Annotated in this window: 219 protein-coding genes, 2 tRNA genes and 1 pseudogene (2 of these 222 cut by a window edge); 92 read left to right on the top strand and 130 right to left on the bottom strand. The window is 63.2% G+C overall.

What is annotated here, in order from left to right:
* The 6 genes from tgt to gyrA form a co-directional block, all read right to left on the bottom strand.
* On the bottom strand, positions 1-869 hold the 5' portion of the coding sequence (tgt, locus tag EPJ54_RS02135; RefSeq protein WP_135210021.1) for a tRNA guanosine(34) transglycosylase Tgt. Its footprint begins 244 nt before the window's first position; only the first 869 of its 1,113 coding nucleotides appear in the window; its start codon is at positions 867-869; its stop codon lies off the left edge, out of view.
* Complete coding sequence (gene queA, locus EPJ54_RS02130; RefSeq protein ID WP_135210020.1) at positions 866-1,924, bottom strand: tRNA preQ1(34) S-adenosylmethionine ribosyltransferase-isomerase QueA; 1,059 nt, start codon at positions 1,922-1,924, stop codon at positions 866-868. The genes tgt and queA overlap by 4 nt, the downstream gene beginning before the upstream one ends.
* A gap of 137 nt (positions 1,925-2,061) precedes the next feature.
* Positions 2,062-2,523 (bottom strand): peptidylprolyl isomerase, encoded by a 462-nt coding sequence (locus EPJ54_RS02125; RefSeq protein WP_239590724.1) that lies wholly within the window; start codon positions 2,521-2,523, stop codon positions 2,062-2,064.
* A complete protein-coding gene (locus EPJ54_RS02120; RefSeq protein WP_135210018.1) occupies positions 2,496-3,389 on the bottom strand; it encodes a peptidylprolyl isomerase in 894 nt (297 codons plus the stop codon). The genes EPJ54_RS02125 and EPJ54_RS02120 overlap by 28 nt, the downstream gene beginning before the upstream one ends.
* Positions 3,389-3,892 carry a pantetheine-phosphate adenylyltransferase gene (gene coaD, locus EPJ54_RS02115; protein ID WP_135210017.1) on the bottom strand — a complete coding sequence of 168 codons (504 nt, stop codon included), beginning with the start codon at positions 3,890-3,892 and terminating at the stop codon, positions 3,389-3,391. Before coaD ends, EPJ54_RS02120 begins: the two co-directional genes overlap by 1 nt.
* Complete coding sequence (gyrA, locus tag EPJ54_RS02110) at positions 3,889-6,621, bottom strand: DNA gyrase subunit A (RefSeq protein ID WP_135210016.1); 2,733 nt, start codon at positions 6,619-6,621, stop codon at positions 3,889-3,891. Before gyrA ends, coaD begins: the two co-directional genes overlap by 4 nt.
* A gap of 117 nt (positions 6,622-6,738) precedes the next feature.
* Here gyrA and EPJ54_RS02105 point away from each other — a divergent pair, with 117 nt between their 5' ends.
* Positions 6,739-7,323 carry a superoxide dismutase family protein gene (locus tag EPJ54_RS02105; RefSeq protein ID WP_135210015.1) on the top strand — a complete coding sequence of 195 codons (585 nt, stop codon included), beginning with the start codon at positions 6,739-6,741 and terminating at the stop codon, positions 7,321-7,323.
* Here the strand turns inward: EPJ54_RS02105 and EPJ54_RS02100 are convergent.
* On the bottom strand, positions 7,307-8,200 hold the full coding sequence (locus tag EPJ54_RS02100) for a DMT family transporter (protein WP_135210014.1): 894 nt from the start codon (positions 8,198-8,200) through the stop codon (positions 7,307-7,309). The genes EPJ54_RS02105 and EPJ54_RS02100 overlap by 17 nt on opposite strands.
* 97 nt (positions 8,201-8,297) lie before the next feature.
* On the opposite strand from EPJ54_RS02100, the gene EPJ54_RS02095 reads away from it, so the two are divergent.
* Entirely contained in the window at positions 8,298-9,299 is a 1,002-nt protein-coding gene (locus tag EPJ54_RS02095) for a Kelch repeat-containing protein (protein ID WP_135210013.1), read from the top strand.
* Here EPJ54_RS02095 and EPJ54_RS02090 read toward each other — a convergent pair.
* The 3 genes from EPJ54_RS02090 to ssb form a co-directional block, all read right to left on the bottom strand.
* A complete protein-coding gene (locus EPJ54_RS02090; RefSeq protein WP_135210012.1) occupies positions 9,296-10,297 on the bottom strand; it encodes an LLM class flavin-dependent oxidoreductase in 1,002 nt (333 codons plus the stop codon). The two genes, EPJ54_RS02095 and EPJ54_RS02090, sit on opposite strands and share 4 nt — an antisense overlap.
* Before the next feature lie 154 nt (positions 10,298-10,451).
* Complete coding sequence (locus EPJ54_RS02085) at positions 10,452-10,931, bottom strand: hypothetical protein (protein WP_135210011.1); 480 nt, start codon at positions 10,929-10,931, stop codon at positions 10,452-10,454.
* Positions 10,932-11,220: 289 nt separating this feature from the next.
* Positions 11,221-11,703 (bottom strand): single-stranded DNA-binding protein, encoded by a 483-nt coding sequence (ssb, locus tag EPJ54_RS02080; protein WP_135210010.1) that lies wholly within the window; start codon positions 11,701-11,703, stop codon positions 11,221-11,223.
* Between the two features lie 289 nt (positions 11,704-11,992).
* On the opposite strand from ssb, the gene ygiD reads away from it, so the two are divergent.
* Together ygiD and uvrA are read left to right on the top strand one after the other, a co-directional pair.
* Positions 11,993-12,769: a 4,5-DOPA-extradiol-dioxygenase gene (gene ygiD, locus EPJ54_RS02075; protein WP_135210009.1), complete on the top strand. Its 777-nt coding sequence runs from the start codon at positions 11,993-11,995 to the stop codon at positions 12,767-12,769.
* Positions 12,766-15,744 carry an excinuclease ABC subunit UvrA gene (gene uvrA / locus EPJ54_RS02070; RefSeq protein ID WP_135210008.1) on the top strand — a complete coding sequence of 993 codons (2,979 nt, stop codon included), beginning with the start codon at positions 12,766-12,768 and terminating at the stop codon, positions 15,742-15,744. The genes ygiD and uvrA overlap by 4 nt, the downstream gene beginning before the upstream one ends.
* Here uvrA and EPJ54_RS02065 read toward each other — a convergent pair.
* The 6 genes from EPJ54_RS02065 to dapF form a co-directional block, all read right to left on the bottom strand.
* The gene (locus EPJ54_RS02065) at positions 15,741-16,688 is read right to left on the bottom strand and encodes a hypothetical protein (RefSeq protein WP_135210007.1); all 948 of its coding nucleotides are present in this window, start codon (positions 16,686-16,688) and stop codon (positions 15,741-15,743) included. The genes uvrA and EPJ54_RS02065 overlap by 4 nt on opposite strands.
* Before the next feature lie 23 nt (positions 16,689-16,711).
* Positions 16,712-17,719 (bottom strand): hypothetical protein, encoded by a 1,008-nt coding sequence (locus tag EPJ54_RS02060; protein WP_135210006.1) that lies wholly within the window; start codon positions 17,717-17,719, stop codon positions 16,712-16,714.
* Positions 17,719-18,696: a hypothetical protein gene (locus EPJ54_RS02055; RefSeq protein WP_135210005.1), complete on the bottom strand. Its 978-nt coding sequence runs from the start codon at positions 18,694-18,696 to the stop codon at positions 17,719-17,721. The genes EPJ54_RS02060 and EPJ54_RS02055 overlap by 1 nt, the downstream gene beginning before the upstream one ends.
* A gap of 81 nt (positions 18,697-18,777) precedes the next feature.
* Entirely contained in the window at positions 18,778-19,575 is a 798-nt protein-coding gene (locus EPJ54_RS02050) for a VOC family protein (protein ID WP_135210004.1), read from the bottom strand.
* Between the two features lie 2 nt (positions 19,576-19,577).
* Positions 19,578-20,000, bottom strand: a complete 423-nt coding sequence (locus tag EPJ54_RS02045) for a hypothetical protein (RefSeq protein ID WP_135210003.1) — start codon at positions 19,998-20,000, stop codon at positions 19,578-19,580.
* On the bottom strand, positions 19,997-20,812 hold the full coding sequence (gene dapF / locus EPJ54_RS02040) for a diaminopimelate epimerase (protein ID WP_135210002.1): 816 nt from the start codon (positions 20,810-20,812) through the stop codon (positions 19,997-19,999). Before dapF ends, EPJ54_RS02045 begins: the two co-directional genes overlap by 4 nt.
* A gap of 225 nt (positions 20,813-21,037) precedes the next feature.
* Between dapF and EPJ54_RS02035 the strand changes: the two genes are divergently transcribed.
* Positions 21,038-23,056: a prolyl oligopeptidase family serine peptidase gene (locus tag EPJ54_RS02035; RefSeq protein WP_239590723.1), complete on the top strand. Its 2,019-nt coding sequence runs from the start codon at positions 21,038-21,040 to the stop codon at positions 23,054-23,056.
* Positions 23,057-23,129: 73 nt separating this feature from the next.
* A complete protein-coding gene (locus EPJ54_RS02030) occupies positions 23,130-23,468 on the top strand; it encodes a DUF1475 family protein (RefSeq protein WP_135210000.1) in 339 nt (112 codons plus the stop codon).
* Here the strand turns inward: EPJ54_RS02030 and EPJ54_RS02025 are convergent.
* Both EPJ54_RS02025 and EPJ54_RS02020 read right to left on the bottom strand, forming a co-directional pair.
* On the bottom strand, positions 23,465-24,394 hold the full coding sequence (locus tag EPJ54_RS02025; RefSeq protein ID WP_239590722.1) for a hydrogen peroxide-inducible genes activator: 930 nt from the start codon (positions 24,392-24,394) through the stop codon (positions 23,465-23,467). The two genes, EPJ54_RS02030 and EPJ54_RS02025, sit on opposite strands and share 4 nt — an antisense overlap.
* An 80-nt stretch (positions 24,395-24,474) precedes the next feature.
* Positions 24,475-25,812, bottom strand: a complete 1,338-nt coding sequence (locus EPJ54_RS02020) for a sensor histidine kinase (protein WP_167755534.1) — start codon at positions 25,810-25,812, stop codon at positions 24,475-24,477.
* A gap of 147 nt (positions 25,813-25,959) precedes the next feature.
* On the opposite strand from EPJ54_RS02020, the gene EPJ54_RS02015 reads away from it, so the two are divergent.
* Positions 25,960-27,066 (top strand): NAD(P)/FAD-dependent oxidoreductase, encoded by a 1,107-nt coding sequence (locus EPJ54_RS02015; protein ID WP_135209998.1) that lies wholly within the window; start codon positions 25,960-25,962, stop codon positions 27,064-27,066.
* On the opposite strand, the gene EPJ54_RS02010 is transcribed toward EPJ54_RS02015, so the two are convergent.
* Positions 27,055-27,801 carry a dienelactone hydrolase family protein gene (locus EPJ54_RS02010; protein WP_135209997.1) on the bottom strand — a complete coding sequence of 249 codons (747 nt, stop codon included), beginning with the start codon at positions 27,799-27,801 and terminating at the stop codon, positions 27,055-27,057. The genes EPJ54_RS02015 and EPJ54_RS02010 overlap by 12 nt on opposite strands.
* A complete protein-coding gene (locus EPJ54_RS02005; RefSeq protein WP_135209996.1) occupies positions 27,802-28,224 on the bottom strand; it encodes a hypothetical protein in 423 nt (140 codons plus the stop codon).
* A gap of 329 nt (positions 28,225-28,553) precedes the next feature.
* Between EPJ54_RS02005 and ffh the strand changes: the two genes are divergently transcribed.
* From ffh to ftsY, 8 genes are all read left to right on the top strand, one after another.
* A complete protein-coding gene (ffh, locus tag EPJ54_RS02000) occupies positions 28,554-30,023 on the top strand; it encodes a signal recognition particle protein (RefSeq protein ID WP_135209995.1) in 1,470 nt (489 codons plus the stop codon).
* 24 nt (positions 30,024-30,047) lie between these two features.
* Positions 30,048-30,410: a 30S ribosomal protein S16 gene (gene rpsP / locus EPJ54_RS01995; RefSeq protein ID WP_135209994.1), complete on the top strand. Its 363-nt coding sequence runs from the start codon at positions 30,048-30,050 to the stop codon at positions 30,408-30,410.
* Between the two features lie 8 nt (positions 30,411-30,418).
* On the top strand, positions 30,419-31,804 hold the full coding sequence (rimM, locus tag EPJ54_RS01990) for a ribosome maturation factor RimM (RefSeq protein WP_135209993.1): 1,386 nt from the start codon (positions 30,419-30,421) through the stop codon (positions 31,802-31,804).
* 33 nt (positions 31,805-31,837) lie between these two features.
* The gene (trmD, locus tag EPJ54_RS01985; protein ID WP_135209992.1) at positions 31,838-32,524 is read left to right on the top strand and encodes a tRNA (guanosine(37)-N1)-methyltransferase TrmD; all 687 of its coding nucleotides are present in this window, start codon (positions 31,838-31,840) and stop codon (positions 32,522-32,524) included.
* 13 nt (positions 32,525-32,537) lie between these two features.
* Positions 32,538-33,038, top strand: coding sequence for a hypothetical protein (locus EPJ54_RS01980; RefSeq protein WP_135209991.1), 501 nt, complete (start codon positions 32,538-32,540; stop codon positions 33,036-33,038).
* A 103-nt stretch (positions 33,039-33,141) separates the two neighbouring features.
* Positions 33,142-33,549 (top strand): 50S ribosomal protein L19, encoded by a 408-nt coding sequence (gene rplS / locus EPJ54_RS01975; protein ID WP_135209990.1) that lies wholly within the window; start codon positions 33,142-33,144, stop codon positions 33,547-33,549.
* Between the two features lie 105 nt (positions 33,550-33,654).
* Complete coding sequence (gene mtaB, locus EPJ54_RS01970; protein WP_135209989.1) at positions 33,655-34,917, top strand: tRNA (N(6)-L-threonylcarbamoyladenosine(37)-C(2))-methylthiotransferase MtaB; 1,263 nt, start codon at positions 33,655-33,657, stop codon at positions 34,915-34,917.
* On the top strand, positions 34,914-35,882 hold the full coding sequence (ftsY, locus tag EPJ54_RS01965; RefSeq protein WP_135209988.1) for a signal recognition particle-docking protein FtsY: 969 nt from the start codon (positions 34,914-34,916) through the stop codon (positions 35,880-35,882). The genes mtaB and ftsY overlap by 4 nt, the downstream gene beginning before the upstream one ends.
* On the opposite strand, the gene EPJ54_RS19675 is transcribed toward ftsY, so the two are convergent.
* Both EPJ54_RS19675 and EPJ54_RS01960 read right to left on the bottom strand, forming a co-directional pair.
* A complete protein-coding gene (locus EPJ54_RS19675) occupies positions 35,883-36,023 on the bottom strand; it encodes a hypothetical protein (protein ID WP_167755533.1) in 141 nt (46 codons plus the stop codon).
* A gap of 106 nt (positions 36,024-36,129) precedes the next feature.
* Positions 36,130-37,026, bottom strand: coding sequence for a peptidylprolyl isomerase (locus EPJ54_RS01960; protein ID WP_135209987.1), 897 nt, complete (start codon positions 37,024-37,026; stop codon positions 36,130-36,132).
* A gap of 95 nt (positions 37,027-37,121) precedes the next feature.
* Between EPJ54_RS01960 and EPJ54_RS01955 the strand changes: the two genes are divergently transcribed.
* Both EPJ54_RS01955 and EPJ54_RS01950 read left to right on the top strand, forming a co-directional pair.
* Positions 37,122-37,766 (top strand): inner membrane-spanning protein YciB, encoded by a 645-nt coding sequence (locus EPJ54_RS01955; RefSeq protein WP_167755532.1) that lies wholly within the window; start codon positions 37,122-37,124, stop codon positions 37,764-37,766.
* A 123-nt stretch (positions 37,767-37,889) separates the two neighbouring features.
* A complete protein-coding gene (locus EPJ54_RS01950; RefSeq protein WP_135209985.1) occupies positions 37,890-38,453 on the top strand; it encodes a MarR family winged helix-turn-helix transcriptional regulator in 564 nt (187 codons plus the stop codon).
* A 4-nt stretch (positions 38,454-38,457) separates the two neighbouring features.
* On the opposite strand, the gene EPJ54_RS01945 is transcribed toward EPJ54_RS01950, so the two are convergent.
* The 5 genes from EPJ54_RS01945 to ccmA are packed head-to-tail and all read right to left on the bottom strand — an operon-like array spanning position 38,458 to position 41,160.
* Positions 38,458-38,985: a DsbE family thiol:disulfide interchange protein gene (locus EPJ54_RS01945; protein ID WP_135209984.1), complete on the bottom strand. Its 528-nt coding sequence runs from the start codon at positions 38,983-38,985 to the stop codon at positions 38,458-38,460.
* A complete protein-coding gene (locus EPJ54_RS01940) occupies positions 38,982-39,119 on the bottom strand; it encodes a heme exporter protein CcmD (protein ID WP_135209983.1) in 138 nt (45 codons plus the stop codon). Before EPJ54_RS01940 ends, EPJ54_RS01945 begins: the two co-directional genes overlap by 4 nt.
* Positions 39,116-39,838 (bottom strand): heme ABC transporter permease, encoded by a 723-nt coding sequence (locus EPJ54_RS01935; protein WP_135209982.1) that lies wholly within the window; start codon positions 39,836-39,838, stop codon positions 39,116-39,118. The genes EPJ54_RS01940 and EPJ54_RS01935 overlap by 4 nt, the downstream gene beginning before the upstream one ends.
* Before the next feature lie 54 nt (positions 39,839-39,892).
* Positions 39,893-40,546 carry a heme exporter protein CcmB gene (gene ccmB / locus EPJ54_RS01930; protein WP_135209981.1) on the bottom strand — a complete coding sequence of 218 codons (654 nt, stop codon included), beginning with the start codon at positions 40,544-40,546 and terminating at the stop codon, positions 39,893-39,895.
* A complete protein-coding gene (gene ccmA / locus EPJ54_RS01925; protein WP_135209980.1) occupies positions 40,543-41,160 on the bottom strand; it encodes a heme ABC exporter ATP-binding protein CcmA in 618 nt (205 codons plus the stop codon). The genes ccmB and ccmA overlap by 4 nt, the downstream gene beginning before the upstream one ends.
* Before the next feature lie 80 nt (positions 41,161-41,240).
* Between ccmA and EPJ54_RS01920 the strand changes: the two genes are divergently transcribed.
* The 3 genes from EPJ54_RS01920 (at position 41,241) to EPJ54_RS01910 (ending at position 45,888) form a co-directional block, all read left to right on the top strand.
* Positions 41,241-42,239, top strand: coding sequence for a DUF4349 domain-containing protein (locus tag EPJ54_RS01920; protein ID WP_135209979.1), 999 nt, complete (start codon positions 41,241-41,243; stop codon positions 42,237-42,239).
* 154 nt (positions 42,240-42,393) lie between these two features.
* Positions 42,394-45,090 carry an aconitate hydratase AcnA gene (gene acnA / locus EPJ54_RS01915; protein ID WP_135209978.1) on the top strand — a complete coding sequence of 899 codons (2,697 nt, stop codon included), beginning with the start codon at positions 42,394-42,396 and terminating at the stop codon, positions 45,088-45,090.
* A 63-nt stretch (positions 45,091-45,153) separates the two neighbouring features.
* Positions 45,154-45,888, top strand: coding sequence for a DUF1223 domain-containing protein (locus EPJ54_RS01910; RefSeq protein ID WP_135209977.1), 735 nt, complete (start codon positions 45,154-45,156; stop codon positions 45,886-45,888).
* On the opposite strand, the gene EPJ54_RS01905 is transcribed toward EPJ54_RS01910, so the two are convergent.
* The 4 genes from EPJ54_RS01905 to EPJ54_RS01890 are packed head-to-tail and all read right to left on the bottom strand — an operon-like array spanning position 45,885 to position 50,343.
* Positions 45,885-46,922, bottom strand: coding sequence for a DUF4340 domain-containing protein (locus EPJ54_RS01905; protein WP_135209976.1), 1,038 nt, complete (start codon positions 46,920-46,922; stop codon positions 45,885-45,887). The two genes, EPJ54_RS01910 and EPJ54_RS01905, sit on opposite strands and share 4 nt — an antisense overlap.
* Positions 46,919-48,847: a GldG family protein gene (locus EPJ54_RS01900; protein ID WP_135209975.1), complete on the bottom strand. Its 1,929-nt coding sequence runs from the start codon at positions 48,845-48,847 to the stop codon at positions 46,919-46,921. Before EPJ54_RS01900 ends, EPJ54_RS01905 begins: the two co-directional genes overlap by 4 nt.
* Positions 48,848-48,850: 3 nt before the next feature.
* Positions 48,851-49,603, bottom strand: a complete 753-nt coding sequence (locus EPJ54_RS01895) for an ABC transporter permease (RefSeq protein WP_239590720.1) — start codon at positions 49,601-49,603, stop codon at positions 48,851-48,853.
* Positions 49,600-50,343: an ABC transporter ATP-binding protein gene (locus tag EPJ54_RS01890; RefSeq protein ID WP_239590719.1), complete on the bottom strand. Its 744-nt coding sequence runs from the start codon at positions 50,341-50,343 to the stop codon at positions 49,600-49,602. Before EPJ54_RS01890 ends, EPJ54_RS01895 begins: the two co-directional genes overlap by 4 nt.
* 497 nt (positions 50,344-50,840) lie before the next feature.
* Between EPJ54_RS01890 and EPJ54_RS01885 the strand changes: the two genes are divergently transcribed.
* Positions 50,841-51,152, top strand: a complete 312-nt coding sequence (locus EPJ54_RS01885) for a DUF2794 domain-containing protein (RefSeq protein ID WP_239590718.1) — start codon at positions 50,841-50,843, stop codon at positions 51,150-51,152.
* 76 nt (positions 51,153-51,228) lie between these two features.
* Here EPJ54_RS01885 and EPJ54_RS01880 read toward each other — a convergent pair whose 3' ends face one another.
* Positions 51,229-51,981 carry a Bax inhibitor-1/YccA family protein gene (locus EPJ54_RS01880; protein ID WP_135209974.1) on the bottom strand — a complete coding sequence of 251 codons (753 nt, stop codon included), beginning with the start codon at positions 51,979-51,981 and terminating at the stop codon, positions 51,229-51,231.
* Between the two features lie 252 nt (positions 51,982-52,233).
* On the opposite strand from EPJ54_RS01880, the gene EPJ54_RS01875 reads away from it, so the two are divergent.
* On the top strand, positions 52,234-54,960 hold the full coding sequence (locus tag EPJ54_RS01875) for a transglycosylase domain-containing protein (protein ID WP_135209973.1): 2,727 nt from the start codon (positions 52,234-52,236) through the stop codon (positions 54,958-54,960).
* 131 nt (positions 54,961-55,091) lie between these two features.
* The gene (locus tag EPJ54_RS01870; RefSeq protein ID WP_135209972.1) at positions 55,092-55,652 is read left to right on the top strand and encodes a cytochrome b; all 561 of its coding nucleotides are present in this window, start codon (positions 55,092-55,094) and stop codon (positions 55,650-55,652) included.
* Here the strand turns inward: EPJ54_RS01870 and EPJ54_RS01865 are convergent.
* The 3 genes from EPJ54_RS01865 to EPJ54_RS01855 all read right to left on the bottom strand — a co-directional run bounded on the left by EPJ54_RS01865 (position 55,649) and on the right by EPJ54_RS01855 (position 58,626).
* Entirely contained in the window at positions 55,649-56,380 is a 732-nt protein-coding gene (locus tag EPJ54_RS01865; RefSeq protein ID WP_135209971.1) for a M48 family metallopeptidase, read from the bottom strand. The genes EPJ54_RS01870 and EPJ54_RS01865 overlap by 4 nt on opposite strands.
* A 72-nt stretch (positions 56,381-56,452) precedes the next feature.
* Positions 56,453-57,748, bottom strand: coding sequence for a polyhydroxyalkanoate depolymerase (locus EPJ54_RS01860; protein ID WP_135209970.1), 1,296 nt, complete (start codon positions 57,746-57,748; stop codon positions 56,453-56,455).
* 200 nt (positions 57,749-57,948) lie between these two features.
* Positions 57,949-58,626: an SCO family protein gene (locus EPJ54_RS01855; protein WP_167755531.1), complete on the bottom strand. Its 678-nt coding sequence runs from the start codon at positions 58,624-58,626 to the stop codon at positions 57,949-57,951.
* Between the two features lie 114 nt (positions 58,627-58,740).
* Between EPJ54_RS01855 and EPJ54_RS01850 the strand changes: the two genes are divergently transcribed.
* Positions 58,741-59,514, top strand: a complete 774-nt coding sequence (locus EPJ54_RS01850) for a phosphodiester glycosidase family protein (protein ID WP_135209968.1) — start codon at positions 58,741-58,743, stop codon at positions 59,512-59,514.
* On the opposite strand, the gene EPJ54_RS01845 is transcribed toward EPJ54_RS01850, so the two are convergent.
* Together EPJ54_RS01845 and EPJ54_RS01840 are read right to left on the bottom strand one after the other, a co-directional pair.
* Positions 59,511-60,479, bottom strand: coding sequence for a DUF6607 family protein (locus EPJ54_RS01845; RefSeq protein ID WP_135209967.1), 969 nt, complete (start codon positions 60,477-60,479; stop codon positions 59,511-59,513). The two genes, EPJ54_RS01850 and EPJ54_RS01845, sit on opposite strands and share 4 nt — an antisense overlap.
* 11 nt (positions 60,480-60,490) lie before the next feature.
* Positions 60,491-62,698: a TonB-dependent hemoglobin/transferrin/lactoferrin family receptor gene (locus EPJ54_RS01840; RefSeq protein WP_135209966.1), complete on the bottom strand. Its 2,208-nt coding sequence runs from the start codon at positions 62,696-62,698 to the stop codon at positions 60,491-60,493.
* 127 nt (positions 62,699-62,825) lie between these two features.
* Here EPJ54_RS01840 and EPJ54_RS01835 point away from each other — a divergent pair, with 127 nt between their 5' ends.
* The 3 genes from EPJ54_RS01835 to EPJ54_RS01825 are packed head-to-tail and all read left to right on the top strand — an operon-like array spanning position 62,826 to position 65,082.
* Positions 62,826-64,139 carry an ActS/PrrB/RegB family redox-sensitive histidine kinase gene (locus EPJ54_RS01835; protein WP_135209965.1) on the top strand — a complete coding sequence of 438 codons (1,314 nt, stop codon included), beginning with the start codon at positions 62,826-62,828 and terminating at the stop codon, positions 64,137-64,139.
* A gap of 49 nt (positions 64,140-64,188) precedes the next feature.
* A complete protein-coding gene (locus EPJ54_RS01830) occupies positions 64,189-64,737 on the top strand; it encodes an ActR/PrrA/RegA family redox response regulator transcription factor (protein WP_135209964.1) in 549 nt (182 codons plus the stop codon).
* Positions 64,738-64,797: 60 nt separating this feature from the next.
* Entirely contained in the window at positions 64,798-65,082 is a 285-nt protein-coding gene (locus tag EPJ54_RS01825; protein WP_135209963.1) for a hypothetical protein, read from the top strand.
* Here the strand turns inward: EPJ54_RS01825 and EPJ54_RS01820 are convergent.
* Genes EPJ54_RS01820 through EPJ54_RS01810 form a run of 3 tightly spaced genes read right to left on the bottom strand, consistent with a single transcriptional unit; the run spans position 65,079 to position 67,242 of the window.
* Positions 65,079-66,284 carry an exo-beta-N-acetylmuramidase NamZ family protein gene (locus EPJ54_RS01820; RefSeq protein ID WP_135209962.1) on the bottom strand — a complete coding sequence of 402 codons (1,206 nt, stop codon included), beginning with the start codon at positions 66,282-66,284 and terminating at the stop codon, positions 65,079-65,081. The genes EPJ54_RS01825 and EPJ54_RS01820 overlap by 4 nt on opposite strands.
* A complete protein-coding gene (locus EPJ54_RS01815) occupies positions 66,281-66,706 on the bottom strand; it encodes a hypothetical protein (protein ID WP_135209961.1) in 426 nt (141 codons plus the stop codon). The genes EPJ54_RS01820 and EPJ54_RS01815 overlap by 4 nt, the downstream gene beginning before the upstream one ends.
* Positions 66,703-67,242: a DOMON-like domain-containing protein gene (locus tag EPJ54_RS01810; protein WP_135209960.1), complete on the bottom strand. Its 540-nt coding sequence runs from the start codon at positions 67,240-67,242 to the stop codon at positions 66,703-66,705. The genes EPJ54_RS01815 and EPJ54_RS01810 overlap by 4 nt, the downstream gene beginning before the upstream one ends.
* Positions 67,243-67,490: 248 nt before the next feature.
* Between EPJ54_RS01810 and tyrS the strand changes: the two genes are divergently transcribed.
* Positions 67,491-68,750 carry a tyrosine--tRNA ligase gene (gene tyrS / locus EPJ54_RS01805; protein ID WP_239590717.1) on the top strand — a complete coding sequence of 420 codons (1,260 nt, stop codon included), beginning with the start codon at positions 67,491-67,493 and terminating at the stop codon, positions 68,748-68,750.
* Here the strand turns inward: tyrS and EPJ54_RS01800 are convergent, their stop codons facing one another.
* Positions 68,751-72,311 (bottom strand): YhdP family protein, encoded by a 3,561-nt coding sequence (locus EPJ54_RS01800; protein WP_135209958.1) that lies wholly within the window; start codon positions 72,309-72,311, stop codon positions 68,751-68,753. It lies immediately after the preceding gene.
* 117 nt (positions 72,312-72,428) lie between these two features.
* On the opposite strand from EPJ54_RS01800, the gene bcp reads away from it, so the two are divergent.
* The 3 genes from bcp (at position 72,429) to EPJ54_RS01785 (ending at position 74,864) form a co-directional block, all read left to right on the top strand.
* Positions 72,429-72,899, top strand: coding sequence for a thioredoxin-dependent thiol peroxidase (gene bcp / locus EPJ54_RS01795; protein WP_135209957.1), 471 nt, complete (start codon positions 72,429-72,431; stop codon positions 72,897-72,899).
* A gap of 188 nt (positions 72,900-73,087) precedes the next feature.
* Positions 73,088-74,323, top strand: coding sequence for a M23 family metallopeptidase (locus EPJ54_RS01790; RefSeq protein ID WP_135209956.1), 1,236 nt, complete (start codon positions 73,088-73,090; stop codon positions 74,321-74,323).
* Positions 74,324-74,381: 58 nt separating this feature from the next.
* Complete coding sequence (locus EPJ54_RS01785) at positions 74,382-74,864, top strand: bactofilin family protein (protein ID WP_239590716.1); 483 nt, start codon at positions 74,382-74,384, stop codon at positions 74,862-74,864.
* Positions 74,865-75,024: 160 nt separating this feature from the next.
* Here EPJ54_RS01785 and prfB read toward each other — a convergent pair.
* The 3 genes from prfB to EPJ54_RS01770 form a co-directional block, all read right to left on the bottom strand.
* Positions 75,025-76,156, bottom strand: a protein-coding gene (gene prfB, locus EPJ54_RS01780) for a peptide chain release factor 2 (RefSeq protein ID WP_135209954.1) whose coding sequence is annotated in 2 segments (ribosomal slippage) — positions 75,025-76,086 and positions 76,088-76,156 — 1,131 coding nt in all. Because the reading frame shifts where the segments join, the coding sequence is not laid out codon by codon here.
* Between the two features lie 79 nt (positions 76,157-76,235).
* A complete protein-coding gene (locus EPJ54_RS01775) occupies positions 76,236-78,782 on the bottom strand; it encodes a penicillin-binding protein 1A (RefSeq protein WP_135209953.1) in 2,547 nt (848 codons plus the stop codon).
* 124 nt (positions 78,783-78,906) lie between these two features.
* Complete coding sequence (locus EPJ54_RS01770) at positions 78,907-80,058, bottom strand: N-acetylmuramoyl-L-alanine amidase (protein ID WP_135209952.1); 1,152 nt, start codon at positions 80,056-80,058, stop codon at positions 78,907-78,909.
* Between the two features lie 554 nt (positions 80,059-80,612).
* Here EPJ54_RS01770 and EPJ54_RS01765 point away from each other — a divergent pair.
* From EPJ54_RS01765 to EPJ54_RS01755, 3 genes are all read left to right on the top strand, one after another.
* Entirely contained in the window at positions 80,613-82,934 is a 2,322-nt protein-coding gene (locus tag EPJ54_RS01765) for an Rne/Rng family ribonuclease (RefSeq protein WP_135209951.1), read from the top strand.
* A 99-nt stretch (positions 82,935-83,033) separates the two neighbouring features.
* Positions 83,034-84,419: a M48 family metalloprotease gene (locus tag EPJ54_RS01760; RefSeq protein WP_135209950.1), complete on the top strand. Its 1,386-nt coding sequence runs from the start codon at positions 83,034-83,036 to the stop codon at positions 84,417-84,419.
* Positions 84,420-84,486: 67 nt separating this feature from the next.
* The gene (locus EPJ54_RS01755; RefSeq protein ID WP_135209949.1) at positions 84,487-85,215 is read left to right on the top strand and encodes a DsbA family protein; all 729 of its coding nucleotides are present in this window, start codon (positions 84,487-84,489) and stop codon (positions 85,213-85,215) included.
* Here the strand turns inward: EPJ54_RS01755 and EPJ54_RS01750 are convergent.
* From EPJ54_RS01750 to EPJ54_RS01695, 12 genes are all read right to left on the bottom strand, one after another.
* Positions 85,212-86,006 (bottom strand): squalene/phytoene synthase family protein, encoded by a 795-nt coding sequence (locus EPJ54_RS01750; RefSeq protein ID WP_135209948.1) that lies wholly within the window; start codon positions 86,004-86,006, stop codon positions 85,212-85,214. The two genes, EPJ54_RS01755 and EPJ54_RS01750, sit on opposite strands and share 4 nt — an antisense overlap.
* Positions 86,007-86,032: 26 nt before the next feature.
* Entirely contained in the window at positions 86,033-86,662 is a 630-nt protein-coding gene (locus EPJ54_RS01745) for a urate hydroxylase PuuD (protein ID WP_135209947.1), read from the bottom strand.
* A 43-nt stretch (positions 86,663-86,705) separates the two neighbouring features.
* Positions 86,706-87,749, bottom strand: coding sequence for a protein translocase subunit SecF (gene secF, locus EPJ54_RS01740; RefSeq protein ID WP_135209946.1), 1,044 nt, complete (start codon positions 87,747-87,749; stop codon positions 86,706-86,708).
* Positions 87,750-87,764: 15 nt separating this feature from the next.
* The gene (secD, locus tag EPJ54_RS01735; RefSeq protein ID WP_135209945.1) at positions 87,765-89,363 is read right to left on the bottom strand and encodes a protein translocase subunit SecD; all 1,599 of its coding nucleotides are present in this window, start codon (positions 89,361-89,363) and stop codon (positions 87,765-87,767) included.
* A gap of 5 nt (positions 89,364-89,368) precedes the next feature.
* On the bottom strand, positions 89,369-89,716 hold the full coding sequence (yajC, locus tag EPJ54_RS01730; RefSeq protein WP_135209944.1) for a preprotein translocase subunit YajC: 348 nt from the start codon (positions 89,714-89,716) through the stop codon (positions 89,369-89,371).
* 155 nt (positions 89,717-89,871) lie between these two features.
* Positions 89,872-90,897, bottom strand: coding sequence for a M23 family metallopeptidase (locus tag EPJ54_RS01725; RefSeq protein WP_135209943.1), 1,026 nt, complete (start codon positions 90,895-90,897; stop codon positions 89,872-89,874).
* Between the two features lie 39 nt (positions 90,898-90,936).
* Positions 90,937-91,569 (bottom strand): protein-L-isoaspartate O-methyltransferase family protein, encoded by a 633-nt coding sequence (locus tag EPJ54_RS01720; RefSeq protein ID WP_135209942.1) that lies wholly within the window; start codon positions 91,567-91,569, stop codon positions 90,937-90,939.
* A gap of 3 nt (positions 91,570-91,572) precedes the next feature.
* A complete protein-coding gene (gene surE, locus EPJ54_RS01715) occupies positions 91,573-92,358 on the bottom strand; it encodes a 5'/3'-nucleotidase SurE (protein ID WP_135211160.1) in 786 nt (261 codons plus the stop codon).
* 43 nt (positions 92,359-92,401) lie between these two features.
* A complete protein-coding gene (locus EPJ54_RS01710) occupies positions 92,402-92,800 on the bottom strand; it encodes a DUF1761 family protein (protein WP_135209941.1) in 399 nt (132 codons plus the stop codon).
* A gap of 90 nt (positions 92,801-92,890) precedes the next feature.
* Positions 92,891-93,259: a DUF2155 domain-containing protein gene (locus EPJ54_RS01705; RefSeq protein ID WP_135209940.1), complete on the bottom strand. Its 369-nt coding sequence runs from the start codon at positions 93,257-93,259 to the stop codon at positions 92,891-92,893.
* A complete protein-coding gene (gene mlaD / locus EPJ54_RS01700) occupies positions 93,256-93,738 on the bottom strand; it encodes an outer membrane lipid asymmetry maintenance protein MlaD (RefSeq protein ID WP_135209939.1) in 483 nt (160 codons plus the stop codon). The genes EPJ54_RS01705 and mlaD overlap by 4 nt, the downstream gene beginning before the upstream one ends.
* Positions 93,735-94,142: an NADH:ubiquinone oxidoreductase subunit NDUFA12 gene (locus EPJ54_RS01695; RefSeq protein ID WP_135209938.1), complete on the bottom strand. Its 408-nt coding sequence runs from the start codon at positions 94,140-94,142 to the stop codon at positions 93,735-93,737. Before EPJ54_RS01695 ends, mlaD begins: the two co-directional genes overlap by 4 nt.
* A gap of 190 nt (positions 94,143-94,332) precedes the next feature.
* Between EPJ54_RS01695 and EPJ54_RS01690 the strand changes: the two genes are divergently transcribed.
* Positions 94,333-97,170 (top strand): TSCPD domain-containing protein, encoded by a 2,838-nt coding sequence (locus tag EPJ54_RS01690; protein WP_135209937.1) that lies wholly within the window; start codon positions 94,333-94,335, stop codon positions 97,168-97,170.
* Positions 97,171-97,660: 490 nt separating this feature from the next.
* Positions 97,661-98,143: a pentapeptide repeat-containing protein gene (locus EPJ54_RS01685; protein ID WP_167755530.1), complete on the top strand. Its 483-nt coding sequence runs from the start codon at positions 97,661-97,663 to the stop codon at positions 98,141-98,143.
* Here the strand turns inward: EPJ54_RS01685 and aspS are convergent, their stop codons facing one another.
* Positions 98,144-99,946: an aspartate--tRNA ligase gene (gene aspS, locus EPJ54_RS01680; RefSeq protein ID WP_135209935.1), complete on the bottom strand. Its 1,803-nt coding sequence runs from the start codon at positions 99,944-99,946 to the stop codon at positions 98,144-98,146.
* Positions 99,947-100,182: 236 nt separating this feature from the next.
* Here aspS and rnd point away from each other — a divergent pair, with 236 nt between their 5' ends.
* Positions 100,183-101,331 (top strand): ribonuclease D, encoded by a 1,149-nt coding sequence (gene rnd, locus EPJ54_RS01675; protein ID WP_135209934.1) that lies wholly within the window; start codon positions 100,183-100,185, stop codon positions 101,329-101,331.
* Positions 101,332-101,390: 59 nt separating this feature from the next.
* On the opposite strand, the gene EPJ54_RS01670 is transcribed toward rnd, so the two are convergent.
* From EPJ54_RS01670 to EPJ54_RS01640, 7 genes are all read right to left on the bottom strand, one after another.
* Complete coding sequence (locus tag EPJ54_RS01670) at positions 101,391-103,706, bottom strand: TonB-dependent receptor plug domain-containing protein (RefSeq protein WP_239590714.1); 2,316 nt, start codon at positions 103,704-103,706, stop codon at positions 101,391-101,393.
* A 116-nt stretch (positions 103,707-103,822) separates the two neighbouring features.
* Positions 103,823-105,811: an adenylate/guanylate cyclase domain-containing protein gene (locus tag EPJ54_RS01665; protein WP_135209933.1), complete on the bottom strand. Its 1,989-nt coding sequence runs from the start codon at positions 105,809-105,811 to the stop codon at positions 103,823-103,825.
* Between the two features lie 96 nt (positions 105,812-105,907).
* Positions 105,908-106,168 carry a DUF3297 family protein gene (locus EPJ54_RS01660; RefSeq protein WP_135209932.1) on the bottom strand — a complete coding sequence of 87 codons (261 nt, stop codon included), beginning with the start codon at positions 106,166-106,168 and terminating at the stop codon, positions 105,908-105,910.
* Complete coding sequence (locus tag EPJ54_RS01655) at positions 106,165-107,661, bottom strand: Ppx/GppA family phosphatase (RefSeq protein ID WP_135209931.1); 1,497 nt, start codon at positions 107,659-107,661, stop codon at positions 106,165-106,167. Before EPJ54_RS01655 ends, EPJ54_RS01660 begins: the two co-directional genes overlap by 4 nt.
* Before the next feature lie 12 nt (positions 107,662-107,673).
* Positions 107,674-109,881 carry an RNA degradosome polyphosphate kinase gene (locus EPJ54_RS01650; RefSeq protein WP_135209930.1) on the bottom strand — a complete coding sequence of 736 codons (2,208 nt, stop codon included), beginning with the start codon at positions 109,879-109,881 and terminating at the stop codon, positions 107,674-107,676.
* Between the two features lie 3 nt (positions 109,882-109,884).
* On the bottom strand, positions 109,885-110,577 hold the full coding sequence (locus tag EPJ54_RS01645; protein WP_135209929.1) for a P-loop NTPase family protein: 693 nt from the start codon (positions 110,575-110,577) through the stop codon (positions 109,885-109,887).
* Positions 110,578-111,648 carry a DUF2066 domain-containing protein gene (locus tag EPJ54_RS01640; protein WP_167755529.1) on the bottom strand — a complete coding sequence of 357 codons (1,071 nt, stop codon included), beginning with the start codon at positions 111,646-111,648 and terminating at the stop codon, positions 110,578-110,580. It lies immediately after the preceding gene.
* 84 nt (positions 111,649-111,732) lie between these two features.
* On the opposite strand from EPJ54_RS01640, the gene purM reads away from it, so the two are divergent.
* The 5 genes from purM to EPJ54_RS20200 all read left to right on the top strand — a co-directional run bounded on the left by purM (position 111,733) and on the right by EPJ54_RS20200 (position 115,533).
* Positions 111,733-112,764 carry a phosphoribosylformylglycinamidine cyclo-ligase gene (gene purM / locus EPJ54_RS01635; protein WP_239590713.1) on the top strand — a complete coding sequence of 344 codons (1,032 nt, stop codon included), beginning with the start codon at positions 111,733-111,735 and terminating at the stop codon, positions 112,762-112,764.
* Positions 112,764-113,333, top strand: a complete 570-nt coding sequence (purN, locus tag EPJ54_RS01630) for a phosphoribosylglycinamide formyltransferase (RefSeq protein WP_135209926.1) — start codon at positions 112,764-112,766, stop codon at positions 113,331-113,333. Before purM ends, purN begins: the two co-directional genes overlap by 1 nt.
* A gap of 64 nt (positions 113,334-113,397) precedes the next feature.
* Positions 113,398-114,327: a purple acid phosphatase family protein gene (locus tag EPJ54_RS01625; RefSeq protein ID WP_167755528.1), complete on the top strand. Its 930-nt coding sequence runs from the start codon at positions 113,398-113,400 to the stop codon at positions 114,325-114,327.
* A 63-nt stretch (positions 114,328-114,390) separates the two neighbouring features.
* Positions 114,391-115,200, top strand: a complete 810-nt coding sequence (locus EPJ54_RS01620; protein ID WP_135209924.1) for a methyltransferase domain-containing protein — start codon at positions 114,391-114,393, stop codon at positions 115,198-115,200.
* Between the two features lie 201 nt (positions 115,201-115,401).
* The gene (locus EPJ54_RS20200; RefSeq protein ID WP_275574740.1) at positions 115,402-115,533 is read left to right on the top strand and encodes a hypothetical protein; all 132 of its coding nucleotides are present in this window, start codon (positions 115,402-115,404) and stop codon (positions 115,531-115,533) included.
* Between the two features lie 55 nt (positions 115,534-115,588).
* Here the strand turns inward: EPJ54_RS20200 and ndk are convergent, their stop codons facing one another.
* The 7 genes from ndk to EPJ54_RS01585 all read right to left on the bottom strand — a co-directional run bounded on the left by ndk (position 115,589) and on the right by EPJ54_RS01585 (position 119,294).
* Positions 115,589-116,011, bottom strand: a complete 423-nt coding sequence (gene ndk / locus EPJ54_RS01615) for a nucleoside-diphosphate kinase (RefSeq protein WP_135209923.1) — start codon at positions 116,009-116,011, stop codon at positions 115,589-115,591.
* Between the two features lie 116 nt (positions 116,012-116,127).
* Entirely contained in the window at positions 116,128-116,427 is a 300-nt protein-coding gene (locus tag EPJ54_RS01610) for an I78 family peptidase inhibitor (protein ID WP_167755527.1), read from the bottom strand.
* Positions 116,424-116,744 carry an I78 family peptidase inhibitor gene (locus tag EPJ54_RS01605; RefSeq protein ID WP_239590712.1) on the bottom strand — a complete coding sequence of 107 codons (321 nt, stop codon included), beginning with the start codon at positions 116,742-116,744 and terminating at the stop codon, positions 116,424-116,426. Before EPJ54_RS01605 ends, EPJ54_RS01610 begins: the two co-directional genes overlap by 4 nt.
* A 28-nt stretch (positions 116,745-116,772) precedes the next feature.
* Positions 116,773-117,090, bottom strand: coding sequence for an I78 family peptidase inhibitor (locus EPJ54_RS01600; protein ID WP_167755526.1), 318 nt, complete (start codon positions 117,088-117,090; stop codon positions 116,773-116,775).
* Positions 117,087-117,530, bottom strand: coding sequence for a DNA polymerase III subunit chi (locus EPJ54_RS01595; RefSeq protein ID WP_135209920.1), 444 nt, complete (start codon positions 117,528-117,530; stop codon positions 117,087-117,089). Before EPJ54_RS01595 ends, EPJ54_RS01600 begins: the two co-directional genes overlap by 4 nt.
* Positions 117,523-117,804: a hypothetical protein gene (locus EPJ54_RS01590; RefSeq protein ID WP_135209919.1), complete on the bottom strand. Its 282-nt coding sequence runs from the start codon at positions 117,802-117,804 to the stop codon at positions 117,523-117,525. The genes EPJ54_RS01595 and EPJ54_RS01590 overlap by 8 nt, the downstream gene beginning before the upstream one ends.
* Positions 117,804-119,294, bottom strand: coding sequence for a leucyl aminopeptidase (locus EPJ54_RS01585; protein WP_135209918.1), 1,491 nt, complete (start codon positions 119,292-119,294; stop codon positions 117,804-117,806). The genes EPJ54_RS01590 and EPJ54_RS01585 overlap by 1 nt, the downstream gene beginning before the upstream one ends.
* A 160-nt stretch (positions 119,295-119,454) precedes the next feature.
* Here EPJ54_RS01585 and EPJ54_RS01580 point away from each other — a divergent pair, with 160 nt between their 5' ends.
* The 6 genes from EPJ54_RS01580 to rsmA all read left to right on the top strand — a co-directional run bounded on the left by EPJ54_RS01580 (position 119,455) and on the right by rsmA (position 127,180).
* Positions 119,455-120,585, top strand: a complete 1,131-nt coding sequence (locus EPJ54_RS01580; RefSeq protein ID WP_135209917.1) for an LptF/LptG family permease — start codon at positions 119,455-119,457, stop codon at positions 120,583-120,585.
* Positions 120,582-121,682 carry an LPS export ABC transporter permease LptG gene (lptG, locus tag EPJ54_RS01575; RefSeq protein WP_135209916.1) on the top strand — a complete coding sequence of 367 codons (1,101 nt, stop codon included), beginning with the start codon at positions 120,582-120,584 and terminating at the stop codon, positions 121,680-121,682. The genes EPJ54_RS01580 and lptG overlap by 4 nt, the downstream gene beginning before the upstream one ends.
* A gap of 105 nt (positions 121,683-121,787) precedes the next feature.
* Positions 121,788-124,031 carry an LPS-assembly protein LptD gene (locus EPJ54_RS01570; RefSeq protein ID WP_167755525.1) on the top strand — a complete coding sequence of 748 codons (2,244 nt, stop codon included), beginning with the start codon at positions 121,788-121,790 and terminating at the stop codon, positions 124,029-124,031.
* A 17-nt stretch (positions 124,032-124,048) separates the two neighbouring features.
* Positions 124,049-125,284: a peptidylprolyl isomerase gene (locus tag EPJ54_RS01565; RefSeq protein WP_135209914.1), complete on the top strand. Its 1,236-nt coding sequence runs from the start codon at positions 124,049-124,051 to the stop codon at positions 125,282-125,284.
* Between the two features lie 4 nt (positions 125,285-125,288).
* Positions 125,289-126,293 carry a 4-hydroxythreonine-4-phosphate dehydrogenase PdxA gene (gene pdxA, locus EPJ54_RS01560; protein WP_135209913.1) on the top strand — a complete coding sequence of 335 codons (1,005 nt, stop codon included), beginning with the start codon at positions 125,289-125,291 and terminating at the stop codon, positions 126,291-126,293.
* Positions 126,290-127,180 carry a 16S rRNA (adenine(1518)-N(6)/adenine(1519)-N(6))-dimethyltransferase RsmA gene (gene rsmA, locus EPJ54_RS01555; RefSeq protein ID WP_135209912.1) on the top strand — a complete coding sequence of 297 codons (891 nt, stop codon included), beginning with the start codon at positions 126,290-126,292 and terminating at the stop codon, positions 127,178-127,180. Before pdxA ends, rsmA begins: the two co-directional genes overlap by 4 nt.
* A gap of 12 nt (positions 127,181-127,192) precedes the next feature.
* On the opposite strand, the gene EPJ54_RS01550 is transcribed toward rsmA, so the two are convergent.
* The 6 genes from EPJ54_RS01550 to gatC all read right to left on the bottom strand — a co-directional run bounded on the left by EPJ54_RS01550 (position 127,193) and on the right by gatC (position 130,671).
* Positions 127,193-127,618, bottom strand: coding sequence for a DUF3126 family protein (locus EPJ54_RS01550; protein ID WP_135209911.1), 426 nt, complete (start codon positions 127,616-127,618; stop codon positions 127,193-127,195).
* A 74-nt stretch (positions 127,619-127,692) separates the two neighbouring features.
* Complete coding sequence (locus tag EPJ54_RS01545; protein WP_135209910.1) at positions 127,693-127,974, bottom strand: hypothetical protein; 282 nt, start codon at positions 127,972-127,974, stop codon at positions 127,693-127,695.
* Positions 127,975-127,983: 9 nt separating this feature from the next.
* Entirely contained in the window at positions 127,984-128,433 is a 450-nt protein-coding gene (locus tag EPJ54_RS01540) for a hypothetical protein (RefSeq protein ID WP_135209909.1), read from the bottom strand.
* Complete coding sequence (gatA, locus tag EPJ54_RS01535; protein ID WP_135209908.1) at positions 128,433-129,911, bottom strand: Asp-tRNA(Asn)/Glu-tRNA(Gln) amidotransferase subunit GatA; 1,479 nt, start codon at positions 129,909-129,911, stop codon at positions 128,433-128,435. The genes EPJ54_RS01540 and gatA overlap by 1 nt, the downstream gene beginning before the upstream one ends.
* 17 nt (positions 129,912-129,928) lie before the next feature.
* Complete coding sequence (locus EPJ54_RS01530; RefSeq protein WP_135209907.1) at positions 129,929-130,384, bottom strand: GNAT family N-acetyltransferase; 456 nt, start codon at positions 130,382-130,384, stop codon at positions 129,929-129,931.
* Entirely contained in the window at positions 130,381-130,671 is a 291-nt protein-coding gene (gene gatC / locus EPJ54_RS01525) for an Asp-tRNA(Asn)/Glu-tRNA(Gln) amidotransferase subunit GatC (protein ID WP_135209906.1), read from the bottom strand. The genes EPJ54_RS01530 and gatC overlap by 4 nt, the downstream gene beginning before the upstream one ends.
* Before the next feature lie 173 nt (positions 130,672-130,844).
* Between gatC and ruvX the strand changes: the two genes are divergently transcribed.
* Both ruvX and EPJ54_RS01515 read left to right on the top strand, forming a co-directional pair.
* Positions 130,845-131,315 carry a Holliday junction resolvase RuvX gene (ruvX, locus tag EPJ54_RS01520; RefSeq protein ID WP_135209905.1) on the top strand — a complete coding sequence of 157 codons (471 nt, stop codon included), beginning with the start codon at positions 130,845-130,847 and terminating at the stop codon, positions 131,313-131,315.
* A complete protein-coding gene (locus EPJ54_RS01515; RefSeq protein ID WP_135209904.1) occupies positions 131,312-132,229 on the top strand; it encodes an AEC family transporter in 918 nt (305 codons plus the stop codon). Before ruvX ends, EPJ54_RS01515 begins: the two co-directional genes overlap by 4 nt.
* Before the next feature lie 140 nt (positions 132,230-132,369).
* On the opposite strand, the gene EPJ54_RS01510 is transcribed toward EPJ54_RS01515, so the two are convergent.
* Positions 132,370-132,618 (bottom strand): hypothetical protein, encoded by a 249-nt coding sequence (locus EPJ54_RS01510; RefSeq protein WP_135209903.1) that lies wholly within the window; start codon positions 132,616-132,618, stop codon positions 132,370-132,372.
* A 161-nt stretch (positions 132,619-132,779) separates the two neighbouring features.
* Here EPJ54_RS01510 and EPJ54_RS01505 point away from each other — a divergent pair, with 161 nt between their 5' ends.
* The 7 genes from EPJ54_RS01505 to dprA are packed head-to-tail and all read left to right on the top strand — an operon-like array spanning position 132,780 to position 137,413.
* On the top strand, positions 132,780-133,772 hold the full coding sequence (locus tag EPJ54_RS01505; protein ID WP_135209902.1) for an aspartate carbamoyltransferase catalytic subunit: 993 nt from the start codon (positions 132,780-132,782) through the stop codon (positions 133,770-133,772).
* Positions 133,772-133,921: a hypothetical protein gene (locus tag EPJ54_RS19670; RefSeq protein WP_167755524.1), complete on the top strand. Its 150-nt coding sequence runs from the start codon at positions 133,772-133,774 to the stop codon at positions 133,919-133,921. The genes EPJ54_RS01505 and EPJ54_RS19670 overlap by 1 nt, the downstream gene beginning before the upstream one ends.
* The gene (gene pyrC / locus EPJ54_RS01500; protein WP_135209901.1) at positions 133,918-135,201 is read left to right on the top strand and encodes a dihydroorotase; all 1,284 of its coding nucleotides are present in this window, start codon (positions 133,918-133,920) and stop codon (positions 135,199-135,201) included. Before EPJ54_RS19670 ends, pyrC begins: the two co-directional genes overlap by 4 nt.
* A 10-nt stretch (positions 135,202-135,211) precedes the next feature.
* Complete coding sequence (locus EPJ54_RS01495) at positions 135,212-135,544, top strand: hypothetical protein (protein WP_135209900.1); 333 nt, start codon at positions 135,212-135,214, stop codon at positions 135,542-135,544.
* Positions 135,545-135,597: 53 nt separating this feature from the next.
* Positions 135,598-136,299 carry a glycerol-3-phosphate 1-O-acyltransferase PlsY gene (gene plsY / locus EPJ54_RS01490; protein WP_135209899.1) on the top strand — a complete coding sequence of 234 codons (702 nt, stop codon included), beginning with the start codon at positions 135,598-135,600 and terminating at the stop codon, positions 136,297-136,299.
* A gap of 21 nt (positions 136,300-136,320) precedes the next feature.
* Positions 136,321-136,521 carry a hypothetical protein gene (locus tag EPJ54_RS20355; protein WP_420823029.1) on the top strand — a complete coding sequence of 67 codons (201 nt, stop codon included), beginning with the start codon at positions 136,321-136,323 and terminating at the stop codon, positions 136,519-136,521.
* On the top strand, positions 136,505-137,413 hold the full coding sequence (gene dprA, locus EPJ54_RS01485) for a DNA-processing protein DprA (RefSeq protein WP_239590709.1): 909 nt from the start codon (positions 136,505-136,507) through the stop codon (positions 137,411-137,413). The genes EPJ54_RS20355 and dprA overlap by 17 nt, the downstream gene beginning before the upstream one ends.
* Here dprA and EPJ54_RS01480 read toward each other — a convergent pair.
* Positions 137,382-137,570 carry a hypothetical protein gene (locus EPJ54_RS01480; RefSeq protein ID WP_135209898.1) on the bottom strand — a complete coding sequence of 63 codons (189 nt, stop codon included), beginning with the start codon at positions 137,568-137,570 and terminating at the stop codon, positions 137,382-137,384. The two genes, dprA and EPJ54_RS01480, sit on opposite strands and share 32 nt — an antisense overlap.
* 228 nt (positions 137,571-137,798) lie before the next feature.
* Here EPJ54_RS01480 and topA point away from each other — a divergent pair, with 228 nt between their 5' ends.
* The 4 genes from topA to EPJ54_RS01460 are packed head-to-tail and all read left to right on the top strand — an operon-like array spanning position 137,799 to position 144,573.
* Positions 137,799-140,435 carry a type I DNA topoisomerase gene (gene topA, locus EPJ54_RS01475; RefSeq protein WP_135209897.1) on the top strand — a complete coding sequence of 879 codons (2,637 nt, stop codon included), beginning with the start codon at positions 137,799-137,801 and terminating at the stop codon, positions 140,433-140,435.
* 21 nt (positions 140,436-140,456) lie between these two features.
* Entirely contained in the window at positions 140,457-140,936 is a 480-nt protein-coding gene (locus EPJ54_RS20350) for a DUF4279 domain-containing protein (RefSeq protein WP_135209896.1), read from the top strand.
* Between the two features lies 1 nt (position 140,937).
* Positions 140,938-143,232, top strand: a complete 2,295-nt coding sequence (gene rnr / locus EPJ54_RS01465; RefSeq protein WP_135209895.1) for a ribonuclease R — start codon at positions 140,938-140,940, stop codon at positions 143,230-143,232.
* Between the two features lie 21 nt (positions 143,233-143,253).
* Complete coding sequence (locus tag EPJ54_RS01460) at positions 143,254-144,573, top strand: APC family permease (protein ID WP_135209894.1); 1,320 nt, start codon at positions 143,254-143,256, stop codon at positions 144,571-144,573.
* Here the strand turns inward: EPJ54_RS01460 and EPJ54_RS01455 are convergent.
* Genes EPJ54_RS01455 through EPJ54_RS01440 form a run of 4 tightly spaced genes read right to left on the bottom strand, consistent with a single transcriptional unit; the run spans position 144,557 to position 148,374 of the window.
* A complete protein-coding gene (locus EPJ54_RS01455; protein WP_135209893.1) occupies positions 144,557-145,711 on the bottom strand; it encodes a GNAT family N-acetyltransferase in 1,155 nt (384 codons plus the stop codon). The two genes, EPJ54_RS01460 and EPJ54_RS01455, sit on opposite strands and share 17 nt — an antisense overlap.
* 4 nt (positions 145,712-145,715) lie before the next feature.
* Positions 145,716-146,177, bottom strand: coding sequence for a RidA family protein (locus EPJ54_RS01450; protein WP_135209892.1), 462 nt, complete (start codon positions 146,175-146,177; stop codon positions 145,716-145,718).
* A 45-nt stretch (positions 146,178-146,222) separates the two neighbouring features.
* Complete coding sequence (locus EPJ54_RS01445) at positions 146,223-147,485, bottom strand: DNA polymerase IV (protein WP_135209891.1); 1,263 nt, start codon at positions 147,483-147,485, stop codon at positions 146,223-146,225.
* Between the two features lies 1 nt (position 147,486).
* Positions 147,487-148,374, bottom strand: coding sequence for an ROK family protein (locus EPJ54_RS01440; protein ID WP_135209890.1), 888 nt, complete (start codon positions 148,372-148,374; stop codon positions 147,487-147,489).
* Between the two features lie 134 nt (positions 148,375-148,508).
* On the opposite strand from EPJ54_RS01440, the gene EPJ54_RS01435 reads away from it, so the two are divergent.
* Both EPJ54_RS01435 and EPJ54_RS01430 read left to right on the top strand, forming a co-directional pair.
* Positions 148,509-148,874 carry a response regulator gene (locus EPJ54_RS01435; RefSeq protein ID WP_135209889.1) on the top strand — a complete coding sequence of 122 codons (366 nt, stop codon included), beginning with the start codon at positions 148,509-148,511 and terminating at the stop codon, positions 148,872-148,874.
* Between the two features lie 10 nt (positions 148,875-148,884).
* A complete protein-coding gene (locus EPJ54_RS01430; RefSeq protein ID WP_135209888.1) occupies positions 148,885-150,264 on the top strand; it encodes a PleD family two-component system response regulator in 1,380 nt (459 codons plus the stop codon).
* 3 nt (positions 150,265-150,267) lie between these two features.
* Here the strand turns inward: EPJ54_RS01430 and EPJ54_RS01425 are convergent, their stop codons facing one another.
* Positions 150,268-150,720: a DUF1036 domain-containing protein gene (locus tag EPJ54_RS01425; protein WP_135209887.1), complete on the bottom strand. Its 453-nt coding sequence runs from the start codon at positions 150,718-150,720 to the stop codon at positions 150,268-150,270.
* A gap of 120 nt (positions 150,721-150,840) precedes the next feature.
* Here EPJ54_RS01425 and map point away from each other — a divergent pair, with 120 nt between their 5' ends.
* The 5 genes and pseudogenes from map to EPJ54_RS01400 all read left to right on the top strand — a co-directional run bounded on the left by map (position 150,841) and on the right by EPJ54_RS01400 (position 155,536).
* A complete protein-coding gene (map, locus tag EPJ54_RS01420) occupies positions 150,841-151,671 on the top strand; it encodes a type I methionyl aminopeptidase (protein WP_135209886.1) in 831 nt (276 codons plus the stop codon).
* 104 nt (positions 151,672-151,775) lie between these two features.
* Positions 151,776-152,487: pseudogene (gene radC / locus EPJ54_RS01415) on the top strand (RadC family protein).
* A 91-nt stretch (positions 152,488-152,578) separates the two neighbouring features.
* A complete protein-coding gene (locus EPJ54_RS01410; protein WP_135209885.1) occupies positions 152,579-153,916 on the top strand; it encodes a spinster family MFS transporter in 1,338 nt (445 codons plus the stop codon).
* A gap of 31 nt (positions 153,917-153,947) precedes the next feature.
* Positions 153,948-155,255, top strand: coding sequence for an adenylosuccinate lyase (gene purB / locus EPJ54_RS01405; RefSeq protein ID WP_135209884.1), 1,308 nt, complete (start codon positions 153,948-153,950; stop codon positions 155,253-155,255).
* Between the two features lie 95 nt (positions 155,256-155,350).
* Positions 155,351-155,536 carry a hypothetical protein gene (locus tag EPJ54_RS01400; protein ID WP_135209883.1) on the top strand — a complete coding sequence of 62 codons (186 nt, stop codon included), beginning with the start codon at positions 155,351-155,353 and terminating at the stop codon, positions 155,534-155,536.
* Here EPJ54_RS01400 and EPJ54_RS01395 read toward each other — a convergent pair.
* From EPJ54_RS01395 to EPJ54_RS01380, 4 genes are all read right to left on the bottom strand, one after another.
* Positions 155,533-156,705: a sensor histidine kinase gene (locus EPJ54_RS01395; RefSeq protein ID WP_135209882.1), complete on the bottom strand. Its 1,173-nt coding sequence runs from the start codon at positions 156,703-156,705 to the stop codon at positions 155,533-155,535. The two genes, EPJ54_RS01400 and EPJ54_RS01395, sit on opposite strands and share 4 nt — an antisense overlap.
* A 5-nt stretch (positions 156,706-156,710) precedes the next feature.
* Complete coding sequence (locus tag EPJ54_RS01390) at positions 156,711-157,259, bottom strand: heme NO-binding domain-containing protein (protein WP_135209881.1); 549 nt, start codon at positions 157,257-157,259, stop codon at positions 156,711-156,713.
* Positions 157,260-157,373: 114 nt separating this feature from the next.
* The gene (locus tag EPJ54_RS01385; RefSeq protein WP_167755522.1) at positions 157,374-157,739 is read right to left on the bottom strand and encodes a DUF983 domain-containing protein; all 366 of its coding nucleotides are present in this window, start codon (positions 157,737-157,739) and stop codon (positions 157,374-157,376) included.
* Complete coding sequence (locus EPJ54_RS01380; RefSeq protein ID WP_135209879.1) at positions 157,736-158,059, bottom strand: DUF1476 domain-containing protein; 324 nt, start codon at positions 158,057-158,059, stop codon at positions 157,736-157,738. The genes EPJ54_RS01385 and EPJ54_RS01380 overlap by 4 nt, the downstream gene beginning before the upstream one ends.
* A gap of 195 nt (positions 158,060-158,254) precedes the next feature.
* Here EPJ54_RS01380 and purC point away from each other — a divergent pair, with 195 nt between their 5' ends.
* From purC to EPJ54_RS01360, 4 genes are all read left to right on the top strand, one after another.
* Positions 158,255-159,007 (top strand): phosphoribosylaminoimidazolesuccinocarboxamide synthase, encoded by a 753-nt coding sequence (purC, locus tag EPJ54_RS01375; RefSeq protein ID WP_135209878.1) that lies wholly within the window; start codon positions 158,255-158,257, stop codon positions 159,005-159,007.
* A gap of 70 nt (positions 159,008-159,077) precedes the next feature.
* Positions 159,078-159,323, top strand: coding sequence for a phosphoribosylformylglycinamidine synthase subunit PurS (gene purS, locus EPJ54_RS01370; protein WP_135209877.1), 246 nt, complete (start codon positions 159,078-159,080; stop codon positions 159,321-159,323).
* Positions 159,324-159,397: 74 nt separating this feature from the next.
* The gene (locus tag EPJ54_RS01365) at positions 159,398-160,480 is read left to right on the top strand and encodes an Rv3169 family protein (RefSeq protein WP_135209876.1); all 1,083 of its coding nucleotides are present in this window, start codon (positions 159,398-159,400) and stop codon (positions 160,478-160,480) included.
* The gene (locus EPJ54_RS01360; protein ID WP_135209875.1) at positions 160,477-161,523 is read left to right on the top strand and encodes a phosphotransferase; all 1,047 of its coding nucleotides are present in this window, start codon (positions 160,477-160,479) and stop codon (positions 161,521-161,523) included. The genes EPJ54_RS01365 and EPJ54_RS01360 overlap by 4 nt, the downstream gene beginning before the upstream one ends.
* Before the next feature lie 52 nt (positions 161,524-161,575).
* On the opposite strand, the gene EPJ54_RS01355 is transcribed toward EPJ54_RS01360, so the two are convergent.
* Positions 161,576-162,601 (bottom strand): PstS family phosphate ABC transporter substrate-binding protein, encoded by a 1,026-nt coding sequence (locus tag EPJ54_RS01355; RefSeq protein ID WP_135209874.1) that lies wholly within the window; start codon positions 162,599-162,601, stop codon positions 161,576-161,578.
* A 434-nt stretch (positions 162,602-163,035) separates the two neighbouring features.
* Here EPJ54_RS01355 and purQ point away from each other — a divergent pair, with 434 nt between their 5' ends.
* Positions 163,036-163,698, top strand: coding sequence for a phosphoribosylformylglycinamidine synthase subunit PurQ (gene purQ / locus EPJ54_RS01350; protein ID WP_135209873.1), 663 nt, complete (start codon positions 163,036-163,038; stop codon positions 163,696-163,698).
* A complete protein-coding gene (locus tag EPJ54_RS01345) occupies positions 163,695-164,099 on the top strand; it encodes a hypothetical protein (protein WP_135209872.1) in 405 nt (134 codons plus the stop codon). The genes purQ and EPJ54_RS01345 overlap by 4 nt, the downstream gene beginning before the upstream one ends.
* 74 nt (positions 164,100-164,173) lie before the next feature.
* Here EPJ54_RS01345 and sppA read toward each other — a convergent pair whose 3' ends face one another.
* Entirely contained in the window at positions 164,174-165,934 is a 1,761-nt protein-coding gene (gene sppA / locus EPJ54_RS01340) for a signal peptide peptidase SppA (protein ID WP_167755521.1), read from the bottom strand.
* Between the two features lie 199 nt (positions 165,935-166,133).
* Here sppA and EPJ54_RS01335 point away from each other — a divergent pair, with 199 nt between their 5' ends.
* The gene (locus EPJ54_RS01335; protein WP_135209870.1) at positions 166,134-166,577 is read left to right on the top strand and encodes a hypothetical protein; all 444 of its coding nucleotides are present in this window, start codon (positions 166,134-166,136) and stop codon (positions 166,575-166,577) included.
* On the opposite strand, the gene EPJ54_RS01330 is transcribed toward EPJ54_RS01335, so the two are convergent.
* From EPJ54_RS01330 to EPJ54_RS01320, 3 genes are all read right to left on the bottom strand, one after another.
* The gene (locus EPJ54_RS01330) at positions 166,574-167,401 is read right to left on the bottom strand and encodes a glycosyltransferase family 25 protein (RefSeq protein ID WP_167755520.1); all 828 of its coding nucleotides are present in this window, start codon (positions 167,399-167,401) and stop codon (positions 166,574-166,576) included. The two genes, EPJ54_RS01335 and EPJ54_RS01330, sit on opposite strands and share 4 nt — an antisense overlap.
* Positions 167,394-167,789: a putative quinol monooxygenase gene (locus EPJ54_RS01325; RefSeq protein WP_239590707.1), complete on the bottom strand. Its 396-nt coding sequence runs from the start codon at positions 167,787-167,789 to the stop codon at positions 167,394-167,396. The genes EPJ54_RS01330 and EPJ54_RS01325 overlap by 8 nt, the downstream gene beginning before the upstream one ends.
* A 20-nt stretch (positions 167,790-167,809) precedes the next feature.
* A tRNA-Pro gene (locus EPJ54_RS01320) sits at positions 167,810-167,886 on the bottom strand.
* Between the two features lie 137 nt (positions 167,887-168,023).
* Here EPJ54_RS01320 and EPJ54_RS01315 point away from each other — a divergent pair.
* Together EPJ54_RS01315 and EPJ54_RS01310 are read left to right on the top strand one after the other, a co-directional pair.
* Positions 168,024-168,098: transfer RNA gene (locus EPJ54_RS01315), tRNA-Gln, on the top strand.
* 145 nt (positions 168,099-168,243) lie between these two features.
* A complete protein-coding gene (locus EPJ54_RS01310; protein ID WP_135209868.1) occupies positions 168,244-168,780 on the top strand; it encodes an SET domain-containing protein in 537 nt (178 codons plus the stop codon).
* On the opposite strand, the gene EPJ54_RS01305 is transcribed toward EPJ54_RS01310, so the two are convergent.
* Genes EPJ54_RS01305 through glmU form a run of 4 tightly spaced genes read right to left on the bottom strand, consistent with a single transcriptional unit; the run spans position 168,777 to position 173,017 of the window.
* On the bottom strand, positions 168,777-169,925 hold the full coding sequence (locus tag EPJ54_RS01305) for an acyl-CoA dehydrogenase family protein (protein WP_135209867.1): 1,149 nt from the start codon (positions 169,923-169,925) through the stop codon (positions 168,777-168,779). The two genes, EPJ54_RS01310 and EPJ54_RS01305, sit on opposite strands and share 4 nt — an antisense overlap.
* 10 nt (positions 169,926-169,935) lie before the next feature.
* Positions 169,936-170,964 (bottom strand): NADP-dependent oxidoreductase, encoded by a 1,029-nt coding sequence (locus tag EPJ54_RS01300; protein ID WP_135209866.1) that lies wholly within the window; start codon positions 170,962-170,964, stop codon positions 169,936-169,938.
* A complete protein-coding gene (rpiA, locus tag EPJ54_RS01295; protein WP_135209865.1) occupies positions 170,964-171,668 on the bottom strand; it encodes a ribose-5-phosphate isomerase RpiA in 705 nt (234 codons plus the stop codon). Before rpiA ends, EPJ54_RS01300 begins: the two co-directional genes overlap by 1 nt.
* Complete coding sequence (glmU, locus tag EPJ54_RS01290; RefSeq protein ID WP_135209864.1) at positions 171,665-173,017, bottom strand: bifunctional UDP-N-acetylglucosamine diphosphorylase/glucosamine-1-phosphate N-acetyltransferase GlmU; 1,353 nt, start codon at positions 173,015-173,017, stop codon at positions 171,665-171,667. The genes rpiA and glmU overlap by 4 nt, the downstream gene beginning before the upstream one ends.
* Positions 173,018-173,083: 66 nt before the next feature.
* On the opposite strand from glmU, the gene gph reads away from it, so the two are divergent.
* Positions 173,084-173,776, top strand: coding sequence for a phosphoglycolate phosphatase (gph, locus tag EPJ54_RS01285; RefSeq protein ID WP_135209863.1), 693 nt, complete (start codon positions 173,084-173,086; stop codon positions 173,774-173,776).
* 21 nt (positions 173,777-173,797) lie between these two features.
* Here the strand turns inward: gph and EPJ54_RS01280 are convergent, their stop codons facing one another.
* On the bottom strand, positions 173,798-174,040 hold the full coding sequence (locus EPJ54_RS01280) for a phosphoglycolate phosphatase (protein WP_135209862.1): 243 nt from the start codon (positions 174,038-174,040) through the stop codon (positions 173,798-173,800).
* Positions 174,041-174,403: 363 nt separating this feature from the next.
* Positions 174,404-174,907 (bottom strand): TetR/AcrR family transcriptional regulator, encoded by a 504-nt coding sequence (locus EPJ54_RS01275; protein WP_239590706.1) that lies wholly within the window; start codon positions 174,905-174,907, stop codon positions 174,404-174,406.
* 201 nt (positions 174,908-175,108) lie between these two features.
* Between EPJ54_RS01275 and EPJ54_RS01270 the strand changes: the two genes are divergently transcribed.
* The gene (locus EPJ54_RS01270; RefSeq protein ID WP_135209861.1) at positions 175,109-176,431 is read left to right on the top strand and encodes an oxygenase MpaB family protein; all 1,323 of its coding nucleotides are present in this window, start codon (positions 175,109-175,111) and stop codon (positions 176,429-176,431) included.
* Here the strand turns inward: EPJ54_RS01270 and EPJ54_RS01265 are convergent.
* Positions 176,428-177,273 carry a metal-dependent hydrolase gene (locus tag EPJ54_RS01265; RefSeq protein WP_135209860.1) on the bottom strand — a complete coding sequence of 282 codons (846 nt, stop codon included), beginning with the start codon at positions 177,271-177,273 and terminating at the stop codon, positions 176,428-176,430. The genes EPJ54_RS01270 and EPJ54_RS01265 overlap by 4 nt on opposite strands.
* Before the next feature lie 99 nt (positions 177,274-177,372).
* Between EPJ54_RS01265 and EPJ54_RS01260 the strand changes: the two genes are divergently transcribed.
* A complete protein-coding gene (locus EPJ54_RS01260) occupies positions 177,373-177,939 on the top strand; it encodes a TetR family transcriptional regulator (RefSeq protein WP_239590705.1) in 567 nt (188 codons plus the stop codon).
* Here the strand turns inward: EPJ54_RS01260 and EPJ54_RS01255 are convergent.
* The 9 genes from EPJ54_RS01255 to EPJ54_RS01215 all read right to left on the bottom strand — a co-directional run bounded on the left by EPJ54_RS01255 (position 177,936) and on the right by EPJ54_RS01215 (position 189,650).
* Positions 177,936-179,402 (bottom strand): flavin-containing monooxygenase, encoded by a 1,467-nt coding sequence (locus tag EPJ54_RS01255; protein WP_135209858.1) that lies wholly within the window; start codon positions 179,400-179,402, stop codon positions 177,936-177,938. The genes EPJ54_RS01260 and EPJ54_RS01255 overlap by 4 nt on opposite strands.
* Positions 179,403-179,500: 98 nt before the next feature.
* A complete protein-coding gene (locus tag EPJ54_RS01250) occupies positions 179,501-180,130 on the bottom strand; it encodes a TetR/AcrR family transcriptional regulator (protein ID WP_420823028.1) in 630 nt (209 codons plus the stop codon).
* A 103-nt stretch (positions 180,131-180,233) separates the two neighbouring features.
* The gene (locus tag EPJ54_RS01245) at positions 180,234-181,823 is read right to left on the bottom strand and encodes an AMP-binding protein (protein ID WP_135211156.1); all 1,590 of its coding nucleotides are present in this window, start codon (positions 181,821-181,823) and stop codon (positions 180,234-180,236) included.
* Positions 181,820-183,460 carry a carboxylesterase/lipase family protein gene (locus EPJ54_RS01240; RefSeq protein WP_135211155.1) on the bottom strand — a complete coding sequence of 547 codons (1,641 nt, stop codon included), beginning with the start codon at positions 183,458-183,460 and terminating at the stop codon, positions 181,820-181,822. Before EPJ54_RS01240 ends, EPJ54_RS01245 begins: the two co-directional genes overlap by 4 nt.
* Complete coding sequence (locus EPJ54_RS01235; protein ID WP_135209856.1) at positions 183,460-184,785, bottom strand: spinster family MFS transporter; 1,326 nt, start codon at positions 184,783-184,785, stop codon at positions 183,460-183,462. The genes EPJ54_RS01240 and EPJ54_RS01235 overlap by 1 nt, the downstream gene beginning before the upstream one ends.
* A gap of 52 nt (positions 184,786-184,837) precedes the next feature.
* The gene (locus EPJ54_RS01230) at positions 184,838-186,985 is read right to left on the bottom strand and encodes a TonB-dependent receptor (RefSeq protein WP_135209855.1); all 2,148 of its coding nucleotides are present in this window, start codon (positions 186,983-186,985) and stop codon (positions 184,838-184,840) included.
* 253 nt (positions 186,986-187,238) lie between these two features.
* Positions 187,239-187,763, bottom strand: coding sequence for a hypothetical protein (locus EPJ54_RS01225; RefSeq protein ID WP_135209854.1), 525 nt, complete (start codon positions 187,761-187,763; stop codon positions 187,239-187,241).
* A 190-nt stretch (positions 187,764-187,953) separates the two neighbouring features.
* Positions 187,954-188,961, bottom strand: a complete 1,008-nt coding sequence (locus tag EPJ54_RS01220) for an N-acetyltransferase DgcN family protein (protein WP_135209853.1) — start codon at positions 188,959-188,961, stop codon at positions 187,954-187,956.
* 8 nt (positions 188,962-188,969) lie between these two features.
* The gene (locus EPJ54_RS01215; protein WP_135209852.1) at positions 188,970-189,650 is read right to left on the bottom strand and encodes a helix-turn-helix domain-containing protein; all 681 of its coding nucleotides are present in this window, start codon (positions 189,648-189,650) and stop codon (positions 188,970-188,972) included.
* Between the two features lie 175 nt (positions 189,651-189,825).
* On the opposite strand from EPJ54_RS01215, the gene EPJ54_RS01210 reads away from it, so the two are divergent.
* On the top strand, positions 189,826-191,970 hold the full coding sequence (locus EPJ54_RS01210) for a TonB-dependent receptor (protein WP_135209851.1): 2,145 nt from the start codon (positions 189,826-189,828) through the stop codon (positions 191,968-191,970).
* A 170-nt stretch (positions 191,971-192,140) separates the two neighbouring features.
* On the opposite strand, the gene EPJ54_RS01205 is transcribed toward EPJ54_RS01210, so the two are convergent.
* The 4 genes from EPJ54_RS01205 to EPJ54_RS01190 are packed head-to-tail and all read right to left on the bottom strand — an operon-like array spanning position 192,141 to position 198,194.
* Positions 192,141-193,739 (bottom strand): serine hydrolase, encoded by a 1,599-nt coding sequence (locus EPJ54_RS01205; protein WP_135209850.1) that lies wholly within the window; start codon positions 193,737-193,739, stop codon positions 192,141-192,143.
* Between the two features lie 28 nt (positions 193,740-193,767).
* Positions 193,768-194,892 carry a YkvI family membrane protein gene (locus tag EPJ54_RS01200; protein ID WP_135209849.1) on the bottom strand — a complete coding sequence of 375 codons (1,125 nt, stop codon included), beginning with the start codon at positions 194,890-194,892 and terminating at the stop codon, positions 193,768-193,770.
* Positions 194,893-194,895: 3 nt separating this feature from the next.
* Positions 194,896-196,191 carry a peptide MFS transporter gene (locus EPJ54_RS01195; RefSeq protein ID WP_239590703.1) on the bottom strand — a complete coding sequence of 432 codons (1,296 nt, stop codon included), beginning with the start codon at positions 196,189-196,191 and terminating at the stop codon, positions 194,896-194,898.
* Positions 196,192-196,202: 11 nt separating this feature from the next.
* Entirely contained in the window at positions 196,203-198,194 is a 1,992-nt protein-coding gene (locus EPJ54_RS01190) for a serine hydrolase domain-containing protein (protein ID WP_135209847.1), read from the bottom strand.
* A 270-nt stretch (positions 198,195-198,464) separates the two neighbouring features.
* On the opposite strand from EPJ54_RS01190, the gene EPJ54_RS01185 reads away from it, so the two are divergent.
* From EPJ54_RS01185 to EPJ54_RS20195, 3 genes are all read left to right on the top strand, one after another.
* Complete coding sequence (locus tag EPJ54_RS01185; RefSeq protein WP_239590702.1) at positions 198,465-199,454, top strand: dipeptide epimerase; 990 nt, start codon at positions 198,465-198,467, stop codon at positions 199,452-199,454.
* 7 nt (positions 199,455-199,461) lie between these two features.
* Positions 199,462-200,154, top strand: a complete 693-nt coding sequence (locus EPJ54_RS01180; protein WP_167755519.1) for a helix-turn-helix domain-containing protein — start codon at positions 199,462-199,464, stop codon at positions 200,152-200,154.
* A 239-nt stretch (positions 200,155-200,393) separates the two neighbouring features.
* Positions 200,394-200,525 carry a hypothetical protein gene (locus EPJ54_RS20195; RefSeq protein WP_275574739.1) on the top strand — a complete coding sequence of 44 codons (132 nt, stop codon included), beginning with the start codon at positions 200,394-200,396 and terminating at the stop codon, positions 200,523-200,525.
* Positions 200,526-200,735: 210 nt separating this feature from the next.
* On the opposite strand, the gene EPJ54_RS01175 is transcribed toward EPJ54_RS20195, so the two are convergent.
* Complete coding sequence (locus tag EPJ54_RS01175) at positions 200,736-201,563, bottom strand: nucleotidyl transferase AbiEii/AbiGii toxin family protein (protein WP_135209845.1); 828 nt, start codon at positions 201,561-201,563, stop codon at positions 200,736-200,738.
* Positions 201,560-202,363 carry a type IV toxin-antitoxin system AbiEi family antitoxin gene (locus tag EPJ54_RS01170; protein ID WP_135209844.1) on the bottom strand — a complete coding sequence of 268 codons (804 nt, stop codon included), beginning with the start codon at positions 202,361-202,363 and terminating at the stop codon, positions 201,560-201,562. Before EPJ54_RS01170 ends, EPJ54_RS01175 begins: the two co-directional genes overlap by 4 nt.
* 304 nt (positions 202,364-202,667) lie before the next feature.
* Between EPJ54_RS01170 and EPJ54_RS01165 the strand changes: the two genes are divergently transcribed.
* The 7 genes from EPJ54_RS01165 (at position 202,668) to EPJ54_RS01135 (ending at position 210,598) form a co-directional block, all read left to right on the top strand.
* Entirely contained in the window at positions 202,668-203,081 is a 414-nt protein-coding gene (locus EPJ54_RS01165; protein WP_135209843.1) for an AlbA family DNA-binding domain-containing protein, read from the top strand.
* Positions 203,082-203,118: 37 nt separating this feature from the next.
* A complete protein-coding gene (locus EPJ54_RS01160; RefSeq protein ID WP_135209842.1) occupies positions 203,119-203,535 on the top strand; it encodes a hypothetical protein in 417 nt (138 codons plus the stop codon).
* A 470-nt stretch (positions 203,536-204,005) separates the two neighbouring features.
* Entirely contained in the window at positions 204,006-205,220 is a 1,215-nt protein-coding gene (locus EPJ54_RS01155; RefSeq protein ID WP_135209841.1) for a GTPase-associated system all-helical protein GASH, read from the top strand.
* Positions 205,221-205,261: 41 nt separating this feature from the next.
* Positions 205,262-206,182 (top strand): TRAFAC clade GTPase domain-containing protein, encoded by a 921-nt coding sequence (locus EPJ54_RS01150; RefSeq protein WP_239590701.1) that lies wholly within the window; start codon positions 205,262-205,264, stop codon positions 206,180-206,182.
* Positions 206,175-207,026 carry a TRAFAC clade GTPase domain-containing protein gene (locus tag EPJ54_RS01145; protein WP_135209840.1) on the top strand — a complete coding sequence of 284 codons (852 nt, stop codon included), beginning with the start codon at positions 206,175-206,177 and terminating at the stop codon, positions 207,024-207,026. Before EPJ54_RS01150 ends, EPJ54_RS01145 begins: the two co-directional genes overlap by 8 nt.
* A 3-nt stretch (positions 207,027-207,029) precedes the next feature.
* Positions 207,030-209,528: a GAP1-N1 domain-containing protein gene (locus tag EPJ54_RS01140; protein WP_135209839.1), complete on the top strand. Its 2,499-nt coding sequence runs from the start codon at positions 207,030-207,032 to the stop codon at positions 209,526-209,528.
* Complete coding sequence (locus tag EPJ54_RS01135; RefSeq protein WP_135209838.1) at positions 209,528-210,598, top strand: caspase family protein; 1,071 nt, start codon at positions 209,528-209,530, stop codon at positions 210,596-210,598. Before EPJ54_RS01140 ends, EPJ54_RS01135 begins: the two co-directional genes overlap by 1 nt.
* Before the next feature lie 284 nt (positions 210,599-210,882).
* Here EPJ54_RS01135 and EPJ54_RS01130 read toward each other — a convergent pair whose 3' ends face one another.
* The 3 genes from EPJ54_RS01130 to EPJ54_RS01120 form a co-directional block, all read right to left on the bottom strand.
* Positions 210,883-211,302, bottom strand: a complete 420-nt coding sequence (locus tag EPJ54_RS01130) for an SOS response-associated peptidase family protein (protein WP_135209837.1) — start codon at positions 211,300-211,302, stop codon at positions 210,883-210,885.
* A gap of 91 nt (positions 211,303-211,393) precedes the next feature.
* On the bottom strand, positions 211,394-212,110 hold the full coding sequence (locus EPJ54_RS01125) for a hypothetical protein (protein ID WP_135209836.1): 717 nt from the start codon (positions 212,108-212,110) through the stop codon (positions 211,394-211,396).
* Positions 212,111-212,282: 172 nt separating this feature from the next.
* Positions 212,283-212,696, bottom strand: a complete 414-nt coding sequence (locus tag EPJ54_RS01120; protein ID WP_135209835.1) for a hypothetical protein — start codon at positions 212,694-212,696, stop codon at positions 212,283-212,285.
* 382 nt (positions 212,697-213,078) lie between these two features.
* Between EPJ54_RS01120 and EPJ54_RS01115 the strand changes: the two genes are divergently transcribed.
* Positions 213,079-213,327, top strand: coding sequence for a hypothetical protein (locus EPJ54_RS01115; RefSeq protein ID WP_135209834.1), 249 nt, complete (start codon positions 213,079-213,081; stop codon positions 213,325-213,327).
* Positions 213,328-213,932: 605 nt separating this feature from the next.
* Here EPJ54_RS01115 and EPJ54_RS01110 read toward each other — a convergent pair.
* The 12 genes from EPJ54_RS01110 to EPJ54_RS01055 form a co-directional block, all read right to left on the bottom strand.
* Positions 213,933-214,190: a hypothetical protein gene (locus EPJ54_RS01110; protein ID WP_135209833.1), complete on the bottom strand. Its 258-nt coding sequence runs from the start codon at positions 214,188-214,190 to the stop codon at positions 213,933-213,935.
* A 47-nt stretch (positions 214,191-214,237) separates the two neighbouring features.
* A complete protein-coding gene (locus EPJ54_RS01105) occupies positions 214,238-215,338 on the bottom strand; it encodes a TraB/TrbI/VirB10 family type IV secretion system protein (RefSeq protein WP_135209832.1) in 1,101 nt (366 codons plus the stop codon).
* Positions 215,335-216,189, bottom strand: a complete 855-nt coding sequence (locus EPJ54_RS01100) for a TrbG/VirB9 family P-type conjugative transfer protein (protein WP_135209831.1) — start codon at positions 216,187-216,189, stop codon at positions 215,335-215,337. Before EPJ54_RS01100 ends, EPJ54_RS01105 begins: the two co-directional genes overlap by 4 nt.
* Positions 216,186-216,869, bottom strand: a complete 684-nt coding sequence (trbF, locus tag EPJ54_RS01095) for a conjugal transfer protein TrbF (protein ID WP_135209830.1) — start codon at positions 216,867-216,869, stop codon at positions 216,186-216,188. Before trbF ends, EPJ54_RS01100 begins: the two co-directional genes overlap by 4 nt.
* Entirely contained in the window at positions 216,866-217,897 is a 1,032-nt protein-coding gene (gene trbL / locus EPJ54_RS01090) for a P-type conjugative transfer protein TrbL (RefSeq protein WP_135209829.1), read from the bottom strand. The genes trbF and trbL overlap by 4 nt, the downstream gene beginning before the upstream one ends.
* A 1-nt stretch (position 217,898) precedes the next feature.
* Entirely contained in the window at positions 217,899-218,615 is a 717-nt protein-coding gene (trbJ, locus tag EPJ54_RS01085; RefSeq protein ID WP_135209828.1) for a P-type conjugative transfer protein TrbJ, read from the bottom strand.
* A gap of 10 nt (positions 218,616-218,625) precedes the next feature.
* Positions 218,626-221,091 carry a conjugal transfer protein TrbE gene (gene trbE / locus EPJ54_RS01080; protein WP_135209827.1) on the bottom strand — a complete coding sequence of 822 codons (2,466 nt, stop codon included), beginning with the start codon at positions 221,089-221,091 and terminating at the stop codon, positions 218,626-218,628.
* A gap of 5 nt (positions 221,092-221,096) precedes the next feature.
* Positions 221,097-221,363 carry a VirB3 family type IV secretion system protein gene (locus EPJ54_RS01075; RefSeq protein ID WP_239590700.1) on the bottom strand — a complete coding sequence of 89 codons (267 nt, stop codon included), beginning with the start codon at positions 221,361-221,363 and terminating at the stop codon, positions 221,097-221,099.
* Positions 221,364-221,416: 53 nt separating this feature from the next.
* On the bottom strand, positions 221,417-221,728 hold the full coding sequence (locus EPJ54_RS01070) for a TrbC/VirB2 family type IV secretion system protein (RefSeq protein ID WP_135209826.1): 312 nt from the start codon (positions 221,726-221,728) through the stop codon (positions 221,417-221,419).
* Between the two features lie 235 nt (positions 221,729-221,963).
* Positions 221,964-222,887: a P-type conjugative transfer ATPase TrbB gene (gene trbB, locus EPJ54_RS01065; protein WP_135209825.1), complete on the bottom strand. Its 924-nt coding sequence runs from the start codon at positions 222,885-222,887 to the stop codon at positions 221,964-221,966.
* Positions 222,884-223,333, bottom strand: coding sequence for a hypothetical protein (locus EPJ54_RS01060; protein WP_135209824.1), 450 nt, complete (start codon positions 223,331-223,333; stop codon positions 222,884-222,886). Before EPJ54_RS01060 ends, trbB begins: the two co-directional genes overlap by 4 nt.
* A gap of 5 nt (positions 223,334-223,338) precedes the next feature.
* A protein-coding gene (locus EPJ54_RS01055; RefSeq protein ID WP_135209823.1) for a type IV secretory system conjugative DNA transfer family protein crosses the window boundary here: on the bottom strand, positions 223,339-223,972 show its 3' end. 1,361 nt of this gene lie beyond the right edge of the window; the window shows 634 of its 1,995 coding nt (coding positions 1,362-1,995); its start codon lies off the right edge, out of view; the stop codon is at positions 223,339-223,341.

Here is a 223,972-nt window from a genome sequence, read left to right as displayed (position 1 = left end):
GTGATGTTGATCGAACCGCTCTCGATCCACGCTTGGCCGTGCCGGCCCGCGCGCGTTGGCAGCACGCAATCGAACATATCCACGCCTCGCGCAACACTTTCCACGATATCGATCGGCTTTCCGACGCCCATTAGATATCGCGGGCGATCTTGCGGCAGGAATGGCGTCGTCACCTCCAACGTCGCGAGCATTGCTTCGTGACCTTCGCCCACAGCGAGACCGCCAATCGCGTACCCGTCGAAACCTTCCGCGACCAATGCCTCGGCAGAGATACGGCGCAGCTCCGGATCGACGCCACCCTGCACGATCGCGAACAAATTTTGCGCGTCGCGCGTACCGAACGCACGTTTGCAGCGACCCGCCCAATCGAGCGACAACCGCATCGCTTTCTCGACCGTCTCGCGCGGCGCGGGCAGCGCTGGGCATTCGTCGAGCTGCATGATGATGTCGGCGCCAATCTGGTCGGCTTGCAATTGCATCGCGCGCTCGGGGGTCAGCCGATGTTCGCCGCCGTCGATGTGGCTGCGGAAGGTCACGCCGTCGGCATCGAGCTTGCGGAGCTGCGAGAGCGACATGACTTGATAGCCGCCGCTGTCAGTCAGGATCGGTCTAACCCAGCGCATGAAGCGATGCAGGCCGCCGAGCTTCTGCATGCGCTCGCCGCCTGGGCGCAGCATCAAATGATAGGTGTTGCCGAGAATGATATCGGCGCCGGTCGAGGCGACTTGATCGACCGTGAGCGCCTTCACCGTGCCCGCCGTGCCGACGGGCATGAACGCCGGCGTGCGAATATCGCCGCGCGGTGTTTTCAGGATGCCGGTGCGCGCGGCGCCATCGCGGGCGTGGATTTCGAAAGGAAAACCGCTCATTGCGGCCGCCATAGCAGCGAGCCGTCGCCATAGGAATAGAAGCGATACTTCTGGGCGATCGCATGCGCATACGCCTCATGCATCCGCTCCAAGCCGGCGAAGGCCGAGACGAGCATGAAAAGCGTCGAGCGCGGCAGGTGGAAATTGGTCCAGAGCCCATCAACCACGCGAAAGCGATAGCCGGGCGTGATGAAAATGTCGGTCGCGCCCGCTTGTGGCCGGATGCGGCCGCTTTCGTCCGCCGCGGATTCTAGCGAACGCAGCGCGGTCGTGCCAATCGCGATCACGCGGCGGCCCTCGGCCTTGGCGCGATTGATCGCTTCGGCGCTCGCCGGTGAAATCTCGCGCCATTCGCTGTGCATCACGTGCGCTTCGGTGTCGTCTACCTTCATCGGCAAAAACGTGCCGGCGCCGACGTGCAGCGTGACGCGCGCGCTTTCCACGCCACCGGCGGCGAGGCGTTTCAGGAGCGCATCGGTGAAATGCAGGCCCGCTGTGGGCGCGGCGACGGCGCCATCCTTCTCCGCGAACACAGTTTGATAATCGTCGCGGTCGGCCTCGTCCGGCGTGCGCTTCGCGGCGATGTAGGGCGGCAACGGCGGGGCGCCGATCTGTGCGATGGCTTCATTGAGGGCAGCACCCGTCCGGTCGAAACGTAGCGAGAGTTCGCCTTCGTCACCTTTGGCGGCGATCGTGGCGACAAGACCGCCGTCGAAATTGAGCGTATCGCCCTCCTTCAAACGCTTACCCGGCTTGCCAAGCGCCCGCCACGTTGCGCCGTCGATGCGTTCGATGAGATTGAGCGAGACGGCCACATCCGGCGATTGCGCATCGCGCGCCGGCCGCGTCGCCTTCAGAGCCGCTGGGATTACCCGCGTGTCGTTGAACACGAGCAGATCGCCGCGTCGAAACAACGCCGGCGCATCGCGCACGAAGCGATCCTCGATCATGCCGTCGTCGCGCAACAGCAGAAGCCGCGCGGCATCGCGCGGTCGCGCCGGGCGCAGCGCGATCAGCTCTTCCGGAAGCTCAAAATCGAAAAGATCGACGCGCACCTGCTCCCCCGTTCACGGGGGAGTTGTCAGCGCGCAAAGCGCGATGATTGAGGGGGGATGGCGTGACGGCCGTTGGACTTGCCCCCACCGGCTCGCGTCGCTCGCCACCTCCCCCGCATGCGGGGGAGGATGAAGACTCACTCCGCCCGCGCGCTGATGATCTTGCCGGGCGCCTTCGGCGGCTCGCCTTTCGGCAGGGCGTCGACGGCTTCCATGCCTTCTTCGACCACGCCCCAGACCGTGTATTGGCGGTCGAGGAAGCGTGCGTCGTCGAAGCAGATGAAGAACTGGCTGTTGGCCGAGTTTGGATCATTCGTGCGCGCCATCGAGCAGACGCCGCGCACGTGCGGCTCGGCGTTGAATTCCTGCTTCAGGTTCGGCTTCGACGAGCCGCCCGTGCCATTGAAATTCTTGCCGTCACCGCCCTGGGCCATGAAGCCCGGAATCACGCGGTGGAACGGGACGTTGTTGTAATACCCCTCGTTCGCCAGCTCGCCGATGCGCTGAACGTGGTTCGGCGCCAAATCCGGGCGCAGCTTGATTTTCACCGTGCCCGTATCGAGCTCGAGCGTCAGGGTATGAAAGGAATTATCGACCACCAGCTTCTCTCTCGTTGGCCGTCGCGCGGCACGCGCGTCGGGATTTGAACGTCACAGACCGAGAAATCGGCGCGGCGATCGCGGCGGGTTTCTTCGATCAGGTCGCGGAATTGCGGACCATCGGTGCGCAGCACAAAGATAGGGGCGCGCTCGCTCTCCGGCACATCGGCGGCGATACGCACGGCCAGCATGCGATCGGGGTTCGGCGGCGGGTTGCCGACAGCGATGCGCATCACCGCGTCCATACCCCAGACCACACGGCCGAAGATCGTGTAGCGTTTGTCGAGCGCCGTGTTCGGCTGGCGCATGATGAAGAATTGGCTGTTGGCCGAATTCTCCGCTTCTGCGCGCGCCATCGAGACGACGCCCTGGCAATGGAGCGCATTGGCCGAGACGCGACCATCGGCCGTCACCGCCATTTGCGCATCCGGTTGGCTTTCGATCGGCAGCGCCTTGTAGAAACCCAAGCGTGCGCGGCTTTGCTCGGCGGCCTGCACGAACGGCATGTCCGGCCCGCGACGGAACATGAATTCCGGACGCAGATCCGGCAGGCTCGACGCGCCTTCGCCCGTGCCGAGCGGATCGCCGGTCTGGGCCATGAAATCATCGATGACGCGGTGGAAGAGAATGCCGTCATAGAAGCCGGCGCGGGTCAGCGCCTTGATCCGCTCCACATGGCGCGGCGCCACTTCGGGATAGAGCTCCACAACGATGCGGCCATGGACCGTATCGATGTAGAGCGTGTTCTCCAGATCGACTTGGCGCCAATTGCGCGGGTCCGGCGTCTGCGCCGCAGCCACATCAAATCCACCGACCAAGCCCAGCGCCAGCAGGGCCCCGGCCAAAATTCCTCTTACGCGCAGCATCAAGACACCCCGAACTTGGCCTTCAGTCGTCCTTCTACTTCTTGAGGCACGAAGTGCGCGACGCTTCCTTGCAGTCGCGCGATTTCTTTCACCAGCCGCGACGCCACCGCCTGGTGGGTCGGGTCAGCCATAAGAAATACCGTTTCGATGGCCGGGTTGAGCTTTTGGTTCATCCCAACCATAGCGAATTCGTACTCGAAGTCGGCGACCGCTCTAAGTCCCCGGACGATGATTTGCGCCCCTACGCTCTCGGCGAACTTCATCAACAATGTGTCGAAAGGTTGAACGACGATCTCGGCAGCGCCTTTGATCTTGGCCGTCTGCTCCTCGACCATCGCTACGCGCTCCTCCAGCGTGAAGAGCGGGCCCTTGTCCTTGTTGATGGCGACGCCAATGACGAGGCGGTCCACGAGATTGGCCCCACGGGTGATGATATCCACATGCCCGTTGGTCACGGGATCAAACGTGCCCGGATAGAGCCCTACGCGGACCTTCTTCGTCACTCACCGCCCTCCTCGGCCGCCGCCTCGCCCGTGTCGCCGCCCAGCGCTTCCAAGCGCTCGGCCGCCACGACGTGCTCGTCATCGCTGACATTAATCAGGATGACGCCCTGTGTCGCCCGTCCGGCAATCCGGATCTGGTCGATGCCGGTGCGGATGAGCTGGCCCTTATCGGTGACGAGCAGCAATTCTTCCTCGTCTTTCACCGGGAAGGAGGCGACCAGGTTCGAGTCTCCCGTGATGCGGTGTGCGATGAGGCCTTTGCCGCCGCGATTGGTGACCCGGTACTCGTAGGCCGAGGCGCGCTTGCCCAGACCGTTCGAGGTGACGGTCAGGATGAATTGCTCCTGCGTCTTCAGCCAAGCCAGACGCTCGAACGGCACGTTGGCGTCGGCGCTTGCAGCCGGCGCTTCGTCGTCCGCGCTCACTTCGACATCACCGCGCGCTTGTGCGTCCCACTTGAAGTAAGCGCCCACCTCTTCAGTCGTGACGTCGACGTGGCGCAGCACGGCCATACCAATCACGTGGTCGCCGTCCTTCAGATCGACGCCGCGCACGCCCGTTGAGTCGCGGCCCTTGAACACACGCACGTCGGTGGTGCGGAAGCGCACGCACATGGCGTTGGCTGTCGTGAGAAGCACGTCATCATCTTCGGTGCAGATTTGCACGCCGATAATGCCGTCGCCCTCATCGGGCTTCATCGCGATCTTGCCGTTGCGGTTCACCTGCGTGAAGTCGCTCAGCTTGTTACGACGCACGCCGCCCGAGCGGGTGGCGAACATCACGTCGAGCTTATCCCACGCGCGTTCGTCCTCCGGCAGCGCCATAACGGACGTGATGGTTTCGCCCTGGCCGAGCGGCAAGAGGTTGACCAGCGCGCGGCCCTTGGTGCGCGGATCGCCCGAAGGAATGCGCCACGCCTTGATCTTGTAGACCATGCCCGAGGACGAGAAGAACAGGATCGGCGCGTGCGTGGAGGCCACGAACACGCGCGTGACGAAATCCTCATCCTTCATCTGCATGCCGGCGCGGCCTTTGCCGCCGCGACGCTGCGTGCGGTACGCCGCCAACGGTGTGCGCTTCACGTAGCCGCCGTGCGTGACGGTGATCACCATCTCTTCACGCGGGATCAAAGCTTCGTCGTCGATGTCGCCGTCCGCTTCCGAGAAGGCCGTGCGACGCGGCACGCCGAAGGCTTCCTTCACCTCTATCAGCTCGCCACGAATGATCTCAAGGATGCGATCGCGTGAGCCGAGGATGGAAAGGAGTTCCTTGATTTCTTCGGCGATCTCATTCGCCGCCTTTGCGATGTCATCGCGGCCAAGACCGGTCAGACGCGAGAGCGTGAGCGCCAGGATCGCGCGCGCTTGCTCGTCGGAAAGGCGAACATTGTCGCCCTCGCTGATCACGGTGCGCGGGTCGGCGATGAGCGCGATCAGCGGCATCATATCGCCAGCCGGCCAATCGCGCGCAATCAAGCGCTCACGCGCCACGCCCGGATCGGGGCTCTCACGGATGAGCCTGATCACTTCATCAATGTTGGCGACCGCGATCGCCAAGCCCACGGTTTCGTGGCCGCGTTTGCGCGCTTTGGCCAAGCGGAACTTGGTGCGGCGCGTGACGACCTGTTCGCGGAAGGACAGGAAGATTTCAAGAATCTTCCGCAGCCCCATCTGCTCGGGTTTGCCCTGGTTCAGCGCCAGCATGTTCACGCCGAATGAGGTCTGTAGCGACGAATAGCGATAGAGCTGATTCAACACGACATCGGGCACTGCGTCGCGCTTCAGTTCGACGACCAAGCGCACGCCGAGGCGGTTCGATTCATCGCGAATTTCGGCGATGCCTTCGATGCGCTTTTCGCGTACCTGCTCGCCGATCTTGTCGACCATCTCGGCCTTGTTCACCTGATACGGAATCTCGGTGAACACGAGCGCTTCGCGGCCGCGGATCGTTTCCGTGTGGTGCTTGGCGCGGATCGCGACAGAGCCGCGGCCTGTCATCAACGCCATACGTGCGCCGGCGCGGCCAAGAATTTCACCACCCGTCGGGAAATCCGGGCCAGGCACGATGTCGAGCAGATCGAGATCGGCGATGTTCGGATTGTCGATCAGCGCAACGGTCGCATCGATTACTTCGGACAAATTGTGCGGCGGAATGTTCGTCGCCATGCCGACCGCGATGCCGCCGCCGCCATTGACGAGCAAGTTTGGGAAACGCGCCGGCAGAACCGTCGGCTCCTGCACCGAGCCGTCGTAATTGTCCTGGAAATCGACCGTGCCTTCGTCGATGTCGTCCAACAGTGCGCGCGCGGATTTCGCGAGCCGCGCTTCAGTGTAACGCATCGAAGCTGGCATATCGCCGTCGATCGAACCAAAATTGCCTTGGCCGTCGATGAGCGTCAGGCCCATCGAGAAATCCTGCGCCAAACGCACAAGCGTCAGATAGATCGCCTGGTCGCCGTGCGGGTGGTAATTACCCATCACTTCGCCGACGGATTTTGCGCTCTTGCGATACGGCTTCTCATGCGTGTTGCCGGTCTCATCCATCGCGTAGAGGATGCGTCGGTGCACCGGCTTCAAGCCGTCGCGCGCGTCAGGCAGCGCACGCGACACGATCACGCTCATCGCGTAATCGAGATAGCTCCGCTTCAGCTCATCCTCGATGGTGATGAGAGAGACGCCTTTGGGAAGGGATGGACCGCCGGTATCGGCGGGATCGGACGTGTCTGACACGGATCGCCGGTCTATTCTGGACTAGGGAAAACAACGGAAAATAATCCGAGAAGCCTGTTCTCGAATCCGTCGCAAACTAACATCGTGAACCGCCCGCCGCAAACCAAGGACAGCCTTATGCGCCCCATCGCCGCTCTCGCTCTCGCAGTCCTTCTCGGCGCTTGCGCCAGCTTTGGCGGCGGCAATAACGACGCCCCACCCGTTCCCCCGCGCAATGCCTGGATCGTTGCGCAGGACGGCCGCGCGATCGGCCAGGCCACCTTCACGAATGCACCCACCGGCGTGTTGATTAGATTAGAGTTTTCCAACGGCGCGCTGCCGCCGGGCTGGCATGGCCTGCATCTGCACACACGCGGCGATTGCTCGGATTTTGCCGTCGGCTTCCAAGCGTCGGGCGGCCATCTGGGCATGGGCGATCGGGTCCAGCACGGGCTGATGAACCCGCACGGCCCCGAAGCCGGCGATCTGCCCAACCTTTTCGCCCCGCCGGCAGGGCCGTTCGCCGCTGAGTTCTTCTCGGCCTATACGGTACTTGGCGCAGAGCGCATCCCCGCCACGGCGCGCAACGTGGCCCGCGAGCCCCTGCTCGATGGCGACGGCACAGCGCTCATGATCCACGCTGCGGCGGACGATCAGAACAGCCAGCCCATCGGCGGCGCTGGGGCGCGCATCGCGTGTGCTGCGCTTACGCGACTGCCTTAAAGCGTCGTTCCGCCAACGCCACCAAGGCAACGCCGCTCATGGTGAGAGTTGCGCCGGCGAGGATGCGCCATGTGATCGTGTCGTGCAGGATGAGCACGGCCAAACCGAATGAAATCACAGGCGTAAGCAACAGATACGGCGTGGTGCGCGAAACCTCGTATTTCTGCACCAGCTTGAACATGAACGCATTGGCCACAATCGACGACACGATCGCGCCAAAGGCGATGAACGCCCAGACGCTCCAGTGCGCGACTTGTGCGGCTTCGACATGGCCGCGTTCGAATGTAGCGGAACCCAGTAAGAGCGTGGGCGCGGCGACTAAAGCGATCCACGCCTGGGTCGCCCACGGATCGAGCCCGCCGCCCAACTTGCGCACCAACACAGTTCCCAGCCCATAAAAGGCGGACGCCAGGGCGACGAGCGCCAACGCCCATCCCTGCGCGAACACCATCGGGTCGAATGTCATGGACGCCGCGCCGACAAAGGCGACCAGAACGCCGGCCCACCGTAGCGGACTGACGCGTTCCCCCAGCAACAGCGCCGCGAACATGACCGACGCGGGCGCCCAGAGCTGCATGGCCACGATCATAGGCGGCATTTCCGTCGCCAATTTCAGACCAATCGATTGAATCGCAAAGTGAAGCGGGCCGATGAAGGCGAGCATGGCGAAGAAGAGCCGCCATTGCCCCTTCGGCGGCGGCTTCAGCCACACCGCCAGCAAGATAAGCACGATCGAAAAGCGCAGCCCTGCCATCATCATCGGCGGCAAGGCGTCGATCGCGATCTTCGCAAGGATGTTATTCACACCCCAAATGAGCGCGATTGAGATCAATTGCAGGAAATCGAGCGGCGCGAAGGCGCGCGAGGGCGTGGTCACAGGCGCTCGCTACGCCGGTCACGCGCCACGCGCAAGCGCAGGATTTTAGCGACAATCAACGCAGACTCTTTTGCCGAGAGGGCCTACATAGCGGGTCATGATCAGCCGACGCGCGTTCGCCGTCTCCCTCGCGGCGTCACCGGTTTTTCTCACCGCGTGCCAGGAAGACCCACAAGCGGCCCCGCCGCCGACGCCGACATGGCGTCTCGCTGTGCCTGCGCCTTACGCGGTGCAGGAGATTTATCCTGCGCTCTATCGAGGCGAGATTTGGATCGCGGGCGGCCTTTCTCCCGTCGCTCGCGGTGCGACCGAGCGCGTCCTCATTCTCAATCCGGAAACCGGCGCGTGGCGCGACGGCCCCACGTTGCCAACGCCGTCGCATCACGTGCATCTCGCGTGCTTGAACAGCGAACTTTACGCGATTGGCGGTTTTATTGGCGGAGAGTCACGCACCCGATGGATCTGCACGTCGCGTGTGTTGAAGCTGGAGGAGGATCGTTGGGTCCCTGCACCAAGTTTGCCGAAACCGATCGGGGAAGCTGTGCCGGTCGCCGAGAACGGCCGCATTCATTTGATCGGCGGTCGCTCGCCGAAGGGCAGCGACAATGCCAATTGGCAGGATCACGACGATGTAGGCGATCATTTTGTGCTCGAGGCAGGCGCCAGCACATGGCGACGCGCCGCCCCCTTGCCCACACCGCGCAACTCGGCCGCCGGCGTGTTTCGCAACGGCGCGATCCATGTGATCTCCGGTCGCAACGTCATCGGCGGCCAATCGCCGGCGCATGACATCTACAATCCGGAGACAGACAGCTGGAGCGTCGGCGCGCCCTACCCAGAGCCGCGCGGCGGTCTTGCAGCAGCAGAGCTTGGCGGCGAAATATTCGTGGGCGGCGGCGAGATTTTCAATCCGCCGTCTGTGGGCGAAAATCTTTGGAAATACGATGCGAATGGCGCGTGGACGCAAGCCTTCGTGATGCCGACCCCGCGCCACGGCCACGGCTTCGTCACCGTCGATAGCGCGATCTATATGCTTGGCGGCGCACGCAATGTCAGCTCCGACGGCACCCTCGCCAATGTCGATGTGCTAGCGCCCTAAGCTTCCGCCGCCAATTCGTCCCGAACCTGCGCCGCGATCTCGTACGCGCGAATGCGGGCGCTGTGGTCGTAGATGTGCGAGGCGAGGATGAGTTCGTCGGCGCCGGTACGGCGAATGAAGGCTTCGATGCTCCGCTTCACCGTGCGCGGCGAGCCGATCGCTGAGCATGCGAGCACGGATTCGAGCGCGGCGCGTTCCGGCACACTCAGATTGCTTTCGAACTCAGGATCGGGCGGCTGTAGCTTTTTCGGCTCGCCACGGCGCAAACTCGCGAACGCCTGCATGAGCGACGTCGAAAGCAAGCGGCCCTCATCGTCCGTTGGCGCGGCGAAGATGTTGAAGCCGAGCATGACATACGGCTCCTTCAAATCGCCCGATGGCTTGAAGCGCGCGCGATAGATCGCAATCGCTTCCATCATCTGCGCCGGCGCGAAATGCGAGGCGAACGCGAACGGCAGGCCAAGCATCGCCGCAAGTTGCGCGCCGAACGTGGACGATCCGAGAATCCAAAGTGGTACATTGGAGTTTTCACCAGGCACCGCGCGCAGTGCTTGGCCGAGTTCACTCGGGCCGAGCAGCGCTTGCAGTTCGAGCACGTCCTGCGGGAAACGGTCTTCGCCGCCGACGAGCGTACGGCGCAGCGCGCGCGCCGTGATCTGATCGCCGCCCGGCGCCCGGCCCAGACCCAGATCGATGCGGCCAGGGAAAAGCGCTTCGAGCGTGCCGAATTGTTCGGCAATAATGAGCGGCGCGTGGTTCGGCAGCATGATGCCGCCGGCGCCGACACGGATCGTGCGCGTCGCGGCGGCCGCGTTCTGAATCGTCAGCGCGGTCGCAGCACTCGCGATGCCCGGCATGTTGTGGTGTTCGGCGAGCCAAAAGCGCTTGTAGCCAAACCGCTCCGCCGCCTGCGCCAGCTCACGACTATTGCGCAGAGCCTGTGCAACGTCCGCGCCCTCTACGATAGGCGCCAGGTCGAGAACGGAATATGGGATCATAGAACGAATATGGGCGCTTGCGGCGATGTCGCCAACGCGCTGCGGTTGTCTGCATGTGTGAAATTTTGGCGGCGCGCAGCACTTTTGGCCGCGTGAAGCTGGGCTTCACACGGTTGAGATCGTACAGGCCGGCTGGAAGCCGGCGGTCCGAAGCTTAGGAAGAATCCGCGCAGGCGATCGCGCGTGGTTCGGCGCTGCGCAGTGCGACCATCGTCGGTGTCGCCAATACGAGGTGCACGGGCGCGCCGCGGAGTTTGCGCGTCAGCCGCGCGATGTAGCGCTCGGCATGATTGAACATATGCAGCGCATGCAGAATGCACCCGTAGAAGCTCGCATTGCGCTTGCGGAAGCTGCGCGCCAGCAGGCGCGGATGGGCTTTGTGAACGCGCACACCCTGCGCGACATTGAGCGGCGCACGCGCGTTGAAGCGCAGGCGCGAGAGCGCCACGCAGATGAGATGCGCGTGGACGAAGCGTTCACATTTGCTGATGATGCGTTCGAGGCTCTTGGAGCGATGCGCGTTTGTACCCAGGCGCAGCACGAGCAACACCGCCCACACCAGCCACAGGAAGAGCGAGCGCTGTTGGCGCTCTAGCTCTTCCTTGGTCAAGGTGGCGGGGGCGATGTGTTGCATGCGCAGGAGTTTGCGCGTGGTTTGATGTGGGTCGGATAGATTTTGCCGTTCGGACCGCCGGCTTCCAGCCGGCATGGTTGAAAACCCAGGGCTTTCAACAGGGCTTGTATGGTCAAACAAAGAAGCCGGCTGGAAGCCGGCGGTCCGAAGTGTGGGATAGAGGGGTGCTCTATCCTCGCAATTTGGCGCGGGTCGGCTGGAAGCCGGCGGTCCGACAACGAAAAACGGCGCTATCGCTTTTGCTATAGCGCCGTCGATCGTTCGACCTCGCCCATCTGAGCGCGGAGAATTAGAATGGGATTTCGTCGTCCAGATCCTGGTTGAAGCTTTCGCGGGGGCCGTCGCTGACGCGCTTGGCGCCGGCTTTGCTGCTGAAGGACGAGCCGCCGCCGTCATCATCATAGGTACGACCGCCGCCATCGCCCTTGCCGCCGAGCATGGTCAGCTCGCCGCGATATTTCTGCAGCACGATCTCGGTCGTGTATTTCTCAACGCCGTTTTGCTCGTACTTGCGCGTCTGCAGCGAGCCTTCGATGTAAACCGTCGAGCCCTTCTTCAGATATTGCTCCGCGACCTTGGCGATGTTCTCGTTGAAGATCACAACGCGGTGCCACTCGGTCTTTTCCTTGCGCTCGCCGCTCTGTTTGTCGCGCCACGTCTCCGACGTCGCGATCGAGAGGTTCACAACCGGATCGCCGTTGTTGAGACGGCGGATTTCGGGGTCCTTGCCCAGATTACCGACCAAAATCACTTTGTTGACGCTGCCAGCCATCGCCGACCTCCTGTTTCCTTCGCATTACTCGATGGTGAGGGCATCCGTCGGGCGCATCCAGACAAATGTTCTCTCTATGTTCTATACGCCGACTCGCGTGATTGGTAAAGGGTTGTTAACTGTCCGAACCAGTGGAGCGAATTGGCCGGCGCCGAAATGAGGCCGCCACCAAACCAGGCACACCGGTGTAGCCGCCACTGTCGTTCCATCTTTGTTCTTGATGCTTCGGCGACTCTGACTACTAAATATGGTGTCCGCCGGGCTCGCTGGCGGCCCCCAAGAAAGACCCATGAGCACCAAAGCGCCCGCCCTCTTTGTCGGCCACGGCTCGCCGATGAACGCGATCGAAGATACGCCCTCCTCGCGCGGTTGGGCGGAGGTCGCTGCGAGCTTTCCGCGCCCACGCGCAATCGTGGCGATCTCGGCGCATTGGGTGACCGAGGGCGTGCGCGTCATGTCGAACGCCCAGCCCAAGACAATCCACGATTTCGGCCGCGGCTTTCCGCAGGCGCTGTTCGACGTCCAATACCCCGCGCCGGGCGATCCGGCCTTGGCTGGGGAAATTGTCAGGCTGCTGACACCTTTTGGCGCAGAGCTCGACGATAGCTGGGGTTTGGACCACGGCGCTTGGAGCGTTCTCGTGCACATGTATCCGCGCGCCGATGTGCCGGTCGTGCAAGTCAGCCTCGATGTTCGGCGCGGGCCGGAACAGCATTATGCGATCGCGAAGGCGCTGGCGCCGCTGCGCGACGCGAATGTGCTGATCCTCGCGCTCGGCAATATCGTACATAATCTGCCCGCGTTCTTCCGCACGCGTGAGCTGCTGCCTTGGGTGCGTAGCTTCGACGACTTCGTGACGAACGCTGCGGAGCTTGGGGAAGATGCCGCCGTGCTAAAATATGCAACGCGCCCCGATGCGTCCGAAGCCGCACCGGATTGGGAGCACTTCTTCCCAGTGTTCTACGCGCTCGGTGCGCGTAACGATGGCGAACGCGCGACGGTGTTCAATCAACATTATCAGCCTGGAATTTCGATGACAGCGTTCGGCTACGGTCTCGCGGCATGAGAGACGCACTGACACACATCCGCGTCCGCGGCGCGCGCGAGCACAATCTCAAGGGCGTGAACGTCGATATTCCGCGCAACGAGCTGGTGGTGATCACGGGCTTGAGCGGCAGCGGTAAATCCTCACTGGCGTTCGATACGATCTATGCCGAAGGCCAGCGGCGCTACGTGGAATCGCTGTCGGCCTATGCGCGTCAGTTCTTGGAGCTGATGCAGAAACCGGACGTGGATTCGATCGAAGGCTTATCGCCTGCGATCTCGATTGAGCAGAAGACCACCTCGCGCAATCCGCGTTCGACCGTCGGCACCGTCACCGAGATTTACGATTATATGCGTCTGCTTTGGGCGCGCGTGGGCATTCCGTATTCGCCAGCGACTGGGCAACCGATCGCGGCGATGCAAGTCAGCGAGATGGTCGATCGGATCATGGCGCTGCCGGAAGGCACGCGTTTGTATTTGCTGGCGCCAGTCGTGCGTGACCGCAAAGGCGAATACAAAAAGGAAATGGCTGAGTACTTGAAGAAGGGCTACCAGCGCGCCAAGATCGATGGCGAGTTCTACGAATTGAGCGAACCGCCGACGCTCGACAGGAAGTTCAAGCACGACATCGATATCGTCGTAGATCGGATCGCCGTCAAAGCAGGCATTGAAACCCGCTTGGCGGATTCTCTAGAACAAGCGTTGAAGCTCGCTGAAGGCATCGCCTTTGCAGAAGTCGTCAGCAAGAACGAAGACGCGACCGGCAAAGCGACGCTGAAGAACAAGACCGCGCAGCCCGAGCGGCTGATCTTCAGCCAAAAATTCGCCTGCCCCGTTTCCGGCTTCACCATTCCCGAAATCGAACCGCGACTTTTCTCGTTCAACAATCCGGCGGGCGCCTGCCCGGCTTGCGACGGCTTGGGCGTGCAGCTCAAGTTCGACGCTGATCTGGTGATCCCTGATCACGACAAGTCATTGAAGGATGGCGCGGTGGCGCCGTGGGCCAAGGGTCCCTCGCCGCTGTACGCGCAAACGCTCGAAGCGCTGGCCAAGCACTTCAAGGCCAAGAGCGGCACCGCTTGGCGTGAACTGCCGCAAGCGTTGAAGGACGCGATCCTCAAAGGCACCAAAGAGCCGATTAAGTTCGTCTATGACGACGGCGTGCGCCGCTACGAGACGACGAAGAATTTCGAAGGCGTGCTGCCGAATTTGGAGCGGCGCTGGAAGGAAACGGATTCGACTTGGGTGCGCGAAGATCTGGAGCGCTACCAATCGGAGGCGCCCTGCCCGACTTGCCACGGCAAGCGTCTAAAGCCTGAAGCGCTCGCGGTGAAAGTCGCGATGCTCGATATCTCGGATTCGTCCAATTTCTCGATCCGCCAGGCGCGCGATTGGTTCGGCGCACTGAACGACCAGCTGACGCCGAAGCAAAAGGAAATTGCGGTTCGGATTCTGAAGGAGATCAACGATCGCCTGCGCTTCCTCGTGGATGTGGGCCTCGATTATCTTTCGCTAGGCCGCGCATCGGGGACACTGAGCGGTGGGGAGAGTCAGCGCATTCGCTTGGCCTCACAGATCGGTTCTGGCCTGACGGGCGTGCTTTACGTGTTGGACGAACCGTCGATCGGCCTGCACCAGCGCGACAACACGCGCCTGCTCGATACGCTGCGCAGACTCCGCGATCTGGGCAATTCGGTGCTCGTCGTCGAGCACGATGAAGAGGCCATCCTCACCGCCGATCACGTCATAGACATGGGACCAGCCGCCGGCATTCACGGCGGCACGATCATCGCCGAGGGCACGCCCGAACAAATTCAAAAGAACAAGAATTCGATCACCGGCGCATACCTCACGGGTGCGCGCGAGATCGCGATTCCGGAAAAGCGGCGTTGGACCGACAAGAAGCGCAAGATCAGCATCAAGGGTGCGCGCGGCAACAATCTGCAAAACGTCGACGCCGACATTCCGCTTGGCGTCTTCACCTGCGTGACCGGCGTCAGCGGCGGCGGCAAATCCACGCTTGTGATCGAGACGCTTTATAAATCGGTCGCGCGCCAATGGCACGGCGCGGGCGATGTGCCGGCTGAACACGATACGATCCAAGGCCTCGAACACATCGATAAGATCATCGACATCGACCAATCACCGATTGGTCGCACGCCGCGCTCCAATCCGGCGACCTACACCGGCGCGTTCACGCCGATCCGCGATTGGTACGCCGGCCTGCCGGAATCCAAAGCGCGCGGCTACGGGCCGGGCCGCTTCTCGTTCAACGTCAAAGGCGGCCGCTGCGAAGCGTGCCAAGGCGACGGCGTCATCAAGATCGAGATGCACTTCCTGCCGGACGTCTATGTCACGTGCGATACGTGCAAGGGCAAACGCTACAATCGCGAGACGTTGGAAATTCTCTACAAGGGCAAATCGATCTCCGACGTGCTCGACATGACCGTCGATGAAGGCGCTAATCTCTTCACCGCTGTGCCGAGCATTCGCGACAAGTTGGAGACGCTGAAGCGCGTTGGCCTCGGCTATGTGCATATCGGCCAACAGGCGACAACATTGTCAGGCGGCGAAGCGCAGCGTGTGAAGCTGTCCAAGGAGTTGAGCAAGCGCGCCACGGGCCGCACGCTCTACATTCTCGATGAGCCGACGACGGGTCTGCACTTCGAAGACACCAAGAAGCTGCTCGAAGTGCTGCACGAGCTGGTCGACAACGGCAATTCGGTGCTGGTGATCGAGCACAATCTCGATGTCATCAAAACCGCCGACTGGATTCTCGATCTTGGCCCGGAAGGCGGCGATGGCGGCGGCAGACTCGTCGCGCAAGGCACGCCGGAAGACGTCGCCAAGGTCCAGGAAAGCTGGACCGGCCGCTACCTCGCCGAAACGCTGGACAAACAGAACGCGCGCAAAGCGCCGAAGCGCAAGGTCGCAGCCGCAGAAGCGCCGGCGCCCAAGACCGCGAAGAAAGCACTGAAGAAACGCGCCTCGGCTTAGGTCGAGGCCGTTTCTGGCGTGATGCGTCCATCTTCGAGCGCGATCGACGCGACGCGCGCGTTGACGCCGAAGAGCGCTAGATAGAGCCAGATCGCGATCACCCAGGTGACGACCTGCACGGCGACGTAGGTCGCCACGCCGGTTGGCGAGCTCAGCGAATCCCGAACGGCTTGATTGATGGCGCCCGGCAACTCGTCCGTGTCGTTGACGCCGCCGAGCGCAACATCCATGACGAGGTTCACCGAGGTCGCACCGAGCCACATCGCGTTCACAATCATGACCAGCAAAACATAGATGAGCCAGAGCAGCGCGAACGCGCCGAGTAGCGGCCAAAAGCGATCGCGCGAAACTTTCCAAGCGTCGAAAAAGGCAAAGCGCCTCTTCGCGACGGCGGTCGCCGCGGCCGGCGCCAGGCGTACGCTGACGTAAAGCGGCACAATCACGGCAAGCAACGGCGTGAGCATCGCAAGCCAGGGCGCGTTGGGTACGGACGCCCAAACGCTGCTCAAAACAGCGATGGTGACCGCAAACAGCACCGTCAACACGGTCGCAACGACCAGCCAGACCCAATAGATCGCGTAAACCCGCCAGGTATCGGCGCCGAGGATGAGGCCGCATACGCCGCCGCCCTCTTGGCCGCGCACCAGCCAGCGCAAGCAGGCCGCCTCATAAGCTGCGATCAGAATGAACATGGCCACGAGGAAGAGCATGTACGCGAGCATGATGCCGCCAAGATTGCCGCGCGTGATTGCGTTGTTGGCGGCGGCGGGGTCGGCGCTGGTCAGACCAAAGAGCGCGCCGCCCGTCAGCGCGTAGAGCGCGCCAAAGAACGCACAGGTAAGCGCGATCGCGAGCACGCCGAACGCCGCTGATGCGCGTAGCAGCACGCCGGATTTCTCGCGCTTGTGGAACGCGTAGAAAGTGGCGTTCAGTTTCTCAGTCATCGATTTCCCCTCACACGACGGGCCTAGTCCGTCGGCGGCAATTGCTCGATCTTACCTTCTTCGAGCGCGACCAGCGCGGCACGCGCGTTCACGCCGTAGCTCAGAAGCGTGTACACGAGCGTGATCAACAGCAGTGCGGCGTACAGCGCGCCTAAAACCATAAAAGTCTGCGGCCGGAATACTTGCTGCATGAGTTGTGCAATCTGCTGGTCGGTGACATCCGGAAAGCCGCCGCTCATGGGCCAACCGTCCGCGAACCATTGCGTCAGCATCGCCGAAAACAGCACCCAGTAAGCGGCGCCCATCACGAGGGCCATCGCCGCGCCATTGATCAGCATGAGCAGCGCAAATGATCCCAGCAACGCCCAAAAGCGACCACGCGTAACAGGCCAAGCTTCCAGGAAAGAGAAGCGCCGGCGTGCGATAGACACCGCCGCGGACGGGGCAAAGCGTACGCCGAAGAAGAGCAGCGGAATGTATTGGACAAGCGAGAGCGGCAATTGCACACTCAGTTGCCAGCGCCACATCTGTTCATGGTCAATCGCGCCGTCTCCGGTCACCAAACCCGGCATAGTCATGAAGATGACCGGCATCATGATGATGCTCGCGGCGAACGAGACCAAGAATTGGAGGATGTACCAGCACCAATAGACACCATAGACGCGCCACGTGTCGTGATCGAGCGCGAAGCCGGCAAAGCCCTTCACCTCGCCGCGGATCATCCAGCGCAAGCACGCCGCTTCATACGCTGCGATGAGCAGATACATGGGAAACAGGAGCAAGATCATGCTGAGAAACATCAGCATCATGCCCTGAAACATCGCCATGCCGTCCGCCTCTGTCAGCACCTCCGGTCCACCCGGAAATTGCTGCAGCAGCGCGAACATGCGCGAGATCATACCCCAATTGATCGCCGCAAACGCGCCGATCATTACAACAAGACCAACGAGCAATACGAGCGTCGCCGGCAGCAGCACCGCGCGGTCGCGATGCTGCAGGGTGAAGAAAGTGGCCTTGAGCGGCTCGGCCATTAGGTCGTCGGCGCTGGCTGGATTTTGCCCTCTTCCAGCGCAGCGACGGCTGCACGCGCGTTCACGCCGTAGCCGGCCACATAGAACACGAGCGCGCCGATCGTGCCTACGAACCAGAGCACGCCGATGACGGCCCACGATTGGGGTTGCGTCAGCGTTTGTATATAAGCTTGGAAAAATTCGAGGATCGCCGTTTCGGCGCGCGCGGGATCTGAGAGCGCGGCGAAATCAATCGGCGTGCTGCTCATCACCAGCGCAATCCACGCCACTGTCAACGCGCCGCTGAACAGCATGTAGATGAACCAGAGCAACACGAAGGCGCCCAGCAGCGCGAAGAAACGCCCCTTCGTGACCGTCCATGCTTCAAAGAACGAGAATTTGCGGCGCGCGATCGTGGTGGCCGCACCTGGCGCGAAGCGGATCGCGAAATACGCCATGACCACATATTGGAGTACATTGATCAGCATCATCGCGCCGAACGTGGCCATCGGATCGCCTGAGCCGATCACCATGGCGCCCGTCACGAACGCCGAGAGGACGCCCATCACGGTCGAGAGCGCCATGTTGAGCAAGAACCACATCCAATAGCAGCTCCACACGCGCCAGGTCGGCGCGCCGAGCGAGAGGCCCATGAAGCCTTGTGTCTCCCCGTGGATCATCCAGCGCAGGCACGCCGCTTCGTATGCGGCGCAGAGGATGTAGAAGGGAAAGAGCCAAAGGATCATCAGACCGAAGAATTGAAAAATTTCGGTCGGAAAGCCGGCAGCTTCGATCGCGCCCGTGTCATTGGTGGCCGACGCTGTGATGATCTGTGCATACCAATTGAGCACGGGGCCGACGCTGCCCCAAGCCAACGCCGCAAACGCCGCGATCAGCAGCGCACCAACGATTGCGAAGGCGATCGAGGCGCGCACCAATACGCCACCCTGCTCGCGTTTCCGGAAAGCGAAGAAGGTCGCGTTGAGCGGTTCGGCCATGTCATCCCCCTGCTGATGCACAGGGCGAAAACATGCCCGCCCCCGACGGCCAGTTCAATCACGGATTGACGACAAGCGGCCTCAATCGGGCTTTGTGCTTGGTTCGATCATGAGCGTGGGGACGCCGCATGTGCCGTTGCGCACGGTGAAAACGCGTGTGCCGGGCTTAAGGCCGGTGCGGACGTCGCAGACGTCTAGACCCGCGTGCGCTAGGCGCGCGCGTGTTTCATCGGCGTTGGCGACGCGCCAGGACAGTCCCCAGAAGCAATCGCGGCCATTGTCGATGGCAGGATCGTGCAGCACCTCAACGATCGCATCGCCACAGCGGAAGAACATGAGACGGCGGTTCGCCACCTCGCGATCGAGGCGCATGTCGAGACCAAGACGCGCGCCATAAAGCGCGGCGGCGCGCTCCGCATCCGGCGTGCGGACGACAATATGATCGAGGCCAAGTACGCCGTGCGTTGATCCCGGAGAATTTTCCGAAGGCGTCTCGCGTGCGAGCGCCATCAAACGCAGACCATGTGTGCGCTGCATGGCAAAGCGGAACACTGAATAAGCGCCACGTTCGGCGATCGCCTCCGGCGCGAGGTCAACCCGTTCAGCGCGGCGATGCAGGCTTGGCAAATCGCGCGCGGCGAAGACGAGGCTCTTCAGCCCTTCGCCATCTTCCAGCGCAGCACGCACGCGATCCGCGCTGGGGCCGTCACCCGGTGCGATGAGTTCAACCGCGATATTGTCCAAGCTGATGCGGGCGACGTCGATGCCGTCGTGGGAATGGCGATCCACCACCAGCCGGCCGAGCAATGTTTCATACTGAGCCGCGCCAGCTTCCAAATCATGCACGGCGATGACGACGTGGTCGAAGCCGATGATCATGTTCAGTCGCAGCCGTCGCGGCGGCCTTGGAAGATGGTGCGCTCGGCGCCGTCGCCGACGACGCTGATGCGCAGGCGATCACTGTACGCGTCGATGAAGGCGCGGCCGCCGTCGAGTGAACCGCTCTCGCCTTGCGCCACTTGCCAGCAGCGCGTTGCGGTGTTGGCGTCATCGAGTTCACACAGCGCAACGCCGGCGCCGCTCGGTTCAAGCGAGTAACGCGACCGCAGCGGATCGCCGCTGGCGCGATAATGCAATCTATCCCCGACCAATGCGCCCGGCCGATTGCGATCGGGCATCCAGCGCATCGTGGTCGCTTCGAGACTGGTGCGATTGATCCAGCACCCGGCGACACGCTCGGAGGCCGGCGCTTGCGTCGTGGCGCAGGCGGAAACCAACAGGCAGACGATAAGCGCGCGTCTCATGCGGCAGGCAGCTCCCCCGTGGCTTCCAGCTCGACTGGCCCCGTCATCAATACCCGGTCATCGCCTGCCCGCCATTCAATCTCAAGTGAACCGCCGTCCACGAGGACTTCGACTTTGCGTTCCGTGCGTCCTTGGCGATGCGCCGCCACCACCGCCGCGCACGCGCCAGTGCCGCAAGCCTTGGTGAGACCCGTGCCGCGCTCCCACACGCGCAAGCGGATTTGCGTGGGCGAGCGCACTTCGGCGAAGCCGACATTCACCTGTTTGGGGAACAATGGATCGTGTTCGATGCGGGGCCCGAGCGTTTCGATCGGCACGGTCGATACGTCATCGACGAAGAAGACGACATGCGGATTGCCCATGTTCACGGCGCCCGGCGCCTCGAAACCTTCCACCGCAAAATCCATACGATCAGTCGGCATCGCGCGCGCCAGCGGGATTTCCTCCCAACGCAACAACGGCGAGCCCATGTCGACGGTGATGACGCGTTCGCCTGCGCGCTCGGCGTAGAGCATGCCGGCTGGCGTTTCGATTCGGCGCGAGGCTGCGCCACCCTCTTCCATCAAGAGCCAGGCGACGCAGCGTGTGGCGTTGCCGCAGGCATCGACCTCGCCGCCATCGGCGTTCCAGATGCGCATAAAGGCGTCGCCACGGATCGAGCGCTCGAGCGCGATGACCTGGTCACAGCCGACACCTTGGTCGCGATCCGCGATGGCGCGGGCTTGGGCATGGCTCAACGGCAACGCGCCGCGCGAACGGGCGTCGATGATGACGAAATCGTTGCCGCAGCCGTTCATCTTAAAATAGCGCATCGCCCTGAATGTAGGGCGCTTTGCGGTTTCGCGCTACGCCTCCCCGCCGGGGCGAATGGCTTGCGACGAACCGCCCTTGGCGCCCGGGGCGCTGATCTGCTTGGTTGCGGCACCATTCTCCGGGGACAACCTTACATGCGCCTAGCCGCTCTCGCCGCAGTCGGACTCGCCGCCCTCACTCTGGCGTCCTGCGCCATCACTCCAACGACCACAGGTTCTCAATTGATGAATGAAGACACCCACCTTTGGCTCGAAGAGGTCGAAGGCGACCGCGCCCTGGCTTGGGTGCGCGAACAGAATGAGCGCTCGCTGGCGCAGCTGGAAAGCGATCCGCGCTTTGCGCCCCTGCATGCCGACGCGCTTGCATTGGCCAACAGCCGCGACCGCCTGCCGACCGGCGGCATCTTTGAGGGCTTTTATTATAATTTCTGGCAGGACGAGACGCACGTGCGGGGTATTTATCGCCGCACGCCAATCGCACAATTCGCCAGCGGCAATCCGGTTTGGGAAACCGTGCTCGACATCGATGCGATCGCGGCGGCCGAGAATGCGAACTGGGTGTTCAAAGGCATCGATTGCTTGGAGGGCACAACGCGCTGCCTCGTCTCGCTTTCGGACGGCGGCAAGGATGCTTCGACCTATCGCGAATACGATCTCGCCACGCGCAGCTTCGTCGCGAATGGTTTTGTTGTCCCGGAAGCAAAGTCCGGTGTGGCGTGGCTTGATCAGAACACACTGCTCGTCGCCACCGATTGGGGCCCAGAGAACGGCATGTCCACGATGACGGAGAGCGGCTATCCGTTCGTACTGAAGCGGTGGACGCGCGGCACGCCGCTTACAAGCGCAACCGAAGTGATCCGCGGTCAAGCGAGTGATGTCGGGCTGTTCGCGGGCGTCTATCAGGACACGGATGGCCGTCGCATTCCGATCGCGATCGAAGCCAACACCTTCTTTGAATCTGAAAATTGGCGGCTCGACACCGCTGCGCCGGAGCGCATCAATTTGCCCGCCAAGTCGTCGATCCAGGGGCTCTATCAAGGCTATCTGATCGCGACGTTGCAAGAGGCATGGCGCGGCCATCCGCAGGGCGCGCTGATTGCTTATCCTGCAAACGAAAGCGGCAGCGAAAATCCCACCGTCACGGTGCTTTTTGCACCGAATGCGCGTCAATCCATCGAAGGCGTTTCGATCACGCGCGACGCGATCATCGTCGCCGGCTATGAGAACGTCCGCGGCCGTTTGCTGCGCATCGCGCGCAACGGCGCCAATTGGACCACGACCACGATCGCTTTGCCGGAAAACGGCTCCGTGACGATGGCAGGTTCCTCACCGACCGATAGCGCAGCATTCGCCGTGTTCGAGGATTTCCTGACGCCGGACACGCTCTACGCACTTGAGCAAAACGCGACGAGCGCACGCGCCATTCGTTCATTGCCGGCGCAATTCGACGCCTCGCCCTATGTGACGGAGCAGTTCGAAGCTGTGAGCGCCGACGGCACACGCGTGCCCTATTTCGTGCTGCATCGTCGCGACATGCCGTTCAACGGCGAAAACCCAACTTTGCTTTACGCCTATGGCGGCTTCCAAGTTTCGATGACGCCCGGCTATTCGCCGAACATCGGCAAGCTTTGGCTTGATCGCGGCGGCGTCTACGTGATCGCCAACATTCGCGGCGGCGGCGAGTTCGGCCCCGCCTGGCACCAAGCAGGTCTGCGCACCAACCGCCAAGTGATCTATGACGATTTCTACGCGGTCGAACGCGATCTGGTGGAGCGCCGCATCACCAGCCCGCGCCGCCTCGGCATTATGGGCGGCTCGAATGGCGGTCTGCTGATGGGCGTGATGCTCAATCAGCACCCGGAGATGATCAACGCCGCCGTCGTGCAAGTGCCGCTGCTCGACATGCTGCGCTACGACCAATTGTTGGCTGGCGCCTCGTGGGTCGATGAATATGGCTCGCCCTCCAATCCGGAAGAGCGCGCCTTCCTCGAAACGATCACGCCTTATCAAAACCTCCGCGCCCGCGATGATTTCCCGATCCCCTTCGTGGTGACCTCCACCAAGGACGACCGCGTGCATCCGGGGCATGCGCGCAAATACGTGGCGCGCATGTTGGAGCTCGGCATGCCGGTTCTCTATTACGAGAACATCGATGGCGGACATGCCGCGGCCGCGAATTTGAACGAGGCCGCGCGGCGTCGGGCGCTGGAATACACCTATCTGATGCAGCGTTTGATGGATTGAGCTTGAGACCTGGGCGCGGCGCTTGACGGCGCCGTGCTTCCAGTCAAACAGGGCTCAAAGGAGAAGAGCACGAATGAACGTCCTACGCGCCGCCGTCGCAATTCTGGGCCTTGCTATGGTCGCCCTCATTCTATGGGCGGCGTTCGCGGCGCCTGATCTGCACGGCACCTTCTTCGATCAGCTCAATGTGCTGACGACGATGCCGTGGGGCGTGGCGACTTTGGCCGATCTCATCATCGGCTTCACCTTCTTCGCCATCATCGTGTTTTTGACCGAGCGCTCATGGGTGGTGGCAGCGCTTTGGGCGGCGCCGATCTTCATTCTCGGCAATGCGTGGGCGGCCGTTTGGCTCGTGATCCGCTTGCCGCATCTGGCTAAGCAACTCTCCAAGCCGGATTGGCCGACCTCTTAAGCGCGCGCGAACAGATCTTTGCGCAGCACGTCCGCGAGCATGCGCGCCTCTTCTTCGCGCTGGCCGCCTTCGCGCCACGCCACGCCGATAGAGCGCCCAACCAGCGGCTCAGAGAACGGACGCACTGCAACGTGCGCGCCAGCCGCGACACCGCCTTCAGCCGCGATCTTGGGCAGCAGCGTCACGCCCATGCCGCCGGAGACCATTTGCACCAGCGTATGCAAACTCGTTGCGCCCACTTCGCTCGAGCGCCGTTGCGGCGCAAGGCGACACGCCGAGAGCGCATGCTCGCGGAGGCAATGGCCGTCCTCGAGCAGGAGCACGTCTTCGCTCTTTAAATGCTCCGGCGCCAGATCGTTGCGATCCGCGAGCGGATGAGATTCGTGGCAGACGAGCAAAAACTCATCTTCAGCGACCGGCGCTGTAGCGATGCCATGGGCCACATAGGGCAACGCAATCACGGCTGCATCGAGCGTGCGCGCGCGCAAGGCATCAACCAACCGCGCAGTTAGGTCTTCGCGCATTTGCAGCCGCAGCTTTGGAAAGCGCTTTTTCAAAATCGGCATCACGCGCGGCAGCAAGAACGGCGCGATGGTTGGGATCGCGCCAAGTCGGAAGGGTCCGGAGAAGGGCTCGCCCGCCGTGTGCACCGCGCGCACCAATTCCTCGACCTCGGCCAAAGCCCGCGCCGCGCGATCGGCCGCCTCTTCTCCTGCGGGCGTCAGCACCGCACCTGCCCGGCCGCGCTCGACCAGAATGGCGCCGAGTGCGCCCTCCAATTCCTTGATCCCGGCCGAGAGCGTGGGTTGCGTCACGCCGACAGCATCGGCCGCCGCGACGAAGCTCCCCTCCGCCCGGATCGCGAGCAGGAATTGAAGCTGGCGCAGGGTCGGCATCGACGAGGCGGGAATGCGGAGATCTTCCATAGGCGCTTTCTATAGCTCTTTTCAGCTATATCGAGCCACTCTAACGATATTCAAGCGAAGCCGGGGAAAGCTTGCAGTGGTTAAGCCGCTGCGGCGCGGTTCGTCGATTGCGCGAACGCCGGCGTCAGGCGCATCGGCACGCGAATGGTGAAGGTCGAGCCCGCGCCGAAATCGCTGACCGCGTTCACTTCACCGCCCAACGTATTCGCCATCCGCTGTGCGATAGAAAGCCCAAGGCCCATGCCGCCTTTGGTGCGCGTCGATGAGCCATCGGCCTGCGTGAACGGCTTGAAGACGCGCTCGATATCGTCGCGCTTGATGCCGACGCCGGTATCCGAGACGGCGATCGCCAAATAATCGCGACCGTCCGCCTCTTCGCGGCCCGCGGTGACGGCGATCAAGCCATTCTCGGTAAATTTCACCGCGTTCGAGAGCAGCGCCGCAACACTGATTGTGAGCTTGCCGCTATCCGTGTGCGCCCACTCTGCTTCAGGATCGACTCGGAGTGAAATGCGATTGCCAGCGGCGCGCGCGTCGTCCTGCACGGCGTGGACCGTTTCTTCGAGCATCTTGCGCACGTCGATATCGCGGAGCGACAGCCCCTCATTGCCGGCATCGACCGACGAGAGATGTAGGATTTGGTCGATCAGGCCCAGCAGGTGTCGCGCAGAGCCGCTGATGCGCGCAGCATCGCCAGCCAATTCCTTACGGCCATCCGCTTCGAGATCTTCTTCGATGATTTCGGCATAGCCGATCACGGCGTTCAACGGTGTGCGCAATTCATGTGTCATCACGGCCAGGAACTCGGATTTGGCGCGATTGGCTTCTTCCGCTTCGGCCCGCTTCAATTCCGCTTCGAGCGCGCGATCTTTAGCGGCTTGATTGGCCGCGCGCCACGCGCTGACCATCTTCGTGTTGTTGAGGGCCGAGCGTCCAATATAGGCAAGGAAGCCCACCACGCCGCAGCTCACGCCGATCGCGCCTTGGTAGGCGTCGGACGGCGCCTGCGAGAAAGCGATGAACGGCATCGCCAACAATGCGAGCGTCGCGGGCAGCGCACTCAACGCCATGAAGCGCGGCGACTGAAAGGTGAAGAGCATCACGCTGACGAGAGAGCTCGCCGCCATCAGCACGCCAAGCACGCGGCCCGAGCGTCCGCCAGACGCGGCCAGCACCACGGGCATGACGCAGAAAATCGCAATCGAGAACAAACAACCCCAGACGAACAACGCGCCGGCTGTTTTACGATCCGCTTCGCCACGCTGTTCAAGGTAAGAATTGCCGAGCATGTAGTCGAAGCCCATCGACACCATGATCGCCAGATACCAGCCAAGGCCGGCCGAAACTGAATTTAGGATGAAAGCCGAGCCGATCGCGAACAAAGCGCCGATAGCGAGCCGCCAGCGTAAGCTGGACACTCGGCCCCGCGCCGCCGCAGCCATGGAGGCATCAAGGAAATTGAACACGACTTACCCCGCTGCCGGATGATTATGGCGCGGTGCTTTCGCATCCATTAACTGAGCTTGGCGTTTCCCAAGAAAACGACGCCCGGAGCAAAATTTTCGATGGCTGATTTCGACGTCGCAATCATTGGCGCGGGCGCGGTGGGCCTGGCTGCCGGTTACGCTTGCGCCAAGCGCGCTTTGAACGTGCTTGTGCTCGAACAAGCGCCACACATCGGCGCCGGCGTCTCATCGCGCAATTCCGAAGTCATTCACGCTGGCCTCCATTACGCCACAGGATCGCTCAAAGCGCGGCTTTGCGTGACGGGTCGGCGCGCGCTCTATCCGTTTCTCGCCGACCACAATGTCGCCTACGCCAAAAGCGGCAAACTCATCGTCGCCACCCAAGAAAGCGAAATCCCCGCGTTGGAGCGCTTAGCGCGACAGGGCGAGATCAATGGCGTCGAAGGCGTGCGCTGGTTGAGTGGCGAGGAGGCGCGTGCACTGGAGCCGCAGCTGAACGCCGTCGCCGCATTGCTTTCCGAAGAGAGCGGCGTGTTCGACGCACATGGCTACATGGCCGCGTTGCAAGGTGAGATCGAGGCGCATGGCGGCGCAGTCGTGTTGAGTTCGCCGTTCGAAGGCGCACATGCGCAAGACGGCGGCTACGCGATCCAAGTCGGCGGTGAAGCACCGACGCAGGTCAGCGCTGTCCGCCTCGTCATTTCCGCGGGCCTAGGCGCACAGGATTGCGCGCGCAAGATCGAAGGCTTTCCGGCCGCGCGCGTTCCCGCGCTGCATTTCGGCAAAGGCAATTATTTCGCGCTGCATGGCGTGAAGGCGCCATTCGCGCGGCTGATCTATCCCCCGCCCATTCCCGGCGCGCTCGGCACACATTATCGGCGCGACCTTGGCGGTGTCGCCCGCTTCGGCCCCGATCTCGAATGGGTCGATCACGAACACTACAGCGTCGATCCCGCGCGCGCGGCGGGCTTCTACGAAACTGTACGCCGCTTCTGGCCGGCGCTGCCGGATGGCGCGCTGCAGCCCGATTATTCCGGCATTCGCCCCAAGCTGCACGGCCCCGGCGAAGCGCAGGGTGATTTCGTCATCGACGACGCAAGCGCCCACGGCCTCGCCAATCTCGTCTGCCTCTTCGGCATCGAAAGCCCCGGCCTCACCTCATCGCTGGCGATCGGCGAAGAAGTTGCGGATCGCTTAGGCATTTAGCTGCTGACGTAGATAGCCAATCACTTCGCGCATCGCCGCTTCTGTTGGGCTGCCGGGTGTTTCGTCATAATGGCGCGAGAGCACGGCGTGCCCGTTTCCCGCGATCACGTGCGTGATCACGCGCACCGCATTGTCGTTAAAGGCGCGGTCGATCGCTGCGAAACGCTCGCCGGTGCAGAAGCCATCCTCTTCGAAGCGATAGGCATGCATGGCGCCCTTCGCATCGAGCGCCGCGCGGGACGCAGCGATCTCAGCATCGCTCATGTGTAGCGATCCGGGCGCGCGGAGCGCGAGCGATGGCTGCGACGCCACCGCCGCCCAGACGTTTTCTTCCGCGACCAAAGTCAGCGCGAAATTGCCGCTCAAGCACATGCCGATGACACCGACGCGTTCATGGCCGGCGGTCTTCGCCACATGCGCGCAGAGCGCCCGCATCCAATCGACGATGGCGCTCGATTTGCGTTTGGCGAAAATCTGAAACTCGCGCCGCATGCAGAGCACACGGCCAAGATTGCCGTTCACATCGGTGCGCCCCGAGGGCCCGAACCAATGAGGCGCCCACACCTCAAAGCCCGCGTGCGCGAGCCGACGGCACAACGCGATCACCTCTTCGCCAATGCCCGGCAATTCCTGCATCAGGATGACCGGCGGGCCTGCGCCTAGGCGATAGATGTCGAAGGTCTTAGCTTTGCCCGCGATCGGCGCGGTGAACGCGCCCTTTGTGAATCCATCCATCTATGGAGCTTCGTCGTCGCCGCGCGCACTTTCAAACGAAATGATGGCGCCAGCGCTGTCGCGGAGTTCGCATTCGCGCGCCATGATTCCCCTGATAGGTCCGTCGGCGCGCGTTTCAATCGTCTGGGCATAAGCTTCCCGGCCTTCCGGGCTGAAACGGCACCAGAGCGTCATGTTGCCAGGCATGGTCTGCGTGTAGAGGCATAGCCCGGCCTCATCGCAACGCAGGCGGTGTTCCGCTTCGAACGAGCGCTCTGGCGTCACCGTATCCGTGCACACGAGCGTCGCGCCGCTTCGCAACGCGCTGGGCAAAGCGCTGCACGTGGGCTGGGTTTCGGGCCAAGGCTGCGTGGTAAGGGCCGTCGCAGGCGCGCCCATCAGGGCCGCCAGGACCGCCGCCGCTGCAATCAGACGCAACGCCATACCACCCTCCGCCGGATCAAAAAACCTAAGCAAAAGGGCGCGAATTTGACCTTCGCCTCCCTTCCTCCTAAAAGGCCTGCCCATGCGCCAGCTTTAAGCTGCGCTTTGACCGGCACAGGGCCCATATCATGGCCTGGAGGCTGGCGAGGCGCCCCGCCCGACGTGATCGTCCGGCGGGGTAAGACTGCTTTGGCGTAGCGGCTCCTCCGCTTGCGGGGGAGCTGGCAGCGCGCGAAGCGCGATGACTGAGGGGCGGATACTGCACTTCCCCCTCCCACTCGCTTCGCTCGCGACCTCCCCTGCATGCGGGGGAGGAGTTAGGAGATGGAATGTTTGAGGCCCTGACAGAACGCCTTGGCGGCGTCTTCGACAAGCTCACTGGGCGCGGCGCGCTCAGCGAGGCGGACGTCGATGCGGCGCTGCGCGAAGTGCGCGTCGCCCTGCTTGAGGCCGACGTCGCGCTGCCGGTGGTGAAGGATTTCATCGCCAAGGTCCGCACCGAGGCGGTCGGCGAAAACGTCATCAAGGCGGTGAAGCCGGGCCAGCAGGTCATCAAGATCGTTTACGACACGCTGGTCGAGACGCTTGGCGGCGAAGGCCCCCCGGAAGGGCTGCGCATCCACGGCGAGCCGCCGAACGTCATCATGATGGCCGGCCTTCAGGGCTCCGGTAAAACCACAACCACCGCGAAAATCGCCAATCGTCTGACCAAGACGGAGCGCAAGCGCGTGCTGATGGCTTCGCTCGATACGCGCCGCCCGGCGGCGATGGAGCAGCTCAGCACCCTTGGCAAAAGCATTGGCGTGGACGTACTGCCGATCGTGGCGGGCCAGCCGCCGGCCGAGATCGCCAAGCGCGCGCTCACCGCCGCCCGCCTCGGCGGCCACGACGTTCTCATCCTCGACACCGCCGGCCGCACCACGCTCGACGAAGAGATGATGCTGGAAGCGGCGTCTATCGCGCAGATCGCCAAGCCCGGCGAAGTGCTGCTGGTGGCCGACAGCCTGACCGGCCAGGACGCGGTCGAAACCGCCAAACGCTTTCATGAACGCCTGCCGCTGACGGGCCTCGTGCTGACCCGTGCTGACGGCGACGGCCGCGGCGGCGCAGCACTTTCGATGCGGGCCGTCACCGGCCTGCCGATCAAATTCCTCGGCGCCGGCGAGCGCCCGGACGCACTGGAGCCGTTCGACGCAGCCCGTATCGCCGGCCGTATTCTCGACCGTGGCGACATTGTCGGCCTCGTTGAAAAAGCCGTTGAGCAGGTCGATCGCGACGAGGCCGAGAAGCTTGCGAAGAAGATGGCCAAGGGCCGCTTCGATTTCGACGACATGGAAAAGCAGCTGAACCAGCTGATCCAGATCGGCGGCCTCAAGGGCGTCATGGGCATGCTGCCCGGCGCTCAGAAGATCAAAAGCCAGATCTCAGAGGCGCAGCTGGATGACCGCCAGCTCAACCGCCAGATCGGCATTATCCGTTCAATGACCAAGGCCGAGCGGGCCAAACCGGATTTGCTCAATGGTCGCCGACGCGCCCGGATCGCCAAAGGCGCCGGCGTCGAGGTCGTGGAGGTGAACCGCCTCCTCAAAATGCACCGCAACATGGCGGACATGGCTAAGGCCATGGGCAAGGGCAAAATGCCTTTCGGCATGCCCGGGATGGGAGGCGGCATGCCTTCCCCTGAGGCGCTAAAACAGCTCGGCTCCGGTAAATCGCTACCGGGCCTTAACCCTCATTCTGCGCTTCCAGGGCTTCCTGGGGGCCTTCCGGGGCTTCCCGGAAGCAACAAAAAAAGCTAAGAGTTCAAAGGAGAAGCTTAGAAAATGTCCCTGAAAATCCGTTTGGCCCGCGGCGGCGCCAAGAAGCGTCCGTTCTACTCAATCGTTGTGGCCGACAGCCGTAGCCCCCGCGACGGGCGTTTCATCGAGAAAGTCGGAACCTACAATCCTATATTGAAGGCCGATGACCCGAACCGGGTCTTGCTGAAGCTCGAGCGCATTCAAGAATGGATGAAAAAAGGCGCCCTGCCGACCGACCGTGTTGCACGGTTTCTTGACCAGGCCGGCGTTATGAAGCGCGAAACCCGCAACAATCCCAACAAGGCCCAACCCGGTAAGAAGATGGCTGAACGCGCTGCTGCAAACGCGCCGGCCGCTGCTGAGGGTGAGGCCGCCTCGGAGGCGTAAGAAAACCCTTGCCGAACAAGAAGTCCGCCAATTCTAAGCCCGCGCCCAAGGCGGTTGCCGCGCCGAAGGCTGCAGCCGCCAAAAAAGCCGCGCAGGCGCCTGTAAGGGCTGCCGCGCCGGCCAAAAAGGAGCCGCCAAAGGCGCTCGCGAAGCCGGTCGCCAAGGCCAAGCCGGAAGCCGCCCCAAAGGCGGCGGCCCCGGTGAAAGCAGCGCCGAAGGCTGAAAAGCCTGCGCCGAAGCCCGCCGCAAAGGCGCCGGCTCCGGCCAAAGCGGCTGCGCCGAAGAAAGCGGACGTGAAACCGGCCCCGGCGCCTAAGACTACGCCGAAGGCCGAGCCAAGGGCGAAAGCGGCTCCGGTCCCCGCCCCCAAGGCGGCGGCCAAGCCGGCTGCGAAGGCTGCGCCCGAACCAAAGGCGGCGGCGAAGGCCGCCCCCGACGCGAAGGCCGCCAAGCCCGTCACCGCCAAGCCCGTCACCAAAGGCAAGCCGCTCCCGACCGAAACTAAAACTGCCCCGGCCAAGCCGGAAAAGCCGGCCAAGGCCGAAATCAAGCCCGCCGAAAAAGCGAAGCCTGAGCCTAAGGCGAAACCCGAGCCCAAGGTGAAGGCTGAAAAGCCGAAGCCCGAACCGAAGGCGCCTAAGGCCAAGCCGGTGAAGCCGCCGAAGCTCGCGCCGGTCGCGGCAGCGTTCGCTGGCCCGATCCCGTCGAAGCCGCTGGCTGTCGCCGCTGGTCGTGCGCAGCCCGTCGCCATGACGCCGCTCAGCGCCCCGATCCGCCAAGCGCCGAAGCCGCTCGCGGCGCCGAAGCCGGTTGCCGCTGAGCCGGAAACGGTTGGCGATCTGCAGAACGTGCCGGCCTTCAAAGGCAAGACCAACGGCGCGAAGGGCATGGTGCTCGTGGGCGCCATCGCGGGCGCGTTCGGCGTGAAGGGCGAAGTTCGCCTGCGCGCGTTCACCGACAGGAAGGAAGGCGTGATCGCCTACGGTCCACTGCATAGCGAAGACGGCAAGGTGATCCTGAAGCCGAAATCCTGGCGTGAGCTGAAGGACGGCGTCGCCGTCGTCGCCCCGGAAGTGAAAACGCGCGAGGACGCCGAAGCGCTGAAAGGCACCCGCCTCTTCGTGCCGCGCGCCAATCTGCCGCCGACGGCGGAAGATGAGTTCTATGTTGTCGATCTGCTCGGCTCACGCGCCGAAGCAGTGGACGGCACGGTGCTCGGTGAGATTTGCGCGGTGTGGAATTTCGGCGCCGGCGACATCATCGAATATCGCCCCCCGAACGGGGGTCCGAACGTGCGCATCACCTTCACCAAGGAATCGGTGCCGCACGTTGATCTCGCCGCCAAACGCGTCGTGATTGATCCGCCCGCGCCAGAGCCCGTCACCGGCAAGTAGCGCGCAAGCGCTACGCCGCGTACAGCTGACGCGATGTTTGCGGCTTCCATCATCACCCTGTTCCCGGAAGTTTTTCCGGGCACGCTTGGCGTTTCGCTGATCGGCAAAGCTCTGCGCGAGGGCGCGTGGTCGCTCGACACCGTGCAATTGCGCGACTTCGGTTTGGGTCCGCACAAGAGCATCGACGACACGCCCGCAGGCGGCGGCGCCGGCATGGTGATCCGGGCTGACGTGGCGGCGGCGGCGATCGATTCCATTCCACGTAACGATCGCCCACTGATCTATCTCTCGCCGCGCGGCAAACAGCTCAGCCAAGAGATGGCGCAGACCTGGGCGGCAGGCCCTGGCTTGATCCTCCTCTGCGGCCGCTTCGAAGGCTTGGACGAGCGCGTCATCGAGGCGCGCGGCATGCAGGAAGTAGCTGTAGGCGACGCTGTGCTGGCCGGTGGCGAAGCGGCGGCGCTGGTGGTGCTCGAAGCCTGCGTGCGGCTGTTGCCTGGCGTGCTCGGCAATCAGAGCTCCATCCTCGAGGAAAGCTTCAGCGACGGCCTGCTCGAGCATCCCCAATACACCCGCCCGCGCGAATGGGAGGGCCGCACGATCCCTGACGTGCTGCTCAATGGCGACCATGCCAAGATCGCAGCTTGGCGGCGCACTGAGCGTGAACGCATCACCGCCCAAAGACGGCCCGATTTAAGCGGCACCCGGTCCAAGGACTGATCGCGGAGATCCCATGCGCTTCCTGGCGTTCGCTCTTGTCTGCCTGTTCGCCACCAATGCGGGCGCGCAAACCAATTCCGCAGAGGTCGAACGTGCGGTCGCTGCCCTCTCGGCCATCTGGCGCCCCATCGAGGGCGCAGTCACGCCCACCACCATCAACGCCGCCTGCACCGGCGCGGTCGAAGAAATCGCCGCCATCGAGGCCGCCCTGCCGCCGGTGCTGACGCCGGATTCGCTTCAACGCGTCCGCGGCCTGCGCGGCATGCTGATCATCCCGGCGGGGGATGTCACCGGCTGGCTCTATGTGTTTCCGCCGCGCGCCCTCGACTGGGTGACGCCCGGCATGGGACGCGTTTCTGTGGTAAGCGAGGCCGACGGGTTCCTGGCTTTGCAGGACGGCGCGGGCCAAAGTGTCAGCCTCCAGCTCGGCCGCGCCGGCCAATGGCCGATGATGCGTATCCGCGAGGCGGATGGGTCGACGCTGAACTATGTGGGATGCGCGCCGGCGGGCTAGCTTTACCCCCTCGACAGCACCCGAAGCTTCCCTTATACGCCCCGCTTTCCCGTGGTTTCCTAATGGAAGCGCCGGCCCTTTGCCTGTGCGCTCGGTTGCGTAAATGAACCTGATCCAGACGCTTGAACAAGAAGAAGTCGCCCGCGTTACGAAGGGCAAGACCATCCCCTCTTTCGATCCGGGCGACACGCTGCGCGTGAACGTGAAGATCAAGGAAGGCGATCGTGAGCGCGTCCAGGCTTACGAAGGCGTCTGCATCGCCCGTTCGGGCGGCGGTTTGAACGCCAATTTCACCGTCCGCAAGATCAGCTTCGGCGAAGGCGTGGAGCGCGTGTTCCCGCTGTTCTCGCCGACCATCGACAGCATCGACGTCGTCCGCCGCGGTAAGGTCCGTCGCGCGAAGCTGTACTACCTGCGCGATCGTCGCGGTAAGTCGGCTCGTATCGCCGAACGCGCTGGCGGCGCCCGCGAAGACGATTTCGTCGGCGAAGCCAACGAAGCTGCTGAATAAGCCTCCGCGCTTCTCCAGAGTTCAAAGCCCCGCGATGACCTCGCGGGGCTTTTCATTTGCAGCGCTTGACCTCCTGGCCGCACACGCTCACCTGACCCCTGCCCCATGAACGCGCCTGCGAAGCCTCCGCGCGCGGATGTCGAGATCCTGACGCTCGGCTGCCGCCTGAACGCCTACGAGAGCGAAGCCATGCGCGCGCTCGCGGGCGATGCCGCGCTCTCGAACGCAGTGATCATCAACACCTGCGCCGTCACCGGCGAGGCCGTGCGCCAAGCGCGCCAAGCCATTCGCCGCGCGCGACGCGAACGGCCCGATGCGGAGATCATTGTCACCGGCTGCGCAGCCCAGATTGATCCGCAGAGTTTTGCGGCGATGCCGGAAGTGAGCCGCGTGCTCGGCAATGCCGAGAAGATGCGCGCCGAGAGCTTCACTGGCGCGCATGAACGCGTCGCTGTCGCCGACATCATGGCCGTGCGGGAAACCGCGTCGCATTTGATGGACGGCTTCGTCGAACGCACGCGCGCTTACGTGCAAGTGCAGAACGGCTGCGACCATCGCTGCACGTTCTGCATCATCCCGTACGGCCGCGGAAATTCACGCTCGGCGCCAGCTGGCGAAGTGGTGGAGCAAGTCCGGCGCCTTGCGGCCAATGGTGTGCCTGAGGTCGTACTGACGGGCGTTGATCTAACCTCCTGGGGCGCGGATCTGCCTGGGCAGCCAAATCTTGGTTCGCTGGTCGCGCGCATTCTGAAGCTCGCGCCCGATCTACCGATGCTGCGCCTCTCTTCGCTCGACGCGATCGAGATGGATGATCAATTGTTCGAGTTGGTCACGCAGCACGACCGGGTTGCGCCCTATCTGCACTTGTCGCTTCAACATGGCGACGATCTGATCCTCAAGCGCATGAAGCGCCGCCACTCTCGTGCGCAAGCGATCGAACTCGCACAACGCTTGAAGGCCGCGCGCCCCGCCATCGCGCTGGGCGCCGATTTCATCGCCGGCTTCCCGACAGAAACGGAAACGCATTTCGAGAACACGCTTTCCCTGATCGAAGCATGCAATCTGGCTTACGTGCACGCATTTCCTTTCAGCCCGCGCGAAGGCACGCCGGCCGCGCGCATGCCGCAACTTGGGCGGAGCTTGATCAAAGAACGCGCCGCGCGTTTGCGCGATGCGGGGGCGGCCGCGCTCACGCGCCATCTCGGCCAATGGGTTGGCCGTGAAGCCGATGGCCTAATTGAGCGCGACGGCTTCGCACGTCTGCCCGATTTCACCGCCGTGCGCTTCGAAGGCGCCAGCGGACAAGCATTTCAGCGCCTGCGCTTTAGCGCCCATGACGGCGCGCATCTGATTGGCGTCGCCGCATGATTTGGGGTCTGTTCGACAAGAAAAAGAAGCAGGCCGAAAGCGCGCAGCCGGAAGAGCAAGCCAAGGGCTTGTTCGATGGCCTGCGTAAGTCTTCGAGCAAGCTCGCCGAAAGCTTCACCTCCGTCTTCACGAAGGAAAAGCTCGATGCTGCGGATTTGGCCGAACTCGAAGACGCGCTCGTTGCGTCCGACATGGGCGCGGCCGCTGCGGCGCGTATTGCAGGCGCTTTGGCGGAGCAGCGTTTCAGCAAAGAGAACGGCGTTGAAGAAGCGCGCATCGCGCTCGCAGGCGAAGTGGCGCGGCTTCTGAAACCGCGCGAAGCGACGCTTGATCTCACCAATGGGCCGAAGCCGCGCATCGTGCTGGTGATCGGCGTCAATGGCTCGGGCAAGACGACGACGATCGGCAAGCTCGCCAACAATCTCACCAATGCTGGCGCGAAAGTCGTGATCGGCGCGGCCGATACGTTCCGCGCCGCCGCGATCGAACAGCTCAAAGTCTGGGCCGATCGCGCCGAGGCTTCCTTCGTCAGCTCCACGCAAGGGGCGGATGCTGCCGGCGTGGCGTTTGAGACGGTGAAGCGCGCCAAGGAAGAGAACGCCGACGTCGCTCTGATCGACACGGCGGGGCGCTTGCAAAACAAGTCAGAGTTGATGGCGGAGCTCGCCAAGATCGTGCGCGTTATGCGCAAGATCGATGAAGACGCGCCGCACGAAACGCTGCTCGTGTTGGATGCGACGGTCGGCCAAAACGCGCTGTCTCAGGTGGAAAGCTTCCGCTCGGTGACGGATATCACGGGCCTCGTGATGACCAAGCTCGACGGCACGGCCAAAGGCGGCGTGCTCGTTGCTGTCGCGCAACGCCACGCCATCCCGATCCACTTCATCGGCGTCGGCGAAAAGGCGGAAGATCTGCAGCCCTTCGACGCCGCGAGCTTCTCTCGCGCACTCGTCGGTCTCGAATAATCACGCCACACCGGTTGCCGTCAGCACCGCCGCCAAGACTGGGCCAACAAGAACCAGCACTGCGAGCGCAATGTTGGCGTCACGCAACACCGGTGGCAGCGCGTTGGGATCGACTTTCGTTTGCTGATAGGGGTCGTGCATACTCGCCTCCATGTAGGCCGCGTTCGGCTCTGCACTGGAGGTGGTGACGGCCCCAACCGCTTACGAACGACGCCTCGTCGTCCGCACTGTGAGCGGAATTCACATCTTATGGCGCGACGCGTACCGGCAGCGGCACGTTGCAAACATTGATGCGGCCCGTTGGCTCCAGGAACCACGGATCGCGGCGGGTGCGTCGGCTTTCGGTAAGCGTGCGGAAGGTGGCGCTGTCGGTGCGCAGCGTTTGTAGATTGACGCGCTCGCTTTCCGGCAGCTCAGACGCCAGACGCACCGAACGGATGATCGTGCGCTCCTCCGGCGTCTCGTAGAAGCCCAACGGCCCCGTGCCGCGCGGCATGACGGAGAGCAATTCGATGCCCTGCAACACGCGCCCTACAAGCGTCACGTTGCGATCGAGGTGACGCGGGGCTTGGCCGATGACGACATAGAGCTCCGCGCCGCTGCCGCTATCTGCCGTGTCGCCACGACCAGCGCCGACCATGCCGTAGCAATGCGCGAGCCAGGTGCGGCCGTTCTGGCCCGCGACCGGGAAGCCGCTAGCAAAACCAACTTCACGCGCATATGAATCCGGGTCTTGCAGGCGTGTGATCTCGACGCCGCTGCGCGGGCGATCGAATTCCGGCTGCAGGGAGCGTTGCGCCTCGCCATACGCAGTCGTGTCGCCTTCGTCGCGGCCCCACTGGACGACGTAATTGTCCTGCGAGCGCACGATCGCTGCGCCATCCCAATAATGCGCCCGAGCCAACGCACGAATATTGGCGGCGTGGTTGGACGCGTACTCGGGTGCGAGTTCGATGATCACGCGGCCGGTAGGCAGATCCATGTAGATCGTGTTCTCAGGATCGACGGCGCGCCAATCGGAGGCCGGCGATTGCTCCAGGATTTCGCCCATCGACGGAACCGGCGCGGTTTGCGCCTCGGAACTTGCGGGTGCGCTCGCGCACGCCGCCACCAACAAAGCCGCCGCCAAAGCCTGCAGACGCATGCGTCCCTCCCCGAAATCAGGCGGTGATGTGGGCAGGGAATGCGTTTCAGCGCAAGCGCCTAGTCCGCCGCCCCCGGTTCGGCGTATCAGGGTGCATGACCGAAGAACTGACCCCGCTGGCCACCGCCAAACCAAAGCAGCAAGGCGGCCCCAACCAGCTGCTGATCGATCTCGGCCCCGTCATCATCTACGTGGTCGCCTTCAACGTGCTGCAGCGCATCGAGGCGACGAAAGAGAACGCGGTCTATATCGCGACCGGCATCTTTATGGCCGCAACCATCGCTGCGATTGCCTGGTGCAAGATCAAGCAAGGCCGTATTCCGCCGGTTCTGATCATCACGGGTGTGATCGTCACCGCGTTTGGCGGCCTCACCATCGCGCTGCACGACCCGACTTTCATTCAGATCAAGCCGACTTTCACCTATCTGTTTTATGTCGCGGCTGTGCTGGGCTCGCTGGCGATCAGACAAAATGTTTGGAAGCTGCTCTTCGGCCACGCGTTTAATTTGCCGGACAAGATTTGGACGATCCTGGCGCTGCGTTGGTCGGCGTTTTTTGCGTTTCAGGCGGTGCTCAATGAAGTGATCCGCAACACACAGACATTCGAGTTTTGGCTGAACTCACGCCCCTTCATTGTGTTTCCGCTGACGATTCTGTTTGCCGTCCTCAACACGCCGATCGTCCTCAAGCATCAGCGCGAGGAGCCAGAGACGGCTGCGGAAACATCACAGGGCGCTTAAATCCGACTGATTTGGGCTGATTTTCGCCTCAGACGCGAACTAAAGTCGAACGCATGATTGATCGCGTTGTGCGCATCGCTAAGCTCCGCGCCGGTTTTGGGGCGTTGAATTATGGGTCGCTCGATGGCGGACGGACCTGAGTCCGAGCCCTTCCGGCTTGCGACATCAGCGAGCCACTTGCTGCACCGCGCGGAGCAGCTCGCATCCGATCGTTTCGAGCACCTCGTCGGCGACACCATCACGCTGCGCCAATTCGCCGTGCTCGCCGCCATCGCGGAAATGCCGGGCCTAAGCCAAAGCGATCTCGTCCGCGCCACCGGCATCGACCGTTCGACGCTCGCCGATACGGTGCAGCGCATGGAAAAGCGCGGTTGGATTTCGCGTACGACAGCGCCACTCGATGCGCGCGCACATGCGGTGCATCTGGCATCCTCCGGCGCGACGCTCCTTGCCTCGGCCACGCGACACGCACGCGCGGCTGATGCGGCGATTCTTGATCTCTTGCCGCGCACCAAGCGGCGCACCTTCCTGAACATTCTCACCAAGCTCGCCAAGCTTTCGGATGAGGCCGCAGCGAAAGCCGAGCGTGACGCAAAGCGCGAAGCCAAGCGCGCGGCCAAAGACGAGAAGAAAAAAAAGCAAAAGCCCGTCAGCGAGGCGCGCAAGCGCGACGGCGCGCGCAAATAGGCGCTTAGTCCGCGGCTTCGAGCGCGGGCAGAATTGTGTTTTCGACGACCTCTGGCGTGAGAGGCCCACGATAGGCCGCGCGGATCGTACCGTCCGGACCGATCACGAAGGTCTCCGGCACGCCGGCGATGCCAAGCTCAATGCCGAAGCGACCGTCTGGATCGAGAGCCACGACGCGGAAGGGATCGCCGAGTTCTTGCAGGAAGCGCGCAGAGGCCTCCGGCTGATCCTTGTAAGCGACGCCCACGATCTCAACACCGCGCTCGCGCAGCGCCATCAATTGCGGATGCTCAGCGCGGCATGGCGTGCACCAGGACGCAAACATATTGATGACGTAAGCGCGGCCAGCCATCTCGTCGCTGGTCAGCATCGCGCCGCCATCGAGACGCGAGAGCGCAAAAGTCGGCGCAACGCGCCCCGCCTCGCCTGTCGTGAACAATTCGCGCTCACCGCCGCGCGTGAGCATCACGGCGCCCACAACGACCAGAAGCGCCAATAAGATCAGCGGCGCAAAGGCGATGAAGCGCTTCATGGCTTCTTCTCAAGCTTGCGCGCTTCGCTGCCCCAATGGCGCAAGCGCAGCACCACAGCGATCGTCAGCGCGCCGAACGCGAACGCGCCAACGGCATAAGCTGGCCAAATATAAGCCCAACCGCCTTCGATCATGCTTCGGTCCCACGCAAGCGCGCGGCTTCCACGCGCCGGCGAAACACGGCGGCGCGCATGTTCATCATCAGCAGCGCCGCGAACAAACACAGGAAACCGCCCGCCATCGTGAAGAGCGGCCCCATCATGCTCGGGTGAATGGACGAGCCACCCGCGCGCATGATGCTTGCCGGCTGATGCAGCGTGCTCCACCAATCGACGGAGAATTTGATGATCGGCAAGTTCACGAGACCAACAAGGCAAAGGATCGCGGCGAGCCGCGCAGCTTTCTCCTCGTCTTCGATCGCGCTCCAAAGCGCGATGTAGCCGAGATAGATGATGAAGAGGGCGAGCATCGACGTCAGACGCCCGTCCCATTCCCACCATGTACCCCAAGTTGGCGCGCCCCAGAGCGAGCCGGTGATCAAGCACACCGCGGCGAACGTGGCGCCAATCGGCGCGGCGGCGCGTGCAGCCACGTCCGCGAGCGCATGGCGCCAAACAAGCCCAACGAAACTCGCCGCGCCCATGAACGCGTAAATACCCATCGACCACCAGGCCGACGGCACGTGCAGATACATAATCCGCACCGTCTCGCCCTGTTGGTAGTCCGCCGGCGAATAAAACAAGCCCCACGGCACGCCAATCGCCAGCAGTACGAGTGCGGCGACCAGGAAGATCGGCGCGGCCCAGGCTGAGAAGGCCATAAAGCGCGCGGGATTGGCGAGATAGGTCAGCATCAGGTGTCAGGTATCAGGTGTCAGGGGGCGGAAACAGGCGGCAAACGGCATCACTCACTCCGCCTGCAGCCGTAAAGCCGCCGCCGCCGCGACCGGCCCTAGCGCCAAAGCGGCCAGCGCAAACCCGGCCAGCACGGATAGCGCTGCGCCGACATGCTCACCGCCCGCAACAGCAGAGCCAAAAATGATAGGCGGCGCAAAGAAAGGCAGAACAATGAGCGCGATCAAAACCCCGCCGCGCTTTACACCCGCTGTCACCGCCGCTCCGACCAGGCCAATGCCGATAAAGGCTGCCATGCCGAGCAACAGGCTGAGCACAATCGCCGGAACGAGTTCAGGGGGCGCTTGGAGCGCGATAGCGGCCGGCGCGCTCGCGAGCGCCAGGGGCATCCCCACAGCGACCCAGAGCGCCGCCCCCTTCGCGAGCACGATCATCTCGAGTGGCGCGGGCGAGAGCAGCATGTGGTCGAGCGAGCCGTCCTCGAGATCGGCTTGAAACAAGCGCTCCAATGTTGCGAGCACAGCAAGAGCAGCAGCGATCCACACGAGCGGCGGACCAGCGGCCGCGAGCAAATTGCGCTCCGGTCCCATCGCCAGCGGCACGAGCATCGTCGCGCCGAGGAAGAAGCCGAGCGGCGCCAACGCGCCGCCACCGCCGCCCCACATCAGCGCCAGATCGCGCCGGAAAGTCGCTGCGAACGCGCTCATGCGCCCACCGTCAGCGTTTGGCTCGGCGTTGGCCCCAAAGGTTCGTGCACGGCCGCAAGCACCAAGCCGCCATCAGCGCGACGCGCGTCGATGATCGCGGCGAGCATCGCTTTGCCATTCGCGTCGAGCGCGGCGGCGGGTTCGTCGAGCAACCAGATCGGGCGCGGCGCGAGGATGAGGCGCGATAAACTCAAACGGCGGGCCTGGCCTTGGCTGAGCGTGCGCGCGGGTCGTTCGAGCAATGCTGCTAGCCCAAGCTTCTCGGCGGCGACGCTGGCATCGCTCGCGCCGCCAAACAGCCCGGCCCAATAACGCAAGTGCGAAGCGACGCTGACCGTCGGCTTCAAGCCATTCTGGTGGCCGACGAAATGCAACGCCAATGACGGCTCTTCCAAATTCTCAAACACAATCTGACCAGCGCGCGGCTTCAGATAGCCAGCGAGCGTGCGCAGCAAGGTCGTCTTGCCCGCGCCATTGCCGCCGCGAATTTCGAGATAGGCGCCTGGCTCGGCGCTAAAGCTCAGCCCCTCGAACAGAACGCGTCCGCCCCGGGCCACGGAAAGCGCGTCGACCCGAATTTTCGGCTTGTCTTGGAAAGGTCCGGACGCGCTCATAATGCCGCCCTGGTTCTAGAAAGGGTTGCGTCATCCGCCAAGGCGGGCCTTGGTGGTTGCGACATAAGGGAGGGACGGCGATGCGTCGTTTCGTGGCGGGACTGATTTTGGCCGGCGCGCTGGCCGCTTGTGGGCAAGGCGACGTCGCCAGCACCCAAAGCACTGGTGAAGCCCCTGCGACTGAGGCCTATGGCGGCGTCGCCGACATGGACATGGCGCAGGGCCGCGCCGTCATGGAAGAGGCCGCGCCTGCACCAGCCGCACCGCCACCCCCGAGCGATGCGCCGTCCGCCAACCGGCCCACGCAGCCAACACAGCCAGGCGGGCCCTCGCCCGTTCTCTACCTCGCCTATTCCTACGCGATGGGCCTAGAGATCCCGAGCCAGCGGCTTTCGGACGTTATGGACGCGCACATCCAGGCCTGCACCACAGCGGGCCCGCGTCTCTGCCAACTCGTCGGCTCCAACAAGAGCGGCGACCCGGAAAGCTTCATGCAGGGCTATGTTTCGCTGCGCGCCGAGCCGACTTGGCTCGCCACGTTCCGCAATGGAATCGCCGCACAAGTCGATGAAGCTGGCGGGCGCCTCCAATCCTCGACCACCAACACGGAAGATCTGACGCGCGCCATCGTCGACACTGAAGCGCGGCTGCGTGCGCAAACGGCGCTGCGTGATCGTCTGCAAGAACTCCTGCGCTCTCGTCCGGGTCGCCTCTCGGATCTGCTTGAAGTCGAACGTGAACTCGCCCGTGTTCAGGGTGAGATCGATGCGGTGCAATCGAACCTCGCCGTCATGCGCACGCGCGTCTCGATGTCCGAACTCACCATCAATTACCAATCGGCGCCGCGCCCGGTCGGCAGCGACACGTTCGAGCCGCTGCGCAATGCGTTTGCGAACTTCCTCGGCATCGTTGTCGCGGGTTTTGCGGCGATCATCACTATCATCGCGGGGCTCATCCCGTTCGCGATCGTGATCGTGCCGATCGTATGGTTTGCGCTGCGCTGGCGGCGGCGGCGTGGCGGGCGCTTCTTCAACCGCACACCCGCCGCTTCACCGCCGGAGCCGCCGCCCACGGCATAGTTGCGAACGGATCGCAAACATAGCTCAGAGCGTCAATTGCGCCTTCATAAAACGGCGCTAAATAAGCCCTGCCGCGCGAACCGGTTTGATTCCGAAATTGGGGCGCACCCCAACGCGCTTGCATCTCTGAAGCTTAGAAGCCGGATGCAGACCCATGCCATCTTTGAACTCATTCAACGCCCGCACCACGATCAGCGCGGGCGGTAAATCGTACACCTATTTCGATCTCAACAAGGCCTCTGAGAACGGCCTTGGCGACATCTCCAAGCTGCCCATCTCGCTCAAAGTCCTGCTCGAAAACTTGCTCCGCACCGAAGACGGTATTGCGGTGAAGAAAGCGGACATCCTGGCCATGACCTCGTGGCTGGTGAACAAGGGCAAGAACGAAGTCGAAATCGCGTTCAGCCCCGCGCGCGTGCTGATGCAGGATTTCACCGGCGTCCCCGCGGTCGTTGACCTCGCCGCCATGCGTGACGCCGCCGCCAAGCTCGGCGCCAATCCTGAGAAGATCAATCCGCTGGTGCCGGTCGATCTCGTCATCGACCACTCAGTGATGGTCGATCACTTCGCCAGCGCCGGCGCGTTCAAGCAGAACGTCGAACTTGAGTACGAACGCAACGCCGAGCGCTATCAATTCCTGCGCTGGGGCCAGCAAGCGTTCCAAGACTTCCGCGTCGTCCCACCCGGCACCGGCATCTGCCACCAGGTGAACCTCGAATATCTTGGCCAAAGCGTTTGGGTGCGTGACGTCGATGGCGAGACGTTCGCCTATCCGGACACGGTCGTCGGCACCGACTCTCACACAACCATGATCAACGGCATCGGCGTGCTCGGTTGGGGTGTCGGCGGCATCGAAGCGGAAGCGGCGATGCTCGGCCAATCGATCTCGATGCTGATCCCGGAAGTGATTGGCTTCCGTCTCTCCGGCAAATTGCCGGAAGGCGCCACCGCCACCGACCTCGTGCTCACCGTCACGCAAATGCTGCGTAAGAAGGGCGTGGTCGGCAAGTTCGTCGAATTCTACGGCCCCGGCCTCGAGACGATGAGCGTGGAAGATCGCGCCACCATCGCCAACATGGCCCCGGAATACGGCGCGACCTGCGGCTTCTTCCCGGTCGACAGCAAGACGATTGATTATCTCACCGCCACGGGCCGCGATCCCGCGCGCGTCGCGCTTGTCGAAGCCTATTGCAAAGCCAATGGCCTCTGGCGGTCAGACATCGAGCCGGAATTCACCGATACCCTCGAACTTTCGCTCGCCGACGTGCGCCCGTCGCTCGCGGGCCCGAAGCGTCCGCAAGATCGCGTGCTGCTCGGCGGCGTCGGCGAAGGCTTCACCAAGGTGATGAACGACGAATTCCGCAAGAGCGCGGAATTGAAGAAGCGCGCGCCTGTTGCTGGCGCCAACCACGATGTCGGCCACGGCGATGTTGTGATCGCCGCGATCACGTCGTGCACGAACACGTCGAACCCGAGCGTGTTGATCGCCGCGGGCCTCGTTGCGCGCAACGCTGTGGCGAAGGGTTTGAAGACGAAGCCGTGGGTGAAGACTTCGCTCGCGCCGGGCAGCCAAGTTGTCACCGATTATCTCGCCAAGGCTGGCCTTGATAAGGATCTCGACGCGCTGGGCTTCAACCTTGTTGGCTATGGCTGCACGACCTGCATCGGCAATTCGGGGCCGCTGCCGCCGGCGATCTCGGCCGCTGTCGCGGAGAACGATCTCGTCGTCGCCTCGGTGCTCTCGGGCAATCGCAATTTCGAAGGCCGCGTGAACCAAGACGTGCGCGCGAATTATCTTGCGTCACCGCCGCTTGTGGTCGCCTATGCGCTCGCGGGCTCGGTGTACGCCAATCTCGAAACCGAGCCGCTCGGCACGGGCAGCGACGGCATGCCAGTGTTCCTGAAGGACATCTGGCCGACCAACGCGCAAATCGAAGATACCGTGCGCGCGTCGGTGACGAAAGCAATGTTCGAGGCGCGCTACGGCAACGTGTTCGCCGGTGATCAGCACTGGCAAGCGATCAAGGTCGGCGCCGGGCGCACCTATGAGTGGGACAATAACTCCACCTACGTGCAGAACCCGCCCTATTTCGAAGGCATGAGCATGTCGCCCAAGCCGCCGACCGACATCGTCGAAGCGCGCGTGCTGGGCCTCTTCGGCGATAGCATCACGACCGACCACATCAGCCCCGCGGGCTCGATCAAGAAGGTCTCGCCGGCTGGCGTCTATCTCACCGAGCACGGCGTGCCGCAGGCGGATTTCAATTCCTACGGCGCCCGCCGCGGCAACCACGAAGTCATGATGCGCGGCACCTTCGCCAACATCCGCATCAAGAACGCGATGGTGAAGAACGATGACGGCTCGATCGTGGAAGGCGGCTACACCATCCACCATCCGTCGGGCGAGCGAATGTTCATCTACGACGCCGCGATGCGCTACAAAGCCGAAGGCCGCGAGCTGGTGATTTTCGCCGGCAAGGAATACGGAACCGGTTCCTCACGCGATTGGGCGGCCAAGGGCACCACCCTGCTCGGCGTCCGCGCCGTGGTGGCTGAGAGCTTCGAGCGTATCCACCGCTCGAACCTGATCGGCATGGGCGTGCTGCCGCTCCAATTCATCGACGGCCAATCCTGGGCTGGCCTTGGCTTGAAGGGCGACGAGCAAGTCTCGCTCTCGGGCGTGGCCAATCTCGGGCCCCGCCAGAAGGTGACGCTGCGGATCAAAGGCGCGGACGGCGCAGTGCGCGAACTCGAGGTCGCCTGCCGGATCGACACGGAGAACGAGGTCGAATACCTCCGTAATGGGGGAATTCTGCACTATGTGCTGCGTGGACTGGCCAAAGCCGGCTGATCGAAGCGCCTTCGGGCCGCTCCGTCACGCCGCTGTGACTAGAACCAAAGGGGCGGGCCGTTCATGCTGTCCGGCATGATCGCCCGCTTCCTGGCCGCCGTGCTGATCGGCTTGGCGGCGACCATGACGAGCGCGCACGCCCAGACGCAGGGCCAACGCGCGACCGCCGTGGTTGAACTCTTCACCGCACAGGGCTGCACGCAATGCCCCCGCGCGAACCGCTTGCTCGGCGGGTTCTCGCGCGAGGAAGGCGTACTGGCGCTCACCTTCCCTGTCGGCATCTGGGATTATCTGGGCTGGCCCGATACGTTCGCGCAGCCGCAATTCAGCGATCGCCAGCGCGACTATTCCAACGCCTTGCGCGTGCGCGGCCGTTTCACGCCGCAACTCGTCTTCAACGGCGTGCGCCAGATCAGCGCCTCTGATTGGGACGACGCGCGCGACACATTCGAAGAGCGCCGCACTGCCGGCCTCCCCGCGACCGCGCCCGATGTGTCGATCATGCGTCTGCGCAATGGCCGCGTGCGCATCACTGCGGGCGCGCGCCAGAATGCGCCAGAAGCAGATATCTGGATGGTCGCTTACGACCCAGGCCCCATCAGCGTGCGCATTACGAGCGGCATGAACATCAACCGCACGGTGACACACTACAATCTCGTCAACCGCATCGATCGGCTGGCGCATTGGAATGGCGCGTCCGCCTGGTTCGAGCGCAGCGGGTGTTCACCGCATTGCGCGGTGATCGTGCAGGAGCGCTATGGCGGCCAGATCTTGGCTGCGGCCTTCGTCGCCCGCTAGAGCGGCGGCTGAGGCGCGCGCGGCGGCGGCGGCGCAGGTTGCGGCACGATTGCTGTCAGTGGCGGGGCCAAAGCTGCTGCATCCTCATTCGTCAAGGCATATGCCCAGGCAGCACTTTCGTTGTTGATCGCGAGTGCGGCCGGCTCCTGCTCTGGCGTTTCGGCGCGCGCCACCATCTTCACCCAGGTGCGGCCATCACTCTCGATCAGCTCCGCGTCGATGATCACACCATCAAACGTACGCGCACGCACGCGTGCGCGCGGCGCGCCTTGGATTGCGGGTGCGGTGCGCACGTCATTCGGTGTGAGTTGCGTGAGATGGATAGCGACGCCTTCAACCATTTGCGGCACACCCGCCAACGCGGGCGCAGCGATCCGCCACGGCTGATCGGCGGCGTCGCGCGCCACGATATAGGCGCGGCCTTCGCTCGGCATGATTTCAACGCGGGCGAAGCGCTCGGCCGGCACGTTGAGCGGCTGTAGCGCCATCCAAGCCGCGACATCGCGCAACGGCGGCAGATCGCCCTCCGCGGCCCAGGTCTGATCGTTGTCCGGCTGGCGCACGTAGAGGCCAGTGGTCTCGACACCGAGAATGAGGTTCACCAGCAGCGCGCCGCGGCCATCTTCGATCTGCACGAGAATGCCCCGTCCGCCTTGGCGCGGATCGGTGACGCCGAGGCGCTCATGTTTGGAAGCGTCGCTCGTCATGCGGCGCGTGTAGCGGAGGCCCTCAAGCCCGTCCGTCAATTGTGCCAGACGCGCGGGCAGCACCGGATAATCGTCGCGATCACGCATGGCCCAACCGCGCTGCGTGCGCTCGATGCGATAGGTCGCTTCGCGGCTGACAATGCTGATGCGTTGCGCGTCGGAGATGGACTCCTCAAGCCCCGGCACCACGGGCCCGGTCGCCGCGTTTGGGCTCGATGCGCGCATCTCGATGCCCACCGTCACCGCCGCGATCAATGCAAGCGCGCCAGCGGCCAGAAACAAGGTGAGCGTGCGGCCTTTGCGACGCTCGGCAAGCTCAGACGTCATCGCCGCGCACTCCCGCGCCGCTGACGGCGCCAGAACAAGAAGAGGCCAGCCCCCGCCACCAAGAGCGGCGCCAGCCAAACATTGATGAACACCACGAGCGCCTGCACGCGATCGATGTCGCTGCGCAGATCACGCTCGACGCTACGCAGTTCGCCGCGCACTTCGAGCGCGCGCGCACGGAAGCGCTCGATCTCGATATTCTCTTCCGGCGTCAGCTCCGCGCCGAGATTGCCGGCAAAGAAGCCCGAGCCACGCCCGCGTTCTTGCAGCTCGGCCAACCGCGCTTCCGTCTCCTGCAATTCGCCTTGGAGTTCTTCCTGGCGACGCTGAATGCGTCGCAATGCGTCCGCTTCCATATCGTCGACCATGTCCATGCGTCGCACGGAAGCTGCACGCGAGCGCAGCGACACGAGCGCATCCGAGCCGCCCAGCACGTCGATCGCATTCAACACGAACGAGGCGTTGTCGGCCGCTGTGAGCTGGTTGTTCGGATCGACGTAGAAATCGTTGGCGAGGAAATCGACGTCGGCCACGATCACGATCTCGGCGGGCGTTGCTGAGCGCGTCAGTGGCGCGCTCGTTGGCGGCGGCGGCGGCGGCGCGGTTTCGCCTTCGGCGAGCGGCGCGGTCGTTGCAGCCGGCGCTCCATTCGGGAACGCCGTCTCAAAATCACCGGTCACGCGCAGCGCGATGTTCTCAATGCGGCCGGAGCCCTGATTCCACATGCGCATCACGTCGAACGGCGATGGACGCATCAACGCTTCGGCAGCCGGCATACGCATCGTCGCGCCGCTGGTGCGCGCGAGCGGCTCGACTTGAATACCGGGGCGCTCCGAATAGGTGAGGCCGCCCGCCAAGCCGAAATTCACGCCGCGCGACAACCACGCGGTCATCAGATCTTCGCGGTTCAGCGCGTCATCTTCGGCCGGTACCGTGAAGAAGAGCGGCTGACGCACGCCGACGACTTGGCCGGTGGTCGGATCAGGCGTCGGCATTTCCAAGCCGCGCTCGAAATCGGCCACCACACTCGGCGCCATGGCGACACCCCATTGCGCAAGCAACGGATCGAGGTTCGACGCTGGCGGCACGGGCGCGACCGGATTGAACGGATCAAAGCCGGTTTCTGAACCGAACATGAATTGCGCAGGATCGAGCGCGACAAACGCACGGCCCTTCAGGAGCACGAATTGATCGATGGCGTAGAGTTGTTGCGGGCTGAGTTGGCCCGGATGGATGATCGCAAGCACATCCACGTCCGGAATCTCGCTGAAGTCCGGCGCCAAGGTCGTGACGTCGAGCAAGCGGCCCATCTCGGTCGCGAACAGATTTTGGCTGCGCGCCATCGGATTGACGGCCGAGGCCGGATCGATCGGCAGCGACGTGATCAAAGCCACGCGCACCGGGTTCGGATTTTCCAACTCGTAGATGAGACGCGTGATTTCATACTCGAGGAACGCTTCGCGTTGCGGGTCGAACAGCGGAATGATGCGCTGGTCGTCGATCGCATTGGCGCCAGTCAGGCCGAAATAGATCGGGTCCGCGCCTTGGAACGGGCGGTACGGCTCGATGCCGAGTTCAACCGCTTGGTCTTCCTGCTCGGTGAACGGCTCTACATTCACTTCCACGAAACGCACGCGGCCGTGCGAGCGCGCTTGGAAAGTCTGCAGCATTTCGCGCACGCGCGCGGCGTAGGCCTGCAGCTGCGGTGACACAGCGGCCGCGTCGCGCGAATAATAGAGCTTCAGCTCCACCGGCTCGCTCAAATCATCGAGCGTGCGGCGCGTCCCTTCACTCAGCGAATAAAGCTGACCCTCTGTGAGGTCGAGCCGCCAGGCGCGAAACCACGAATTGGCGATCACGTTCGCCGAAACGAACGCGATGAACAGCGCGAGTGCTGCGAAAATGGCGTAACGACGGGCGCTCATGCTTTAGCCTCCCCGCCGAGCATCAACCGCGAGCATTGTGTACCCAAGGCACAACGCAATCAGCGACACGAAATAAAAAACGGAGCGGAACTCAACGACGCCGCGTTGGGCGGCGTCGAAATGGTGCATGATCGAGAAGCGCGCGAGGACTTCGGCCACACCGCCACCGACAATGCCAGAGAAGAAGTCGAGCACCAGCGGCAAGCCCAGTGCTGTCAGCAGGAACGACACCAACACCGAAAGCACGAAAGCCACGATCTGCGCCGGCGTCAGCGCCGACATCATCGACCCGATGGCGAGATAAGCGCCGGCCATCATCAGGCTGGCGAGATAAGCCGTGAAGATCGCTGCGTTATCGGGTGAGCCGAGAATATTGATGGTGATCCAGAGCGGCAGCGTCATCAGCAGCGCCGCGGCCGCCACCGTCCATGCCGCGAGGAATTTGCCCACCACCAACGACCATGTCGGCGCGGGCAGCGTCATCAGCAATTCGATAGCGCCGGAGCGCGATTCCTCAGCCCAAAGCCGCATCGAAACGGCGGGCAGAAACACCATGAAAATCCACGGATGAAACGCGAAGAACGCCGAAAGATCGGCGCGCCGCGTTTCAAACAGACCGCCCACTTGGAACGTGAACAGGCCAATCGAGAACAGAAAGACGGCGACGAACACATAGGCTGTGGGCGTCGTCACATAAGAGAGCAGCTCGCGGCGATAGATCGCGAGCGTGCTGGCCAGACCAGGACGCTTCTTCAATTGCGCTCCTCCCCGCGCGTTAGCGCCGCGAATGCGCGTTCCAGCGTGCCATGCTCATCGATGAGCGCTGCTGGCGTTTTGTCTGCGATGATGCGTCCCTGATCGATGACGATGGCGCGCGTGCAGACCGCTTCCACCTCTTCCAACGAGTGCGTGGAAATGATCAGGCCGCGTTCTTCGCCAAGCTTTTTGATCAGATCGCGCACGGCGTGGCGCTGGTTGGGATCGAGACCATCGGTCGGCTCATCCAAGATCAGCAGCATTGGATCGTGCAGCAACGCCGCTGCAAAGCCCACACGGCGGCGGTAGCCCTTGGAGAGCGTATCGATCGGGCGATCGATGGAATCGCCCAAGCGCGCATCCTGTGCTGCGCGGCGCACGGCATGGCGTGCGGCCTCGCGCGACATGCCGCGTGTCTCGGCGACGAAGCGCAAAAATGACCACGGCGTCATCTCGCCATAGAGCGGCGCGCCTTCCGGCAAATATCCCACGCGCTCCTGCGCGCGGCGGCGCTCTTGCGTGACATCAATGTTGAAGACTTTGGCCGTGCCCTCGTCGGGCTCAAGATAGCCCGCGATCATCCGCATGGTCGTCGTCTTGCCTGCGCCGTTCGGGCCCAGGAAGCCAACAATCTCGCCGACATCGATCGAAAAGCCGATGCCGTCCACGGCCACGCGGCGGCCAAACGTCTTCCGCAGACCATCGACCTGCAGCAGCATGTGGATAGAAATCCCCGTCAAGAAACGAGCGCCGCTCTTAGGGCTGTTTTGGCGAAAACACCACCGCTTCTTATCCACAGAAGTGCTGGTTTTCGGCGAATCGCTGCGCACTAATTCCGATGTCGGTTGCGGTTCTGTAAACGCGGTTCCAGAGCGCGCGATCGTGCAGCTAGGCTCTGAAATTGTGCCGAAGCATGCGTGCGCTTCAGATCACGTGACGCCGCAAAACAATTGAATTACGGGGAATTTTCTAGCCCAGACATGACAAAGCCCGCGACACGCGCGGGCTTTATCAAAGTGTGGCCGGCCGAAGCGCGTACCGGAGGGGGGCTGGGGGGGCTGATGGATTCCCCCGGCACGAGCCTTTCTCCGACCGGCCACGCATCTAAGTTCGCTTCGGGATGGGGCGAGAGCAAGCAGAAAATCAGGCCAAAAGCCGACCTGCGAGATTTGTAATATTGCCTATCATGGGCTTTCCTGTGCGCAGGATGTTTGCATCCTGTGGAGAAGTAAAACGCATGAGCGGACGCACGATTTTCTTCGAACGTCGCGAACTCGACCGCCTGCTTCGTTTCTATGGTCGCATGGTCGCCGCCGGCGAATGGCGCGATTACGCGATGGATGCTTTAGCCGATCGCGCCCTCTTCAGCGTCTATCGGCGCACCAGCGAGGCGCCGCTCTATCAGATCGAAAAATGCCCCGAGAACGCCCGCAAACAGGGCGAGTACAGCGTGCGCGCGATGGATGGGCGCGTGCTGCGTCGCGGCCACGATTTGGATCAGGTGCTCGCTGTACTGGAGCCCAAGCGTATGCGTGTCATTGGCGACTAGCAGTTGCAAAGCCGCAAAAGAAATACGCCCCGGCCGCAGAGCCGGGGCGTAATGCTTTGTCCTGTACTCGGTGCGCTTAGTCGCGCGGCGAGAGCAGCGTCAGGAAGAAGCGGAACAGGTTGATGAAGGTGATGTAGAGGTTGAGCGCACCAAGCGTGGTGGCCACCGACATCGCGCGCATGTCGCCCGCGATGTTATAGTACATGTACTTCAGCTGTTGCGTTTCCCAGGCGGTGATCGCCGAGAACAACAGCACGCCGATCACGCTGAAGATGATCGAGAAGCCTTCGATCGGCGCGCCGGTGAACATGGCGAAGCCGACGTTGACGAGGCCGGCGAGGACCATGCCCCAGACGCCCATGATCAGGAACGTGCCCCAACCCGAGAGATCCTTCTTCGTGGTGTAGCCCCAGAGGCTCAGGCCGCCGAACGTCGCCGACGTGACGAGGAACGCCTTCACGATCAGCATCATGCCGTCCGGACGTGCGGCGTACATCATCACCGTGGCGCCAAGACCGATACCGATCAGCGAGACAATCGACCAATAAAGCAGGTTCGCGCCCGTCGGCGACGGATTGCGCATCGCGAACATCGAGATGAAGATCAGCGCCAGCGGGCCGAACATCACGACGTAGAGCATCGGCGTGTTGAAGAAGAAGTTCGACAGCACGGGCACGGTGGCGGCCGCATAGGCCAAGCCAGCCGACAGCGCCAAACCCAGCGCCATCTTGTTATAGACGCCCAGCATGAATGACCGCAGGCCGGCGTCGACCGCCATATCCGCGCGCCCAGTCGGGATCGACTGCGTTTGCGAGTGGTAGTCGCTCATAAATAACCTCCTTGGCGCGGGGAATGCCGCGTCACTGCGTTTATATGGCCACGCCCACCTGTACGAGCAAGGAAAACCGGACATCTGCGCGCTTGCGAAACGAGCGGCGGCTTCACAAAAATGTCCGGATTGCGGCGGGAACCTTTCCCCGGCTGTCTTGCGTTTCGTTAACGAGCGCGGCGCCTGCATTGTCCGCTAGAGGGCGGGCGTCGCTAGAATCGCGCTAGCAGGTTGGCGCGGAGGTAAGCCGGGGTGGCTGACGAGAACGATCCAAACAAGCCGGAGGACGACATTCCGGAAACTCGCCAAGTAGGCGAGAGTGAACCTGCGTCTGCTGAGCCGTTGCCGCCGGATGAGGCGCTGTTCGTGGCCGAGCCCCCTGTTGAGCAGGATGCGGACCCTGAGACGGAACGGTCGACCGAGGCCGCGCCGGCGCCCGAACCAGAGGCCCAACCTGTACCGGTGATCGAAACGGTCACGACGCCCCCGGTTGTGCCGCCCGCGCCGATCTATGCGGCTGATGACATTGAAGAACTAACGCCTGTCGAGGCGCCGGAGCCAGACGCGGTCGCCCCGCCGCCGATCGAGCCGCCTGCTCCGATCTACACCGCCGATGAAGTGGTCGAGCCGCCGCCCGTTGATGCTTCACCGGAACCGGAGCCAGAACCGGAACCCCTGATCGAGGCGATCGAGACGCCGCCCGCGGAGCCGCCAGCGCCGCTCTACGCTGCCGAGGCGATCAGCGAGCCGGAGCCTGAAGCGCCGCCCGCGATCGAGCCGCCGCCACCGGCGCCGACGCCACCCGCAGGCGCCCTGCCGCCCAATTATTTCCGCGCAGCCGGCGATCCCGACGAGCCGGAGCCTGAAGACGAAACGCCCCCAACTTTGTTGCAGAAGCTCACATCAAAGGCCGAACAATATTGGGGTCGCTTCCGCGCCTTCGCGGAGCCGCGGTACGTCAAATATTCGGGCGCCGCGCGCGCCTTCGCCGGCGAGATGTGGAATCGCATCCGCGGCATCAAGCGGCCGAAGAGCGTGCGCGAAGCCGCTGTTTGGGGCGGCTGGATCGCGGCCGGCGGTGTGGCCTTCATCATCGCGTTCTTCTTGTTCATCACGTGGGGCTTGCCCTCCACGGACGATCTCTGGGAAGCGCGCCAAGGCCAATCCATTACGTTCGTCGACATCAATGGCCACGTGATCTTGCGCGAAGGCGCGCAAAACGCGCCGCCCGTCGAACTCGAAACGCTGCCGCCCTACGTGGCGCAGGCTTTCATCGCGATCGAAGACCGCAAATTCTACAATCACCTCGGCGTCGATTTCGGCGGCATGATGCGCGCGGGCGCGGAGAACATACGCGCGGGTCGGGTCGTGCAAGGCGGCTCCACGATCACACAGCAGCTTGCGAAGAATCTCTTCCTCACGAACGAGCGGTCGTGGCGGCGCAAAGCGCAGGAAATCATGCTCGCGTTCTGGCTGGAAAGCCGGTTCTCGAAGGACGAAATCCTCGCGCTCTATTTGAGCCGCGTCTATTTCGGCGCCGGCGCCTACGGCATCGAAGCCGCGGCGGAGCGCTATTTCGACCGCCCAGCGCGCGAACTCACATTGCTGCAATCAGCAATGATTGCGGGTCTCGTGAAAGCGCCGTCGCGTCTCAACCCGGCGCGCCAGGACATTGCCGCCGCGCGTGAACGGGCCTCCGTTGTGCTCAACGAAATGGTGGCCTTGGGCTTCATCAGCGCAGCCGAACGTGATGCGGCTTTGCAGGAAGAACTCGTCATCAGCCGGCGCAATCCGGCGGGCGTGCTCTCCTATTATCGCGACTGGATAGACCCGCTTCTGAACCAAGTGATCGGCAACGAGCGCGACGACTTCATCATCGAGACCACGATCGATATCGCCGCCCAACGCGCGGCCGCCGAAGCTGTGGAACTCGTGCTCGCCGAGCAAGGGGAGGACCGCCGCGTCAGCCAAGCCGCCGCTCTCGTGCTCGATGACAATGGCGGCGTGCGCGTCATGGTCGGCGGGCGCGACTACGACCAAAGTCAGTTCAACCGCGCCACCCAAGCGCGGCGCCAACCGGGCTCGTCATTCAAATATTTCATCTACCTCGCGGCGATGGAAAACGGTTTGACGCCGTGGAGCGTGCGCGATGACGCGCCGATCACGATCCGCATCGAAGGCCAGCCGGATTGGACGCCGGGCAATTACACCAACGAATTCCACGGCCCGGTGACGCTCACCAGCGCCTACGCGAACTCGTTCAACATGGTCGCCATTCGCATTGCCAACGAAGTTGGCGGCGACAAGGTGATCGACGTCGCGCGCCGTCTGGGCGTGACGTCGCCGCTTGCGAATTATCACTCGCTGGCGCTCGGCGCGCAGGAAATGACCATGCTTGAAATGGTCAGCGCCTATGGCGCGATGGCGGCGGACGGCAATCGCGTCGAGGCGCACGGCGTCACACGCATTCGTCGCGCCAGCAGCGATGAGACAATGTGGAGTTTCCGCCCGCAACATCGCGGTCGGGTCATCGAGGAGCGCCCGTTCCGGTACATGAACCAGATGATGAGCCGTGTCGTCGAAGGCGGCACTGGCACGCGCGCGCGCATGAGCGGACGCCAGATCGGCGGCAAAACCGGCACCGGCAACGATTATCGCGACGCTTGGTTCATCGGCTACACGCCCGGCATGGTCGGCGGCGTCTGGGTCGGCAACGACAATTTCACCACCACCGCGCGTGTCACCGGCGGCTCGCTGCCGGCGGATATCTGGGCGCGCTTCATGCCGGTCGCGCTGCGCAACACGCCCGCGCGTCCGCTCGAAATGCCAACCGAAGAGGATTACGACCTCGGCGTTGCAGCACCCGTTGAAGAAGGTGTGGCTGTCGTCGGCGCGCCGGTCGGCGCCGTGCTCGGCGGGCCGCTGGAAGCGCCCCCGGACACCGAAGATCGCTCGCTCGATTTCGGCCCGGAAGGCTGAGGCGCACGTTGCGACTTGCGCTTGCGAGTCATTCAAACATTGCGCGCTGCAATACGTCCACGCGTAACGTCTAGACAAACCTTCGCGCACAACGCTTGCTAAGCCGCGCGTGCAGTAGCGCGGAGACTTTCATGCAGTGGACAAACACAGAGCGCGGGTACGGTTGGCTTTCGATCGCGCTGCATTGGCTGGCGCTGGTCGCCATCGTCGCGATGTTCTGGAGCGGCTTCGCCGCCGACAATGCCGGCGAAATGGGCGATCGCGAAGCGCGCCGTGCGCTGATGGGCTTCCACATCGCTTTTGGCGCCAGCGTAGCGCTGATCATTTTTGCGCGCATCGCGCTGCATTTCGCGCAGCGCCAGCCCACGCCAGTGCCGCAGACGCCTGCGCTGAGCTTCATCTCCACTGCAACACACAAGCTTCTGCTGCTCGCGATCCTCATTCAATTTATCTCAGGCCCGCTCGCGGTCTGGTCCGGCGGACGCGACATCAATGTGTTCGACTTGTTCACGATCCCAACGCCCTTCGCCGCCGAAAATGAGGCTGTGCACGAAGGCGCGGAGGTGGCGCACGCGATTGGTCGCTGGATGCTCTTCGGCTTGATCGTGCTGCACGTACTTGGCGCGCTGAAACACGCGTTCATTGATCGCGACGGTGTGCTTCGCCGTATGTTGGCGCCCGCGAAGGACTAGCGCGCGTGGCCGATGGCGTGGAGCGCGCAGCCGTGCTCGTGGAGCCATTCCCGGCCGCGTTCGTAGTCCGGCATGCACTTGCGCACGTGGGCCCAGAAACGGCGTGAATGGTTCATCTCGCGCAGATGCGCGACTTCGTGCGCAGCCAGATAATCCAGCACGAATTCCGGCGCGCAGATCACGCGCCAGGAGAAGGAGAGCACGCCGTCGCTTGAGCATGAACCCCAGCGCGACCGCAGCTCCTTCACCTGCAAACGGCTCGGCTTAACGCCCAAAGTTTCGGCATGCGCCGCAACGCGCGCCACGAGATCTGCGCGCGCTTGATCCTTGAAGAAACGCAGCAAACGCGATTCAAACAACGCTGCATCCGGCGCCGGTGCGATCAGCTTGCCGTTCTCAATACGCGGCGCTGCGCGGCCATGTTCATAGACCAGCTCATGATCGATGCCGCGCAATGGCACAAGCGCGCCCGGCGCCAGCTGAATGCCTTGCGGCAAACGCGAGAGCTCGTGCGCAATCCAACCTGCGCGCTCGGCTGCGAATTGCGCAGCGTGCTTCAAATGCCGCTTCGACGGCGCCGTTGCGATGGCTTCGCGGCGCGTGGGATCAATGCGCACCGACACATGGCGTGCGCGCGGGTTCACGATCAGCTTCACCGGCAAACGGCGGCCGTCGATCGTTTCGATCTCGGTTTGAGTCGGGTCAGGTGCACGCGAATCGAAGCGCATGCGCAAAGAGTCTCACGCCCTGCGATTCCACTAAAGCGCTGCAGGCTGTGAGCTTGCTGTGAGCAAGACGATTTAGTCGGCCCCGACCTTCAATTTCGCGCGCCTGTCGCCGCTGCGCGACGCTGGCGTTTGGAAATTGCGGATGAACTCACGCATGCGCGGATAGATTTCGGTTTGGAAACGACGGCCGCTGAACACGCCATAATGGCCCACGCCCGGCTGGATGTAGTCGCGGCGCATGGCTTCGGGAATGTTCACGCAGATGTCGTGCGCGGCCTGCGTTTGGCCGATGCCGGAAATGTCGTCCTTCTCGCCTTCAACCGTCAGCAGCGCGGTCTTAGTGATCGCGCCTGGATCAACCTTCACGCCGCGATGTTCCATGAGGCCAAGCGGCAAGCGATATTCTTGGAAAATCTCGACCAGCGTTTGGATGTAGAATTCTTCGCTGAGATCCATCACGGCGAGATATTCGTCGTAGAACTCGCGGTGCTTGCGCGCGTCGTCGCCGTCGCCCTTCACCAGGTTTTGGTAATAGGCGTAATGCGCATCAACGTGGCGCTGCATGTTCATGCCCATGAAGCTCGCGAGCTGCACGAAGCCTGGATATACGCGGCGGAACGCACCCGGATAAAGCGGCGGCACGGTGTGGATCATGTTTTGCTTGAACCAAGCGATGTCGCGCTTTTCGGCGAGCTTGTTCGGCTCGGTCGGCGATTTGCGCGCATCGATCGGCGAGCCCATGATCGTTATCGTCGCCGGCGAACACGGATCGTCTTGCTGCGCCATGATCGAGACAGCGGCGAGGACGAGCGGCCCCGGCTGACACACCGCCACAACGTGCGTATCCGGCCCAAGCTCACGCAGCATCGAGATGACGTGATCGATGTAATCGTTGAGATCGAAGCGCCCCATCATCAACGGCACCATGCGCGCGTCGATCCAATCGGTGATGTACACTTCATGCTCTGGCAGGAACGCTTCCACCGTGCTGCGCAGCAAGGTCGCGTAATGGCCTGACATCGGCGCCACGATCAGCACGGTCGGATCGGTGCGCTTGCCGCGCGCGCGTTCCAACGCTTCGCCGTCGCGCGCGAAGTGCACCATGTTGCACCAGGGCGAGGACCAGACCGGCGTCGGCGTCACCGCGACTTCAACCGAATTCACGCTCGTTGTCGGCAGCAGCCAATCCGGCTTGCGATAGCGACGCGTGACAGATTCAAAGAGATCGGACGCCGCCGCGGCCGTCTTGGCCACTTCCAGCTCCGAGGCCGGATTGAGCGGCGAGCGGAGCATGCTCGATTGCATCATGGCGGCGATGCGCCAGGGCGCCACCGAGAGGTGGCCGAGTTCATAAAGCGAATAGAGCATGTCGCCCTTTCGTGCCGCGCCGCAGCAATTCCAAGATGGAACCCTGCGCCCGTCCCCGTTTCCAACAAGCTAAGACGCCTGTTTGTTGCACCGCAACAGGCCAAACGTCATAGCGGCCATTACATCTGTCAAACGAGTAATGTTGGATTTGGGGCCGACCAAGCGCTTTCACCCGGCCCGCTTCACATAATCAACCCAGATCAGGCGGGGTCGATCGGCCGGTCGAGCCCTGCCGCGATGCATTGGGCCACCTGCTCGGGCGTCGCACGGACGGTGTTGACCACCGCGCGGGTCCGCCACTCGCCGTCCAGCACGTACAGGAACGAGGAATGGTCGACGTTATAGACGTCGTCTGGCGCGCCCTCGATTGGCGCGCGGGCGCTATAGACGTGGAATGAGCGCTTCGCCGCGTCCACCTGAGCGCGCGTGCCTGTCAAACCGACCAAACCCTGCGGGAAACCATCAGTTTGTGTGTAGGCGCCCATCACTTCAGGCGTATCGCGCTCGGGATCGAGGCTGATCAGCACGGGTTGCACGTCATAACCGTTCGGCTCGGCCAGCGCCGCCGCCAGCGTGTACATGCTGGTCGGGCAAATATCCGGGCAGTGCGTGAAGCCAAAATAGAGGATGGCCGGGTCGCCGGCGAAATCGGCCTGCGTGACCGTCGCGCCATTGGAATCCACCAATTCGATCGGGCCGTTGACCGCGTCCGCGCCTTCGAGAATGCAATTCTCGATCACCGGCAATTCCGCCGTCTTTTCCCCGCCATTGCGGCCGACGAGCAGCATCGTGCCCACCGCCGCCAACGCGGCTGCGGCCACGGCCGGCACGACGGCGCCCGTCAAATTGCGGCGCGGAGTTTCGACAGGTTCTGCCATCCTCTGACCTAGGCGGAGGCGCGCGGCGCCAGCAAGGCGGCGCGAAGGCGCAGGGGGCGCAATGCCGCAGCCCAAGCTTGTGCGTGCGCACAAAACAGCCACAGATGCGCGCGCATGAAGCTTTTCCAACGCATCGCGCTCATCGCCGCGCCGCTGGCGATTGCCGCTCTGCTCGTGACTTTTGTTGCACTGCGCCATCGCGACAACGACCGCGCCTGCGACGGGCGCGAGTTTGAAGGTTCACGCTTCATCGTCTGCACAATCGATGCGTCTCGCCACCAATTGCGGCTCGCCTCGCAAGATGCCGACGGCCATTATCTGCGCAGTTTCGAAGCGCTCGATGCTGCACTCGGTCGCGACGCGCGGCGCGTGCGCTTCGCGATGAACGCGGGAATGTACAATGATCGCGGCGCGCCGATCGGCCTCTACGTGAGTGAGGGCGTCGAAGAGCAACGGCTGAGCCTCACCGACGGTCCCGGCAATTTTCATCTGAAGCCGAACGGCGTGTTCTGGCAGAGCGACGATGGCGCCCTGCATGTCGACACGTCCGACGAATTCGCGGCGACGCGCCCTGCTGCGCGTCTGGCGACGCAATCTGGGCCCATGCTTGTAATCGACGGCGCTCTGCATCCGCGCATTGCGGATGACGGGACCTCGCGCAACGTGCGCAACGGCGTCGGCGTGCACGATGCACGCACCGCCTATTTCGTGATCAGTTCGGGCTTCGTGTCGTTCGGGCGCTTCGCCCGCTTCTTCCGCGATGAGCTCGGCTGCACCGATGCGCTCTTTCTCGACGGCACAGTCTCCAGCCTCTGGCAGCCCGAGACCGGACGGCGGGACGACAATCATGCGCTTGGGCCCATGATCGTCGCCCTTAACCGGCATTAAGCGACGCGCGTCGCCCGCTGGATCGTGGTGCGCGCCTCCGCGACCGCGGCGGCGGTTTGCACTTCGCCATCTTGGACGCGAGAGGCGAGACCCATCAAGGTCGGCCCGGTGATGGCGCCGTTCTGCGCTTCTTCTTCGACGTAAACGCCACGACCGCGTGTGATCGCTTCGTCCCATGCTTGGCGCACGGCGGCCCAATATTCCTGTGTGGCGGTCCAATACGAATCCGCCGCAGCGATCTCGTAATCGGAATAGCGGTCATACGTGTTGACCACGTCCTCGTGCACAATGGCGGCAATCTGGCCATCGCGTTCGCCGATCTTCTCGTTGTCCTGCTCATGCACCCAGCCTGTCGGCGTCAGCGCGTGGCGATTGATACCGAGATAACGATTGTACGGCGGATTGCGCACCGCATCGCGACGCGCGAGCGGACGCAACGCTGGCGCACTCGTCCACATGGCGCGACCGTTCGCGTAATCCCAATGACCGACGCCGCCATAGCGCGGAGAGTCATCGGTCTGCCAAACCGTTTGCGACCAGGCGCCCCGACGATCGGCGCTGCTGACGTTTTCCAAACGCCAGCGATTGAGCTGCGAATACATAAGCACGTTGCGCGGCTGGTACGTCCAATCCTGACGCCAATGCTTGATCACGAAGTTCTGGCCTTCGTGCGAAACGACAAGCAGATGCTGCAGCTGGATGAAATCGCCGCCGTCACTGACGACGCGCACGCTCTCGAAGCCACCACTGGTTTTCGGCTCAAGCGGCTCGTAGTCCGCCACGAACGGCGTGGTCTCGTTGAACGCGAAGTGCACGTTGTAATCGCCCGCCATCGCCAAAATGGATTGGCGATCGCGCTCGACGCCGCTGCCGCGCGATTGCGCGAAAGCGGCTGGTGTCGCCGCCGCCGCGCCCACACCGGCCAAAGCCAGAATGGACGCGCGACGCGTGAATTGAATGCTCATCTGATCCTCCTTCAGAAGCGGTACGAAAGTGAAACCGAGTAATTGCGACCCGGTTGAGTGTAGGCGTCTCGAACAGTCGATGCGGCGCTCAAGCCGCGCGCGTCGTTCCACCACCAATAGGTTTCGTCGGTGGCGTTGAAGATGCCGGCGCGGACGGTCGCAGCGTCGGTGATGTTCCAATACGCGGTCAGATCAAGGATCGTGAACGCGTCTGGACGGAACGCCGTCAGCGGCGCGGCGACATCTTCGTCATCCTTGCGCGCGGCGTAAGTGACGATGGCTTGGCCGCCCCACACGCCGCTCTCATGATCGTAGCCAAGGCCGAGCACGAGCTTCAGCGGGTCGATCGATTCCAGCGGTGCGCGGCCGGCCGGCGTGACTTGCTCGCCATCCGCGTAAGACGCCGAGAAATTCAACGATACGCCTTGCTCCCACGTCGCCGTCACACGCGCTTCCGCGCCCATGATCTCAACTTCGTTCAGATTGACGTATTGATAGACAAACGGATCGATAGCGGCGCCGCTGCCCGAGACGATCTGCTGCGATATAAAATCCTCATAGAAGGTGGCGAACGCCAAGGCGCTCCAATCCCAGCCTGCGCCAAGCGCGCGCCAATCACGGCCACGAATACCAACTTCAAAGCCTTCGCTCGTTTCCGGCGTCAGATCCGGGTTCGGGATCGAGGTGTAGGCCTGCCCAAACGCGCCAAGCGTGAGGTTCTCGAAATAATTGTTCACTTCGCTTGGCGCCGGGGCCTTGAAGCCCGTGGCGTAATTGAAGAACGCGCCGAAATTTTCAGTCGGCCACGCGACGATGCCGAACTTCGGCGACACGTGTGAATCGCTCTGGCCGGAGAGATCGCCCAGATAGAGCGCGTCGGCTTGCGGATTCAGTTCGTATTCGTCGTAGCGGATCGACGGGAAGAGCATCAGCGAGCCGTCGAGCAACGAGATTTCGTCAACCACGAACAGGCCGACGCGCTCGTATTCGGTTTCCGGGAACGGGCGTTCCGGGAATGTCGCCGGCGGCGTCGGCGCCGTGCCGCCGCGGATCGCGCCTTGCGTCGTCTGCGAATAATCGATGCCGTACACGAAGCGGTTCTGCACCGGGCCTTCGAACACGCTCTCGGCCTGGGCGGTGAAACCGATTACGTCGGTGTCGTAGGTGGTTTCGCGCGTACGATCGACGGCGGGCGTGCGATCTTCATAAGTGAACTGACGCAGCCAGCTCTCTTGCGCGTAAATTGAGACAAATAGATTGTCGATGAAGCCGCCTGGATTGTCGAAGGTGTAGTCGAGCGCGACGCGATTGCGTTCGCTCTCGTCTTCGCCGGTGAGACCGATCACCGTGCCGCTCAGGCCAGTCAGCGACACCGTGTCGATGAAGCGATCGCTGTAATCGGCCGTCAGGCGAAAGCGGTGCGCGTCGCTCGGCTCGAAGACGATGCGCCCGAGCACCGAATTGGACTCGATGTCTTGCGGGTTCGGCACTGTGCGCGCCGATGTGGAGCTATCGTTCGCGCCTTGATTCTCCGTCTCATGGCCGTCGCGGCGTGTGTAAGCCAGCAAGGCCGACCATTGGTCATTCAAGGGGCCGGCGACGGTGATGTTCTCGGCCCAGCTATCGTCAGCGCTGGCGTACGAGACACGGCCACGTGCGCCGAAATTCTCGTCCTCGGCCAAGAATTCGTTCGGGTCGCGGGTGATGAAGCTCACCACACCAGCGAGGCCGTCGCTGCCATACATGGCCGAGCCCGGACCGCGCACGATTTCCACCGATTGCAGCAAGTCGAGATCGACGTAATCGCCACGGCCGAACGCGTTCGGGCCAAAGCTGAAACCATCCGGCACGCGCACGCCGTCGACTTGGAAAAGCACGCGGTTGCCGCCCATGCCGCGGATCACGAAGCCCGAATTGCCGTCACGACCCGTGCCGCTCAGCGCCGCACTAAAGCGCGAGGGCGAGGTCGGGACCGAGACGCCCGGCTCGAACCGGATCAGGTCTTTGATGTCGGTGGCGAGGTTTTCTTCGATCTCCTCAGCGTCGATTACCGTCACGACGTTCGGCACTTCGAACACCTCCGCCGGGCGGCGGATCGCTGTCACCGTGATGTCCGCTTCCGCGTACTGGCGCTCTTCGGCCTCCAGCGCGCTGGCGCCGCCGGCCGCCGCTAGTCCCAAAGCCAAAGCGAGCGCTGAGCTCCCCCACAAAATTCGCATCAACCTACTCCCTCACTCACGGCCAACGCCGCTCGTATTGCTATTGCTTCGCAGAATCAATAGCGCATGAACTGTGGTAATTCGGCTCACCCTTGGCGACGCAGGGTTTTCCGGCGCATGAGGGGGCATGTCGCTTTCCGAAACCCGCCCCGCCCCGGCCCCCGTCCCCAGTTTTTGGACGGCCACCAGCCGCGTGCGTGTCCGCACCCTGATCCTGCTTCGCTGGCTGGCCATCCTCGGCCAGATCGCTGCGGTGCTGTTCGTGCGCTACGGGCTTGAAGTCGACTTTCCGATCGGTTGGGCGCTGACCGCGATCGGCGTCTCCATCGCCATAAATCTCGGCCTTATCGCCGCGCGCCGTTCACAGGAATTGGCGCTCGAATGGGAAGCAGCAGCGCAGCTAGGCTACGACGTCGTGCAGCTTGCCGTGCTGCTGGCGCTGACAGGCGGCCTGCAAAATCCTTTCGTGTTTTTGTTCGTGGCGCCGGTCGCGGTATCAGCCACCATCCTGCGCCCGTCGCTTACGGCGATGCTCGCAGCGCTTTCATTTGCGTGCATCGGCGCGATTGGCGTGTGGCGCCTGCCGCTGCCGTGGCCGAACGGCGAAGTGTTCGAATTGCCGGCGCTCTACCAAATGGGCATCGCCGCCGCCGTGCTGATCGGCCTAGGCTTCACCAGCGTTTACGCGTGGCGCGTGGCCGCCGAAGAAGAGCGCCTGAACATCGCGCTCGCCGCGGTGCAAGCCGTATTGGCGCGCGAACAAACGCTTTCGGCTCTGGGCGGTCTCGCCGCTGCGGCGGCGCACGAACTGGGCACCCCGCTCGCCACCATCCACCTCGTCGCTAAGGAGCTCGCGCGCGAGGCGCCGCCCGGCGATCCGCGCATCGAGGATTTCCAATTGCTCGCCTCGCAGAGCGAACGCTGTCGCGCCATCCTTGCCCAACTCTCGGCCAATCGTGAACAGGGCGATGTGATGATCCAGCGTGCGCCGGTGCGTGCGCTGCTGGAAGAAGCCGCCTCTCCGCACGAAGGCCTTGGCGCCGAGATTGTCATCACCGCCGAAGGCGACGGCCCACTTGAAGTACGGCGGATGCCGGAGATCGTGCACGCGCTCGGTGGCTTCATCGAAAACGCGGTGGGCTTCGCTCGCGCGCGCGTCGATCTCGAAGCCAGTTGGACGGCCGACGAACTCAGCATCCTCATCCGCGACGACGGCCCCGGCTTCTCACCCGCGATCCTTGGCCGCATCGGCGAGCCTTACCTCACCGAACGCGACCATGAAGGTATGGCGGGCGGCCTAGGCCTTGGCTTTTTCATCTCGAAAACGCTGCTAGAGCGCACGGGCGCCAAGCTGGAGGTGCGCAATCTCAAGCTCCCGAACCAAGGGGCATTGGTTAAGGCGGTATGGCCACGTGCATCAATTGAAGCGCCAGCGCTTTGATCTGGCGCGAAATGCTCTAAATACAGAGACATCGGAGCTGGAAATCCAAATGACACTGGCCGCACCCCTCGAAGGGGAAAAGACGCTTTTGATCCTCGATGACGACGCTGCGTTTCGCACGCGTCTTGCCCGCGCGCTTGAGCAGCGCGGCTTTGAAGTGAACGCCGTCGCCACGGTCGCTGAAGCAAGCGATGTCGCCGCGAAGACGCCGCCCGCCTACGCTGTGCTCGATCTTCGTCTTGAGGATGGCTCGGGCCTTTCGGTTGTCGAAGCACTCTCGCGTCACCGCGCCGATTGCCGCGTCGTGATCCTCACCGGCTACGGCGCCATCGCCACCGCTGTCGCCGCCGTCAAGGCTGGCGCGATCGATTATCTCGCCAAGCCGGCCGACCCCGAGGACATCGTCAAAGCCCTGCTCGCGGCGCCCGACGACCGCCCGGAGCCGCCGGAAAACCCGATGTCGGCCGACCGCATTCGTTGGGAGCATATCCAGCGCGTGTACGAACTCTGCGGCCACAATGTCAGCGAGACGGCCCGACGTCTCAACATGCACCGCCGCACCCTGCAGCGCATCCTGGCCAAGCGCGCGCCGCGCTAAGCGCTTGCATCCAGCGCTGCGCTCAGCATGATGCGCCCCCGCAACGAGAGGGGATCGATCATGTGGTTTGCTGATAAATTGGGGCCGCGTCAGACACGACCGGCGCGTCAGGACGATCCGCGCCCGACGCCGTTCCCGCCGCAAATCCAAGAGCAGATAAAGATCGGCATGGACAAGATGGCTACGCAAGGCGCCGCCCCGGCGCCGCGTCCAGCCGCACCGCAACCGGCGCCACAGCCCGCACCGCAAGCCGCGCGCGCGCCCGAGCCACAGCGCGCAGCAGCGCCTCCGCCGCCAGCACCGGCGCCAGAGCCTGAAAAGAAAAAGAAGAAGGGCTGGTTTTAATAGAGCAGATGCTTTGCGCGCTCCGCCGCCCAGGCGCGTTCGTCGGGCAGCGTGAGCGCGTCGAGATCGGCGGGCGTGGCGTTTGAATCGTCCACCCATTCGCGCAAGAGCGGCGAGCCGTTAATCACATCGATCGGCAATTTGCCGAACGCGTACTCGTACGGAAAATCACGCCAGAGATCGTAGCTCGGATAGAGATTGCGGATCGCCTTGAACGCGAGCGCTTGGACGCGCCACGGCTTGAACGCGTCGTGATTGTAGTGCGCGGGATCTTCGGTGTGGATCTGCACACCGCTGCAGAGCTGCTTCACGTGCTTGTGGAACGTCGGCTCAAAGAAGCACTCGCGCAGCACGCAACCCCTTAGCCAGTGCGGCGCAAGCTTGCGCATCTCTTCGATCACCAAGCGGCCATCAATGTCCGGCGCGCCGAAAATTTCGAGCGGCCGCGTCGTGCCGCGACCCTCTGAAAGCGTCGCGCCCTCCAGCATCACCGTGCCCGCATACGCGCGCGCCATCCAAAGGTTCGGCGCATTCGGCGACGGGTTGACCCACGTGCGCTCGCCAATCGGCCAACCGAAGCCAGGCGCGGCGTCGGGCTTGTAGCCCTCCATCTCGATCACGCGATACGGCACGTTGAGCTTGAAATGCTCGATAAACCAAAAGCCCAATTCGCCAAGCGTCAGGCCATGGCGCATCGGCATTGGACCAGCCCCGACAAAGCTCTCCCAACCCGCGCGCAACGTGAGCCCTTCGATCGGGCGTCCTGCCGGATTTGGTCGATCGAGCACCCACACTTCCTTTCCGTGCTCAGCCGCGGCTTCAAGCATGTAAAGCAGCGTGGTGATGAACGTGTAGATGCGGCAGCCGAGGTCTTGCAAATCGATCAACACGACATCGAAAGTCGACATCATCTGACCGGACGGGCGGCGCACGTCGCCGTAGAGCGAGAACACCGGCACACCGTGGCGCGGATCGGTGTAATCCGCGCTCTCGACCATATTGTCCTGCTTCTCGCCGCGCATGCCGTGCTGCGGACCGAACGCGGCGGTGACGCGGATGTCGCCGAGCGCAGCCAGCGCATCAAGCGAGTGCGTGAGATCGCGCGTCACTGACGCCGGATGCGCCACCAAGGCCACACGTTTGCCCACGAGCGGCGCACGCAGGCTCGCATCTTCCAGCAGACGATCGATGCCAAATTTCATTGCGCTTCGTCCCCGGCGATCAAGCCCTGATAATACGGCCACAGGTTTTGGCTGGGCCCGGCGGTCAGCCGCAATTGCACGCGACCCCATGGCCAGAAAATCTTTCCATTGCTCGCTTTGAGCCCCGGAAATGTCTCGCCGCGCCAAGTCACCAGCCCCCATTGGGCGCCGTGGTTCTGGCGATACACTTCGCCGACATAGGAGCCGAACATCTTCGAGAATTCGCCGATGCGCTCGATCGAAGGCGCCTCGCGTGCGCGATCCTCGTCGAGATGCGTGAACATAGGCTCCAGCAATTGGATGCTGTTGTCCGTGCCGTCGAGATCGACATGGTGGTGCTGGAGCGCGAACCGCACCGTGTCGTTGGCGTAGCCCTGCGCGACTTTGCGGATCGCGTCATCGACCTGAAAACTGATCGTCATTCACCCACCTCGTTCGCCGGCGCTTCAATCGCGAAGCTTTCCGCGTGATGAAAGTCTGGTTTGCCGGGCGCATGCCGCACCGACCAATAGGACCTTGCGCCGCTTGCTTCTTCAACCACAGCCGTCACCGCCATATGCGCACCCGCGCGCAACGCTGACGCCTCGACAGCGACGCGCAACTCAAACGCATCATCGGTCGCCAACATATCAATCGCTGGCGTCTCCAACGCCAATTCTCGCATCCCAGCGCGATATTCATCAAACGCATACGCTGCCCATTGCGACGAGGGTGCAAAATTGAATTCGCAATAGGCCTCGCCGCCGGCGGGCTTCGCGAACAATTCAAAACAGGTCGACGCCCACAAGCCATCCGTGCGCTCGGCGTCGGCCGTCGCCGGCACGAGTAAGCCGGCGATGTCCCCGCGCACGCGATAAACCAGCTCAAGCCGCTCCGGCCCAGCACGCGCGATCTCGACCTCCAGCGCGGTGATCGCGTCAGCGGGAAAGTCGGGATGAGGCGTCAGGCCCAAGCGCATCGCCCTCTCCTGCACCAACGAGGCTTAATAATCGCGAAAATCTTTCAGCGCGGGCGTCCGCTTGACGAAAGCCCGCACGCGCCGCTAGCAAGCCGCTCCATGTCGCGCCGCCCGACCCTCACCCCGCTTTATTGCCGCTCGCAGGCTTAAGCGAGCGGCGCGCATCTGCACGTCCGCCCCAAATGGCCGGAACGTGCCCTCGACAAGAGACGGTCCCGGCCTCCAATACATCCCCAGGAGCCCATCTCGTGACCGCCGACCATGCCCATCTGAAATCCGACTTCCTGCGCAGCGTCACTGCGCGCGGGCAGTTTCACCAATGCACCGATCTCGAAGGGCTGGATAAGGCGGCCGCGCAGGGCGTGACGGGCTATATCGGTTTCGACATGACGGCGCCCTCGCTGCACGTCGGCAACCTCACCCAGATCATGTACCTGCGCCGGCTGCAGCAAGCTGGCGGCAAGCCGATCGTGCTGCTCGGCGGCGGCACCACGCGCGTGGGCGATCCTTCCGGCAAGGACGAGATTCGCCAGATGCTCTCCGAAGAGCAGATCGTCAAAAACACCAATTCGATCCGCGGCACGTTTCAGAAATTCTTGAGCTTCGGCGAGGGCGAGAGCGACGCCATCCTCGTCGACAATTCCGAATGGCTGATGCCGCTCAATTACCTCGACTTCCTGCGCACGGTCGGCCGCCACATGAGCGTCAACCGTATGCTCTCGATGGATTCCGTGAAGCTCCGCCTCGAGCGCGAGCAGCCGATGAGCTTCATCGAGTTCAATTACATGATCTTGCAAGCTTACGACTTCGTGGAGCTGAAGAAGCGCTACAATTGCTCGCTGCAAATGGGCGGCTCCGATCAATGGGGCAACATCATCAACGGCGTCGAGCTCGGGCGCCGCATGGAGGGCTTCGAACTCTTCGGTCTGACGCAACCGCTGATCACCACCGCCAGCGGCGCCAAGATGGGCAAGACCGCGCAAGGCGCCGTCTGGCTCAATGCCGACATGGTGAGCCCTTACGAATATTGGCAATTCTGGCGCAATAGCGAGGACGCCGACGTTGGCCGGTTCCTAAAGATTTTCACCGATCTGCCGCTCGATGAGATTGCGCGCCTCGAAGCGCTGAAAGGCGCCGAGATCAACGACGCAAAGAAAGTTCTCGCCACCGAAGCGACGGCGCTGCTGCACAGCCGCGACGAAGCGTTGAAGGCTGAACAAGCCGCGCACGATACGTTCGTCAAAGGCGTGACGTCGGAAAACCTGCCGACGTTCAACGTCACCAATGACGAACTCGCACAAGGCCTGCGCATCGGCGCCGCTTTTCAACGCGCGGAGCTTGTGGCGTCGAACGGCGAAGCCAAGCGCCACATCGCCGCCGGCGCATTGCGCGTGAACGACCAGGCCGTCACGGATGAAACGGCGACGATCAGCACGGCCGATCTGGTCGACGGTGCGATTAAGCTCTCACTCGGTAAGAAGAAGCACGCGCTGCTGCGCGTGGGCTAATCAAGGCAGTGACGCGGTTTCGCTGTCTGGCGCCGGTTGCGTGTTCTGCGTGACCGACGCTGGCGTTTCCGCTGGCGACGGCGCGGAGGCTGCTGGCGCAAGTGCTTCCGGCGGTGCGCTGCCTTCGGGCGGCGCATCCGGCGTGAACGAGTGACCGCCGCCCGTATCGCGCGGCGTCACAGGCTCGAAGATGCGGCGCAGAATGCCCGGCGTGAGCGCTGACACCGGGTTCACGCCGACGCGTGGCTGCGCTGCCGGGCCATTGATCGAATAGGTCATGCCAAACACGCCCTCGCCACGACGCGACACCAAGAGATCGCCGATCACCGGAATTTCGCCAAGCATCGAGAGGTTCAACATCGGCGACGGCGCCACGACGCCATCTACATCGAGATCATCGCGCTCGATGTTATAGGCGCCCGCGCCAGTGAGGCCCATCGACGGCCCTGTCATACGGCCTTCGGTGAAGGTGATGCGCTCGTTGGCATAGACCATCTGCGCTTCGAACACGCTGAAGCCGATGCCGTCGCCATTGAGTGTGTCGACCAAGCCCGTCAGCGAACCTGCCGACGACAACAAACGCGCCATCGCCGGCAAACGCACCACCTGGAAGTCGCGCATCTCAACATTGAAGCGCGCTTGGCTCGGCGGGCCGGTGCGCCAATCGCCATCAGCGGACGCCGTGCCGCCAATAATGTTGTCCGCGCCCGTGAGCGCCGCCACGGCAAAGCCGGCGTCTTCCGATCGCAACCGGATGCGCCCCTGCGGGTCACCAGGACGCGGGCCCAACCCCAGCGAAAACGCGCCATTGCTCGGCGAACGGCCTTCCGCTGTGAGCATTTGCAGCGCGCCGCGATGGGTCACGACTTGCACACGCGCATTACCGAGCGTGGCGTCGCCGCGCATCTTCAAGCGATCGACGATGATGTTGGCGCGTACCGGCGGTTCCGGCGTCGCAGTAACAGTCGCCGCCGCAGCCGTGCGTTGCACGCGCGATTCCGGCGGCTCGGCTTCACCGTCCATGAAAGGCGCGGCGTCGAACAACGCGCCACGGATATTTATGTCGAGCCCGCCGTCATGGGCGCGCAGCGCGTTCAGGCGCGCATCAGAACGACCTTCGATCGCCAGGCGCGAGAGATCGACTTCCGCGATCTGATTATCGCGCGCGAGCCGGACACGGCCTTGCGCAAGGAGCCCCGCGCCGCGTGCGTCCAGATTGTTAAACAACAGCCCGCCATCGCCCTGGCGCTCGACAACGAAGCGCACTGATGCGGCGTGCCCTGCGCGCTTGGTCCAGAATTGCCAGGGCGATTCAACCGCCGCCTGCGTGAGATTGACCTCGATCTGCGCCTGGTCGATGTCGAAGCCGCGGCCTTCGCCGGTGACGGTGACGTCAACGCGACCTTCCGCATATTGCGCGATCGAATAGCCCAAACGCTCCAAATCGTTCGCATCGAAAGTGCCGGAGATTTGGTACTCGGACGAGGCGCGGCCTCGGCGATTCAAATGTTCCGTCCAGCGCACCTGCTCAATTTGCGACGAACCCGCGCGGATCGGGCCGCTCACCGTGATCGCGCGCTGATCGCCGCGGATTTGCAATTGGCCCTGGCTTAGCGCTATGCGCCGCGTCGTCATATTGCCGGCGAAGTCGCGAATTTGGCCATCCAATGTGAAGCGCCACTGCTCGAACGGCACTTCGCTTAGCATCGGCCGCTGCAGCCGCAGATTCACGCTCGCACGGCCCGTCGCACTCGCCGCATCGATAGGCAGGCGCTCGCCGAGCGACAGCGGTTCTTGATTCAAGATTTCCAGCACGCGCCGCGCGTCGCCGTCGGCGCGTCCGGAAATGGTCGCCAAGGCGCCGCGCGGTTTGAATTGCGGAATCTCGACCACGCCATTGGTGACCACAAGTCCGTTGATGCGCGCTTCCGGCACGTTCATGTCAAAGCGGTTGCCGCGCAGCACGCCGGCGCCGCGCGCGTTCGTCACCGAAGACATCGTGCTCAGGAATTGCAGCTCCGCGTCAGCCACGTTGAAGCGGACATCCACTGCATCGTTGCGGAACGCCTCGGCCGCCAAATCCGACGGGCGAATGTCCAGCCGCGCGACGACATCGGTCACGCGACCGCTGCGCACCGCGCGCGACAACCACGACCGCGCGCTCTCGCCTAGGCCCATCGGCCAGACTTGCGTAACCACGCGCGCATCGAGCACGCCGGCCACTGTCGCGTTCAATTCGAAGCCGGGGCGCACGCGCCGGTTCTCGCCTTCGCCCGCCTCCGCCCAATAGAGCCGGCCAGTGCCCTCAACGACAGCCTCGCCCGTTTCAGCATGCAGGCGCGTGAAACGGATCGAGCGCTGCGATCCTGAAACCGCGCCCCGCGCCTGCACATTGCGGAACGCGATCGGCTGCTCGAACGTGCCCGGCACATCGAGCGAGAGCGACGGCAGCGAGACATTGAACGGCGCTTCTTCGTTCGGCGCCGCGCGGAAGATCGCCGAAACATCGCGCAAGCGGATCTCACCGCCAACGCGCGTGCGCGCGCCGTTCAGCGCGAGTTGATCGATAATGAGTTCGTCGCTTTCGATATCGTAGCGCCCGCGCAGCGTCCCGCCGGCGAGATCGAAGCGACCGCCGCCCATGTCGGCCTGGCCGCGCCCGATCGTGGCTTCGCCTTCAAACCGGTTCACGCCGGCGCCACGATCAAGGCCAATTGAGATTTGTGTCGTCAGCGGTGCGTTGAGCCCGGCGAAAGGCCCCAGCGCCGCTTCGGAGAATACCGCGCGCGGGTAGACATTCTCGGCGCCGAATTCGACGACGGCGCTTTGGAAGCGGGTGTCGGTGGTGACGCGGAAACTTGCGGGTGCTGCGCCGCGATCGCCTTCGAGCCGCGCGTCGGCGCTGAGTTCAAGCGTGCGGCCGCGACGCGCCAGTTCGAGATTGGCGCCCTGCGCGGTCCAACGCCCGCCGCCAGCATCGTCGACCACGACGAGATTTGCGTTGTGCAGCGAAAGCCCGCGCAAACCGCCGCCTGCGCCAACCGGACGGAATGTCGCCTCCAAACCGTCGAGCATGCGCCCGACGCGCTCTTCCAAGGTCTCACCCAAGGGCGGCGGCGGAATGATGATGTCCGCGGGCGTGCCTTCTGGGCCAAACGCGATGTGCACGGCCCCGTCGAGCTTGCGGGCGATGCTCAATTCGCCGCCGTCGAAATCGGCGCGGGCCAGTTGCACGCGCCCGATCAACAGCGGCAGTACGGCCAACTCAAGACGCGCTTCGTCCGAGCGCGAGAGCACGCCACCGCGCCCGTCCTCAATCGTGATGCCGACAGCGCGGATTTCGAGGCCGCCGCGCGGGCTCAAGCCAAGCTCGGCCCGCTCCAGCCCCACGGGCCGGCCCGAGCGCGCCGCACTCAGTTCGGACTGAACCTGTTGCCGAATGAAGCCGAGATCGATCGGGCCTTGCGAGAGCCGCCACCAAGCGATCCCTACGCCGATCGCAAGCGCTGCGACCAGTCCGAGCAAAATCTCGACAGCAATCAGCGTCGAGCGGCGTATCATCGCCACATCTCCGACGCCCCTCGAACCTGTCTAGCGTGCTCTGCCGAGTTGACGCAAAGCACGTTTCCAGCACCGTTGCAGCGCGCAACGGCGGCGCCGCGCGCCTGGAGACGGTCAATGGCGAAGGAACTCAAACCCGGCGACCCCGCACCCCCATTCAATATGCCGACGGCCGGGGGCGGGCGCGTCAGCTTGGCTGGCCTCAAGGGCAAGCGCGTCGTCCTCTATTTCTATCCAAAAGACGACACACCGGGTTGTACCCAAGAAGCACTAAGCTTCACTGAAAAGGCGAAGGCTTTCGCAGCCGCGAAGACCGAGATTATTGGCGTATCGCGAGATACAGTCGCCAAGCATGACAAGTTCGCGGCCAAACATGGGCTAAGTGTAACGCTCGCTTCCGACGAAGACGGCGCCGTCACCGAGGCGTACGGCGTTTGGGGCGAGAAAACGCTCTACGGCCGCAAATTCATGGGCATCGAGCGCGCCACCTTCCTGATCGACTCAAAGGGCAAGATTGCGAAGGTCTGGCGGAAGGTCCGGGTGCCCGGACATGTGGAAGACGTCTTGAAAGAAGTTAAGGCTGGCTGACGTTTCTGCCCAAGTTTTGCGTCATTAACCCTTATTTGGCGCGGATTTGACAGGCGCCGCGTTAAACACCCTGAAATTCCAGTAAACCCCAGCCTGCCCCTGTTGCAATTCGAGAGGGTTTCCTGTTCAGTCAAATTGTTGGTGGGGCTAACGTAAACTTTGTCTCGGTTAATGGGCGGTGGCGGACCATGAGCGAGTTCGGATCGCGCGCTAAGGCGTTCTTCGATCGTGTATTCCCGGAGCGGCAGATCTATCACCGGAGCGGTGGTTCTGTTCGCTACGTATCTCTTTCTCCGAGCAAGCAAGCTCTTCTGGCGCTTGGCGCCGTGGGCATTGCCGGCTGGTGCGTCTATGCGACCACCAACACCGTACTCGATGGCGCGCAGCAATCTGCAAGCAATTCCGAGGTCGAGCGCGAACGCGCCAAGTACGACCGCTGGCTGAATGAGTCCCGCGCCCAGGCCGCCGCCTCTCAGGCCCTCCTCGAAGAGCGCACCCGTCAGTTCGACCGCGCCACGGCCGATTTCGAAAGCCGCCACGAAGTTCTACGCTCACTGCTCGAGTATGCCGGCGGCGACAGCATCCAACTCGCGGCCACCCGCCCGATCGAGCGTGACGGCGCCCGCATCATCATGGCCGCCTCGATCGACGAGGCCGAACCGCGCCAGTCGCGCGCCATCACGTCCGAACCGTATCAGGTTACCACCGTAGGCTTCCGCGCCCGCGCTGAGAACCTTGAGGCCGAGCAAGAGCGCACCCTCTCCGAACTGGAAGACCAGGTCGTTGAGCGGTCCGAGCACGTCCGCGGCGTGCTGCGCATGACCGGTGTGTCGATGGCGTCGCTGACCGGCCCGGAGGCCGGCGCCGAAGTGGGCGGCCCACTCGTGCCGCAAGATTTCGTCGCCTATCTGCGCGACAGCGGCCTGAACCCCGCCTTCGCCGAGCGCGTCACGCAAGTGGCCGCGCGCGTCACCGAGTCCCGCCGCATGGCGGACATTGCGAACTCGACCCCGCTGGCTGTGCCGGTGGCAGTCGATTCCCGCGAAACCTCAGGTTATGGCCAACGCATCGATCCGTTCACTGGCCGCCCGACGTTCCACGCGGGTCTGGACATGGCGGCGTTCGAGCGCGCGCCGGTCGTGGCGACCTCACCGGGCACTGTTGTGTTCGCTGGCACCCGCTCTGGCTATGGCTATACGGTCGAGATCGATCACGGCCACGGCTTTAAGACTCGGTACGCACATTTGCGCGATATCCAGGTCCAGCGTGGCGAGCGCGTAGCGATTGGCCAACGCGTTGGGTCGATGGGTAGCACGGGTCGCAGCACCGCCACTCACCTGCACTACGAAGTGTGGTTCCGTGGCCGTCCTGTTGATCCAATCAACTTTCTGAGGGCAGGACGGCATGTTCACGAACAAGGGTAGACCTACGGAGTCGAATGTGCCGGCGCTTCCTGATCCTGTGCAACAACGTAGGCAACCCGTGAGCCGAGCTGGAATTGTTTCGATCATTGCGAACGGTGTGAAGATCACCGGCACCATCGACGCCGATGGCGCCGAGCTTCAGATCGACGGCGAGATTGAAGGCAACGTCCGCGGCGGCTCGCTCACTGTCGGCGACACCGGCATGGTGAAGGGTGACGTGGTGTCTGAAAGCGTCACCGTGCACGGCCGCGTCGAAGGTTCGGTGCGCGCGCGTAAGGTCATGCTGGCCCGCAACGCCCACGTGCTGGGCGACATCGTCCACCAATCGCTCTCTGTTGAGATGGGCGCGGTGTTTGAAGGCCAGTGCCGTTATCTGCAAGATCCGCTTTCGCAATCTGGCCCCGGCGCGCCCGCGTCGCCGCAGATTGTTTCTGAGCGCCCTGCCGCGTCGAACTTCGGCGGCGGCAATTCGGTCTTCGGCGAGCCCTCGAGCGACGACCGCATGGTGTCGGGCGTCATCGTGACGGGCGCGTCCAGCTAGTTTTGATTTGGGTTGGAATACAAACTCAAAAGGCCCGGCCAAAAGCCGGGCCCTTTTCTTTGTCTTGGACCGCCGGCGTCCCCGCCGGCGAGACTATTTCATTCTGCGCCGTCGGTTCACGCTGAAGCATCGCGTCGGCGAGGACGCCAGCGGTCCAAGATCAGTCGATGTCCGCGATCTCGGCGTGGCCGGCGCCGGCCACACGCGCCGCGAGTGAGGCCGCCATGAATTGATCGAGATCGCCGTCGAGCACGCCTTGCGTGTCTGAGGTTTCGACGCCTGTACGTAGATCTTTGACCATCTGATACGGCTGCAACACGTATGAACGAATTTGCCGGCCCCAGCCGATTTCGGTTTTGCTGTCGGCGAGCTGCTGGGCCGCTGCTTCACGCTTCTGCAGTTCCGCTTCGTAGATGCGCGCGCGCAGCATGTCCCACGCGGCCGCGCGGTTCTTGTGCTGCGAGCGTTCGGCCTGGCACGCCACGACGATGCCCGTTGGAATGTGCGTCAGGCGCACGGCCGAGTCCGTTTTGTTGACGTGCTGACCACCGGCGCCCGAGGCGCGGTAGGTATCCGTGCGCACGTCCTTGTCGAGAATTTCGACCTCAATCGTGTCGTCGATCTTCGGATAGACCCACGCACTCGCAAACGACGTGTGCCGGCGTGCGTTTGAATCGTACGGGCTGATGCGCACCAAGCGATGCACGCCGCCTTCGGTCTTCAGCCAGCCGTAAGCGTTCTCGCCCTGCACCAAAATCGTCGCCGATTTGATGCCGGCGGTATCGCCCGCTTGCTCTTCAAGCAGCTCAACTTTGAAACCGCGCGCGTTCGCCCAGCGCATATACATGCGCAGCAACATCGACGCCCAATCCTGGCTCTCTGTGCCGCCGGCGCCGGAATTGATTTCGATGTAGGCGTCGTTGCCGTCAGCTTCGCCGGAGAGCAGCGCTTCCAACTCGGCCTTTGCGGCGCGCTCTTGCACCTTCTTCAGCGTCGCGTGCGCTTCATCGACCAGCGACGCATCGCCTTCCGCCTCGGCCATCTCGGCAAGTTCAAGCGAGTCCCGCAGATCGCGTTCGAGCGAGATGATCGCACTCATGCCGGCGTCGAGCTTGTTGCGCTCGCGCATGAGCTTCTGCGCTTTTTCAGGGTCGTTCCAGAAATCGGCGCGCTCCGAGAGCGCGTTCAATTCATCTAATCTGACTTGGGACGGTTCCCAGTCAAAGACGCCTCCGGAGCAAGCCCACGGCGGTTTCGATTTGATCGGCCAAAGCGACGATGTCAGCGCGCATTCTGGAAGTCCCTCTGAATCTGAGGGGCTTAGATAGGCGAAGGAGGGCCGCTGTGAAAGCGTCCTCCTCCAGTCCAATCTTAGTAGAGTCCGCCCAGATCCTCGGATTCTTCCTGACGCGGCGCATCCACGCGGGGCGCTTCGCCGGTGAGGCTTGAGAGCGCGCGCGGATCGATCGGATCGGTGCCGCCGAACACGAAGGGCGAGGACGCCACATCGCGCGTTGGCTCCGTATCCGGCCGGAACGCTTCGAGGATCGTGGTCGTCGTCGCCGCGTTTGGCAGCAGACCAGTCATCGCGTCGATCCGTACCAGGCGCACGCCCGAAGGAATGCGGAACGGCGTCGGCGGCGTGTCGCGCAGCGCTTCGCGCATGAAGTCGCGGAAGATCGGCGCCGAGATCCGCCCGCCGGTCTCGCCCTCGCCCATGTCGCGCGGCGTATCGAAGCCCGCCCAGACACCCACCACGAGGTCCGGGGAGAAGCCGATAAACCACGCGTCTTTATAGTCATTGGTTGTGCCGGTCTTGCCGCCCAGCGGGAAGCCGAGTGCGGCGATGCTCGTGCCCGTGCCGCGCAAAACCACGCCCTCAGCCATCGAGACGATCTGATAGGCCGTGACCGGATCGAGCACTTGTTCGCGCGTATCCGGCAACGTCGGCGCGCGCTGACGCGCCCATTCGGCGTTGCAATTCGGGCATTCGCGTTGATCGCGGCGGAACACAGAGCGCCCGGTGCGATCTTGGATACGGTCGATGATGATCGGCTGAATGCGCCGCCCGCCGTTCACGAACATGCCGTACGCGGTGGTCATGCGCATGACGGTGGTTTCGCCGGCGCCCAACGCCAACGAGAACACAGCTTGCGTGTTGTCGCCATAAATGCCGAGGCGTTGGCCGTATTGTAGCACGCGCTCTGGGCCCATTTCGTAGGCCACGCGCGCCGTCATCGCGTTGCGGGACAATTCCAAGCCACGACGCAACGTCGTCGGACCATAGAATTCCCGCGTATAGTTTTCCGGCGACCAATTGGTGCCGTCGCCCGCTTCGATCGCGAGCGGGCCGTCATCGACCAACGTCGCGGGCGTCAGGCCAAAATCGAGCGCCGCCGCGTAGACGATCGGCTTGAACGACGAACCCGGCTGGCGCTGCGCCTGCGTCGCGCGGTTCAAACCGTTGGCGTCATCCAGCGAATAACCGCCAACCATCGCCAGCACGCGGCCTGTGTGCGGATCCATTGCGACGAGCGCACCTTGGATTTCCGGCACCTGGCGCAACGCGTAGCGGCCGTTAGAATTGCGCGTAACGTAAACGATCGCGCCCGCCGTCAAACGGCGATCAGCGTCGCGCCGTCCACCTTGCGCGGCCCATTGGGCATCGTTGTCCGTGAGACGCCCGCTCTCGCCGGCGTCATCCGTCACCGTGATCGCGCCCGAAGCCACGCGCGTAACCATCGCACGGCGCCAATTCGACAAGGACGGCGGCCGGCGTGCTTCGCTCAATTGCGCCGCGACATCGCCGCTGGCGTCGCCGCGACCAATGGGGCCGCGCCAATCGTGGCGGCGATCGTAATCTTCAAGGCCTGCGCGCAACGCGCGCGCCGCCGCCAATTGCAGGCGCGTATCGATGGTCGAACGGATCGAGAGACCACCGCGCAACAGCGCGTCGGCGCCATATTGGTTTTCGACTTGGCGGCGGATTTCTTCCACGAAATACGAGGCCGCGACGAATTCATCGCCGGCCAAGCGGTTCGTGGTCACCAGATCGGCCGCACGCGCTTCAGCGGCGACTTCCTCAGTAATGTAGCCACGCTCGACCATGCGCGAGATCGCATAATTGCGCCGATCGATAGCGCGCTCGCGATTGCGCGGCAGTTGATAATTTGCTGGGCCCTTCGGCAGGATGGCGAGATACGCCGCTTCCGACACGGTGAGCTCAGAGAGTGGCTTGTCGAAATAGTTGAGCGAAGCCGCAGCGACGCCGTAGGCGCGGTTGCCGAGATAAATCTGGTTCAGATAGAGCTCAAGGATGCGGTCCTTATCGAGCACACGCTCGATGCGTTGCGCCACCAAACCTTCACGCAGCTTCGTCCACACCGCGCAGAACACGCCGCCAATGCCGCCGGAGCATTCCGCAGCGCGGCCGGTCAGCATGTTGCCGGCGACTTGTTGCGTGATCGTCGACGCGCCCTGGATGCGGCGGCCTTGGATGACATCGAGCGGGATGCGCAGCACAGCGCGCGCCAACCCCTGATAATCGAGGCCCGAGTGTTCGAAGAAGCGCGCATCTTCAACCGCGACGAACGCGTTCTTCACGTGATCTGGAATTTGTTCGATCGGAACGAAGACGCGCTGCTCGTCAGCGAACTCCGCCACCAGCGCGCCATCGCCGGCGTGGACGCGGCTCGTCACCGGCGGCTGATAATCTTGAAGGTCAGCGAGCGAGGGCAAGCCCTGCAGCGCCGCGATCAGAAAGCCGACAACGGCAAGCGCTGAAACACCAGCGAAAATGCCAAGCCCGACAAGCGCCTTACGCAGCCAGCCGCCGCCCCGAGGTTCGCGATAATCGTCGCGGCCGCGATAATCGCGGTCGTCGTCATACTCGTCTCGGTACCGTTCAGTTCGCGACATGGCGCCCCGCTTCTGCGCGCTATTAGATCAGTTCGCGCCGGCCTCGCGCGCCAATGCGGCGCGAGTATGGCTCGGAGCGGACAGGCCGCAGCCTAGCCCAGCTAGCTTAAGATTCGCGCTGATTTTAGGCGCGCGCCGCGTACATTTGTGGACCGATGAAATAGGTGTCCACCGCCCGCGCCATGGCCTCGGCCATCGCCTCGCGTTCCCGTGGCTGGGACAGGCGCCGCTCATCCGCCACGTTCGACAAGAACCCGGTTTCGATCAGCACCGCCGGCACATCCGGGGCCAAGAGCACGAAATAACCAGCGTTGCGGTGGGTATTTCGCAGCAGAGGCGCGACCTGGCGGAGCTGCGGGATGACGGTCTGTGCAAATTGTGCGGAACGATTGGTCGTCTCGCGCTGAGTGAGATCGACCAGGATGTCGCCCACCACGCCGTTACGCGGCGCATCGCCCAAATCCACATCCCAATTCTGCGACGCCATCATACCCTGCGCGCGCGCCGCTCCACGCTCGGAAAGCGTATAGACAGAGGCTCCAGCGGCCTCGCGGTTTGAATTGGAATCCGCGTGGATCGAGATGAAGAGATCGGCGTGCTGGGCGCGGGCATATTGCACGCGATCGGCATGTTCGACGTAGCGATCGGCGTCCCGGGTGAGCAAAACGTGGTAGCGGCCACGGCTTTCCAGGGCGTCACGTAGCTTCAAGGCGGCGTCCAGCACCACGTCCTTCTCGCGCACGCCTGTCACGCCGATGGCGCCTGGATCGCGCCCGCCATGTCCCGGATCGATGACAATCGTGCGGCGGCGCGCATTGCGGCCATTGGTTTCGCGGCGCGCAGCGCTGGCGGCGACCGCCATCGGCGCGTTCGGCGCGATGTCAAAGCTGAGTTCAGGAGCACGGCGGCTGCCGAGTTCTTGGCGGACCACGCTCGCCGGCGCTTCCAAATCGAGCACGAGGCGCGAAATCCCATCGGGGCGCTGCGCATACCGGTAGCGGCGGACCACGCCAGCGCCCGGCCCTTCGCCGCGGCCCGCTAGAGCGAGGCGCGAATTGGCCAAGTCGATCACAAATCGGTCCGGCGCGGATAGGAAAAATGTCCTAGCCTCAGCCAGGCGATCGAGCGCCACGGTCACGCGCGAAGCCGCACCGCTCTCCTGCACCAGCACGCCGCGCACGGCCGCAGGGGCGTCCGCCCAGGCGCGGCCGGAGACGGCCTGTGCGCCGAGCAAAGTCAGGCCGCCGAGGGCGAGGTGACGACGAGTAACGTCCATGAGTAGCCTAAACTACTGCAAACGGCTTGCTATCCAGTTGAAAGGGAAGGTGAATCCCACGCTAACCACACACCCGATGCAGCGTCTCCGCCGCCCGTGGCGACGCCGCCAGCGATTACCGGCGCCCAAGGCGCGCGCACGCTTAAATCCCATGCGGAATGAGCCGACCGTCACGCTTTCTTTCCAAATTCAAATCATGCATGGTGCCTCATCGTCGCGTGCGCAGACGGGGAGCGTCCCCGAGCAGCGCCCGGCGCGCTCCCGCTAAGCGGATCGGCGTCTGGCCCGCGGCGCGCTTTCACCAGCGCCCGACCCCGGCCTCAAGACGTGCGTCCCATCACCGGAGCGTAAGCGCCTCCCCTCGGGCGGCGCCAGTTCGGAGCACTATATGACCCGCAGTGCGTTTAATCTGGCAGCCGACGGCCTCCGGGCCGTCGCTCGCCCGAACGCGCGCGTGGGCCTTCTCTCACACATCTCGCGTCGCTTCGCCGCCCCTCGCCCGGCCGTTTTCGGTCGCCAGCGGGCCTGCACGCGCGACGCCCACGGAGCCCTCCATGGCCAAGAAAATGTTGATCGACGCCGCGCATCCCGAGGAAACTCGGGTCGCGGTGCTCGACGGAAACCGCGTTGAAGATTTTGATTTCGAGGTCGCCAGCAAGAAACAACTCAGAGGCAATATCTATCTCGCCAAGGTGACGCGCGTTGAGCCGTCGCTGCAGGCTGCCTTCGTTGAGTACGGCGGCAATCGCCACGGCTTCCTCGCCTTCTCGGAAATCCACCCCGATTATTACGCGATCCCGCACGACGACCAGGAGGCCATCAAGGCCGAGCTGGCGAAGGCGGAAGAAGAAAGCGAAAACGAGGAAGAGGACGATGAGGCGCGCGACGAGCGCCGCCGTCGTATCCTGACGCGCCGTTACAAGATTCAAGAAGTCATTCGCCGCCGTCAGATCATGCTGATCCAAGTGGTGAAAGAAGAGCGCGGCAACAAAGGCGCCGCACTCACCACGTATCTGTCGCTCGCGGGCCGCTATTGCGTGCTGATGCCGAATACGGGTCGTGGCGGCGGCATCTCGCGCAAGATCACGCAAGCGACGGACCGCAAGCGCCTGAAGAAGATCGCGCAAGAACTCGAAGTGCCGCAAGGCCAAGGCCTGATCATCCGCACCGCGGGCGCCAAGCGCACGAAGACGGAAATCAAGCGCGATTACGAATATCTCTCGCGCGCCTGGGAAACCATCCGCGACGACACGATGAAGTCCGTGGCGCCGGCCCTGATCTACGAGGAAAGCTCGCTGGTAAAGCGCGCGATCCGCGACCTCTACGACAAAGACGTCGAGGACATCCATGTCGACGGCGAAGCCGCCTACAAGGAAGCCAAAGACTTCATCCGCATGCTGATGCCGAGCCACGCCAAGCGCGTGCAGCTCTGGAAAGATACAACGCCAATCTTCGCCAAGCTTGGCGTCGAGAAGCAGCTTGAATCGATCTATTCCCCGATCGTGACGTTGAAGAGCGGCGGCTATATCGTCATCAACCAAACCGAAGCACTCGTCGCCATCGACGTGAACTCCGGCCGCGCCACGCGCGAACGCAATATCGAGCAAACGGCGGTCAAAACCAATTTGGAAGCGGCCGACGAAGCCGCGCGCCAAATGCGTCTGCGCGATCTCGCCGGCCTCGTCGTGATCGACTTCATCGATATGGAGGAGTCGAAGAACGACCGCGCCGTAGAGAAGCGCATGAAGGACAACCTCCGTTTTGATCGCGCCCGCGTGCAAATGGGCAAGATCAGCGGATTTGGTCTGCTTGAGCTCTCGCGCCAACGCCGTCGCACCGGTGTGCTCGAAGGCACCAGCCATGTCTGCGAACATTGCCAAGGCACTGGCCGCACGCGTTCTATCGAATCCGCGGCGCTGGCGATCATGCGCGCACTCGATGAGGCGTCCGCTAAGCAGAAGCACCGCGAAATCGAAGTCCGCACGGCTACCGATGTCGCGCTCTATCTGCTGAACGAAAAGCGCGAAACGCTCGGCGCGATCGAGGACGCCAACAAGGTGCGCGTGCGCATCATCGCGGCCTCGGAAATGCACGCGGGCGATTTCGAGATCAATATCGGCGCCGGCGCGTACGGCGACGAAGAGGCCGAAGTCCAGGAACAGCCTCGTCGTGGCGGCGGACGCCGCCCTGTCGAAGTGGCCGAAGAAGAGGCCGACGCTGCGATCGCGGCGGACGAGCCCGAAGACGAAGAAGAATCTGAACGCACAGCCGCCGTCGGCGAGACCGATGGCGATGCTGACAGCGACAGCGAGCGCCGTGGTCGCCGCCGTCGTGGCCGCCGTGGCGGACGTCGTCGTCGCGAAGGCGAAGACGGCGATGCGCCACGCGAAGAGAACGCGGAGGTCGCCGACGCGCGCCCTGCAGCCGCACGCGAAGAGCGTGGCGATCGCAATGAGCGTGGCCGCAACGGCAAACGCCGTCGCCGCGGTCGTGGCCGTGGCCGACGCGTCTATGAAGTGGACGGCGGCGAATGGCTGGATTTCGTCAGCGCCGATCTGAAGCATCTCACGCCGCGGCCGGAACGCCCGGAACGTGGCGAGCGCCCAGAGCGTGCCGAACGCCAACGCAACGCACCCGCGCAGTCTGACGCTGTTGTCGAAAACGCGCCGGAGGCCGAGATCATCGTGCACCCGGCGGTGATCGAGGCCGCTGAAGCAACGCCCCCGCCCGCGGTCGTCGAAGCGCCCGTGCCCGCGCCGGAGCCGGAACCGGCGTTTGAGCCGGCGGCGGCTGTCGCCGAAGCGCCGACTTACGAACCGGACCAGGAGCGTCGCGACAAATTCTTCTCGCGGCTCTCTCGCTGGTCGAAGAAATAGGCGGCCATACGCCGCTTTAGCGGTAAGCCTTGTTCCCGCCGCAAACGGTTTTCAAATCGTGGCGGCGGGGGACAGGCTGATCAGATCGAAGGAGCGAGCATGCTCGCGAAATTGGCGTCCGCATTCGCTCGTAACGCTGGCGGCGCATTCGTCGCGCTCGCGGCTTTGGCGATCATCGCCTGGCCGAACCAGGCGTCGGCCCAAGGCCTGATCCGAGACGCCGAAATCGAGGACACGCTCCGAGTCTATACGAACCCTCTGCTCGAAGCGGCGGGGCTCAATCCGAACGACGTGAAGATCTATATCGTCAACGACTCGAGCGTGAACGCGTTCGTCTCCGGCGGTCAGAACATCTTCGTGCACACCGGCCTCATCATGGCCGCTGAGAATCCGAACGAGATTATTGGCGTGCTCGCGCACGAAACCGGCCACATCTCGGGCGGCCACTTGGCGCGTTCGCGCGAAGCGATGGGCCAAGCCATGGGCCCGATGCTGATCTCGATTGGCTTGGGCGTGTTGGCGATGGCTGCAGGCGCGCCGCAAGCGGGTGCGGCGTTGATTGCCGGCTCGCAGCAATTTGCGATGTCGAACTTCGTGCGTCACACGCAAGTGCAAGAATCGGCCGCCGACCAAGCCGGCGCGGACTTCCTTGAGCGCTCGGGTCAATCCGGCCGCGGCCTCATCACCTTTTTCAACCGCAACATGCGTCCGTATGAATTCATGACGCGCCGCATGCCGCCCTACATGATGACCCACCCCTATTCATCGGACCGCGTCGAAGCGCTGCGCCGGCGCGTCGAAACGGGCGCGCATCGCGAGGTTGTCGATACGCCGGACAATCTGCGCCGCTTCCAATTCATGCAGGCCAAGCTTGTCGGCTTCATCCAATCGCAAGGCCAAACGCTCGCGCGCTATCCGCTACGCGATACATCAGAGTTCGCACGCTACGCGCGCGCCGTGGCTTATTATCGGGTTTCCGATTTGCCGCGCGCGCGCACAGAACTTGACGCGCTGATCGCGGCTGATCCCGCCAATCCCTATTATCAAGAGCTGATGGGCCAAATCCTGTTCGAAAATGGCCGCGCCGAAGAATCGATCGCCTATCACCGCCGCTCGCTTGAGTTGCTGCCGAACCAGCCGCTGCTGCAAGTGAACCTCGCCCGCGCCTTGGTCGCCGCACACGAGCGTGAAGGCGCTGACGAGGCGGTGACGATCCTCAGCCAAGTGGTCTCGCGCGAGCCGGACAACGCTTTCGCTTGGCGCGAGTTGGCGCAAGCGCGCGATCTGCGCGGCGAGCAAGGCTTGGCGGAACTCGCTTCGGCAGAGCAGAATTTCGCCATTGGCGATTACAGCTCCGCGCTCAATTTCGCCGAACGCGCGCGCCGCACACTGCCGCGCAACACGCCTTCCTACCAGCGCGCCACGGACATCGTGACGTTCGCCGGCAATGAAGTGCGCGAGCGCGCCGAGCGGCGACGCAGCTAAAGCGTCGCCTTGCCCGAACGGCTGAAAGCGGTCATGTCGTCAGATCCGATTTGATGGAGACCGCCTGATGGCGCGCGTTTTCACTGCCTTGTCCCTCGCCTGCTTCGTCGGCTTCGCGCCAACAGCCTCCGCACAAAGTTTCAACGCGCAGGAGCAAGCGGAAATCCGCGCGATCGTGCGCGAGTATCTCGTGCGCAATCCCGATGTGCTGCGCGAGGCGTTGGATTCGCTCGAAGCGCGCGTCACCGCTGAACGCTGGCAGCAAATCCGCAACGACCCACGCGATTTCGCGCTGGGGCCGGCCAATGCGCCCGTCACGATCGTTGAATTCTACGATTATCGCTGCGCCTATTGCCACGCGGCGCTCGAATGGCTGAGCGACGTCGTGCGCACGCGCAATGACGTGCGCGTGGTATTCAAGGAATTGCCAATCCTCTCAGCGGAATCGATGGAAGCGGCGCGCGCCGTACTCGCATCGCGCCCGCAAGGCCGCTATTGGCAATTCCACCAGGCGCTGATGAGTTTCCCACTCAACCGAGAGCTCACGAGCGCCGAGATCGACCGCATCGCGCGCCAATCCGGCATCGATGTCGCCCGCATGCGGCGTGGCATGGAATCGACGGAGATCACCGCCATACTCGAAGACAATCGCGCGCATGCGGTGAATTTCCAGATCAGCGGCACACCGGGCTTCGTCATCAATGGCGAATTGATTTCAGGCTTCGATGAGACCCGTCTGAATGCGCGTTTGCGCGAAGCAACTCGTGAAGCGCGCGAACGCCAAGCGCAGCGCTAAACGCGGCCGGTCGCTGACGCGAAGATCAGCGCCGTGTGGCGCGCAAAGAGCGAGACATCTCGTTCGCGCGTCATCGCTTTCAGATAGAGCGGCGTGAACGCAATGTAGCCGATCGCCGCGAAGGCGTTGCCCGGCACGTTGCGCGATACTCCACGCGCTGCGTGATACGCCGTCAACGCGCGCTGCTTCATTTCATCCAAGCTGCCTTCACGGGGAATAACGCTCCGCCCTCGCGCCTGCCAATGCGGCGCCGCGCGCAGCAAGCCCGCATACCCCCAGGCGCGCGCACCGCTTTGCGCAAATTCTCGCGTCGCCTCGTCTACGCTAGCACCGCACGATTCGATCGCGCCGCGTATCAGCGCCCCGGCCGTGCCGTCGATATAGGCGTCGAGCTCCACCCAAGTTTCGAACGGTTCAGGATCAAGATCGCGCGCGCGCGTGGCGATGATCTGGGGCAGCGCACCGAGCGGCACGCCGCGTTCTTTCAACGCGGCCAGTGCCGGCGCACGCGGCGTCTTGCCCTCGGCGATCTCCGCAACGCCCGCGCGCCACCATTCGAGCCGAATGTCGCCGAGCGCCGCTTCGCGCACCGCTTCGGTCGTGTGTGCGATCTCGTAATAGGCGGCGTAGAGTGCAATCAGCTTCGCGCGCGCATCCGCCGGCGCAAAGCGCGTCGCCAACCAGCGATCTTCGTCCACGCGACGAACGAGAGTGCCCAAAGCTTCCATGCGCGAATAGTCAGTAGCGAATAGCGAATAGGGGCGCCACGTCTCCGCAGCGCCCCCACCCATCACTCACTATTCGCTACTCGCTGTCCCTAGAACAGCGTGCTCGCGCCCGTCATCGCCACGAGCATCGGCACGGACAGGAACGTGTTCGTGCGCGAGAACAGCATCGCCGTCTTGCCGGCCGCGGCTTTCGCGGCGGCGTCGAGATCAGGATACTTGTTGTCGATGTTCAGCGCTTTTTGCTGGTTCGGCCAGATGATGAACCACACGTTGAACCACATCACGATGGCCAGCCACATGCCGATGCCGATCAAAATGTGCTTCGGCACAGCGAAGCTCGGATCATCCGTCGCACCGAACGTCAGCGCCTGCAGCAGATAGCCTTGGTTTCCAGCGAGCGCGAGGCCGGTGATCAGCGTCGCCATGGCGCCCCAGCGAAACCAGAACAAAGCCGCCGGCGCGATCACCTTGGTGACGGCGGGCTTCTGCTCGTCCGGAATCTTCGGCATGTTCGGGATCTGGGTGAAATTGAAATAATAGAGGTGGCCGATCCACATGATGCCGACAAGCACATGGGACCAACGCCAAACCGCCTCCCAGAAGCCGGGATCGCCAAAGCCGAAGCCGGCGACGCCCATTGCAAAATAAATCAAAAGCAGCGCGCCAACGGCCAGAGCCGTCCACGCCACGTAACGCAGATTAGATAAAAACCAGGCCATGCCCTCTCCTCCAGCCCGAACGCAGGGAGCGAGGCGGCTCAGCCTAGCCCGCGGTCTGCGGGGCTCCCCGCGCTTCGCCGCCTTCACGCCCGCGCTTGACGCCCCAAATCAGGATCGCCGGCGCCGCGACGTAGAGCGACGAATACGTGCCGATGACAATGCCGAAAATCATGGCGAGCGCGAAGCCCGAAAGAGCCTCGCCACCGATAAAATACAAGCCGATCAGTGCGAAAAGCGCGGTGCAGCCGGTGATGATGGTCCGGGAAAGCGTCTCGTTGAGCGAAAGATCAATCAGCTCGCCCAGAGGCATCTTTTTATATTTGCGCAAATTCTCGCGGATACGGTCGAACACGACGACCGTATCGTTCATGGAATAACCGACGATGGTCAGCAGCGCTGCGATGATCGTCAGCGTGAATTCCAGCCGGAAGATGGAGAACATTCCAAGCGTCAGGATAACGTCGTGGAAGAGCGCGAGCACGCCGCCCAGGCCGAACTGCCATTCGAACCGAAACCAGATGTAAACCAGCATCAGTAGGATCGCGAGGCCAAGCGCAATCAGACCGCCGGAGAACAATTCCTCCGACACCTTGGCGCTGACCGAGTCCACGTTGGCGATGCGCGCCCCCTGGGCGACGCCGCCCAATCCGGCGCGAATTTCCTCGACCGTGGCGGATTGATCTGGCGCGGTTTCAAAGTTCAGAATGGCGCAATAGGGCGGGCCATTGACGGGTCGGCAGGTCGTACCCTGCACTTCCACGTCGCCGTCCTGCGCGGTGCGGCCAAGCGCACGCAGCGCTTCCTGGTCGATCGGCCCCGGCGCCTCGATCAGGATCGAGGTGCCGCCGCGAAAATCAATGCCCAGATTGAAGCCGTGCTCCAGGATCGCGCCAACGCGCGCGAGCGGAGCACCCTCCGCCTGCTGATAGATCTCGATCGGATTGGCGCGAAAGCCGCCGGTAAACATCGAGACGATCGAGGCGGCGACCGCCAAGATCGACAGCACAGCGGCGAAACCCGCGAACTTCACATAGGTGAAGTTCGTTTTCTTCGGCAGCAGGCGAATAAGAGGCCAGAACGAAGCCATGTCTTTCCCGTCCTCTTAGATCGGCATTTGCTTGGGTCGCGCGATGCGAAACCACCAAGCGATCAAAAGCTGCGTCACCAGCACGGCGCTGAACACCGAGGTGATAACCCCGATCGATAGCGTCCACGCGAAGCCGCGCACCGGCCCTGCGCCGAATTGAAACAGAATGAGCGCCGCCAGGATCGTCGTCAGGTTCGCGTCGATAATGGTGATCATGGCGCGCGCGAAGCCTGCATCGATCGAAAGCGCGGGACTTCGCCCCGCTTGCGCCTCTTCGCGCATACGCTCGTAAATGATGACGTTGGCGTCGACGGCCATCGCGATGGTGAGGATGAGACCGGCGATGCCGGGCAGAGTCAGCGCCGCTCCGACCGCGCTCATCGCGCCGATCAGCAGCACGAAGTTCACGACAAGCGCGATGCACGCGAACACGCCAAACAGGCCGTAGGCGAGCACCATGAACACGAAGGTTACAACGCCGGCGATGATCGAAGCGGTTGTGCCCGAATTGATCGCGTCCTGACCCAAGCTCGCATCGACGGTGCGCTCATCGATCACGGTGAGCGGCACTGGCAGCGCGCCCGCACGCAGCATCACCGCCAATTCGTTGGCGGTTTGCGCGGTGAAGCCCCCCGAGATTTGACCCGTACCGCCGCAAATCGGTTCGTTGATCGTCGGCGCCGTGAGCACCTGATTGTCGAGCAGAATAGCGAAGCGCTGTCCGGTGAATTCGCGCGTGATCCGGCAAAAGAGCGTGGTGCCCTGGCTGTCGAGTTGGAAGCTCAGCACGAATTCGCCGGTTTGACCGTCTGTTGACGGATTGGCGCGGACGAGGCGTTCGCCGGTAAAGCGCGCCCGGCGCTCAACCACTTCAGGGCCAGATCCGCGGCCGCCCGGATAGGGCTGCACCAGCATAGTGCCCGGCGGCAGACGGCCGGCGGCGGCCTCTTCCGGGCTCATTTCGCGGACCATGTGGAACGTCATCAGCGCGGTTTGGCCGATGCGGTCCTTCAGCATTTCGGGATCGCTGACGCCCGGCGCCTGCACAACGATGCGCTCGTCGCCTTGGCGCACGATCGTCACTTCGCTCGTGCCGGTCGGGTCGATACGGCGGCGAATGACTTCGATCGATTGCTGCGCCGCTTGGCGGCTGAGCTCGCGCATGTGGGTCGGCGTGATGCGTGCCTCGATGAGCCCATCCTCGCCTTCGGTGAAGGTGAGAATCTCCGCGCCGCCGGTGCTGGACAGCGAAAGCGGCCGCAACAAACGCCGCGCCGCTTCCATCTGCGTCGGATCGACCAAGCGCACGCGCGCGGCGTCATCGACAACACCGCGACCTGTGTAGCGGATCGCTGGCTCTGCGTCGCGCAACACGGCGGCCATCTGGTCGGCTACGTTGTCGAGTTGCTGGCGCTGCATCGCCGCGCGATCGATTTCCAGCAGCAGCTGCGAGCCGCCCTGCAAATCGAGACCGAGATTGATCCCCTGCCGCGGCAAGAAGCCCGGCAAATTGTCTCGCGCGCTTTGCGGCAGGAAGTTCGGGAATGCGAACGCAAGCCCGAGCACGGTCACCACAGCGACCAGGATGATGCGCCAGCGCGCGACTTGCAGCATGAGGCTTAATCCGCTTTGGAATCGTTCGCAGGCGCAGGTTCGGTCTTGCCGCGGACTTCGGCGATGGTGCCGCGCACGACGCGGACTTCGACGTTCGGCGCGAGCTCAACGCGCGCTTCGTCGTCCTGCACGGACTTGATCTTGCCGATGAAGCCGCCCGAGGTGACGACGACATCGCCTTTCTTCAGATTGGCGATCATGTCCATGTGCCGCTTGCGCGCTTGTTGCTGCGGGCGGATCAGGAAGAAATAGAACACGACCACGATCAGGATGAGCGGCAGCATCTGCATGAAGACCGCCGTGGTCGGATCGCCGCCGGCGGCTGTCTGCGCATAAGCTTCGGAAATGAACATTGATCCTCGCGTGTCTGCGGGCCGACGGGCGGCGGGCGACAGTTTATATAGGTGCGGAGCGTCCTGCCCCGAGAAGGCGGCGAATATATAGCCAGCGCCTGCCAATACAATCGGCCGAAGACGAAAGCGCGCGCCGTTTCGCCGCAGCTAAGCCCTTAATTTGTCAGCCCTAGCAGCGGCGCCGGATCGACCGGCGTGCTGCCCTGTCGCACCTGAAACAGCAGCCTGGGGCCGCCCTCTGCGCGGGCGCCCAATTCGGCGATCGCCTCGCCGGCGCGGACCCGCTGGCCTTCCCGCACCAGCGCCCGGCGTGTGTACGCGTAGGCGGTGACAAGGTCGTTGGCGTGGCGAACCAATACCAGTTCGCCGTACGCGGGAAGATCGGAGCCCGCATAGACGACATCGCCGTCCGCCGCCGCATTGATCCGGTCGCCCTCGCTGCCCGCGATCTCGATGCCGTCCAATCGCCCGCCGCTCGGCTGCGCGCCAAACCGCGCCACGATCCGCCCCCGCATCGGCAAGGCCAGATGCGCATTCGCCGCTTGCATGGCAGGCGCGCCGTTGGGTGCAGCCGCGACGCGCGCGGACGGCGCTGCGGGCGCAACCTCGGCACGCGCCATCGCCGGCAGCACGATGCGATCACCGGCGCGCACGCGATAAGGCGCTTCCATCCGGTTCAACAACGCCAACGAACGCGTATCGACATTGTAGGCGCGCGCGATGTCCTCGAGTGCTTCGTTGCGCGCCACGGTGTGAAAGCGCGGCGGCGGCAAACGCAGCTCGCGCCCTGGCGTGAGCGCATAAGGCGGTTCCAGATTGTTTTGATCAATCAGCGCGCGCAGCGGCGCTTGGTAACGCGAGGCAATGTCGTAGAGCGATTCATCGGCGCCAACGCGATGCGTGCGCGGCAGGTTCGCGGGATCATAAGGCTGCGCATCGCCCGGCTGCAGCGCCCAAGCCGAGAGCGGCGTGCCCTCACCCACGGCCCAATCCGGCGCCTCTTGGACCGCCGGCGTCCTCGCCGACGCGCGTGTTTCAACGGGCGCCGGCGTTCGCCGATCTTCGATCCGCGTCGGCGCGCGCTGCGCCGCCGCCTCGCCGCGACCATACGAAATCGGCGCCGGCTGCGCCGAAGCACAGGCGCCGGCCAGCAGCGCAAGCAGGAGAACAGCGCGCGTCATCGTCGCCCAGTTTCGCTCAGAATCGCGCCGGCCGGCAAATTAAGACGCTGGGCTCGCCTCGCCGTCTTCCACGCCGCGCTCCATCGGCGGCAGTTTCACCGGCCCCAAATCCTCACGCACACCGTTGCGATAGCGGATCAATCGATCGCCCACCGGCGCCACCAGCACGCCATCCGGCTTCAATTGCTCCAGCAACGCCGGCGGAATCTCCTCCACCGCGACGTTGACCACGATGCGATCGTACGGCGCGTCGTCCTCCCAGCCAGAATAGCCGTCGCCGACATGCGCGTATGTCCGCATCAGCCGCGCGCGCCCAAACTTGCCGCGCGCCTCGGCCGCAAGGTCACGCCAGCGTTCGACCGACACCACTTTGTGCGCGAGGTCCGAAAGCACGCCGGTCTGAAAGCCGGAGCCGGTGCCAATCTCCAGCACAACGTCATCCGCGCGGACTTCAAGCGCCGACACAATGCGCCCAATCACCGAAGGCTTGGTCATGTTCTGCCCATGCCCAATCGGCAGCGCCACATCATCCAACGCCAAGCCTTCCAGATGCTCCGGCGCATAATGCGCGCGCGATGTACGTTCGAGCGCAGCCAACACCCGCGCGTCGGTCACGCCAGCCTGGCGCATCTCCAACACGAAGCGCATCAAGCGTGCAGGATCGACGCTCACGTTTTACTCCGCCTTCGGCGGCGCACCGCCCAGGACACCTTTGAGATCGTGGATCGTCTGCATGTGCGTGAGATCGATGTGCAGTGGCGTCACCGAGATGCGGCCCTCATAAATCGCGCGCAGATCCGTCCCAGGCGGCGGGCTCGACAATTGCCCGCGAAAGCCCAACCAGAAATACGAGCCGCCGCGCAGATCGGTGCGCTTATCCGCGTAGATGACGTGTTGATCGCGACGCCCCTGCGTCGTCATCTCGACTTCCTTCACTTCATCTGGCGGCAAATCGGGAAAGTTCACATTCATCAGCACGTCCTTGGGCCAACCATGCTTCAGCAATTGGCCAACCACGCCCGCGCCGAACGTCTCCGCCGTTTCCCAAGGTATCGCCGCTTCCTCGCCGCGAAAACCGCGCGCTTGTGAAAGCGCAATTGCAGGAATGCCGAATTGCATGCCCTGCATGGCGCCGGCGATCGTGCCGGAGAACGTCACGTCTTCGGCGATGTTCTGCCCGCGATTGACGCCGGAAAGCACAAGATCAGGTTTCGCGCCTTCGATCAGATGCTCGACACCAAGCAACACGCAATCGGTCGGCGTGCCGGTGATCGCGAAGCGCTTGTCGCCAGCTTGGCGCACGCGGATCGGCGCAGTGAGTGTCAACGCACGCGACGCGCCCGATTGTTCGCTCTCGGGCGCGACGACCCACACATCATCGCTAAACGTGCGCGCGATCTTCTCAAGGATCGCCAAGCCCGTCGCGTGGATGCCGTCGTCATTGGTGCAGAGAATGCGCATGGCCGCCCGCTTAGCGCGAACGGCCATGCCTGTCACGGAAACCCTATTTCCAAGCGCCCAAAATCGCGCCCGCGACGCCGAAACAAACGAGGTAATGCCCGAGATCGACCGCCAAATAGGCCGCATCGTGCGAGCCATAGACGAACGGGTAGAAACTCGCCGCGAGGCCAAAGAATACAGCCATCAGCAAGCCCGTCATGACGCCGCCCATCCAACCCACCGCTGCGCGCCATTTGATGGCGAACGACAAACCAATCGCGAAAAGCACCGGCGGGATCGGCCCGAACGGCATGCGGTCGGGATGCATTTGTTCCGGCGATAGTCCGACCAAAGCTTGATATTGTTCCGGCGTCATCAACACCGCGAAGATAACGAACTCGATCAGATAAATTGCGATCGCGGCGACGATAATCGCCAGCACATTATGGCCCATCACACGCATGGCTCGACCTCCCTTTCGGGAGGCAAGCTTAAACGTGTTCGCGCGCGTGCACGCGAAAAGCGACGATCTGCTTACGGAATGAAGTGCGCCTTACGCGCGGCAGTCGATCGCCCAGATATCCCAAGTGGGATGATCGACGGCGTTGAGGCCGGGGCTCGACGCAAACAGCCAGCCATGGAAAATTTCCTGGCGCGTCGCCTCTTCGCCTTCGCGCGCCGGCGGATTGTCGAACACTTCGACGTAGATGCGCACTTCCGGCGTTTCTTCCGGCGCGCTCTTGGTGCAGGCGCGCGCGATCACTTCGAGCGAACCGACGCGTTCAGCGCGCCCGATCGTCAACGTGTAATCGCGTGCGTGGCCGGTGATCTTGTCGAGACCGCGAATGACAGCGCGCTGCGCGTGAGCTGGGCCCACGGCGGCGGCAAAAAACACAAACGCGGCGACAAGCGTGCGGATCATGGTGGTGGCGCTTCTTCCTGAGTTTGGCTTTGCCCAGACCCCTGCGCAAAGCTGGCGAGCACAGTCAGCAAATCGACCGAACCTTGCGTGTTCGGAATTTCACCGCCAGCGGCCAGCGCATCAAAGCCAGCCGGCTCGATCGCGACGTAACCGCCGCCAAGCAAACCATCCGTCGCGATGCGCGCGGTGCTGTCGTCGAGCACTTGAATGCCGCCGTCGATCAAAAGCGTCAGGCGCGCGTCATACGTGTCGGGGTCAAGGCCCACTGCACGCACCACGCCGACTTTCACGCCAGAGACACGCACGTCGGAACCAACGCCGACGCCATCGACGCGCTGAAACCGCGCCGTCAATTCATAGCCGTTCGCGCTGCCCGTCGCGCCCGCTTGCGAAGCCGCGAACACGAAGAAACCAACCGCCACAAACGCAACGATTGCGCCGACGATCGTCTCGCCCCAACGCTCGAAACCGGCGTTCATGAGCGCGGCTCCGCAGCATCCGGGGTCCACGCTTCGTAGTCCGCGCTTGACGCTTGGCGCTCACCACCACGTGCGATCGAACCCTTCGGGCGATACGCGAACACGGTGCCGGTCAAATTCGGCTCGTGCGGCTTTTCCCATTTCTGACGCTTCAACGGCTGCACCGTCGGCGGTTCAGCGATCGTGTGGTGCATCCAGCCATGCCAATCCGGCGACACGCGCGAAGCTTCGGCCAGGCCGTTATAAATGACGTAGCGGCGCTTGCGGCCTTCGATGCTCGGCCGGCGCTCTTCGTAAAAGCGATTGCCTTGTTCGTCCTCGCCCACGAACGCTCCGCGGCGACCGATATCGACCAGAGCTCCGATCGTGGCGCCGTTCCACCAGGTGAAGATGCGCTTAAGCATGGGCTGAAATGAGACTCCTCCGCGCCAGTATTGCGGCCCCGGTTCGCGGCGGGCGCAATATGACGAAGCGCCCGCACGGCGTCCAGTGCGGGTGCGAAACAATATCTTGGGATAATCCCAGGTCGTTCCATACTAGATATTGATCCGACACGCGACGCAAGCGTATGTTCCGAGCCCGAAGGAGACTCCGATGGCTCAGGACTTCGATCAGGATTCGCGCGCGATCGCCCAAGCGCCCGCGCAATGGTCCGAGGCAATGGTGCAGGCTGCGCTCGAAGCCGGGATCGCCATCGACACGCCGTCAGGCCCCAGCATCACCAAAGCGCTAGCGCGGGCTACCGCAAGGCTTGGGTTCTGGGCTGAGGACAAGACGCTCGCCGATCGCCTTAACGCAATGATCGCCGCCGGCCAGGTCACACTCGATCCACCGCTCCTGCGCGCAGCAATGGCCGACGGCGCCGAGCTCGCACTTTCCGCAGCATTGCTCTATTGGCCCAAAGATAAGCGCGAAGAATTGAGCGCGATCGCGCGTGCGCAAACCTTGCTCGCCGCCGGCGCCAAGATCGGCATCGCCGGCAATCCCTCGTCCGCCGCACTCGACGCGCTCGACGCCGCCGCACGCATGGCCGATCCCGAAGGCCGCGACGGCGCCTCCATTCTCGTGCGCGCTGATGGCGACGCATCGTTAGCGCTTGTCGCCGACGAAGCCGCGCGCATTCGCGCGGGCGCAGCGCTCGCCGCCGGCGCACGCGCACTCGACACCGCGCTTGCGGATCTCGCCATCGAAGCCGTGCGCAACGGTTTGAACGTCGAGAATGGCGGCGTACGCCGCAAAGCCGCCGCCGCGCGCCTCGCGGGCGCACCCGATGCGGACATTCTCGCAGCACTCGCCGGCGCAGTGAGCCGCGGCGCCTATAGCGCAGCGCTCGACGCCGGCGCCGATCCCGCACGCCGCCGTGTCGCCATCGCTGCCTCCGAACCCGGCGCGCATACGCTGACCGCCTTTGGCGACAGCGCCATCGATCCGACCGGCGCGTTTGCCGCGAATGACGAAACCAGCGTCATCGGCGCCAGCATCGCGCTCGCGCGCTTCCATGATGCCGACAAGGGCTTCGACATCGCCGGCTTCGAAGCCGCGATCCGCGCGCTCGTGCAAGCGCTCGACGCTGCGCACGGCGCACATGGCGCGCCACGTCGCCCCATCCTCATCCGCCTCGAAGGCGTCGCCGCGCTGCTGATGCGCGCCGGTCTCGCGTACGACAGCGATGCAGGACGCACGCTCGCCGCCTCGGTCGCAGCGCTCGCGCACGCCACCGCGATCTCCGAGAGCGCCGCGCTTGCTGATGCGAAGCAAGCCTATCCGGAATGGAGCAAGTCGAAGCGCGCTGAAGAAGCGTCGCTGAAAGTTGCGCGTGATGCAGCCGCATCGCTCAAAGGCGCCATCGCCGCGCGTGCTCAGACGATCTATCGCGGACTCCCCGGCGCCAAAAATGCCGGCTTGCGCACCTCGGTCGCCATCGCCTTTGCGCGCGACATCGGCAGCGCGCGACGCTTGGGCGTTTCGGCCATTGGCGCCGCACCCGCGCCAGGCGTTGCGGGTTTCGGCCAGCGCGACGACGGCCGTTTCGGCCGCATCCTCAGCGACGACGCACGCGCAGGCCTCGCCACGCTTGGCTACAATGCCGACGAGATCAACGCGCTCACGCTTCACGTCGAAGGTCGCCGTACCTTGCGCGGCGCGCCGGGCGTCAATCTCGAACGCCTCGAGAAGCTTGGCCTCACCGAGCCTGCGCTCGAAGCCATCGAAGAAGCCGCCGCCGACGCCTTCAATCTGCGCGCCGCCGTGCACCCGCTCGTGATCGGCCCTGAGCTCTGCGAAGAAGTGCTAAAGCTTCCGCCTGACGTCGCCGCCGGCAAGCGCGGTGATCTCTTGAAGACACTCGGCTTCAGCGAAGATGATATCGCCGCCGCCGAAGCCTTCTGTATGGGCGCGGGCGATCTCAAAGGCGCACCGACCCTTGCCGACGCGCATGCCGCGATCTTCGCCAGCGACCGCGACATCGCGCCGGATGCGCGCATCGCCATGGCCGCCGCGACAGCGCCCTACGCACGCACCGCGCTCGACATCGCGCTCGGTGAAGCGGGGGCCGAACGCCGCGCCGAATTGCTTAAAGCAGCACAAGCCGCGGGCGTTGCGCTCATCAACATCCGCGCCGAAGCGCCGCCGATCACGCTAACGCTTCCGGCGCTGGAAGAAGATGTCGCCGAGGAAGCCCGGCCGGCCGCGCAAGCCGCGCCGGCAGCGCCGCAAACGATCGCCGTTCCGTCGCCAGCCACACTCTCCGTCAGCGAAGCGCCTGCCTTCAAAGGCCGTCGCCGCTTACCGGAACGCCGCAAAGGATACATCCAAAAATCGCAAGTCGGAGGTCACAAAGTCTATTTGCACACCGGCGAATATGACGATGGCGAACTCGGCGAAATCTTCATCGATCTGCACAAGGAAGGCGCGTCCTTCCGTTCACTGATGAACAATTTCGCGATCTCAATCTCGATCGGCCTGCAATATGGCGTGCCGCTCGAAGAATATGTCGACGCGTTCCTGTTCACGCGCTTCGAACCCGCCGGCGAAGTGCGCGGCAACGACACGATCCGCCACGCGACATCGATCCTCGACTACATCTTCCGCGAACTCGCGGTCTCGTATCTCGGCCGCGCCGATCTCGCGCAGGTCGATCCATTCGAAGCGCGCAGCGACGGCCTCTCCAAGCACGCGCAAGACGCCGAAAGCGCCGCACGCCTCATCTCGCGCGGCTTCGCCCGTGGCGCATCGCCCGACAATCTCGTGATGCTGCGCCCACGCGCTGCCGAGACCCGCGATCGTCGCGACGAGAAGCCGGCGGCAGCGCCCGCGCGCCCAGCCGCCACCGGCTATCGCAACGAGCCCTGCGGCGCTTGCGGCCACTTCACCGTCGAACACTCCGGCAAATGCGCCGCCTGCGGCGCGACAGGCGAGGCCAGCGGCGGCTAGGCGTCGGCTCTACGCGCGACTAAGCTAGGGCATGTCCAACAGCGCGCGCATTTGGATCGGCTACGCATTAATTGCAGCCACGCTGCCCGTATTCATCGGCGCTGCGTATCTGGGGATGGCGCTCGAAGCGACCGGGGCATCGGCCGTTGCGGTTGGCATTTGGGGCGCCTGGCCCACATTCTTGCTAGTCTACGCCTTCAACGCGCGCTGCTGGAAATGCAAAGAGCCCCTGCATCACCTCGCCACAAATCTCTATGCGCCAATCGTATTGCGCCGAAATTGTTTATCCTGCGGCGTGAGCCACTCCGCACGCCCGTAACCGAACGGGTTGGCGCACTATCGGCCCCACGCAAACCTGCGACTTGCCGGCTAATGCGAATACTTCTTGCGGAGCCGCAACATCCACATTGCCCACAGGTTAGACTGGCGCGCACGGCTTGAAACAATAAGTAACAATCCTCGCTTACCCACTTTTCACTGGCGCGAACACTTGGGCGGACCTATCCGCGTCCACGTGTTGACACAATTCCGCCTCCTCGCCATCGCGGGCGCTGCGCTGACCGTTGCGTTTGGCGGCCAGGCGCTCGCGTTCTGGCCGTTCGGCGGCTCGACACGCATCGCGCTTTCACCGGCTTATGGCGGGGTGTGCGAGGATTGCGACCTCTCGGGGCGCATCCTCGCCGGCGCCAAGATGTCGAATTCGGTGTTCAACGGCGCCGATTTTTCCAACGCCGTACTCACCCGCGCCGACGCAAGCGACACCGAATTCGTCGCAGCCAATTTCACCGACGCGGATTTGACGTTCGTGAATTTCACCAGCGCCGACGTCACGCGCGCGACCTTCACCCGCGCCAACATTTCCGGCGCCGATCTCGCCGAAGCCCGCGGCCTCACCCAAGCGCAGCTGAACCAAGCTTGCGGCGATGCGGAAACGCAAGCGCCGCAGGGCCTGCGCGTACGCGTCTGCGAATAATCAACTCTTCGGCGGCTCGACCACGCGGATGTGCAGTTCTTTCAGCTGCTTCGGCGTCACTTCGCCTGGCGCGTTCATCATCAGGTCTTGAGCCTGTTGATTGAACGGGAAGACGATCACTTCCCGGATGTTCTCGACGCCCGCGAGCAGCATGACGATACGGTCCACGCCCGGCGCCGAGCCACCGTGCGGCGGCGCGCCAAAGCGGAAAGCGTTTAGCATGCCGCCGAACTTCTCTTCCACCACGCTCTGCGGATAGCCGGCGAGTTCGAACGCCTTGATCATGATTTCCGGCTTGTGGTTCCGGATCGCGCCCGATGAGAGCTCCACACCGTTGCAGACGATGTCGTATTGGAACGCCGTGATCTTCTCGATCGTATCGCGATCGCTCACATCGAGCTTCAAGAATTTCTCGTGGTCGAAATTCGGCATCGAGAACGGGTTGTGCGAGAAGTCGATCTTCTTCTCTTCCTCGCTCCACTCGTACATCGGAAAATCGACGATCCAGCAGAATTTGAACTGGTCCTTGTCGGCCAGATTCAATTCGTCGGCGACTTTGTTGCGCGCGAGGCCTGCGAATTTATAGAAACTCGCCGGCTCGCCCGCGACGAAGAACGCGGCATCGCCCACCTTCAAACCAAGCTGCTCACGAATGGCGTTGGCCTTCTCGACGCCAATGTTCTTGGCGATCGGTCCTGCGCCGCCTTCTTCGCCTTCGCGCCAGAAGATGTAACCCAGACCCGGCTGGCCTTCGCCTTGCGCCCACGCATTCATCTTATCGCAGAACGCGCGCGAGCCGCCGTTCGGCGCAGGCACAGCCCACACCGCGGTTTTGGGCTTTTCGAGAATGCGCGCGAACACGCCAAAGCCGCCGCCGCGGAAGTGCTCGCTGACGTCTTGCAGGATCAGCGGGTTGCGCAGGTCCGGCTTGTCCGAACCGTACTTTGAGATCGCCTCGGCATAGGGGATACGCGGAAATTCGTTGGCCGGCGTCACGCGCTTGCCGTTGCCGAATTCCTCGAACACGCCGGCCAGCACCGGGCCGATGGCGTTGAACACGTCTTCCTGCGTGACGAAGCTCATCTCGAAATCGAGCTGATAGAATTCGCCAGGCGAACGATCGGCGCGCGCGTCCTCGTCGCGGAAACACGGCGCGATTTGGAAATATTTATCGAAGCCCGCCACCATGAGCAGCTGCTTGAATTGCTGCGGCGCCTGCGGCAGCGCGTAGAACTTGCCCGGATGCAGACGCGACGGCACCAAGAAGTCGCGCGCGCCTTCCGGCGACGACGCCGTCAGGATCGGCGTCTGAAACTCGGTGAAGCCCTGATCGATCATGCGGCGACGCAGGCTCGCGATCACTTGGCTGCGCAGCAGGATCGATTTGTGCAGCTTCTCGCGGCGCAGATCGAGGAAGCGATACTTGAGGCGGATGTCTTCGGGATATTCTTGTTCGCCGAACACCGGCAACGGCAGCTCTTCCGCCGCGCCCAGCACCTCAAGTGCTGCCGCCTGCACTTCAACGCCGCCCGTCGGCAGGTTCGCGTTCACGGTTTCCGCCGTGCGCTCCACCACCTTGCCGTCGATGCGGATGACGCTCTCGGCGCGCAGCCGTTCAGCCAGCGCAAACGCCGGGCTCGACGGCGCGATCACGATCTGGGTTAGCCCGTAATTATCGCGCAAATCGATGAAGAGCAGCCCGCCGTGGTCGCGCTTGCGGTGAACCCAACCAGCCAGGCGCACGTCCCTGCCGGCATCTGCCGGGCGAAGGGCGCCGCAAGTGTGGGTACGGTAGGCGTGCATGCGGGGCTCCGGAGAGTCGAAACGGGCTGAAATTTGCGCGGACAGGCGCATGCGGGCGCCCAGCTTGTCAAGGCAGGCGCCCCCAGGGCAGATCAGCGCTGCGCTACCGCAATGTCCCCGAAACGGCAACCAACTGTTCCAGCGTGGCTTTTAGCGCGCGCTGGAGGGCGCAAATCCATGCCCCCGCGCCCGCCTGCTCTTGACCCAGCCCCCGGCGCGCCCCAACCACCACTCTAATGCTCGTCATCACCAAAACCGCTGAGCTGGAAGCCGTGTGCCGCAAGATCGCGGCGCAGCCCTTCGTCGCGGTCGACACCGAATTCATGCGCGAGACGACGTATTGGCCGAAGCTCTGCTTGATCCAGGCGGCGGCCCCCGGCGTCGAAGCCGTGATCGATCCGCTATCAGCGGATATCGATTTGAAGCCCTTCTTTGAGGTCATGGCCAATGAAGCCGTGCTCAAGGTCTTCCACGCCGCGCGCCAGGATCTCGAAATCTTCCTGAACCTCAGCGGATCGCTGCCGAAGCCGCTCTTCGACACGCAGATCGCCGCGATGGCCTGCGGCTATGGCGACACCGTCGCCTACGACGCGCTGGTGCAGCAGGTGCTGAAGCGCCGCTTGGACAAATCCTCGCGGTTCACCGATTGGAGCCGCCGCCCGCTCTCGGAAAACCAGCTCACCTACGCACTCGCCGACGTCACGCATCTGCGCGACATCTATCCGCGCATGCACGACAAGCTGGCGAAGGACAATCGCTTACACTGGCTCGACGAAGAGCACGCCAATCTCTCGAATCCGGCCATCTATGACACGACGCCGGAGAAGGCGTGGGAGCGCCTGAAGCTGCGCAAGACAACGGCGGATTACGTGCTCGGTCTGCAAGTCGCCGCCGCCTGGCGCGAACGCCAAGCGCAACAACGCGACGTACCGCGCGGTCGCATCGTCAAGGATGAGGCGCTTTACGAAATCGCCGAGCATCGCCCCAAGAACGCCGCCGATTTCGACCGCATGCGTGCCGTGCCGCGCGGATTCGGCAATTCGCGCGCGGCGCAGGATTTGATCCACGCGCTCGATCGCGCCTTCGCCGATCCTGATCGTCCGGTCTACAAGCACACGCGTCCGCCGCCGCTGCCATCCAGTGTTGGGCCCACGGTTGAGCTGCTCAAAGTTCTGCTGCGCTATGAGGCGGACGAAAACGGCGTGGCGCCGCGCCTGATCGCCTCCGCATCAGATGTCGAAGCCATTGCCGCCAATGATGACGCTGACGTCGGGGCGCTGCGCGGCTGGCGGCGTGAAGTGTTCGGCGAACGCGCGCTGGCGCTCAAGCACGGCAAGCTCGCGCTGAAGCTCAAGAACGGCAAAGTCGCGGTCGAGGACAATTAAACGCAAACGGCGCCCAGCTCTCGCTGGACGCCGCTCTGCTTAACCTCGCTCCCGCGCGCTTAGAACGCGTACCGGCCCACGAGCTGGAACACCGGACCTGCAGTTTCGGTCTCCAATTCATACTCGTCATAGTTCCGCGCGAGCTGATCGGCTTCGGTCAGGAACTTATCGAACACTTCGTCCTTCGAGGAATCGAGCAGGTTCGAACCGGTGAGGCGCAGCGAGAAGCGCTCGCCGATGCGGTGTTCGACAAATAGCTCCAAATCAGCGCCGTACGAGATATTGACCTCTTCGCCGAGGATGCGCGTGAACGCATCGCCTTGCTGGCGATAGGTCGCGCCGAAGGACGTGTTCAAAGTCGGCATATCGTGGATGAAGCCCACATTGAACACATACTCGGATTGATTGTTGAAGCGACGCGAGCCGAATTCGTCGTCGATTTCCGAGTCGAGCCACGAATAGTTCACGAACACGCCGGTGTCTTCGAGACCGAACATGGTCAGTGGCGTCGAGAGATCGATCTCCGCACCCCACACGGCGCCGTCGCCCGTGTTGCGGATGCTGTATTCATAGACGATGGGGTCGCCTTCATCGTCCACGAAATCCTCGATCGCGCCGACATTGCCGTCATCGAGCCAGTCTTGGTAATCGTCGAGGAAGTCGTCGGTGATCGTGCCGGTGTTGTAGAGTTCAATGACGTCCTGAACGTCGCGATAGAATAAATTCACACCGAACACGCCGGCCCGGCCCAAGCGGCGCTCAAAGCCGACATCGATACCCCAGGCCGCTTCCGGATCGATGCCCGGATTGCCGACGAAATCGTTGTCTTCGAACTCGCCTTCAAACGTCGTCGGCATGATCTCGCGGAAGTTCGGACGACGCACGGTGCGTGCGACGCTGAAATTCAGGCGATTATCTTCCGAGAGATCAAAGCGCAGGTGTGCTGATGGCAGGAGGATGTTGTAATCGTTCGACGCCGTCTCGCCTTCGTCGCGATCGGTCACGTCGAGCTCGGTCATCTCGTAACGCAGACCGGTTTCCCACTGCATGCGGCCGTTGACGCCCGAGAGCATCAGGTACGGGTCGATGCGGCGTTCTTCGATTTCGAAATCGCCGCCATCGAGCAGGCCCTCATCGGTTTCAGCGTTCGGATCGGTGTAGGGGTCAGCGGCGTACGGCGGCGGCCCGTCGATCTCGAATTCACGTTCGGATGCGATGCCTTCACGCAGACGGCTGGAATAGTCGACGCCGATTTCGAAGCGCGTTTCGCCGCCCAGCGCGAATTCCTGGCCGATCGAGGCCGTCCATTCGTCGTCGGTGAAATTGAGGCGCTCTTCGCCGCCTTCGAACGCTTCGGCCAAGCCGCCATCGAACGAAGTTTCGGTTTCGCCTTCGGTGCTGTCTTCTTCGAAACGCGCGAAGCCCAAATCGACTTCGAATTTCCCGCCAAACAGCGGGTGCTCGAAATCGGCGCCGAACGCCATATTCGATTGCTCGATGAAGGCAAAGCCTGGCACAAGCGTGGTCAGGTCACCGCCTTCGTACTCGGCGGAATTCTCAATCTCTTCGCGGTCCGTGCGCACATACACGCCGGAGAGCTGTAACTCACCTTCGCCGACCGGCAAGAACACCGAGCCATTGAAGGTATAGTCTTCGCCGTCGCGCACGTCCGATTGCACTTCGATATTGTCGAGCGAGCCACCCGGTTCGTCGAAGCGCTCCGAGAATTTGTCCTTCGGGTTGTGGCGACCTTGGTAATTGAAGCCGAGCAGCACGCGCGCGGGGCCCACTTCGCCGCCATACACCACGCCAAGTAAGCCTTCGACTTCGTCGTCGCTGTAAAGCTGCGCGCCGCCACGGACATAGCCGCCATCCAGCGAATAGCCGTCGCGCATCACGATATTCAGCGCGCCCGCGACCGCATCGCCCGAGCGGTTGGCGGAGCTGCTGCGCACGATTTCAACGCGCTCAACCAATTCCGCCGGAATGCGATCGACAAAGAAAGTACGATCGAAACCAGAACCCGGCGCGCGTTCGCCATTGATCAAGACTTGCGTGTAACCGGCGCCCAAGCCGCGCAGTTGCAGATCGTCATACTCACCGATGTCGGAGCCCGCGAACGCAGCGCTCGGCGTGCGCTTCAGCATGTCGCCGACGGTGCGCGGCTCAAAGCGTTGGAAGAAGTCCAAGCCATATTCCAGCACCGGCGGCGCGCCTTCGATGCGGTCGCGGTACTGAATGTTGCCCAGAACGACGATATCCTCGGCCGTCTGCGTGCCGCGATCTTCTCCGGCCTCTTGTGCGTGCGCTTGCGCGGCTGCGCCCAACACCATCGCGGCGCTCATAAGCGCGGCTTTCGACATACGAATTCGCATTCCCAGAACCCCCTCGGATCAGCAGTCCGAGGCGGGCCTTTAGGGATGGTCGATGACAGTTCGGATTCGTTTGTGTGATGGAATTGTCAAACTTCGCAAGCGCACAAACTGCGATCTCAGGCCTTTAGCGCCTGCGCGCAGAGCCCCTTGAAATCGTAGTCCACGAAGGCCGCGCAATCGGGCCATTGCTTGGTTTCCAGCCAATATTGCGCAAGCCCCAAGCGCGCCGCGAGCGCTGGAAAACGCTCGAACTGCCAGATCGGCGTCCCGCCCGTGCTGACAAACAATTGTAGCGGCGCCTGTGAGCGCGCCATGCCGAAGCCCTTGTGGTTGTCTGGAGTTAGATCGCGCCCAGAATCGAGCGCAGCATTGAGCAGATCAAAAGCCTGGTCAGCGCAACCCGCGCCCGCAGCGACCAACACGCTCGATAAAGGTAATGGCTCACGGCTTTGCGCCAGCGCATCCAGCATAGCGGAGAACGCTTGCCGCCGATCTTCCGCGCTCAAGTGCAGCAACGCCGCATAAGTGCGCAACACGCCGACATCATGCTCGGTCACACCCCAACGCGGCGGCACGCCGGGTGCTGCGAGCGCCTCGGCTTCGTCTGGACGCTTAGCGACGCAGAGCGTCGTCCACATCAAATACCAAATGAACGGCGAGTCCGGCCAGCGCCGCCACGCTGCGCTAATGATCTCATACGCCGTCTGCACCTCGCCGCGCGCCGTCGCCAAGCTCGCGCGCACACCTTCAACCGCCGGCCCGAGCGGATCGAGCAAACTCGCCGTTTCCAGCGCCTTGGCCGCATCCTTCAACCGCCCGACGCCATAAAGCCATGCCGCGCGCGCCACATGCAGCGACGCATCGTTCGGCGTGCGCTTCAGCGCTTCATTCACTAGCCGGATTTTCTCGCCATGCTCGGCGAACGCTGGCTTCAGCAGCGACAGCGCCGTCAGCGCTTGCGCGCACTCAGGATCAAGCTCCAGCGCGCGATGCGCCGCCTCAAGCGCTGCATCATGCTCAGGCGAGCCGATCGCATCGCGGTCGCGCGGCAACAGCAACGCCCGCACACTCGCCAACGTCGCCCAGCCAATGGCGAAATCCGGCGCCAGCGCCACGCAGCGTTCGAGCAGCACCGAGGCCTGATCTTCCTCGACATCGCTCATCAGCAACCAGATCTGGCGCGCGCGGAGATAAAGCTCATACGCCGCCGGATCGATCGGATGTGCACGCTCCACTTGCGTCAGCGACCGCCTGAGCGAAGCCGCGACACGCCCCGCAATGTCATCCTCGAGCGCGAACGCATCGAAGCGATCGCCTTCATAGCGCTCGCTCCAAAGCGCCATCCCAGTGCTCGCGTCGATCAATTGCACGCTCGCACGCAAACGCGTGCCGCTGCAGCGCACCGCCCCATCCAGCACATGCGACGCTTTCAGCACCCGCGCCGCCTCTGTTTTTCGATCGCCGCGGAACTGAAACGCCGAGGTGCGCCCGATCACTTTGATCGTCGATTGGCGCAGCAACGTCGAGATAATCTCATCGGCCACGCCGTCGGAAAAATAATCCATCTCCGGCGCGTCGCTCTCATTGTCGAACGGCAGCACCGCCAGCACAGGCTCTGCCTTACGCGTGCGCGGCTTGGCGGAGGCGACAGGTTCGAGCGAGAAAATCTCAATCGTCTCGGCCATCTTATCGAGATGCACGGCGCCCGCCGGATGCAGTCGCTGCGCCAGCTTGCCGCGTACTGCGCGGCGCACATCCATCGACACGATCGTCGCGCCCGGCTGCGCCACCTGTTGCAAGCGCGCCGCGACGTTGACGCTATGCCCAAGCAGATCGCCGGTCTGCGTCACCAACACGTCGCCGATATGCACGCCGACACGCACGCTGCCGCGCTCGACATTGCTCCACAGCAGCTCGGCCGCGCCCAACGCGCCAGCGGCGCTGCAAAATTCAAGCATGAAGCCGTCGCCGGCCGTGTTGAAGATGCGCCCGCCGTGCACGAGTGCCGCGCCTTCCAACGCGCCGCGCAAGGCGCTCACCATCGACGCGGCCTGCGCCTCGTCGATTTCGGTCATCGCCGAATAGCCGGCGATGTCGATCGACATGATCGCCGCCAGCTTTCTGGGTCCGAGTTCCTCGCTCACCGGGCCATTATGGACCCGGCGCCCATGGGCCCGCCAGCGCGGACTTATCCCAAGCGATTACGACTCGCTCGGCTCGCCGGTCGAGTCCTGGAAATAGGGTTCCACTTTGCCGGAATATTTGATCGTGAGCTGCTTGCCCCTGCGATCCAGCGTCTTGCCCACAGCCAGGCGCACCCAGCCCTCGGACACGCAATATTCCTCGACGTTGGTCTTCTCGTTGCCGTTGAAGCGAATGCCCACGCCGCGCTCCAAAATCTCGGCGTTGTAGTGCGGGCTGTCGGGATCGACCGCGAGGCGGTCAGGCGGGGTGTCGCTCATATGATTTTCGTCTCCGATACCAAGCCGAGCGCGGCGGCGGCGTAATCCAGACGCCGCTGCGCCGTCTCCGTGAATAGATGGGCTGCGCTCTTCTTCACCCGAAGCTGCAGCCTGCCGTCAACTACGCGCAGCTCAAAGTTAGCCAAAAGCGTCTCGCTTCGCCCAGAAAGATCAGCGCCAAGCCGCAAAGCCGCCCCCAAGCCTGCCGCAGCAATCTGCTGCTCTTCATTGAGCAGGCGCAGATAGGCGGTGGCGTGGCGTGGCGGGCCCTTGTCGTAGCGGTGGTGAATGGCCGCCGCCAGGAACGCGCGCTCGGCGTGGCTCACCGCCGCCAGGGGCGCGCGCAGGATGAGATCGAAGATCACTTCGACGCGCTGATCCGGATGCAGTGGCCCGCCAATGTCGGCCAGGCGCGCGGCCGCACCCCGCAGCACACGCTCGCGCTTTTCGGGGAAGACCAGAGTTTGCCCCTCGAACATCGGCGCAATCCATTGCTCGAGTGCGGGGCCAAATTTGCGCGTGCGCGACATGCGCCCGGCCAACGCATCGGCTGTCGCAATCAGCGGATCTTCCTGAAGTGCTGCTTCGCTCATGCGCTCAATCAGAACGCCTTCGCGCAAACCAAAGGCAGAGAGAAACACGCGCTCGAACTGGCCCTCCAGCATCACGCGTTCAAGCACGACAGCGGCGTAGGGCAGCGAATCCGCGCGCTTCGCCGCTGCTTCTTCGAGCTTCTCCAGCGAGCGCTTACTCTGCTTGCGCACGACATCGACGACCTTCAGCACTTCGCTGCGGCTCATCTCATGCAAATGCAAAACGCCAAGCGGGTGGTTCGAGAGCGCGATATCAATCCGCCCCAATGCACGCCAGGCGCCGCCGACCGCGTAGAAATTGCCCCGCGTCTTGCCGAGCACGCTCGATCTCTTGAGGCTCGCATTCACGCGCTTGGTGACGTCGTCGTAGTCGAATTCCTTGCCTTCGATGAGGCTGAGCGGGCCCAAAGGAAAGGTCTCTCCACGGCCAACGCCTTTCGGACCAATCTCGATTAGCTCAAGGCTTGCGCCGCCCAAATCGCCGACAACGCCCTTCGCATCGGCCACACCTGCGCTGACGCCCAAAGCGGAGAGGCGCGCTTCATCGGCGCCGTCGAGAATGCGCAGTGCGATTCCGGTCTCAGCTTGCATACGCGCCGCAAACGCCTGCCCGTCGCTCGCGTCGCGCACCGCCGCTGTACCCACCGCAAACACGCTGCGCACGCCGGCCGCTTCAATCAGAGTCGCAAAGCGCTTCAGCGCCCGCATCGCCTGTTCGACGCCATCCTTCGAGAGAGCGCCCGTGCGCGAAAGATCGCGCCCCAAGCCCGCCATGACCTTCTCGTTCAAGATCGGCGTCATGGCGCGGCCGTCGATGCGATAGACGACCAGGCGCACCGAATTGGAGCCGACGTCGATGACGGCGCTTTCCTGGCCGTCGCGCAGCGGGGCCCGGCTCATTGCTCAAATGCCTTAGCTGGTGCGTGCGCCGATGTGATCGAACGCGGCGGGCGCGTCGCCTTTGCCCGCACGACCGCGGCCCGAGAGGCTCGGGTTGCGCATGAAGTAATTGTGCGCACTGAACGGCTCGTCCGGAAGCTTGGAAACATCGACCCGCTTAAATACCCCGTCCTGGTTCATATACCAGGATTGCGCCTCGTCATTGAGGTTCGCCACCATGATCTGGTCGAGTACTTGCTGGTGAACGGTCGGGTTTTCAACCGGACACATGACCTCAACCCGGCGCTCCAGGTTCCGCGGCATCCAATCGGCCGAGGTGAGGAAGACTTTGGCGTTCGCGTTCGGCAATTTCGCTCCATTGCCGAAACAGACGATGCGCGCATGCTCTAGGAAGCGACCCACGATCGATTTGACGCGGATATTCTCTGACATACCCGGCACGCCCGGCCGCAAGCAGCAGATGCCGCGCACGACCAATTCGATCTTCACGCCCTCGTTCGAGGCGCGATAAAGCGCGTCGATGATCTCAGGGTGCACCAGAGCGTTGAGCTTGGCCCAGATGGCGCCATCGCGGCCCGCGCGCACATGCGCGATCTCGTCTTCGATCAATTGCAGCAGAGTCGATTTGATCGAGATCGGCGACATGGCGATCTTTTCCAGCTGCGCGGGGCGCGCATAGCCAGTGACAAAATTGAACAGACGCCCTGCGTCGCGGCCCAAAGCCGGATCGCAGGTGAAGAGCGAGAGGTCGGTGTAAACCTTCGCCGTGATCGGGTGATAATTGCCGGTGCCGAAGTGCGTGTAGGTGCGCAGGCCGTCCGCCTCGCGCCGCACCACCAAGCTCACCTTCGCGTGCGTCTTGTAATCGATAAAGCCATAGACGACCGAGCAGCCCGCGCGCTCCAAAGTCTGCGCAAGTTTCAGGTTCGCTTCTTCGTCAAAGCGCGCCTTGATCTCGATCAGCGCCGTGACGTTCTTGCCCGCTTCGGCAGCCGCCACAAGCGCGGCAACGATCGGCGAATCCTTCGAAGTCCGATAGAGCGTCTGCTTGATCGCCACCACCGCCGGATCGGCAGCCGCTTGGCGCACGAACTGCACCACCGAGTCGAATGACTCAAACGGATGGTGGACCAGCATGTCCTTAGCGCGGATCGCGGCAAAGCAATCGCCGCCAAAATCCTTGATGCGTTCCGGAAAGCGCGGCTCGTAGCGCGGGAATTTCAGCTCCGGGCGCTCCTCGCCGACTAACGCCGAGAGCGCAGACAAGCCCAACATGCCATCGACGATGAACACATCGCGCGCGTCGGCTTCGATCTCGTGAATGATGAACGCGCGCAAATCTTCCGGCATGCGCGCGTCGATCTTCAGACGCACGATATCGCCCAAGCGGCGCTCTTTCAGGCGCGCCTCGAATTCACGCACGAGGTCTTCGGCTTCTTCCTGAATTTCGATGTCGCTATCACGCACGACGCGGAAGCAGCCCTGCGCTTCGACGTTGTAGCCGGGAAAGAGCTCATCCAGGAAGAGCGTGATCGTGTCTTCCAGCGTTAGGAAGCGGCGCTGCACCCGTTCGCCCGGCGAGGTCATCTTCGGATGCGCCAATGTGATATCGATGAAGCGCGCCACTTGGCTGGGCACAGGGATCAACGCGTTCAGCGCGCGGCCGTCGCTCTTGCGCTTCAGCTGGAGCGCGATGGCGAAGCCCAAATTCGGAATGAACGGAAACGGATGCGCCGGATCGACCGCGAGCGGCGTTAGCAGCGGAAAAACTTCCGTCATGAACAGAAGCTTAAGGAAGCTCCGTTCGTCCTTCGTCAATTCTTCCGGATCGAGCACCGAAATGCCTGCGCCGCGCATCTCGGTGCGCAACGCGGCCCAACGCGCTTGCTGGCGATCGATCAGTTGCGTCGCCGCGGCGTGCACACGCGACAATTGCTCCGTCGGCGTCGCGCCATCGAGGCTCAGCACCGTCGCGCCCGCCTTCACTTGCTCATGCAAGCCGGCGACGCGCACCATGAAGAATTCATCGAGGTTCGACGCGGAGATCGAGAGAAAGCGCAGCCGCTCCAGCAGCGGATGGTTCGGGTTCTCGGCTTCTTCAAGCACGCGCGTGTTGAACGCGAGCCACGAGAGCTCACGATTGATGAAACGCTGCGGGCTTTTCAGCATCGGCGTTTTCTGCGCCGGCGCGCGCGTCTTCTTGCGCGACGTCTTTGCCATTGATTAACCGTCTCCGCCTTCACCCCAACCCGTACGGGCCCGTTCATAAGCCTTCCGCGCCAATTTCAGGCTAACGGGCTTGGCTCCCTGTTCTAATTCCGCGTCCAACGCATCCGCCCACAAACGGGCGGCTTCGAAGGTCCGCGGCAGGCGACGCACGAGATACCTGGCGGCATCATCGCTCAATTGAATGAATTGTTCGCGACAGATGCGTCGTAAAATGACCTCCATAAGCGCTTCATCGGGCTCTCCGAGCCGTGCGACCGGCAAAGCGGCCAGCCGGGAGCACAAATCCGGGATGGCGACGGGCCAAGTTCCGGGCGGGGACGCTCCGACCAGAAGCACCGCGCCGCCCTTGCTTTTCGCCAAATCTAGCACCCGCCAGAGCATGTCCTCGTCCCGCGCCAAGTCGGGGTCATCGATCAGCAGCCGGCCCTCGGCCTCGTGGAAGGCGGCAGCGCCAGCGTCCGGCGCAAGGATCGGGGCGATCTGGCGCGCGCCGGCTTCCATCGCCCAGGCGAGGGCGAGATGGGTCTTACCGGAGCCTTTAGGGCCAACCAGCGCCAGTGCGCCGCCCGGCCAGTCGCGCCAGCCCGTTAACAGCCGGGCGGCGTCCCGATTGGCTTCGGCCACCACCAGAGTTTCGGGGGCGCGCTCGCCCATCCGAAACTCAAACAGGCGGGGCTGCTCGCTCATCTATCTCCCGGCGACGCGCAGCGTCTGGCCGTCGGCGCTGTTTTCCAAGCGCACGCCGCGACGGTTCAATTCCGCCGCCAATTGCGCTTGGTCGCCCGCGAACGTGAACGACACCAGCGCGCCTTGCCGGCCCACAGCTTCAATACGGATTTCCGAGATCAGGGTTTGCGCCGAAGCTTCGAGCGCATCTTTGATCTGCTCCCATTGCGCCTGGTTGCTGTAGAGCGCCGACGCCGCAATGCGCGAGCGTTGACCGCCGCCCGTTGCAACGCGCGCTTTCCAATCATTCTGCAGCCGCGTGCTGGCCTGATCCGCCAGTGACGCCAGCGCCGTACGCAACGACGCCGCATCCGAACCAGCGACACGCGCTGTCACTTCGCCGCGCTCGCGGCGCGCGTTTGCATCAACTTCAACCAACGAAGCCGTCGCCGTTGAGCCTTGCACGCGCAGCGTGGCGAACAGCACCGACGTCGAACCGGCCGACCGCGCAAACGGTGCGGCCGCATCCCAAGCCGGCGCGCCCTGCAAGCCTTCCGGCGCCACAGTCAGCGGCACCAATTCACCGCCAAACCCGCCCTGGCCCCAAACCTCACGCCAAATCGCCGACGTTTCTTCCAATGAGCCCGACGACGTAATCGGCGCGACGAGCACCGGCGCCGTGCGCGTATCGACCACGGTCAAATTGTTTTGGCGCAGCAACGTGCGCACGCCCGTCGGGTCGAAGCGCACAGTCAGCCGGCCGATATAGCGCGCGCCTGCGCGGCGCTCTTCCTCGACGTCCACGCTCAGCACCAGGCTCTCCACTGCGCTCGCGTCCAGCTGCGGCAGCGGGCGGGCGGCGAGTTCCGACGGCACCGTCAAACGGCGCACCAGACGCTCGAAGCCAATTCGGTGCGCGGCGGAAAAGCCCGCTTGTTGGGCGGCCGCGGCGTTGGCGGCGGTTTCCTCAACCCGGACGCCCGAGACGGCGTAAACATTGTCGCGGGTCTGGGCGCTTGCGAGCCCAGGCGCAAACGCGCACAAGGCCGCCAGGAACAAAGCAGCGAAGGCGGCCAGTGGCATAGCTTTCATGCGGAAACCTCGTTGCGCGCGCGGATGGGCGAACCTACCCGGCGCGGAATCGCCTATCAATGTGGCGGCTTCTGGACTCATCACTTGACCAATACCTCGGGAACCAACGGCCTGACCTATCGTGACGCTGGCGTCGATATCGACGAGGGCGAGCGCCTTGTCGACCTGATTAAGCCAGCTGCGAAATCCACAGCCCGCCCCGGCGCCGAGGCTGCTCTGGGCGGATTCGCGGCCGTCTTCGACCCCAAGGCCGCCGGCTTCAAGGATCCGATCTTCCTGGCCACCACAGACGGCGTCGGCACCAAGCTCAAGATCGCCATCGAAAGCGGCCGCCACGAGACGGTCGGCATCGACCTCGTGGCCATGTGCGTGAACGATCTTTCGGCCCAGGGCGCCGAGCCGCTCATGTTTTTGGATTATTACGCCACCGGCAAATTGAACGCCGAGGAAGCGGCCAAGGTCGTCAACGGCATCGCCGAAGGCTGCCGCCAAGCGGGCGCAGCACTCGCGGGCGGCGAGACCGCCGAAATGCCGGGCATGTATTCCAAAGGCGATTACGACCTCGCCGGCTTCTCCGTCGGCGCGGCCGAACGCGGCACGCTTCTGCCGCGCGTCGATGAAATGCAGGCGGGCGACGTGATCGTCGGCATCGCCTCCAGCGGCCCGCACTCGAATGGCTATTCGTTGGTGCGCAAAGTGGTGGAGCGCTCCGGCCTAGCTTGGGACGCGCCCGCGCCCTTCGCCGCCGGCCAAACGCTCGCCGAAGCTCTGCTCACGCCGACGCGCATCTACGCCAAAGCGCTGAAGGCGATTTTTGGCGCAAAGCTCGCCAAAGGGGCGGCCCACATCACCGGCGGCGGCTTGGTCGAAAACACACCGCGCGCATTGCCTGATCATCTGGAAGCGGAAATCGATTGGAACGCTTGGGCTCGGCCTGCCGTGTTCGAATGGCTGCAAGTCACCGGCGGCGTGCCCGAAGCCGATATGCGCCGCACCTTCAATCTCGGCATCGGCATGGTGCTGATCGTTGATCCCGCGAAGGCCGACGACGTGGTCGCGCAACTCAATTCAGCGGGTGAGCAAGCGTTCAAGATCGGCGTGCTGAAAGCCGCCTGATGCGCAAGCGCGTCGCCGTTCTCATCTCGGGTCGCGGTTCAAACCTCCAAGCGTTGCTCGATGCGCAGCAAGACGCGTACGAAATCGCGCTCGTGGTCTCCAACATCCCCAACGCCGCCGGCCTCGATCGCGCGCGCGCGGCGGGCGTTGAGGCGATCGCGCTCGATCACAAACCGTACGGTCAAAACCGCCAAGCCTTCGAACGCGATCTCGACGCACTGCTCGTGCAGCGCAGCATCGAGATCGTCGCCCTCGCCGGCTTCATGCGCGTGTTGACACCTTTCTTCGTGCGCGCCTGGGCCAACCGCCTCGTTAACATCCACCCGTCGCTGCTGCCCAAATATCCCGGCACAAAAACCCACCAACGCGCCCTCGACGCAGGGGAGAGCGAGCACGGCTGCACCGTGCACATGGTGGTCGAAGAAGTGGACGCCGGCGAAATCCTCGGCCAAGCCCGCATGCCGATCCTGCCCGGCGACACAGCCGAGACGCTCGCCGAACGCGTGCTCACACTGGAACACGAGCTCTACCCACGCTGCCTCGCGCAACTCGCTTGCACTCGCAGCTAAAGCTCACAAAAACGCCGCGAACTGGGAACACATGCGCTTCGCCTCTGGGCGGGAGCGAACATCTATGAGCCACAATTTGCTGTCGCGTCGCACCTTCATGATCGCCAGCGCCGGCGTGGGTGGCGCGCTGCTGCTGCCGAGCGCGGCGAAGGCACAAATCAACACGCTGCCCTTCCTCGTCGTCGGCGATTGGGGCGACCCAAATCAGGGCGCTCAACGCGCTGTGGCATCGGCGATGGGCGATGTCGCTGCGCAAATGCACGCCGGCTTCGTCATCTCGACCGGCGACAATTTCTATCATGGCGGCGTCGATTCCATCGGCGATCCACAATGGCGCGAAACTTTCGAGAGCGTGTACAGCGCGCCATCGCTGCAAACGCCGTGGTACGCCGTGCTTGGCAACCACGATTATGATGGCTCACCGAGCGCGGAAGTCGCGTACACGCGCGAAAGCAGCCGCTGGCGCATGCCGTCGCGCTATTGGCGCGAGGATATGAATTTGCCGGATGGCGCGCGCGCCACGTTTTTCTTCCTCGACACCACGCCGATCACGATGTTGAGCGGCGTGCGCGACGCTGTCCCACAAGCCGATTTCGGCGCGCGCGATCAGGTGATGTGGCTTGAGCGCGTGTTGGCGTCGTGCACCTCCGATTGGAAAATCGTCGTCGGCCACCATCCAATTTTTTCTAGCGGCCGCCACGGCCCGTCCGCGGCGCTCGCGCATCATGTGCGCCCGCTCTTGGAGCGCTACGGCGTGCAAGCCTATTTCAATGGCCACGATCACGATCTCGAACACCTGCAATTCAACGGTGTCGATTACATCTGCTCCGGCTCAGGCTCCGAAACACGCGACGTCCGCCCCGTGCCGGAATCGCGCTTCGCGCTCGCACAAAACGGCTTTGTCGCGTGCAATCTGAGCCGCGACGCGCTGCAGGTGATGTTCCTGAACGCAGGGGGCGAGACGCTCTACGACGTGGCGCTAGATCGCGTCTAAGTCCGCTTTCGGCGGGACGTACGCGCCCTCACGCCCTATATCTCCGCCTACAAGGAGACGCCCATGGCGGAACGCGATTACGTGCTCGGCACGCATGACGATGAAATCTACCGGCTGGGCTACCAGCACCGCGTCTGGCGCCCGCGTGCGCTCGATGCGTGGCAACGCGCGCGTATTGGCGACGGCTGCAAAGTCATCGACTTTGGCGCAGGGCCGGGCTTTGCGACGATGGACCTCGCCGAAATCGTCGGCCCCACCGGCGAAGTCCACGCGCTCGAACGTTCGCGCCGCTTTCTCGATACGTTGGAAGCGCAAGCCAAGGCGCGCGGCTTCTCACAAGTGAAAGCACACGAGATCGACGTCGTCACCGACGCGATCCCGGCGAACAAGGCCGACGCCGCCTGGGCGCGTTGGATTTTCGCGTTTCTGCCCGATCCTAAAGCGGCGCTGAAAAAGTTGGTCGATAGCGTCCGCCCCGGCGGCGCGCTCGTGTTTCACGAATACATCGACTACCAAACCTGGAAGCTCGCGCCGCCCGCGCCGAACTTCGAGAAATTCGTCGATGAGGTTTCGGCCAATTGGCGCGCCTCCGGCGGCGAGCCTGACATCGCGCGCCATCTGCCGGCGTGGCTCGATGAAATGGGCGTCAAAGTCGAAAGCCTGAAGCCGTACGTCGATGTCGTCTCCAAGGGTGACAATGTCTGGCGCTGGCCCATCGGCTTTTTCGAAATCCACATCGACCGCCTGCTCGAACTCAATCGCATCACCCCGCAAATGGCAAAGGACATGCGCGACGAATTCGATCGCGTCTCGCAACAGCCCGGCACGCTGATGGTGACGCCGCTGGTGTTGGAAATCATCGCGAGGAAATAGCGCCACACCAATCCCCGGAATTTTGCGAAGCAAAATGTCCGGGGCCCATAGACTCCAACGGTCTGCGCGATCGCGACACCCCATCGTGTTTATGGGTCCCGGACTCGCCGCTGCGCGTCGATCCGGGAATGGGTGGCGCGCTAGCTTTCCATCGAAGAGCGCTTAAGCTTCGCGTGCGGGGACTACTTCAAGGAGTAAGCGATGCCTGAGAAGCAAGGCGGCGGACCAGCGCCGAAACAGACCGGCACGACGCAAAAGGGCCCAGCCCAACCCGGCGGCGCGGACGCCAAGCCGGTGAAGCCGAATCCCGGTTTCGATAAGAAAAAGAAATGAAAAAAGGCGGGCAGCGCGATCGCTACCCGCCTTTTCATTTTAGCTTACACGGAGCTCAGCCAACGATCTCTTGATCGTTGAAGAAGAACGCGATCTCGCGCTCGGCGTTTTCGAGGCTGTCCGAGCCATGCACGGTGTTGGCTTCGATCGATTCCGCAAACAGCTTGCGGATGGTGCCCTCAGCGGCGTTGGCCGGGTTCGTGGCGCCCATCACGTCGCGATACTTGGCGACGGCGTTCTCCGCTTCGAGCACTTGGACCACGACCGGGCCCGAGATCATGAAGCTGACGAGATCCTTGAAGAACGGACGCTCTTTGTGAACGGCGTAGAAGCCTTCGGCTTGGCCTTCCGACAGCCAAATGCGCTTTTGCGCAACAATACGCAGACCGGCCTTTTCGATCACCGCGTTCACGGCGCCCGTCAGGTTACGCTTAGTCGCGTCCGGCTTGATGATGGAAAGCGTGCGTTCAGCGGGCATTTCTGAAGACTCCGGGGAAGGAAATTGGAGCGGCGTCTATAGCCGCAGCCCCCGGCCCCGCCAAGTGCGTCAGAAATGCTTCGCAGAAATCTAGCTTTAGGCGCGAGAAGCTCGCCTCAAAAGCAGCGCAGAGAGCCGACTTTGCCGTCCGATCCGACAATGATGTTGAGCCGATCGCCGCGGAAATCGGCAGTCACCATCATGTCCGGCGTCAACACGCGGGCGCCGGCCGGCAACGACGCGCGGTCGATCTGATCGGCAGGCGTGCCAATCAGACCAATGAACCGGGTCGCGCCGCAGCGATCGGCCTGCGTGGCCTCTTCCGCGTTTTGCGGCGCGCTTGCTTGCGGCGCAGGACGATCCTGCGCCGCGCACGCGGCAATCGTTACCAGCGATACAAGGGCAACACGCCTCAATAGCATTGGAAGCCCGTGATCACGCCGTTCGCATCGACGAGCACGTTCAAGCGATCGGCGCGGAAATCCTGCGTGACGATCGTATCCGGCGCGATCGTGCGCACGCCTTCCGGGAAGGTCGCGGCTGCGATCTGCGTGCCGACCATCGCCGCATAGCCCGAAGCGCCGCAGATATCCTGGGCGGTGGCTTCTTCAGCGTTCGTCGGCGCAGCGACCACCGGGACTTCCGGCTCCGGCGTCGGCGCCGGCGGTTCGGCCTGCTGACCGCACGCAGCCAAAGCGAGCATCGCGGCAGCCGACATCAAAATCATACGCATAGGCGTTCCTCCGCTTTGTCTTTGCCGCTTAGCCGCAATGCAGGCGCGCGACTTTGCCGTCCGCCCCGAGATCAACATTGAGGCGCTCTGCGCTGTAATCCAGCGTGACCGGGCAATTGTAGCAAATCACACGTGCGCCAGCCGGCAACGTGCTCTGGTCGATCGAGGCGCCCTCGCGGCCAATCAAATCGCGATGCGCCGCCATCTGGCACGTATCCGGCGGCGGCCGGCTGATGGCTTCGCGCTGCTGTTCGTGGGCGACGCGTTCGAGGTCGCGATAGGTCTGCGGTTGCGACGAGCAGGCCGCCGCCAGCAACACCAATCCAGCGATCACCAAACGCATCATGCCTGCTTCTCCCATTTGCCGCCCGCGCTTTCGCGCCAATACGAGGCGACGATTCCGTCTGCTTTGGCCTGCTTCCAGCGCGATCTGGCCAATTCCAAGGCAGCCTCGTCGCGCCCGTCAAACATGAGGCAGGCGCGCTCGAAGCCTGAGATGTCGCCGGGCTCAGCGCCATCGAGCAGGAACAAGACCTGCGCGCCGTTCGGATTGCCGCCCTCGCTCGTCAGCCACACCGGCTGGCGTTTGGGATCGCCCTCGCGCGCATGCGGCAAGAAGCTGTCATCGCGATACGTCCACAGCACCGTATCGAGCTCATCGAGCCGCTCTGGCGAACCGCCGCGCACCAGCGCCCGCCAGCCGCGTTGGAGCGACTTCTCCAACAACGGCGCCAACGCCCGCGCAAGCTCCGAGCGCTCCAGATGGTAGAACCAAAGTTCAGCCATCAACACGCGCCCGCTTCACATGCTCAAACGTCGCAGGCGTCTGCATGAAATGCCGCGCAATTTTTTCCTGCACAAATGTCACCGCGTCGTGCGACGCCCGCGCCGGGAACTCGAAGCCAAACACCGCACCGGGATTCACGCGGTGATCGAACTCTTGCCACTGCGACCAACCGCGCTGTTCGAGTCCAAGCCAAACGTCTTCGATGAAGTTGCGCACCTTGTGATGCGCATCCCCATCAAAGTCGCCGAGTCGGATGTCGATCCGATGCGCCATCAATCCTCGTATTTATTGGCGATCAAGCGGTTCAGCAAACGCACGCCATAGCCCGTCGCCCATGCGGGGGAGAGCGGGTCATCGTAGGGGCCGGCCTTCGTCGCCGTACCGGCGATATCGAGGTGCGCCCAAGGCGTGTCGTCCTTGATGAAGCGCTTAATGAATTGCGCGCCGATGATTGAACCCGCCACCGGCTTGCCGGCGATGTTCTTCATGTCGGCGTTCGGCGTATCGATCAGCTTATCGTAAGCGGCGTTGAGCGGCAGGCGCCACACCGGCTCGCCCTCAGCAGTGGCCGCGCTCGTGATCGCGTGCGCCAGATCTTCATCGTTCGAACACATGCCTGCGTGCTCGTGCCCCAACGCCACGATCACGGCGCCCGTCAAGGTCGCCAAATCGACGAGCGCCACTGGCTCATATTTGTCCTGTGCGTACCAAACCGCGTCGGCGAGGATCAGGCGGCCTTCAGCGTCGGTGTTCAGCACTTCGATGGTTTGGCCCGACATCGTGCTGACGATGTCGCCCGGACGCTGCGCGTTCGAGCCTGGCATATTCTCAACGAGCGCGACGATGCCGACGACGTTGGCTTTCGCCTTTCGCAGCGCGATCGCTTTCATGGCGCCGGCAACAGCAGCAGCGCCGCCCATGTCGCCCTTCATTTCGTCCATGCCGGCGCCCGGCTTCAACGAAATGCCGCCAGTATCGAACGTGACACCCTTGCCGACGATGGCGAACGGCTTTTGCTTCTTCACCGAAGAGCCATTCCACTTCATCGCCACCAGCCGCGCCGGACGCGCCGAGCCCTGCGCCACGCCCAAAAGCGCGCCCATGCCCAGCTTTTCCATCGCCACCGGTTCAAGAATTTCGACCTCGACGCCGATCGTCTCCAGATCGCGCAAGCGTTCGGCGAAGCTTTCCGGATAGAGCACGTTCGGGGGCTCGCTCACGAGATCGCGCGCGAAGAACACGCCGTTCACGATCGCGGAATCCACTTCCGCACGCGCCTTGGCGGCGGCCGTGTGCTCCAACACGATTTCCACGGCCTTCAGCGCCGGCTTCTGATCCGGCTTCAACTTGGTGCGGTAGGTGTCGAAGCGGTAGGAGGCGAGGCGCGCGCCCATCGCGGCATGTGCGCCCGCTTCCGCGATCGCCACGCTCGGCAGCGCGTCCGGCTGCAGCACTAATTTCTCCACAGCTGTCAGCGTGCGCTTCACCGCGTGCCCAGCCCAGCGCTCGACGCCCATGCCGTCCGCCGCTTCGGCCTTGCCGACGCCGATCACCAGCACGCGCGCGAAATCCACACCATCCGGCGCCAGCACGTCGACCAACTGGCCCGCGCCGCCCTTGAAGCCCGCCGCCTTCATTGCCTTGGCGATACGACCGCCGCTGGCGCTATCCAGCGCCTTGCCGGCCGCTAAGAGTTCGCCGCCCTCGGCCGCCATAACCGCCACAACCTCGCCGCTCCCGGCGGTCACAAATCGGATGTCCATAAAGTCCCCTGGGGAAGATGTCGGGGGTCGATGGAGCCCACGGCCCCGCTTCAACCTCGGTCGGCGCAGTGGTAGCCATGCCCGAAGCAATTGAAAAGCTGGCCGGCGCGGCTAGGGAAGCAGAACGTCAGCCGGGCGACGCCCGGTCCCAGGGAGCGGCATGAACACCTTCTCGGCCTATGTTTTCCGCCAAGCCCTGGGCCCGCTGCTCGCCATCCTCGGCGCGCTGGCGGCGATCGCCATTCTGACTCAGGGCCTGAACCAGCTCGACATCATCGTCACCAACCGCCGCGCGGGCCTCGCCTTCGCTTGGGTCGTGGTGCTCGCGTTGCCGCAGCTCATCTCGCTCATCCTGCCGATCGCGGTATTCATTGCCGTCATCTATTCCGTGAACCGGATGCAGACCGACAGCGAGATCGCGGTCATGTATGGCGCAGGCGTTTCGCGGCAGCGCATCGCGCGCCCGATCATTCAACTCGCGGTGCTCGCCGCGCTCGTGCACCTCGCGATCAACGTCATCATCCAGCCGCTAGCGTTCGCGGAACGGCGCGAAGTGCTCTACGATTTGCGCACCGACATCGCGTCAAGCCTAATCGAAGAAGGCGCCTTCACCTATCCCAGCGAAGATCTCACGCTCTACGCCCGCGAGCGCGGCGGCAGCGGCGAGTTGCGCGACGTGCTCATCAATGACGCGCGCCAGGAATTTCCGATCACCTACACCGCGCGCGCCGGCGCGATCGTCACGCTCGAAGGCCGCCCCGCCATGGTGCTGCGCGACGGCCAGGTGCAGCGTCAATCCGAAGACGGCACGGTCGATGTGCTCGATTTCGATCGCTATGTTTTGCAGATGGGCGAGGTGATGGACGAACCCGACCTCTTCTATCTGAAGCCCTCGGATCGCACGCTCTACGAACTCTTCTTCCCGGATCGCACCGCGCACTACGACCAGAACAACACCGACTCTTTCGCCGCTGAAGCGCACGCACGGCTTTCGTCACCGCTGCTGAACATTGCACTGGCCTTCGTGGCGCTGGCCGGCGTGCTGGTCGGCGATTTCCGTCGCGGCGGTTACGGACGCCGCATCGCGATCGCTTCCGGGATCGCCTTGTTTATCCGGCTTTTGTCGCTCGGTCTGCAATCGGCCGGCGCTGACGACCCCGAACTCAACGTACTGCAATACGCTATGCCGCTGCTCGTCATCCTGATCGCCAGCGGCATGCTGAATGGCAAAGGTTCACGCAAGAAACGCCACTCGATTGGCCCCTCCGTGCTCTCGGAGAACGCAGCATGAGCTTCTTGTTCTCGCGCCTCGGCGGTTACGTGACGCGCCGCATCTTCTCCGGCGTCGGCGTGGTCATGTTCGCCGTGCTCGCAGCCATCCTGCTCATCGACATGGTCGAGCAGATGCGTACGGTCGGCAATCGCACCGAGCTCAGCATTCCCGAAGCACTGCACCTGACGCTACTCAAAACGCCGATGCTGATCGAGCAGACGCTGCCCTTCATCATTCTCGCCGGCACGATGATGGCCATCATCGGCCTCAACCGCTCCAGCGAACTCGTCGCTATGCGCGCGGCCGGCGTTTCGGCATGGCGCTTCCTCATGCCCGCCGCGCTCGTCGGCATCGTCATCGGCTTGATCACCGTCACCGCGCTCAATCCGCTCGGCGCGCGGCTCTATCAAGAATTTGAAACCGGCCGCGACACCGCAATGCAGGCGCAGAATTTCCGCTCCGGCACCAACGGCGTCTGGATTCGCCAAGGCGATCGCGAAGGCCAAGTCGTCATCCACGCTGAAGGCGTCGACGACAGCGGCACAGTGCTGCAGGGCGTCACTTTCATCTTCTTCGAAAACCGCTCTGAGGCCCTGCGCTTCACCCGCCGCATCCGCGCCGCGACCGCAGAGCTTCGCCCTGGCTTCTGGCAGCTCACAGATTTGGTCGAAGCCACCCCAGGCGCTCGCCCGGTGCCGGCTGCGCATTTGGCGATCCCGACCACCCTCGACTCCGCCGAGCTGATCAATCGCTTCGTCACGCCGGCGACGCTTTCGTTCTGGGCGCTGCCGAGCTTCATCCATGACGCCCGCGTAGCCGGCTTCGCGCCCACGCGTTACGAACTGAAATGGCAGAGCCTCCTGGCTTATCCACTGCTGCTTGCGGTGATGGCGGGCCTCGGTGCGGCCTTCTCGCTGCAACTCCAGCGCCTTGGGAACATGGCCCGCTGGGGCGCGGCAGGGGTGGGGACGGGCCTCTTCCTCTTCTTCTATGGCCAGCTCGCTGGCGCTTTTGCGCTGACCCAATCGGTCCCAGCCGCCGTGGCCGCCTGGAGCCCGCCTGTTGCCGGCATGTTCGTCGCCCTGGCGATGGTCGCCTTCATGGAAGACGGCTAAGGCGCCACACGGCAGCGAAACGGTTCGCCAGAGCGGCGTCGGGCGCTGGACGCCCTGCGCCGGGGCCGGCTAGGTAGTTCGGGGAGTCGCACTAGAGGGATGCGGATGCGCCGTTCGGGGGAGATGGCCTACAGATCGGCCGAGCGCGCGCCGTTCGGGCTCGCCGCGCTTGCGGCGGCGCTGGCCATGAGCGTCAGCACGGTCGCCATCGCGCAGACCCCGTCCACCGACCCCGTCACCGCCGCCCCCAGCGAAAACGTCCTGCTTGAGGCCGACGAAGTCCTGAACGACGATGCCGCGCGCACCGTCACTGCCCAGGGCGATGTCCAGGTCCGCTACCAAGGCCGCACGCTGCGCGCCGACCAACTCGTTTACAACCTCGACACCGGCGTGATCCGCGCCATCGGCAACGTGCAGATCGTGCTCGAGGACGGCTCGGTCACCTACGCCGACGCGGTCGAAGCCGACGAAGCGATGAATGTCGGCGCCGCCAACGAATTGCGCGCGCGCTTGGGCGAAGGTTCCACACTCGCCGCACGCGCAGCCATCCGCCGCGGCGAAGGCGCCAGCGAACTTCAGCACGTCATCTATACAAGCTGCCCCGTCTGCGAGACCGGCGATCAACCGCCGACCTGGAGCCTGCGCGCCCGTCGCGCCGTGCAGAACCGCGACACACGCACGATCTCTTACCAAGGCGCCGTACTCGAAGTCGTCGGCATCCCGGTGCTCTATCTGCCGTTCATCGCGCACCCGGACCCGAGCGTCGGTCGTGCGTCGGGCTTCTTGCCACCAAACATCGGCCGCAACCGCCGCCTTGGCACTTTCTATAGTCAGCCTTATTATTGGGCGATCTCAGACTCGCAGGATTTGACGGCGACGTTGCGTCTGCATGGCAACGTCAATCCACTCGCCGGCCTCGATTATCGCCAGCGCTTCTGGTCCGGCGATCTCTCGATCGACACCACGTTCACACAAGAAGAACTCTTCAACGGCAACGGCGAACGCTTCGGCGAAGACCTCTTCCGCTACAGCGTGTTCGCCAACGGCGAATTCCGCGTCAACGAAGATTGGATGTGGGGTTTCGGCGTCGAGAACGCCTATGACGACGAATATCTTCGTCGCTACGACATCGACGGCGCCGGCGAACGCCGCGGCCCCTATATCGGCCGCGATACACGCCTGATTTCGCAAGTCTATGCCATCGGTCAGGACCGCAATTTCTACAGCTCCATCGCGTTCGTGAACTTCCAAGGCCTGCGCGAGGACGACAATTCCGAATTGCTGCCGCTCATCCTGCCATACGCGCAGACCGAGCACGTGCTCCAAGACCCGATCTTCGACGGCCAAATTCGTCTGAACGCCAACCTCGCCGCTCTACGTCGCGACGATGACGGCGTAGGGCCGTTCCGCGGCAATGACGGACGCTTGTCGCTCGGCGCCAGCTGGCGCCGAGACGCCATCTTCGGCCCGGGCATGGTGTTCAGCCCGTTCGCGGAAGCGCGCGGGGATGTGTTCTCCGTCGAGACCTCAGCAGACGAATACGAGACCTTCACGCGCGGCCTGGGCTTGGCCGGCGCTGAAATCAGCTGGCCGTTCATGCGCCCCGGCGAACGCTTCGACATGATCGTCGAGCCTGTTGTCATGGCCGCCATCGCCAGCGAAGACGCCGATGATCCGCGCATCGTCAACGAAGACAGCCTCGCCTTCGAATTGGACGACACCAACCTCTTCCGCCCGAATGCTGCGCCCAATTACGACCTCTGGGAGCCCGGTCCGCGCGTCAGCGTCGGCGTCCGCGCCACCGCCCGCGCCCACACTGGCGAAAGCGCCTCGATTATCGTCGGCCGCCGTTGGCGCGAGGAACAAGCGCCCGGCTTTACCGAAGCCAACAACCTCGCCAGCGAGACCTCAGATTGGGTCGCCGCAGGCCAAGTCGATCTTGGCCGGAATTTCGCCGCCGAAGGCCGCATTCGTCTCGAAGACGAGACCTTGGAAGTGCAGCGCGTGGACGCCCGCGTTCGCGGCGCCGTAGGTCGATTCTATGGTGCGGTGCGCTATTACGAAACGGACGAGACGCTCCTGCTCGACCCGACCGACCCCAGCCGCGAAGTCTCAGGCGAAGTCGGGATGGATCTCGCCCGCGGTTGGAGAATGCAGGCAGGCCTGACCCGCGACCTAGATTCAGACATAAATCTGCGTCAGGACATCCGCGCAATTTACGAGGACGATTGCACGTTCTTCGAGATTTCCTACACCCGCACGGAAACCCAGCGCGGGACCATCGGCCCAGACGAGGGCGTGCAAATCCGGATCGGATTGCGCTCGCTGGGCGTCCTAGGCGGAAGCTGAGGCGGAGCGAATTGAGTATGAACTGGAAGCACGTATCGGCTGCGGCGGCTCTGGCTGCGGCGCTTTGCGCGACTGTTCCTGTTGCGACCGCCCAGAACGCAGAAGGCGTCGCGGCTATCGTCAACGACCGCGTAATCTCCACCTTCGACGTGCGTCAGCGCGCGAACCTGCTGCTCGTTTCCGCCGGCGTACAATCGACACCGGAATTGCAGCAACGCGCCCGCGCCCAAGCGCTGCGCGATCTGATCGACGAGAGCCTGCAGATCGAAGAAGCCGCGCGCTTTGAGGTCACCATCGATGCGAACCAAATTGATCGCCGCCTCGCCGATATCGCTCAGCAGAATGAAACCACGCTCGACGGCTTTGTTCAGCAGCTCGCGCAGGCCGGCGTATCGATCACCACACTACGCGCGCAAATCCAGGCGGACATGGCTTGGCAGCGTTTGATGTCGGGCATGTACGGCTCGCGCGTGCGCGTATCTCAAGTCGAGGTGACGGAGACCCAGCAGCGCATCGCCGCCAACGCCACCCGTCCGCAATATCAACTCTCAGAGATTTTTTTGCCGGCGGAGACCGAAGCCGAGTTCGCCGAAATGGAACAAGGCGCGATGCGCCTGCTCGAGCAGATGCAACGCGGCGCGCCGTTCCCAATGGTTGCGCGTCAATTCTCGCAATCGCCATCGGCGGCAGCCGGCGGCGACATCGGCTGGATCGCAGCACCCGAATTGGCCCCGGAACTGCAGCCGATTGCAGAACGACTACAACAAGGGCAAGTTTCACTGCCCGTGCGTACGCAGAACGGTGTTTACATCATCGCCATGCGCGACCGGCGCGCCGGCGCGCCAACAGGCGCGACAACGATTGCCGCACTTCGCCAGATCACTGCACCCGCGGCTCGCCAGAACGCGCTTGAGCGCGTTCAACGCCGCATCGACGGTTGCGGCAATTTGGAGCGCGAGGTCGCTACCGTCGAAGGCGCGACGCTCCTCGACCTTGGCCAAACGCAAGAATCCGAGCTGTCGCCGGCGATCCGCGATCGCGTAGCGAGCGTCCAGAGCGGCCGCGCTTCGCCGATCGTCATCGATGGCGATCAAGTGAATATCATCATCGTCTGCGCGCGCGAGACCGGCGGCGCGGGCATGCCGAGCCGTGAAGAAATTTCCGCACGCCTGCGCGAACAAGAGCTGACGATGTTGGCCGATCGCTACCTGCGCAACCTGCGCCGCGAAGCGACGATCATCACCCGGCAATAATCTCATGAAGCCACTCGCCGTTTCGATGGGCGATCCCGCGGGGATCGGCCTCGAACTGGCCGCGCGGGTGTGGGCCGAGCGCCAAGGCGCGCCGCCCTTCTTCCTGGTGGGCGACGCTGGCGCGTTTGAGCGTGCAAGCGCGCGCCTTGGAGTGCCGAAACCCGCACTTCGCGTCATTGCGGACGCGGCTGACGCCGACGCAGGTGACGCGCTCTGCGTTCTGCAAACATCCATCGCGATCGAGGAAACGCCCGGCGAGCCGGATCCGGTCAACGCCAACGCCACCATCGCCGCCATCGAGAGCGGTGTAGCGGCCGCACGCGCGGGCGTCGCAAGTGGGCTCGTCACGCTGCCGATCGCGAAATCTGTTCTGCACACGGCCGATTTCGGCTTCCCGGGGCACACTGAGTTCGTCGCGCATCTCACCGCCAACGATGCGTGGGTGCACACGCGCGGCCCGGTGATGATGCTCGCGGGCGCCTCACTCAAAGTCGCGCTCGCCACCATCCACACGCCGCTGAAAGACGTGCCGGCCGCGCTCACTCGCGATCAGATCACGCACACCGCGCGTGTCGTCGCTGAAGCGCTGCGCCGCGATTTCGGCATTGCCTCGCCACGCATCGCACTCTGCGGACTGAATCCGCACGCTGGTGAAGACGGCCATATCGGCCGCGAGGAAATCGAGATCATTAACCCCGCCGCCGAACAACTCCGCGGTGAGGGCGTCGACATCAGCAACGCCCGCTCAGCAGACGCGCTCTTCCACGAAGAAGCGCGCAAAAGCTACGACGCGGTCATCGCGCTCTATCACGACCAGGGCCTCATCCCGATCAAGACGCTGCATTTCTGGGACGGCGTGAACGTGTCGCTCGGCCTGCCCATCATCCGCACCTCGCCCGATCACGGCACCGGCTTCGACATTGCAGGCAAAGGCATCGCGCGCGCAGATAGCTTCCGCGCAGCATTGCAGATGGCGTGGCAAATGGCCGAGCGGCGCGCGCAATCATGAACGCCGACGATCTGCCGACATTGCGCGGCGAACTTGAAGCGCATGGCTTGTGGGCCAATAAGGGCCTCGGCCAGCACTTCCTGCTCGACCTCAACATCACGCGCCGCATCGCCAAGACAGCGGGCGACATCGTCGGCAAGCCTGTGATAGAAATCGGGCCCGGCCCCGGCGGCCTCACGCGCGCCCTGCTCGAAGCCGGCGCCGATCCGCTGATCGTTATCGAAAAAGACCCCCGCTTCGCCCCGTTGCTGGAACCCTTGATCGAATGGAGCGAAGGCAAACTCCAAATCGTTCAAGGCGACGCGCTCAACGTCGAAGAAGCGACGCTGCTGGCTTCTCCCACGCTAGCGGGGGAGGTCGCGAGCGAAGCGAGTGGGAGGGGTGCGTGCGCAAGCGTGGTCTCCAATCTCCCCTACAATGTCGGCACGCCTCTGCTTGTGAAATGGCTCAAAGCCGGCGCATGGCGCGGCGACATGACTCTCATGTTCCAGAAAGAAGTCGCTCAACGCATCGTCGCCAAACCCGGCAGCGATGCGTACGGGCGCCTCGCCGTGCTCGCGCAAGCGCGCTGCCATTGCCGTCTCGAATTCACCGTGCCCGCGCGCGCGTTCACGCCGCCGCCTAAGATCGCTTCGGCAATCGTCCGCCTTACAGACCTCGCCGATCCCTATCCGCATCTCGACGCGCTCGAACGCGTGACGGGCGCCGCATTCGGCCAACGCCGCAAAATGCTCCGCGCCGCGTTGCGTTCACTCACGCCTGACGCCGAAGACTTGCTTCGCGCGGCCGACATCACCCCCACCGCACGCGCCGAAGAGATCGACCAAGCCGGCTTCCGCCGCCTGGCAGATGCGTGGATTGTGAAGACGTCCAAGGACGCCTTTTAGCGAGCGCCACTCTCATTCCTCGTCTTCGAGATCGATGTCCAAAATCGACATCGTGAGGAAATAGCCCTCGTCCTCGTCCGCGGACAATGTGCCGATGAATTCCTCACCGACATACACTTCAGCCGAATCCGTTTTCCGCGGCCGCGCGCGCACTTGCATGTCGGCTGATTTCAGCTTTTCACGCAGCACGCCTTGCAGACGCGCGCGTTCGGCATCATCGATCGGCGCATTCTTCTTGGCGCCCGCCGCACGCGGCAACGCCAAGCTGATCGAATACGACGTCTCACCCTCGTCCGTATCCTTGATGAGTTCGGCGACAACAGCGCCGGAAATCAGCACGTCAGCCTCTTCACCACCGCGCGCTTTCACCGACGCCGTCGGCGAACCCAGAACTCTGCTCAAATAGGCGCCGAGGCGCGTCACTTCCGCCTGGTTCACGACCGGCTCCTAATTTTGGAAGCCGGGAAACTCGGCTCTCGGGCGCGGAAGGTCAAGCGCCGGAAGCGTCTAAACTAGTCGAAATCCCAATGCGTGGCTTGGCGGCGCAGGTGGCGGCCGAACAGAAAGCAGGCCATGCCCAGCGTGCCGAACACGCCCATCACTGCAAGGTAATCCCACATGCCGTCATGGATGGCGTCCATCAACGTGAACGGCGTGTAGAGCGTGATCAGACCGATCGCGACTGCTGTCGCGACACCCGTCTTGATGAAGACGTCGCCAAAGAAAAAATTGCGATCGATCTCGCCGCGCGGACGACGTTCCGGTCTCGAAGCAGATACTTTGCGTTTGGCCATAACGCGACGCTAGCGGGATTCGGGGCGTTCCGTTTCCGCAACGTCGGGTGCACGCGCCACGACCATCACCATCCCGTGGCCACGCGGCAGCCCGCTCAGCACGCCTTCGAAACCATCGCCCGCAGCACGCCCCACGAAACGCACGACACTGTGCCTGCCACGCCCGCGCGCCGGCGTACCCGTTAAGGTCAGCGTGTCGCCCTTCACGTGACCTTCCCAGCTGAGATCATACGCCATGTAGCCCGCGCAACGCGGACATGGATCGACAACGCCAGCGCCACGAAGGCGCCCAGCTTCATCCTGCCTCAACTCAGCCCGGAAATAGCCGTCGCTCACGCGCGGCTCTTCCACTTCACGTCCAAGCCACACGCCGCTCAGATTCTGCGCTTGCTGCGCGTAGCTTGGCGTCGCGAAAGCGCTCGCCGCCAACACAACAAAAGCCAAAAGCACCGCGCGCATCACGCCCACCATTTCGCCGGCTTGGCGCGGAAGTTCGCCGCCTTCTCCAGCGCCGCACTCACGGCAAACACGCTCTCTTCGTCGAGCGCCTTTCCGATCACTTGCAGGCCGAGCGGCAAGCCGTTCGCATCGGTCGCCGCTGGCAAAGCCAAGCCGGGCAAACCCGCCAAATTCGCCGTCACCGTGAAGATGTCGTTCAAATACATCGCCACCGGATCAGCGCTCTTTTCGCCAAGCGCAAACGCCGCCGACGGCGTCGCTGGCGTCAGGATCGCATCCACGCTCTCGAACGCATCGCGGAAATCCTGCGCAATGCGCTGACGCACCTTCTGCGCGCGCAGATAATACGCATCGTAATAGCCGGCGCTCAGCACATATGTGCCAATCAAAATCCGCCGCTGCACTTCCTTGCCGAAGCCCGACGCGCGCGTGTTCTCGTACACGCTATTCAGATCCTTGCCCGCGACGCGCGCGCCGTAGCGCATGCCGTCATAGCGCGCGAGGTTCGACGACGCTTCCGCCGGCGCCACGATATAATAGGTCGGCAGCGCGTACTTCGTGTGCTTCAGCGAGATCGGCTTGATCACGGCGCCCGCATCCTTCGCCCACTCGATGCCTTGCCGCCACAAAGCTTCGATCTCCGGGGGCATGCCATCGACGCGATATTCCTCCGGCACGCCGATCGTCATGCCCTTGATCGAACGCTGACACGCGGCACGGAAATTCGGCGTCTCAACCGGCAGCGATGTCGAATCCTTCGGATCATGCCCCGCCATCGATTGCAGCAGGATCGCGCTATCCTCGACCGTCTTGGCGATCGGCCCCGCTTGATCGAGCGACGACGCGAACGCGACAATGCCCCAGCGCGAGCAACGCCCGTACGTCGGCTTAATCCCAACTGTACCCGTAAACGCCGCAGGCTGACGGATCGAACCACCCGTATCGGTCGCGGTCGCGCCCAAGCACAAATCAGCGCTCACAGCGGAGGCCGAACCGCCCGACGAACCACCCGGCGTCAGCTTCGCGTCTTCATTGCCGCGCCGCCAAGGCGACACCACCGGACCAAACTTCGACGTCTCGTTCGACGAGCCCATCGCGAATTCGTCCATGTTGAGCTTGCCCAACATCAGCGCGCCGTCGCGGAAGAGATTTTCCGTCACCGTCGATTCATAGGTCGGCGTGAATTCACCGAGCACGCCCGAACACGCCGTCGTGCGCACGCCTTCGGTGCAAAACAAATCCTTGATGCCCAGCGGCGCGCCCTCAAGCGGCCCAGCTTTGCCCGCCGCGCGCTTCGCATCGGATTCTTTCGCACGCGCGCGCGCCAAATCCGGCGTCGTCACCACATACGCATTCAGATGCGGATTGGCCTTATCGATCGCGCCAATGAACGCCTCGGTCAGCTCGACGGAGGAGAATTGCTTCTTCTCCATGCCATCAAGTGCTGCGGCCAAAGTGAGGGAGGTCAGATCAGTCATTCAATCACACACAAAACTTAAAGCGACTTCGCGTAGAACGCCGTCCAGGCGCTTGGCGGATAATCGAGCACGGGCTCGCAAGGCCGAAATCCGCCGCGCTCATAGACGCGCTTGGCCGCATCAAAATTAGAACCGGTTTCCAGCACCACGCGCGACAGGCCTTCCTGTCGCGCCAGCGCTTCGATGCGTTCGAGGATCGCGCCGCCCACGCCCAAACCACGCGCGCTCGGCTTCACGAACATGCGCTTCACTTCGCCCACGCCGTCATGCCGGCGCAACGCACCCATGCCCAAAGTGGCTCCGCTTCCATCTCGCGCAACGAACAAAGTCGTATCCGCCTGCGCCATCTGCTCGACCGTCATGTGATGACGGAATTCAGCCGGCGTCAGCTCGTAGGTGAATTCATTCAACGCCTGCACCAACGCCCGCACGTCATCCGAGAGCGGCGTTTCGGTGGCGATGGTGAAGCTCATTCCACCACCTTCGGCACCACGAAGAAGCCGTCTTCGCTCTTCGGCGCGTTCTTCAGCACCTTCCCCGGATCGTTCCCGGCCGTCACCACGTCATCGCGCATCGGCAGACTCAAGCCCTCGACCGCGCTGGTCATCGGTTCGACGCCCTCGACGTCGACCTCGTTGAGCTGCTCGATCCAGGCCATGATGCCATTGAGCTCCGCCGCCATCGGCGCGACGCGATCCTCGGGCAACGCCAGCCGCGCCAGCTTGGCGACCTTACGGACTGTTTTTTCATCGATAGACATGCGCCGGGGCTTAAAGCCGCCCGCCGCAGGGTTCAAGGGCGCGCCCCGGCGCTAGGCGCCACGACACGCCCACAGCCGTCAAAAACAACACCGGCGCCTATGGACCGCTGGCGTCTCGCCGGCCTACGCCTCCGCTGGCCGGCGAGACGCCGGCGGTCCATACAAACGCCGCTTTGCCCCTTCTCGACCTCCCCGCCTTTGCCGCCGCCTTACCGCCACGCGCGGCCATCATGGGGCTGGACCCTGGCCAGAAGCGTATCGGCGTCGCCGTCAGCGACACTACGCTTTTGATCGCCTCGTCGCTCGACACCATCGCCCGCAGCAAATTCGCCGCCGACGCGGACGCCATCCTTAAACTCTACGACGCGCGCCAATGCGCCGGCTTCGTCATCGGGCTTCCTTTGAACATGGACGGCACGAGCGGCCCCTCGGCGCAAGCCGCGCGCGCCTTCGCCCGAAACATGCTGGCCAAGCGCGACGTCCCGCTTCTGCTCTGGGACGAGCGCCTCTCCACCGCCGCCGTCACCCGCACTTTGATCGAAGGCGACGCCTCGCGCCGACGCCGCGGCGAGGTCGTCGACAAAATGGCCGCCGCCTACATGCTCCAAGGCGCGCTGGACGCCATGCAGGAGCGCCGCACGTGAGCGACGTCTTCGGCGCACTCATACCAACTTTCATCCTCATCGCCCTCGGCTGGGCCGTGCGCGCGGGGCGCATCGCCACGTCTGAGCAATTCGGCATGGTCAATCGCTTCGGCTATTTCGTGCTCTACCCGGCGTTTCTGTTCACACTGATCTCGGGCGCGGATTTCTCCAGCAGCGACACGCTGCCTTTTCTCGGCGGAGTGCTCGGCGGCTTTCTTGCGCTCGCCGCGCTGGCGCTTGGTTTGCGACTCATCTTTCGCGGCGACGGCCCAGCCTACACGAGCGTGTTTCAAGGCAGTTTGCGCTGGAATGGTTTTGCACTTCTAGCAGCAGCCCCCGCACTCTACGGCCCCGAAGGCCCCGAACTCATCGGCCTTGCCTTCGGGCCGCTCGTGCTGATCCTCAACATTATCTGCGTCGCCGTACTGGCGCGCTGGGGCGCGGCGCGCGCGACTTCGATGCGCGCGGTGCTCGACCAGATCATCGCCAATCCGCTGATCATCGCCTGTGCATTCGGTCTCGTCACAAATTTCGCCGGCATTCACGATCTGAGTTCCGCCAGCGATGCACTGAGCTTGCTTGGTCAAGCGGCGATGCCGATCGCGCTGATGTGCGTCGGCGCAGGCCTGGATTTCGGCGCGCTGCGCGCTTCAGCCGCGAAAGTCGCAACCGCCTGCGGCATGCGGCTCTTCCTGGCGCCAACTTTAGTATGGGCCGCATGCATGCTCACCGGCGCGAGCCCGCTCGCCACCGCTGTCGCGGTCGGCATCGGCTCCACGCCGACAGCCGCCGCCGGCTACACGCTTGCGCGCGAAATGGGCGGCGACGCCCAACTCATGGCCGCCATCATCACCGCCTCCACGATCGTCTCCTTCATCACCATGCCGATCGCTATCGGCTTAGCGATGCCCTGACTCTCATCCTCCCCGCTCCGCGGGGAGGTGCTGAGCGCAGCGAAGCGGAGGGGGAAAGTCCGCCAAAATGTAAGCGCCTTCTCGCCCCCTCACTCGCTTCGCGACAGCTCCCCCGTAAACGGGGGAGCATCAAACCAGCATCACTCCCGAAACGGCGCCACCGGCGTACTCCGCCCCACCACCATGCTCGCATCCTCCTCGAACCCCGGATGGTTCGTCGGATCGACCACGTACGTGTTCGCCTGCGTCATCGGCTCAAGCGGCGCACGCGCCACGTTATCCACAGCCTGCGCTTGGCCTGCGCCAAGTCCGGCCACCACAGCCGCCAAAGCCAGCCCAACCGGCCGCAGAGGCATGCTTTCACCGCGATTTTGGTGCGATTTGCTCATCACACGCTTCCTTCTCTCAGCCCTAAACCCTGCCCGGTCTCGAAATGAGAACAAAACGGATACAAGCCGGAGTCGAAGGCGGCAATAGGGCTGAAACGAAATTGTTTGTCATGGCTTCGCCACGCTTGCTCCGAGTCCGCCACACGGCTTAACAAGCGCGCATGGCTCAGCGACCGACTGGCGTGAAAACATCCGAAGCAAGCGCAAGCCCCGCCCGTTTCCGCTCTAAGCATCTATTGGCGATCGGCGACCTCAATCGTTTCGAAGCCGAACAACTCCTCGATCGCGCCGAGACGTTCGAGCCGCTGCTCGAACAGAAAGTCAAAAAACTCGACACGCTGCGCGGCCGCACGCTGATCAATCTCTTCTTCGAAAATTCCACGCGCACGCAAAGCTCGTTCGAACTCGCCGGCAAGCGCATGGGCGCCGACGTCGTCAACATGAGCGTGAAGAGCTCCAGCGTCGCCAAGGGCGAGACGCTGATCGACACGGCGGCCACGCTCAACGCGATGCGTCCGGATCTGCTCGTCGTGCGGCACGGCTCTTCGGGTGCTGCCGCATTGCTCGCACGCAAAGTCGATTGCGCCGTGATCAATGCCGGCGACGGCAAGCACGAACATCCAACACAAGCTTTGCTCGACGCCTTCACCATCCGCCAACGCCTCGGCAAGATCGAAGGCTTGAACATCGCCATTTGCGGCGACGTGCTGCACAGCCGTGTCGCCCGCTCCAACGTGGCGCTGCTCAACATCCTCGGCGCAAACGTCCGACTCGTCGGCCCGCCGACGCTTATGCCCACCGGCGCCGAGCGTTGGGGCGCGACCGTGCATCACGACATGCGCGCCGGCATTAAGGACGCCGATGTCGTCATGATGCTGCGCGTGCAGCGCGAGCGCATGGATGGCGGCTTCTTCCCGAGCGCGCGCGAATTCTTCTGGTTCTACGGCCTCGACGAAGACAAACTCAAATTCGCCAAGCCCGGCGCCCTCGTCATGCACCCCGGCCCTATGAATCGCGGCGTCGAGATCGACTCGATCGTCGCCGACGATCCAAAAATCTCGCTGATCGAAACGCAAGTGCGCATGGGTGTAGCCGTACGCATGGCCGTGCTCGAAGCTTTGGCCGAACCTGGCTCCAATCAGGAGACGCGCTGATGTGGCTCTTTCTCTTGTGGTGGGCGGTCGATGATCATCTGGCCCAAGCGCTCAACGCGCCCGGCCTCGGCACGCTGCCGATCTGGGTGCCCTTCATCATCGCCATCGCGTTCTCGACAACTCTCAACGTGGCGCTGAAGAAGTCGTGAGCACCAAACCCACCCTCATCAAAAACGCGCGCCTGATCGATCCCGCCAAGAGCAAGGTCGAAGACGGCGCCATTCTTTTCGCCGACACCATCCTCGATGTCGGTAATGTCGCCAGCGCGCCCGACGGCGCCACCATCATCGACGCAGACGGCGCGCACTTAGCGCCTGGCCTCATCGATATGCGCGTCACTATCGGCGAGCCGGGCGCCGAGCACAAAGAGACCTTCAAATCCGCCGGCCGCGCCGCAGCCGCTGGCGGCGTCACCACAATGGTTATGACGCCCAACACAACACCGGTCATCGACGATCAAAGCTTGGTCGATTTCGTGCTCCGCCGCGGCGTCGATCGCTCCGGCGGCGTGCACATTCTCCCAGCCGCCGCACTCACCAAGCATCTCGACGGCGAACTCATGACCGAGATCGGCCTCATGGCCGAAGCCGGCGCCGTGCTCTTCTCCAATGGCGACAAGCCCATCGTCTCCAGCCGCGTGCTACGCCGTGCGCTCTCCTACGCCACCGCGTTCGACGCGCTCGTCGCCAATCGCCCCGAGGATCAATACCTCGCCGAAGGCGGCGTTATGCACGCGGGCGAACTCGCTGCGCGCTTGGGTCTGCCCGGCATTCCCGACATCGCCGAAAGCATCATGGCCGAGCGCGATCTCACACTTGCCGAAGTAACTGGCGGGCGTCTGTTGCTCGACATGATCTCCGCCGCACGCACGTTGCCCGCGCTGAAACGCGCGAAGGACAAAGCCGTGAAGGCCGTCGCCTCCGTCAACGTCCACCATCTCGTGCTGAACGAAAACGACGTCGACGGCTATCGCTCCTTCGCCAAACTCAGCCCACCTTTGCGCAGCGAAGACGATCGCAAAGCGCTGGTCGACGCCATCGGCTCTGGCCTCATCGACGTCATCGTCTCCGGCCACAACCCACTTCCCGCCGAAGAAAAGCGCTTGCCCTACGAAGAAGCCGCCTTCGGCGCCGTCGGCCTTGAAACGCTGCTCGCTGGCGCGCTCACGCTGCACCACAAGGGCGATGCTTCGCTCAACACCATCATCCGCGCGATGACGTTGCGCCCGGCCGAAATCCTCAAACTGCCACAAGGCCGCCTCACCAAAGGCGCGCCCGCCGATCTCATCCTCATCGATACCGGCGCGCCCTACAAACTCGACGCAGACCATCTCCGCTCTAAATCGAAGAACTCGCCCTTCGACGAAAAGCTGCTGCAAGGCATCGTCGAAACGACCTTTATCGCCGGCAAGACGGTGTTCACCGCTTAAGGAGGCAAACATGCGCGTATTGGTGTTGAGCGCTTTGATGCTTGGCTTGGCTGCGTGCGCTTCGTCTCCGCCGATCGGCCCTGGCGACCCCGGCCCCAATGGCACGCCGCCGCCGATCCCGGTCGATGGCCCGATCGCGTATCGTTGCAGCGACGGCACCCAACTCATGGTCGATGTCGAAACCAATAGCGCCCGCGTCGCCATCATCGGCGGCCCGGCGATGGTGCTGCCGCGCGCGGGCGACAGCTATTATTCAAACGGTCGCTACGGCTTCCGCGGCGGCGGCGCCAACGGCCAATGGGAAGTCGGCCGCGCCGCCCCAGTAACTTGCCGCGGTAGCTAACACACAAACTCCCCCTCTCCACAGATCGCGTCGCGCCTGTTAGAGACCTCAGGGTGCTGGTGTTCGCTTTCATACTTGCCGCTGCGGGCGGCTATCTCCTTGGCTCGATTCCGTTCGGGCTTGTGCTGACCAAGGCTGCGGGCCTGGGCGACATACGCAATGTCGGCTCCGGCAATATCGGCGCGACCAATGTGCTCCGCACCGGCCGTAAGGACATCGCGCTCGCCACATTGCTGCTCGACGCCGGTAAGGCCGCGATCGCTCTACTGCTCGCGCGCGCATTCGCTGGCTTGGCCGGCATCCATGACGAACCGCAAATGCAGATCGGCCTCGTCGCCGGCGGCGCTGCGTTCATTGGCCATTGCTTCCCGGTCTGGCTGCAATTCAAAGGCGGCAAAGGCGTCGCGACATTCTTCGGCGTGTTGTTCGCGGGCATCTGGCCGCTTGGCATCGTCGCTGGCATCACCTGGCTCGCGACCGCGACGATCTTCCGCTATTCGTCGCTCGCCGCACTTTGCGCCGCCGCCATTGCGCCGATCATGTCGTTGATCGCGGGATACCAATGGTGGGAGACGCTCTTCGCGTTCGTGCTCGCAGCACTCATCTTCTGGCGTCATGCAGCCAACATCGCGCGCCTGCGCGCCGGCACAGAACCAAAGATCGGCGCAAAGAAGGAGGAAGAAGCGGCAGCGCCAGTCGTTGCCGAAGCGCCCCCGCCAGCGCCCGCGCCAAACCCTGAACCCAGCGCGGAATGAACCGCACGCTATCGCGCCCGGATCGCTGGGGCGCGACTGGCGCGCACACAAAGAGTCGGCGCACTCACCTTCCACCGCCTGCTCGCGCGCTTCAAAACCGCAAGCGCTGGGCTAGACGCGTTGCCGCGCATCTCCCGACCTCGCACCGCCGCGCGTCGATGGAATCGAACGCGAACTCGACGGCGTCGAAAAGCTCAACGCGCGCTTGGTCGCCTCGTGTGAGCCCGATTACCCGCCGCTGCTCGCACAGCTCGACGCGCCACCGCCACCTATCGCCATTCGCGGCGATGCGACGTGGCTGAAGAAACCCACCATCGCGCTCGTCGGGTCACGCGAGGGCTCAGCCGCCGCGCTCATGTTCACCGAGCGCCTCGCCGTCGATCTTGGCGCCGCTGGCTTCACCGTCGTTTCCGGTCTCGCGCGCGGCATTGATGCCGCTGCACACAAGGGCGCACTCGCCTCCGGCGCCGTCGCGGTGCTGGCGGGTGGGCTCGATCACCCGTACCCGCCGCAGAACCTCAAACTGCACGAAGCCATCTGCGAGCGCGGCGCCGTGATCGCCGAAGCGCCGCTCGGTACAATCGCGCGTGCGCGCGACTTCCCGCGCCGCAACGCAATCATCTCCGGCGTGTCGCGCGGCGTGGTCGTGATTGAAGCGGCGTTGCGCTCGGGCTCGCTCATCACCGCACGCGCCGCCGCCGATCAGGGGCGCGATGTGATGGCCGTGCCCGGTTCACCGCTCGACACGCGCGCTCGCGGCTCGAACGCGCTCATCAAGCAAGGCGCAACTTTGATTGAAAGCGCCGAAGACGTGATCGCAGCCCTCGGTGAAACAACACCATCGCGCCCGCTCTCCGCAGGGCCATTGTTCGAGGACGCCATAGAAGCGCCACCGCCATCGACGAAACTACAAAAGCAAATCCTCGACCTGCTTTCGCCAACGCCCGTGCACGTGAACGATCTTGCGCGTTTGTTGGACGCGCCCAGCGGCGCTGTTGCGGCAGCGCTCACGGAATTGGAATTAAATGGCCGCGAGCCTCGCTACCTGGCGGCTATGCAGCTTCGGCGAGCGCAAGCTTCAGCTAGACGGGTTCGTCCGTCCGGCCTTCGATGAACAACGACGCCGCCCGTTGCGCCCGCTCGAGCTGCGCGGCGACCTGCACTAGCCCTGCCCCGCGCGCCATGTCGGCCAGCTCCGCGGCGAATGAACTGACATAGGCTGCGACCTCTGACGGGTGGACAGGATCGGTGTTCACACTGTCATCTGGCATGGGGCAAGCGACTCAATTACCACTTACGGTTGTTCATAACAGCCGCTGATTGTATCGACCAGCGCTTTCTTATGCAGACGCCAACCCACTGACGGGCAAAGCTTTATTAGCTCCGCCCCGGCATAAGCGACGGATCGCCCCTATATCGGCGCGTTGACAGCCGGTATCGCGGCCCCCAGTTTCCGGCCCCGCTTCGGCCCCCAAAGCCCAACGAGAACTCCCTCAGACATGAACGTCGTCGTCGTCGAATCCCCGGCTAAGGCCAAGACAATCAACAAGTATTTAGGCTCGGACTATAAGGTCCTGGCCTCGTACGGGCACATCCGCGACCTCCCCCCAAAGGACGGTTCGGTGAAGCCGGACGAAGACTTCGCCATGGATTGGGAGATCGATCCCAAGTCGCGCCAACGGGTTAAAGACATCGCCGACGCCCTCAAGGGCGCCGACAATCTCATCCTCGCCACCGACCCTGATCGCGAAGGCGAAGCCATTTCCTGGCACGTGCTCGAGGCGCTCAATCAAAAGAAGGCGCTGAAGGGCAAGACGGTGAAGCGCGTCACCTTCAACGCCATTACCAAGCCCGCCGTCCAAGCCGCGATGGCCGCGCCGCGCGACATCGATATGGAGCTGGTGGACGCCTACCTCGCCCGCCGCGCGCTCGATTATCTCGTCGGCTTCGGCCTCTCGCCTGTGCTGTGGCGCAAGCTCCCGGGCTCACGCTCGGCCGGCCGCGTGCAATCGGTGGCGCTGCGCATCATCGTCGATCGTGAAGTCGAGATCGAGCGCTTCAAGCCGCAGGAATATTGGTCCGTCGATGCGGCGCTGCAGAGCCCGCGCGGCGAAAGCTTCAGCGCGCGCCTCTCGGCGTTCCAAGGCAAGAAACTGAAGCGCCTCGACATCGAGAACCAAGCCACCGCGTTCGCTGCTCGCGATGCGATCAAGGCCGGTAAGTTCACCGTCAGCGCCGTCGAAGCCAAGCCCACCAAGCGCAATCCGCCGCCGCCGTTCACGACATCGACGATGCAGCAAGAAGCCGCGCGCAAGCTCGGCTTCAACGCCTCGCGCACGATGCAAACCGCGCAGCGTCTCTACGAAGCCGGCCACATTACCTACATGCGGACCGACGGCGTCAGCATGGACGAAGGCGCGATCCGCGAGCTCCGCACCGCCATCGGCAAGCAGATGGGCGCCAATTACGTGCCCGCCGAGCCGCGCAAATACGCATCGAAGATCAAGAACGCGCAGGAAGCGCACGAAGCGATCCGCCCGACTGATCCGTCGAACACGCCGCAACAGGTCAGCCTCGATGGCGATCAAGCGAAGCTCTATGATCTGATCTGGAAGCGCGCCGTCGCCTCTCAGATGGAAGCGGCCTCGCTCGAACGCACCAGCGTCGATTTCACTGAACCGAGCGGCAAAGTCGAACTCCGCGCCACCGGCCAAGTCATCCTCTTCGACGGCTTCTTGAAGCTCTATCAAGAAGGCCGCGACGATGAGGAAGACGAAGAAAACCGCCGCCTGCCGCAATTGAAGCAAGGCGAGAGCGTGAAGGTCGAGGACGTGAAGGCCGACCAGCACTTCACCGAGCCGCCGCCGCGTTATTCCGAAGCGAGCCTCGTCAAAAAGCTCGAAGAACTCGGCATCGGCCGGCCTTCGACCTACGCGGCGATCCTCGAGAAGCTGCGCGAGCGCAATTACGTCACGATGGATAAGAACCGCTTCATCCCAGATGATCGCGGCCGCATCGTCATCGCCTTCCTCGAAAATTTCTTCGGCAAATATGTCGAATACGATTTCACCGCCGACCTTGAAGAGAAGCTCGACGAAGTCTCCGCCGGCGAACTCAATTGGAAAGCGCTGATGCGCGACTTCTGGAAAGACTTCAGCGGCGCCATCGCCGACACGGGCGATCTGCGCATCACCCAAGTGCTCGACACGTTGAACGAAGTGATGGGCCCGCACATCTTCCCAGCGAAGGAAGACGGCTCCGATCCGCGCACCTGCCCGCTCTGCGGCGTGGGCCAGCTTTCGCTGCGGCTCGGCAAGTTCGGCGCCTTCGTCGGCTGCTCGAACTACAATGGCGAGCCACCGTGCAAATACACGCGCCAGCTCGCCGGCAGTGAAGATGCTGAGCAAGCCATTCCGTCCGACGGCCTCATCATCGGCGAAGGGCCCAACGGCCCGGTCGTGTTGAAGAACGGCCGCTTCGGCGCGTACTTCGAAACGCCCAACCCGAACGACCCCGACAAGCCCAAGCGCGCCAGCGTCCCGAAGGGCCGTTCGCCAACGGACGTCGAACTCGAAACCGCGATCAAATTGCTATCGCTGCCGCGTGAAATCGGCATGCATCCGAGCGAGAACGAATTGATCGTCGCCAATATCGGCCGCTTCGGGCCGTACATCAAAATGGGCAATCTCTATGTGAACCTGCCCGGCGCCGACGACGTGCACGAAATTCAAATGAACCGCGCCGTCGCTTTGATCGAAGAGAAGAAAGCCGGCGGCGGCAAAGGCCGCTTCGGTCGCGCCGCGCCCGCGCCGTTGAAGGAGCTTGGCGAAAGCCCCGTCACCGGCAAGCCGGTGCGCGTGCTGAGCGGCCGCTACGGCCCCTACATCAATGACGGCGAAACCAACGCCAACGTGCCGAAGGAAAAGAAGCCGGAAGACATCACCTTTGACGAAGCGCTCGCTCTCCTAGCCGCCCGCGCCGAAGCCGGCGGCGGCAAAAAGAAAAAGAAAGCGCCGGCGAAGAGGGAGCCTGCTGCGAAGAAGGCCGCTGCGCCGAAGGCGGCGAAGAAGCCGGCAGCCCCCAAGAAAGCCGCCGCGAAAAAGCCAGCGGCTAAGAAAGCTGCGAAGAAGGCGTGACACAACCTTTCCTTCTCCCGAATGGGCGGGAGAAGGTGGTCGCGAAGCGACCGGATCTCCCCCTCGCGGTGGAGAGGTGACACATTGCCCGCAATGACTCTCTCGCTTACCTTTTCGATTTGGTCTGAACAATACGCGCCGGACGAAATCACGGAGCGGCTCCGCGCCCCTCCGGACGGAACCGCTATCCGTGGTTTAGATCAGGCGCCAGTACGCTATGCCCCTCCGAAACATGGTTGGCGCCTCATAACAGAGACGGAAGCGGACCTGCCTGCCGAGGACTTGCTCTCGCAACTCCTCGCGCGAACGCAGGCCCTTGGTGATGCGCTTGTCGAATTGAGAACCAGAGACTCGGAGTTAGAGGTTCGAATTACTCTCTATTTCGACCGTGCATGCCCAGACGCATCGCTCGAATTGTCACCAACCATAATCGCCAATCTCGCGCGCCTCAAAGCGCTGCTATTCATAGACAGAGTCGACCTCTCGACTGGACATCATTGATATGCCCAAACGCCCACCCAACTTCCCTGAGCCCCTCACCCGCGAGCGCGTGCTTGAGGCGATCCGCAAATCTGGCGGCAAGGCGCAGAAGCGCGACATCGCGCATGAATTGGGCATTGGGCCCGAGCAGAAGAAAGAGCTCCGCCACATCCTGCGCGAGTTGGAAGAGAGCGGCGCGCTCGGCCGCACCGGGCGTAAGTCTTACGCGGACGCCAACGCGCTGCCTGAATCCGGCGTGATGGATATTGTCGACCGCGATCCGGACGGCGAGTTGCTCGCGCGCATGCGTGGGCCGGAAGGCTATTTCGGGCCGACGATCCGCCTCGCCCCCGGCGAGGCGCGGCGCATGAAAGGTGAAGCGGCGATCGGGATCGGCGACCGCGTGCTCGCTCGCATCGCGCGCGGCGACGACGGCGCATTCGAAGCCCGCGTCGTCAAACGCCTCGGCCAAAGCGCGCATCGCATCCTCGGCGTCTATCGTGCCAACAAAGATCCGCGCGTGGTGAGGTACGGCGGCGGTCGCGTCGTCCCAGCTGACCGCAAAGCGCGCCACGATCTCATCATTGAATCGCAGCACGTCGGCGACGCAAAGGACGGCGATCTCGTCTTCGTCGAACTCGCGCCTGAGCGCGGCCCCGCACATGGCCCTAAGCGCGGCATCGTCAAAGACGTAATCGGCCGTGAAAGCGATCCGCGCGCGGCTTCGATCCTGGCGATGCATACGCACGGCATCACCGAAGGCTTTTCGCCGGAAGAAGAAGCGCAAGCCAACGCCGCGCAAAAGCCCACGCTCAAAGGCCGCACCGACCTGCGCGACGTGCCGCTCGTCACCATCGACCCCGAGGACGCGCGCGATCACGACGACGCCGTCTATGCTTCGCCCGATACGGACGAGAAGAACCAAGGCGGCTGGCGCGTCTGGGTCGCCATCGCCGACGTCGCCGCTTACGTGCAACCCGGCTCGCCGCTCGATCGCGGCGCCTGGCGGCGGTCGAATTCCACGTACTTCCCGGATCGCGTAGCACCCATGCTGCCGGAATCGCTCTCGGCCGATCTCTGCTCATTGCGCGAGAACGAAGAGCGCGCGTGCTTGGCGGTCGAGATGATCTTCAATCGCGATGGCCAAAAGATCCGCCACAAATTCGTCCGCGGCCTGATGCGCTCGGCGGCCAAGCTCTCCTACGAACAAGCCCAAGCCGCGATCGACGGCAAGCCGAACGAAAAAACCCAGCCGCTGCTGGAGCCGATCCTGAAGCCGCTCTGGGAAGCCTATGCGTGCGTGTGGGCCGGCCGCTTGAAGCGACAGCCGCTCGAGATCGACGCGCCCGAGCACAAGATCATTTTCAAGGACGGCAAAGTCGCCGGCGTGAAGCGGCGCGAGCGTTTCGACGCGCACAAGCTCATCGAAGAATTCATGATCCAGGCCAATGTCTGCGCGGCGGAAACGCTGGAGCAGAAGAACCGCCCGCAAATCTTCCGCGTCCACGATCGCCCGAGCGATGAGAAGATCGCTTCGCTTTCGGACTTCCTACCCACCGTCGATATGTCCTGGACCAAGGGCCAGAACGTCACTGCGGCGCGCTTCAATCGCATCCTGCATTTGGCCGAAACCTCGCCGAACAAGGACATCATCAACGAGGTCGTGTTGCGCACTCAGTCGCAGGCCGTGTATTCGCCCGACAATATCGGCCACTTCGGCCTGAACCTCGCGCGCTATTCGCACTTCACCTCACCGATCCGCCGTTACGCGGACGTCACCATCCATCGCGCTTTGATCCGCGCGCTGAAGCTCGGCGACGACGGCGCCACGGACAAGGAAGAAGAGCGCTACGTCGAAACCGCCGAGCACATCAGCGAGATGGAACGCAAATCGATGGCGGCCGAGCGCGACGCCACGGCGCGTTATATCTCCGCCTTCCTGGCCGATCGCGTCGGCAACACATTCGAAGGCCGCGTCACCGGCGTCACCCGCTTCGGGCTCTTTATTCGCTTGGACGAAACACAAGCCGATGGCTTGGCGCCCATCTCCACGCTCGGCAACGAACGCTGGGTGCATGATGAAACCGCGCACGCGCTCGTCGGCGAACAAACCGGCCAACGCTTCCCGCTCGGTATGCGTGTTGAAGTGCGCTTGGACGAAGCCACGCCGATCAGCGGCGGCTTACTCTTCACCGTGCTCAGCGATCCGCTCGAAGCGATCCTCGGTTGGCGCAAATCGCGCACGAGCCGCCAAGGAAACCGCGGCGGCGGCGGCTTTCGCGATCGTGATACGAAACGCGGCAAACGCCGGCGCTAGCGCCCCTAACCGGCTTCGTGCATGCTCGCCGAAGACGGGGGCGGCATGAGCGAACAAGCGGGCAAACCTTTAGGCTTCTGGTCGTGTTGGTCACTCACGGTGGGCTGCATGATCGGCTCCGGCGTGTTCATGTTGCCGACGCTGCTCGCGCCTTATGGCTTGCTCAGTTTCGGCGGCTGGATCATCGCCGGCGGCGGCTCGATCGCGCTGGCGTTGATCTTTGGCCAGCTCGCCGCACGCACCAGCCGCAATGGCGGGCCGTACGCGTACTCGCGCGCCGCCTTCGGGGACCTCACCGGCTTCCTCATGGGGTGGGCCTATTGGCTCTCCTTCCTGATGGGCATCCCCGTCGTGGCGATCGCGTTCGTTGGCTATCTGACCGTTTTCGTGTCGGCGCTGAACGACAATCCCGTCGGACAAGCCTTGAGCGCACTTGCGTTGATCGGCGTGTTCACGCTCATCAACATTCGCGGCTTGAAGGAAATGAGCGCGGCGCAGATCGCGTTGACGGTGCTGAAGATCGTGCCGCTCGTTGCGATCATCGGTCTTGGCTTCACCGTCGGTACGCCGGCGAACCTGCCAGCTTTCAATCCATCCGGCGAACCTGTCATCGCCGCGCTCGCGGCCGTTGCACTGATTGCGCTCTGGCCATTCACCGGCTTCGAGGTCGTGACCCTGCCCGCAACCAACGTGAAGGATTGCGAACGCACCATTCCGCGCGCGCTCGTGACTGGCATGATCACGGTGGTCGTGATCTACCTTAGCGCCACCGCCGCCGTGATGTTGCTGGTGCCGCCCGCGCAGCTCGCGCAATCGACCGCGCCGTTCGCCGAAGCCGCCCGCGCGTTTGGCGCGTGGGGGCCAAACTTCATCGCCGCGGGCGCACTGATCGCGACGGCCGGCACGCTGAACGGACTCATTTTCACATGCGGGCAAATGCCGATGGCCGTTGCGCTCGATAACCTCGCACCGCGTTGGCTTGCGGCGACGACAAAGGGCGGCTCGCCGTATCTATCGTTGCTGCTTTCGTCGACACTGGCGTCGCTGCTTCTGCTTTTGAACTATTCGCGCGGCCTCATCGGCGCGTTCACATTCTTGCTGATGATGGCGACGGCGCTGGGGCTGATCTATTACGTTGTGGTCTCGCTGGCGGAGCTACGGCACTCCGCGCGCTCAGCGCCGGCTTGGGCGGCGATCGCTGTGATCGGCTTGGTCTATTCGCTGTTCGCCGCGTTTGGGTCAGGCCTTGAGGTGTTATTCTGGGGCGTCGTGCTGATGGCCGTCGGCGTGCCGCTGCACTATCTGCTGCGCCAGCCTACGCCGGCTATTCGGACTTCTTGAACGGTGTATGCTCGGCGAGCACTTCGGCCTCGTTCACGATCGCCGGCGTCTCTGCTTCCAGATAGCGCGCGATCGCTGTGCGCAAACCCGGATGGGCAATCCAGTGAGCGCTATAGGTCGGCGCAGGCACATAACCGCGCGCGAGCTTGTGATCGCCCTGCGCGCCGGCTTCCACGCGCGGCAGCTTGAGTTCAATCGCGACGTCGATGGCTTGGTAATAGCAAAGCTCGAAGTGCAGGAACGGCACGTCCGCGACGCGGCCCCAATAACGGCCATAGAGCGCATCGCCGCCAATCATGTTGAGCGCGGCGGCGATCGGCGTGTCATCGCACTCGGCGATGAACAACACGCATTTGTCGCGCATGCGCTCGCCGAGCAGATCGAAGAATTTGCGATTGAGGTACGGCGAGCCCCATTTGCGTGAGCCCGTATCCATGTAGCATCGGAAGAAAAAATCCCAGTCATGGGCTTTGATGTCGTCGCCATGCAGGCGTTTGATGCGCATCCCTTCACTGGCGCGCTCACGTTCGCGGCGGATGGTTTTGCGCTTCTGCGATGAGAGATCCGCGAGAAAGTCGGCGAAGCTCGTATAGTCGTGGTTGAACCAATGATATTGGAGGCCGACGCGCGTGAGATAGCCGAGCGATGCGAGGCGTTGGCACTGCTCTTCGCTGGCGAACGTCGCGTGCACCGAGGATGCGCCGGCGCGCTGCGCGAGGCCAATGGCGCCCTGTGCGAGAGCCGCTTCCATAGCGGCGTCGCGCGCGAATATCCGACGGCCGGGCACGGGTGTGAACGGTGCGGCGCATTGCAGCTTTGGATAATAATTGCCGCCGGCACGGTGCAACGCATCGGCCCAAGCGTGATCGAACACGTATTCGCCGTAGGAATGATCCTTGGCGTAGAGCGGCATGGCGCCGACGATTGCGCCGCCGGCTTCGCGCGCGACCAGGTGCGCGGCTTGCCAACCGCTGGCGGCGGTCGCGCAGCCGCTCTCTTCGAGCGCTTGCAGAAAATCCCAGGAGAGAAAGGGATCAAACGGCGTATCAGCGGGATTGGCCAAGCCATCCCACACATCACGCTCGATATTGGCGAGGTCGCCAATTACGGAGATCGAGAGCGCGTCCGTGCCGTCCATAGCGCTAGTCTATTTCAAAAACGCCATCGACTTCGACTGCGAAATCCAGTGGCAAATTCGCGACGCCTACTGCCGCGCGCGCGTGCCGGCCCGCCTCCCCGAACACAGCGACCATGACGTCGGAGCAACCGTTTACGACTTGGGGGATGGGGCTGAAATCGGCCGTCACATTGACGAAGCCGCCCAGCTTCACCACGCGCTTGACACGATCCAGATCGCCCCCGCACGCCGCCTTCACTTGCGCCAGCAGGTTGAGGGCGCAGAGCCGTGCGGCTGCCTGGCCTTCCTCGACCTCAATCGCATCACCAAGCTTGCCCTTGATGCCGCCGCTCGCGTCCACCGAAACTTGACCGGAAACGTACACGAGATTGCCCGAGACCACGTACGGCACGTAGGAGGCCACCGGGGCCGGCGGCGTCGGCAAAGTGATGCCCAATTCCTGCAAACGCGCGTCAACCCGGCCCATCTGATGCTCCCTCAGCGTGTTGGACATCTACTAGCCGCACAATACTCACTCGTCATCCCACTCCGCCTTCAGCGCCCGGCCCGTTTGCACCGCGTCTTTGCCGAACTTGCTGCGCGCCTTGGCGATGGCCGCTTCTGCGGCGGCGCGCTTGGGGGTTTCGGTGTCGAGCATGTCGCCTTTATCGGCGTCGGCGGGGTCGCTGAAATCGGAGAGGCCGACGCCGATCAGCCGATATTTGGTGCGGCCGTCGGCGTCGCCGGCCAACAGCTCGCGCGCGGTTTCGAAGATACGATGCGCGAGCAATGTCGGCTCCGGCAATTGGCGCCGGCGCGTGACGATCTTGAAGCGCGTGTCCTTAAGCTTCAGCGTGAGCGTGCGGCCCGCGGTCTCAGCGGCGCGGCAGCGGGCGGCGACCTTCTCGCAGAGCGGCCAGAGAATGTCTTCGAGCGCTTCGATGTCGGAGACGTCTGCAAAGAAGGTGGTCTCCGACGAAATGCTTTTACGCTCGCCGTTCGGGTCGACGATGCGGGGATCGTCGGCCATCGACAGCGCGAACAGATGCGCGCCCCAATCGCCGTAGAGCGCGCGCATGCGCTGCGGGCCGACGAGGCGAATGTCGCCGATCTTCTTTAAGCCGTTGCCCTCAAGCGCGGTCGCGCCCGCCGGGCCAACGCCAGGGAGCGTGGAGACGGCGCGGCTTTGAAGGAAGGCCAACGCTTCGCCGCGACCGATGACGGAGAAGCCGCGCGGCTTGTCGAGATCGCTGGCGGTCTTGGCCAGGAATTTGTTGAAGCTGAGCCCGATGGAAACGGTGAGCCGTCGTTCTTCCCAGATCTTGTTCTGTAGCTTGATCAAGGATTGCGCCGGCGAGCCGCCGTGCAGCGCTTCGGTGCCGCTCAAATCCATGAAGGCTTCATCGATGGAGAGTGGCTGCACCTGCGGCGTCAGATCCTCCATCATGCGGCGGATGGTGCGGCCTTCCTCCACGTATTTGCCCATTTCGCCGTGCACGACTTTGGCTTGCGGGCAGAGCTTCAGCGCTTTGAACATCGGCATGGCCGAGCGCACGCCGTACGCGCGAGCGACGTAGCAGCAGGTCGAAACAACGCCGCGTTTGCCGCCGCCGACGATGACCGGATGCGGCTCCAGGCTTGGATCATCGCGTTTTTCGATGGAGGCGTAGAAGGCGTCGCAATCGAGGTGGGCGATGGAGAGCTGGTTGAGCTCAACGTGCTCCACCGGCAAATCCTCGCCGCAGACGCAGCCTGCGCCTTCGATGACGCGCGCGCAGGCGCGGCAGAGCCTCATCTCAGGCCGCTTCCTCCGGCGTGAACAGCCAAGCCGCGCCGCGCACGCCTGAGCTATCGCCGTGCATGTTCTTGACCACTTTCGTTTTCACCACGTCCGAGAACACATGCGCGATCAGCTTGCCGTGCACGCTTGGATATAGGCGCTCCACGTTCGACACACCGCCGCCGAACACGATCACGTCCGGATCGATGATGTCGATCACCACCGCGAGGCAGCGTGCGATTTTGTCGGCGAGATGATCGAGCGCGACGATCGCCTTGGCATCGCCAGCGGCGGCGGCTTGGTCGGCCTCGCGTGCGCTCATGCCGGCCCAGCGCTTGAAGCCGGTGCCAGAGACCCATTGCTCCAGACATTGCCAACGTCCGCACCAATCGCGCACCGGTGTTTCGTCGGCGCGCGCCCACGGCAATGGCGTGTGGCCCCACTCACCACCAACGCCGTTGACGCCTTCGATGGTCTTGCGATCGACGACAACGCCGCCGCCGCATCCTGTCCCGAAGATTGCGCCAAACACCACGCGCCCGCCCGCAGCTGCGCCGTCCACGGCCTCCGAGAGCGCGAAGCAATTGGCGTCGTTCTCCACGCGCACAGGCCGCGCGAGCGCGACCTTCAAGTCTTCCAAGAACGGTTTGCCGTTGAGCCACGTCGAGTTGGCGTTGCGCACCATACCGGTGACGGGCGACAGTGAGCCGGGCATCGCCACGCCCACCGCGCCGGCGCGCTTGCCTGTTTGCTGTTCGATTCGCGCCGTCAGATGGGCCACCGCCTGCACCGCGTCCGAATAGTTCCCAGGATTTGGCACACGCTGGCGCGCGAGGATTTCGCCATTGGAATCAAGCAGCGCCGCTTCGATCTTGGTGCCCCCGAAATCCACGCCTAGGCGCATGCTTCAATCCTTAAGGTCTTCTTAACAATACTGACGAGATTGCTGGTATTGCGATGGGTTGTTAAGGCCTCGGCGTTATAAGGCCGAGCTTCAGCCTATCTGGGCTCTCGGGGCCGCAAAAGCGAAGCGGGTAAATGGCCAAAACGGTTCTCATCGTCGAAGACAGCGAACTCAATATGAGGCTGTTCAACGACTTGCTGGAAGCCTTTGGCTACCGCACCGTCAAGACCAAAGACGGCCGCCAAGCCTTGCCGCTTGCCCGCGAGCACAAGCCTGACCTCATCATCATGGATATCCAGCTGCCGGAAATCTCTGGCCTGGAAATCACCGATCGACTGAAGAAAGACGAGACGCTGAAGCACATCCCGGTCGTCGCGGTGACGGCGTTTGCGATGCGCGGCGACGAGCAGAAGATCCTCGCCGCCGGCTGCGACGCCTATCTCTCCAAGCCGATCTCGGTGACCACGTTCCTCGAAACCATCCGCAAGTTCATCGGCTAGGAGGGCACGCTTGAGCGCGCGCATCCTTGTTGTCGACGACCTGGAAGCAAACCGGCGCTTGCTCGAAGCGAAGCTGACAGCGGACTATTACGAAGTGCTGATGGCGCAGCGCGGCGAGGAAGCCGTGCAATTGGCCAAGCGCGAGCGCCCCGACCTCATCCTGCTCGACGTGATGATGCCCGGCGGCATCGATGGCTATGAAGCCTGTCGGCGTCTGAAGGCGATGCCAGAAACGCGGCACATCCCAGTTGTGATCCTCACCACGCTCGATGATCGCGACAACAAGGTGCGCGGGCTGCAAGCGGGTGCGGAAGAATTTCTGACCAAGCCGATCGACGACGTGCAGCTGATGGCGCGGGTGAAGAGCCTGCTCAGCTTGAAGGTCGTCACCGACGAATTGCGCCTGCGCGAAGCCAATGGCCGCCGCCTGGGCGTGATCGAAGAAGAGCTGCGCCCCGATCCGCTCGAACAATTGCGGCTGAGCGCCGGCAACGTGCTCGTGGTGGACGACAACCCCACGCAGATCAAGGGCGTGCAGGCCGCGCTTGGTATCGAGCATCGCGTGACCGTTTTGGGCGGTGAAAACGCCGCTGGCGCGCCGGATTTGGTCGTGGTCTCGGTGGTCGCGAAAAGCTTTGATGGCTTCCGGGTGATCGCGCGCATGCGTTCCGGCGAGCCAACGCGGCATTTGCCGATCCTCGCCATCGTGGATTCCGATGATCGCAAGCGCGCCGTGCGTGCGCTCGAACTTGGCGCGCACGACATCATCACGCGCCCGATCGACGAGGACGAGATCATCGCCCGCGGCCGTACCTTGATGCGCCGTAAACGCTATATGGACGCGCTGCGCTCACGGCTCGATCAAAGCCTTGAATTGGCGATCACCGACCAGCTGACCAATCTCTACAATCGCCGCTTCATGAACGCGCAGCTCGGCCCACTGGTGCAACGCGCGCAATGCGGCGGCGATGCGGTGTCCGTGATGGTGATCGACATCGACCACTTCAAACAATGCAACGACACGTACGGCCATGACGTAGGCGATGCGGTGTTGCGCGAGTTCGCGGTGCGGCTCGCCACCAATACGCGCCCGTCAGACTTCGCCTGCCGCATGGGCGGCGAGGAGTTCGTGGTGATCATGCCGCGTACAGCAGGCGATATCGCCTGCTTGGCGGCCGAACGCTTACGCCGCCACATCTGCTCAAGCCCGTTCAATGTGCCAGGCGTACCGCTGCCGCTCGACATCACAGTCTCGATCGGCGTCGCCTGCGCAGAGCGCAACGACGACACCGCCGACACCTTGATCAAGCGTGCGGACGAGGCGCTCTACGAAGCCAAACGCGCCGGGCGCAACCGCGTCATCGGCCGCACCGGCGCGCAAGCCGCCTAAAGCTCAGTCCAAATTCCACGTGTAAACGCCGAACGATTGCGTCTGCATCTGCACGAAATTCCGCAATTCCTGCCCATTGGCGCAATAGCGGGAATTGTCGCTCCAGAAATTGAATGGGCCTGGATAGATCACGCAAAGCGGGAAATCGCCGCCCCAATAGCGCGAGCCGTCGTTCACGACCTCGGCGTAGCCGTAGAAATAGCCGTTGGTGGTCTCGGCCAGATCGCTGCAGGCGCGGGGCGCCACCGTGAACCAGCCCTGGTTATAAAAATTGGTCTGGTTTATGGGCTGGTATGAGATCGAGACGTTGGCGGGGTCATTGGTGTTGTTGCAGACCCGGATGGTGATCGCCTGCGCCCCGCCCACAGCGCCGCCGCCTTTCTGCGCAAACGCGGCCGGTGCGCCGCCCAGACCAAGGGCCACGCAGAAAACGAATAAAACCAACCTCTTCAGCATATGCGTCTCTCTCCGCTCCGCCCGCGCGGCATCATGACACCACGTTAAGGCCAGTCCAAACACCCCCAATCGCCTGCCTTTTCGGGCTGCCTATGTTATGTTGGCCCAACCGGAGATCAGATGACTTTTGTAGCCGCCGCCGAGGCCCCTGAGCGCAATATCGGCCAGATCAAACTTTACGACCGCGACGCCGCGTTCGCTGGCATGCGCAAAGCCGGCCGCTTGGCCGCCGAGTGCCTGGACATGCTTGTCGCCGAGACGCGCGAGGGCGTCACCACGGCCCGTATTGATGATCTCGCCCGCGAATTCGTGCTCGATCATGGCGCGCTGCCGGCCTGCGTCGGCTATCGCGGCTATCGCCATACGGTTTGCACATCACTCAATCACGTCGTCTGCCACGGCATCCCCGGCGATCGCACGCTGCGCTCGGGCGACATTCTGAACATCGACGTCACCGTCATCGTCGATGGCTGGCACGGCGATACGAGCCGCATGTACGGCGTGGGTGACGTGCCGCGCAAAGCACAGCGGCTGATGGACGTCACGTACGGTTCGCTGATGCGCGGCCTGGCGATCATCAAGCCGGGCATGAAGCTTGGCGATCTCGGCCACGCGATCCAATCTTATGCCGAGAGCGAGCGCTGCTCGATCGTGCGCGAGTTCTGCGGCCACGGGCTTGGTCGCGTCTTCCACGATGCGCCGAACATTCTGCACTTCGGCAAGCCAGGCCAAGGCGAAGAAATTCGCCCCGGCATGCTCTTCACCGTGGAGCCCATGCTGAACCTTGGTTCGCCCTCCGTGAAAGTGTTGGGCGATGGTTGGACGGCGGTGACCAAGGATAAGTCGCTCTCCGCCCAATACGAGCACTCGATTGGTGTGACCGAAGACGGCATTGAGATTTTCACCAAATCTCCCGCCGGCCTTGATCAACCGCACGCGCTCACGGCCTGATCAATGGCGGGGCGCGGGGGCAAATCGAAAGCCGATGCGCGTTACGCGCCGTCGAAGACAGCGAACTCTTCCCGTTTCAGCTCGACGGCGCGCCGCCGATCGTGATGGCGCGTGCGCCTGCTGCAAAGGCCAAGCCCGCGCCGGAGAAGCCGCACTTTCACGACCACCGCGCGCGATTGCGCCAGCGCTTTGATGAAGCGGGCGCGGCCGCTCTTGCCGACTATGAGCTGTTGGAGCTCATGCTTTTCGCACCATTCCGCGTCAAGACACCAAGCCGCTCGCAAGGCGTTGCTCGCGAAGTTCGGCAGCCTGAGCGCTGTGCTCGCAGCGCCCGTGCAACGTATCGCCGAAGTGAAGGGCGCGGGGCCATCCGGCGCGCAAGATTTGAAGATCGCGCAAGCGATCATGGAGCGCGCGGCAAGGAGCGAACTGGCCAAGCGCACGTTGATCACGTCTTGGTCGCAACTCGTGAATTATTGCCGCATGAGCATGGCGCACGAGCCGCGCGAGCAATTCCGCGTTCTCTTCCTCGACGCCAAGAACCAACTCATCTCCGACGAGGTCATGAACGAAGGCGCCGTGGATCACGCGCCGGTCTATCCGCGCGAGGTGGCGCGGCGGTCGTTGGAGCTTTCCGCAGCGTCGGCGATCCTCGTGCACAATCATGCGAGCGGCGATCCCAAACCTTCCGCTGCTGACCTCGCGATCACACGCGAGATCGTGGCGGCGGCCGAAGCGATCAGCGTGCGCGTCCACGATCACCTCGTGATAGGCCGCGACGGTGTTTCGAGCTTCAAGACCCTCGGCCTGCTCTAGCCGTTCGCAATTCAGCGCTTGCGGCCCGGCGCGCCGTCCATACAGTGCTGTTTGGAACGAGGGCGAACGCCCCGCCGAGGGAGGGAAATGCATGACCGACGCCACCGCGCCGGCCTTTCAGGGTTACGCCACCAAGGGCTATCGCGCCTACGTTTTGGGCGCCCTGTTGGTGGTTTATACCTTCAACTTCATCGACCGCGTGGTCATCGGCATCATCCAAGAGCCCATCAAAGCGGAGTTCGGCCTGAGCGATTTCGAACTCGGCCTGCTTGGCGGCCCCGCCTTTGCCATCCTCTACACATTGCTTGGCATTCCAATCGCGCGCTTCGCCGAACGCCACAACCGCATGACAATTCTCGCCGTCTGCCTCGGCGTGTGGAGCGCGATGACGGCCGCATGCGGCTTCGCCATCAATTACGCGACTTTGTTTGCCGCGCGCGTCGGCGTATCGATCGGCGAAGCTGGCTGCACGCCGCCGGCGAACTCCGTCATCTCAGATTATTTTCCATCGGATCGTCGCGCATCGGCGCTGTCGATCTATGCGCTTGGCATTCCGATCGGCTCGATGATCGCTGCGGTCGGCGGCGGCTGGATTGCCACGCATGTGGGCTGGCGTGAGGCGTTCATCTGGCTGGGCGTACCGGGCGTGCTGCTGGCCGTAATCGTGAAGCTCACGGTGAAAGAGCCGCCGCGCGCGACGGCAAAGGCGGATGCGCCGAGCTTCTTCTCAGCCGTCGCCGCGCTCGCGAAGAAGCCGACCTTCTGGCATGTCGCCTTTGGTTCGGCGTTAGCGAGCTTTGTCGGCTACGGCGTCGGCCAATACCTCACCAGCTTTATGATCCGCACGCACGGCTTCTCGCTGTTTGAAGCCGCCACCATCATCGGCGTTGTTCTCGGCCTCTGCGCCGCGATCGGCACGTTCACCAGCGGCTTCCTTGCCGACCGAATCTCCAAGCGTCACCCGAATGCGCTCTCCTGGCTGCCGGCGCTCGGCTTCTTCATCGCCACGCCGCTCTATCTGCTTTCGTTCGTGCTACCGAACATCTGGGTGGCGATGCCGGCTTTGATGATCGCCGCGATCGCACACTATTTCTATCTCGGCCCAATGTACGCCGTGACCCAAGGCGTGGTGGAGCCACGCATGCGCGCCACTGCCGTCGCGGTGTTGCTCTTCGTTGTGAACTTAATCGGCTACGGCATGGGTCCGCCCGTGATTGGCGCGCTCTCGGATTTCCTGGCCAACGGCCAATTGGCCGGCGCCGGCCTCACCACGGAGGCCTGTGCGGAGCTCACAGGAAACGCCACTTGCACGGCCGCTGTCGAAGTCGGCCTGCGCTGGGCGATGATGATCGGGGTTTGCGGGTACCTCTGGGCGGCGCTGCATTTCCTGCTGTCAGCCCGGACCTTGCGCCGCGACTGGGTGGCGTGACGGGACAGCGCTTGGGCGTTAGAAGGCGCCCATGATTCCGCGTTACGCCCGCCCCGACATGGTGGCCATTTGGGAGCCCGAGAGCCGCTACGGCATCTGGCTCGAGATCGAAACCCTCGCCATGGAGGCGATGGCCGAACTCGGCGCCATTCCGAAGAGTGCAGCCGAGGAATACCGCGCCAAGGGCAAGTTTGACGTCGCGCGCATCGATGAGATCGAGCGCGAGGTGAAGCACGACGTGATCGCCTTCCTCACCAGCGTCGCCGAACACGTTGGGCCCGAGAGCCGCTTTGCGCACCAAGGCATGACGTCGAGCGATGTGCTGGACACATGCTTGGCGGTGCAGATGGCGCGCGCGAGCGATCTGCTGATTGCGGGCTGCGAGCGCGTGATGGCGGCGCTGAAGAAGCGCGCCTACGAGCACAAGATGACTCCGACGATCGGGCGGTCGCATGGCATCCATGCCGAGCCAACGACGTTCGGTCTGAAGCTTGCCGGGCACTACGCCGAGTTCGCCCGCAATCTGGAGCGCTTGAAAGCGGCAAAGGCAGAGATCGCCACCTGCGCGATCTCTGGCGCTGTTGGCACGTTCGCGCAGATCGATCCGCGCGTTGAGGCTTATGTGGCGGAGAAGCTTGGCCTAGAGGTCGAGCCTGTTTCGACGCAAGTCATCCCGCGCGACCGCCACGCGGCGTTCTTTGCAACGCTCGGCGTTGTAGCCTCGGGCATTGAGCGCTTGGCTACGGAAGTGCGTCATCTGCAACGCACGGAAGTCTTGGAAGCGGAAGAGTTCTTCGAGCCCGGCCAGAAGGGCTCGTCGGCGATGCCGCATAAGCGCAACCCGGTGCTCACGGAAAATCTCTGCGGCCTCGCGCGCCTCGTGCGCAGCGCGGTGACGCCGGCCATGGAGAACGTGGCGCTTTGGCATGAGCGCGATATTTCGCACTCGTCGGTCGAGCGCGGCATCGGACCCGACGCCACGATCCATCTCGATTTCGCGTTTCATCGCATGGCGATGGTGATCGAAAAGCTCGTCGTTTATCCCGACAACATGGCGCGCAATCTGGCGCTGCTCGGCGGTCTGCACAACTCGCAGCGCGTCATGCTTGCGCTGACGCAAGCAGGCGTGACGCGCGAGGACGCCTATCGTCTCGTGCAGCGTAACGCGATGTCGGTGTGGCAAAGCCCGCCGCCGCGCCCTGCCAACTCGCTCATTGAGCGTTTGAAAGCCGACGCCGACGTCACCGCCAAGCTCGACTCGAAAACGATTGATGGGTGCTTCGACGACGCTCACCATTTCGCGCGCGTCGATATGATCTTCCAGCGCGTCTTCGGCTAATTGTTCCGGCGCTTCAACGCTCATCGTCCCCGCTTGCGCGTTTGCGCGAAGCACTGGAAGCCTTGGCGCAACCAGATTCCAGAAGGGGATGGGCGATGAGCGAATTCGAGCCGGATACTGACGAATGGGATGAAGAGGTCATGTTGGACCTCCGCCGCTTTGCTTTTGAACAAGCGCTAACCGCGCACGTCCACAAGCGCGATACGAAGGTCGATCTCGGCGAAGTCTTCAAGGACGCCGACCGCATCGTGAATTACACGATCGGGCACCTGAATCCTTAAGCGGCGGCGTTGGCCGTCGCGGCGAACAGTCCCGGCAGACGCAATGTGAACGTCGAGCCCGCGCCAAGCGTGCTCGACGCGATCACCTCGCCCGCCAGCGATTCCGCAAGACGCTGCGTCAGCGCAAGACCAAGCCCTGCGCCGCCGCCTTCGCTGTGCGGCTTTCGGAACGCGGTAAAGAGGTCGCCCAGCGCCTCTTCGGCAATACCGGCGCCCGTGTCCTCCACATTGACAACGAGGACGTCGCCCTCGATTCCGGCGTGCAACTTCACTTCGCCGCGCACTGTGAATTTGACCGCATTGGAAACAAGTTGCCGCAGGCAACGCTCGATAACCGCCGCGTCGCCATGGCAGACCGGTACGTCGTCAGCGCAAGCAAAGGAAATCGTGTTCCCGTTCGCTGCGGCGAGCGGGCGCATCTCCTCGCAGAGCGCCGTCATCATCAAGCGAATATCGAACGGCTCCACGTCCAGATCGAGCCGCTGCGCACCAAGGCGCGAATAATCCAGAACATCATTGATGAGTGACAACAGGCCGCGCGCGGCGCCGAGCACCTGCTCATGATCTTGCACGTCATCGTCGCGGCCTTCGTCGGCGGCGGCGTCGCGCATCAACTCGGAATAACCGATCACGGCATTGAGCGGCGTGCGCAATTCGTGCGTGACGTTCGCCATGAACGCACTCTTGGCGCTGTTGGCGGCTTCCGCGCAGCGGCGCGCCCGCTCCAGCTCGTGCGCGATACGACGCGCGTCCTGGGCGAATTGCGCATGAACCGCGGCGGCCAGGAATGCGTCCGACGAACAATCGGCCGGTGAAAAATCGCGATGGGTCAGCACGGAGGCGCCTGGCGCCGCGCTCAAATTCAAGGTGTGGCCCAACAAAAGATGCACCACGCCGCCATCGACGCGCGCCGTACCCTGCAGATGCACGCGATCATCCGCCCGAAGGCGCAAAATCACCGGCACGCCGCGCGCCAAGAGATCGTCGAAGCCGCGAATGCGTTTGGGGCGCTCGACTGCGAAAACATCGAGCAAAGGGGCGCCGATCGTGTCTGACCCCAAGAACTTCTTTAGCGAGGGGCCGATCGCAATGATGCGCCCGTCCGGCCACGTTTCGAGACGCGCCGGGTAGAGTCGATCGAGGTCCATATCACTCAGCAGAAGCGACATGCGTTCTACGCCGCCGCGCGCGCTTCGAGCGCGATGGAGAACACCACGCCATCGTCAGCCCGCGCGTAGGAAATCGCGCCACGGGCGCCGAACTTTTCGAGCAGGCCCTGCAACAAGCCGGCGACGAAATTGTCCAAGCCCGCGCGCTCGGAGACGTAGAGAATTTCGACGTTTCCACCGATGGCGCTGAGCACTTCGAAGCTCGGCATGCGCGCTTGCGGCATGGCCGTACGTACGCTGCGGTGCAGGCGGTCGAGGCCGTCGACAAAGCTGACGAAGTCATCCCCGGTCGCGGCCATCGCGTTGGCGAACGCCGAGGTGGCCACAAAGCCAATCCAATAGCGCCCGAACTCGAAGAGTAGCGTATCCGACGCGATGCCGTTCTCATCCACGATCGCGCCGATCAGCGCGAACGTCGCCTCGTCGCTGTACACTTCGCCGTTGATGAAGTGCAGATCGTCAAAGCCCGCGCGTTGGAGCACGCGCCGCCAAGCCTCCGCGCCCAATTGATCGAGCACCATCTGACGCGCAGCGGAGTGGATCAGCCCATACATGACGCAACCCTCCCGGACGCGACAACGTCACGGCGGCGCGGTTAACGGGCGCTTTCCGCTTATGCCTTTTGGCGTAGCCGCGGCTTCTATCTCACCAACATAGGTTAAGCTGCATTACATCTCTCGCCGCGCGCGCCAAAGCAGCGCGGCGAGAACGCCCTTCACGCGCGGCAGCAAGACCAGCGCCAGCACCAATGCAAAGAGCAAAGCCGGCGCGAGCATCAGTTCGGCATAGTCGCCTGCGTGCATCGCCAGCGCGAGGATCGGCGGCATCCCGATCAAGCCGATCAGCATCACCGTGACATATGGCGCGACGTCGGCCGTCTCCGAGCGCGAGAAGTCAGCCCCGCACGCCGGACATGTCTCGTTGAGTTTCAGGTAGGCGCGAAACAAGGTCCGCGCGCGGCATGCGGGGCAGCGCAAACGCACGCCCCGCCAGAACGTCAGCAGGACGGAAGCCCGCCCCGCGTCCGCGCTCACTGCCCGGCTTTCACCGATGCGCGCGCTTCGTTCAGCGCCTCTTCCATCTTGGCCCGGACTTGGTGGTCCGAGAGCTGGACCGCGTGCAGGTCGAGATCTGCGCGGATCTTGCGGAAGAGGTCTTCCACGCCCGCTTCCTCAAGGTCGGCCATGACGACGGACTTGGCGTAGGCATCCGCCTCTTCGCCGCTGAGGCCGATCAGATTGGCCGTCCACAGGCCGACGATTTTCGCCCGACGCGCTTGCGCCTTGAATTCCTGCTCCGCATCGAGCTGGAACTTCTTTTCTTCCGCGCGCTCACGATCGTTGAATTGGCTCATTTTCCGCCTTTCAGGGTGGTTCGTGGCATGAATAGTGAGCCCGGCGCGGCCAATCAACCGCATCTAGGCGCCTGCGCCAATTGTGGGCGCCCGGCTTTGCCCTTAAGTTCTGGACTTTAGAGGCCGCCGGGCGATTCCGCGGCCTTGGAGGCATTTCCGGAAAATATCCGGTTACCGCCTCAGGAGGGCGAGCACATGTCCCGTCGCAAGAAGATTTACGAAGGCAAAGCCAAAATTCTGTTCGAGGGCCCCGAGCCGGGCACCCTGATCCAATATTTCAAAGACGACGCGACGGCCTTCAACGCGCAAAAAAAAGCGATCCTGGAGGGCAAGGGCGTCATCAACAACCAGATCTCCGGGTTCATCATGCAGAACCTGAACGCGATCGGCGTGCCCACCCATTACATCAAGACGCTCAACATGCGCGAGCAGCTCATTCGCGACGTTGAGATCATCCCGCTCGAAGTGGTCTGCCGCAACGTGGCGGCGGGGTCGCTCTCAACGCGCCTCGGCATCGAGGAGGGCACGCCGCTGCCGCGCTCGATCATCGAATTCTATTACAAGAAGGATGAGCTCGGCGATCCGATGGTGGCCGAAGAGCACATCACCGCGTTCAATTGGGCCTCCACCCAAGAGATCGACGACATCATGGCGCTGACGCTGCGCATCAATGACTACCTGTTCGGCATGTTCGGCGCCGTCGGCATCAAGCTTGTCGATTTCAAGCTTGAGTTCGGCCGCCTCTACGAAGGTGACATGGTGCGCACCGTCGTCGCTGACGAAATCAGCCCGGACAGCGCGCGCCTCTGGGACGTGCAGACCAACGAGAAGATGGACAAGGACCGCTTCCGTCGCGATCTCGGCAACGTCACCGAAGCGTATGTCGAAGTCGCCCGTCGCTTGGGCATCGTGAAGCAAGCGGCCGCGGGCGGCGAGAGCGTCCACTGAATTTGAAGAATTGAACGAACCCGCCTCGCCGGTTTGCTATGCCGGCGAGAGCGGAGCGAGGGGGACTACAATGAAAGCGATCGTCACCGTCGGCCTGAAGCCGGGTGTGCTGGACGTGCAAGGCAAAGCCGTTGCGGGCGCGCTGAAGGATTTGGGCTTTGGCGGCGTACACGACGCGCGGGTCGGCAAGCGCATCGAGATCGAACTTAGCGGCGACCTCGACCCCGCCACCGCCGAAGCCCAGGTCAAAGAGATGTGCGAAAAGCTGCTCGCCAACACGGTAATCGAAAGCTACCGCGTGGAAATCGCGCGCTAAGGCTCCCGCCACGGCAAGCTTGTAAGCGAACAATGAAGCTCTAGGCTTTCCTCAAAGCATAAGAGGAAACGCCAATGCTGACCTGGGGTGACGATTATCCGATCCACCAGACCCCGGAGCCCATCGCGTTCTCCGGCAGCGATCGCAATTTCTACGATCGCTATTTCTTCAATGGCTATAGCGCCGACGGCTCGGTGTTCTTTGCGGCAGCACTCGGCGTTTATCCGCATCTCGATGTGATCGACGCGGCGTTCTGCCTGCTCGTGGATGGCAAGCAGCACAATGTGCGCGCGTCGCGGCGGCTGAACAGCGAGCGCATGGATTTGCGCGTCGGCCCGATCGAAGTGCGTGTCATCGAGCCGCTGCAAAAGCTCGGCCTGCGCGTCGGCGACAATGACGGCGGTGTGCGTGCCGATCTCGTCTTCGACGCCCGCCACCAGCCAATCGAGGAGCCGCGCTTCACCCGCCGGGTCGGCCCGCGCATGTTCATGGATTACACGCGCATGACGCAGAACGGCGCATGGAGCGGCGAGCTTTGGCTGAAGGGCCAAAAGCTGGACGTCGGCGGCGCGCTCGGCACACGCGATCGCTCGTGGGGCATTCGGCCTGTGGGCGCGGCGGACTCCCAGCCGGCGCCCGCGCCATTCCAATTCTTCTGGCTCTGGGCGCCGTTCAATTTTGGCGACCGGGCAGTATTCTTTCACACGAACGATGATGAAACGGGTCGCGCGTGGAATAGGCGCGGCGTCGTCTATGTGATCGGCGCATCGCGCACGGAGTTCGAAGCGCCGCAGACTGAGTTGATCTACCGCCCGGGCTCACGGCGTTTGCAGAAAACACGCGTGCGATTGGCCGAGAACGGGCCAGAGCTAAGCATCGAGCCGACCGGTGCGCATTTCTACATGAGCGGCCTGGGCTACACGCACCCGACTTGGGGGCATGGCCGCGATCATGGCGAGTTTGAAACCGCGTATGACGTGATTGATACGAGCGACATCGACGATAGCGCGCCGGGGCAGATACACATTCAGGCGCTCGCGCGGGCGACGCTGACTGACGGCGCCAAGAGTTACAGTGGCGCGGGCGTGCTGGAGCAATTCCTGATAGGCCCGCATGCGCCAAGCGGCTTCACCGGCATGTTGGATGGCGCATCATGAGCACGCCCTCGCATCCCGACGCCTTCACCAATGCTTGGCTCGAGCAGCAACTTGGCGCGCCCGCCGGCTCGCTTGCGGGCTTCAGCGCCAAGTCTATTGGCACCGGGCAGATGAGTTTGAGCTTTCGCGTGAAGCTCGACTGGAGAGGCGGCGAAGGCCCCGCTTCCATCGTCGCCAAATGCCCCTCCGCTGATCCCGGCACGCGCGCGATCGCGGCCGCACTTGGTTCGTATGCGCTTGAGCTGGGCTGGTATCGCGAGCTGGCCGAGAAGATTGGCGTCGCCTGTCCGAAATGTCTGCATCTTGAGGCCAACGCAGACGAAAGCGAGTTCGTGTTGCTGTTGCAGGATTTGGCGCCGGCGCAACAAGGCGATCAGCTTGCTGGCGCGTCCGTCGCGCAGATCGAAGCCGCGTTGAAGCAGGCCGCGCGCCTGCACGCGCCATATTGGGGCAATGCTCGGCTGGACAGAATTGAATGGCTGCAACCGCGTCCGCAGGTCGACGCCATGGTGCGCCAGATGCTGGCGCCCTTGTTTGCGCAATTCCGCGAACGCTACGCGACACGCATTGCGGCGGACCTATTGGATTTGGGCGGCGAGCTGATCGCGCGCACAGGCGACTATTTCCAAACAATGCCGAAGGCGCGCACCATCCAGCACCGCGATCTGCGCATCGACAACATTCTGTTCTCAGCCGATGGCGGTACGGCGCATGTGGTGGACTGGCAGACGCTAGGCCTCGGCGCTGGCGCGTCCGACGTCGCCTATCTCATCGGCACGAGTGTCGCAGATGCTGAGGTTCGCGCGCAAGAAGAGGAGCGGCTGGTGCGCTTCTATGTCGATGAATTGCGTGCGCTCGGCGCGGATGCGGATGCGGCCGAGGTTTGGCGCGAGTATCGGCTCTACGCGTTCGCCGGCGTGATCATGGCGATCATTGCGTCGATGAACGTGGAGCGGACGGAGCGCGGCGATGAAATGTTCGCCGTTATGTTCGAGCGACCGGCGCGGCAGGCGCTGCATCTGGATAGTTTGGCGCTGATCTAGTCACGCAAACGCCGGGCGCCGCTCTTCAGCAGCGCCCGGTTTAAGCGAGCAATTATTCGGCGCCTGGTGCGGCGCTGACGAGAGGACGCGTGATCACCTCTTCGATACTCGCGCCGACTTCCTGGTGGCCGCCGAAAGCGGTGCCGACGGTAGCGTTGGTCACGCGCTCCGCAAAGGTCGCGTAGGCCGCTTCCGGCAGGGCGACGTAGCCGACTTCCGGCGCCAAGCGACCCGCGTTGGCGACAAAATATTGCGCAAAGCGGCGCACCTGCGGACGACGCAGCGCTTCGGCGTTGAAGTAAACGAAGACCGGGCGCGCAAGCGGGTATGTGCCGTTCGCGATCGTCTCCGGGCTTGGCGATACGCCATTGATGGAGAGAGCCGCCAGGCGTTCGCGATTTTGCTCGTAATAAGCGTAGCCGAAATAGCCCATGCCGCCCGGGTTGCCGAGAACACCTTGGACGGTGACGTTATCGTCTTCTGTTGGCGTGTAATCGGTGCGCGACGCCTTCGCAGTGCCGACGACCGCTTCCGTGAAGAAGTCAAACGTGCCGGACGCGGTGCCGGCGCCAAACAGCGGCATCGCCATATCCGGCCAACGTGGATTCACTTGGCGCCAGTTCGTGACAGTGCGCTCCGCGGCCGGCTCCCAGATGCGACGCAATTCATCAATTGTGACCGCGCGCACCGAATTTGATGGGTGCACGACAACGGTGAGACCGTCAAACGCGATCGGCACTTCGACATAAGTGACGCCGGCGGCGGCGCATGCAGCCATTTCCTCAGCCAAGATCGGACGGGAGGCGCCTTGCACCTGCGTTTCGCCGCGGCAGAATTTGCGGAATCCGCCGCCAGTGCCGCTTTCGCCTACAGTGACGCGCGCGCCGCCTGTTTGACTTGCTGTGAACGCTTCTGCTGCAGCCTCGGAGAGCGGAAAGACCGTGGACGAGCCGTCAACCTGGATCGACTCGGACGAGGAGCCGCCGGATGACGCTGGGACTTGTTCGCCGCTGCCGCATGCCGTGAGCGCAACGGCGCAGGCCGCGAGCGCCGCGGTCAGGAAAAATTGCTTTCTCATCTCAGAATCCCTTCCTCAATCGATGCGCCGTTCTGGCCGGATTTTGTGACACTTACGTTGCGCCAATCGCGCCCTATCGCCGCGCTCAATCGCCGCCCCCGCCATCGCCGCCGCCATCGGAACCGCTATCGTTTGAATCCGAGGAGTCCGAATCTCGCCGCGACCCACCGTCCGCATAAACATGCCCGCCGCGGTCGCCTGAATCGTTTCGGCGACGCGGGCCTTGGCCATTGACCCGCTGGAGAATGGCGACGAGCCCGGCCGTCACGGCGACGGTGGCGAATATTGCGATGAGTAACCAAGCGCCCATGACCCTCACTTACCACGGCGGCGGCCGAAATCACGGCAAACTGAGCCGCCGAAACCGCAAACCAGCGGTCCAAAGCCGGCCTTACGCCTAGAAAACCGAAGCGACGCAGCTTATTGAAGCCCTCATGAAATCAGCTGTCATCGTGTTTCCGGGGTCCAATTGCGACCGCGACGCCGCACGCGCTCTGGAGCGCATTACCGGCAAGCCCGCCTCCATGGTCTGGCACAAGGACACAGCGTTGCCCGAAGGGCTCGATCTCGTTGTACTGCCGGGCGGCTTCTCTTACGGCGACTATCTCCGCTCCGGCGCGATGGCGGCAAAGAGCCCAGTGATGCGCGAAGTGATCGCGCACGCTGAGCGCGGCGGTTTGGTGCTCGGCATCTGCAACGGCTTCCAAGTGCTGACCGAAACGCGCCTGCTGCCAGGTGCTCTCGCTCGCAATGCAGGCCTCAAGTTTGCCTGCAAGGACGTGCCGCTCGCCATCGACAATTGCAACACGGCCTTCACACGCGCCTATCGCGAAACGCGCGAGACCGAAATCCCGATCGCGCACGGCGACGGCCGCTTCGTTGCTGACGATGCAACGCTCGACCGTATCGAGGGCGAGGGCCGCGTCGTTTTCCGTTACATCGACAATCCGAATGGCTCGGCGCGCGACATCGCCGGCATCATCAATGATCGCGGCAATGTCATGGGCATGATGCCCCACCCGGAACGCGCCTCCGACCCGGTGCTCGGCCGCATCGGCGGCCGTGCTGTGTTTGAAAGCCTGATGGAAGCGGCATGAGTACGAAAAAGCCGCCAGCCGCCCCGGCGTCGGGCTTCGACGCCGAGGTTGACGCCGCGCGCAAGCGCCTTGAATCTGCGTTGAACCAGGACGAAGGCTTCGATGATCTCGCCGCGCTCCAAGCGCTCGCGCCCATCCTCGAAGAGAAAATCTCCTCGCGTCGCCTCGCATTCACGCTCGGCGAAGAGGATGACGAGGAAACTCAGATCGCCGTCATCCACGTAGAGACAGACGAAGAGCTTGGTTTCATTTTCGCGGACGAAGGCGAATACGTCTTCGAGTCCAATCATCCGGACTATTTCGACGATTTCGTCGATGACGACGCCGAGCGCTTCGTCGAGCGCCTCTACGAAACCCTGCGCGCCGATCTTCCCAAGTACGAAGTCGAACACAAACGCTAGTCCAGCCAAGCGGCGCATAAAGAAAGGCCCTCCGCGTTTCCGCGAAGGGCCTTCGAGGGGCTATGGAGTTTTGATCAGCGGATCGTCATGGCGTCCGCTTCCGCGCGGACGTTGGCGTCTTCCTCACGCACAGCGGCCAGCGTGCGCTGCATGCGCGGGTCAGAGAGTAGCGCGTTGATGGCGACCAGCGTCTCAACGCTCTCTGACGACGCGCCGAACAAGCGCCCGAGCGACTTGAACGGATCTTCCGCCACCGGGAAGTAGCGCAGCTGCACCTGCTCATCTTCGCCGATGCCGGCCAGCGCACGCGCACGCGCCACAGCCACCGAGAAGCCGCCAAGGTGATCGACGAGGCCGCGCTCCCGCGCTTGTTGGCCCGTCCAGACACGACCACCGGCGACGGCGCGCGCTTGCTCCGGCGTCATCTCGCGGCCTTCGGCGACGAGACCTATGAAGGTCGCGTAGGTCCGGTCGATAAAGCCGGCGAAGGCGGCGCGTTCGGCCTGGTTGAATGGACGCTCACTGGTGAACATCTCCACCATCGGCGATCCGACCGTAATCGTCTCGGTGTTGGTGGAGAGATAGTGCTCCAGTGCAGGGCCAATGATGAGCTTGCCGCCGAACACGCCGATCGAGCCCGTGATGGTCGAGGGCGAGGCGACGATTTCATCGGCGTGCGTGGAGACGTAATAGCCGCCTGACGCCGCCACATCGCCCATCGAGATGACGACGCGCTTGCCGCGCTCCTGCGCAGTGCGCAGCGCCGCAAGGATCTGATCCGACGCGACCACCGAACCGCCGGGGCTCGAGACGCGGAAGACGATCGCTGCGACGTCTTCGTCATCCGAGGCGTCGAGCAATGCGCGCGCGATGCGGTCGCTGTTCATGGTTTCGTCGTCGCCGAAGAAGGCGTCTTCCGGCGGGCCTGAGACGATCGCGCCCTCGCCTTGAACCACGGCGATCACACGGCCGCTGGTTTGCGGGCGCGGCCGATATTCGTGGATGTCGACGATTTCTGCGTCCTCGTTTTCCGCGCGGGCCAGAGCGGCGCGCTCGGCTTCTTCCGGGCGACCGAATTGATCGACTAGGTTCAGCTCACGTGCGCGCTGCGCCGTGAATGGTGTGGATTCGACCGCCGCGCGCGCTTGCGCTGGCGTGATGCCACGGTCCGCCGCGATGTTGACCAGCATGTTATCGTAGATGCCGTTCATCAGCGAGAGCGTGGCTTCGCGGTGCGCGGGCGTGAACGTGCGCTGCGTGATCGTGTTCGGTGCGTTCTTATAATCTTCGCGCTGCTCGAACTGCGCTTGCATGTGATAGCGCTGCAGCGTGCCGGCGAGGAACGTGACTTCGGCCGACAAACCCATCGGCATGAATTCGCTGGCTTCCTGCAGCCAGACTTCGTCGGCGTCGGCGACGGCCATGTAGCCCGGCATCGACATGCGCACGCCGTCCGTCTGCAAGTGCGCGACCACGAACTTGCCGGATTGGCGGAAACTGGCGATCGCTGCGCGCAGTTCTTCAGCTTGCGAGGCCGACATGCCCGCAGTGTTGCCGCGGATGAAGAGGCCCTTCACTGCATCGTCCGTACGGGCGGATTCGATGCGGGCAAGGATGTCGAGCAACGCGTTGCCGCCGCCGAGTGCTGCAAACGGGCTGGCGGGACGCTGGTCGGTCATCTCTTCGCGAAGATCGAGTGAGAGCACCATGTGCGAGGGCTGCGCGGGCGGCTGCGCCATCGAGGACAGCGCACCGATCAAAATGATCGGGCCGATGAACAGGAAGAGCAGAAGGCCGACGAGTACGCCGCCGACGGTGATCAGAAATTGCTTCACGAGACGCCACTCCATCCCGAAGGTCCGGGTTTATCGATAAATGATATGGGCGCGCGCATAAGGCAAGCTACATTTTATCGAAAAATGATAAACGGCACCTTGGCATACCACAGGTCGAAATTCTATCCGATTGCTGCCGCTGGTTATTTTCCCCGGCCGCGCCCTGCTGCATGATGTTCGCCTGGAGAGGGTGCGTCCGATGTCCGATTCCCGCAGATCGCCTGCCTTCGCAACCGACGACTGGATGTTCGAGCAGCAGGTCCGCGCCGAACTGGAAGCCGAAGCCTGGCGGCGGCTGCGTGAGCAGACGCGCCAACCTGCGCCACAGGCTGTCGCCGCGCCGGCGCCAGCGCAGACCATCGCCAATCCCCATCGCACCGGCAGCACAATCCTTAAGGCGCTGGTGCGCTTCTGCATGGGCGCTGCGGCCTCGTACCTTGCCTTCATCGCCGCACTCGACAGCCAATTGGGTGAGTTCGAAGCATGGCTCGCCGTGGGCGCGGCTTTCATCGTGACGCTGGCGCTCTCAATGTTCAGCCCGCTGCGCGGGGCGGTGCATGCGTTGGCCGAGACGATGCGTTGGGTGCTGGTCGTGGCGCTTGGCGTCGCCGGCCTCTGGATGGCCTTCCAACTCAGCGCTTAGCGCTTCGGCCCGAACAGCATCGCAGCCAAACCACCGTCGGCGAACAGCGTGTAGCTGACGCGATGCAGCTCGTCCCACACGCGGCGGAACGGCAGCTGCCAACGCGGCAGGATCGGGCGATCGGTCTGCTTCTCGATCCATGAGCGCTTGCGCGACACGCCGGTGTCGCGCGTCGTCGCTACAGCCTGCAGGCCAACGATCATCGGCGCCAGCGTACGCACGCGCACATGCATGAGATGGCCCTGATCGCAGGCCCAATCGATCATGCGCACGGCCGGAATGAGGTGCTTCAGCATCCGCTCGCCGGCGCGGCGATTGATCATGTAACAGGTGGTGCCGGCGTGCCGGGCGACGAACGAGCAGAGTTTTACACCGTCGCCATAGTCACGGCGTGTCACCATCGGGCCGGGGTGGCGCGCGTGCAACTTCAGAATATCCCATTCATTTGGGTCATTCAGCGCATGCGTGACGAACGGGATGAAATCCGGGCCAAAGGCGGCGTCGTCTTCGAAGATCAAGCCGTACGGTTTGTCCTGCGCGAGAAACGCTTGGATCGCGTAATAATGACTTAGATAGCAACCGATGTCGGCGGGCGTCGGGTTGCGGTGGTGGCGGCGCATCCACTTCTTCACGTCGACCAGCTGGCGCATCCCCGGCTCGTTCATATCGAGCTTGCGACCTTCGACGGCTGAGAAGCGCGTGTACTCAAGCCCCGCCGCTTTGAGATAAGCGGACACCGTCTCCAACCGATCGGTGCTGCGATCGAGGTTGATGACTTGGGTAAACACTTGCGCGTTGAAGCGCTGGCTTGGGTGTTCAGCCAAGGCCAACGCCTCCGAGCGGCGTGGTGACGAAGCGCTCGCCGAAGCCGTCGATCAGAGGCCGCGCCTCACGCATGGCGGCCTGCACCTCCGGCAATTGCAATGAGGCGTTGTGATCGGCTTCGCTGTCCCAGACCTCGGTGATCCAGATCGCGGTTTCGTCGCTTGGATCGGCCGCAATGATGTAGGAGCGGCAGCCCGGCATGGATTGCGTGCCCCCCAGCAACAGACGCGCGAGCGCCTCACGTTGGCCAGGCTTGGCGATCATCTTGCCGATCAGGCCGTACATGCCGTCCTCCGAAGCGCAGGCCGCGAGCGCATAACTCGCGCAGAGGCCGAAACCGGCCGCCAACACGTTTCTACGCTGAAGCTTTGAAGTGGGCAGCGTCATCGGGATTCGCCGCAAAAAGATGGTCGGAGTAGCAAGATTCGAACTTACGACCCCCACGTCCCGAACGTGGTGCTCTACCAGGCTGAGCTATACTCCGAGGAGGCGGGCTTATAGCGGCAGGTTTCGACCAACGCAACGCCGCCCGCCCCGCCGGACCTGAACAAAGTTCGCCGCCCTGCCGGGCCCCCATTGCATCGGCGACCGGGCGCCTCTATCTAGCCGCTTCGCCGGTTTTGGGGTGTCGCCAAGCGGTAAGGCAGCGGTTTTTGGTACCGCCATTCCTAGGTTCGATCCCTAGCACCCCAGCCAGCCTACGCTTGCGAAGGCTGCCTCCCGGAACCCACTTACAGCGCTGAGTTTCGCGGCAGGTTGGCGCATGTCCGCGCGCGTCACACTAAGTCGCTTGCCAAGCGCCCTGCGTTTGCGGCTCTAAAGCTCACGGAGCGAAGAATCGATGACGACTAGAAAGTCTTACATCCCCGGTGATTTCAAATTGCGCGTGGGCCGGTCGGCCACGGGGCTCGGCCTCTACGCCGACGGGCCAATCCCGAAGGGCGCCTGCATAATTGAATACACGGGCGTAGAGATCACCAAGCAGCAGGAAGAGAAGAGCCGCTCCAAATATCTCTTCGAGATTAACTCCAAGAAGACGATCGACGGCGCGCCGCGTTGGAACACCGCGCGCTACATCAATCATTCGTGCCGCGCTAATTGCGAGCCCAACATTCACAAGGGCCGTGTGTTCATCCACGCGCTGCGCAACATCAAGCCGGGCGAAGAGCTCAACTACGATTACGGCAAGAATTATTTCAATCAGTACCTGAAGGACATCTGCGCCTGCCCGAAATGCGCGGCCAAGCGCACGGCCGCAGCGGCCGCGAAAGCTTCGGTGAAAAAAGTCGTGAAAAAGAAAACCACGACCAAGAAGGCCGCCAACAAGAAAGCCAAAGCGACAACCACGAAAAAGAAGGCCGCGACGAAGCGAGCCTAAAGCTCCGCTGTCGTCGCGTCACCGCCGAGCAATACGCGGCCGCTGAGTTCGTAGGTGGGCGGCGCGATCATGATGTGCGCGGTGGCGGTTTGTGCATCGCGCACACGGCGGTGCAGCGGGTCGCTCAAGAATACGCTGGCGCCACCAGCGAAATCCTGAACCTGACGCACGACGTCCGCCGATGTGCGCACCAAATGCGTGGCGGCGAGACGTAAGCGGGCGCGCTGCGCCAGGCCGATCGTCGCGCCCTGCTGGGCTTCGCTCCAGGCGGACGCAATCTCCGCAAACAAGAACGCGCGCGCCGCGCTGTAGTCCGCATAAGCTTGCGCATACATCGCCTGCGTCACGCCACGCTCGGCGAGCGTGCGGCCGTTCGGCATGCGCTTGCCTGACGCGACAGCCGCGAATTCGGCGAGCGCGCCCTTCGCGTTGCCGCTCGCCACGGCCGCGATGCCGAGAGCGAGCAAGCCAAACACAGGGAACGCGTAAAGCGGCGAGGCGACGTGCGGCTTGTCATCCGTCAGCGAGACGGTGTGCGCAGCAGGGATGGCGACATCCTTCATTGCCATGTCGCCACTGCCCGTGCCCCAAAGACCGCCCGTGTGCCACGTATCGATAAAGCTCACATTGCGCGCCGGTGTCAGCATCATGCGCATCAGCGGCACACCGTCCGCACCCTTCTGTGGCGCGCCGTTTTCCATCAGCAGGCAACCGCCAAGCAGCCAAGTCGAATTCTGGCCACCGCTATTCCATTTCCATTGACCACTGACACGATAGGTCTCGCCGTCGCGCACAGCACGGCCCATTGGCGCGTAAGCGCCGGTGACGATCGCATCGGCGGGACCGAAGATTTCTTGCGCGACATCGTGAGCGAGATAGGCGGCAAGTGCGCCCGTCGTCGCGCCGATCATCACACACCACGCGGCCGATGCGTCGACCTCGGCGAGCGCTTCCAAGGTTTCAGCCAATTCCTGTGGCGCCACTTCGCCGCCGCCGAAGGCCTTCGGTACACAGAGTTTGTAGAGTCCAGCTTTCGCGAACGCGGCGGCGAGGTCATCCGGCAAGCGCCGTGCAGAATCCATCGCGGCGCGTGCGCCTTCGATCTCGCCTTTGAGCGCGCGCGCACGCTCCACCCACTCGCTCATGCGCTGCTCCCTAACGTGGTTCTTCGCCCACTTGAATAATGCGCCGGCCGAACGCCGAACCTTGGAAAAGATCGATGAATGCACCCGGCGCTACTTTGAGGCCTTGGTATTTGTGCTCGCGCACCTTGACGGCGCCCGCTTCAATCATGCCGCACAATTCTTCCTGCGCCGCCGGAAACGCGCGCAGATCATCGAACACGACGAGGCCTTCCATGCGGAGGCGGCTGGCGATGAAATAGCGCGTATTGTGCAGCGCCGGCGCTTGATCGTAGGGCGTGTTGTAGTCCGCAGTCTGCCCCGACACGACGACACGCCCACCCATGCGCATCAGCGGCAGCACCGCATCAATCATCGCGTTGCCGACATTGTCGAACAGGATGTCGTGGCCGTCAGGTGACGCGGCGCGGAGCGCTGCGCCAAGATCGCTCACGGCTTTGTAGTCGACCACGTCGTCAAACCCGGCTTCGCGCAGCCACGCCGCTTTATCCGCGCCTGATGCGACACCAACGACGCGCGTGGCGCCGGACGCTTTCGCGATCTGCCCAGCTGTTGCGCCAACCGGCCCAGCGGCTGACGTCACCAGCACACGATCGCCCGGCTTGATCGCAGCGACCCGCTTCAAGCCGAACCACGCCGTCATGCCCGGCACGCCGAGCACGCCGATCCAATAGGAGAGCGGCACGCGGCGGTGCGGAATCTTCTGAATGTAGCCGCGACCGGGGAAGAGCACATGCTCGGCCCAGCCGCCGCCAAGCGCCACGACCTCGCCCGGCGCAAATTTCTCATTGGCGCTTTCGATCACTTCACCGACGCAGAAACCGTCGATCGTGTCCCCCGCGCGCAGCGGCGGCGCGTAGCTCGGGCCATCGGAGAGGCGCGCGCGTGTGCCGGGATCGGCGGAGCAATAGATCGTGCGCGTCAGCACTTGTCCGGGCGCAAGCGTGTCCGGCAGGTCCGCGCTTTCCAGCCGGAAAGTCTCGGCCGTCGGCAATCCGCGCGCGGGCGCGGCCAGAACAATACGTCGCGTACTGCGCGCCATCAGAGCTCCTTCACCTCTGCACCTTTGGCTTTGCCGAGGATAACGACATGCGCGAGGCCAATGAAAATACCGTGCTCGACCACGCCGGCGATCTGCTGAAGCGCTGCGGCGAGCACGTTGGCGTCGGGGATGCGCTTGGCGTGCGCGTCGATGATGTAATTGCCGCCATCCGTGATCACCGGCTCGTTGGCCTTGCCGGAAACGCGGAGCGCGACTTCAACGCCCTCGCAGCCCGTTGCTTGCAGCGCTTCCTTGATACGCTGCGCTGTCAGCGCAAAGCCGAAGCGGGTGACTTCCACGGGCAGCGGAAATGCCCCAAGCGTTTCGACCCATTTGCTCGCGTCGGCGATCACTACCACGCGCTTGGACGCCGCCGCCACGATCTTCTCGCGAAGCAACGCCCCGCCGCCGCCCTTGACCAAGCGGAATTGCGGATCGATTTCATCGGCGCCGTCCACATCGACATCGATCGAGGTGACTTGACTGATCTCCAGCAGCGGCACGCCCACCTGCTCAGCCAGATTGCGCGTCGCTTCCGACGTCGGCACGCCCTTTACGCGCAAGCCCTGGCGCACCTTGTCGCCCAGCAACCGCACGAAATGCGCTGACGTCGAGCCGGTGCCGAGACCGACCACCATGCCGTCCTTGATGTACGCAAGCGCCGCTTGTGCAGCGTTGAATTTGGCGAGGTCTGAATCGCTCATTTCACATCCTTCGCCTTCTGCTTCTTCGCGCGGTTCTTATCGGCCCAGCCGTCGATATTCACTTGCCGGGCGCGGCCAACGCCAAGCGCGCCGTCGGGAACGTCCTTGGTGATGACGCTGCCCGTGCCGGTATAGGCGCCTTTGCCGATGGTGACGGGCGCGACGAGGGCCGTGTCCGAGCCGATGAAGGCGCCTTCGCCGATCGTGGTGCGATATTTGTCGAAGCCGTCGTAATTGCAGGTGATCGCGCCGCAGCCGAGATTGGCGCGCGCGCCAACGTCGGCGTCGCCCACGTACGTGAGATGGCTCGCCTGCGCTTTCGGGCCAAACGTGGAATTCTTGATCTCTACGAAGTTGCCGATCTTCACCTGAGCGCCGAGCTTTGTGCCGGGGCGCAAGCGGGCGGACGGGCCAATCTGTGCGCCCTCACCGATATCCGCGCCTTCGATGTGGCAGAACGCTTTGATGCGCGCGCCTTTGCCGATTTTAACGCCCGCGCCGAAATAGACGTTCGGCTCAATCACCACGTCGTTCGCGATCTCGGTGTCGTGGCTGAAGAACACACTGTTCGGATCAATCATCGTCACGCCGGATTCCATCGCAGCGCGACGGCGGCGACGCTGGAACGCGGCTTCCGCCTCCGCGAGCTCGACGCGTGAGTTGACGCCGAGCACTTCGGCTTCCTCGCCCTCGACGATGTGCGTGAAGAAGCCGGCGGAGCGGCCGAGTCCAACCACATCAGTTAGATAGTATTCGCCCTTGGCGTTTTCGTTCTTCACCATCGAGAGCAATTGGAAGAGCGCCTTGGCGTCCGCGCAGAGCACGCCGGAATTGCAGAGCGTAATGGCGCGCTCCTCCGGCGTTGCGTCTTTTTCTTCGACGATGCGCTGCAAGCGGCCTTCGGAGTCGGTGATAAGACGACCGTAGCCGAACGGGTTCGGCGCGGTGAAGCCCAACACGGCCATGCCGCCCTTCGCTTCGCGCAGCGCAAACATCGCCGCCAGGCTTTCCGATTTCACCAAAGGCGCATCGGCATAGAGCACGACAACATCGCCGTCGAAGCCGGCGAGCGCTTGTTCGGCCGCGCGCACGGCGTGCGCGGTGCCAAGCGGCGGATCCTGTGTCGCAACGGCACCTTCACCGACGAGCTTGGCCGCGTGCTCGCGCACTTGCGGCGAGTGCACGCCGGTGACGACAATCACCCGCTCCGCGCCCAAGCCTCGAGCCGACGCAATCGCCCAATCCAGCATTGGCCGCCCGCCGACCTGATGCAGCACTTTGGGCAAGTCGGACTTCATCCGCGTGCCCTGGCCCGCCGCCAAAATCACCGCCGCCCGCGCTCGGCTCATCTGCTTTTACCCAATTGCTCGAATCCAGTGGGGGTTTTAGCCCGAACACTCAGTTTGGGGCCATCCATGACCATCGGCGAATTGGCCGACGCCACCATTGTTTTCGACCTGGACGGCACGCTGGTGGACAGCGCGCCGGATTTGGTGCGCGCGCTCAACGCCACGTTGGACCTCGAAGGGCTGCCGCATACGAAACTGGAGAACGTTCGCCGGATGGTGGGCCGCGGCGCACGGGCGATGATCGAACGCGCGGCGGAATTCCACGGCGTGACTTTTGGGCCGGAGCGGCTCGATCAGCTCTGGGCCGCGTTCATCGAGATTTACCGCGCCGACATCGCAACGGATTCGCGGCCCTATCCCGGTATCCTCGAGGCGCTCGGTCAGCTCGCCAATATGGGCGCGAAGCTCTCCGTCTGCACGAACAAGCGCACCGAGCTCTCGAACCAGCTGCTCGACGCGCTCGATCTCAGCAAATGGTTTTCAGCCGTCATCGGTGCGGATGCGGTCACCGATAAGAAGCCGCATCCAGAGCATTATCGCGCCGCCGTTGAGCGTGCGGGCGGCACGGTGCGGCGATCAGTGATGATCGGCGATACGTCCATAGACGTCGGCGCGGCGCGCGCAGCTGGCGCGCCGGTCATCATCGTGAGTTTTGGATATTGCGACGCCGACGCCGATAAACTCGGCGCCGACGTCGTCTTAGATCGATATTCAGAACTTACGCCGGCCTGCCGCCGCCTTTTGGCGGCGCGCCCCTGAATCACAGCAGGCTCGCGGCGCTTACGCGGCGCCCACCAAGCCGCGACGGCTAGGGGACGAGCGATCGTCGTCATTGTCCGCGCGCTTCGTGGGGAAGCCATTGACCATGTCGCTACGCACGTCTGTGCGCGCTGAGCGCATGGCCGCAACAAAACCCGCGTCGACGAGCTTCACTTCGACGTTGAAGCCGCGCTCACGCCAATATTCCTCGATCCGCTGTTTGATGCGCCGCGCGCCGTCAACATTGCAGAAATCGTGATCCATTCCGCTTCTACCTCAGAGTCTCTGTGGGTCCGGATGCTCGGTCCGGGCCTTCTTTCGCGCGAATAACCGCTCCGCGCCTTGCGTCAGCCCCACTAACGCGCCGCCTTCAGAGCCCAGCTTCTCCATCAAGCGAGGCGCCGATATGGCGAGGTCGCGGCGGCCTCGCAATCGACTTCGCGTCTTCATCACGTCTTCCTGAACGATGTGTCGCGCCGGGCCTGGGTCAAGGGCGGCGTTTCGATGGCGGTGGATTGGGGAAATCGAAGCGTAATCAATGCCTGCTTGGTGTGGCCTAAAACACGCGAAATAGGCCGAGCTTGCAGGATTTGGGTCGAGCTATGCGCGCGCGGGAGGCGTCGGAACTCAGCGCCGCGCGGCAACCAATGCGCCGATGTAGCTCTCCATCAGCCGGACCAGTTCATCTTCCAAGCGTGCGGGATCGAGACCGAGTTCCGGTTCCGCGGCCGCGGCGCGCAAAAGCGCGATCGGCGCGTGCGTCAGCACGAACGCGGATTCCGGTGTCAGTTCGACTTGCAGCCGCGCTCGACCTGCGATTGCAGCGAGAAACGCCTCATGGTGTTGCGCGAGCACGCTATCGCCACCGCGCAGGAACATGGCGTCGAGCAAAGTTTGTCGCGTGGCGGGGGAACCTTCGAAGCCGTTCATCAGCGCCTGCACGATGGGGCGGACACTGCTGACGTCCGGCTTGCGGATGATGGTCTCAGCGATCGCGTCGCGCACGGCGCCGGCGCGCCGCTGGGCAAGGGCCGCCAGGATGTCCTGCTTGCTGGCGAAATATTGGTAGAGCGTGCCGATGCTGACGCCGGCGCGGGCGGCAACGTGATTGGTCGTCAGCTTTCTCGACACCGTCGGCTTCCAGAAGTTGAAAGGCCGCGTCGAGAATGGCGTTGAGGGTGCCCTCAGCCCGCCTCTGGCGAGGTGTTCTACGTGATTTCTCAGACACTTACGGGCCTCCTCCGCGCGCGCTCGACGCGCTAGGCAAAGCGAGTAGCCCAAATGTGAGCTTTACTTACATTGTAAGCGGGCGAGCGAATGTAAGGAAGCGTCATGAATTCGATCGAGCAGGTCCGGGCCAAAGTGGCGTCGCAGAAGACCCAGCTGCCCGCGATTTACGGCGGCATCGATTTCGACCGCGACCCTGAGCGCTTCACGCACGATCCGAAGGCGGCCGTCGTGCAGGATCGCACGCCGAATGGCGTCGCCGTAACTGAAGAAGACCTGGAGCGTGTCCGCGCTTACACGATGCTCGGCGACGTCGTCGCTGACGCGTACGCGATGCTGATGCCGAAATACGGTTTCCGCAAACTGATCTCGATGTTGCAGGAGGCGTGCGACCACGGTGTCGAGCATGTCGCCGATGCGCCGCCGGAGCTGGTCGCGCTGATCCGCGCCATGGAGCAAACACCGGCCTGGGTCGATATGGATCTGGTGCGCGAGGGCGCACGGCTTGAGCGCAACGCGACCGCCCACTTGGCGCCCTACGCCGTGCGCGGCGCCTTCATCGCGACCTTCCTCAACAAATATTCGGCGCTGCCGATGGCCCTCACAGGCACGCTCAGCAACGAGAGTGCTGCGCGCCGCGTGAACGAGACGGCGACCTTCTTTGCGACGACGACGTTGCCCGGCGCGCTGGAGCGCCACGGCGAGGGCTTCAAGGCCGCGGCGATGGTGCGGCTGATGCACTCGATGGTGCGCTTCAACGCCATCCGTTCGGGCCGTTGGGATGCGAAAGTCTATGGCGTGCCGATCCCGCAAGTGGATCAAATGCCGGCCGGGCTAATCCCTGTATTTCTGATGGCGTTCAAAATGATCAAGGAAGGCCGGCGCACCTTCAACGCAGAAGAACGCGCGCGTGTCGAGGTCAGCCGCTATCGCTGCTTCTTGCTGGGGCTACCGGAAGATCTGCTCGCCGACACGCCAGAGGGCGTCGTGCGTATGATGACGGCGCGCAATTCAACGCTGCGGCGCGGCTATGATGATTCAACTTGCGGCGAACTCGTGCGCGCCACGCTCTCCGCCTATCTGCCGCCGGACAAATCATTCGCGAACCGGCTGCATAACTCGATCGAACGCAGCTTCGCGAAAACCTTCTTCCTCAAGGAATTCCTGAAAGGCGACCGCAAGATCGCCGAACAAATGGGCGTCGAAATCACGCCGCGCGATCAGGCGATTTTCGTACTCGGCGCGCTCGGCATCACGACGCGCATGACCGCGTATAAGCTGGCCGATCAAGTGCCCGGCTTGCGCGATGTGGCAGACAAAGTGTTGGTGAAGCGGGTACGTGGCCTGCTGAAGCGCTACGGCCACGCGGAATTCACATCCGACGCGTCAAAGTACAAGCCAACGCACGGCGTCGCCGAAGCGGCCTAAGCCGCGACGGGCGACGCGTCGAATTCGGCTTTCCAATCGGCGACGAGCGCGCGCGTGTCCTGATCCCACGGATGGAAGCCAGGGCGATACCAAGCCAGATACGTCTTCCAGCCGCGACTGAAGATGCCCGGCTTCTTCCAGACGAAATTCTTCACCGCCTTCAGTGCAGCGTCGGGCGCATAGCCGTCGGCTTCCAGCAGGCGCGCAGCGTAACGGCTGATATTGCGCGTGAAGAAGAAGGTGATGATCGCCATGGAGATGGTGCGGCGGAAATAGCGCTGCAGCGGCGACCAATGCTTGGTCACCTCCATGAACACGTCGTAGGCGACCGCCTTGTGCTCGGTCTCTTCCATGGCGTGCCAGCGCCACATGCGTTCGATGCCGGGCTCGACCTCTTCGAACAAATCCTGATGCAGCGCGTGCATCTCGGCCATCATCGCCGTGAAGTGCTCGAGCGCGATGGTCGCGATCAGCATGCGCATCGGCCCGCGCGAGCGCGAGAACGCGATGCGCTCCTGAATTTCCGCCTCGATTTCGTGGACCGGATACTTATTGCGATCGATCAACTGATTGAGGGTGTGGTGCTCGCGCGAATGGATCGCCTCTTGGGCGATGAAGCCGCGCACGTCGTCGAAAAGCTTTCCGCTGAGCTGGCCGCGATAATTCTTCACCGCATCCATGAAGAGGCGCTCGCCATCCGGAAAGGTCAGCGAGAGCGCGTTGAACACAGCAGTGCCGACCGGATCGCCGCCGAGCCAATGGCCTTGCTCTGCCGCATCGACGTCAAAGCGAATATCGCGCGGCGCTATGGTGACGGTTTCGGGTGTGCGCTTGTCGGTCATGGCGAGCTTCCCTAGCCTTTGGCTCTTGATTTGCTCTGCGCTCACAAATCGGCTTTACTGATAAAAATGTCAATAACAGAAACTGGTAAGGTTCCTCGGGTGCGCCGGTCTCCCGAGGCCGCGCGCGAGAACATCCTCGCCGCCGCCGAGCGCCTCCTCGTGGCGCAAGGCCCGCAGGCGCTGAAACTCGCGGACGTCGCCGCCGAAGCCGGCGTCGCCAACGCGTCCGTGCTCCACCATTTCGGCTCGATCGACGAAGTGCAGACCGCACTGATGGAGCGGATGGTGGCGGAGCTCGTCGCCCGCATCCTGGCGATCAGCGAAGTCAGCGCCGAGCCCTCTCCCGCTGGCGCGCAAGCACTCTTCGACGCGTTCGAAGCGCCCGGCGTGGCGCGCTTGGCCGCGTGGCTGGAAATGACCGGCGAAGCTAAACGCATGACGATGGTGCGCAGCGCCGTGCAGAAGGTCGTGGTCCGATTGTCCGAGCGCGCCGACATGGCGCCAGCGGAGGCCGAAGACCTGATCATGGCGAGCGTCGTGCTGGCCATGGGCGTTGGCCTGTTCGGCCGCGCTTTCTCCAAGCTGATGGGCAAGCCGGCCGGGCACACCCGCGCCTTGGCGATGGCTATGCTGGCCGAGCACGCCGCCAAGCGCGCCGCGGACTAGGCGTAGCTGAATTCCGCGCTGTCGAGATCGATGGCGGGAATCTCATCCTTTTCGCGCCAATAATCCTGCGTGTGCTGCCATTCGTGTTTGGCGCCGCGCTTGGGCAGAAGGTGCATGCTGCGCATCAGGTAGCCCGGGTTGAAATTCTCCGGATCGATCCACGGCGCCGTCGCCATGCCTGCGTCACCCGCAGGGATCACGGGCTCGACGCGGCGCACGCCCTTCTCATCCATGTGCTTCAACAATCGGCAAACGAAATCGCCAAGCAGATCGACGCGCAACGTCCAGCTGGCGCGGAAATAGCCGAACACCCAGACCATATTGGGCACGCCCGTAAACATCATGCCGCGATAGGTGACCGTGTCGGCAAAGTTCACCGCCGCGCCATCGACGCTGAAAGGGATGTCGCCGAGGACGCTGAGATTGAACCCTGTCGCTGTCACGATGACATCGGCGTTCAACGCCTTGCCGCTCTTCAGCAGCACGCCGCTCTCGGTGAAGCGGTCAATCTCATCCGTCACCATCGAGGCTTTTCCAGCGGCGATGCCTTGGAAGAGATCGCCATCCGGCACGAAGGCGATGCGCTGCCGCCACGGCCGGTAATGCGGCGTGAAGTGCGTCATATCGTAATCAGGACCAAGGAAGGCACGCACGCCCGTCAGCAATTCTTCCTTCAGCGCTTCCGGCTCCCCAAGGGCGCGGCGCGTGAATTGATCCTGATCGAACAATATCTTCTTGCGCGCGATCTCGTGGATCCAATGCTCGTCCACATCAATCTGACGCAACATGTCCACGAGTTCATTGATGTTGCGCCCGGGGATGAAATAGGTCGGCGAGCGCTGCAGCACGGTGACGTGCTTGCAGTGCGGCGCGATGGCCGGAACGACGGTCGCGGTCGTGGCGCCCGAGCCGATCACCAGAACCTCTTTGCCGGAGAGGTCCGCATCTTTGGGCCAGGTCTGCGGATGGATGATCTGGCCTTTGTAGTCCTTCAATCCTGGCCAATCCGGCGTGTAGCCTTCGGCGTGGCGATAATAGCCCTGGCACATCCAGAGGAAGTTGCAGGTGAAGACGCGGCGCTCGCCGGTATCCGTGCGGTCAACCTCCAGAGTCCAAAGATTGGTTTTACGTGAGAACACGGCTGAGACGATCTTGTGCTGATAGCGAATGTGCGGCGCGAGATCGTTCTCTTCGATCACCTCGCCCATGTAGGTGAGTATCTCGTCGGCCGTCGCGATCGGCGCGCCCAGCCATGGCTTGAAGCGATAGCCAAAGGTGTAGAGGTCGCTATCGGAGCGCACACCCGGATAGGTGTGCATCAGCCATGTGCCGCCGAAGCTCTCCAAGGCTTCGAGCACGACAAAGCTCTTGTCCGGACATTGATGCTGCAGGTGATACGCCGCACCCACGCCTGAAATCCCGGCGCCGACGATCAGAACGTCAAAATGCTCGTGATGACCCATAACGCGATCCCTGCCGCAACGACAGCGAACCCAAAGCGTTCGCACATCATTGCACCAACCAGATCGCGCCGCCGTCCTTGCGCGAGATCAATTGCGGATCAGCGACGATCCGATTTGCGCTGGTCGCAAATCTCAAGAAAACCCGCGGCCATGAAGCTGGCCATGCGGTCCTTGATGGCGGCGAAATCGTCGGATTTGCAGAGGCCGCCGGAGAGGCGGTCGATGCGGCCAGTGCGGGCGAGCGTGAGCATCAGCGCGCCAGTGACGAAATGGTAGCCCCAGAAAATGTCGGCTTCCGCGCAATTGGGCAGCGCTTTCTTGAGCAAGCCAAGCAAGCGTAGCACGACTGGGTCGAAGTGCTGATCCATCAGCTCAGCGCCTTCCGGGGTGTTTGACACTTGCGCGCCGAAGGCGCCGTAATTTTTCCAGCCCTCGCCGCCTTGGCTGTAGAGGTCGAGGTCGGTGTCGAGGAACGCGCGCAAGGCGCCTTCGACTGTGGGCTTGCCCTTTGAGGCTTTGTCGTACGCATCGAGCGCTTCGAGGCGGCGCGTGCTCGTGATCTCGGCGCGGCGCGCAAAGACAGCGTCAAACAGCGTCTTCTTGTCCTCGAAATAATAGTTCACCAGCGTGTGGTGCGCGCCGACGCGGTGCGCGACGTCCTTCAACGTCACACCGTGCAAGCCATGCTTGGAGAAGAGATACTCGGCCGCGTCGAGGATCTGCTCCATCTTCTCTTCGCGCTGTTGCACTTTCGTCGGCGGCCGGCGCGACTTGGCCGCGGCCTTCTTGGCTCGCGCTTTCGGCGCCGCGGCGCGTGTGCTCGTCTTAGGTCTAGGCGCCGCCATACTCAGCTCTCAAACGCATCTTGTCGATTTTGCCGGTGGAGGCCAACGGCATGCGCGGCAAACGTATCACCGCATCCGGAATCCACCACGGCGCCACCTTGCCGCGCAATGGGGCAAGCAATTGGTCATCGCTGATTTCGTCAGCGTCGCGCGTTTGCACCAAAAGAATGGGCCGCTCGCCCCATTTGGGGTCAGTTCTGCCGATCACCGCCGCAAGGGAAACTTCCGGCAACGCGCTCACATGCGATTCGATCTCCACCGGATTGATCCATTCGCCACCCGATTTGATCAGATCCTTGGCGCGACCGGTGATGGTGAGATTGCCGCCAGCGTCGATCTTGGCGAGATCGCCCGTTGCGAACCAACCATTCGCATCGGTCGCGCTTTTTCCCTCACCGAAATAGCGCTCAACAATGGCTGCACCCCGCACGCGCAAATGGCCTTCGACGTTGCGCTGCTCCGCGAGCGGCTCGCCGTCCGCGTCCGTGAGCACCATGTCGACGCCGATCGCTGGCCGCCCCGAGACGCTCGCTGTGCGCGCGGGATCGTGGGGCGGCGCAAACGTGCCGCCGGGCGAAAGCTCGGTCATACCCCACGAGGTTTGCACTGTGACGCCGAGACGCTTCTCGATGCGCTGCATAAGCGCCGGCGCCAAAGGCGCACCGCCGACCACAACACGCTGCAAAGTCGGCGTTTCACCGCCATGCGCTTCGAGATGCTCGACCAGCCCCAACCACACCGTCGCGATGCCGACACCGATCGTAACGGCTTCGCTGTTGATGAGTTTCGCCAGATGCGCGCCATCAGTTTGGCGCCCAGGCAGAACGAGCTTGGCGCCGACAGCGGGCACGGCGAACGGCAAGCCCCATGCGTTGGCGTGGAACATCGGCACGACGGCGAGCACGCTGTCGGTCGCGCGCAGCGCCAGGACGTCGGCTTGTAGGACGCGCAGCGTGTGCAAGAAGCTCGAACGATGCGTGTAGGTGACGCCCTTAGGCGCGCCCGTGGTGCCTGAGGTGAAGCAGAGCCCGGACGGCGCGGTCTCGTCAAACTCGCCCCAGAGCACATCGCCGCGCGCGCTGGCGATGAGCGCTTCGAGCGCGGAGACGATCGGTGCTGCGCCCTGCTCTTCGCCACGGCCGTCGCCATCGATCAGCAGGATACGCTCAAGGTTGGGTGCGTGCTCGGCGATGCTGCGCGCGAGGAGCAGCAGATCAGCGCTCGCGATCAATACGCGCGCCTGCGATTGCACCAGCATGTCGCCCAATTGCGCCGCGGTGAGCCGGAGATTGAGCGTGTGGCAGACCGCGCCCATGCCCATGATCGCGTACCAAGCTTCGACGTGCGCTTGAGTATTCCATGCGAGTGTCGCCACGCGCTCCCCGCGGCGCACACCTAGACTGCGCAACACCGAAGACACCTGTAACGCACGCGCCTTCATATCCGCGTAGCCGATGCGATCCATCGCGCCAGCCTCACGGCCGGTGACGACCTCCGCTTTCGGATGCCATTTCGCGGCGTGCTCCAGGAATTTATCGAGCGTCAGCGGAAACGACTGCATTGCGCCGTCGATCATCTGCATTGCGCACTCTCGGGCGGCAGCGGTGGCGAGAGTATGCCGACGTTCCAATTCCACGCGATCCCGCCTTGCGCGCGACGGCGGCAGACGACGGCCTCGTTCAGCTCATACATACCGGGCATCACGTTCACGCTTGGCGTAGGCGCTTCGTCGAACGACATATAGTGCTGCTCGGCGCCGTAGGCTTGCCATTGCGACGCGCCCTCCGCGCTCGGCGCACCGTCCCGCGCAAAACTCGCCCAATAGCTCATCATCGCATCCGAGAGCGCCATCTCCTCGGCCGTCTCCGGCGCACGCGGCCAACGAGGGGGCGTGCGATCCATCGAGCCGAAGACGTAGGGAATTTCGGCAGCATGAAAGGCGTGCAGGCCGAGTTCGTCCGCGGCGGGATAGCCGTGGTTGAATAGATAGAGGAAAGACGGGTGGCCTTGTGCGGTTTGCTTTGCGACAAGCCGCTCCGCCGTCCAGCCATAGAGCGCGTCGCGGGGCGTCAGCAGCATGGTCTCGGCGAGATTGGTCGATGGATAGAGACGCAGGAATTCTTCGGCGAGATCGCCGTAGCGTGTGCGGATTTCGGCTTCATACGTTGCCGCATCGGCCGGTGGCGGCGGCGCGAGGAAACGTAGCGAACGGATTTCGCCTTCATTGAAACCGGCGAGGATCGGCACGGGCGCTTGTTCGCCGCGATCGAATGTATCGACCAGCTGGCGCGGCACAACGCGACCGTCCACGGTCAAGAACGGGAAATAGCCGGAGCGACCTGCCGCTTCGACCAGGGCGGACGCCTCCATCGCACGCATCGAGGCGATGTCGCTGCCACCCACTTGGCCGGTGAGCCAAAGGCCAATGCCTTCTGCTGGAATGTCGCCGAAGCGCGAGCCACGCAACTCCGGCGCGGAGATCATGTAGGCGCTCTGCGCGATGGCCTTGGAGAACAGCCCGCGCGCATCGGGCGCGGCCATCAGATACATGACGCTCAGCGCGCCCGCGGACTCACCCGCGATCGTCACGTTCGACGTATCGCCGCCAAACGCGCCGATGTTTCGGTTGATCCAGCGCAGCGCCGCGATCTGGTCAAGCAGGCCGTAATTGCCGGAGACGCCGCCGTTTTCGAAACTGAGTTCGGGGTGCGCCAAATAACCGAGGATGCCGAGGCGATAATTGATCGACACGACGATCACGCCATGACGCGCCGCCATGCGCGCGCCGTCGTATATTTCTTCGCTGCCGGCGCCCGTCATCAACGAGCCGCCGTGAATCCAGACCAGCACGGGCGCGTTGTGCGCGTTCGCCGGCGCCCAGACATTGAGGAAGAGGCAATCCTCGCTCATGGCTGCATGCGTATTGTGATAGATGCTGCCGCCGCGCGATGGCGGCTGCACGCACGCAGCGCCGAATTGGGTGGCGTCACGCTCACCGCGCCAACGGCGCATTTGCGCCGGCGCGCGCCAGCGCAGGTTTCCGATCGGCGCCCGCGCGTACGGCACGCCTTTGAAGGCGTTGACGCCGTCGGCAAGCGCCGCGCCACGCAAGCGCCCCGCCGGCGTGTCAATGACGGGCGCGGTTTGCGCAAGGCTTGGCGCGGCGGTGCAGAGCGCTGCGATTAGGACGAAGAGCCGGATGATCATCTTCATCACGCAGCCCTCGTCTTCGCTTCGCGCTTAATCGCCGCGGCCAGCCAGAAGAAGAGCGCGATGGCCAGCAGGTAGAACGGCGCCAAAGTGTAGAACGCCATCTGCAAGGAATTGTCCGGATGCGTGGGGCGGAAATAATCGCTGACGGCGCCGAGATAGGTTGGACCCAGGCCGAGGCCGATCAAATTCATCACCAGCAACAGTAGCGCGCCCGAAAGCACACGCTGATCCGGGCGAACCTCTTCCTGCACAAGCGTCACCGCCGGCGAGAGATAGAAATAATTGAGCCCGGTCGGCAACGCGAGGAAGAGCAGCGCGAGCGGCCAGCTCGGCGCCCAGACGAAACCCACGAACAGCGGTAGCGCCAGCGCTAAGCCAATCGTCGGAATATACGCAAACGCGGTCTTGGCGCGCGGCGCGAAATGATCAATCAAGCGCCCGGACACATACATGCCGGCGCTGACGAAGATCGCGATCAGCAGCGCGTAATAGACCGCCACCTCATTCAACGTCATGCCCTTCTCACGCATCAGGAAGAGCGTGGTGAAATTGAGCACGGCGTAGGTGACGAATTGGGTCGCGCCGCACGCGAGCGCAACACGCAGAAGCACCGGATGCTTGAAGAACATCGCGAACGTGGCCCAGAAGCTGGACTTCTCCGCCGGCGCTTTGTTGATGGGCGCCGCCGCTGGCGCATCGAGCCCGCCGCGCTTCGGTTCGCGCACGAACACCCACACGATCAACGCCGTAGCGACGCCAATTATGCCGACCACGATAAAGGCGGAGCGCCATGAATACGCGGCGGCGATCGACGCGCCAAACGCGATGCCCAACGCCTGCCCGATCGGCGGGCCGAGATTGAACAAACTCAGCGCCGTGCCGCGCGAGCCGGATGGGAAATAATCCGAGATGATGGCGTAGGACGGCGGCACACCGCCCGCCTCGCCAACGCCCACCGCCATGCGCGCCGCCGCGAGCTGCGGGTAGTTCGCCGCCAAGCCACACGCCGCCGTCGCCGCACTCCAAAGCCCGCACGCGAACGCGAGCACCTTGGTGCGATTGGTGCGATCGGCGAGCCATCCCACCGGGATCGCCAGCACGCAATAGAACACGGCAAAATAGAGCCCGCTGATGAGGCCGAGTTGCGTATCAGTGACGCCCAATTCGTCTTGAATCGGTTTGGCTAGGATCGACAGCAATTGCCGATCCAGAAAGTTCAGCACGTAAACGAACGTGAGAATAACGAGCGCCGACCAAGCCCGCGCGCCCGGCCGCGCGGATAACGCGGCCGGGTTCACATTCAACGTGTCTTGGCCAACGCTCATGCGAAGCTCCCCTCGCATGAGCAAACGCTGATTGCGCGCGTTTGGCCAGCCATCAGAACACCCGCGTGACGCGCAGGCCGACCTGACGCGGCGGGCCGTAGAAGTGCATGCCCGAATTGAGCGCGGCCACATATTCCTGGTTGGTCAGATTGGTCGCCCAGAGCGTGGCGATGAAGTCGCCGTGCGTCCACGCGAGCTGACCATTAAAAATGTTGCGCGCTTCGATGTGGTCGCCGCGGGCTTCGTTTTGGAACAACGTCGCCCATTGTTCGGAGACGTGGCCGTAATTCAGACGCGGCGTCAGCGTGTCGCCGCCCGGCAGCGAGAACACATATTGCGCGCCGATATTGAAGGTGAATTCCGGCGCGTAGGTCTGCTCACGACCCGCGAGCGCGATGCACGAGACGCTCGACGGGCCCGTCTCAATATCGCACGGCGTGACTGAGATAGCGCGGCCATCGGTGGCGTAAAACTCACCGAGCTCACTGTGCATCCAGCCCAGACCCGCATCGACCGAGAATGCGCCGAACACGGCTTCAAGCTGCGCTTCGAAGCCGTACATCTCGGTCGTGTTCGGCACGTTAACTTCCTGGCCGAAAACGGGGAAGTTCGGATAGCCGATGATGACCTGGAAGTTCTCGTAATCATTGTAGTACGCGTTGATCTGCGTACGCAGGCGGCCATCGAACCAACCGGCCTTCCAGCCGATCTCGTAGTTCGTGACCAATTCCTCGTCGAATGGTTCGAGCGTAATGGTAGAGCCGAATAGGCTGACCGGCACGTTGAGACCGCCGGGGCGGAAGCCCGTCGCCACATAACCGTAAACGAAATTGTGGTCGTCGATCGTCCAATTCAGCGCGACCTTGCCGGAGAGGTTCGACCAATCCGCTTGCTGGTTCTGAACGATCGGAATGCCGTATTGACTGACATTGATGAAGTTCTCGGTGCTGCTTTCGGCGTAACGCGCACCGATTTGCAGTTCGAGGCTATCGCTGAGATCGAACGTCACTTGACCGAACAGCGCCGAAGTCTCCTTCGGGTTCGTGCCGTCGAGCACGTATTCGCTGAACGGGCTGCCTTCCGGCAGACCGATAACGAATTCGCCCGGGAGGAAATTGTATTCGTCGTGCTGATAATAGGCGCCGAGGATCCAGGTGATCGCGCCGTCATCCGGCGAGATCAGGTTGAATTCCTGCGAATAGATCGTCTCATCGACGTCGTCGCGGAAGGTGTTGACGCCGATACTCGTGCCGTCGAGATCGGCGCGATAGATCGTGTTGCCCTCCTGGTAGCCGCTCACCGAACGCAGCGTGATTCCGTTGCCGAATTCATAATCCACGCGGAGCGTTGAGCGCACGAAGCGATCGAGCGCGGCCCAATCGGCGTTCGAGGTAATGTCGAATGGCTCGTCGTCGTAGAAGATGGGCTCTGCCGGATAAGCGCTGAGGTCGAGATAGTTCAGATCGGTCTTGAACAAGACGGAGAGATTTGAGCTGGGCTCCCAGAGTAAGCTGAACCGCCCGCTCGCGGTGAAGATACCGTCATCGCCGCTATATGGCCCGGTGATGTCGTAGAAGCTATCGCGTGAATCCGTATTGAAGGCGACGCGTGCGGCCAGCGTATCCGTCAGCGGCAGATTGATCGCGCCCTGCGCGCCGACCAAATTGTAATTGCCGACTTGGCCCTGAATGTAGCCGTGATAACCGCCGTCGATCACCGGATCGCGCGAGGTGACGAACACGGCGCCGCCCGTGGCATTCTGGCCGACGAACGTGCCTTGCGGCCCGCGTAGAATTTCAACGCGCGAGATGTCGTAATACGGTTCGGCGGTGAAATAGCCTGGGAAGGTGGCGACGCCGTCGCGATAGGTGATGACGCCCGTCGTCGTCTGCGTGTTGTGCTCGGCTTTGCCGATGCCGCGAATGTTGAAATCGATGCCTTGGCCAAAATTGTTGACCGTGGCGCCTGGGGCCACGAATTGCAGCTGGTCGACCGTGGTGACGCCGCGGTTTTCCAAATCCTCACCACTCAGCACGGTGACGGCGAGCGGCGTGGTTTGAATATTAGTGCTGCGGCGCTCGGCCGTGACGACGATCTCGTTGTCGGTATCGCTCTGATCGCTCGCGTTTTGCGCAAAGGCCGGCAAGGCAGCCGCGATCTGTGCGGCGGCGCAAGCCGACGCGAGAAGTATCGCCCTCATCTTTTCCTCCCCTGGGCGCCGATCATAACCGCCGGTCGCTCCACTGAACGCGAGTGAGCCACCAAACAGAGGCGCTGTCAACATTCACTATCGCGTGCGTGAATATCTTTTTGAGAGCGCTTTGGGGGTGGGAAATGGGATCGGGGCAGTTTGACGTGTTTAGAATGCGGACATGCGCCGGCGCCCGCGTGGAGCGGAGCTCTACGCGGTTTGCGGTTGTGTTGGAGATGCCGGCTGGAAGCCGGCGGTCCAATTAGCTGGAATCCGCGCTGAGCACTTCTGGCGTCGTGAGCGTGCGCAGCGCATCGGCGGCGCGGGGACGCATCAGGATCGGTTGCAGCCGTGTGAGGCGACGCGCGAGTTGTGGGCTCAAGACGCGCGCGAGCGCGTCGAGATTGTCGAGCGCGTACATGAAAATGCCGAAGCGCGTGCGCAGGTCGCGATGGCGGAGGCATTTGCGCAACACAGAACCACGCGCGGCGCGGAGCGCGCGTTGTGGGCGCGCTTTGGTGTGCAGGCCTGGGCGTGGATCTTGCTGCAGGAGCCCCGATGCGCGCAGATGCGGCTTGTCGGCAAGCGCACGCACCAAAATAAAATTGCCGATGTAGCGTGCGAAGCGATTGGAATCGCACATCGGGTAGCGCGCGCGCATGTGACGGCGCGAGCCGCGGCGATCCGCGAACATCACCGCGCTCAACCACACGAGCATCAGCCGGCCCCAGGCGACGAGCCTGGCGCAGCGATGCGTCGTCAGTGGGGTTGCGGGGATGTGTTTCATGCGCGGGAGTGTGCGGGCGTGCGCATGTGGGTCGGATAGATTTTTCCATCGGACCGCCGGCTTCCAGCCGGCATTGGTGGAAACACGCCAACTATCAAGCGGCTTCAATGAATGCCGGCTGGAAGCCGGCGGTCCGACGTGTGGGATAGCGGTGCCTCTATCCCTCTTTCGGACTCGGCCACTGGGCGCGCTAGGCGAGGCAAGCCTCCACCAGCGCTTCAAACGCCGCGCCGCCGCGGATGGGGTCGGCGACGGGGAGCGCGAGCTGGGCGGCGGTTTGCGCGCAGAGCTTTAGTGCTTCGGCTTCGCTGAGCGCGGACGTGTTCATGCTGACGCCCGCGCAGCGGATGTTGGGATTGGTGCGGGCGCCGAGGCGGAGCGTGAGATCGATGGCTTCGCGCAGATCCGGCAGAGCGTAGTCGGTATAGCCGAGCACGTATTGGCGCGATGGATCGTGGCAGAGCACGATCACGTCGGGCTGAGATCCGTGCAGCAACGCGAGCGACACACCGGCGTAAGCGGGATGATGCAGCGCGCCCTGCCCTTCGATGACGTCCCAATGATTGGCATCGTTGGCGGGGCTGAGCATTTCTGCCGCACCCGCGGCAAAGTCCGCGACCACCGCGTCCATCGGCATGCCGCCACCCGCGATCATGATGCCGGTCTGGCCGCTGGCGCGAAAATCTGCACGTACGCCGCGTGCCACGAACGCCCGCGTGAGCGCGAGCGCTGTGTATTTCTTCCCCAGCGCGCAATCGGTGCCGACGGTAAGCAGGCGTTTGCCGCTGCGCTTTTTTCCGTCGCCGATCGGAATGTTCGGCGGCGGCGTGCGGATATCGATGAGTTGACGACCGAGACGCGCTGCGGCGGCGCGCAGATCTGGCATGTCGTTGAGCTTCGCATGCATGCCCGCGACAATGTCGAGGCCCGCTTGGAGCGCTTCGATCAAGACGGGCAGCCAATGCGCGGGGATTGCGCCACCAGGCGTGGCGACGCCGATCACGAGAGCGCGCGCGCCGGCCGCTTTCGCTTCGGCGGGTGAGAGACGCGGCAGGTCGATGCTGACGCCGCCGGGCAAAGTCCACTCGCCGATGCAATGCTCGGGCGCCCAATCGCGCAGCCCGAGCGCGGTCTTGGCGTAACCGCGCTCAGCGATGTCGCCGAGGAAGAGAAGGTACGGACGCGGGAGATCGAGCATGGAGGAGATCAGCCAGCCGCCTTGATGCGGCGCGGCGACGCGGGCACGACAACGGGTTCAGCCTTCGGAGTTTGGCGCTCCGTGGCGGCCACCAATTGCGCCTCGGCGCCGGTGCAGATCGAAAGCACACGGCACACGCCCTCGCCGACTGCGATGTAGGCATGCGCCATGCCGCTGTCGAAATAGATCGAGTCCCCGACATTGAGGCGCACCGGCGCGTAGAGCGCGGTGTAGAGGTCGACCGTGCCTTCCACGACATAGGCAAATTCCTCGCCGGGATGGCTCACCAGCTCGCCAAATTCTTCAAGGCTGCGGGCGCGGAGTTCGGCCACGACCGGAATGAAGCTCTTGTTGAGCAAATCGGCGGCGACGTAACGGTGGCTGTAATTTGGGGTCTCGATGGCGCGGCCTTCGTGCTTGCGGGTGACGCTGCGCCGGCCGGTGACGGCGCGCTGCACGGGCGCGTCGGCGCCGCCGAAGAGCCGGGAAATGTCGATATCCAAGCCTTGGCTGAGCTTGACGAGCTTATCATAACCCAATGAAATCTTGTCGTTTTCAACGCGAGACAAGGTCGAAATGGGAATGCCGGTCCGCTCACTGGCTTCGGCCAAGGTCCAGCCGCGCTGCAAGCGCTGCTCCTTGATCACAGCCCCCGGCCGCGCCTGGCTGACACCACTTGTGTCGGACATCTCGGATTCCTCCCGTTGGCCCAAGCGTAACCGCGAGTTTACATCAACACCACAGTGTTGCGCGAATTTTCTGCGTTTTCGCAAAACTATTGCGTAAGTGGAAATTGTGGTGTCTGTTAGCCTGAAGGCGGGTCCGGGCGACCTCACCCGCTCCGTATCAGGGGGAGAAGTTTCCATGTTCGTCCGATTGGCCATCGCACTCGCGGCGTCGGCATCCTTGCTGCCTCTGGCGGCTGAAGCGCAGGCACAAACGCAAGACAACGCGCACGAAGAAATTGTCGTCACGGCGCAAAAGCGCGAGGAACGTCTGCGCGACGTGCCGCAATCGATTACGGCGATCACCGATGAAACGCTGGAGCGTTTGCAGGCGAGCGACTTCAACGATTATGCGGGTCAGGTGCCGGGCCTTGCCGTCACGGGCGGTCAGCCGGGCAATTCGCGCGTCACGCTGCGCGGCCTGAATACGGGCGGTGTGGCGTCCACCGTCGGCATCTATGTCGATGAAACGCCGTTCGGCTCGAGCACGTCACTCGCCAACGCCGCCGTCCTCGCGCTCGACCTTGATCCTTATGATGTGGCGCGCATCGAAGTATTGCGTGGCCCGCAAGGCACGCTCTATGGCGCTAACACCCTGGGCGGCATCCTGAAGTTCGTGACCGCAGCGCCGGAGCCGGGCGAATTCTTCGGCCGCGCCAGCGGCACGGTGGAAGCCACCGAAGGCGGCGATTCTACCTGGGCGACGCGCGCGATGGTCAACATTCCGCTTGGCGATCAGGCGGCGTTGCGCCTGAGCGCGCTGCGCCGCTCGGAAGGCGGTTATGTCGACGATCCGGATCGCGGCATCGAAGACGTCAATGGCGTGGAAACCACTGGCTGGCGCGCGGCGTTCCTGTTGAACGCCACCGAAAACCTCACCATTCGCCTGTCGGCGCAGCAGCAAGACATCGAAAGCGAAGGCACTGATTCAGTCGCCTATTTCCAAACACTTGATCCCGTCGCTGGCGACACCGATCAGTTCAGCCCGTTCTCCGTATCGTCAGACGTTACCTACCGCATTCTGAACGGCACGATCGATTGGGATCTGGGCGGGGTTTCGTTGATCTCGTCCACGAGCTACAGCGAACTTGAGCAAGCGCACCTTGAGGACGGCACGCTGGCGTTTGGTCTACCGTCGTTCCTCGACGAGGATATTCCGCAAGACAAGTTCACGCAGGAAGTCCGCCTCGCCTCGAACGGCGAAGGATCACTCGAATGGCTGATCGGCGCTTTCTACACGAACGAAAACGCCCTGCTCGATCAGGAGATTTTCTTCGGCACGCCGCCAGGAACGGTGAGCGGCCTCACCGCCACCATCGATTCCGAATACACAGAACGCGCTGTGTTCGGCGGCGTCACCTATCATTTCACACCGCAATTCGACGTCGCCGTGGGCGCACGCTACGCCGAGAACGAGCAACGGATGACCCAAGGCGGCACCGCAGTGAGCAATGGTGGCGAAACCTCCAGCGACGATGCGATCACCTATTCGATCGCGCCGCGTTGGCGCCCGAATGATCAGACGACCATCTATGCCCGCATCGCTAGCGGTTATCGCCCCGGCGGCCCGAACATTCTCGGCGCACCGAGCGTCATTCCCACCACGTTCGATCCGGACGAGACCGTCAATTACGAAGTTGGCGTCAAGACCGATCTCGTCGACGGCATTCTGCGTTTGGATGCAGCCGCGTTCCACATCGAGTGGAGCGACATTCAGTTGCTGGTGTTCGACGGCGCAGTCTCCGGCAACGCCAATGGCGGCGGCGCCGAAAGCCAAGGTGTGGAATGGGCGGCGACGTTTACGCCATCGGACGCGCTGACGATTGCCTGGTCAGGCGCGTACACCGATACGCAACTCACCGACGACACCGACCCGATCGTCGTGGGCGGCGCTGCGGGCGATCCGTTGCCGTACGCGCCGGAATGGGCGAGCACGGTCGATGTCACATATGAGTGGCCGGTGTTTGGCGATGCGTTGGCCTATGTCGGCGGCGCATGGCGCTATGTGGGCGAGCAATCCACAGGTTTCCCAGGCGTCGGCGGCTTCCTCTATGGCGCCGAGCAAATCGAATTGCCCAGCTACAATCTGCTTGATCTGCGCGCCGGCGTTGATTTCGAAGCGTTTACGGTGGCCCTGTTCGCCAAGAACGTGACCGACGAACGTGCGATCACGCAATTCGGCGGCTTCGGCGAAACTTTGCCGGATGCGCTTGGCGAGCCGAACGGCGGCGCGGTGCTTGTGCGCCCGCGTACAATTGGCGTAAGTCTGACGGCGAACTTCTAAGACAATGCTCTAGGGTCAGGGGGCTGACCTGGAGCACGAGGGGCGGTTGCGAAAGCAGCCGCCCCTTCTTTATGCGCGATTGCCTGCGTGCGGCACAAAGAGAAGCGCGCCCCGATGAGGAGCGCGCTTTGATTGTTTGACGCGAGCCGAGCGTAGCGCCCGACTCTCTTCTATTCGGCAGCGACCGGCGTGAAGTTCAGATCCTGATAGTCGAAGCTGAAATCCGCGAGCGGCGAGACCGGGCGGAGGCTGATACGATCGACCGCACCTTCGGCGTTCAGCGCGAACGTAACGTAGGCAGGCTCGATCAGGCGATCGCGGAAGTCGACGCGGAATGTGTCGTACTGCCAATGCGTGAGTTCGCCGGTCATGCCGGCAGTCAACGTGAAATCCATCATCAGCTTGCCGTCGGCGGTGCCGGTGATGGTCATCGGGCCGTACCAAGCATCTTGGTAGCGGCCGGCATAGCGCTGCAACGGCAGCGATGGCTGCGACGGCACAGGTGACGCCTGCTGCTGTTGCAGCGTCGCGACCGCGCGTTGATCGCGCTGTTGCACGAAGCTCTGCCACGCTGCGCCCCAATCGTAGTACGGCCGGCCGAGATAGTGATCGAGCAGCTCATACGCGAGACCAAGGGCGGCTTCGCCGTCCTCGCTGTTGATGGCGATGGAGAAGCCGACATTGCGCTCCGGGATCAGAATCAGGATCGATTGCGCGCCGAACACCGCGCCCGTGTGCATGATTAGGCGATGGCCTTGGTAATCGCGCTCCATCCAGCCCAACGCGTACGAATTGAACTGCGGCGTTGAGGCCGCGACAGGCTCAGGCGCCTGGCCGAACGGCACGTGCACTTGCGGGCGCCACATCTCGCGCGATTGCGCTTCGCTGAACAGGCGCCCGCCCTCAGGCGTGGCGCCGTGTGCAAGTTGGATCGCAATCCAGCGGCCGAGATCGTTGGCGCTGGCCGCGACACCGCCGGCCGGCGCTGCGTTGGCGCCGAGTTCGGGATCGAATTCGGCGCGGCCGCTATCGTCCATCATCTCCTGCGTGCCCATGCCGGCCATCGGCCCGTCGCGGCGGCCATGCGGCCAAGCGCGATTGCGCGTGCGGCGACGTTCGACACGATCGGAGGTCGCGGTGCGCATGCCGGCGGGCACGAGCACGTCTTCGCGCATGAAACGCTCCCAGGTTTTGCCGGAGACCTCTTCAACGAGTTGGCCGGCGACAGCGTAGAGCACGTTGTCGTAGGCGTAACCACTGCGGAAACTCGTGGCCGGCCGAATGTGGCGCAGCGCCCGCACCGTATCTTCGCGCGAGCGGGACGAGCGCGGCACGAACATGAGATCGCCCGCACCGAGCCCCAAGCCGCTGCGATGCACGAGCAGATCGCGCACCGTCATCTCGCGCGTGACCCATGGATCGTACATTTGGAAATATGGGATGTGATCAATCACACGATCGTCCCAGGAAATTTGACCGCGATCCACAAGCACGGCGAGTGCTGCGGACGTGAAGGCTTTGCCGACGGAGCCGAGCTGGAAGATCGTGTCGGCATCGACGCGTTCATTGGTGTTCAAGCGGCGCACGCCATAGCCATGCGCGAGCGTCACCCGGCCATTCTCAACGATGGTGACCGCCATACCCGGCACGCCGACTTGGCTGCGGATTTCTTCGACGCGCGCGTCGAAATTCGCCGGTGGGTCGGCCCATGCCGTCCCGCCAAGACAAAACGCCAGCGCGATCACGCTCGCTCTCAAGGTTCGCCCCATATCGCACCTCCCATAGGCCATTTGGCCTCTATGCAGTCTGTGTGTCTGTTTGCGGCGCGCGCCTGAGGCGCCAGATTCCAAGCGTCAGCAATGGCGCGACGAACACAATCAACAGCGTCAACGCGAGCGCGCGATATCCCTGCGCAATCAAGGTCACGAGGCCGATCCGGTCGGCGATGAACACGGATCCAAGCAGAACGAGCGTACCTATGATGAGGCGCGCGCGCATCGACAACGTCTTGCCGCGCCGCGCCTTGTAGGCGCCGGCGATGCGCTCATTCAGCCCATGCACTATGCCAACGCCGCTCTCGAGCAGCGCAACCAGGATCATGATCTGGAACACGACGTGGAAGAGCGGCAGGTCGAGTTGGCGCAGCAGGAATTCGGACGGCAGCGTCTCGGCGCCGATCTGGGGATAGAACGCCAGCATGCAGAAAAAGAACACGAACGCCGGCCAGATCGCCAACGGCCCAGCGAGCGCGCCGGCCACAACCGCATCTCGCTTCGTCGTCAGATGGCGCAGCATCGGCAGGATCGCGATCGCACCGATAAGATTGTAGCCGCCATAGGTGAGCCCGCCCAACACCCAGCCTTCGGCCGGTGTCGACCCCGTCAGATTGCGCAGCGCGTCGTTACCGAACGAGGTTAGCGCGAGCACGCCGAAGACGGCGTACACGGCGTACAAAAAGAGCGTCATCCACTTGAACAGACCTTCGACCGAGTCATTGCCGAACGTGGTTACGGCGGCCACGGCGGCGACAAAGGTCAGTGATCCCACGACGACAGGCGCGCCGAAGGTCGCGGCGCCAATTTCACCTGCGGCAGCGCCAAACACGGCGAGCAACAAGATGAGGAACGGCACGTAGGCGATCTCGAACAGAAACCACGCCCGGCCGAGCAGACCGCGAAAGAAGGCGCGATAGTCGAACGCGCGGAGCTTCTGCGCCAACAGGAATGTCAGCGCACAAATGACGCTCCAGACGAGCATGGCGAGTAGGATCGCGAGCATGCCGCCAATGGGCCCATGCGGCAGAAAGAACTCCGCCAGCTCGCGGCCCGTCGCGTAGCCGCCGCCGATGACGACACCCTTGAACGCAAAGCCCGGCAGCAGGTAACGCTGAAACCAGGTCGGCGCGCCCTGCTCGTTGCTCATGGCTTAGCTCGCGTTCGCGGCTAGGCGTTCGCGGCCCATCCAGAAGAGGATGAGCGCGGCCAGGAACGTGGCGCCCGCGCCGATGGCGAAGAAGAATTCGGTCGGGATCGTCAGCCAGAGCGTGCCGATGAAGCCGGCCGAGAGGCTGCCGACGAATTTGGCGATGTACCATGCGCCCATCATCATCGACGCGACTTGCACTGGAGATAGCGTGCCGAAGAGCGCGAGGCCAACGGGCAGCACCAACAGCTCGCCGAGCGTCAGCAACACGAAATAGGCGATCACCCAAAGCGAACTGACGGCGCCGCCGCCGCCCGCGCTGTAGGCCAAAGCAGCGCCCACCATGACAAGGCACGCAAGCCCTGCGAGCGCACAGCCCAGCGCCATACGGCGAAACAGATTCTGCTCGTGCCCCGCCTCTTTGCGCTTGCGCCAATAGATCATAAGCAGCGGCGTCAGCGCGATGATCAGTAGCGGGTTGAGTGAAGTGAACCAGGGCGCGGGAATCTCGAAGCCGCCAAGCGAACGCTCGGTGCGATCGCTCAGCCACAGCGTGATCGTGTTGCCGCTCTGCTCGTAAGCGATGCGGAAGAGGATGACGACGGCGATAACGCCGAGCAGCGTGGTCAGCGCCTTCCAATCGACCTTTGACAGAGGCGTACGTGTTTTCTCTTGCGCGCTCACGCGCGGCAACTCGGGCGGCAGATGTTTCTTGAAACCAAGATAGAGCACGAGGCCAAGCGCCATACCGAAGCCGGCGGCGGCGAAGCCCCAATGCCATCCGTAAAGCTGCGCCAGTAACGGGCACAGAATAATTGCGGCGAAGGCGCCGAGATTGATGCCCATGTAATAGGCGCTGAACGCCTGATCGCGCCGCGCGTCGCCCGGCTGATAGAGCGCACCGACTTGCACCGCGAGCGGCGGCAGGAAGAGACCGTTGCCGATCGCAACCAAAGCGAGCGCCGGGAAGAGTAGCGATTCAAACGCCATCGCGAAATGGCCGAGCATCATCAGCGAGCCGCCAATGACGACACTTGTGGTCTTGCCGAGCCAGCGATCGGCGATGATGCCGCCGATGAATGGGCTGAAGAACGCGCAGCCCGTGTAAAGCCCGTAGATGATCGAGGATTGCGCCTGCGGCAAACCAAGCTGCTGGGTCATGTAAAGAACCAGCATGGCTTGCAGGCCGAAATACGAGAACTCAGCCCAAGTTTGCGTGAGGAACAGCACGGTGAGTCCCGGTGGATGGCCGAAAAGGCCTTTGCCCGAACTCACCGCACCCGCTTCGCTTTGACTCACCGGGGGTCGCCTTAGTAGCTGTAAGCAAAGCTGAAGAAGTTCATCACCACGGCGAACCACAGAATGACGAGCGCCGAGAGCAACACGAACAGCCCCCAAATCTTGGCGAACCACGTCGATGCGCTACGCCAGAGCGAGACATTCGCGAACGCCGCACCCGCCACAGCGAGGATCGGCAACAGGCCGCAAATGTAGAGCACCGTAAACAGCGTCTGCGCGGTGCTGCCGCTATTGCTGGTGAGCGATTCCATCAGCCACATCACGAACGCAAACCAGGCGCCGATATAGCCGACGGCCAGCAGCGAGGCGACGGGCGCCACGCGATGCGCCAGCGCGCGGCCGCCCTCGTACGGGAAAGGCGTCTTGTAGGCGCGGCGCGCCAGCGCACGGATCGGCCAGCTGAGCAGCGTGATGAGCAGCACGCCGAGCGCTACGCCGAAGAGCGGCAGCAACAGCGATTTCGAGCGATACCAAGGCGCACGCGTCGAAGGGATCGCAAACGAGAGCGGCTCGAAGGCGATCGCGGTGACGACGCCATTCTCGTCAACACGCGCGCTCATGCGCTCGCCGCTGCCGAGTGCTTGCCAGACCCACGGCTCCACTTCGCGCCAATGCTTCGGTTGGCCGTTTACATCGGGCAAGCCGGGACCGACGAGGTCGCCATTCGGCAGCATCGTCACCGTGGTTTGACCCAAAAAATACGCAGCGACCAATGGGCTCGTTTCTGCCCGACGCGCGCTGTCGTAATCTCCGGCGACAGCGGCGCCGTGCTCAAGCGCGGTGGCGAGCGGCTCCGGATCGGGGCCGCGTTCGGTCGGGTAATAGCGATTGACGAACGCTTCCATGAACTCCCAGCGCAGCAAACGCGCGCCCATCGACGCGCTGCCGCCGGAATTCAGCGAGATATAAACGCCGACATTCTGATCCATCAGCAGCGACAGGTTCGAGTGGAACCATTGCGTGTCGCCGCCATGCGCCAGGATGCGTTGGCCGCCGTAATTCTCTTGATAGAAACCCAGCGCCATCGAGTTCACAGCCGGAAATTGCTGGTCGATGGTCTCGTGCATGAGGCGCGCCGTTTCCGGGCTCATGAGGCCTGCGCCATCGTTGAGATGCGCATTCATGAAGAGCGCCATGTCCGGGCCGGTCGTGGTCAAGGCGCCTGCCGGTGCGGCCGGGATGATCTCGAACAGCTGCGCTTCGCCGTCGGCTACATTCTTATAGCCGCCGGACATCGCGGGATTCATCGCCGCCGGCAGCGGCTGCGCGAAGGTGGAATGCTGCATGCCGAGCGGTTCAAAAATGTGCGCGTGCACGTAGTCGGCAAAGGATTCGCCCGAAACGCGCTCCACCACGTAACCGGCCAATGCAGTCGCGTAGTTTGAGTAAGCTGGCATCGTGCCCGGCGGATAGATGCGCGCCGGGATGCGTCGCTTGAGATAATCGCCCAGCGTGAGACCGCCAGCCGCTGGGTCCGACGAGATGAGATCGCGAATAACTTCTTCGAAGCCCGTGGTATGCGTCATGATCTGACGCATCGTGATCGGCTGGCCTTCGTAGTCTGGGATTTCGAAATCGATATAGGTGTTGATGTCGGCGTCGAGATCGATGCGGCCTGCTTCGACCTGCTGCATCACGGCAGTCCAAGTGAAGAGCTTGGAGATCGAGCCGGGGCGGAAGAGCGTCGTGTTCGGATCGACCGGCGTACGCGTTTCGAGATTGGCGAACCCATAGCCGCGATTGGCGACGACCTGGCCGTCGCGCACCACAGTCACCACCGCGCCAACGATGTCAGCGTTGGAAAGCGCGTACGGCATGAAGCCGTCGAGCCAAGCGTTCACGTCCGCGCTGGTCACTTGCGGAGGTGCGGCTGCGGGATCGACCGCCGTTTCCTGAATTTGCTCCGGCGTCGGCGCGACTTGGCCGCTGGCCTGAAGGGCGCCCAGGCTCAATAGCGTTAGCGCGGCAACGGGCGCTGCCCAGCCTTTCAGCTTGCTCAACATGATGTCGACCCTCTCCCCACTCGGGGTCTAGCTCGCCCGAGACCGCCAGATTGCCTGCCAATTCAGAATTTGCAAGTTCTTTTGCATATTTGCATTATCGGGCCAATTTGTCTTTTTTCCTGTTTTTTCAATGCTATTAGTGTCATTCTCCGCCGTAAACGCTTTCATAATTTGCGACGGACAGTAGATTTTGCCCGCCTTTTGTGCGTAATTGCATTTGCGCAAACCTCCGAAAATCATCGGACGGCGGCGCGATCGCGGGAGGACGCCTTGGGCGGGAAACGACAGGTCTCGATCCATATCGAGCATTGGCCGATGCTGGCCCCCTTCCGCATTACGGGCCATTTGTTCACGGCGCTCGATTGCGTCGTGGTGGAGATCGCGGAGGGCCCGCAGATCGGCCGCGGCGAAGCGGCGGGCGTCTATTATCTGCAAGACACGCCCGACAAGGCATTCGAGCAAATCCACGCCATTCGCACCGAGCTTGAAGCCGGTCTGGATCGCGAAGCGCTACAAACGCTCCTGGCGCCCGGCGGCGCACGCAACGCCGTCGATTGCGCGCTCTGGGATTTGGAATGCAAGCGCGCAGGCAAGAGCGTATGGGCGCAAACGGGGTTGAACAGCCGGCCGCTAACGACCTGCCAAACCATCGGCGTGCTGGATACTCCGGAAGACACGGGCAAAGCCGCAGCCGCACTCTCAAGCTTCAAATTGCTGAAGCTGAAGCTCAATGGCGACCGTCCGATCGAACGCGTTCGAGCTGTGCGCGCCGCGCGCCCGGATGCGCGGCTGATTGTGGACGCTAACCAAGGCCTGACGTTGGCGCTGCTGCAGGAATGCCTGCCTGAGTTCGCCAAGTCCGAAGTCGAAATGATCGAGCAACCGCTGCCGCGCGGCGAGGATGCAGCACTCGAAGGCATGCCGCGCGAAGTGCCGCTCTGCGCCGACGAAAGCTGCCTGCATCGCGGCGAGTTCGAAGCCGCCGCCCGCCGCTACGACATGATCAATATCAAACTCGACAAGACCGGCGGCCTGACCGAGGCGCTGCTGCTCGCCGATGCGGTTCTGGATCGCGGCCTGGACTATATGGTCGGCAACATGCTGGGCACGTCTCTAGCTATGGCCCCCGCTTTTGTCGTATCGCAGAAGGCGCGTATCGCTGATTTGGACGGCCCGCTCGCACTGAAGGCTGACCGCATCGGCGCTATGACGTACAGGAATGGCGTGGTCGGGCCGTTTACGAGCGACCTATGGGGCTAGGCAATTCATGGACGTCCGTGATCTTCGCAATCATCTGATCCTGAGCACGGGCAATGCCGAGCCGCGCCCCGAGGCGCGCGAGACATCAAGCGAAGACACGCCATTCGATCAAGCCAGCTTTGGCGCGGCCGTGCGCAAATTGCGCGCCGATCGCGGTTGGACGCTGAAAGATCTGAGCGAACGCTCGAAGATTTCGCAATCGGCGCTCTCGCGGGTGGAGACGGGGCAGATCACGCTCTCCTTCGATCGTGCACACGCGCTGGCGCGCGCGCTCGACGCGGATTTCAGCCAGATCGTCAATCGCATGGTGCGCTCCGATGAGACGCGCACGCAGCAACCCGTGAACGCCAGCGGCTGGCGTACGGTCACGCGGCGCGGCGAAGGCCATCGCGTGTCGCAGAACAATGGCGAGTACGAATATCTCTGCACCGACTTTCTGTATCGCCGCATGGTGGCGGGGATTGCGGAAGTCACGGCGCACTCGCTTGAAGAGCACGGCCCCTTCGTCACCCACCCCGGCGAGGAATTTCTGATGGTGGTGGAAGGCAGCGTGATCGTCGAAACCGAATATTACGCGCCGCTGATCCTCGACGTTGGCGACAGCCTGCAGTTCGACTCCACGACGCCACACGCCGTGCTCGCCGGCGGCAAAAAATCCGCCCGCGTCTTCTTCAGCATCACCGACCCGCGCTGGGAATAGCGGCACTATCGCCGCTCATTTTCAGTGTGGAATGGTGGGCCACGACGATAATTGTTTGAACCCCGAATTGGCCGAATTCCGGGCCTGGGACCGGGTGTTTGGCGTGCTTCAGGACTGGAATCGAAGCTTGGTCGCCCAGGAGCCACCTAAGGACGGGCCCTGAAGGCTCAAACGCCTTTCCGGACATTTCCGGCGTGTGGCTGGCGACTGATCGAGATCGCGGGGAGCCCGAGCCCTCGGTGCTTCCGAAGACCTCAGACCTCGCGGCACGCGCGCCGGAGGCTTACGAGAAACTGAAGGAGCTCGCCCAGCTGGTGGGCAGGCAGCTGGCGCGCGAGGAGTTTCAGCGCCGCACCGACAAGCAACCGTGAACGGAGTTCAAGTTGGCCTCTTCATGCTCTTACCAGTCGTCGCGCTCCGCAGCCTGCATCCAACGCAGTGTGGCGAATGCCTCGAAGTCCACGTCCAAGATGCACTCCACGGCGCATGGCTCCAACCACCATGTCGATGCGTCGCGTCGTCGAGGCGATGATTTCCCGCCGTTTCCCGACGTTTCCCGCGCGGAAAACTGCAACGGCTCGTCACGCCTTCGGCTTGCCGTCTCCCTTCCAGGGATCGCCTGGCAAGATTTCGATCAGTCGCGTGCGCACATTGTCGGCGGCCGCATCTATGTCCCACTCGTAGCCCGGCGCCAGGAGCGGGGCGATATCGGCGCGAAACACCGGATCGTCGAGCTTGCCAGCGAAGGTCTTCTCGAACATCGCGCGCGTCGTCGGATGGCCTTCCTCGTCCATGTAACGACGAAACACCTCGACAATGCGCGCAGGATCGGCGGCGTCGCTTTTCAGGGCGAGATGAAGGTCCAGAAGATCGCGTCCCTTCCGGCGTTGGTGCAGTGCGCGCATCTTGGTGCCGAGCAGTTCGTCCAACTCGTACGTGAGAATTGCGCACTTGCCCTTGAACCAGGGCGAGTCTACGGCGAAGGGCTGCGTCGCCAGACCATAGACAGTGAAGTGCTCTCGTGTGTTGATCTCGACCTTGAGCCGGAGCTTGATCGGCGGCTGGCCTTCTGACTCAAAGCGATAGAAGAAGGTGACACGGCCTTCGCTTTGCTTGAAGGTCGGCTTGCCTAGCCATGGATCAAGCACTTCGTGCAGCGCGTCCATTATGGGCCCGGCGGGTGCTGCCTCGACCTGCACCAGATCGATGTCCTCAGAATAACGCGCAGCCGGCTTCAGGAAGAGCTTGTAGAGCGCAGTGCCACCGCGGAACGCAAGCGCCTTCGACAAGAGCGGATGGGAGAAGATGGCGACAAGCGCGCGACAGATGACAAGATCCTGCTCGACCTGGATGTCTTGCACCCATGGCGCGTTCTTGCGCCAAGCTGTGATGTAGTCGCGCGGGATCAAACTTCGGCCTCCACGCGCTCATTGACCAAGAGCTTCCAGTCCGTGTTGCGTTCAGCTTCGACCGAGTCCGCCGACGACAGAAGTGGTGCGTAGTCGTGTGCGAGTGCTTTCACATAGTCGCGCAACGGCCCTGCCCGATCGCCCACGCCGATGTGATCCAGCAAATAGCCCAGACGCTGCGCCCACGGCAGCGGCGCCGTCTGCGCGGCATCGACGAGCTTGGCCGCATCGATCTGTTCTGCAAGTTCGGCAAGGACCGTGGCGACATTTTCGAAGCCGCCGACATGATGATGATACCCCACGAGATCGATCGCCGTCGCCTCAGGCGTTGAGACGGCGATCGTACCGCGGGGCGTATTGAACATGCGCGTCGCGACGGCAGAGAGGTTGCGGCGAGAGTAAAAGGCGACGCGCACGGCGCCGCACGCAATGTTGAGACGCCGCCGCGGCAGCAGCACTTGGAAAACCTGCGGCGCGTGGTGCGCCGCGCCGTAATACTGAGCCGCCGACAAGAGGCCGGCATAATATGAGAGCCCCTGCCATTGCATAAGCGCCGGGATGAATTGGTCGCCTGGTAGGCAACCGAGCGCACGATACTCGGGGGGCACGATCACGTAGAAGCCACGCGCCGGAGAGGCCACGAGCTTCTGCTTGGCGAGGCGGCCCAGCGCGAGCTTTGCTGCCGCCGGCGACACACCTAATGCGTTCTGGGCCTCCGCGGACGTGAAGTGGTGGCGACCAGAGGCTGCCAGGCCGTCCACGTAGGCACGGGCGTGCGGGGGCTGGTGGTCCGACTTCACGTACGCAAGGTATCACAAAGTGATACTTAGAGAACTTAATTTCCTGAACAATGCCAGCCAAACGCTCGTAAAGTATCGAAGTATGATACTTTACAGACAATTCCCCTGAATCCATTACCTATTGTATTTGTTGTGCTTTTTGTTCGGGCCTGACGCGTTACCGAGCCAAAAATCTGGCTTGGAACCTGCGGCTCTTGACCAGTCCGGCTGTCGTTTCTCCGAGAAATCTCCGCCTCTGCCCATATCCCCATCGTCGTGCGCGGATGACGGACCGATATTCCGATCCGAAGCTAAGGTGCTGTCCATGATTCCGAGAAGTTTCGGCGACGTCGACATCTCCGACATCCAACGGCTGATCGACAATCAGGTCGCTGAGCGCCGTACGCTTGAGTTCAAGCGTGATCTTCCGGGTGACACCAGAGACGAGCGAAAGGAATTTCTCGCCGACGTCACTTCGTTTGCGAACGCGCACGGCGGCGACATCATCTATGGATTGGCTGAAGCCCACGGCACCCCTTCAAGCGTGCATGGTCTCGAAGTGTTGGACGCCGACGCCGCGCTGCGCGGCATCGAGGATCGCATTCTGGATAGAGTGGAGCCGCGCCTACCGGGCCTCCGCATGAAGTGGATCATAGCAGCCGACGGCAAGCGCCTCCTGCTCATCAGGATCCCAGCGAGCACGATCGCTCCGCATCGGGTCATCTTCGCCAACCAGTAGCAAGTTCCATGGCCGCAAGAGCAACGGCAAATACGAGATGGATACGCAGGAATTGCGTGAGGCCTTCACGGCGACAGAGGCGCTGCCGGCGCGCCTTCGAGCGCTCCACTTGGAGGCCGTGGATGCAGCCGCGCGAGACGAACTGCCGGCCGGCCTCGGCGAAGGTCCAAGAGCCATCGTGTCTGTAATACCGATGAACTACTTTCGTGAACGGCTCGATCTCGACATCACACCAGAGAACGCACTCGCTCCCTTCAAGCCTGGCGGACACATGGAGGCCGTCGAAATGTTGGAAGGCGTTCTTCTGCACACCGATGGGGGCGGACAGAGTCGAATGGACTCATATGCCGTCACGCATCGTCGCGGACGAACCGACATGGTTTGGACGATGGGCTACCTCATGAATCCGACGCGGGATGATGAGTGTGGCGTCGTCCCCCTATGTGCGATTTAAGGAGGGACTCATCGACGGGGCCCTGTCTGGAGTTGGGTGGCTTCAACGATACTCGATCGACGGGCCGTGGGTTGTGCTGACGACAGTCATCGGGATCAAGGACTACATTCTGTTGATCGACAATGATCACTATTCTGCGCCTGCATGGCGAGACCAAGCATCGCTGGGCGAAGTCGTGTCGGAGCGGCTCACCCACGAGGACCTCGTTCCATTCTTGAAGAGTTTCTGGCGCTTGTTCGGAATGCGGCCTCCCAGCAACCTAGCCGGAGCGTGAGGGAACCAGCCGGGCGCCGGCTATGTGTTCTTCCTGGATCGGGCCGCGTGCATTTGGGCGCCGAATCGCGCAAGCGGGTATCCAAGCCGACCTGACAATTTCGGCTTCGGTACGAGCCGCGCACGCGGACCCGAAATGGTAGCTCGCGCCCGGCCACCTATGACATAACCGCAACGGTCATAGGTGAGTCGTGAGCGTGGATATTCTTCAGCGGTTCTTGAACCTTCAGCTGTTCTCGGTCCAAGGCGAAGATGCGCGCCTTGAAAAAATTCGCGCGGCGACGACGGCGCTCGAAACGGCGCTGCTCGCCGATAGTACGCAGTTCCTGCGCGCCCTTCTCGCTGCGGCCGATCCAAACGCGCCGATCACGACGCCGGCGCTTCAGGCGGCCGCCAGCGCGCTCGAGACCGAGTGGAATAGCTACATGAACATCTTCGCATCACCGCCCGTTGCATTGTTTCGGGCGATGCTTGCGCAAGCGGCCTTTGGGGCGGCTGAGAAGAACGCTGGTTACGCCGCCGGCGCCACACAACTGCTGCGCAACATCGTGCCACGCCGCGATTTCGGTAGCGAAAACGAACTTTGGCGCGAATTGCTCGATGGTCTCGACGCCAGGTATGAGCAGGCCGCCGCCGAAGCATGGGCCGACAATTTCCGCGGGCCGCCGGCTTCGATGCTGAAGAAGCCCGTCGAGAAGCAAGCCAAGGTCGACCGCAACAAACTTCAATTGGCCATGCTTGGCGCCGCCGGCCAACACGGGCCCGAAAGCAAACCAGGCACCAACCCAAACCCCCATTGGCCGAGCGCAAATGATGCGTGGGCTGGGGACTATGCAAGCCGCGCTGCGGCCGCGATTGGTGACGCCGTAGACGACGCGGTTGGAGTGGCCCTCCAGGGTCGCAACGCCGTCGATAAGGCCGTTTTCGAAACACTAGAACAACGGTTGCCGAACGCGGAGGGCGTGCAGCGCCGGACCCGGCTGCTGTGGTGGAAGGAAGCCGCCTATTCGCCGGTGATCGATCGCGGCTACGATCAGATGTCGCTGCCGGTCATGGCGATCGCCGCAGCCGTCGATGTGCATCGTATGGTACCGACGCTCTCGCCGCGTAGCGTTGAATTTTTCTTACGTTCGGTGGTTGCCTCGCGTGCCGGCGCTTCGGCTCGCACGTCAACGGAGTGGCTCGGCGACCTCGCCGGCGCCGCCGATCGCGCCGCGGCGGCAAGCGCCTTGCCTGCGCTCGTGGAGCCGATGGATTTTCTCACCCACGGCCTCAACCGCGCAGCCGCCAATACGTCCACCACGGCCGCCGGTCTTTACGCGGAAGGCGCAGCACTGACTCTCGGCGATCTTAGCGTCATCATCTTCCGCGAACTTCAAGCATTGGCCGCTATCAACACGGCCGCCGCGTGACAACGCGCTGCACTCAACCCGACTGTTTCGCTCCCGAGGTGATGTGCAGCCTCGGCGAAGAAAACCGCGCCGACTGTTCGTTCTGGAAAGCCGCGCTCGCGGCGGCGGGCGAAACGGACGGCGCAGCGGTAACGGACATTGCGAGCGGTGCCGCCGTACCCTGGTCGGGCAATGCCCTTGGGCTGGTCGATCTTGCGTTCACGAGCGGCCGCGGCGCGCCTCGGGTTGTTGCCGTGATCGGAGCGGCAGGTGCTGGAAAGACCACGTTGCTTGGATCCTGGTATTTGATGTTGAGCCGAGGTGCGCTCGACGTCGCGTCGCATGCTTTCGCCGGCTCGTACACGCTGTCAGGTTGGGAAAACATTGCCCACTCTCTGCGGTGGGCGAATGATGGCGGTCCGGGATTTCCGCCGCATACGCCAAGCGGCGAAGGACGAGCACCGGGCATGTTGCATCTCGCGCTGCGCAGAGGCGATCATATCATCGAGGACGTGCTGTTTGCCGATGCCCCCGGCGAATGGTTCCGCGCGTGGTCGGTCAATCGCGATGCTCCAGAAGCCGAAGGAGCACGCTGGCTCGCAACACACGCCAGCGTCATCATTCTCGCTGCGGATTGCGAGGCGCTTGCCGGTCCGGAGAAAGGCAACACTCGCATGACGTTGCAAGCCCTCGCTCAACGTATTGCCAGCGAGCGGCGCGGGCGGCCCGTGGCGCTCGCTTGGACCAAGGCCGATATTGAGGTGCCGGAGGCTGTGCGCACGTCAGTTCTCACGGCCGTGACGACACACCTTGGCGACATTCCCGTGTTCGAAGTCAGTGTCAAAGAACATCACGCGACTGCGCCGGAGGCATCCTTCGTTCGATTGATGAATTGGTCGATCAGTGCACCGCACGCCAAGACGCAACCCGCGTTGGAGCGGATCGCAACCGACGATCCGTTCATGGTGTATGGCCATGCCTGAGTCCGCGAATACCCGCACGGTTATGGTCATCGGCGAATCCAATGCCGGCAAGACGCATTATGGCGCGCAGTTGCTGCAGCGACTGAATTCGCAGAAAAGCGTGCTGCAGATGCGCGCCATGCCAAGCAACATGACCGCCTTCGAGGCTGCGATGCGCCGCATTCACGATGGTTTGGCTGCGGAACACACATCGGCGACTGTCTCAGCCGACAGCGAGTGGCCGATTACGGCCGCCGACGGCCAAATGCTCGACCTGATCTGGCCGGAGTACGGCGGCGAACAACTCAACGACATTTTGGTCAATCGCCAGGTTCCCGCGACATGGCGGGACCGGGCGCGCACGAGCGATGGCTGGTTGGTGTTGGCGCGCGCGAACCATCACGAGGTGGACGGCGATTTCATGTCGCGTCCGCTGTCTCAACTGAAACAGGCCCCTACCGTCCAACCGCCGTACCGGCACACCAGTCAGGCTCGGCTGATCGAACTGTTGCAGATGCTGCTGTTCATGCGGGGCGCCGACGTTGTCGCTGGACGCGGTATTCCTCGCCTTGCTGTCGTGCTCTCCTGTTGGGACGAGCTCCCGGCAGACCTCATTGCGCGCGGTCCTCCTGACGTACTGCGAACGCGCATGCCAATGCTAGCGCAATTCGTCGAGTCAGTCTGGCCCGCCAACTTGCGAAGCACGCTTGGACTGTCGGCGCTTGAACGTGCGTTGGACGACAAAGTCGTCGACGAGGATTTCCGCGACCGTGGGCCCGAGGCATTTGGCTACACTGTACTCGGCCCAAACGCTCGCACGCCGGATTTGTGTATTCCGCTTGAACACATCGCTGGTTGGCGCTGACACATGCCGATCTCCGAGGCGACATTCGGCGCCGTCGACAAGGGCCATGCGATCATTGCGGTCACGTCCGGGGCGGCGAAGGTCGCGCCGCGAATTGTTGGGCGAACTGACCTACCAAATACGGTGCCCTCAGGAACCGAATGGGCGTCGTTCGAAAGCGGCTACTTCGAAGGTGACACCTACGTGCTCGCGCGCACTTGGCCGGATCCCGGCGCGCCGCGCGCGGGGATGGTGTTCACGCACGCCGTCATGGCGCCGTTCGTTGAGATCGACAATCCCGACGGTCTATTGCTGCTATCCGCGAACCTTCCACAGTCGCCCGATCGCGGCGCAGCGCTGAAAGAACGCTCCTGGCAACCGCCAGAGCATCACGCCGTATCGAAGCATGCGCACCAGCTGCTAGATGCGTTGCTTGACGAGAAGCGCCAACCGCCGATCGTTTGGCTCGGCGAAGCCGACTTGCTGCGGACGCTGACGGCGCTCTGGCGCTACCTTCCAAGCGCCGCCCGGCGGTCGGTTACGTTTCGCCTGAGCTTCGGTCCCGAAGATGTCGCAGCAGCCGCACCGTTGGTCGTGATGACGCCTCGCCAATTGGCGCAACGCTGGAAGGGCCGAACGATCATTGATCCGACGCAACCGCCGCCGCCGGCGTCCGAGGTGGCGCGATCAATCCTTACTCCATCGTCGGCCGACGAGATCGCGGCGTACGCCAACGCATACGGCATCATCGTGCGTTCGTTGAGCGAGTTCGGATTGCTGCAGAAGAGCTGGGAAATCGGCAAGAGCGGAAGCAGCGAGTATGGCGTGTTGCTCGCGCAACTGCGCTTTGTCATGACGCTTTCGCCCCAACGCGAACCCGGCGCGGAACAGAAGGCGGTGTTGGTCGCCGACCACGCACGCGCCGTTGACTCCGCCAACACCACGCAAATCTCCGCGCTCCGCAACATCAATCTCGCGACATGGGGCTGCGGCGATCCACTCTGGGCGGCTGTGCGCGCCTGGGCCACGCGGGCGGCGGCGCTCGAAACGGACGCCGCTGACGATATCGCCATCTGGCGAAATGCGACAGCAGACGGCGCTCAATCTGCATGGGCACTCGCCGTGCGCGAAGGACTCGAAGAGGCTGCCAAGAGCGCAGATGGCGCATTCTGCGTCGCCTGGTGGCGACGCTGGACCGCAGCGCCAGAGCTGATCACGCCTGTTTTTGCGCTACTCCCAACCAAGAAGAAGATGCAAGACGCTTTGGTGCTCACGGCCCCGCAGACGATAGACGAGACGTTGGCCGAGCCGGTGATGGCCGCTGCGGCGGGAAAGAAATGGTGGGCGCTACACGCCACAGTGGCGCGGCGCTCGCTCGCACTCAGCGCGGCGGTGAAGCGTCAGCTCGCTGTGGATACAGATCAGGCCTACACGGCAGGGTTCGCCATTCTCTTTGAAGGCTTGCCCGCGCACGACCTGCTAGCGACAGCCGTCGACGTGGAGGATGCGCGACTGATCGCGATGGCTGGCGACGCCGCCGCGGCGGATCCGACTCTACTTGAGCCATTTGATCCTCGCATCGTGGCGTGGCGGCGAATTTGGGAAATCGCAGTTAGGCGAAACGCAGATGCCTGGCAGGGTGTGGGCGATCAAACGGCGGTCCGCGAGGAAATAGTCCAGCAATTGCGCGGTGGTGCACCGCTTGAGCCGAGCTTCCTTGAGCAAGTCGCGGTCACGCCCATAGCGAATCTGACTGACGTACCCGATCGTGGCGACGTGTGGGACACACTCCCTGAACCCGCTCGCAGCGCATTTCTCGCTGCAACGGCGACCGGATGGTTGACTGACTTCGCCAACCGCAAGCGCGCTCCTGACGACGCGGATGCCACGCTGCGGCGCGCGATTGTCGCGCCGCAAGCGCGTGACGCTTTTTTTTCGGCCCACGGCCGCACGGTGGCAATCGCACTAAGTTATTTTGAAGCGTTTGAAGAAGTACCGGAGCACGTCGCAACGGCATGGCTGCGAAGACTACGTGACCAGCACATTTCGGTTGATCAAGCTGACGCGGAGCGCATTGGCGCGCTCGTGCGCGACCGCCGCTGGCACAGCGCGGCGAGCGTCGTTGCGGCGCTCCTGCATACGGATGGTCGCGGCTCCCTTGCGCCCGCGGCGATCGCTTTACGAGGCTTCTTCCAAATGATGGACCTCGGCATGCTGATGGTGAAAGGATTCCTCGACGTCGGTTCTCAGCAAGATGTGTGGGCGATCTTTGAAGACGTGGCGTGCGAGCTCTATCCGCACGGGCCTAACGAAACCGAACTCTGGAGTCGAGCCGGTGGAAAGAAGGCCGACTTGCCTGACGGTTATACCGGTCGTCAGCGCTGGCATGCGACCGTAAAATTGCTGCGCAACGGAGGCTCGCGCCTGTCAGCCAGTGAATTGCTGACTGAAATGACTGCCGATCATCGCCGCAACGAGAAGCTTGCCTGGCTCGCCAAGCAAGCCGCCTTTCAGGAGGAGTGATGACGGAATTCGCGAAAGCCAAGGCACTTTGCATCGGCATCGCAAAGTACGCCGGCTCCCCGTTGCCTTCATCCGTAACCAACGACGCGCGCGATGTCGCGGCCCTGCTCGCGGATCCGGCATTCTGTGGCTATCCCGCCAATGACGTTCACCTGCTGCTCGACGGCGGTGCAACCAAGGCGACGATCGAGGCCGAGCTGGCCTGGCTAGCGGCGTGTGCGGCGCCGGATGAGACCGTAGCAATCTTCTTTTCAGGCCACGGCGCGCAGCTCAGCAACGGCGCGGACGCGGAGGGGTGCCTGTTGCCCGTCGATTTCGATCCCGCCGACGTGCGCGGAAGTTCAATTACAGGCAAACAGCTCACTGCGGCCCTCAACGCGATCAAAGCGCAACGTGTCGCGCTCTTTCTCGATGCGTGCCACGCAGGCGCCACCGGTGAGCCGAAGTCGATCGCGGCGCTGCCAGCCGGCCTCGCAGCCCGCGACTACGAAGCACTCGCGCAAGGAAGCGGCCGCGTGGTCATGGCGTCGTCGCGGCCGAACGAAGTTTCGTGGGCATTAAACGGCATGTCCAACAGCGTGTTCACCGACGCGCTGTTGCGCGCACTTCGCGGCGAAGCCGCTCTCCGTGGCGACGGGTTGGTGCGCGTGTTCGAGGTCTTTCACTATATCGCGGATCGCGTCCCGGCGCTGGAGCCACGCCAGCATCCCATTTTCAAAGCTGCGGACATGGATCAGAATTTCCCGCTCGCGCTTTATCGGGGCGGTACAAAGGGCGCCGCGCAGCCCGCGCGCGTACTGCCGCGCGAAGACCGCTGGTGGCAAGCCCTTGAGGCGGTTGTCTGCAAGATCTATCCAGCGGGACCGAATGATAGCGAGATCTGGAGCCGCGCCGGCGGAGACATCTCCCAACTCAAGAGCAGTCAGAACGCGCGCGGCGCCTGGCACAATGCGCTGAACGCCCTGCGACTGGGCGGCGGCGGGCCTGGGATTAGCGTACAAGGGTTCGTTGAGGCCGTTGCCGCGGATTTTCCGGCCAACAAAGAGATCGAAGAGCTAAAGGCTCTTTGACGCACGGCGACTCGAACCGAGCTATTGATGTACCCGCCCACATACTGCAGGGCCTCATGGTCAGGGACGATCTTCAGCGCATCGGTGGGAAGCACCCTCGCCAGTATCGTCTCGATCTGATCGGGCACCGCGTTGAGCCATTGCAGGCACTCGAACTCGCTGCGCAGGATCACGGGCATCGCCTTCGAGTGAATTGGCTGAACAAGGTCGTTGGCTTCGGTGGTTAGGAAGCTGACGAGCTGGTGCGTGCCCTCGTTCGGCTCTTTCTTAGTGCCGTAGTCGCCTCACCACTCACCGCAAATGCCGGCAAAGAAGAGCATGCCACGGGCGGGTGGTGCGAACCAGCGAATGACCTTCTTGCCTTTCGGCGAAGCATCCTCGTATTCGCTGAAGGCGGTGAAGGGCACGAGGCAGCGGTGCTGTGTCTGTAACAGCGCGCGCCAATGCGGGCTTTTTACGTTGCGGATGTTCGTGACGGGCGCTGAGCCGAATTGCGGTGGCCCCGGCAAGCCCCAACGCTTCTTCATCACTTCAAGCTTGCCGCTCTCGCCGAGCTTGAGAACTGGTCCGAAGCTCTTTGGAAAGACTTCGAGCACGGCGTTGCCGAGGATGGGGTCGATGCGCGTCTCGCTCCATTCGTCGAAGCCGTAGTAGTCGCGCTCTTTGCCGGCCTTGCGGATGTCGGAGGCGTATCGGTTGCACATTATTTAAGGTTAGAACTGTGGACGCCGCCGCGCTAGCGTTCGGGCCGCCGGCGCGAGCACACCCGACCCCGACCGGGCCACGCGCCTTTGCTTATGGTGTCGACCCGGTTCCGACAGCCTTCATGATGTCATCGATGCTGAAGGTGGGGACACGGCCCAGGAACGTCGGGGCCCAGTCATCGATCAATTTTTGCGAAGGCTCAATGCCTGCTTTCGCGGCGAGACGCGCTGCCGCCTCATCGGCGGGAGACAGCGCCGTTGTTTTCTTGATCTCTTCGATGAGCCCGTCAATGCGCGCGTCGGCGCCCGGGCCGACACAGTGATCGTGAATGTAGAGAGTCAAGGCTCGCGCGAACTGCTTCTCCGCGTTGAACATGGTCAGATCGCTCGAAAGGTGCGCTTCATAGCCCGCGACGATGTCGTCGGTCTGAAGCAAGGCTTGGTAGAATTTGAGCGTGTTGTCTTCGAGGAAGCTAATCAGGATGGACTTCTCGGGAGCTATCAGGATCGCGAACGGGCATGGCTTATTGATCGACACTTCGCTGATGACGTGAAGTCCCTCACACGCTGCGGATACGACGCAAAGATTGCGATCAGCGGCGATATTCACCGCGCTCAACAAATCAGCGACTTGCGGCCAAGCGATGCATTTGCCTTCTCCCGCGATCTCGAGACCTGCATCCTTTCCGCCGTGCATGTCGATGTGAATGAGAGGGCGAACGCCCTTGTCGGCAGCCTCCCTCTCCAACGATCGAAGAACGCGCTCGAATTCTGCGATTGTCTGCACATCATGCAGCGAAAACGCCATGCCCTGACGTTTGCATTCGGCTTCCACGTCATCGACAATCTTTTGGTTCCAGCTCTCTTCACCCGCGCGGAGGGAGCGAATCCATTGGACGGAATTGATATCGATGTTGAGGTCGAACGTCTGGGTCATCTGAACAACACCTCAGGTGCGAGCCCTTTCATATATCGGGATTCTATTTGTACCGCGTGCGCGTCTTTCGCGACCGCCAACGATGCGGCAGCGCCATATAGAGCGTCCATTGTTCGCCAATGAGCTTCATGTCGTAGCTGGCATCGCCGCGCTCAAACCCCGCCTCGATGAGACGTCGGGCTTCGTCTTCGCAAGCCTGCGCCGCTGCTTCGAAAGTCGGAAATTCTCCAAGCGAACCGGCGCGCGCACTTGCGTACCAAAAGTCTGGATGCAGACCGTTGGATTTGGGGCCAGCGCGAATATCGAAGCGATAGGCGAAACCGAATTCGAGCGTGTGGCGTTCTTCGCCGCCGACACTCCATTTGCTCCAGCGGCCTTGGCCCATCTCGAATTCTTTCGGCAGCGGCGCGCGCCGGTTGAAGGCGCGTTCGGCCGCCATCCAATCGGCGCTCGTCATTTCGCTTGCGTTCCATGTTTGTTCTGGTAGTGTCAATGCCAACGCGCGCATGAGCTTGAGAGCAATCAAGCAAGCTGGCGGGTAACGGCTGCAAAGCGCGCGAGATGTCTGACACACGTTTGGAACGCGTGCGTGAGTTCTAGCGGCTGACGGCGCGACTCTCCTGTCGCCGTCACGCCGGGCCCTTTCGTTTTCTCGAACGAAGGGCCACGCGTGTGCGCTTCTCTTTATTCTTATGCCGTCTCTCCCGAAGCTTGTGGCGTGTCGTGAGACGCGAGCGCTGGCCGACGCGCGAAGGGCGTGAAGGCGTTCGCGAGCCCATCGCCGAAGCGGGCGGCGTGAGATCCTGGCTGCGCGCCGACCAACCTGAGCCCGATGGCATATGATGAACGACGCCCTTTCCCTTCTTCAGCACGCGCTGCTGCTGATCGGCATGTGGGCGATGCTTCGCGTGTGGTTTGCGATCGATCGAGTCGTCCTACGCATCAGCGCAGTCATTCTCCTCCTGGTGGGTTTGTATGCCTGGGCGCTGCTGGCCTTTGTCCTGCTGTGCGTCGCAGAAAGCGCCCATCGCGGGCTGATGGCGCAGCGGCGCGACGCCGATTTCTACAATGGTCTCTGGATTGATTGAGCGGATACAAGCTTACTCGCGAAGATTGGCGGCGACGAGCTTGATGTTGAGGACGCACCTTTGGCCGAACGCCGGCGTGTCGGCTGCGGCGCAGGAATGGACCAATGCCGACGACGGCGGACTTGGAGGCGATGCGGCGCATCATGGGATGGCGCTGATGGCGGCATCGAGGGGAGAGATCGCGGGGCTGATCCACGGCGTCGACGGTGGGCGTCGCCGCGCAGGCGCGGCCGCGCTCTCGTGGCTTCGCCATCGAGCCGCGCTCGCGGCGCGTCTCGCCGCTTCGCGCGTCCATCGCTTACGCGGAACAACGAGTGCCATCGTGCTCGCGCGCGTCAAGCGAAGCCACGCATCGACCGCGCTGCGCGCGGCCCTGCGCTTGACCCGCGCTGCGCGCGATGGCCGGTGCGTTGGCGTCGGGACGCGGAGCGTCCCTTCATGATGTTCAACCTCGCCCTACTCGGGCGGAGGTCGAACACGGAGCAGCCGAGGTGAGACGCAAGCAGCGCGAAAAGCCCCGTCAGCCCGGAACAATGTCCGGGCGTGCGTGGGGTTCATAGGCGGCTAGTCGGCACTTCACCCCAGCGGATTGGTTGCTGAAGCTTTTAGTCGAACAGATCGCGTTGCGGCGCTCGCGGGGGCTTGGCGCTTATTGCGGCGGGCTTGGCCGCTCGCAGGCGTTTCAGCTTTCGCTCCGCCTCGCGGTTACGCTCGAAGACGCCGCGGCCTTTGAACTTGAGCAAGGCGTCTTCCAGCTGATCGAGGTCGGCCTTCCGCCAGAACACGGCGCCTTGAACGATCACTGGCGTGGGGAAGCCTTCAAGCTTGCTTGAGCGCGCACGCCAGAGGGTGGTGATGCTCACGCAGAGTTCGTCAGCCACTGCTTTCTGTGGAATGAGGTCCTTCCGCCTCACGGCGTGCGCGGCGCGAAGTAGGGTCTAAGTTCGATGTCGCGTGTCACCAGCACACGCACGGGTGCGCCGGCGCGGACACGCAAGGTCGGACGTACTTCGAGTTCACGGTCGACGATGCGGGCGCCGGTCTGGGCAGCTTGCTGGGCGGCGGCGTCGCCAACGCTTTGCGATAACGAGTTGCTGTTCTCGTCGTCATCCTCCGCTTCGTTGGCCACGACGCTGATGATAGCGGAGAGCCCTATCGCGATGCCGAGCCGGCCGAGATGGTTGTCCGTGCGATCAGTAAGTCCAGAGGCGCCCCCGGGATCGGTGGCGTTCATATCCTGCAGATTGATGGACCAGCCATTCGGCAGGATGAGCCGATTCCAAACCAGCAGCAGACGACGATCGCCATAGCGCGTGCCGTTCGCATACGTGCCGATCAGCCGCGATCCTTGTGGGATGAGCAGATGCTGGCCCGTAACCGTGTCGTACACCGGTGCGGTGACTTGCGCGATGATGCGCCCTGGCAGATCAGAATTGAGTGCGGTGACCAGCGCCGCTGGGATGACATCGCCAGCCTTGATCTCATAGCGTGAGCCAGGTGGCGTGAGACGCGCATTCAACCGCGCGTCCGAGTCTTCGCTGGCGTTATCTCCATCAGCACGAGTGAAGAGGATCGGCGATGTCCGCGCTACGGCTTGGGGATCAGGCGCTGGCGCGGCGGTAGACGCGCCTGCGCCTCCATTGGAGCTGTTCGCCCAGGCAGGATCGCGCGGCGGCTGAAGCTCCGCAGTCTCGTCGGAAGCTAATTCCAGGTCAGGGTCGGCCAATTCAAGGTCGGCGCCCGCGAGATCGTGAGCGCCGTACTCGTCGCTGGCGCCCTGGATGGATTCCGGCGGGCCGCCTGCAGCAGCGACCTGCTGGGCTTCCGCCGCGCGGCGATCGGGACGTTCAGACAATCCGTTGACCAGCGCGAACGCAACAATGGCGCCGGCGAGCAACATGCCCGCGAGCAGCACCTTGCGCGATAGCCGTCGCGGTGAAGGCGGCTTCGCACGGATTGCCAGGTTGGGCGGCCCTTCGATTGGAGGCGTGATGTGAGCGGTTGCGCTCATCGCCGCGCTCCGTGCCGTGAACGCGTGCGGACGCGATCGACCGGATTGCGCTCGATGCGTACGATCGTCGCCGAGCGCGTGCCCAAGCGGAGTTCCGCGATGTCGAAGATGCGATCGATCATGTAGCGCTGGCCGGACGGCCCCTGCAGCGTTCGGTAGTTGACGAGTTCGGCGCCCTCGCCAGTCACCGCGAAGAGCGGCGGCAGATCGCCGGCCTCGACATCGGGCGCGAACTCGATCCAGGTGCGGCGTCCATCGTCGAACACGCGCGGGGGCAGCCACGCTGGACGTGCGCCGCGCGTGGTGCGGATCCTGTAATTGAGATTGATGCTGTCGAGCAGCGCAGCCGGCGCCGTCGCTTCGGATCGAGGATAAAACCACGCGATCTGGGCTGAGTAAGCGGACCCGGACTGCGCTATCGCCTCGATGAGATAGGTGCGCCGATCGGTGATGAGCACAATGTTGGTTCGGAGCCCGCTCGCATTCGGCTTCACAAGCACAACGGTCCGCGGATCTTCCGCCGTCTCGCTCTCGGCCTGGGTCACCATCCAGCGCGAGGTATCGCCGGCAGCGATGTCAGTGAGCGCCTCGCCGGGCTCAAGGAGGATTGTCGAAACGTAACTTGGATGCGCATACACTTCGTATATGGCGCCCGCCTCATACACGTACACATGACGCGCTTGCACGAAACCATCGCGCGTTGGGCTTTGGCGCGCAGCAGAGTTTGCGGCCGCCAAAGTCTCGACCGGCGTTTCTGCGCGAGCGCGTCGCGATTGTGCGTCAGCGGGTGAGGCCGCGAGCATCACGAGGCTGGCAACAACGAGCGCCAAAGAGGAACAGCGCACGATCATCGTTCACGGCTCCAGGAGAAATCAGAGATCAAGAGGCCCAACGGGTTGTTGGCGATTTCATCGGCGTTGCGCGGCGCGCGCGTCGTCAGGGTGAAGACGCCGGAATAAACTTCTGGATCGGTTGTCCCCGTGGCATTGGTGGCGCGTTCAACCCACGTCACCTCCCAGGCGTTGTTGGAGCGGGCGATGATGGAGCGAATGTGCACGGTGCGGCCGACCCGGCCGAGAGAGAGGAACGGATCATCCTGACGCGCGATCTCGGTGAGCTGCGCAGCCGCTTGCGGTGTCAGGAAGCGATAAGCCTCTAGCCAGTTTTCGCGGAGCACGACGCCGTCGGTCGGCAGGGAGCGAACCAGCCTCACAAACTGACCGAGATGGTAGGCCTTCTGCGCCTCCGTGGCGGTCCAGCGGCCGTCGGCGGCGCGCACATTCATCACCTGACCTTCGGGGCTAACTTCGACAACATGCACAAAAGTGCGTTGCTGCAACGCAACGACGACGAGTGAGACGACACTGACGCCGAGTAGGCCCAACGCGCCGAACGCAATGGAGCGCCACGACCGTGCCGACAGCACCGCGGAGCCCATGCGCGCGTCCCACTCTTGTTGTGCGCGTTTGTAAGGCGTGTCTGCGGGCGCGGCCGCGTACGAGCGCGCCGGTGAGCGGAAGGAAAAGTTCATGGACCGGCTCCGGACGATCTGGGCTTGGGCTGCATGGCCCCGTAATTGATGGGGGCGCGCGGTGCACCGCCGCTTCCGCCGCCTCGACCGCGGCTTCCGCCGCCGGCGCGGCCGCCGCCGCCGCTTAGTCGGTTCGATGTGCTCATCATGCCGCCTTTGACGGCCTTGTAGACGGCGTGCGCCATGTAGACGCCGCCAGCAGTGGCGAAGGTTGCGCCAACACCGGTGCGGATAGCGTCAGAGCCGGACAGATGCGGCTGGCCTTGCACCACTTCGCTCGCCAGCATGGGGGCGAACCACGCGAGCGCTAGCACCGTGAGGCCAAACAGGAAGATATTGAGCACGCCACCGGCGTTGAGCGTAAACGTTGCTGGCAGCGTGTTGACGAAGGTGATGGCGATCGAGGCGATGAAGGCGAGAACGAACAATCTGATCGCGCACCCCGCGACCCAGCCGAGCGGGCGCTCCGCGACCCATGATGTGCCGTTGAACACGCCCCACGGAAGCGCGACGAACGCCGCGAGGCTGCCAAGTTTGAAAGCGATCAGCGACACGAAGAGTTGCATCGCCAACACGAAGAAGCCGAGCATCACCAGCACGGCCGAGACCCAGACCGTCGCCATGGCGAAGGCATCGGTGAAGACGTTCATGCCTTCGGCCATCGCAGCGGTGCGGCCGAAGAGCTCGACCCCGATTTGGCCGACGCGCCCTGGGTTGTGCAGATCAGCCATGCTCATGCCATTGCCGCCAGCATTGAGGCCAAGCTGCGCGCCGGAGCGGACGATGATCGTGGAAAGGCTCGCCCAATTGTTCACGAGGAAGGCGAAGAACCCGACAAACAGAACTTTACGGAAAAACGGCGCCATCGGCGCTTCGCCTGCAAGCGCCCATTGCGCGCCGGCGAGCGTAATCGAAATGACGATCAAGGCATTCAGGACATAGGTGACGTCGCCTTGGATCAGGCCGAAGCCTGAATCCGCCAGCGCCAGGAACTGGTCGAGAAACGAATTGAGGGAAGCCGGATCCATGTCAAAACGCCGTGCGCGCCGGTTCGGTTGAACGCGTGGTTTCGGTCGGAAAGGCGCGGCGCTGGATTTCACGGGCGCGTTCTTCGCGGGCGAGACGTTCCATTCGCTCGGTTTCAAGCGCCCGCCCTTGTGCAATCAGCAGCGCGTGGATTTCAGCAAGCTGGCTTGCGGTGACGCCGAGCAATTGGTTGCTGGCCTGGATGGCGCCGGTCTGGCCTTCGGCGCTTGATGACGATTGCAAGGCGCGGTCGATGCGATTGCGTGAGCCTTCTATCGAACGCGCGGCCCGCGCTTCCGCTTCCATGGCGCGCTGGAGGCTCTCGCGGCTCTCTTGCTCCCAGCGCTCGGATTGTTGCAGCACGCCTGCAAGATCGAAGTCCTCCCAGGTTTCGGGATAGAGCGTGCGCAGGTTGTCCCCGACCTGATTAACCTCGAAGGCGATGCCTTGGGCGGTGTTGAAGAGTTCGCGAGCTTCGGAGATGGATTGCGTTAGTTCGGGCGAGAGCTGCAACGGGTTTTGCCGCAGCATTTGCGTCGCCTGCTCGATCTGACGGATCTGGTTGTTGATCTGCTCGAGCGCGCGTGTGGCTTGCAACAGATTCTGCGCCAGGTTGGTGGGATCAATAACGGTCATCTGCGCGCGTGCCGGCGCCATTGGCGTCGCCGCGACGATCGCGGCAAAGCCGAACATCACGAGAGATCTGAGTGCCTTCTGCATGGTCCCTCTCCTATTCCGCGGCGATCAAGGATTGTTCGGCCGACATTGCTGGCGATCCGGCCTTTTGCTTGAAGCGCCGCACCGCATCGGCAGCGTCGCGAAGGCCGCGTGCTTCAAGCCAGGCGGGCGCGAAGTTTTGGACGCCGCCCTCCGCGAGCACGCGATCCATCCACGCGTGGTCTTCGGGGCGCGAGGCAGCGACGAAGGCAAGCGCGGCGGGGCCGAGTCCCAACTCGAACAACCGGCAACCTGCGCGTGAGGCGAGATAATAGTCGCGCTTCGGCGTCGCGGCGGCGATGAGCGCGATCTGGCGAGCGTTGAGCCCTAGCGATTCGTAAAACGCGGCCGAACGTGGCTCGCGGGCGCGATCGTTGGGCAGGAAGATGCGGGTGAGGCACGCTTCGATGATGGTCGAGGCGATCGGGCTCGCTTCAACGTCGGCGAGTTCTTGGCTGGCAAAAATAACGGCGACGTTCTTCTTGCGGAGCGTCTTCAACCAAACCTGAATTTGAGAAGCGAACGCCGCGTCCTTGAGGAAGAGCCACGCTTCGTCGAGAACGAGCAAAGTGGGTTTGCCGTCGAACCGGCGCTCCAGCGCGTGGAAGAGCACGGAGAGAACCGCGCTCGCCGCATGCGGACGGCGCATGAGATCGCCCATCTCGAACGCCTGGACGCGGCCACAGCCCAAGGTCGACTGATCGTCGTCGAGCAAGCGCCCGTATGGTCCCGCGCGCGTGAAGGGCGCCAGCGCAGCGCGAACGGTCGCGTCCTGGGCCAATGCTGAAAAGAGCGTCAACGTTCGGTCTTCGAGCGGACGCTGAGCCAGCACTTCCAGCGCGCGCCAGAGCTCGGCGCGCAGTTCGGGCGTCACCGTGACATTGGCGCTGGCGATGAGGCTCGTAATCCAGTCGAGCGCCCAGCTCCGTTCGGCGGCGTCATCGATCTTCGCAAGCGGCTGGAGGCCTAGCGCGTCCTCCTCGCCAAGATCGAAGAAATCGCCGCCCAGACCGAGGATGGTCGCGCGCGAGGACCGGTCCTTGTCGAAGAGGAATACCTGCGCATCAGCGTAACGGAGCCATTGCGCCGCGAGTGTCGCGAGCAGCACCGATTTGCCGGCGCCCGTTGGCCCTACAATCATCGTATGGCCGACATCGCCGACATGAAGGTCGAGCCGGAAGGGCGTCGCGCCATCGGTCGCGGTGAGCATAAGCGGCGGTGCGTTGAGATGGGCGTTGCGTTCCGGTCCCGCCCACACCGCGCTGGTCGGAAGAAGATGCGCAAGGCTGGGCGACAAGAGGATTGGCCGGCGTACGTCGGCATAGGCTTGGCCTGGCAAGCTGCCCAGCCAGGCCTCGACGGCGTTGACGCTTTCGACTTGCGTAACGAAGCCCAATGCGTCGGCGACCTGCTGGACCTGCCGGACAGCTTCGTTCGCCTGCTCTTCGTCGGCCTCAGCGACCGTGATCGTCAGTGTCGCATATCCTGCTGAGACGGCATCTGCGCCGAGTTCTTGCAGCGCGACATCGGCGTCTTCCGTTTGGTTCGCCGCGTCATTATCGAGGAGCGCCGCCTCTTCGCGGAAGAGCGCTTCGCGCAATAGCGTGAGCAAACCCTTGCGCTTGGAGAACCAGCGCTTGCGGATTTTCTCCAATTCTCGCCGCGCCTCTTCGCGGTCGAGCGGCAGGAAACGCGTGACCCAGCGATACGAGATCGGCAGGCGGTTGAGCTGGTCGAGCAGCCCCGGCTCAGTTTCGGTGATGAAGCTTCGAACCGAAATGACCTTCAGATGCCTGGCGCCAAGTGTGGGCGCGAGCCCGCCGATAAGCGGGGCATCCGTCAACAATTGGTCGAGATGGAATGGCGTCTCAGGCACGGCGACGCGGTGCGGTCGATCAGAGACGCAATCATGGAGGTATGTCAGCGCCTCTTCGTCCGAAAGCCAGCGCGCCTCCGGCATGGCGGTTTCAAGCAACGCGATGAATTGGTCGGCTTCTTGCTGGAAGCGTTCGAGATGACGCCGATAGTCGATGATGGCCGCGGTCTCCGCGCCGCCTTCAAAGACGAGGCTCTCGAGCTTTCCTTGCCGTTCGGCGGGCGGTAGCCACGCGAGCGTGAGGAAATAATGACTCTCGAAGCGCGCGCCGGCCGTCTCGAATACAGCGCGACGTTCTTCGTCGATCAGCCACGACACTCCGTCTGGCCACTCGCTATCGGGATAGCCGGGCGAAGGCGATCGGCGCGCTTCGACGTGAAAGCACCAGCCCGAACCGAAGCGGCGGAAAGCGTTGTTCAATCGGCCGCTCGCCCCCATAAGTTCGGCGGCGACGGCGGAATCTAGATCAGGGCCGCGAAATGCGAGCGTTCGCTGAAACGCGCCGTCCTTGTTCAAGACCACGCCGGGGCCAATCAGCGCCGCCCACGGCAGGAAGTCGGCGAGCTTGGCGCCGGTCGAAGCGTAAGGGCGAAGATCAAGCATACGCGTCACGCTGAGAGATAGACGGGCTTGGCCAAGTGCCGCGGCCAAGTTTCGAGAAACCAGGGATCGCGCGCGGCCGCCCACGCGGCGGCGCCTTGCAACACGGCCCAGAGTGGCAAGCCGATGAACGGCTGCTGCAGGCCAAAGCCGATCGCGGCGCCGATAGTGGCGTTCAAAATCGCGAAAGCGCGCGGGACGCCGCCCAGCAGAATGGGGCGTGTCAAGCTGGTGCGCAAAGGCATGGCGTATCCGTCTGGCACTTCGTCGTTCACGAAGACCTCCTCTGTCGTTGTCACTCACTCAAAGCGGCTTCAGCCCTGCGCTGTCAGATCAGCGCCCCGCCGGCGAAGCCGAAGAAATCCAAAAAGAACGAGACCGCCGCAAACATGATGGCGATGCCGAGGCCCACGAAGGCGAGTTTGCGCACGCCGCCACCGCCCTCGGAAAAGATGATGGTCACTCCGGCGATGACGATAGCGACGACAGCGGCGGCGCGCGCCACCGGTCCTGTGATCGAATCGACAATCTGTTCGAGTGGCCCTTCCCACGGCATGCCGGAGCCGGACGCGTAAGCTGGTCCTGCAATCGCAATGATTATGATTGTGAGAGCTGCTGCTCGTGCGCTGACCTTAGGCATCGTGATATCCCCGCCTCGTAGAGGCCTGTTGAGGACAGTTTCCACGAAGACGCGCTCGACGAAATGGCTTTCAAGCCGCGCGCGCAGCCGCCGACGTATGCTCTCACAGCGCGCGCAAACACCTCGTCGCACCTCGCGAGTTGCACCCGAGAATACGGACTGGGTCGCACTGTGCGCGTGCGTGCGTTGCGTATTGTTTGCAGTTTCCGCGATGCTTGAAGTGTTGGGTGCGCGATCAGAGCCGGTGCTGCACAATCTCGGTGATGCTACGGCCGGTCTCGGTGCGGGCGATGAACACAACCATGTCCACGGCCGCGTTGATGAGGCGTGTGGGCGGCGCAGCACTTGCCTCCATCGCCAGATCCTCTAGCCGCGGCAGCGCATCTGCGGCTGAATTGGCGTGCAGAGTGAGCAGCCCGCCAGGGTGTCCGGTGTTCCACGCTTTGAGAACCTCAAGCGCCGCGCCGTCGCGAACCTCCCCAACCACGATCCGATCGGGGCGCAGCCGGAGCGTCATCTTCACCAGATCGCGCATCGACGTTTGCGGCTCGGTTCTCTTGGTCAGCATCTGCACGCTGTTGGGGCTGGCGCAATGAAGTTCGCAAGTGTCTTCTAAAATGATGACGCGTGCTGTGAGGAAGGGTGTTTCGGCGAGTAAAGCATTTAGCAGGGTCGTCTTTCCGGAGCCTGTGCCGCCTGCGACAACAATGTTTCGCCGGTGCGCCACGGCTGCGCGCAAGACATCGGCTTGAGCCCTTGTTGCGATGCCAGCTGTGACATAGTCATCGAGTTCAAAAATACGCGACGGTCGTTTACGGATAGCGATCACCGGCGCCTCGACGAGCGGCGGCAGCAGCGCCTGCACCCGGGCCGCACTATCGGGGAGAATGGTCGAGAGCGCCGGGCGTTCGGCGCCCACGGTTTCGCCCGCTTCGTGCGCCAACAAACGAATGGCGGTTTCGCGCTCCGCGATCGAGAGTGTGTGCGCAGTCGGTTCAAGGCCCCGTCCTAATCGATCGAGCCACAATCTACCGTCCGCGTTCACCAGCGCCTCGACAACGTCGGCTTCGCCTAAGGCATGCGCGACGGCCGGGCCCAGCGCGCGCACCAAGGCAGAGCGTCGACGGGCCGAGACGAGCGCATATCCATCGCCGCTCATGGCGCCGTTGCTCCGAAGTCTCCGCCGGCGCTAGTCGCGTCCTCGCCATTCGGCACACTGCCGCCGCTGATCGAGCGCCCGCCTCGCAGAGCATTGGCGACCATTTGAAGGAACCGCTCGAACCGAGCCTCCGCACTCGCGGCAGCGCTGTCTTCCAGCGCTTCGTCTATCGGAGGATTGTGTTCCAGCCACACGCGGATGAAGAGCAGCAACACTTCTTTGACGATGAGCCCCTCGCCGATGACCTTATCGAGGCGCGCGTCGAGACGGCTTGCCTGCCGCTGGTCGCTGACCGGCGGCAGCGGGTCGCCATCTCGGCCAGCATAACGTGCGCGCACCGCCTCGGCGATGACTGACGATTCTGAGCGGTGCTGATCGCGGGCAATCTTCTCGATTTTGACTTCGAGATCGCGCGTCAGATAGACGGTGATGCCCTTGCGCGGCATGGCGCTCAAATCCCCTTCGAGCGCGGCGGCTCGGTCATCCGCGAGCCATCGGGATTGCGAAAGCTGGCGAGCGCCAGATCGGAGATCTTCGGCCCCGCTTCGGCGGGCGCCGGTGGCGGCGCGGTCGGCGGCGTCGGCGGCGCAACCTTCGCTTCATCCGCTTCGAACAGGTCGGTTTGCGCGCGGGGCGGCGTTGAGGGCTCCGGCCGCTTCGCTGGCGTCACCGGCTTTTTCTCCTTCACCAGGCGGCCGAGAGCCCGCACGTCGCGCCACTCATTGTCATGTACGAGCGCGGCGACGCTGGGCGCCGCGGGGCGCAGGCGCTCGGCAAAGATCGGCTCCTGATCGAAGCGCAGTTTCTTCGAGCGGATGGGCTTGCAGCCAGAAACGAAAATGAGCTGTTGGTCTTGAGGAAGACCGCGCACGTCTCCAGGCAGCAACAACGGCCGGCGCTCTTCGCGATAGGTGATGGCGCCTTTCTGCGGACCCAGGATTGAGCGGGGCCGATGTTCACTCTCCTGCGGACGCATCTCCCAGACTTCGCCGCCCATTTCAGCGATGTGTTTTGCGGTCTCTGGATCGGCTGCCGCGAATGAGGTCACGCAATGACAATTGTCGAGGATGACGTTGTCGCGACCG

Origin of the sequence: Vitreimonas flagellata (assembly GCF_004634425.1) — a bacterium.
In the GTDB taxonomy this organism is placed as follows: domain Bacteria; phylum Pseudomonadota; class Alphaproteobacteria; order Caulobacterales; family Aquidulcibacteraceae; genus Vitreimonas; species Vitreimonas flagellata.
The sequence above is the reverse complement of the archived record's forward strand: the minus strand, read 5'-3'. Positions and strand labels throughout refer to the sequence as shown.

Bases quoted from the DNA above. Each gene is read 5' to 3' on its own strand.
- EPJ54_RS02120 (WP_135210018.1), bottom strand. From the start codon at position 3,389: ATGCTGCGCGTAAGAGGAATTTTGGCCGGGGCCCTGCTGGCGCTGGGC.
- EPJ54_RS02105 (WP_135210015.1), top strand. From the start codon at position 6,739: ATGCGCCCCATCGCCGCTCTCGCTCTCGCAGTCCTTCTCGGCGCTTGC.
- EPJ54_RS02095 (WP_135210013.1), top strand. From the start codon at position 8,298: ATGATCAGCCGACGCGCGTTCGCCGTCTCCCTCGCGGCGTCACCGGTT.
- EPJ54_RS02090 (WP_135210012.1), bottom strand. From the start codon at position 10,297: ATGATCCCATATTCCGTTCTCGACCTGGCGCCTATCGTAGAGGGCGCG.
- EPJ54_RS02085 (WP_135210011.1), bottom strand. From the start codon at position 10,931: ATGCAACACATCGCCCCCGCCACCTTGACCAAGGAAGAGCTAGAGCGC.
- ssb (WP_135210010.1), bottom strand. From the start codon at position 11,703: ATGGCTGGCAGCGTCAACAAAGTGATTTTGGTCGGTAATCTGGGCAAG.
- ygiD (WP_135210009.1), top strand. From the start codon at position 11,993: ATGAGCACCAAAGCGCCCGCCCTCTTTGTCGGCCACGGCTCGCCGATG.
- uvrA (WP_135210008.1), top strand. From the start codon at position 12,766: ATGAGAGACGCACTGACACACATCCGCGTCCGCGGCGCGCGCGAGCAC.
- EPJ54_RS02065 (WP_135210007.1), bottom strand. From the start codon at position 16,688: ATGACTGAGAAACTGAACGCCACTTTCTACGCGTTCCACAAGCGCGAG.
- EPJ54_RS02060 (WP_135210006.1), bottom strand. From the start codon at position 17,719: ATGGCCGAGCCGCTCAAGGCCACTTTCTTCACCCTGCAGCATCGCGAC.
- EPJ54_RS02055 (WP_135210005.1), bottom strand. From the start codon at position 18,696: ATGGCCGAACCGCTCAACGCGACCTTCTTCGCTTTCCGGAAACGCGAG.
- EPJ54_RS02050 (WP_135210004.1), bottom strand. From the start codon at position 19,575: ATGATCATCGGCTTCGACCACGTCGTCATCGCCGTGCATGATTTGGAA.
- EPJ54_RS02045 (WP_135210003.1), bottom strand. From the start codon at position 20,000: ATGAGACGCGCGCTTATCGTCTGCCTGTTGGTTTCCGCCTGCGCCACG.
- dapF (WP_135210002.1), bottom strand. From the start codon at position 20,812: ATGCGCTATTTTAAGATGAACGGCTGCGGCAACGATTTCGTCATCATC.
- EPJ54_RS02035 (WP_239590723.1), top strand. From the start codon at position 21,038: ATGAATGAAGACACCCACCTTTGGCTCGAAGAGGTCGAAGGCGACCGC.
- EPJ54_RS02030 (WP_135210000.1), top strand. From the start codon at position 23,130: ATGAACGTCCTACGCGCCGCCGTCGCAATTCTGGGCCTTGCTATGGTC.
- EPJ54_RS02025 (WP_239590722.1), bottom strand. From the start codon at position 24,394: ATGGAAGATCTCCGCATTCCCGCCTCGTCGATGCCGACCCTGCGCCAG.
- EPJ54_RS02015 (WP_135209998.1), top strand. From the start codon at position 25,960: ATGGCTGATTTCGACGTCGCAATCATTGGCGCGGGCGCGGTGGGCCTG.
- EPJ54_RS02010 (WP_135209997.1), bottom strand. From the start codon at position 27,801: ATGGATGGATTCACAAAGGGCGCGTTCACCGCGCCGATCGCGGGCAAA.
- EPJ54_RS02005 (WP_135209996.1), bottom strand. From the start codon at position 28,224: ATGGCGTTGCGTCTGATTGCAGCGGCGGCGGTCCTGGCGGCCCTGATG.
- ffh (WP_135209995.1), top strand. From the start codon at position 28,554: ATGTTTGAGGCCCTGACAGAACGCCTTGGCGGCGTCTTCGACAAGCTC.
- rpsP (WP_135209994.1), top strand. From the start codon at position 30,048: ATGTCCCTGAAAATCCGTTTGGCCCGCGGCGGCGCCAAGAAGCGTCCG.
- trmD (WP_135209992.1), top strand. From the start codon at position 31,838: ATGTTTGCGGCTTCCATCATCACCCTGTTCCCGGAAGTTTTTCCGGGC.
- EPJ54_RS01980 (WP_135209991.1), top strand. From the start codon at position 32,538: ATGCGCTTCCTGGCGTTCGCTCTTGTCTGCCTGTTCGCCACCAATGCG.
- rplS (WP_135209990.1), top strand. From the start codon at position 33,142: ATGAACCTGATCCAGACGCTTGAACAAGAAGAAGTCGCCCGCGTTACG.
- mtaB (WP_135209989.1), top strand. From the start codon at position 33,655: ATGAACGCGCCTGCGAAGCCTCCGCGCGCGGATGTCGAGATCCTGACG.
- ftsY (WP_135209988.1), top strand. From the start codon at position 34,914: ATGATTTGGGGTCTGTTCGACAAGAAAAAGAAGCAGGCCGAAAGCGCG.
- EPJ54_RS19675 (WP_167755533.1), bottom strand. From the start codon at position 36,023: ATGCACGACCCCTATCAGCAAACGAAAGTCGATCCCAACGCGCTGCCA.
- EPJ54_RS01960 (WP_135209987.1), bottom strand. From the start codon at position 37,026: ATGCGTCTGCAGGCTTTGGCGGCGGCTTTGTTGGTGGCGGCGTGCGCG.
- EPJ54_RS01955 (WP_167755532.1), top strand. From the start codon at position 37,122: ATGACCGAAGAACTGACCCCGCTGGCCACCGCCAAACCAAAGCAGCAA.
- EPJ54_RS01950 (WP_135209985.1), top strand. From the start codon at position 37,890: ATGGCGGACGGACCTGAGTCCGAGCCCTTCCGGCTTGCGACATCAGCG.
- EPJ54_RS01945 (WP_135209984.1), bottom strand. From the start codon at position 38,985: ATGAAGCGCTTCATCGCCTTTGCGCCGCTGATCTTATTGGCGCTTCTG.
- EPJ54_RS01940 (WP_135209983.1), bottom strand. From the start codon at position 39,119: ATGATCGAAGGCGGTTGGGCTTATATTTGGCCAGCTTATGCCGTTGGC.
- EPJ54_RS01935 (WP_135209982.1), bottom strand. From the start codon at position 39,838: ATGCTGACCTATCTCGCCAATCCCGCGCGCTTTATGGCCTTCTCAGCC.
- ccmB (WP_135209981.1), bottom strand. From the start codon at position 40,546: ATGAGCGCGTTCGCAGCGACTTTCCGGCGCGATCTGGCGCTGATGTGG.
- ccmA (WP_135209980.1), bottom strand. From the start codon at position 41,160: ATGAGCGCGTCCGGACCTTTCCAAGACAAGCCGAAAATTCGGGTCGAC.
- EPJ54_RS01920 (WP_135209979.1), top strand. From the start codon at position 41,241: ATGCGTCGTTTCGTGGCGGGACTGATTTTGGCCGGCGCGCTGGCCGCT.
- acnA (WP_135209978.1), top strand. From the start codon at position 42,394: ATGCCATCTTTGAACTCATTCAACGCCCGCACCACGATCAGCGCGGGC.
- EPJ54_RS01910 (WP_135209977.1), top strand. From the start codon at position 45,154: ATGCTGTCCGGCATGATCGCCCGCTTCCTGGCCGCCGTGCTGATCGGC.
- EPJ54_RS01905 (WP_135209976.1), bottom strand. From the start codon at position 46,922: ATGACGTCTGAGCTTGCCGAGCGTCGCAAAGGCCGCACGCTCACCTTG.
- EPJ54_RS01900 (WP_135209975.1), bottom strand. From the start codon at position 48,847: ATGAGCGCCCGTCGTTACGCCATTTTCGCAGCACTCGCGCTGTTCATC.
- EPJ54_RS01885 (WP_239590718.1), top strand. From the start codon at position 50,841: ATGAGCGGACGCACGATTTTCTTCGAACGTCGCGAACTCGACCGCCTG.
- EPJ54_RS01880 (WP_135209974.1), bottom strand. From the start codon at position 51,981: ATGAGCGACTACCACTCGCAAACGCAGTCGATCCCGACTGGGCGCGCG.
- EPJ54_RS01870 (WP_135209972.1), top strand. From the start codon at position 55,092: ATGCAGTGGACAAACACAGAGCGCGGGTACGGTTGGCTTTCGATCGCG.
- EPJ54_RS01865 (WP_135209971.1), bottom strand. From the start codon at position 56,380: ATGCGCTTCGATTCGCGTGCACCTGACCCGACTCAAACCGAGATCGAA.
- EPJ54_RS01860 (WP_135209970.1), bottom strand. From the start codon at position 57,748: ATGCTCTATTCGCTTTATGAACTCGGCCACCTCTCGGTGGCGCCCTGG.
- EPJ54_RS01855 (WP_167755531.1), bottom strand. From the start codon at position 58,626: ATGGCAGAACCTGTCGAAACTCCGCGCCGCAATTTGACGGGCGCCGTC.
- EPJ54_RS01850 (WP_135209968.1), top strand. From the start codon at position 58,741: ATGAAGCTTTTCCAACGCATCGCGCTCATCGCCGCGCCGCTGGCGATT.
- EPJ54_RS01845 (WP_135209967.1), bottom strand. From the start codon at position 60,479: ATGAGCATTCAATTCACGCGTCGCGCGTCCATTCTGGCTTTGGCCGGT.
- EPJ54_RS01840 (WP_135209966.1), bottom strand. From the start codon at position 62,698: ATGCGAATTTTGTGGGGGAGCTCAGCGCTCGCTTTGGCTTTGGGACTA.
- EPJ54_RS01835 (WP_135209965.1), top strand. From the start codon at position 62,826: ATGTCGCTTTCCGAAACCCGCCCCGCCCCGGCCCCCGTCCCCAGTTTT.
- EPJ54_RS01830 (WP_135209964.1), top strand. From the start codon at position 64,189: ATGACACTGGCCGCACCCCTCGAAGGGGAAAAGACGCTTTTGATCCTC.
- EPJ54_RS01825 (WP_135209963.1), top strand. From the start codon at position 64,798: ATGTGGTTTGCTGATAAATTGGGGCCGCGTCAGACACGACCGGCGCGT.
- EPJ54_RS01820 (WP_135209962.1), bottom strand. From the start codon at position 66,284: ATGAAATTTGGCATCGATCGTCTGCTGGAAGATGCGAGCCTGCGTGCG.
- EPJ54_RS01815 (WP_135209961.1), bottom strand. From the start codon at position 66,706: ATGACGATCAGTTTTCAGGTCGATGACGCGATCCGCAAAGTCGCGCAG.
- EPJ54_RS01810 (WP_135209960.1), bottom strand. From the start codon at position 67,242: ATGCGCTTGGGCCTGACGCCTCATCCCGACTTTCCCGCTGACGCGATC.
- EPJ54_RS01800 (WP_135209958.1), bottom strand. From the start codon at position 72,311: ATGATACGCCGCTCGACGCTGATTGCTGTCGAGATTTTGCTCGGACTG.
- bcp (WP_135209957.1), top strand. From the start codon at position 72,429: ATGGCGAAGGAACTCAAACCCGGCGACCCCGCACCCCCATTCAATATG.
- EPJ54_RS01790 (WP_135209956.1), top strand. From the start codon at position 73,088: ATGAGCGAGTTCGGATCGCGCGCTAAGGCGTTCTTCGATCGTGTATTC.
- EPJ54_RS01775 (WP_135209953.1), bottom strand. From the start codon at position 78,782: ATGTCGCGAACTGAACGGTACCGAGACGAGTATGACGACGACCGCGAT.
- EPJ54_RS01770 (WP_135209952.1), bottom strand. From the start codon at position 80,058: ATGGACGTTACTCGTCGTCACCTCGCCCTCGGCGGCCTGACTTTGCTC.
- EPJ54_RS01765 (WP_135209951.1), top strand. From the start codon at position 80,613: ATGGCCAAGAAAATGTTGATCGACGCCGCGCATCCCGAGGAAACTCGG.
- EPJ54_RS01760 (WP_135209950.1), top strand. From the start codon at position 83,034: ATGCTCGCGAAATTGGCGTCCGCATTCGCTCGTAACGCTGGCGGCGCA.
- EPJ54_RS01755 (WP_135209949.1), top strand. From the start codon at position 84,487: ATGGCGCGCGTTTTCACTGCCTTGTCCCTCGCCTGCTTCGTCGGCTTC.
- EPJ54_RS01750 (WP_135209948.1), bottom strand. From the start codon at position 86,006: ATGGGTGGGGGCGCTGCGGAGACGTGGCGCCCCTATTCGCTATTCGCT.
- EPJ54_RS01745 (WP_135209947.1), bottom strand. From the start codon at position 86,662: ATGGCCTGGTTTTTATCTAATCTGCGTTACGTGGCGTGGACGGCTCTG.
- secF (WP_135209946.1), bottom strand. From the start codon at position 87,749: ATGGCTTCGTTCTGGCCTCTTATTCGCCTGCTGCCGAAGAAAACGAAC.
- secD (WP_135209945.1), bottom strand. From the start codon at position 89,363: ATGCTGCAAGTCGCGCGCTGGCGCATCATCCTGGTCGCTGTGGTGACC.
- yajC (WP_135209944.1), bottom strand. From the start codon at position 89,716: ATGTTCATTTCCGAAGCTTATGCGCAGACAGCCGCCGGCGGCGATCCG.
- EPJ54_RS01725 (WP_135209943.1), bottom strand. From the start codon at position 90,897: ATGACGCGCGCTGTTCTCCTGCTTGCGCTGCTGGCCGGCGCCTGTGCT.
- surE (WP_135211160.1), bottom strand. From the start codon at position 92,358: ATGCGCATTCTCTGCACCAATGACGACGGCATCCACGCGACGGGCTTG.
- EPJ54_RS01710 (WP_135209941.1), bottom strand. From the start codon at position 92,800: ATGCGTGTGATGGGCCATAATGTGCTGGCGATTATCGTCGCCGCGATC.
- EPJ54_RS01705 (WP_135209940.1), bottom strand. From the start codon at position 93,259: ATGATCCGCACGCTTGTCGCCGCGTTTGTGTTTTTTGCCGCCGCCGTG.
- mlaD (WP_135209939.1), bottom strand. From the start codon at position 93,738: ATGAACGCCGGTTTCGAGCGTTGGGGCGAGACGATCGTCGGCGCAATC.
- EPJ54_RS01695 (WP_135209938.1), bottom strand. From the start codon at position 94,142: ATGCTTAAGCGCATCTTCACCTGGTGGAACGGCGCCACGATCGGAGCT.
- EPJ54_RS01690 (WP_135209937.1), top strand. From the start codon at position 94,333: ATGGCTCAGGACTTCGATCAGGATTCGCGCGCGATCGCCCAAGCGCCC.
- aspS (WP_135209935.1), bottom strand. From the start codon at position 99,946: ATGCACGCCTACCGTACCCACACTTGCGGCGCCCTTCGCCCGGCAGAT.
- rnd (WP_135209934.1), top strand. From the start codon at position 100,183: ATGCTCGTCATCACCAAAACCGCTGAGCTGGAAGCCGTGTGCCGCAAG.
- EPJ54_RS01670 (WP_239590714.1), bottom strand. From the start codon at position 103,706: ATGCGAATTCGTATGTCGAAAGCCGCGCTTATGAGCGCCGCGATGGTG.
- EPJ54_RS01665 (WP_135209933.1), bottom strand. From the start codon at position 105,811: ATGTCGATCGACATCGCCGGCTATTCGGCGATGACCGAAATCGACGAG.
- EPJ54_RS01660 (WP_135209932.1), bottom strand. From the start codon at position 106,168: ATGAGCGACACCCCGCCTGACCGCCTCGCGGTCGATCCCGACAGCCCG.
- EPJ54_RS01655 (WP_135209931.1), bottom strand. From the start codon at position 107,661: ATGAGCCGGGCCCCGCTGCGCGACGGCCAGGAAAGCGCCGTCATCGAC.
- EPJ54_RS01650 (WP_135209930.1), bottom strand. From the start codon at position 109,881: ATGGCAAAGACGTCGCGCAAGAAGACGCGCGCGCCGGCGCAGAAAACG.
- EPJ54_RS01645 (WP_135209929.1), bottom strand. From the start codon at position 110,577: ATGAGCGAGCAGCCCCGCCTGTTTGAGTTTCGGATGGGCGAGCGCGCC.
- EPJ54_RS01640 (WP_167755529.1), bottom strand. From the start codon at position 111,648: ATGAAAGCTATGCCACTGGCCGCCTTCGCTGCTTTGTTCCTGGCGGCC.
- purN (WP_135209926.1), top strand. From the start codon at position 112,764: ATGCGCAAGCGCGTCGCCGTTCTCATCTCGGGTCGCGGTTCAAACCTC.
- EPJ54_RS01625 (WP_167755528.1), top strand. From the start codon at position 113,398: ATGAGCCACAATTTGCTGTCGCGTCGCACCTTCATGATCGCCAGCGCC.
- EPJ54_RS01620 (WP_135209924.1), top strand. From the start codon at position 114,391: ATGGCGGAACGCGATTACGTGCTCGGCACGCATGACGATGAAATCTAC.
- EPJ54_RS20200 (WP_275574740.1), top strand. From the start codon at position 115,402: ATGCCTGAGAAGCAAGGCGGCGGACCAGCGCCGAAACAGACCGGCACG.
- ndk (WP_135209923.1), bottom strand. From the start codon at position 116,011: ATGCCCGCTGAACGCACGCTTTCCATCATCAAGCCGGACGCGACTAAG.
- EPJ54_RS01605 (WP_239590712.1), bottom strand. From the start codon at position 116,744: ATGCGTATGATTTTGATGTCGGCTGCCGCGATGCTCGCTTTGGCTGCG.
- EPJ54_RS01600 (WP_167755526.1), bottom strand. From the start codon at position 117,090: ATGATGCGTTTGGTGATCGCTGGATTGGTGTTGCTGGCGGCGGCCTGC.
- EPJ54_RS01595 (WP_135209920.1), bottom strand. From the start codon at position 117,530: ATGGCTGAACTTTGGTTCTACCATCTGGAGCGCTCGGAGCTTGCGCGG.
- EPJ54_RS01590 (WP_135209919.1), bottom strand. From the start codon at position 117,804: ATGGCGCATCGGATCGACATCCGACTCGGCGACTTTGATGGGGATGCG.
- EPJ54_RS01585 (WP_135209918.1), bottom strand. From the start codon at position 119,294: ATGGACATCCGATTTGTGACCGCCGGGAGCGGCGAGGTTGTGGCGGTT.
- EPJ54_RS01580 (WP_135209917.1), top strand. From the start codon at position 119,455: ATGAACACCTTCTCGGCCTATGTTTTCCGCCAAGCCCTGGGCCCGCTG.
- lptG (WP_135209916.1), top strand. From the start codon at position 120,582: ATGAGCTTCTTGTTCTCGCGCCTCGGCGGTTACGTGACGCGCCGCATC.
- EPJ54_RS01570 (WP_167755525.1), top strand. From the start codon at position 121,788: ATGCGCCGTTCGGGGGAGATGGCCTACAGATCGGCCGAGCGCGCGCCG.
- EPJ54_RS01565 (WP_135209914.1), top strand. From the start codon at position 124,049: ATGAACTGGAAGCACGTATCGGCTGCGGCGGCTCTGGCTGCGGCGCTT.
- pdxA (WP_135209913.1), top strand. From the start codon at position 125,289: ATGAAGCCACTCGCCGTTTCGATGGGCGATCCCGCGGGGATCGGCCTC.
- rsmA (WP_135209912.1), top strand. From the start codon at position 126,290: ATGAACGCCGACGATCTGCCGACATTGCGCGGCGAACTTGAAGCGCAT.
- EPJ54_RS01545 (WP_135209910.1), bottom strand. From the start codon at position 127,974: ATGGCCAAACGCAAAGTATCTGCTTCGAGACCGGAACGTCGTCCGCGC.
- EPJ54_RS01540 (WP_135209909.1), bottom strand. From the start codon at position 128,433: ATGCGCGCGGTGCTTTTGGCTTTTGTTGTGTTGGCGGCGAGCGCTTTC.
- gatA (WP_135209908.1), bottom strand. From the start codon at position 129,911: ATGACTGATCTGACCTCCCTCACTTTGGCCGCAGCACTTGATGGCATG.
- EPJ54_RS01530 (WP_135209907.1), bottom strand. From the start codon at position 130,384: ATGAGCTTCACCATCGCCACCGAAACGCCGCTCTCGGATGACGTGCGG.
- gatC (WP_135209906.1), bottom strand. From the start codon at position 130,671: ATGTCTATCGATGAAAAAACAGTCCGTAAGGTCGCCAAGCTGGCGCGG.
- EPJ54_RS01510 (WP_135209903.1), bottom strand. From the start codon at position 132,618: ATGAGCAAATCGCACCAAAATCGCGGTGAAAGCATGCCTCTGCGGCCG.
- EPJ54_RS01505 (WP_135209902.1), top strand. From the start codon at position 132,780: ATGGCTCAGCGACCGACTGGCGTGAAAACATCCGAAGCAAGCGCAAGC.
- EPJ54_RS19670 (WP_167755524.1), top strand. From the start codon at position 133,772: ATGTGGCTCTTTCTCTTGTGGTGGGCGGTCGATGATCATCTGGCCCAA.
- EPJ54_RS01495 (WP_135209900.1), top strand. From the start codon at position 135,212: ATGCGCGTATTGGTGTTGAGCGCTTTGATGCTTGGCTTGGCTGCGTGC.
- EPJ54_RS01480 (WP_135209898.1), bottom strand. From the start codon at position 137,570: ATGCCAGATGACAGTGTGAACACCGATCCTGTCCACCCGTCAGAGGTC.
- topA (WP_135209897.1), top strand. From the start codon at position 137,799: ATGAACGTCGTCGTCGTCGAATCCCCGGCTAAGGCCAAGACAATCAAC.
- EPJ54_RS20350 (WP_135209896.1), top strand. From the start codon at position 140,457: ATGGGCGGGAGAAGGTGGTCGCGAAGCGACCGGATCTCCCCCTCGCGG.
- rnr (WP_135209895.1), top strand. From the start codon at position 140,938: ATGCCCAAACGCCCACCCAACTTCCCTGAGCCCCTCACCCGCGAGCGC.
- EPJ54_RS01460 (WP_135209894.1), top strand. From the start codon at position 143,254: ATGCTCGCCGAAGACGGGGGCGGCATGAGCGAACAAGCGGGCAAACCT.
- EPJ54_RS01455 (WP_135209893.1), bottom strand. From the start codon at position 145,711: ATGGACGGCACGGACGCGCTCTCGATCTCCGTAATTGGCGACCTCGCC.
- EPJ54_RS01450 (WP_135209892.1), bottom strand. From the start codon at position 146,177: ATGGGCCGGGTTGACGCGCGTTTGCAGGAATTGGGCATCACTTTGCCG.
- EPJ54_RS01445 (WP_135209891.1), bottom strand. From the start codon at position 147,485: ATGAGGCTCTGCCGCGCCTGCGCGCGCGTCATCGAAGGCGCAGGCTGC.
- EPJ54_RS01440 (WP_135209890.1), bottom strand. From the start codon at position 148,374: ATGCGCCTAGGCGTGGATTTCGGGGGCACCAAGATCGAAGCGGCGCTG.
- EPJ54_RS01435 (WP_135209889.1), top strand. From the start codon at position 148,509: ATGGCCAAAACGGTTCTCATCGTCGAAGACAGCGAACTCAATATGAGG.
- EPJ54_RS01425 (WP_135209887.1), bottom strand. From the start codon at position 150,720: ATGCTGAAGAGGTTGGTTTTATTCGTTTTCTGCGTGGCCCTTGGTCTG.
- map (WP_135209886.1), top strand. From the start codon at position 150,841: ATGACTTTTGTAGCCGCCGCCGAGGCCCCTGAGCGCAATATCGGCCAG.
- EPJ54_RS01410 (WP_135209885.1), top strand. From the start codon at position 152,579: ATGACCGACGCCACCGCGCCGGCCTTTCAGGGTTACGCCACCAAGGGC.
- purB (WP_135209884.1), top strand. From the start codon at position 153,948: ATGATTCCGCGTTACGCCCGCCCCGACATGGTGGCCATTTGGGAGCCC.
- EPJ54_RS01400 (WP_135209883.1), top strand. From the start codon at position 155,351: ATGAGCGAATTCGAGCCGGATACTGACGAATGGGATGAAGAGGTCATG.
- EPJ54_RS01395 (WP_135209882.1), bottom strand. From the start codon at position 156,705: ATGTCGCTTCTGCTGAGTGATATGGACCTCGATCGACTCTACCCGGCG.
- EPJ54_RS01390 (WP_135209881.1), bottom strand. From the start codon at position 157,259: ATGTATGGGCTGATCCACTCCGCTGCGCGTCAGATGGTGCTCGATCAA.
- EPJ54_RS01380 (WP_135209879.1), bottom strand. From the start codon at position 158,059: ATGAGCCAATTCAACGATCGTGAGCGCGCGGAAGAAAAGAAGTTCCAG.
- purC (WP_135209878.1), top strand. From the start codon at position 158,255: ATGTCCCGTCGCAAGAAGATTTACGAAGGCAAAGCCAAAATTCTGTTC.
- purS (WP_135209877.1), top strand. From the start codon at position 159,078: ATGAAAGCGATCGTCACCGTCGGCCTGAAGCCGGGTGTGCTGGACGTG.
- EPJ54_RS01365 (WP_135209876.1), top strand. From the start codon at position 159,398: ATGCTGACCTGGGGTGACGATTATCCGATCCACCAGACCCCGGAGCCC.
- EPJ54_RS01360 (WP_135209875.1), top strand. From the start codon at position 160,477: ATGAGCACGCCCTCGCATCCCGACGCCTTCACCAATGCTTGGCTCGAG.
- EPJ54_RS01355 (WP_135209874.1), bottom strand. From the start codon at position 162,601: ATGAGAAAGCAATTTTTCCTGACCGCGGCGCTCGCGGCCTGCGCCGTT.
- purQ (WP_135209873.1), top strand. From the start codon at position 163,036: ATGAAATCAGCTGTCATCGTGTTTCCGGGGTCCAATTGCGACCGCGAC.
- EPJ54_RS01345 (WP_135209872.1), top strand. From the start codon at position 163,695: ATGAGTACGAAAAAGCCGCCAGCCGCCCCGGCGTCGGGCTTCGACGCC.
- EPJ54_RS01335 (WP_135209870.1), top strand. From the start codon at position 166,134: ATGTCCGATTCCCGCAGATCGCCTGCCTTCGCAACCGACGACTGGATG.
- EPJ54_RS01325 (WP_239590707.1), bottom strand. From the start codon at position 167,789: ATGACGCTGCCCACTTCAAAGCTTCAGCGTAGAAACGTGTTGGCGGCC.
- EPJ54_RS01310 (WP_135209868.1), top strand. From the start codon at position 168,244: ATGACGACTAGAAAGTCTTACATCCCCGGTGATTTCAAATTGCGCGTG.
- EPJ54_RS01305 (WP_135209867.1), bottom strand. From the start codon at position 169,925: ATGAGCGAGTGGGTGGAGCGTGCGCGCGCGCTCAAAGGCGAGATCGAA.
- EPJ54_RS01300 (WP_135209866.1), bottom strand. From the start codon at position 170,964: ATGGCGCGCAGTACGCGACGTATTGTTCTGGCCGCGCCCGCGCGCGGA.
- rpiA (WP_135209865.1), bottom strand. From the start codon at position 171,668: ATGAGCGATTCAGACCTCGCCAAATTCAACGCTGCACAAGCGGCGCTT.
- glmU (WP_135209864.1), bottom strand. From the start codon at position 173,017: ATGAGCCGAGCGCGGGCGGCGGTGATTTTGGCGGCGGGCCAGGGCACG.
- gph (WP_135209863.1), top strand. From the start codon at position 173,084: ATGACCATCGGCGAATTGGCCGACGCCACCATTGTTTTCGACCTGGAC.
- EPJ54_RS01280 (WP_135209862.1), bottom strand. From the start codon at position 174,040: ATGGATCACGATTTCTGCAATGTTGACGGCGCGCGGCGCATCAAACAG.
- EPJ54_RS01270 (WP_135209861.1), top strand. From the start codon at position 175,109: ATGAATTCGATCGAGCAGGTCCGGGCCAAAGTGGCGTCGCAGAAGACC.
- EPJ54_RS01265 (WP_135209860.1), bottom strand. From the start codon at position 177,273: ATGACCGACAAGCGCACACCCGAAACCGTCACCATAGCGCCGCGCGAT.
- EPJ54_RS01255 (WP_135209858.1), bottom strand. From the start codon at position 179,402: ATGGGTCATCACGAGCATTTTGACGTTCTGATCGTCGGCGCCGGGATT.
- EPJ54_RS01250 (WP_420823028.1), bottom strand. From the start codon at position 180,130: ATGGAGCAGATCCTCGACGCGGCCGAGTATCTCTTCTCCAAGCATGGC.
- EPJ54_RS01245 (WP_135211156.1), bottom strand. From the start codon at position 181,823: ATGATCGACGGCGCAATGCAGTCGTTTCCGCTGACGCTCGATAAATTC.
- EPJ54_RS01240 (WP_135211155.1), bottom strand. From the start codon at position 183,460: ATGAAGATGATCATCCGGCTCTTCGTCCTAATCGCAGCGCTCTGCACC.
- EPJ54_RS01235 (WP_135209856.1), bottom strand. From the start codon at position 184,785: ATGAGCGTTGGCCAAGACACGTTGAATGTGAACCCGGCCGCGTTATCC.
- EPJ54_RS01230 (WP_135209855.1), bottom strand. From the start codon at position 186,985: ATGAGGGCGATACTTCTCGCGTCGGCTTGCGCCGCCGCACAGATCGCG.
- EPJ54_RS01225 (WP_135209854.1), bottom strand. From the start codon at position 187,763: ATGAAACACATCCCCGCAACCCCACTGACGACGCATCGCTGCGCCAGG.
- EPJ54_RS01220 (WP_135209853.1), bottom strand. From the start codon at position 188,961: ATGCTCGATCTCCCGCGTCCGTACCTTCTCTTCCTCGGCGACATCGCT.
- EPJ54_RS01215 (WP_135209852.1), bottom strand. From the start codon at position 189,650: ATGTCCGACACAAGTGGTGTCAGCCAGGCGCGGCCGGGGGCTGTGATC.
- EPJ54_RS01210 (WP_135209851.1), top strand. From the start codon at position 189,826: ATGTTCGTCCGATTGGCCATCGCACTCGCGGCGTCGGCATCCTTGCTG.
- EPJ54_RS01205 (WP_135209850.1), bottom strand. From the start codon at position 193,739: ATGGGGCGAACCTTGAGAGCGAGCGTGATCGCGCTGGCGTTTTGTCTT.
- EPJ54_RS01200 (WP_135209849.1), bottom strand. From the start codon at position 194,892: ATGAGCAACGAGCAGGGCGCGCCGACCTGGTTTCAGCGTTACCTGCTG.
- EPJ54_RS01190 (WP_135209847.1), bottom strand. From the start codon at position 198,194: ATGTTGAGCAAGCTGAAAGGCTGGGCAGCGCCCGTTGCCGCGCTAACG.
- EPJ54_RS01180 (WP_167755519.1), top strand. From the start codon at position 199,462: ATGGACGTCCGTGATCTTCGCAATCATCTGATCCTGAGCACGGGCAAT.
- EPJ54_RS01165 (WP_135209843.1), top strand. From the start codon at position 202,668: ATGATTCCGAGAAGTTTCGGCGACGTCGACATCTCCGACATCCAACGG.
- EPJ54_RS01160 (WP_135209842.1), top strand. From the start codon at position 203,119: ATGGATACGCAGGAATTGCGTGAGGCCTTCACGGCGACAGAGGCGCTG.
- EPJ54_RS01150 (WP_239590701.1), top strand. From the start codon at position 205,262: ATGTGCAGCCTCGGCGAAGAAAACCGCGCCGACTGTTCGTTCTGGAAA.
- EPJ54_RS01145 (WP_135209840.1), top strand. From the start codon at position 206,175: ATGCCTGAGTCCGCGAATACCCGCACGGTTATGGTCATCGGCGAATCC.
- EPJ54_RS01140 (WP_135209839.1), top strand. From the start codon at position 207,030: ATGCCGATCTCCGAGGCGACATTCGGCGCCGTCGACAAGGGCCATGCG.
- EPJ54_RS01135 (WP_135209838.1), top strand. From the start codon at position 209,528: ATGACGGAATTCGCGAAAGCCAAGGCACTTTGCATCGGCATCGCAAAG.
- EPJ54_RS01130 (WP_135209837.1), bottom strand. From the start codon at position 211,302: ATGTGCAACCGATACGCCTCCGACATCCGCAAGGCCGGCAAAGAGCGC.
- EPJ54_RS01125 (WP_135209836.1), bottom strand. From the start codon at position 212,110: ATGGCGTTTTCGCTGCATGATGTGCAGACAATCGCAGAATTCGAGCGC.
- EPJ54_RS01120 (WP_135209835.1), bottom strand. From the start codon at position 212,696: ATGACGAGCGCCGATTGGATGGCGGCCGAACGCGCCTTCAACCGGCGC.
- EPJ54_RS01115 (WP_135209834.1), top strand. From the start codon at position 213,079: ATGATGAACGACGCCCTTTCCCTTCTTCAGCACGCGCTGCTGCTGATC.
- EPJ54_RS01105 (WP_135209832.1), bottom strand. From the start codon at position 215,338: ATGAGCGCAACCGCTCACATCACGCCTCCAATCGAAGGGCCGCCCAAC.
- EPJ54_RS01100 (WP_135209831.1), bottom strand. From the start codon at position 216,189: ATGATCGTGCGCTGTTCCTCTTTGGCGCTCGTTGTTGCCAGCCTCGTG.
- trbF (WP_135209830.1), bottom strand. From the start codon at position 216,869: ATGAACTTTTCCTTCCGCTCACCGGCGCGCTCGTACGCGGCCGCGCCC.
- trbL (WP_135209829.1), bottom strand. From the start codon at position 217,897: ATGGATCCGGCTTCCCTCAATTCGTTTCTCGACCAGTTCCTGGCGCTG.
- trbJ (WP_135209828.1), bottom strand. From the start codon at position 218,615: ATGCAGAAGGCACTCAGATCTCTCGTGATGTTCGGCTTTGCCGCGATC.
- trbE (WP_135209827.1), bottom strand. From the start codon at position 221,091: ATGCTTGATCTTCGCCCTTACGCTTCGACCGGCGCCAAGCTCGCCGAC.
- EPJ54_RS01070 (WP_135209826.1), bottom strand. From the start codon at position 221,728: ATGCCTAAGGTCAGCGCACGAGCAGCAGCTCTCACAATCATAATCATT.
- trbB (WP_135209825.1), bottom strand. From the start codon at position 222,887: ATGAGCGGCGATGGATATGCGCTCGTCTCGGCCCGTCGACGCTCTGCC.
- EPJ54_RS01060 (WP_135209824.1), bottom strand. From the start codon at position 223,333: ATGCCGCGCAAGGGCATCACCGTCTATCTGACGCGCGATCTCGAAGTC.